Source organism: Aureimonas psammosilenae, from assembly GCF_009176975.1.
GTDB classification, from domain to species: Bacteria; Pseudomonadota; Alphaproteobacteria; order Rhizobiales; family Rhizobiaceae; genus Plantimonas; species Plantimonas psammosilenae.
This window is the reverse complement of record NZ_WEZG01000003.1, coordinates 1-229,958: the sequence shown is the minus strand read 5'-3', so window position 1 is coordinate 229,958 and position 229,958 is coordinate 1. Positions and strand designations below refer to the sequence as shown.

The 229,958-nt window shown below is 64.7% G+C and carries 208 protein-coding genes, 3 tRNA genes and 2 other RNA genes (1 of these 213 running past the window's edge); 122 read left to right on the top strand and 91 right to left on the bottom strand.

The window, feature by feature from the left end; all coding sequences use genetic code 11:
* The 3 genes from zwf to F9929_RS07800 form a co-directional block, all read left to right on the top strand.
* Positions 1-615, top strand: the 3' end of a protein-coding gene (gene zwf, locus F9929_RS07810) for a glucose-6-phosphate dehydrogenase (RefSeq protein ID WP_152045995.1). Its footprint begins 864 nt before the window's first position; only the last 615 of its 1,479 coding nucleotides appear in the window; its start codon lies beyond the left edge, outside the window; its stop codon occupies positions 613-615.
* The gene (locus F9929_RS07805) at positions 597-1,445 is read left to right on the top strand and encodes a Cof-type HAD-IIB family hydrolase (protein WP_210251317.1); all 849 of its coding nucleotides are present in this window, start codon (positions 597-599) and stop codon (positions 1,443-1,445) included. The genes zwf and F9929_RS07805 overlap by 19 nt, the downstream gene beginning before the upstream one ends.
* Positions 1,446-1,558: 113 nt before the next feature.
* On the top strand, positions 1,559-2,377 hold the full coding sequence (locus tag F9929_RS07800; RefSeq protein WP_152045994.1) for an alpha/beta fold hydrolase: 819 nt from the start codon (positions 1,559-1,561) through the stop codon (positions 2,375-2,377).
* 56 nt (positions 2,378-2,433) lie between these two features.
* On the opposite strand, the gene F9929_RS07795 is transcribed toward F9929_RS07800, so the two are convergent.
* Positions 2,434-2,619 carry a hypothetical protein gene (locus tag F9929_RS07795; protein ID WP_152045993.1) on the bottom strand — a complete coding sequence of 62 codons (186 nt, stop codon included), beginning with the start codon at positions 2,617-2,619 and terminating at the stop codon, positions 2,434-2,436.
* Positions 2,620-2,671: 52 nt separating this feature from the next.
* Positions 2,672-4,513 (bottom strand): dihydroxy-acid dehydratase, encoded by a 1,842-nt coding sequence (ilvD, locus tag F9929_RS07790; protein ID WP_152045992.1) that lies wholly within the window; start codon positions 4,511-4,513, stop codon positions 2,672-2,674.
* A 236-nt stretch (positions 4,514-4,749) separates the two neighbouring features.
* On the opposite strand from ilvD, the gene F9929_RS07785 reads away from it, so the two are divergent.
* Complete coding sequence (locus F9929_RS07785) at positions 4,750-6,780, top strand: diguanylate cyclase (protein ID WP_210251316.1); 2,031 nt, start codon at positions 4,750-4,752, stop codon at positions 6,778-6,780.
* A gap of 97 nt (positions 6,781-6,877) precedes the next feature.
* The gene (locus F9929_RS07780) at positions 6,878-7,726 is read left to right on the top strand and encodes an oxidoreductase (RefSeq protein ID WP_152045990.1); all 849 of its coding nucleotides are present in this window, start codon (positions 6,878-6,880) and stop codon (positions 7,724-7,726) included.
* A gap of 46 nt (positions 7,727-7,772) precedes the next feature.
* On the opposite strand, the gene F9929_RS07775 is transcribed toward F9929_RS07780, so the two are convergent.
* Positions 7,773-8,639 carry an NAD(P)-dependent oxidoreductase gene (locus F9929_RS07775; RefSeq protein ID WP_152045989.1) on the bottom strand — a complete coding sequence of 289 codons (867 nt, stop codon included), beginning with the start codon at positions 8,637-8,639 and terminating at the stop codon, positions 7,773-7,775.
* A 184-nt stretch (positions 8,640-8,823) separates the two neighbouring features.
* On the opposite strand from F9929_RS07775, the gene F9929_RS07770 reads away from it, so the two are divergent.
* Positions 8,824-9,492, top strand: a complete 669-nt coding sequence (locus F9929_RS07770) for a DUF1007 family protein (protein ID WP_152045988.1) — start codon at positions 8,824-8,826, stop codon at positions 9,490-9,492.
* Between the two features lie 17 nt (positions 9,493-9,509).
* Here F9929_RS07770 and F9929_RS07765 read toward each other — a convergent pair whose 3' ends face one another.
* From F9929_RS07765 to F9929_RS07730, 9 genes are all read right to left on the bottom strand, one after another.
* Positions 9,510-10,448: a metal ABC transporter substrate-binding protein gene (locus F9929_RS07765; RefSeq protein WP_152045987.1), complete on the bottom strand. Its 939-nt coding sequence runs from the start codon at positions 10,446-10,448 to the stop codon at positions 9,510-9,512.
* 16 nt (positions 10,449-10,464) lie between these two features.
* Entirely contained in the window at positions 10,465-11,334 is an 870-nt protein-coding gene (locus F9929_RS07760) for a metal ABC transporter permease (protein ID WP_152045986.1), read from the bottom strand.
* Positions 11,331-12,080: a zinc ABC transporter ATP-binding protein AztA gene (gene aztA, locus F9929_RS07755; protein ID WP_235919109.1), complete on the bottom strand. Its 750-nt coding sequence runs from the start codon at positions 12,078-12,080 to the stop codon at positions 11,331-11,333. Before aztA ends, F9929_RS07760 begins: the two co-directional genes overlap by 4 nt.
* A complete protein-coding gene (locus tag F9929_RS24660) occupies positions 12,077-12,205 on the bottom strand; it encodes a hypothetical protein (RefSeq protein ID WP_268915637.1) in 129 nt (42 codons plus the stop codon). Before F9929_RS24660 ends, aztA begins: the two co-directional genes overlap by 4 nt.
* 138 nt (positions 12,206-12,343) lie before the next feature.
* The gene (locus tag F9929_RS07750) at positions 12,344-12,838 is read right to left on the bottom strand and encodes a hypothetical protein (protein ID WP_152045984.1); all 495 of its coding nucleotides are present in this window, start codon (positions 12,836-12,838) and stop codon (positions 12,344-12,346) included.
* A 554-nt stretch (positions 12,839-13,392) separates the two neighbouring features.
* Positions 13,393-13,860: a MarR family winged helix-turn-helix transcriptional regulator gene (locus F9929_RS07745; RefSeq protein ID WP_193227652.1), complete on the bottom strand. Its 468-nt coding sequence runs from the start codon at positions 13,858-13,860 to the stop codon at positions 13,393-13,395.
* A 247-nt stretch (positions 13,861-14,107) separates the two neighbouring features.
* Positions 14,108-16,930 carry a PAS domain S-box protein gene (locus tag F9929_RS07740; protein WP_193227651.1) on the bottom strand — a complete coding sequence of 941 codons (2,823 nt, stop codon included), beginning with the start codon at positions 16,928-16,930 and terminating at the stop codon, positions 14,108-14,110.
* Between the two features lie 161 nt (positions 16,931-17,091).
* On the bottom strand, positions 17,092-17,592 hold the full coding sequence (locus F9929_RS07735; protein WP_152045981.1) for a DUF3597 domain-containing protein: 501 nt from the start codon (positions 17,590-17,592) through the stop codon (positions 17,092-17,094).
* 150 nt (positions 17,593-17,742) lie between these two features.
* A tRNA-Ile gene (locus tag F9929_RS07730) sits at positions 17,743-17,815 on the bottom strand.
* Between the two features lie 184 nt (positions 17,816-17,999).
* Here F9929_RS07730 and F9929_RS07725 point away from each other — a divergent pair.
* Both F9929_RS07725 and F9929_RS07720 read left to right on the top strand, forming a co-directional pair.
* Positions 18,000-18,461: a DUF2934 domain-containing protein gene (locus F9929_RS07725; RefSeq protein ID WP_152045980.1), complete on the top strand. Its 462-nt coding sequence runs from the start codon at positions 18,000-18,002 to the stop codon at positions 18,459-18,461.
* A 29-nt stretch (positions 18,462-18,490) separates the two neighbouring features.
* Positions 18,491-18,823, top strand: a complete 333-nt coding sequence (locus tag F9929_RS07720) for a hypothetical protein (protein ID WP_152045979.1) — start codon at positions 18,491-18,493, stop codon at positions 18,821-18,823.
* Here the strand turns inward: F9929_RS07720 and F9929_RS07715 are convergent.
* The 3 genes from F9929_RS07715 to F9929_RS07705 form a co-directional block, all read right to left on the bottom strand.
* Positions 18,820-19,563 (bottom strand): HAD family hydrolase, encoded by a 744-nt coding sequence (locus tag F9929_RS07715; protein WP_152045978.1) that lies wholly within the window; start codon positions 19,561-19,563, stop codon positions 18,820-18,822. The two genes, F9929_RS07720 and F9929_RS07715, sit on opposite strands and share 4 nt — an antisense overlap.
* On the bottom strand, positions 19,551-20,387 hold the full coding sequence (locus F9929_RS07710) for a nitrilase-related carbon-nitrogen hydrolase (RefSeq protein ID WP_152045977.1): 837 nt from the start codon (positions 20,385-20,387) through the stop codon (positions 19,551-19,553). Before F9929_RS07710 ends, F9929_RS07715 begins: the two co-directional genes overlap by 13 nt.
* 89 nt (positions 20,388-20,476) lie before the next feature.
* The gene (locus tag F9929_RS07705; protein WP_152045976.1) at positions 20,477-21,856 is read right to left on the bottom strand and encodes an aspartate aminotransferase family protein; all 1,380 of its coding nucleotides are present in this window, start codon (positions 21,854-21,856) and stop codon (positions 20,477-20,479) included.
* 154 nt (positions 21,857-22,010) lie between these two features.
* Between F9929_RS07705 and F9929_RS07700 the strand changes: the two genes are divergently transcribed.
* Positions 22,011-22,241, top strand: a complete 231-nt coding sequence (locus F9929_RS07700) for a hypothetical protein (protein WP_152045975.1) — start codon at positions 22,011-22,013, stop codon at positions 22,239-22,241.
* Here the strand turns inward: F9929_RS07700 and F9929_RS07695 are convergent.
* Positions 22,219-22,812 (bottom strand): DNA-3-methyladenine glycosylase, encoded by a 594-nt coding sequence (locus F9929_RS07695; RefSeq protein WP_152045974.1) that lies wholly within the window; start codon positions 22,810-22,812, stop codon positions 22,219-22,221. The genes F9929_RS07700 and F9929_RS07695 overlap by 23 nt on opposite strands.
* Before the next feature lie 128 nt (positions 22,813-22,940).
* Between F9929_RS07695 and metH the strand changes: the two genes are divergently transcribed.
* A complete protein-coding gene (gene metH / locus F9929_RS07690; RefSeq protein WP_152045973.1) occupies positions 22,941-26,705 on the top strand; it encodes a methionine synthase in 3,765 nt (1,254 codons plus the stop codon).
* Positions 26,706-26,736: 31 nt separating this feature from the next.
* Here metH and F9929_RS07685 read toward each other — a convergent pair whose 3' ends face one another.
* Positions 26,737-27,519, bottom strand: coding sequence for a DUF2076 domain-containing protein (locus tag F9929_RS07685; protein WP_152045972.1), 783 nt, complete (start codon positions 27,517-27,519; stop codon positions 26,737-26,739).
* A gap of 193 nt (positions 27,520-27,712) precedes the next feature.
* Between F9929_RS07685 and F9929_RS07680 the strand changes: the two genes are divergently transcribed.
* Complete coding sequence (locus tag F9929_RS07680; protein WP_152045971.1) at positions 27,713-28,189, top strand: NUDIX hydrolase; 477 nt, start codon at positions 27,713-27,715, stop codon at positions 28,187-28,189.
* Here F9929_RS07680 and F9929_RS07675 read toward each other — a convergent pair.
* The 4 genes from F9929_RS07675 to F9929_RS07660 all read right to left on the bottom strand — a co-directional run bounded on the left by F9929_RS07675 (position 28,142) and on the right by F9929_RS07660 (position 35,653).
* Positions 28,142-28,777 (bottom strand): exopolysaccharide biosynthesis protein, encoded by a 636-nt coding sequence (locus tag F9929_RS07675; RefSeq protein WP_210251314.1) that lies wholly within the window; start codon positions 28,775-28,777, stop codon positions 28,142-28,144. The two genes, F9929_RS07680 and F9929_RS07675, sit on opposite strands and share 48 nt — an antisense overlap.
* A gap of 87 nt (positions 28,778-28,864) precedes the next feature.
* On the bottom strand, positions 28,865-30,769 hold the full coding sequence (locus tag F9929_RS07670; protein ID WP_152045969.1) for a potassium transporter Kup: 1,905 nt from the start codon (positions 30,767-30,769) through the stop codon (positions 28,865-28,867).
* Positions 30,770-30,998: 229 nt separating this feature from the next.
* Entirely contained in the window at positions 30,999-34,136 is a 3,138-nt protein-coding gene (locus F9929_RS07665; RefSeq protein ID WP_152046187.1) for an efflux RND transporter permease subunit, read from the bottom strand.
* 23 nt (positions 34,137-34,159) lie between these two features.
* Entirely contained in the window at positions 34,160-35,653 is a 1,494-nt protein-coding gene (locus F9929_RS07660; protein WP_152045968.1) for an efflux RND transporter periplasmic adaptor subunit, read from the bottom strand.
* Positions 35,654-35,736: 83 nt separating this feature from the next.
* Here F9929_RS07660 and F9929_RS07655 point away from each other — a divergent pair, with 83 nt between their 5' ends.
* The 3 genes from F9929_RS07655 to F9929_RS07645 all read left to right on the top strand — a co-directional run bounded on the left by F9929_RS07655 (position 35,737) and on the right by F9929_RS07645 (position 38,694).
* Positions 35,737-36,372, top strand: a complete 636-nt coding sequence (locus F9929_RS07655) for a TetR family transcriptional regulator (RefSeq protein WP_152045967.1) — start codon at positions 35,737-35,739, stop codon at positions 36,370-36,372.
* Between the two features lie 161 nt (positions 36,373-36,533).
* On the top strand, positions 36,534-37,805 hold the full coding sequence (locus F9929_RS07650) for a hypothetical protein (protein WP_152045966.1): 1,272 nt from the start codon (positions 36,534-36,536) through the stop codon (positions 37,803-37,805).
* Between the two features lie 13 nt (positions 37,806-37,818).
* Positions 37,819-38,694, top strand: a complete 876-nt coding sequence (locus tag F9929_RS07645; RefSeq protein ID WP_152045965.1) for a COG3904 family protein — start codon at positions 37,819-37,821, stop codon at positions 38,692-38,694.
* A gap of 29 nt (positions 38,695-38,723) precedes the next feature.
* Here the strand turns inward: F9929_RS07645 and F9929_RS07640 are convergent, their stop codons facing one another.
* A complete protein-coding gene (locus tag F9929_RS07640) occupies positions 38,724-39,692 on the bottom strand; it encodes an alpha/beta fold hydrolase (protein WP_152045964.1) in 969 nt (322 codons plus the stop codon).
* A gap of 112 nt (positions 39,693-39,804) precedes the next feature.
* On the opposite strand from F9929_RS07640, the gene F9929_RS07635 reads away from it, so the two are divergent.
* A complete protein-coding gene (locus F9929_RS07635; protein ID WP_235919108.1) occupies positions 39,805-40,524 on the top strand; it encodes a ribonuclease T2 family protein in 720 nt (239 codons plus the stop codon).
* Between the two features lie 7 nt (positions 40,525-40,531).
* Here the strand turns inward: F9929_RS07635 and F9929_RS07630 are convergent, their stop codons facing one another.
* Entirely contained in the window at positions 40,532-41,101 is a 570-nt protein-coding gene (locus tag F9929_RS07630) for an MAPEG family protein (RefSeq protein WP_152045962.1), read from the bottom strand.
* 66 nt (positions 41,102-41,167) lie between these two features.
* On the opposite strand from F9929_RS07630, the gene ettA reads away from it, so the two are divergent.
* From ettA to F9929_RS07605, 5 genes are all read left to right on the top strand, one after another.
* Positions 41,168-42,817 carry an energy-dependent translational throttle protein EttA gene (ettA, locus tag F9929_RS07625; protein WP_152045961.1) on the top strand — a complete coding sequence of 550 codons (1,650 nt, stop codon included), beginning with the start codon at positions 41,168-41,170 and terminating at the stop codon, positions 42,815-42,817.
* A 168-nt stretch (positions 42,818-42,985) separates the two neighbouring features.
* On the top strand, positions 42,986-44,446 hold the full coding sequence (locus F9929_RS07620) for a PAS domain-containing protein (RefSeq protein ID WP_193227649.1): 1,461 nt from the start codon (positions 42,986-42,988) through the stop codon (positions 44,444-44,446).
* Between the two features lie 31 nt (positions 44,447-44,477).
* The gene (locus F9929_RS07615) at positions 44,478-44,849 is read left to right on the top strand and encodes a response regulator (protein ID WP_235919106.1); all 372 of its coding nucleotides are present in this window, start codon (positions 44,478-44,480) and stop codon (positions 44,847-44,849) included.
* 130 nt (positions 44,850-44,979) lie between these two features.
* On the top strand, positions 44,980-45,630 hold the full coding sequence (locus F9929_RS07610; protein ID WP_152045959.1) for a DedA family protein: 651 nt from the start codon (positions 44,980-44,982) through the stop codon (positions 45,628-45,630).
* A 22-nt stretch (positions 45,631-45,652) separates the two neighbouring features.
* Positions 45,653-46,228, top strand: a complete 576-nt coding sequence (locus F9929_RS07605) for an MOSC domain-containing protein (protein WP_235919103.1) — start codon at positions 45,653-45,655, stop codon at positions 46,226-46,228.
* Here the strand turns inward: F9929_RS07605 and F9929_RS07600 are convergent.
* Together F9929_RS07600 and tsaA are read right to left on the bottom strand one after the other, a co-directional pair.
* Positions 46,219-46,542: a DUF2293 domain-containing protein gene (locus F9929_RS07600; protein ID WP_152045957.1), complete on the bottom strand. Its 324-nt coding sequence runs from the start codon at positions 46,540-46,542 to the stop codon at positions 46,219-46,221. The genes F9929_RS07605 and F9929_RS07600 overlap by 10 nt on opposite strands.
* Positions 46,542-47,039, bottom strand: coding sequence for a tRNA (N6-threonylcarbamoyladenosine(37)-N6)-methyltransferase TrmO (tsaA, locus tag F9929_RS07595; protein WP_152045956.1), 498 nt, complete (start codon positions 47,037-47,039; stop codon positions 46,542-46,544). The genes F9929_RS07600 and tsaA overlap by 1 nt, the downstream gene beginning before the upstream one ends.
* 110 nt (positions 47,040-47,149) lie before the next feature.
* Here tsaA and F9929_RS07590 point away from each other — a divergent pair, with 110 nt between their 5' ends.
* The 3 genes from F9929_RS07590 to F9929_RS07580 all read left to right on the top strand — a co-directional run bounded on the left by F9929_RS07590 (position 47,150) and on the right by F9929_RS07580 (position 50,667).
* Positions 47,150-48,172 (top strand): ArsR/SmtB family transcription factor, encoded by a 1,023-nt coding sequence (locus F9929_RS07590; RefSeq protein WP_152045955.1) that lies wholly within the window; start codon positions 47,150-47,152, stop codon positions 48,170-48,172.
* Positions 48,172-49,089, top strand: a complete 918-nt coding sequence (metF, locus tag F9929_RS07585) for a methylenetetrahydrofolate reductase [NAD(P)H] (protein WP_152045954.1) — start codon at positions 48,172-48,174, stop codon at positions 49,087-49,089. The genes F9929_RS07590 and metF overlap by 1 nt, the downstream gene beginning before the upstream one ends.
* 357 nt (positions 49,090-49,446) lie before the next feature.
* A complete protein-coding gene (locus F9929_RS07580; protein ID WP_152045953.1) occupies positions 49,447-50,667 on the top strand; it encodes an alanine racemase in 1,221 nt (406 codons plus the stop codon).
* A 16-nt stretch (positions 50,668-50,683) separates the two neighbouring features.
* Here the strand turns inward: F9929_RS07580 and F9929_RS07575 are convergent, their stop codons facing one another.
* The 4 genes from F9929_RS07575 to F9929_RS07560 all read right to left on the bottom strand — a co-directional run bounded on the left by F9929_RS07575 (position 50,684) and on the right by F9929_RS07560 (position 53,628).
* On the bottom strand, positions 50,684-51,112 hold the full coding sequence (locus F9929_RS07575) for a DUF4112 domain-containing protein (protein WP_152045952.1): 429 nt from the start codon (positions 51,110-51,112) through the stop codon (positions 50,684-50,686).
* Between the two features lie 89 nt (positions 51,113-51,201).
* Positions 51,202-51,483 carry a DUF4282 domain-containing protein gene (locus F9929_RS07570; protein WP_152045951.1) on the bottom strand — a complete coding sequence of 94 codons (282 nt, stop codon included), beginning with the start codon at positions 51,481-51,483 and terminating at the stop codon, positions 51,202-51,204.
* A gap of 93 nt (positions 51,484-51,576) precedes the next feature.
* A complete protein-coding gene (locus F9929_RS07565) occupies positions 51,577-52,770 on the bottom strand; it encodes a lytic murein transglycosylase (RefSeq protein ID WP_152045950.1) in 1,194 nt (397 codons plus the stop codon).
* A 99-nt stretch (positions 52,771-52,869) separates the two neighbouring features.
* The gene (locus F9929_RS07560; RefSeq protein WP_152046185.1) at positions 52,870-53,628 is read right to left on the bottom strand and encodes a glycoside hydrolase family 25 protein; all 759 of its coding nucleotides are present in this window, start codon (positions 53,626-53,628) and stop codon (positions 52,870-52,872) included.
* A 251-nt stretch (positions 53,629-53,879) separates the two neighbouring features.
* Between F9929_RS07560 and F9929_RS07555 the strand changes: the two genes are divergently transcribed.
* From F9929_RS07555 to F9929_RS07545, 3 genes are all read left to right on the top strand, one after another.
* Positions 53,880-54,161 (top strand): hypothetical protein, encoded by a 282-nt coding sequence (locus F9929_RS07555; protein WP_152045949.1) that lies wholly within the window; start codon positions 53,880-53,882, stop codon positions 54,159-54,161.
* Between the two features lie 120 nt (positions 54,162-54,281).
* A complete protein-coding gene (locus F9929_RS07550) occupies positions 54,282-55,064 on the top strand; it encodes a J domain-containing protein (RefSeq protein ID WP_152045948.1) in 783 nt (260 codons plus the stop codon).
* Entirely contained in the window at positions 55,061-55,816 is a 756-nt protein-coding gene (locus F9929_RS07545; RefSeq protein WP_152045947.1) for a peptidoglycan recognition protein family protein, read from the top strand. Before F9929_RS07550 ends, F9929_RS07545 begins: the two co-directional genes overlap by 4 nt.
* Positions 55,817-55,823: 7 nt before the next feature.
* On the opposite strand, the gene F9929_RS07540 is transcribed toward F9929_RS07545, so the two are convergent.
* Positions 55,824-56,249, bottom strand: coding sequence for a DMT family transporter (locus F9929_RS07540; protein ID WP_152045946.1), 426 nt, complete (start codon positions 56,247-56,249; stop codon positions 55,824-55,826).
* Entirely contained in the window at positions 56,246-56,728 is a 483-nt protein-coding gene (locus F9929_RS07535; RefSeq protein ID WP_152045945.1) for a DMT family transporter, read from the bottom strand. The genes F9929_RS07540 and F9929_RS07535 overlap by 4 nt, the downstream gene beginning before the upstream one ends.
* A 117-nt stretch (positions 56,729-56,845) precedes the next feature.
* On the opposite strand from F9929_RS07535, the gene rnpB reads away from it, so the two are divergent.
* From rnpB to F9929_RS07415, 24 genes are all read left to right on the top strand, one after another.
* An RNA gene (rnpB, locus tag F9929_RS07530) (RNase P RNA component class A) lies at positions 56,846-57,253 on the top strand.
* 502 nt (positions 57,254-57,755) lie between these two features.
* Positions 57,756-58,214: a division/cell wall cluster transcriptional repressor MraZ gene (mraZ, locus tag F9929_RS07525; RefSeq protein WP_152045944.1), complete on the top strand. Its 459-nt coding sequence runs from the start codon at positions 57,756-57,758 to the stop codon at positions 58,212-58,214.
* Positions 58,211-59,239: a 16S rRNA (cytosine(1402)-N(4))-methyltransferase RsmH gene (gene rsmH, locus F9929_RS07520; RefSeq protein ID WP_152045943.1), complete on the top strand. Its 1,029-nt coding sequence runs from the start codon at positions 58,211-58,213 to the stop codon at positions 59,237-59,239. Before mraZ ends, rsmH begins: the two co-directional genes overlap by 4 nt.
* Positions 59,240-59,242: 3 nt before the next feature.
* Entirely contained in the window at positions 59,243-59,587 is a 345-nt protein-coding gene (ftsL, locus tag F9929_RS07515) for a cell division protein FtsL (protein WP_152045942.1), read from the top strand.
* 1 nt (position 59,588) lies between these two features.
* The gene (locus tag F9929_RS07510) at positions 59,589-61,313 is read left to right on the top strand and encodes a peptidoglycan D,D-transpeptidase FtsI family protein (RefSeq protein WP_152045941.1); all 1,725 of its coding nucleotides are present in this window, start codon (positions 59,589-59,591) and stop codon (positions 61,311-61,313) included.
* Between the two features lie 67 nt (positions 61,314-61,380).
* A complete protein-coding gene (locus F9929_RS07505) occupies positions 61,381-62,829 on the top strand; it encodes a UDP-N-acetylmuramoyl-L-alanyl-D-glutamate--2,6-diaminopimelate ligase (protein ID WP_152045940.1) in 1,449 nt (482 codons plus the stop codon).
* Complete coding sequence (locus tag F9929_RS07500) at positions 62,826-64,289, top strand: UDP-N-acetylmuramoylalanyl-D-glutamyl-2,6-diaminopimelate--D-alanyl-D-alanine ligase (RefSeq protein ID WP_152045939.1); 1,464 nt, start codon at positions 62,826-62,828, stop codon at positions 64,287-64,289. Before F9929_RS07505 ends, F9929_RS07500 begins: the two co-directional genes overlap by 4 nt.
* A gap of 3 nt (positions 64,290-64,292) precedes the next feature.
* Positions 64,293-65,375: a phospho-N-acetylmuramoyl-pentapeptide-transferase gene (gene mraY, locus F9929_RS07495; RefSeq protein WP_152045938.1), complete on the top strand. Its 1,083-nt coding sequence runs from the start codon at positions 64,293-64,295 to the stop codon at positions 65,373-65,375.
* Positions 65,372-66,757 carry a UDP-N-acetylmuramoyl-L-alanine--D-glutamate ligase gene (gene murD / locus F9929_RS07490; RefSeq protein WP_152045937.1) on the top strand — a complete coding sequence of 462 codons (1,386 nt, stop codon included), beginning with the start codon at positions 65,372-65,374 and terminating at the stop codon, positions 66,755-66,757. The genes mraY and murD overlap by 4 nt, the downstream gene beginning before the upstream one ends.
* A 3-nt stretch (positions 66,758-66,760) precedes the next feature.
* A complete protein-coding gene (gene ftsW / locus F9929_RS07485; RefSeq protein ID WP_152045936.1) occupies positions 66,761-67,918 on the top strand; it encodes a putative lipid II flippase FtsW in 1,158 nt (385 codons plus the stop codon).
* 5 nt (positions 67,919-67,923) lie between these two features.
* Positions 67,924-69,021: an undecaprenyldiphospho-muramoylpentapeptide beta-N-acetylglucosaminyltransferase gene (gene murG, locus F9929_RS07480; RefSeq protein ID WP_152045935.1), complete on the top strand. Its 1,098-nt coding sequence runs from the start codon at positions 67,924-67,926 to the stop codon at positions 69,019-69,021.
* Between the two features lie 16 nt (positions 69,022-69,037).
* Entirely contained in the window at positions 69,038-70,456 is a 1,419-nt protein-coding gene (gene murC / locus F9929_RS07475) for a UDP-N-acetylmuramate--L-alanine ligase (protein ID WP_152045934.1), read from the top strand.
* On the top strand, positions 70,453-71,406 hold the full coding sequence (gene murB / locus F9929_RS07470) for a UDP-N-acetylmuramate dehydrogenase (protein WP_152045933.1): 954 nt from the start codon (positions 70,453-70,455) through the stop codon (positions 71,404-71,406). Before murC ends, murB begins: the two co-directional genes overlap by 4 nt.
* 133 nt (positions 71,407-71,539) lie before the next feature.
* A complete protein-coding gene (locus tag F9929_RS07465) occupies positions 71,540-72,463 on the top strand; it encodes a D-alanine--D-alanine ligase (protein WP_152045932.1) in 924 nt (307 codons plus the stop codon).
* Complete coding sequence (locus F9929_RS07460; RefSeq protein WP_152045931.1) at positions 72,451-73,368, top strand: cell division protein FtsQ/DivIB; 918 nt, start codon at positions 72,451-72,453, stop codon at positions 73,366-73,368. Before F9929_RS07465 ends, F9929_RS07460 begins: the two co-directional genes overlap by 13 nt.
* Positions 73,369-73,370: 2 nt before the next feature.
* A complete protein-coding gene (gene ftsA, locus F9929_RS07455) occupies positions 73,371-74,702 on the top strand; it encodes a cell division protein FtsA (protein ID WP_152046184.1) in 1,332 nt (443 codons plus the stop codon).
* A gap of 119 nt (positions 74,703-74,821) precedes the next feature.
* On the top strand, positions 74,822-76,417 hold the full coding sequence (gene ftsZ, locus F9929_RS07450) for a cell division protein FtsZ (RefSeq protein WP_152045930.1): 1,596 nt from the start codon (positions 74,822-74,824) through the stop codon (positions 76,415-76,417).
* 288 nt (positions 76,418-76,705) lie between these two features.
* Positions 76,706-77,653: a UDP-3-O-acyl-N-acetylglucosamine deacetylase gene (gene lpxC / locus F9929_RS07445; RefSeq protein ID WP_152045929.1), complete on the top strand. Its 948-nt coding sequence runs from the start codon at positions 76,706-76,708 to the stop codon at positions 77,651-77,653.
* Positions 77,654-77,896: 243 nt separating this feature from the next.
* On the top strand, positions 77,897-78,769 hold the full coding sequence (locus F9929_RS07440) for an outer membrane protein assembly factor BamD (protein WP_152045928.1): 873 nt from the start codon (positions 77,897-77,899) through the stop codon (positions 78,767-78,769).
* A gap of 382 nt (positions 78,770-79,151) precedes the next feature.
* Complete coding sequence (gene recN / locus F9929_RS07435) at positions 79,152-80,825, top strand: DNA repair protein RecN (protein WP_152045927.1); 1,674 nt, start codon at positions 79,152-79,154, stop codon at positions 80,823-80,825.
* Positions 80,826-80,889: 64 nt separating this feature from the next.
* Positions 80,890-83,373 carry an NAD-dependent DNA ligase LigA gene (ligA, locus tag F9929_RS07430; RefSeq protein ID WP_152045926.1) on the top strand — a complete coding sequence of 828 codons (2,484 nt, stop codon included), beginning with the start codon at positions 80,890-80,892 and terminating at the stop codon, positions 83,371-83,373.
* Between the two features lie 13 nt (positions 83,374-83,386).
* Positions 83,387-84,256: a 3'-5' exonuclease gene (locus F9929_RS07425; protein ID WP_152045925.1), complete on the top strand. Its 870-nt coding sequence runs from the start codon at positions 83,387-83,389 to the stop codon at positions 84,254-84,256.
* 67 nt (positions 84,257-84,323) lie between these two features.
* Positions 84,324-85,019, top strand: coding sequence for an AzlC family ABC transporter permease (locus F9929_RS07420; RefSeq protein WP_152045924.1), 696 nt, complete (start codon positions 84,324-84,326; stop codon positions 85,017-85,019).
* A complete protein-coding gene (locus tag F9929_RS07415) occupies positions 85,016-85,312 on the top strand; it encodes an AzlD family protein (protein ID WP_152045923.1) in 297 nt (98 codons plus the stop codon). Before F9929_RS07420 ends, F9929_RS07415 begins: the two co-directional genes overlap by 4 nt.
* A gap of 60 nt (positions 85,313-85,372) precedes the next feature.
* On the opposite strand, the gene F9929_RS07410 is transcribed toward F9929_RS07415, so the two are convergent.
* Complete coding sequence (locus tag F9929_RS07410) at positions 85,373-86,341, bottom strand: Tim44 domain-containing protein (RefSeq protein WP_152045922.1); 969 nt, start codon at positions 86,339-86,341, stop codon at positions 85,373-85,375.
* A 155-nt stretch (positions 86,342-86,496) separates the two neighbouring features.
* On the opposite strand from F9929_RS07410, the gene F9929_RS07405 reads away from it, so the two are divergent.
* From F9929_RS07405 to F9929_RS07395, 3 genes are read left to right on the top strand one after another with little or no spacing between them, the layout of a single operon-like run.
* On the top strand, positions 86,497-87,693 hold the full coding sequence (locus F9929_RS07405; protein ID WP_152045921.1) for an MFS transporter: 1,197 nt from the start codon (positions 86,497-86,499) through the stop codon (positions 87,691-87,693).
* A gap of 53 nt (positions 87,694-87,746) precedes the next feature.
* On the top strand, positions 87,747-88,334 hold the full coding sequence (locus F9929_RS07400; protein ID WP_152045920.1) for an SCO family protein: 588 nt from the start codon (positions 87,747-87,749) through the stop codon (positions 88,332-88,334).
* A 13-nt stretch (positions 88,335-88,347) separates the two neighbouring features.
* On the top strand, positions 88,348-89,223 hold the full coding sequence (locus F9929_RS07395) for a 50S ribosomal protein L11 methyltransferase (protein ID WP_152045919.1): 876 nt from the start codon (positions 88,348-88,350) through the stop codon (positions 89,221-89,223).
* A gap of 8 nt (positions 89,224-89,231) precedes the next feature.
* Here F9929_RS07395 and F9929_RS07390 read toward each other — a convergent pair whose 3' ends face one another.
* The 5 genes from F9929_RS07390 to F9929_RS07370 form a co-directional block, all read right to left on the bottom strand.
* On the bottom strand, positions 89,232-89,435 hold the full coding sequence (locus F9929_RS07390) for a hypothetical protein (protein WP_152045918.1): 204 nt from the start codon (positions 89,433-89,435) through the stop codon (positions 89,232-89,234).
* Positions 89,436-89,615: 180 nt separating this feature from the next.
* Positions 89,616-90,110, bottom strand: coding sequence for a BA14K family protein (locus F9929_RS07385; protein ID WP_152045917.1), 495 nt, complete (start codon positions 90,108-90,110; stop codon positions 89,616-89,618).
* Positions 90,111-90,247: 137 nt separating this feature from the next.
* Positions 90,248-91,369 carry a calcium:proton antiporter gene (locus F9929_RS07380; RefSeq protein WP_152045916.1) on the bottom strand — a complete coding sequence of 374 codons (1,122 nt, stop codon included), beginning with the start codon at positions 91,367-91,369 and terminating at the stop codon, positions 90,248-90,250.
* 90 nt (positions 91,370-91,459) lie between these two features.
* Positions 91,460-94,165: an ATP-dependent helicase gene (locus F9929_RS07375; protein WP_152045915.1), complete on the bottom strand. Its 2,706-nt coding sequence runs from the start codon at positions 94,163-94,165 to the stop codon at positions 91,460-91,462.
* Between the two features lie 281 nt (positions 94,166-94,446).
* Positions 94,447-95,511: a serine/threonine protein kinase gene (locus F9929_RS07370; protein ID WP_152045914.1), complete on the bottom strand. Its 1,065-nt coding sequence runs from the start codon at positions 95,509-95,511 to the stop codon at positions 94,447-94,449.
* A gap of 255 nt (positions 95,512-95,766) precedes the next feature.
* Here F9929_RS07370 and F9929_RS07365 point away from each other — a divergent pair, with 255 nt between their 5' ends.
* Positions 95,767-99,615: an AsmA family protein gene (locus F9929_RS07365; protein ID WP_328595983.1), complete on the top strand. Its 3,849-nt coding sequence runs from the start codon at positions 95,767-95,769 to the stop codon at positions 99,613-99,615.
* A 10-nt stretch (positions 99,616-99,625) separates the two neighbouring features.
* Here F9929_RS07365 and F9929_RS07360 read toward each other — a convergent pair whose 3' ends face one another.
* From F9929_RS07360 to ssrA, 4 genes are all read right to left on the bottom strand, one after another.
* Positions 99,626-99,850, bottom strand: coding sequence for a ribbon-helix-helix domain-containing protein (locus F9929_RS07360; protein WP_152045912.1), 225 nt, complete (start codon positions 99,848-99,850; stop codon positions 99,626-99,628).
* Positions 99,847-100,074, bottom strand: coding sequence for a DUF4169 family protein (locus F9929_RS07355; protein WP_152045911.1), 228 nt, complete (start codon positions 100,072-100,074; stop codon positions 99,847-99,849). The genes F9929_RS07360 and F9929_RS07355 overlap by 4 nt, the downstream gene beginning before the upstream one ends.
* 5 nt (positions 100,075-100,079) lie before the next feature.
* Positions 100,080-100,658, bottom strand: a complete 579-nt coding sequence (locus tag F9929_RS07350) for an SspB family protein (protein WP_152045910.1) — start codon at positions 100,656-100,658, stop codon at positions 100,080-100,082.
* A gap of 60 nt (positions 100,659-100,718) precedes the next feature.
* Positions 100,719-101,077, bottom strand: a transfer-messenger RNA (tmRNA) gene (ssrA, locus tag F9929_RS07345).
* 187 nt (positions 101,078-101,264) lie between these two features.
* Here ssrA and F9929_RS07340 point away from each other — a divergent pair.
* The 6 genes from F9929_RS07340 to F9929_RS07315 all read left to right on the top strand — a co-directional run bounded on the left by F9929_RS07340 (position 101,265) and on the right by F9929_RS07315 (position 107,376).
* A complete protein-coding gene (locus F9929_RS07340) occupies positions 101,265-102,059 on the top strand; it encodes a thymidylate synthase (protein WP_152045909.1) in 795 nt (264 codons plus the stop codon).
* Positions 102,056-102,568, top strand: a complete 513-nt coding sequence (locus F9929_RS07335; protein ID WP_152045908.1) for a dihydrofolate reductase — start codon at positions 102,056-102,058, stop codon at positions 102,566-102,568. Before F9929_RS07340 ends, F9929_RS07335 begins: the two co-directional genes overlap by 4 nt.
* A gap of 177 nt (positions 102,569-102,745) precedes the next feature.
* Entirely contained in the window at positions 102,746-103,942 is a 1,197-nt protein-coding gene (gene hflK / locus F9929_RS07330) for an FtsH protease activity modulator HflK (RefSeq protein ID WP_152045907.1), read from the top strand.
* Positions 103,939-104,922, top strand: a complete 984-nt coding sequence (gene hflC, locus F9929_RS07325; protein ID WP_152045906.1) for a protease modulator HflC — start codon at positions 103,939-103,941, stop codon at positions 104,920-104,922. Before hflK ends, hflC begins: the two co-directional genes overlap by 4 nt.
* Positions 104,923-105,086: 164 nt before the next feature.
* Entirely contained in the window at positions 105,087-106,685 is a 1,599-nt protein-coding gene (locus F9929_RS07320; RefSeq protein WP_152045905.1) for a Do family serine endopeptidase, read from the top strand.
* 7 nt (positions 106,686-106,692) lie between these two features.
* Complete coding sequence (locus tag F9929_RS07315; RefSeq protein WP_152045904.1) at positions 106,693-107,376, top strand: DUF2268 domain-containing putative Zn-dependent protease; 684 nt, start codon at positions 106,693-106,695, stop codon at positions 107,374-107,376.
* Here F9929_RS07315 and serB read toward each other — a convergent pair whose 3' ends face one another.
* Positions 107,377-108,261, bottom strand: coding sequence for a phosphoserine phosphatase SerB (gene serB, locus F9929_RS07310; protein WP_152046183.1), 885 nt, complete (start codon positions 108,259-108,261; stop codon positions 107,377-107,379).
* A 9-nt stretch (positions 108,262-108,270) separates the two neighbouring features.
* Between serB and miaA the strand changes: the two genes are divergently transcribed.
* The 12 genes from miaA to F9929_RS07250 all read left to right on the top strand — a co-directional run bounded on the left by miaA (position 108,271) and on the right by F9929_RS07250 (position 117,864).
* Complete coding sequence (miaA, locus tag F9929_RS07305; protein WP_152045903.1) at positions 108,271-109,188, top strand: tRNA (adenosine(37)-N6)-dimethylallyltransferase MiaA; 918 nt, start codon at positions 108,271-108,273, stop codon at positions 109,186-109,188.
* A gap of 54 nt (positions 109,189-109,242) precedes the next feature.
* On the top strand, positions 109,243-110,067 hold the full coding sequence (locus F9929_RS07300) for a DUF1206 domain-containing protein (protein ID WP_193227648.1): 825 nt from the start codon (positions 109,243-109,245) through the stop codon (positions 110,065-110,067).
* Positions 110,068-110,328: 261 nt separating this feature from the next.
* Positions 110,329-112,086, top strand: coding sequence for an acetolactate synthase 3 large subunit (locus F9929_RS07295; protein WP_235919127.1), 1,758 nt, complete (start codon positions 110,329-110,331; stop codon positions 112,084-112,086).
* 125 nt (positions 112,087-112,211) lie between these two features.
* A complete protein-coding gene (ilvN, locus tag F9929_RS07290) occupies positions 112,212-112,784 on the top strand; it encodes an acetolactate synthase small subunit (protein ID WP_152045900.1) in 573 nt (190 codons plus the stop codon).
* 35 nt (positions 112,785-112,819) lie between these two features.
* Positions 112,820-113,416 carry a LysE family translocator gene (locus F9929_RS07285; protein ID WP_152045899.1) on the top strand — a complete coding sequence of 199 codons (597 nt, stop codon included), beginning with the start codon at positions 112,820-112,822 and terminating at the stop codon, positions 113,414-113,416.
* Between the two features lie 68 nt (positions 113,417-113,484).
* On the top strand, positions 113,485-113,727 hold the full coding sequence (locus F9929_RS07280; protein ID WP_152045898.1) for a type II toxin-antitoxin system VapB family antitoxin: 243 nt from the start codon (positions 113,485-113,487) through the stop codon (positions 113,725-113,727).
* Between the two features lie 2 nt (positions 113,728-113,729).
* Positions 113,730-114,122, top strand: coding sequence for a type II toxin-antitoxin system VapC family toxin (locus tag F9929_RS07275; RefSeq protein WP_152045897.1), 393 nt, complete (start codon positions 113,730-113,732; stop codon positions 114,120-114,122).
* Positions 114,123-114,124: 2 nt separating this feature from the next.
* The gene (locus F9929_RS07270) at positions 114,125-115,252 is read left to right on the top strand and encodes an ATP-dependent DNA helicase (protein ID WP_152045896.1); all 1,128 of its coding nucleotides are present in this window, start codon (positions 114,125-114,127) and stop codon (positions 115,250-115,252) included.
* Between the two features lie 214 nt (positions 115,253-115,466).
* Positions 115,467-116,057 (top strand): TetR/AcrR family transcriptional regulator, encoded by a 591-nt coding sequence (locus F9929_RS07265; RefSeq protein WP_407922213.1) that lies wholly within the window; start codon positions 115,467-115,469, stop codon positions 116,055-116,057.
* Between the two features lie 17 nt (positions 116,058-116,074).
* A complete protein-coding gene (gene ilvC, locus F9929_RS07260; RefSeq protein WP_152045895.1) occupies positions 116,075-117,094 on the top strand; it encodes a ketol-acid reductoisomerase in 1,020 nt (339 codons plus the stop codon).
* A 115-nt stretch (positions 117,095-117,209) separates the two neighbouring features.
* Positions 117,210-117,653, top strand: a complete 444-nt coding sequence (locus F9929_RS07255) for a PilZ domain-containing protein (protein ID WP_152045894.1) — start codon at positions 117,210-117,212, stop codon at positions 117,651-117,653.
* 135 nt (positions 117,654-117,788) lie between these two features.
* Positions 117,789-117,864: transfer RNA gene (locus tag F9929_RS07250), tRNA-Lys, on the top strand.
* Between the two features lie 288 nt (positions 117,865-118,152).
* Here the strand turns inward: F9929_RS07250 and F9929_RS07245 are convergent.
* The 3 genes from F9929_RS07245 to F9929_RS07235 form a co-directional block, all read right to left on the bottom strand.
* Positions 118,153-119,016, bottom strand: a complete 864-nt coding sequence (locus tag F9929_RS07245) for an NAD-dependent epimerase/dehydratase family protein (protein WP_193227646.1) — start codon at positions 119,014-119,016, stop codon at positions 118,153-118,155.
* 523 nt (positions 119,017-119,539) lie between these two features.
* The gene (gene rpsU / locus F9929_RS07240; protein WP_152045892.1) at positions 119,540-119,773 is read right to left on the bottom strand and encodes a 30S ribosomal protein S21; all 234 of its coding nucleotides are present in this window, start codon (positions 119,771-119,773) and stop codon (positions 119,540-119,542) included.
* Between the two features lie 95 nt (positions 119,774-119,868).
* Complete coding sequence (locus F9929_RS07235; protein WP_152045891.1) at positions 119,869-120,081, bottom strand: cold-shock protein; 213 nt, start codon at positions 120,079-120,081, stop codon at positions 119,869-119,871.
* Positions 120,082-120,537: 456 nt separating this feature from the next.
* Between F9929_RS07235 and F9929_RS07230 the strand changes: the two genes are divergently transcribed.
* The gene (locus F9929_RS07230; RefSeq protein ID WP_152045890.1) at positions 120,538-121,695 is read left to right on the top strand and encodes a Gfo/Idh/MocA family protein; all 1,158 of its coding nucleotides are present in this window, start codon (positions 120,538-120,540) and stop codon (positions 121,693-121,695) included.
* Here F9929_RS07230 and F9929_RS07225 read toward each other — a convergent pair.
* Both F9929_RS07225 and F9929_RS07220 read right to left on the bottom strand, forming a co-directional pair.
* Complete coding sequence (locus F9929_RS07225) at positions 121,681-122,700, bottom strand: Gfo/Idh/MocA family protein (protein WP_152045889.1); 1,020 nt, start codon at positions 122,698-122,700, stop codon at positions 121,681-121,683. The genes F9929_RS07230 and F9929_RS07225 overlap by 15 nt on opposite strands.
* A gap of 77 nt (positions 122,701-122,777) precedes the next feature.
* A complete protein-coding gene (locus F9929_RS07220; protein ID WP_193227645.1) occupies positions 122,778-123,191 on the bottom strand; it encodes a DUF4174 domain-containing protein in 414 nt (137 codons plus the stop codon).
* Between the two features lie 250 nt (positions 123,192-123,441).
* Between F9929_RS07220 and F9929_RS07215 the strand changes: the two genes are divergently transcribed.
* The 5 genes from F9929_RS07215 to F9929_RS07195 all read left to right on the top strand — a co-directional run bounded on the left by F9929_RS07215 (position 123,442) and on the right by F9929_RS07195 (position 129,253).
* Positions 123,442-124,884, top strand: a complete 1,443-nt coding sequence (locus F9929_RS07215; protein ID WP_152045887.1) for a UbiA family prenyltransferase — start codon at positions 123,442-123,444, stop codon at positions 124,882-124,884.
* Positions 124,877-126,244: an FAD-binding oxidoreductase gene (locus F9929_RS07210; protein ID WP_152045886.1), complete on the top strand. Its 1,368-nt coding sequence runs from the start codon at positions 124,877-124,879 to the stop codon at positions 126,242-126,244. The genes F9929_RS07215 and F9929_RS07210 overlap by 8 nt, the downstream gene beginning before the upstream one ends.
* A 95-nt stretch (positions 126,245-126,339) precedes the next feature.
* A complete protein-coding gene (locus F9929_RS07205) occupies positions 126,340-126,777 on the top strand; it encodes an EamA family transporter (RefSeq protein WP_152045885.1) in 438 nt (145 codons plus the stop codon).
* Positions 126,774-127,784 carry an NAD-dependent epimerase/dehydratase family protein gene (locus tag F9929_RS07200; RefSeq protein WP_152045884.1) on the top strand — a complete coding sequence of 337 codons (1,011 nt, stop codon included), beginning with the start codon at positions 126,774-126,776 and terminating at the stop codon, positions 127,782-127,784. The genes F9929_RS07205 and F9929_RS07200 overlap by 4 nt, the downstream gene beginning before the upstream one ends.
* 11 nt (positions 127,785-127,795) lie before the next feature.
* Positions 127,796-129,253, top strand: a complete 1,458-nt coding sequence (locus tag F9929_RS07195; protein WP_152045883.1) for an aspartate aminotransferase family protein — start codon at positions 127,796-127,798, stop codon at positions 129,251-129,253.
* A 58-nt stretch (positions 129,254-129,311) separates the two neighbouring features.
* Here F9929_RS07195 and F9929_RS07190 read toward each other — a convergent pair whose 3' ends face one another.
* Positions 129,312-131,045, bottom strand: a complete 1,734-nt coding sequence (locus F9929_RS07190) for a hypothetical protein (RefSeq protein WP_152045882.1) — start codon at positions 131,043-131,045, stop codon at positions 129,312-129,314.
* A 195-nt stretch (positions 131,046-131,240) separates the two neighbouring features.
* Between F9929_RS07190 and F9929_RS07185 the strand changes: the two genes are divergently transcribed.
* The 3 genes from F9929_RS07185 (at position 131,241) to F9929_RS07175 (ending at position 136,253) form a co-directional block, all read left to right on the top strand.
* Positions 131,241-133,754, top strand: coding sequence for a GcvT family protein (locus tag F9929_RS07185; protein WP_152045881.1), 2,514 nt, complete (start codon positions 131,241-131,243; stop codon positions 133,752-133,754).
* 93 nt (positions 133,755-133,847) lie between these two features.
* A complete protein-coding gene (locus tag F9929_RS07180; protein WP_152045880.1) occupies positions 133,848-134,714 on the top strand; it encodes a DUF1194 domain-containing protein in 867 nt (288 codons plus the stop codon).
* Positions 134,715-134,813: 99 nt separating this feature from the next.
* Positions 134,814-136,253: a hypothetical protein gene (locus F9929_RS07175; protein ID WP_152045879.1), complete on the top strand. Its 1,440-nt coding sequence runs from the start codon at positions 134,814-134,816 to the stop codon at positions 136,251-136,253.
* Positions 136,254-136,262: 9 nt separating this feature from the next.
* Here F9929_RS07175 and F9929_RS07170 read toward each other — a convergent pair whose 3' ends face one another.
* On the bottom strand, positions 136,263-137,294 hold the full coding sequence (locus F9929_RS07170; protein ID WP_152046181.1) for a GlxA family transcriptional regulator: 1,032 nt from the start codon (positions 137,292-137,294) through the stop codon (positions 136,263-136,265).
* A 333-nt stretch (positions 137,295-137,627) separates the two neighbouring features.
* Here F9929_RS07170 and F9929_RS23940 point away from each other — a divergent pair, with 333 nt between their 5' ends.
* Positions 137,628-137,777 (top strand): entericidin domain-containing protein, encoded by a 150-nt coding sequence (locus tag F9929_RS23940; RefSeq protein WP_193227644.1) that lies wholly within the window; start codon positions 137,628-137,630, stop codon positions 137,775-137,777.
* A 721-nt stretch (positions 137,778-138,498) separates the two neighbouring features.
* Here the strand turns inward: F9929_RS23940 and F9929_RS07165 are convergent.
* From F9929_RS07165 to F9929_RS07140, 6 genes are all read right to left on the bottom strand, one after another.
* Positions 138,499-140,499 carry a putative bifunctional diguanylate cyclase/phosphodiesterase gene (locus tag F9929_RS07165; protein ID WP_193227643.1) on the bottom strand — a complete coding sequence of 667 codons (2,001 nt, stop codon included), beginning with the start codon at positions 140,497-140,499 and terminating at the stop codon, positions 138,499-138,501.
* A gap of 114 nt (positions 140,500-140,613) precedes the next feature.
* Positions 140,614-141,564 (bottom strand): lipid A biosynthesis lauroyl acyltransferase, encoded by a 951-nt coding sequence (locus tag F9929_RS07160; RefSeq protein WP_152045877.1) that lies wholly within the window; start codon positions 141,562-141,564, stop codon positions 140,614-140,616.
* Positions 141,561-142,607 carry a zinc-binding dehydrogenase gene (locus F9929_RS07155; RefSeq protein ID WP_152045876.1) on the bottom strand — a complete coding sequence of 349 codons (1,047 nt, stop codon included), beginning with the start codon at positions 142,605-142,607 and terminating at the stop codon, positions 141,561-141,563. The genes F9929_RS07160 and F9929_RS07155 overlap by 4 nt, the downstream gene beginning before the upstream one ends.
* A 32-nt stretch (positions 142,608-142,639) precedes the next feature.
* Positions 142,640-143,917 carry a beta-ketoacyl-ACP synthase gene (locus F9929_RS07150; RefSeq protein ID WP_152045875.1) on the bottom strand — a complete coding sequence of 426 codons (1,278 nt, stop codon included), beginning with the start codon at positions 143,915-143,917 and terminating at the stop codon, positions 142,640-142,642.
* 15 nt (positions 143,918-143,932) lie between these two features.
* A complete protein-coding gene (locus F9929_RS07145; protein WP_152045874.1) occupies positions 143,933-145,135 on the bottom strand; it encodes a beta-ketoacyl-ACP synthase in 1,203 nt (400 codons plus the stop codon).
* Between the two features lie 57 nt (positions 145,136-145,192).
* On the bottom strand, positions 145,193-145,474 hold the full coding sequence (locus tag F9929_RS07140; protein WP_150968156.1) for an acyl carrier protein: 282 nt from the start codon (positions 145,472-145,474) through the stop codon (positions 145,193-145,195).
* A gap of 146 nt (positions 145,475-145,620) precedes the next feature.
* On the opposite strand from F9929_RS07140, the gene dusA reads away from it, so the two are divergent.
* On the top strand, positions 145,621-146,625 hold the full coding sequence (dusA, locus tag F9929_RS07135; RefSeq protein WP_268915636.1) for a tRNA dihydrouridine(20/20a) synthase DusA: 1,005 nt from the start codon (positions 145,621-145,623) through the stop codon (positions 146,623-146,625).
* 5 nt (positions 146,626-146,630) lie between these two features.
* Here the strand turns inward: dusA and F9929_RS07130 are convergent, their stop codons facing one another.
* On the bottom strand, positions 146,631-146,816 hold the full coding sequence (locus tag F9929_RS07130) for a DUF1289 domain-containing protein (RefSeq protein WP_152045872.1): 186 nt from the start codon (positions 146,814-146,816) through the stop codon (positions 146,631-146,633).
* Positions 146,813-148,318: a sensor histidine kinase gene (locus F9929_RS07125; RefSeq protein ID WP_152045871.1), complete on the bottom strand. Its 1,506-nt coding sequence runs from the start codon at positions 148,316-148,318 to the stop codon at positions 146,813-146,815. Before F9929_RS07125 ends, F9929_RS07130 begins: the two co-directional genes overlap by 4 nt.
* A gap of 143 nt (positions 148,319-148,461) precedes the next feature.
* Between F9929_RS07125 and F9929_RS07120 the strand changes: the two genes are divergently transcribed.
* On the top strand, positions 148,462-148,947 hold the full coding sequence (locus tag F9929_RS07120) for an Lrp/AsnC family transcriptional regulator (protein WP_152045870.1): 486 nt from the start codon (positions 148,462-148,464) through the stop codon (positions 148,945-148,947).
* A gap of 13 nt (positions 148,948-148,960) precedes the next feature.
* Here the strand turns inward: F9929_RS07120 and F9929_RS07115 are convergent, their stop codons facing one another.
* The 6 genes from F9929_RS07115 to moaA form a co-directional block, all read right to left on the bottom strand.
* Positions 148,961-149,758, bottom strand: a complete 798-nt coding sequence (locus tag F9929_RS07115) for an ABC transporter permease (protein WP_152045869.1) — start codon at positions 149,756-149,758, stop codon at positions 148,961-148,963.
* A complete protein-coding gene (locus tag F9929_RS07110) occupies positions 149,755-150,465 on the bottom strand; it encodes an ABC transporter permease (RefSeq protein ID WP_152045868.1) in 711 nt (236 codons plus the stop codon). The genes F9929_RS07115 and F9929_RS07110 overlap by 4 nt, the downstream gene beginning before the upstream one ends.
* An 89-nt stretch (positions 150,466-150,554) precedes the next feature.
* Positions 150,555-151,361: an ABC transporter substrate-binding protein gene (locus tag F9929_RS07105; RefSeq protein WP_407922212.1), complete on the bottom strand. Its 807-nt coding sequence runs from the start codon at positions 151,359-151,361 to the stop codon at positions 150,555-150,557.
* 122 nt (positions 151,362-151,483) lie between these two features.
* Positions 151,484-152,101 carry a molybdenum cofactor guanylyltransferase gene (gene mobA, locus F9929_RS07100; protein ID WP_152045866.1) on the bottom strand — a complete coding sequence of 206 codons (618 nt, stop codon included), beginning with the start codon at positions 152,099-152,101 and terminating at the stop codon, positions 151,484-151,486.
* Positions 152,098-153,024 carry a DMT family transporter gene (locus tag F9929_RS07095; RefSeq protein ID WP_152045865.1) on the bottom strand — a complete coding sequence of 309 codons (927 nt, stop codon included), beginning with the start codon at positions 153,022-153,024 and terminating at the stop codon, positions 152,098-152,100. Before F9929_RS07095 ends, mobA begins: the two co-directional genes overlap by 4 nt.
* A gap of 90 nt (positions 153,025-153,114) precedes the next feature.
* Positions 153,115-154,104 carry a GTP 3',8-cyclase MoaA gene (gene moaA, locus F9929_RS07090; RefSeq protein WP_152045864.1) on the bottom strand — a complete coding sequence of 330 codons (990 nt, stop codon included), beginning with the start codon at positions 154,102-154,104 and terminating at the stop codon, positions 153,115-153,117.
* Positions 154,105-154,266: 162 nt separating this feature from the next.
* On the opposite strand from moaA, the gene F9929_RS07085 reads away from it, so the two are divergent.
* Entirely contained in the window at positions 154,267-154,629 is a 363-nt protein-coding gene (locus F9929_RS07085; RefSeq protein WP_152045863.1) for a gamma-butyrobetaine hydroxylase-like domain-containing protein, read from the top strand.
* Here the strand turns inward: F9929_RS07085 and F9929_RS07080 are convergent, their stop codons facing one another.
* The 4 genes from F9929_RS07080 to F9929_RS07065 form a co-directional block, all read right to left on the bottom strand.
* Entirely contained in the window at positions 154,630-155,328 is a 699-nt protein-coding gene (locus F9929_RS07080) for a GGDEF domain-containing protein (RefSeq protein WP_193227642.1), read from the bottom strand. It abuts the gene before it with no gap.
* A gap of 213 nt (positions 155,329-155,541) precedes the next feature.
* Entirely contained in the window at positions 155,542-156,291 is a 750-nt protein-coding gene (locus F9929_RS07075) for a peptidase (protein WP_152045861.1), read from the bottom strand.
* A 272-nt stretch (positions 156,292-156,563) separates the two neighbouring features.
* Positions 156,564-157,472: an alpha-E domain-containing protein gene (locus F9929_RS07070; protein ID WP_235919124.1), complete on the bottom strand. Its 909-nt coding sequence runs from the start codon at positions 157,470-157,472 to the stop codon at positions 156,564-156,566.
* A 43-nt stretch (positions 157,473-157,515) separates the two neighbouring features.
* Positions 157,516-158,910 carry a circularly permuted type 2 ATP-grasp protein gene (locus F9929_RS07065; RefSeq protein WP_152046180.1) on the bottom strand — a complete coding sequence of 465 codons (1,395 nt, stop codon included), beginning with the start codon at positions 158,908-158,910 and terminating at the stop codon, positions 157,516-157,518.
* Positions 158,911-159,112: 202 nt separating this feature from the next.
* On the opposite strand from F9929_RS07065, the gene F9929_RS07060 reads away from it, so the two are divergent.
* The 5 genes from F9929_RS07060 to F9929_RS07040 all read left to right on the top strand — a co-directional run bounded on the left by F9929_RS07060 (position 159,113) and on the right by F9929_RS07040 (position 164,458).
* On the top strand, positions 159,113-160,063 hold the full coding sequence (locus F9929_RS07060; RefSeq protein ID WP_152045859.1) for a sugar-binding transcriptional regulator: 951 nt from the start codon (positions 159,113-159,115) through the stop codon (positions 160,061-160,063).
* Between the two features lie 159 nt (positions 160,064-160,222).
* Positions 160,223-161,542: an ABC transporter substrate-binding protein gene (locus F9929_RS07055; RefSeq protein ID WP_152045858.1), complete on the top strand. Its 1,320-nt coding sequence runs from the start codon at positions 160,223-160,225 to the stop codon at positions 161,540-161,542.
* 197 nt (positions 161,543-161,739) lie between these two features.
* The gene (locus tag F9929_RS07050; RefSeq protein WP_152045857.1) at positions 161,740-162,603 is read left to right on the top strand and encodes a carbohydrate ABC transporter permease; all 864 of its coding nucleotides are present in this window, start codon (positions 161,740-161,742) and stop codon (positions 162,601-162,603) included.
* A gap of 4 nt (positions 162,604-162,607) precedes the next feature.
* Complete coding sequence (locus tag F9929_RS07045; protein WP_152045856.1) at positions 162,608-163,438, top strand: carbohydrate ABC transporter permease; 831 nt, start codon at positions 162,608-162,610, stop codon at positions 163,436-163,438.
* Between the two features lie 15 nt (positions 163,439-163,453).
* Entirely contained in the window at positions 163,454-164,458 is a 1,005-nt protein-coding gene (locus tag F9929_RS07040) for an ABC transporter ATP-binding protein (protein WP_152045855.1), read from the top strand.
* 59 nt (positions 164,459-164,517) lie between these two features.
* Here F9929_RS07040 and F9929_RS07035 read toward each other — a convergent pair whose 3' ends face one another.
* Positions 164,518-165,660, bottom strand: a complete 1,143-nt coding sequence (locus tag F9929_RS07035) for a DegT/DnrJ/EryC1/StrS family aminotransferase (protein WP_152045854.1) — start codon at positions 165,658-165,660, stop codon at positions 164,518-164,520.
* Positions 165,661-165,840: 180 nt separating this feature from the next.
* On the opposite strand from F9929_RS07035, the gene F9929_RS07030 reads away from it, so the two are divergent.
* Positions 165,841-166,599, top strand: coding sequence for an SDR family NAD(P)-dependent oxidoreductase (locus F9929_RS07030; RefSeq protein ID WP_152045853.1), 759 nt, complete (start codon positions 165,841-165,843; stop codon positions 166,597-166,599).
* 4 nt (positions 166,600-166,603) lie between these two features.
* Here F9929_RS07030 and F9929_RS07025 read toward each other — a convergent pair whose 3' ends face one another.
* Positions 166,604-167,098, bottom strand: a complete 495-nt coding sequence (locus F9929_RS07025; RefSeq protein WP_152045852.1) for a GNAT family N-acetyltransferase — start codon at positions 167,096-167,098, stop codon at positions 166,604-166,606.
* A 99-nt stretch (positions 167,099-167,197) separates the two neighbouring features.
* Between F9929_RS07025 and F9929_RS07020 the strand changes: the two genes are divergently transcribed.
* From F9929_RS07020 to F9929_RS07010, 3 genes are read left to right on the top strand one after another with little or no spacing between them, the layout of a single operon-like run.
* Positions 167,198-167,551 (top strand): S-adenosylmethionine decarboxylase family protein, encoded by a 354-nt coding sequence (locus tag F9929_RS07020; RefSeq protein WP_152045851.1) that lies wholly within the window; start codon positions 167,198-167,200, stop codon positions 167,549-167,551.
* On the top strand, positions 167,548-169,233 hold the full coding sequence (locus F9929_RS07015) for an HAD-IIIC family phosphatase (RefSeq protein WP_152045850.1): 1,686 nt from the start codon (positions 167,548-167,550) through the stop codon (positions 169,231-169,233). Before F9929_RS07020 ends, F9929_RS07015 begins: the two co-directional genes overlap by 4 nt.
* Positions 169,230-169,514: an acyl carrier protein gene (locus tag F9929_RS07010; RefSeq protein WP_193227641.1), complete on the top strand. Its 285-nt coding sequence runs from the start codon at positions 169,230-169,232 to the stop codon at positions 169,512-169,514. The genes F9929_RS07015 and F9929_RS07010 overlap by 4 nt, the downstream gene beginning before the upstream one ends.
* Here the strand turns inward: F9929_RS07010 and F9929_RS07005 are convergent, their stop codons facing one another.
* Positions 169,515-170,702 (bottom strand): bis-aminopropyl spermidine synthase family protein, encoded by a 1,188-nt coding sequence (locus F9929_RS07005; RefSeq protein ID WP_152045848.1) that lies wholly within the window; start codon positions 170,700-170,702, stop codon positions 169,515-169,517.
* Positions 170,703-170,808: 106 nt separating this feature from the next.
* On the opposite strand from F9929_RS07005, the gene F9929_RS07000 reads away from it, so the two are divergent.
* Positions 170,809-171,645 (top strand): TIGR01459 family HAD-type hydrolase, encoded by an 837-nt coding sequence (locus F9929_RS07000; protein WP_152045847.1) that lies wholly within the window; start codon positions 170,809-170,811, stop codon positions 171,643-171,645.
* 48 nt (positions 171,646-171,693) lie between these two features.
* Here F9929_RS07000 and F9929_RS06995 read toward each other — a convergent pair whose 3' ends face one another.
* A complete protein-coding gene (locus F9929_RS06995) occupies positions 171,694-172,461 on the bottom strand; it encodes a triose-phosphate isomerase (protein ID WP_152045846.1) in 768 nt (255 codons plus the stop codon).
* Positions 172,462-172,758: 297 nt separating this feature from the next.
* Between F9929_RS06995 and derI the strand changes: the two genes are divergently transcribed.
* From derI to F9929_RS06945, 10 genes are all read left to right on the top strand, one after another.
* Positions 172,759-173,217, top strand: a complete 459-nt coding sequence (gene derI / locus F9929_RS06990) for a D-erythrulose-4-phosphate isomerase (RefSeq protein ID WP_152045845.1) — start codon at positions 172,759-172,761, stop codon at positions 173,215-173,217.
* Between the two features lie 168 nt (positions 173,218-173,385).
* On the top strand, positions 173,386-174,360 hold the full coding sequence (locus F9929_RS06985) for a sugar-binding transcriptional regulator (protein WP_235919096.1): 975 nt from the start codon (positions 173,386-173,388) through the stop codon (positions 174,358-174,360).
* A 65-nt stretch (positions 174,361-174,425) separates the two neighbouring features.
* Positions 174,426-175,865 (top strand): ABC transporter substrate-binding protein, encoded by a 1,440-nt coding sequence (locus F9929_RS06980; RefSeq protein WP_152045844.1) that lies wholly within the window; start codon positions 174,426-174,428, stop codon positions 175,863-175,865.
* A 113-nt stretch (positions 175,866-175,978) separates the two neighbouring features.
* Positions 175,979-176,911: a carbohydrate ABC transporter permease gene (locus tag F9929_RS06975; RefSeq protein ID WP_152045843.1), complete on the top strand. Its 933-nt coding sequence runs from the start codon at positions 175,979-175,981 to the stop codon at positions 176,909-176,911.
* A gap of 13 nt (positions 176,912-176,924) precedes the next feature.
* A complete protein-coding gene (locus F9929_RS06970) occupies positions 176,925-177,782 on the top strand; it encodes a carbohydrate ABC transporter permease (RefSeq protein ID WP_152045842.1) in 858 nt (285 codons plus the stop codon).
* Positions 177,783-177,786: 4 nt separating this feature from the next.
* Positions 177,787-178,905: an ABC transporter ATP-binding protein gene (locus F9929_RS06965; RefSeq protein ID WP_152045841.1), complete on the top strand. Its 1,119-nt coding sequence runs from the start codon at positions 177,787-177,789 to the stop codon at positions 178,903-178,905.
* A complete protein-coding gene (locus tag F9929_RS06960) occupies positions 178,902-180,032 on the top strand; it encodes an ABC transporter ATP-binding protein (RefSeq protein WP_152045840.1) in 1,131 nt (376 codons plus the stop codon). The genes F9929_RS06965 and F9929_RS06960 overlap by 4 nt, the downstream gene beginning before the upstream one ends.
* 11 nt (positions 180,033-180,043) lie before the next feature.
* Positions 180,044-181,639 carry an FGGY-family carbohydrate kinase gene (locus F9929_RS06955; RefSeq protein WP_235919095.1) on the top strand — a complete coding sequence of 532 codons (1,596 nt, stop codon included), beginning with the start codon at positions 180,044-180,046 and terminating at the stop codon, positions 181,637-181,639.
* Complete coding sequence (locus tag F9929_RS06950; protein ID WP_152045839.1) at positions 181,636-182,664, top strand: 2-hydroxyacid dehydrogenase; 1,029 nt, start codon at positions 181,636-181,638, stop codon at positions 182,662-182,664. The genes F9929_RS06955 and F9929_RS06950 overlap by 4 nt, the downstream gene beginning before the upstream one ends.
* A gap of 64 nt (positions 182,665-182,728) precedes the next feature.
* On the top strand, positions 182,729-184,246 hold the full coding sequence (locus tag F9929_RS06945; RefSeq protein WP_152045838.1) for a glycerol-3-phosphate dehydrogenase: 1,518 nt from the start codon (positions 182,729-182,731) through the stop codon (positions 184,244-184,246).
* Between the two features lie 13 nt (positions 184,247-184,259).
* Here F9929_RS06945 and F9929_RS06940 read toward each other — a convergent pair whose 3' ends face one another.
* Positions 184,260-184,673 (bottom strand): RNA polymerase subunit sigma-70, encoded by a 414-nt coding sequence (locus F9929_RS06940; protein WP_152045837.1) that lies wholly within the window; start codon positions 184,671-184,673, stop codon positions 184,260-184,262.
* Positions 184,674-184,858: 185 nt separating this feature from the next.
* Here F9929_RS06940 and F9929_RS06935 point away from each other — a divergent pair, with 185 nt between their 5' ends.
* The gene (locus tag F9929_RS06935; protein ID WP_152045836.1) at positions 184,859-186,922 is read left to right on the top strand and encodes an NAD(+) synthase; all 2,064 of its coding nucleotides are present in this window, start codon (positions 184,859-184,861) and stop codon (positions 186,920-186,922) included.
* On the opposite strand, the gene F9929_RS06930 is transcribed toward F9929_RS06935, so the two are convergent.
* From F9929_RS06930 to F9929_RS06860, 16 genes are all read right to left on the bottom strand, one after another.
* Positions 186,923-187,540, bottom strand: a complete 618-nt coding sequence (locus F9929_RS06930) for an isochorismatase family cysteine hydrolase (RefSeq protein ID WP_152045835.1) — start codon at positions 187,538-187,540, stop codon at positions 186,923-186,925.
* A 95-nt stretch (positions 187,541-187,635) separates the two neighbouring features.
* Positions 187,636-190,041, bottom strand: a complete 2,406-nt coding sequence (locus tag F9929_RS06925; RefSeq protein ID WP_152045834.1) for a hybrid sensor histidine kinase/response regulator — start codon at positions 190,039-190,041, stop codon at positions 187,636-187,638.
* Positions 190,042-190,132: 91 nt separating this feature from the next.
* Positions 190,133-190,408, bottom strand: coding sequence for a hypothetical protein (locus F9929_RS06920; protein WP_152045833.1), 276 nt, complete (start codon positions 190,406-190,408; stop codon positions 190,133-190,135).
* 114 nt (positions 190,409-190,522) lie between these two features.
* Positions 190,523-190,864: a hypothetical protein gene (locus F9929_RS06915; RefSeq protein ID WP_152045832.1), complete on the bottom strand. Its 342-nt coding sequence runs from the start codon at positions 190,862-190,864 to the stop codon at positions 190,523-190,525.
* Positions 190,865-190,902: 38 nt separating this feature from the next.
* Positions 190,903-191,628 (bottom strand): hypothetical protein, encoded by a 726-nt coding sequence (locus F9929_RS06910; RefSeq protein WP_152045831.1) that lies wholly within the window; start codon positions 191,626-191,628, stop codon positions 190,903-190,905.
* A gap of 38 nt (positions 191,629-191,666) precedes the next feature.
* Positions 191,667-193,238: a formylglycine-generating enzyme family protein gene (locus F9929_RS06905; protein WP_193227640.1), complete on the bottom strand. Its 1,572-nt coding sequence runs from the start codon at positions 193,236-193,238 to the stop codon at positions 191,667-191,669.
* Positions 193,228-194,421: a hypothetical protein gene (locus tag F9929_RS23935; protein ID WP_193227639.1), complete on the bottom strand. Its 1,194-nt coding sequence runs from the start codon at positions 194,419-194,421 to the stop codon at positions 193,228-193,230. The genes F9929_RS06905 and F9929_RS23935 overlap by 11 nt, the downstream gene beginning before the upstream one ends.
* Complete coding sequence (locus F9929_RS06900) at positions 194,421-195,152, bottom strand: ABC transporter ATP-binding protein (RefSeq protein ID WP_193227638.1); 732 nt, start codon at positions 195,150-195,152, stop codon at positions 194,421-194,423. The genes F9929_RS23935 and F9929_RS06900 overlap by 1 nt, the downstream gene beginning before the upstream one ends.
* A 7-nt stretch (positions 195,153-195,159) precedes the next feature.
* Positions 195,160-197,055 carry a vWA domain-containing protein gene (locus tag F9929_RS06895; protein WP_152045828.1) on the bottom strand — a complete coding sequence of 632 codons (1,896 nt, stop codon included), beginning with the start codon at positions 197,053-197,055 and terminating at the stop codon, positions 195,160-195,162.
* Positions 197,052-198,122: a hypothetical protein gene (locus F9929_RS06890; protein ID WP_152045827.1), complete on the bottom strand. Its 1,071-nt coding sequence runs from the start codon at positions 198,120-198,122 to the stop codon at positions 197,052-197,054. The genes F9929_RS06895 and F9929_RS06890 overlap by 4 nt, the downstream gene beginning before the upstream one ends.
* Before the next feature lie 3 nt (positions 198,123-198,125).
* Positions 198,126-200,804 carry a virulence factor SrfC family protein gene (locus F9929_RS06885; RefSeq protein WP_152045826.1) on the bottom strand — a complete coding sequence of 893 codons (2,679 nt, stop codon included), beginning with the start codon at positions 200,802-200,804 and terminating at the stop codon, positions 198,126-198,128.
* 12 nt (positions 200,805-200,816) lie between these two features.
* Positions 200,817-203,915, bottom strand: a complete 3,099-nt coding sequence (locus tag F9929_RS06880) for a virulence factor SrfB (protein WP_152045825.1) — start codon at positions 203,913-203,915, stop codon at positions 200,817-200,819.
* On the bottom strand, positions 203,912-205,210 hold the full coding sequence (locus F9929_RS06875; RefSeq protein WP_152045824.1) for a hypothetical protein: 1,299 nt from the start codon (positions 205,208-205,210) through the stop codon (positions 203,912-203,914). The genes F9929_RS06880 and F9929_RS06875 overlap by 4 nt, the downstream gene beginning before the upstream one ends.
* Complete coding sequence (locus F9929_RS06870; RefSeq protein WP_152045823.1) at positions 205,207-205,926, bottom strand: hypothetical protein; 720 nt, start codon at positions 205,924-205,926, stop codon at positions 205,207-205,209. The genes F9929_RS06875 and F9929_RS06870 overlap by 4 nt, the downstream gene beginning before the upstream one ends.
* A gap of 523 nt (positions 205,927-206,449) precedes the next feature.
* A tRNA-Val gene (locus F9929_RS06865) sits at positions 206,450-206,524 on the bottom strand.
* Between the two features lie 54 nt (positions 206,525-206,578).
* Complete coding sequence (locus tag F9929_RS06860; protein ID WP_235919094.1) at positions 206,579-207,256, bottom strand: HAD hydrolase-like protein; 678 nt, start codon at positions 207,254-207,256, stop codon at positions 206,579-206,581.
* Positions 207,257-207,404: 148 nt separating this feature from the next.
* On the opposite strand from F9929_RS06860, the gene rpiA reads away from it, so the two are divergent.
* The 7 genes from rpiA to F9929_RS06825 all read left to right on the top strand — a co-directional run bounded on the left by rpiA (position 207,405) and on the right by F9929_RS06825 (position 215,167).
* Positions 207,405-208,109 carry a ribose-5-phosphate isomerase RpiA gene (gene rpiA, locus F9929_RS06855; protein ID WP_152045821.1) on the top strand — a complete coding sequence of 235 codons (705 nt, stop codon included), beginning with the start codon at positions 207,405-207,407 and terminating at the stop codon, positions 208,107-208,109.
* 126 nt (positions 208,110-208,235) lie between these two features.
* Positions 208,236-208,802 carry a DUF2059 domain-containing protein gene (locus F9929_RS06850; RefSeq protein WP_152045820.1) on the top strand — a complete coding sequence of 189 codons (567 nt, stop codon included), beginning with the start codon at positions 208,236-208,238 and terminating at the stop codon, positions 208,800-208,802.
* Positions 208,803-208,894: 92 nt separating this feature from the next.
* On the top strand, positions 208,895-210,292 hold the full coding sequence (gor, locus tag F9929_RS06845) for a glutathione-disulfide reductase (RefSeq protein ID WP_152045819.1): 1,398 nt from the start codon (positions 208,895-208,897) through the stop codon (positions 210,290-210,292).
* On the top strand, positions 210,285-210,935 hold the full coding sequence (locus F9929_RS06840; protein ID WP_235919093.1) for a gamma-glutamylcyclotransferase family protein: 651 nt from the start codon (positions 210,285-210,287) through the stop codon (positions 210,933-210,935). The genes gor and F9929_RS06840 overlap by 8 nt, the downstream gene beginning before the upstream one ends.
* 13 nt (positions 210,936-210,948) lie before the next feature.
* On the top strand, positions 210,949-213,075 hold the full coding sequence (locus F9929_RS06835) for a glycoside hydrolase family 3 N-terminal domain-containing protein (protein ID WP_193227637.1): 2,127 nt from the start codon (positions 210,949-210,951) through the stop codon (positions 213,073-213,075).
* 5 nt (positions 213,076-213,080) lie between these two features.
* On the top strand, positions 213,081-213,659 hold the full coding sequence (locus F9929_RS06830; protein ID WP_152045818.1) for a hypothetical protein: 579 nt from the start codon (positions 213,081-213,083) through the stop codon (positions 213,657-213,659).
* A 128-nt stretch (positions 213,660-213,787) separates the two neighbouring features.
* Entirely contained in the window at positions 213,788-215,167 is a 1,380-nt protein-coding gene (locus F9929_RS06825) for a class II 3-deoxy-7-phosphoheptulonate synthase (RefSeq protein ID WP_152045817.1), read from the top strand.
* 21 nt (positions 215,168-215,188) lie between these two features.
* On the opposite strand, the gene F9929_RS06820 is transcribed toward F9929_RS06825, so the two are convergent.
* Positions 215,189-215,803 (bottom strand): DedA family protein, encoded by a 615-nt coding sequence (locus F9929_RS06820; protein ID WP_152045816.1) that lies wholly within the window; start codon positions 215,801-215,803, stop codon positions 215,189-215,191.
* Between the two features lie 165 nt (positions 215,804-215,968).
* On the opposite strand from F9929_RS06820, the gene gltX reads away from it, so the two are divergent.
* On the top strand, positions 215,969-217,348 hold the full coding sequence (gene gltX / locus F9929_RS06815; protein WP_152045815.1) for a glutamate--tRNA ligase: 1,380 nt from the start codon (positions 215,969-215,971) through the stop codon (positions 217,346-217,348).
* A gap of 54 nt (positions 217,349-217,402) precedes the next feature.
* On the opposite strand, the gene F9929_RS06810 is transcribed toward gltX, so the two are convergent.
* On the bottom strand, positions 217,403-219,751 hold the full coding sequence (locus F9929_RS06810; RefSeq protein ID WP_152045814.1) for an NADP-dependent malic enzyme: 2,349 nt from the start codon (positions 219,749-219,751) through the stop codon (positions 217,403-217,405).
* A 52-nt stretch (positions 219,752-219,803) separates the two neighbouring features.
* Entirely contained in the window at positions 219,804-220,790 is a 987-nt protein-coding gene (gene dgcA / locus F9929_RS06805) for an N-acetyl-D-Glu racemase DgcA (RefSeq protein WP_152045813.1), read from the bottom strand.
* Positions 220,791-220,972: 182 nt separating this feature from the next.
* Here dgcA and F9929_RS06800 point away from each other — a divergent pair, with 182 nt between their 5' ends.
* The 8 genes from F9929_RS06800 to tuf all read left to right on the top strand — a co-directional run.
* Positions 220,973-222,163: an ABC transporter permease gene (locus tag F9929_RS06800; protein WP_152045812.1), complete on the top strand. Its 1,191-nt coding sequence runs from the start codon at positions 220,973-220,975 to the stop codon at positions 222,161-222,163.
* A gap of 2 nt (positions 222,164-222,165) precedes the next feature.
* Positions 222,166-223,014, top strand: coding sequence for an ABC transporter ATP-binding protein (locus F9929_RS06795; RefSeq protein WP_152045811.1), 849 nt, complete (start codon positions 222,166-222,168; stop codon positions 223,012-223,014).
* A 4-nt stretch (positions 223,015-223,018) separates the two neighbouring features.
* Positions 223,019-224,698 carry an MlaD family protein gene (locus tag F9929_RS06790; protein WP_193227636.1) on the top strand — a complete coding sequence of 560 codons (1,680 nt, stop codon included), beginning with the start codon at positions 223,019-223,021 and terminating at the stop codon, positions 224,696-224,698.
* 70 nt (positions 224,699-224,768) lie between these two features.
* Positions 224,769-225,368, top strand: a complete 600-nt coding sequence (locus tag F9929_RS06785; protein ID WP_152045809.1) for an ABC-type transport auxiliary lipoprotein family protein — start codon at positions 224,769-224,771, stop codon at positions 225,366-225,368.
* A gap of 542 nt (positions 225,369-225,910) precedes the next feature.
* Positions 225,911-226,282, top strand: coding sequence for a 30S ribosomal protein S12 (rpsL, locus tag F9929_RS06780; RefSeq protein ID WP_152045808.1), 372 nt, complete (start codon positions 225,911-225,913; stop codon positions 226,280-226,282).
* 30 nt (positions 226,283-226,312) lie between these two features.
* Complete coding sequence (gene rpsG, locus F9929_RS06775) at positions 226,313-226,783, top strand: 30S ribosomal protein S7 (protein WP_152045807.1); 471 nt, start codon at positions 226,313-226,315, stop codon at positions 226,781-226,783.
* Positions 226,784-226,813: 30 nt separating this feature from the next.
* Complete coding sequence (fusA, locus tag F9929_RS06770) at positions 226,814-228,904, top strand: elongation factor G (protein WP_152045806.1); 2,091 nt, start codon at positions 226,814-226,816, stop codon at positions 228,902-228,904.
* A 65-nt stretch (positions 228,905-228,969) separates the two neighbouring features.
* A partial coding sequence (gene tuf / locus F9929_RS06765) for an elongation factor Tu (RefSeq protein ID WP_152045754.1) occupies positions 228,970-229,958 on the top strand: 989 nt, incomplete at its 3' end.

Sequence of the window (229,958 nt, the reverse complement as noted above, 5' to 3'; positions counted from 1 at the left end):
GGCCGGTATGGGTCGGGCCGGATCGGCGAAACGGATGTGGTCGCTTACGGTGAAGAGCCGAATGTCGACCCCGCCGGCTCCACCGAGACCTATGTCGCGATGAAGCTCTTCGTGGACAATTGGCGCTGGGCGGGCGTTCCCTTCTATCTGCGAACAGGCAAACGCCTGACGGCGCGCGACACGGAAATCGTCATCGCCTTCAAGCCGGCGCCCTATGCCTTATTCGAGCATACGGACGCCGTGGAACTGCCGGCCAACATCATGACGATCCAGATCCAGCCGAACGAGGGCGTGTCCATCCGCTTGTCCGCCAAGAAGCCGGGGCCGCGCATCTCCATCGTGCCGGTGGATCTCGACTTCACCTATGCCGAACAGTTCAAGATCGGCCGCTCGACCGGCTACGAAACGCTTCTCTACGATGCGCTGATCGGCGACCAGACACTGTTCCAGCGGGCCGACATGATCGAAAACGGTTGGGCGGCGGTGCAGCCCTTCCTCGATGCCTGGGGGCAAGACGGGGAAGTCGAGACCTATGAGGCGGGAAGCGCCGGGCCGGAGAGCGCCGAGCGATTGATCCGCGAGGATGGCGACCGCGAATGGCACCCGATCGGATGAGGCGACCCGCGACGGCGCTCGGCGATCTCCGCCTCGTCGTGTCCGATATCGACGGCACGCTGGTGAAGAACGACAAGTCGCTCGCGCCGGAAACCGTCTCCGCCGTGAAGCGTCTGCGGGCGGCCGGCGCCGGCTTCACTTTGATCAGCGCCCGGCCGCCGAGCGGTCTCGGTGGTTTGATCGAGGAACTCGGTCTCGATGGCCCGCTCGGCGCCTTCAACGGGGCGACCATCTTCCAGCCGGACGGCAAGATCGTGGAAGCGCATCGGCTAGCCGAAGACACTGTGCGGGGTATGCTCGACCTTTATGAGCGGCACGGCGTGCCCGTTTGGATCTTCGCCGACGGGCGGTGGATGACGAAGACGCGCGACATGGCGCATGTGGCCCAGGAAACCATCGCCGCGCGGCAGGAACCGCTGGTGACGCCGGACTTCGAGGAATGGCTCGCCCGCGTCGATAAAGTGCAGGGCGTCTGCGACGACCCAGAGTTGCTCGGCTCGATCGAGATGGAATTGAAGGAGCGTTTCGATACGGCTGCGACGATCGCGCGCTCGCAAACCTACTATCTCGACGCCACTGCGCCGAAGATGGACAAGGGCACCGGCGTGCGCGAACTGGCGAAAGCCTTCGGTGTCGAACTCGGCGCGGTGGCGGTCGCAGGAGACATGCCGAACGACCTGCCGATGTTCCGTGTCGCGGGTCTCGCCGTCGCGATGGGCCAAGCCGGCGACGATGTGAAGGTCGAAGCAGACGTTATCGCGAAATCGAACGATGAGAACGGTTTGGCGCTGTTTCTTGACCGTATTTCGGAAGCACGCGCAGATCCTTGAGCGTTTCGTGCGAGCCAATTCCGCGTTCTTTCGAGTTTCGATGCCCCTCCTTCGACAAACCGGAACCGCGCCATAGAACAGTGCGGGAAACCGAACGAAAGCGGAGAATCCAGATGGCGTATATCGAGGGCAAGAACGGCGTGATGCTGCACGTCAAGGATGTCGGGCAGGGAAAGCCCGTCGTCCTCATCCACGGCTGGCCGCTGACCGGGGATATGTTCGAATACCAGACCCTCGCGCTGATCGAGGCCGGCTATCGCGTCATCACCTATGACCGGCGCGGCTTCGGGCAGTCGGGACATCCGGCCACCGGCTACGACTACGACACCTTCGCGGATGATCTGGCGGCGGTTCTCGACAAGCTCGACCTCCAGGGCGCGGCGCTCGTCGGCTTCTCGATGGGTGGCGGCGAGATCGCTCGCTATCTGACCCGTCACGGGGCGGGACGGATTTCGAAGGCGGTGCTGGTCGCTTCCGTCGCGGGCTATCTCCTGAAGGACGACAGCAACCCCAATGGCGTCGACGCCAGCGTCTTCGAGGACATGAAGCGCCAAATCCGCGCCGACCGCTTCGCGTTCCTCCAGAGCTTCGCCAAGACCTTCTATGGCGTCGGCTATGTCACGAGCCCGGTGAGCCAGGGCGTTCTCGACTGGAGCTTCATTCTGGCGGTGATGGCCAGCCCGAAGGCGACGGTGGATTGCGTGGACGCCTTCGGCAAGACCGACTTCCGGCCGGACTTCAAGTCTTTCACGATTCCGACGCTGGTGATCCACGGCACGGGCGACAAGACGGTGCCGATCGATGCGACGGGCCGCGTGGCGGCCAAGAGCATTCCGGGCGCTCAGTTCATCGAATACGAAGGCGAACCGCACGGTCTCTTCGCCACCGCGCCCGATCGCCTGAACGCCGATCTCCTGAAGTTCCTCGGCTGATCGCTCTAAAAAGAAAGAAGCCGCAGGCTGTTACGGCCTGCGGCTTTTATTTCGGTTCAACGCGGGCGGAGCAGACTGTCTTCCATCCGCTTCTGTTCTTCCGGCTCGACCTCGACCTGCTCGCCGGCATCGTCCGGCACGCCGGCTCCGGTCTGGGCGATGGTGTCGTTCAAGGGGCGGGCGTTGGTGCCGCCGGTCGGGTGATCGGCGTCTCGCTTGTCGGCATCGCGCTTGTCGGTCATGGCGTCGTCTCCTGTTCGGAAAGGACAACGCCTGACGTCGGGGAGGGTTCTCTTATTCCTCCGGCACGACGCGCACCGCGCCTCTGGCCGCGCTCGTGGTCATCGCCGCATAGGCGCGCAGGGCAGTCGTGACCTTGCGCTTGCGGGGCTCCGCCGGCTTCCAGCCCTTTTCGGCCTGCGTCTGGCGGCGCTGCGCGATCTCGGCATCGGGCACTGCCAGATGGATCGAACGGTTCGGAATGTCGATCTCGATCACGTCGCCATCTTCAACGAGGCCGATCGTGCCGCCTTCCGCCGCTTCGGGCGAAACGTGGCCGATGGACAAGCCCGAGGAGCCGCCGGAAAAGCGGCCGTCGGTGACGAGCGCGCAGGCTTTGCCGAGGCCCTTCGATTTCAGGTAGCTCGTCGGATAAAGCATTTCCTGCATGCCGGGGCCGCCGCGCGGGCCCTCATAGCGGATGAGAACCACGTCACCGGCGACGATCTTGTTGCCGAGGATCGCCTGCACGGCCGCGTCCTGGCTTTCGAAAATGCGGGCCGGGCCGGAGAACTTCAGGATGGAGTCGTCGACGCCCGCCGTTTTCACGATGCAGCCGTCTTCCGCGAGGTTGCCGTAGAGCACCGCAAGGCCGCCATCCTTGGAGAAGGCGTGCTCGGCAGAGCGGATCACGCCCTTTTCGCGGTCGGTATCGACAGCGTCGAAGCGGCGCTCCTGGCTGAAGGCGACCTGCGTCGGCACACCGCCGGGCGCGGCGCGGAAGAAGTCGTGGACGCTCCGGCTTTCGGTGCGCTTCACGTCCCAGCGCTCCAGCGCCTGGCCCATGCTTTCGGCGTGGACCACCGGCACGTCGGAATGGATCAGCCCGGCGCGGTCGAGTTCGCCGAGAATGCCCATGATGCCGCCCGCGTGGTGGACGTCCTCCATGTGGACGTTCGCGATGGCCGGCGCGACCTTGCAGAGAACCGGCACGCGGCGCGATAGGCGGTCGATATCGGACATGGTGAAGTCCACGCCGCCTTCATGCGCCGCCGCCAGAAGGTGGAGAACCGTGTTGGTCGATCCGCCCATCGCGATGTCCAGCGTCATCGCGTTCTCGAAGGCCTCGAAACGCGCAATGGAACGCGGCAGGACGTTCTCGTCCTCCTGCTCGTAGTAACGGCGAGCGAGGTCCACCACGAGATGGCCGGCTTCCACGAACAAGCGCTTGCGATCGCCATGGGTCGCGAGCGTCGAGCCGTTGCCGGGCAGGGACAGACCGAGGGCTTCGGTGAGGCAGTTCATGGAATTGGCGGTGAACATGCCCGAGCACGAACCGCAGGTCGGGCAGGCCGAGCGCTCGATGGTTTTCACGTCCTCGTCCGAAATGCGGTCGTCGGCGGCCGCCACCATGGCGTCCACGAGGTCGAGCTTCTTTTCGGTATTGTCCGGCCAAACGACCTTGCCGGCCTCCATCGGGCCGCCGGATACGAAGACGGCCGGGATGTTGAGGCGGAGCGCCGCCATCAGCATGCCGGGCGTGATCTTGTCGCAATTCGAGATGCAGACCATGGCGTCGGCGCAGTGCGCGTTGACCATGTATTCCACCGCGTCGGCGATCAACTCGCGCGAGGGCAGGGAATAAAGCATCCCGTCATGGCCCATGGCGATGCCGTCATCGACCGCGATGGTGTTGAATTCCTTGGCGACGCCGCCCGCCTTCTCGATCTCGCGCGCGACGAGCTGGCCGAGATCTTTCAGATGCACGTGGCCCGGCACGAACTGGGTGAACGAATTTACGACGGCAATGATCGGCTTGCCGAAGTCGGAATCCTTCATACCCGTGGCGCGCCAGAGCCCACGGGCTCCGGCCATGTTGCGCCCGTGCGTGGTCGTGCGGGAGCGATAGGCTGGCATCGTCTCAATCCAATCAACAAAGATTGCCGCTACCGACTACACCTCTCCGGCTCGAAAGTCCAAGCCTTGCGCCAATCCGCCGCCCGTCCGCGTGGGCGAAAGCGGTCGAGCTTGCGACACGCGGCGAAGGTCTGTGACGCGGGTAAAAGCCGTTGGCTGGCTCACGGGGAATTACCGCGCGTTAAAGATCGCTCGTTAGGATCGGCACCATTGCGGCATGAAGGGATTTTTCGATGATGGGCGGGGGGCTGCTGAACCGTATCAGCATGCGGGGCCGGATGACGGTCCTCATCGGCTCCGCTTTGGCTCCGCTCGCGTTGTTTCTCGGCGTGTCGGTCGTCTCCGATTACGACACGACCTTGTTCGCGGCTCGCCGCGAATTGCTGCAAACGGCCAATCTGGCGGCCGCGCGCGAAGAGCAGGTCTTCGCCACCTCGCGCGTGGTTCTGGATGTCGTGCGCCGCGCCCTGTCGATCGAGCATCTGGACGCCGCCAAGTGCCATGAGATGCTGGCCGAGATCAAAGGCGCCAATCCGCAGTTTCTGTCGATCGGGCTTTCCGATCCGGACGGAACGATCGCCTGCCACAGCACGATGACCGAGAAGGTGCGTCTGCGCGACCTGGACTTCATCGCCAGGGTCCTCGATCCGGCCAATGGCGAGATGATGGTCGGCCCCTACACGGTCATGCGGGCGTTGAACCGGCCGACCATGATGGTCGCCATGCCGATGTCGGACAATCTCGGCCGCCATGCCGCCATGGTCTTCGCAGCGCTCGATCTCGATTATCTGTCGTCCAGAGCGGAAAGCCTGTCGGAGGGCGGCCGGCGAACCGTTTCGCTCGTGGATGCCACGAGCGGGCGGGTGTTGAACCATTATCCGCCGCTGGACGATGCGGCCGGCGATCTATTCCAGACGCATCCCTTGATGGAAGCGATCCGGCGCGCGCCTTCGGGCGGCGTCACCGAGGCGCCGGGCTTCGGGGGGCTGGAAAGCATCTTCGGCTTTCAACCGATCGGAGGCGCGAATGGGAACGCTCTGATCGTCGTCATCGGCGAGTCCCGGAACGCGCTTCTGGCGCCGATCCAAGCCCGCAGCATCCGCTCTCTCGTCGGCGGATCGCTGACGCTGATCATCGCGCTCCTTGCCGCCTGGCTTCTCGGCTACAAGCTGAAGGTCGAGCCGGTTCTGCGCCTGACACGCGTCGCGCGCCGCATCGGCTCGGGCGACTTCATGGCGCGCGGCAAGCTGGAGCCCTGGCATGCGCCGGAATTGCGGGACCTCAGCGAAACGCTCGACCGCTTGGCGCTTCGCCTCGCGGAAGGGCGGACGGCGGAACAGGCCGTGGCGGCGAGCGAGGAACGCTATCGCCTCCTCGCCAACAACATCGCCGACCTCGTCACTTGCGTCGACAACGATGGCATACGCACGTTCGCATCTCCATCCAGCCGCGAAGTCCTGGGATGGGAACCCGAAGAGCTTCTGGGGCAGCATCCCCGCGAACTGATCCACCCGGACGAACATGATATGGTCCGCGCGGTCTTCGAAAGCATGAAGACCGGCGCGTCCATCCACGACGTGCATTTCCGCATGCGGCACAAGGATGGCCACTACATCTGGGTCGGCGCGAATGGGCGGCAGTCGGAAACGAAACGCTTCTTCGTTTTCACTCTGCGCGACGTCACCGCGCGCAAGCAGATGGAGGAGGAGGTCGCACGCGCCAACCGGCAACTCGCCTCGCTGGCTTCCACCGACGGGCTGACCGGCCTTCTCAATCGCCGGGCCTTCGATGCGACGCTGGAGCAGGCCTTCGCGGCCGCCATCGCCAACGGCCTCGATCTTTGCGTGCTCATGATCGACGTGGATCGGTTCAAGGGCTTCAACGACCAATACGGCCATCTGGCCGGAGACGATGCCCTGCGGCGCGTCGCCAAGGAGTTGCGGTCGGTTCTGAAGCGTCCAGGGATCGCGGTGGCGCGATATGGCGGTGAGGAATTCGCGGTGATCATGCCCGAAGCGCGCTTGTCCGACGCGCTCGGCGAAGCGGAGGAACTGCGCCAGGCCGTTCGGCGGCTCGCAATCGACCATGCGGCGAGCGAGTTCGGCGTCGTGACGCTCAGCATCGGCGTTTCCAGCCTGACCGCTTCGAGCGGCATTCGAGACATGGCTGAATTCATGCGGCGGGCCGACAGAGCGCTCTACCGTGCTAAGAACAATGGCCGCGACCGAACCGAGTTCGGCTTCGGCGAGATCTCCGTCGCTTCCTGATCGCCTTCGCGCTCGCCTCGACAAGGGATGCGCCTAGCTTAAGCGCAGAGCCCCGTTCGCATTCCGACCGCGGGGCGCGGAATCGAGGCTTCATTCCATGACATCGCAAGACACTCCGGTCTGGTTCATCACCGGCTGCTCGACCGGCTTCGGCAAGGAACTCGCCAAGCTCCTGATCGCGCGCGGCTGGCGGGTCGTCGTGACCGCCCGCGACAAGTCGCGGGTCGAGGAACTGGCTGCTTCCGGCGGCGATAAGGCGCTGGCCCTTTCGCTGGACGTGACCGACACCTCCCAGATCGCGAACGCGGTGAAGGCCGCCGAGGACCGCTTCGGCCGCATCGACGTTCTCGTCAACAATGCCGGCTACGGCTATCAGTCCTCGATCGAGGAAGGCGACGACGCGGCGATCCGGGCGCAGTTCGACGCCAATGTGTTCGGCCTCTTCGCCATGACGCGGGCGGTTCTGCCGATCATGCGGCGGCAGCGCTCCGGCCATGTCATCAACATCACGTCGCTCGCCGGTTTCATCGGCCTGCCGAGCTCGGGCTATTACGCGGCGACCAAGCACGCGGTGGAAGGGTTCTCGGATGCGCTCGCCGCCGAGGTCGCGCCGCTCGGGATCAAGGTGACCTGCGTCGAGCCGGGTCCGTTCCGCACCGATTGGGCGGGACGCTCGCTTCAGCAGACGCAAAGCCGCATCGAGGATTATGCCGAAACAGCCGCAGCCCGCATGAAGGCGACGGCCGGCGTCAGCGGCAAGCAGCCGGGCGATCCGGTGCGGGCGGCGGAAGCGATGATCGCGATCACGGAAGCGGCAACCGCGCCGCGCCATCTCGTGCTCGGCAAGTTCGCCTTCGACGCGATCACAAAGAAGCTCGGCGAGCGCGCCGCCGAAATCGAATCGCTGCGCGACGTGTCGCTCGGCGCCGACTATCCCGACGCCTGACGAAAACCAGCGGGGAAGGCAGTCGGGAGCCTTCCCCTCGTCGTCTTCAGCGCTTGAGACGCGCCAGAAGCGAGGACGTGTCCCAGCGTTTGCCGCCCATGGCCTCGACCTCGCCGTAGAACTGGTCGATCAGCGCGGTGACGGGCAGGGAGGAGCCGTTGCGCTTGGCTTCCGCGAGGCAGATGCCGAGGTCTTTCCGCATCCATTCCACCGCGAAGCCGAAATCGTAGCGCCCCGCCGACATCGTTTCGTGCCGGTTCTCCATCTGCCAGGAGCCCGCCGCGCCCTTGGAGATCGCGCCGATCACCGTGCCGATGTCGAGCCCGGCATTCTGGCCGAAGGCGATCGCCTCGGCGAGGCCCTGAACGAGACCGGCGATGCAGATCTGGTTCATCATTTTGGCGAGTTGGCCCGATCCGACGGGACCCATCAGCGTGATCGTGCGGCCATAGGCGGCCATCACGGGACGCACGGCATCGAAACGCACCTGCTCGCCGCCGACCATGACGGTCAGGATGCCCTTTTCCGCCCCGGCCTGACCGCCCGAAACGGGCGCGTCGAGGAAGGCGATGCCCTTTTCGCCAGCGCCGGCGCTCAGTTCGCGCGCGAGTTCGGCCGAAGCGGTGGTGTGGTCGACGAGCGTCGCGCCGGTCCGCATGCCGGCGAGGACGCCGTCGTCGCCGAACACCACCGAGCGCACGTCATCGTCGTTGCCGACGCAGGAGAACACCACATCCGCGCCTTCGGCGGCTTCCCGTGGAGTGGGAGCCGTGTGCCCGCCATGTTCGTTCTTCCAGGCTTCCGCCTTGGCGCCGGTGCGGTTGTAGACCGTCGTTTCGTGCCCGGCGGCGGCCAGATGGCCTGCCATGGGGTAGCCCATGACCCCGAGCCCGATGAAAGCAATCTTCGCCATCCAAAAACCTTCGCCAGAGACTGCCGACTGTTCGAGCCGGCCTCAGTGAACGGAAGGCAGCGAGATTCGCCCGCCACCCGAACTGGAGTATAGGGGCTTTGAGGCTTGAGGGAGAGGGTGTGGCCCCGCAACCGCAATTCGGCCACGGAGAGGGCGTTTGGCACGTCTCGCATCGAGGACTTCCATGAAGCTGGAACGCATCGCCATCATCGCCGCCGCCTTCGGCATGGCACCCGTCGCGGCTTCCGCGCATCCGCACGTCTTCGTGGAGCCGAAGATGGTGGTCGTGGCGGGAAGCGACGGGCATTTGAAGGAGGTGCACAATCGCTGGTCGATGGACGAGATGTTCTCGTCCGGCGTTCTGGTGGATTTCGACGCAAACGGCGACGGCAAGCTGGAGCGCGACGAGCTGACGGCCATCGGGCGGCAGGTGGCGGGGTCGATCACGCGGTGGTCCTACTACACCTTCGTGCGCAATGGCGGGGTGCAGGTCGCGATGGAAGGACCGCCGGTGCTCGACGTTTCCTATGATACCAAAGCGGGGCGGCTGGACTTCGATTTCGTGATGAAGCCGAAGGCGCCGGTGGATCTGAAGACCGGCGGCGTGACCTTCTCGAATTTCGACGACACCTATTTCGTGGCGTTCGATTACAAGGACGCCAAGCAGTTCACCGTCCAGGGGATGCCGAACGGCTGCCGCGCCGAGATGGATGCGCCCAATCCCGACGAGGCGGCGAAATCCTGGATGGCCACGATCGCGGCCATCCCGGCCGATGCCGACGTTCCGGACGACGGCATCAAGTTCTCGCAGGTTCTGTCCACCAAATACCGGATCGCCTGCCCGAAGAAGTAGCGCGAACCGGAACGGGATCAGTTCGTCCGGGACAGCGCGCCGGCGACGAGTTCCACATTGTGCCGGAACATCTTCGCATAGGTCGAGGCCGGACCGTCCGGGCCGGACAGGGACTCCACGTAAAGCTCGCCGCCCGGCTCGGCTCCCGTGGCTTGCGCGATCTGGCGCACGAGGCGCGGATCGTTGGAGTTCTCGAAGAAGTAGGTGCGGATCTTCTCGGCCTTGATCTGGTCGATCAGCTTGGCCACGTCACGTGCCGACGCTTCGCTTTCGGTGGACAGGCCGACCGGCGACAGGAAGGTCACGCCATAGGCCGCGCCGAAATAGCCGAAGGCGTCGTGGCTCGTCAGGATGCGGCGGTTCTCCTTCGGCGTCTTGCCGATCTCGGCCTTGGCGAAGGCGTCGAGCTTCTGCAGTTCCGCGGTGTAACGCGCCGCATTGGTCTTGAAGCTTTCGGCTTGCGACGGATCGGCTTTGGCGAGAGCCTGCTCGATCACGCCCACCCAGCTTTCGACGTTCTTCGGGTCGTTCCAGACATGGGGATCGACATCGTGCTCATGCCCGTGGTCGTGCCCCTCGTGGTTATGGTCGTGTCCGGCTTCCTCTTCGAGGTCGAGCGGCTTGATGTTGGCGGACGCCACGACCGGCTCGCCTTTGAAGCCGGATGCCTTGACGAGGCGGTCCATGAAGCCTTCGAGGCCCAGACCGCTGACGAACACGACCTGCGCATCGCGCAGGCGCTTGGCGTCGTCGGGCGCGGGCTCGTATTCGTGGGGGTCGCCGTTCGGGCCGATCAGGGTCGAAACGTCGACATGGCTGCCACCGACTTCGCGCACCACATCGCCGAGCACGCTGAAGCTCGCCACGACCTTCAGTTTGTCATCGGCGGAAGCGGGTGTCGCTCCCGCCAGCATCGTGGCGCAGCCGAGCGCGAGAATGAAGCGTCGTGTCAGCATCGGAACTTCCTTGCTTTCAGGCCGCGGAATGCCGCCGGGGAACAAGACGGGCGAGGGCGCCCGCCGGAGCGAAGACGAGGGAAAGGCAATAGATGGCGCCGGCGAAGAGAAGGATCGTCGGGCCGGATGCCAGATCGAAATGGAAGGAAACCGCGAGGCCGAGCCATCCCGAGAGGAATGCGATGGTGGCGGACAGCACCATCATTCGCGGCAGGCTCTTGGCCCAAAGCTGCGCGGTGGAGGCCGGAAGCATCATCAGGCCGACCGACATCAGGGTGCCGAGCGTCTGGAAGCCCGCCACGAGATTGATGACCACCAGCACCAGAAACAGGAAATGGAACCAGCCGTCGCGCACCCCGACCGCGCGAAGAAAGCCCGGATCGACGGACTGCGCCACCAGCGGCCGATAGAAGATCGCCAGCATGGAAAGGGTCAGGCTGGCGATCGCCCCGATCAAAACGAGGGCGGAGGCATCCACGGCGAGGATCGTGCCGAAAAGCACGTGGAGCAGATCGACGTTCGATCCCTTCACCGAAACGATCAGGACGCCGAGGCTGAGCGAGATCAGGTAGAAACCGGCGAAGCTCGCATCTTCCCGCAAGGCCGTGGCGCGGCTGGCGAGACCCGCAAGCCCGGCGACCGCAAGGCCCGCGACGAGACCGCCCAGACCCATCGCCGGGAGCGAAAAGCCGGCGAAAAGGAAGCCCACCGCCGCCCCCGGCAGAACCGCATGGCTCAGCGCATCGCCGACGAGGCTCATGCGGCGAAGAACGAGAAGAACGCCGATGGGTCCCGCACCGAGGCCGAGCGCCAGGCAGGCGACGAGAGCGCGCCTCATGAAGCCGTAGTCCAAGAACGGCGCGACGAGGAAGTCGTAGAGGATCATGCCGCGTGCCGGCCGCAGGCCTCGGCGCGCTCGTCCCAGGCTTCGGCCATGGCGCGCGCTTTCAGAAGATTGCCCGAATTGAGCGAGTCCGCCGTCGGCCCCCAGGCGATCGGCTCGCGGGCGAGGAGAAGCGTCTCAGGGAAATGCTCGCGCACCTGCGCGAAGTCGTGGACCACGGCGACGACGGTACGCCCTTCGCCGTGCCAGCGGTGGATCACCGCCAGGAGATCGGCCGTGGTCTTGGCGTCGATCGCGGTGAAGGGCTCGTCGAGGAGAACGAGCTTGGCGTCCTGCAGAAGGAGGCGCGCGAACAGAACGCGCTGGAATTGACCGGCGGAGAGTTCGCCGATGGTGCGGCGTTCGAACCCTTCCAGCCCGACGCTCGCCAGCGCCTGAGCGGCGTTGGTGGCGTCTTGGCGGGACAAGCGGCGGAACAGCCCGACGCGGCTCCAGGCGCCGAGCGCCACCATGTCCGCCACCGTGATCGGAAAGCTGCGGTCGATCTCGGAGGCCTGCGGAAGATAGGCGACGTCGGCCGCGCGGATGCCGCCGCGCGCGATGCGGCCGGTGGACAAGGGCAGATAGCCCATGACCGCCTTCAAAAGCGTCGACTTGCCGGCGCCGTTGGGGCCGACGATGCCGGTCAGGCTTCCCAGCTCGAAGGAGCCCGTCAGGTGATGAACGGCCGGATGCCGGCCATAGGCCACGGTGACATTGTGGAAGGAAAGGGGCGGGGCGCTTGTCACGGCAGCATCGCCGCCCAATAGATCGCCACCCACAAAACGCCGATCGCCCCGAGGGCGGCAAGCACGCGCAGGGTGGCGGAATGGGTGAGGGTCGAGTGCTGGAACGGATCGCCCGAATGAGCCATGCGGATGTGCCTTGCGGTTCGACGGTTGACCTCCCGCCGCGCTTCTCGAGGCATGGCTTTAATGTGATATCATTACATCGTCAACCGAGCGTCGGACTTTGACGACAACGGGGGTGAGAAAAGCGTTGCCGCCACCTTTCAGGGTTTCACCGGTTGCACTTGCGCCGGGTCGGCTTCGGCTGGCGGGGGTGGCAGCTTGCCCTTCCCGAAGCGCTTGGCATAAGCGACGCAGCCCTTGATCACCGGCGTGCAAAGCGTATCGCGTCCGCGCGCCGTGTCGTTGTTGCCCGCATAGGACACGCGGTCGACCCGGCCATCCACGAAGCGGAACTGCGCGCGGCAGGTGCCGGTGGAGGGCAGGCTGAGATTGGTGCTCGCCGCGCCGAACAGGATCGGTGCGGAAAGGCTGACGCCGGCCGATCGATTGTCGATCTCGTAGCTCCAGATCGTCATGTCGCCTTCCTCCGCCGTGCGGCTCGGAAAGCCGGCGCACATGCGGACGTCCTGTTCGGTGAAGCCGAGCATGGCGCTGCGGGCGATCTCCACATCGTTGAATTCCGTCAAGGCGGCGCAGCCGGCGAATGAAAGGAGGCAAAACGGCGCCAGAATGCGCAGGGCGGAGCAGGATGTCATTCGTCCTCTCGGGTCGATCGCGTCGAGGAAAAGGGCGACTGGCGACCAACGCACTTGGCACCAAGGCGTTGGTCGCCCGTTCCCGGCCCTTCATTCTAGGTCGGGAGCCGAGCGATCAACCCGCTTCGCTGCAATGCAGCGATGACGTTTTCGCGCGTGACGCGGTTTCGGCACGCGGCTCTTCGGGGTTTGTCGAGGGATCGATGACGTGGATGACTTGATGGAAGAGCGGGAAAGCGTCGGGCCGTATCCGACAGTGCCGCGGGAAGCGCGCGGCTTCATTCCACGTGATTATGTGGCGGGAAACGGAAGTTCGCCGACGCTGCATCCGCGCGAGAACGCGATGCGCTCAATTGGGCGAGGCGGTACGGCGGGCTCGAAGCTGCGCGCTGCGCAAAGGTTCGAGCGTTGGAGGGCGGATCGGAAGCGTCGGCTCAGGCCGCGTCGAGGCTTTTCAGCGGGCGCGACGCCGATCTCCAAGTGTACTCAAGCCGTTCGCGGTTCGAAACCCGCACGATGCCAACCTTCTCGGCTTTGTCGTCGGCCTTTCCTGCTCAGCGGAGACGGCGGAGGCGCTTGGCCAGAAGCAGGTCCAGTTCCTTGATGGCCGGAAGTATCGTCTTGCCGTTGCTGATCGCGGCCAGCAGTTCCGTTTCGAGTTCGGCCTGCACGTTGCGAACCCGGTCCGCCAGCGTGCGTCCCGCCGGCGTCAGGCGCACGAGCACGCGGCGGTGATCGCCTTCGTCGCTTTCGCGCTGGACCCAGCCCTTGCGCTCCAGGATATCGACCATCTTGGACACCGTCGACGGACGCACCGAAAGACGATTGGCGATCTGGATGCTGCCGAGCGTATCGGCGCCCTCGAAGCAGAGCAGGAATTGATCCTGACCGACCACGACGCCGCATTCCGCGAGCTTGATGCCCATGAGCTGGCGCACGCATTTGGAGATGGAGAGAAGATGGGGAACGAGGTCGACGCTGCTTCCTCGATCTTCTTGTACGATCGCAATCTTCGCAGACATCGCTTCGACCCGACTTTTGCTTAAGATGCTCATAAATAAACACGATTTGGCCGAAAGCGCAGCAGATGCTTTCATAGCCAGCGCAGTTTACAGCACCTTATCGGGATGGAAACGTGAACGAACTGAAGCGCGCGGTTCTTCGGGAAATATTCGGAAGTCCGGATCGAAGGCGGCGAAGTAACGGCGCAAGCTGACGCTTCGGAGTCTCGCGGCAGGCAAGGGTTCCGAACCCCCGTCCGCGAGGGGCTCAATCCTCCGCCACGATCTCGCTCAGTGCGGCGGTGATCCGGCAGCGCACCCCTTCGGGCGCGTAGGAAATGTGGGACGAGCCTTCCGCCGCGCCCGCCAGACCCATCTCGATCAGGCGCGTGCCGAAGCTGCGGCGAGTGGGTTCGGCAACCGGGGGCCCGTCCGCTTCGATCCAGTCGAATAACAGAAGCGCATCGCCGCTTTCGGGGGACGGGGCAATTGACCACGTCGCCAGAACGCGTCCTTCCGGCTGGGACAAGGCGCCGTACTTCACGGCGTTGGTGGAAAGCTCATGCACGATCAACGAGAGCGCGAGCGAATATTTCGATCCGAGCTGGACATCCGGCCCTTCGACGGCGATGCGCCCGCCGTCGTTGTGGAGGGCGACGGCGGAGCGGACGATCTCTGCGATGGACGCCGCGTCGCGATGGCCGGTCAGAAGAATATCGTGCGCCTTCGAGAGCGCGTTGATCCGCTCGCTCAGCGTTCTTTTCGCGGTGCCGACATCGCTGGCCGTGCGCAGGGTCTGGGTGGCGATCGAGGACACGATGGCGAGCGTGTTCTTCAAACGGTGGGAAAGCTCGCGGTTCAGGATCGCGCGCTGTTCTTCCGCCCGCCGCCGGTCCTCGACATCGAGGATGATCGACACCGCCGCCAGGATATGCCCTTCGGAATCGCGCACCGGCGTCGTGGAAACCTCCCACCGCCGCACGTCGCCGGTTTGCGCATCGCGATAGCTCATCGGCTCGTCGATCAGCGTTTCGCCGTTTCGCAACGCCCGGACCGTCGGATATTCGTCCATGCGGTAGGGCGTTCCATCGGGATGAAGCGCGTCGAAACTGGCATGGCCGCCGCCGTCACCGATGCCGGCATCGTGGCCGAGCATCTGTTCCAGGCGCATGTTGATCTGGCCCCGACCATCCGCATAGGCGATCGAGATGCCGAGCGGCGCCTGCTGCACCACGGCCTGGAGGAGCCCGCGCTCGACCTCGAGCTGATGCTGGCTTTCCCGCATGGCCGCCTCGGCGGTGCGATTTGCGGTGATATCGCGAACGGTGCCGATGAAACGAACGGCGCGACGATTGGCGAAGAAGGCTTGGCCTTTGGCGGCGATCCAGCGCCCGGTCCCGTCCGTCATGTCCCGGATGCGGTATTCGATGTCGTAGTTTCCGCTGCCCGCCGGATCGAGCGCGGCGCGCACCGCTGCGTCCACCCAATCGTGATCGTCCGGGTGGAGAGCTTCCAGAAACGCCGCATAGGAGACCGAACGGTCGCGAGGCAGGCCGAAAAGCTGACGGGCGCGCAGATCCCAGCCGAGTTCGCCGGTCAGGAGATCGTAGTCGAAGATGCCGAGATCGGCCGCTTCCACGGCCAAACTGAACTGCTCTCGCGCTTTTTGAAGGCTCTGCTCGGCTTCGCGCTGAGAAGTGCGGTCGCGCAGGATTTTGATGAAGCCGAGATGCTCGCCGTCGTCGCCTATCAAAGGCATCATGTTGCCGCTGGCATAAAAGCGGCCGCCGCCCTTCTTCAGGTGCCAGCGTTCATCCACCGCTCGCCCTTCGCGCAGGGCGTCGCCCATCTCCACCGCGACGCGGCCGATGGCCCGATCTTCCGGCGTGAAGAAGCGCGCGGCATCGGTCCCGCGCATCTCCTCCGCCGTCCAGCCGAGAATGCGCTCGGCGCCCGTGTTCCATTCGGTGATCCGGCCCTCGCGGTCGGTCACGATCACGGCGAATTCGGTGACGCTGGCGAAGGTCTGGCGGTAACGGTTCTCCGCTTCGCGCAGGTTCCGCTGCGATGCCGCTTCCGCCGCGTCGCCCGCCGCCGAGGCGACGACGCCCGCGAGCATCTGGGCAACCGCGAGATGGCGGATGGAGAACGCGTTCGTCCGGCTGGCCTGCACCTTCAAGACGCCGATCGGCAGCCCGCGCCGCGTCACGGGAACGACGATCATGGAGCGGATATCGAAGCGGCGGACGAGTTCGCGATCGACGGTCGGCTCGTTCTCGACATCGGCGCAAAGAAAGGGCCGCTCCTCATGGATCGCACGGCCGGACAGCGAACCCGCCAGCGAAATGCGCGTGCCTTTGTGCGCGGCGAGATTGCCGGAAACGGCTTCGTAGACCAGTTCGTCGCCGCGCCGAATCTCCACCACGGCGCCATCGGCGGCTTCCACGATGTCGAGGGCGCAATCGACGACGGCCTGAAAGATGGCCTCCAACGCGACCGTGCCGGACGCGGCGGCGCGCTGGAGCGCGATCAGCGTATCGAGCCGCGTGGCGTCGGCTTGTGCGAGGCGGCGGTCCGCTTCGCGTTCACAAAGATTCCGCCGCAGTTCGAACTGGGTCATGACCTGCGAGGCAAGAGACCGGAGGCTTTTTGCCTGCTTCGGTGTCAGACCATCGGGCCGAGGCGCGAAATCGAGGACGCAAAGCGTGCCGAGCGTCACGCCGTTTTCCGCCACCAAGGGCGCGCCGGCATAGAAGCGCACATGCGGCGCTTCGGTCACCAGCGGATTGTCGCGGGTTCGCGGATCGACGGAAAGGTCGGGGATCACGAGAAGATCGGCGCTGCCGAGCGTGTGGACGCAGATCGAGCGTTCGAGCGGGGTTCCGCAGAGCGTGGTTCCAACGGCGGCGCTGAAGAACTGCTGCTTCTCGCCGAGGAGGGTGACGAGGGCGACCGGCGTCTCGCAGATCGAACCCGCGAGCGAAGCGATATCATCGAGACCTGAAGCGGCCTCTCCCTTTGCGAGGCCATATCGTTCGAGAGCCGCGATCCGCTCGGCTTCGAGCGGGTGTCCTACAACTCTGTCCGTCACCAATTCCCGTTCCGATGCGCGCCGCCCCTCACCAGCGGAAGCGCATTATTTCACTGAACGCAACGAATTTCTCGCGCGACGGCAACCGATCGAGTTTTTTCAGCTCAGTAACAGGGAATGGGAAGCTCCGCCCGCGACCGGACAGAGCTTTTCGTTCAGGTTCAGTCCGTCAATTCGGCCGGAACCTTGCCGCCGTTTTCCGCCAGCTTCTTCATCAGCGCCTTGTGCAGCCAGACGTTCATCGTCGCGCTGTCATCCGTGCTGCCGGTATAGCCGAGTTCGTGCGCGAGTTCCTTGCGCTCGGACAGGCTGGAGTCGAGGTCGAGGGCCTTCATCAGATCGACCACCGAGCGACGCCAATCGAGCTTCTGGCCGCTGTCCTTGACGGCCTTCTCCAGGATCGCGGCGACATCGACGTTCGACGCGGCAGTCGGCGTCGGCGTCGCGCTCGGAGCGCCCGGCGCGGTGCCCGTGGTCGGGTGCTGCGCCTGCGGCTCGGGCGATGCGCCGGAGGGCGCGACACTCGGCGAAGCAGGAGTGGCGGCCGGCGTCGTGCCGGCATTCGGGGCGGGCGACGGGGCCGAAGACGGGGTTTGCGTTTGTTCGGCCGCTTCCGCCTGACGGCCGAAAATGGCGTTCTTGATCTTGTCGAAGATGCTCATGGCTGATCCCGTTCTGCAGCCGCCGCCGGGCGGCGCGTTCGGCATGGGAAACGGCACGGCCGCCACAGGTGTTCCGGACCGATTTCGGTCGGCATGAACAAGCCGGCCTCGGTCGACGGGATCGGCAACCACGGGCGGACAAAGGCGCGGTAGGCCCGGAGGGACTCGAACCCCCAACCAAGCGGTTATGAGCCGCCGGCTCTAACCATTGAGCTACAGGCCCGCGCTTCTCCCGCGTAACCAAAGATTGGCGTTCCAGCAAGCTCTCTCCGCATGTCGCGCGCCCGACCCCTGTCTACGGCGCGCTCGCGCACCATTATGGCAAGTGTTGGTTGAAGGGTCGGCCGACGAGAGGCGGTCCGCGCCTGACGGGGTTTCGATCTATGGCTTCGAAGGGAACACGAGCGATGAACGACGACGAGGACCGCATCCGGCAGGAAGCCCATAAGCTGTGGGAACAGGAAGGCCGTCCCGACGGGCGCTCGGAGCGCCACTGGGCGGAAGCGCGCGAGATCATCGCGCTGCGCGACAGCAACCAAACCACGTTGAAGCCTGTTCAGGAAACGTTGGAGGAGCCGGCCGAGCCCGTCCTCGCGGTGGAAAATCTCGGCGATCTTCCCGGCATCACGGACCAGGGCGACGAGAAGCTGGCGCCGAGCTACGAGGCCGCGAAGGACGTCGCCGACGAAGCGCCGCTCGTCACGGACGAGGACGTGAAGAAGGAAAAGGGTTCTGCGAAGAACCGCGCCAAGTCCGCTGAAAAGAAGGCCGGCGCCAGCGCCGACAAGCCCGCTTCGGACAAGAAGAAGGGCGCGGCGAAGGACGAAGCCAAGGGCGCTTCCAAGCGTTCCAAATCCGCGGGCGCTTGACGCTCGCCAGCCATCGAAAGGACGAACCAATGTCGAAGCTGAGGCAGGAAGAGCGCGACGATGCGCTGCCGCAGGACAAGGCCTACGCCAACGAAGCCGATCTCGACGCCTCGGACCGGGCATTGCTCGGCCTTGAAGCCGAGGACGAAAACCGCGACGAGGCGGATCGGGAAGACGGCAGCCTGTCTGGCGACGACGACGTTTATCGCGATGTCGGCACGCAGCCGAGAAGCGAAACCACGGCCGTTCTTTCCGACAACGACGACCAGGAAACGCTGGACGGACTGGACGAACTCGAAGAGTCGGTTCGCGAACAGGCGGAAGACCGCGTGGTCGGCAATCCGAACGGCTACGACACCTAAATCGCGCTGGATAGACCGAGGGCAGCGAGAAGGCCGGAAAGGTCGGTGACCGTGATCGCCGGCCGCCGATCAGCCAGAACTTGCGCCGCCATCTCGGTGCGGGCGATCCCGGCTGGCACGGCACCGGCGGCCCGCGCCGCATCCATATCGTGCGGCGAGTCTCCGACGAGGGTGATGGCGGACGCCGGTAAGTCGATGGCCTTCGCGAAGGCTTCCACCATGCCGCCGCCCGGCTTGCCGCCGTAGCCGGAATCGTAGCCCGCGACGAAGGCGAAGAAGCCGTCGATTTCGAGCTTTTTCAAATGCGCTTGGGCCGTGGCCGCTGCATCGTTGGTGGCAAGCCCGATCGGTATCCCGTGAGCTCGCAAGCTTTCCAGGGCGGGGACGACATCGTCGTATCCCGTGAGGTGGCGAAGGCTCGCGTCGCGAAACATGGAGTCGACTTGGCTCTTGAAAGCTTGGTCGTAAGACTGGCCTAAACGAAACGCCCAGGCGGGAGCGAAATCGTCCGTGTAGCCGCCGATGATCGGCGAGTCCGGCAAGAAACCGCCGCTTTCCGGCAGGAAGCCGCAGGATGCGGAAAGGTCGCGGAAGACGACAGAATCGCCGTCGGACAGCGCGTGAAGCACGTCGCGCGTTGCCGGTCCCCAGGTCGCCTGGAAGTCGAGGAGCGTGCCGTCCTTGTCGAACAGCACCGCCGCGACATCGGCAAGCGCCGGATGGCGCTTCACCGCGCCCATATCGGCCCCTCCAAATCCTTCGCCGTGACGGACTCTCCGCGCCGCACGGCATAGGCGCGAAGCTCGTCCAGATAGGGGTTCGTCTCGACGCTCGCCGCGTAGTCCGAGCCGTCGATCGTCGCCTCGATCACGCCGACGCGGTTGTCGGGCGCAACGGCGATACGCGTGCCGTCCGGCGCGGCGATGCAGGACAGCCCCTGATAGCCGTAGCGGCCGTCCCGGCCGACATGGTTCACGTAGACGATGAAGACGTGATTCTCGAAGGCGCGCACGGGGACGACGCATTCGGCGATGAAGCGGGAGGCGGGCCCATCGGGAAGCGCGGTCGGCACGAAGATGATCTCGGCCCCTGCCATCGCAAGCTCGCGGACCCTTTCGGGAAACTCGACATCGAAGCAGATCAGCACGCCCGCCTTGCGCCCCGCCACCTCGAAGATCGGCGAGGCCTGCGTTCCCGGCGCGAAGAGCGCTTTCTCGTAGGCGCCAAAGAGATGCTGCTTGGCATAGACGATCGTCGGGCGGCCGGGCTGCGTTACGACGGCAGCGTTGACGACGCCGCTTCGGGCCCGCACGGCGAGGCCGAAGACGACGGTGACGCCCTGTTCCTCCGAAAGCCGTTTGATCTCGGCGATCGTTGCGCCGTCCTCGGCTTCGGCCGCGTCGCGCAGCGGATCGCCGACGCCGTAGCCGGTCGGCGCGAGTTCGGGAAACACCACGACATCGGCACCGTCCGAAGCCGCGTCGATGACGAACCATCGCATCGCCGCCAAACGGGCCGCCGCGTCGGTATCTTCCGCCGGCATTTGAAGCGCGCGAACCTGCATTCCTGTCTCCGGCCTTGAGGCTGAACCGCTTCCCGCTATCGCGCCCGTGCTGAGGCGAGATTAGGGCGGCCGAGCCGCCTCGTTTCCCGTCAGGCTTTCGGGAGTGCCGCGATCGCCTGATCGAAGGCGCGCTCGAAGCGGTCGAGCATTTCGATCACTTCGCTTTCGCTGATGATCAGCGGCGGGCAAAAGGCGATCTGGTCGCCGATGGCGCGGATGATGACGCCATGCTCGTGGCCGGCGTCGAAGATCGACAGGCCGAGCTTGCCGACGGGATCGAAGCGGCGCTTGGTTTCCTTGTCGGCGACAAGCTCGATGGCGGCGATCAAGCCGACCCCGCGCACTTCGCCGACATGGGGATGATCGGCGAAGCGGCGGCGCAATTCGCGCTGCATGACCTCGCCGACGACCCGTGCGTTTTCCACGAGGCCTTTCTCTTCGATGATGTCGAGATTCTCGAGCGCCACGGCGGTCGCGACCGGATGGGCGCCGGCGGTGAAGCCGTGGCCGAAGGTGCCGATCTTGGCCGTGTTGTCGGCCATCACCTGATAGATCTCGTTCGAGATCAGAACGGCGGCGAGCGGCTGGTAGGACGAGGTGATCTGCTTCGACAGAACGAGGATGTCCGGCTCGATGCCGTAGTAATCGCAGGCGAAGGTGGTGCCGAGACGGCCGAAGCCGTTGATGACCTCGTCCGCGACGATCAGGATGTCGTATTTCCGGCAAACGGCCTGGATCTTTTCCCAATAACCGGCCGGCGGCGGCAGAACGCCGCCCGCACCCATCAAGGGCTCGCCGATAAAGGCCGCGACCGTTTCCGGGCCCGCCTCGATCACGAGGTTTTCCAGCTCTTCCGCAAGCCGCGTCGAAAAGGCCTCTTCGCTCTCGCCGGGCAAGGCGTTGCGATAATGGTGCGGGCAGGTGACGTGGCGGACCGGGATGATCGGCAGGTCGAAATCGCGGTGGTTGGTGGGCAGGCCGGTGAGCGAGCCGGACGCGATCGTAATGCCGTGATAGGCGTTCTGGCGGGCGATGAAGGTCTTCTTCTCGTGCCGGCCAAGGGCGTTGTTGTAGTACCAGACCATCTTGATGGCGGTGTCGTTGGCTTCCGAACCGGAATTGGCGAAGAAGGCCTTCGTCAGCTTGGCCGGGCTCATGCGAACCAACCGCTCGGCCAGCATGATCGCCGGCTCGTTCGATTTGTGGCTGAACGAATGGTAATAGGGAAGGCGCTGCATCTGCCGGTATGCGGCGTCGGCGAGGCGCTTTTCGCCAAAGCCCACTGCGACGCTCCAAAGCCCGGCCATCGCCTCGATATAGCTTTTGCCCTCGTCGTCGAAGACGTGGATGCCGTCGCCGCGCTCGATCACGATCGGTCCACGCTCCTCATGGCGGCGGGCGTTCGTCACGGCGTGGAAGAGATATTCCACGTCGCGGGCATGCATCGAATTGGGCAGGGCATTGGACATCGGGAACGGCTTCCGGCTTTCGAGGCGCGTGATGGCGGGAACACTATCCCCTCGTTGGCCGCCGCGCAAAGCCGCCGGCTGCCTTCTGCCGCAGGGCCGAACCATCTTGTGGCGTGGGCGTTGGGCTTGGGAGGCCTGCCAAGGAGAATATCCCATGCCCGACGATACCATTCGCACCGTTTCCGCCAACTCCTCGCACGAGGACGAGCGCGTATCGCCGGGTGGCAAGACGCCCAAGAGTTCCGACACGCTGGCCAATGCGCGCGGCGGGCCGGACGCCGACCACCACCCGGAAGCCGCCGCCAGCACGCTTGCCGACGAGGAAGCCGGCGCTTCCGGGCGCGACGACGATGGCGGCGGGATCACCCCGTTGAAGCGTCGCTGAGCGGTGGCGCCGGTTCGGTGAAGCGCTTGCTGAGGTAAGGCGAGCCGGCAAGCCCGAACCGCCACGGCGTTTCGACGCCCTTCGAGATGCCGATGCGCGGGCCGACGGAAACGAGCGGCACCGCGCCGCGCGGTTGAAGCTCGAAGGGTGGGGCGTCCAACGGCAGCCCGTAATGGGAAAGGTCGATGCCGAGCGCCTGTCCGACCTTGCCGGGGCCGGATGTCAGTTGCAGCGGGTTCGGCAAGCCGCGCCGCGCGATCATCGTCTCGATCCCGGCGGTCGGCTCCATGGCGCGGATCAAGACGCCCGCGCCGCAGCCTTCCGGCTCGCAGGTGAAGTTGAGGCACCAGTGGATGCCGTAGGAGCGGTAGACATAGATATGTCCGGCCGGCCCATACATCGCGAGATTGCGTCCGCGCGGGCCGCCGAAGGCGTGGGACGCGGGGTCCTTCTCGTCATAGGCCTCCGTTTCCACGATCACGCCGCCGACCCCGTCCACGAAGAAGGTGCAGCCGATGAGGTCTCTTGCCACCAGGGCGGCGGGGCGTTCGAAGAAGGCGCGTTCGATCATCGGGCCGAAATAGTGCTATTGCGGGTTTCGGCAGTCCATCGCCTCCGCTTGCGGCACGGCCTGTGCATCATATAAAGACATCTTTATATCCTCACCCCATGCCGGGACGGATCGAGCGAAGCCAAGTCATGAGCCAGATCAGCGACAGCCTTTTCGGTTCCTCCAGCGCGAACGCCCGTTTGAGCGCGCGCGAGGCTTTGGCGAAGGCGGCATCCGAACGCATTCTCATCCTCGACGGCGCGATGGGCACGCAGATCCAGGGCCTCGGCCTGGAAGAGGAGCACTTTCGCGGCGACCGCTTTCAGGGCTGCGAATGCCACCTGAAAGGCAACAACGATCTTCTGATCCTGACGCAGCCGCAGGCCATCGAGGATATCCACTACGCCTATGCCAAGGCGGGCGCGGACATCATCGAAACCAACACCTTCTCCTCCACCACCATCGCGCAGGCCGATTACGCGATGGAGGATCAAGTCTACGAGTTGAACCGCGACGGCGCGCGCCTCGTGCGCCGCGCCTGCATCCGCGCCGAACAGGAAGACGGCAAGCGCCGCTTCGTCGCCGGGGCGCTGGGGCCCACCAACCGCACGGCCTCCATCTCGCCGGACGTGAATAATCCGGGCTTTCGCGCCGTCAGCTTCGACGAGTTGCGCATCGCCTATGCCGAACAGGTGAGGGGCCTCATCGACGGCGGGGCGGACCTCATCCTGATCGAGACGATCTTCGATACGCTGAACGCCAAGGCGGCGATCTTCGCCTCGCGCGAGGTCTTCGCCGAGAAGGGCATCGACCTGCCGATCATGATCTCCGGCACGATCACCGACCGTTCCGGCCGCACGTTGTCGGGCCAGACGCCGACCGCCTTCTGGCATTCGGTGCGCCATGCCGAGCCCTTCACCATCGGCCTCAACTGCGCGCTGGGCGCAGCCGCCATGCGCGACCATCTGGCGGAAATCTCGGGCGTCGCCGATACGTTCGTTTGTGCCTATCCCAATGCCGGCCTGCCGAACGAGTTCGGCCAATACGACGAAACGCCGGAAGCGATGGCGCGCCAGATCGCCGGCTTTGCCGACGAGGGTCTCATCAACATCGTCGGCGGTTGCTGCGGCTCGACGCCCGCTCATATCGCGGCCATCGCGGACGCCGTGCGCGGCAAGGCCCCGCGCGCCATTCCGTGGATCGCGCCGCAGATGCGCTTGTCGGGGCTGGAGCCCTTCGTTCTGACGCCGGAAATCCCATTCGTGAATGTCGGCGAGCGCACCAACGTCACCGGCTCGGCGCGCTTCCGCAAGCTCATCACCAACGGCGATTATCCGACCGCGCTTTCGGTGGCGCGCGAGCAGGTGGAGAACGGCGCGCAGGTCATCGACATCAACATGGACGAGGGCCTGATCGACTCCAAACAGGCGATGGTCGACTACCTCAACCTCGTCGCCGCCGAGCCGGACATCGCCCGCGTGCCGGTGATGATCGATTCCTCCAAGTTCGAGGTGATCGAGGCCGGCCTGAAATGCGTCCAGGGCAAGCCGCTGGTCAATTCCATCTCGATGAAGGAAGGCGAGGAGGCTTTCCTGAAAGCCGCCCGGCTCGTGCGCGACTACGGCGCGGCCGTGGTCGTGATGGCCTTCGACGAGGCGGGGCAGGCCGATACGTTCGAGCGCAAGGTCGAGATCTGCACCAAGGCCTACAAGCTCCTGACGGAAAAGATCGGATTCCCGCCGGAGGACATCGTCTTCGACCCGAACGTCTTCGCCGTCGCCACCGGCATCGAGGAGCATAACGGCTACGGCACCGCCTTCATCGAGGCGACGCGCACGATCCGCGAAACCCTGCCGCACGCGCATATTTCCGGCGGTGTTTCCAACCTCTCCTTCTCGTTTCGCGGCAACGAGCCGGTGCGCGAGGCGATGCACGCCGTGTTCCTGTACCACGCCATCCAGGCGGGCATGGATATGGGCATCGTCAATGCCGGCCAGCTCGCTGTCTACGACGCCATCGACGCGGAACTGCGCGAAGCCTGCGAGGACGTCGTTCTCAACCGGCGCGACGATGCCACGGATCGGCTCCTCGCCATCGCGGAACGCTTCCGGGGCACGGGGGCGCGGGAAGCCAAAGCGCAGGACCTCGCATGGCGCGAGAAGCCCGTCGCCGAGCGCCTCAGCCACGCCCTCGTCAACGGCATCACGGATTTCATCGAGGCCGATACCGAGGAAGCGCGGGCGGCGGCCGAGCGCCCGCTCCACGTCATCGAAGGCCCGCTGATGGACGGCATGAACGTCGTCGGCGACCTGTTCGGCGCGGGCAAGATGTTCCTGCCGCAGGTGGTGAAGTCGGCGCGCGTGATGAAACAGGCGGTGGCCTATCTTCTGCCCTTCATGGAGGAGGAGAAGGCTGCCGAGGGGGGCACGCGCAAGGCGGCCGGCAAGATTCTGATGGCGACGGTGAAGGGCGATGTCCACGACATCGGCAAGAACATCGTCGGCGTCGTTCTAGCCTGCAACAACTACGAGATCGTGGATCTCGGCGTGATGGTGCCCTCCGCGAGGATTCTGGAAGAGGCCAAAAAGCATGGCGTCGACGTGATCGGTCTCAGCGGCCTCATCACGCCTTCGCTGGACGAGATGGTGCATGTCGCGGCCGAGATGGAGCGCGAAGGGCTCGACATTCCGCTTCTGATCGGCGGGGCGACGACGAGCCGTGTTCATACGGCGGTGAAGATCGATCCCAACTACCGCGCCGGCCAGACCGTCTATGTGACGGATGCGAGCCGCGCCGTGGGCGTCGTGTCGAACCTTCTGTCCGAAACGGTGCGCGACGACTACATCGCTTCGATCCGCCAGGAATATGCCAGGGTCGCCGCCAACCATGCGCGTTCGGAAGCGGAGAAGAAGCGTCTGCCGCTCGCCCGCGCCCGCGAGAATGCGCTGCGCCTCGATTGGGCTTCCTACCAGCCGACGCGCCCGAGCTTCCTCGGCACCCGCGTCTTCAAGACCTACGATCTTGAGCGCTTGGTCTCCTACATCGACTGGACGCCCTTCTTCCAGACCTGGGAGATGAAGGGTCGCTATCCGCAGCTTCTGGACGACGAGCGCCAGGGAGTGGCCGCGCGCCAGCTCTTCGACGACGCGCAGAACATGCTGCGCCAGATCGTGGAAGAGAAGTGGTTCGCCCCGAAGGCGGTGATCGGCTTCTGGCCGGCCAACGCGGAAGGCGACGACATCAAGCTCTACACCGACGACAGCCGGACAACGGAACTCGCGACCTTCTTCACGCTTCGCCAGCAGCTTTCGAAGCGCGGCGAGAACCACGCCAATCTGGCGCTCGCCGATTTCGTCGCGCCGCGCGCGCAAGGCGTCGGTGATTATGTCGGTGGCTTCGTGGTGACGGCTGGGATCGAGGAGGAGGGCATCTCGGCACGCTTCGCGCGCGCGAACGACGATTACGCCTCCATCATGGTGAAGGCGCTCGCCGACCGCTTCGCGGAAGCCTTCGCCGAAGAGATGCACGAGCGGGTGCGGCGCGAGTTCTGGGGCTATGCCGCGAACGAGACTGCCTCGCCCGAGGAACTCGTCGCCGAGAAGTATGACGGCATTCGCCCCGCCCCCGGCTACCCCGCGCAGCCCGACCATACCGAGAAGAAGACCCTGTTCCGCTTGCTCGAAGCCGAGGAGCGCATCGGCGTCCAACTGACGGAAAGCTATGCCATGTGGCCGGGCTCGTCCGTGTCCGGCATCTATATCGGTCACCCGCAGAGCTATTATTTCGGGGTGGCCAAGGTCGAGCGCGATCAGGTCGAGGACTATGCCGCGCGCAAGGGCATGAACGTTGCGGAGGTCGAGCGCTGGCTCGGCCCCATCCTCAACTATGTGCCGATCGCCGAAGCGGCGGAGTGAGAACTCCGCCGCGCCAAACCGTCATGCACTCTCAGATCTGGTCGGACCCGTCGTCGGAGAAGTCCCCGCCGTCGTCGTAGGACGCGTCCTGATAGCCATCGTCCTGGCTGTCGTCGTCGGCATAGGAGCCGCCGTCGGAAGCCTCGCGGACATCGTTCTCCGGCGCGCCTTCGTAGATGTTGGTGGTCTCGTTGACGATCTCGGTCGGCTGGTCGCCGCCGCCGAAAAGCCCGCCATGGTGACCGCCGAAGAACGACCCGATGGCGTTGCCGAGAACGACACCGCCGGCGACGCCCATCGCCGTCTGCGCCGCGCCCGCCAGGAATCCGCCTCCACCGCCCATGCCGCGCCCGAACCCGCCGCCCTGCGGGGCATACTGCTGCGGGGCTTGCGCATATTGCGGGGGAGGCGGCGCGTATTGCGTCGGCGGCTCGGCATATTGCGGCGCGGACTGCCGGTTGCCGTAGGCCGCGCCCCACGGGCCGGCGGCCGGGCGCTGCGGCTGGGGCGTCGACGGCGAGGGGCCGTTGCCGAACACCCGCGAAAGGAAGCCGCCTCCTTCCGCCGGCCGCTCGGGCTGCGCGGCGCTCTCGGCGAGGCGACGCTTCAACTCGTCCACTTCCCCCTTCTTGGCGTTCAACGCCATGTCCTGCATGACGATCGTCTGCGCCATGTAGTAGGGCGCGCCCTGCAGCCGCTGGCTTTCCTCCGTGATCAGCCGTTCGGCCTCGGCGTCGCGCGGTCCGGCCTGTCGCTCGACCTCGCGCAGTTTGCTGAAAAGACCCGAAATCGCGTCACGGTCCCGAGTATCCATCGAAACCTCCATTCAACCATCGCCTCTTGCGAGCGAAGCGATGACGAGATGGGGTGAGCGATAGTCCCAGGCCAGCCGGGCACGCTAATTTTTGCCGACCTGACAAATAGATGGGTGAAAGCGTCGCATCCAGGATAGGTCGAAGTCGCCCACGTACTTATATTGAGAACATACCCAGCCGATTGGAGAGCCGATGTCCGACAGGAAGCGCAACACCCAATACGGCGCGCTTCCTTACGATATCGACCATCACGGGAAGCTGCGCATCTTGCTCGTCACCACGCGGGGGACGGGTCGATGGATCGTGCCGAAGGGCTGGCCCATGCGCTTCCTGCAACCGCACAAGGCCGCGGCGCGCGAAGCTTTCGAGGAAGCCGGCGTGATCGGCAAGGCCAAGCGCAAGCCCATCGGCACGTTCGAATACGACAAGATCGCCGACGACGGCAGTTCCGTGCGCTGCAAGGTCCACGTCTTCCCGCTCAATGTCGAGCGGCTGGAAGAGAACTGGCGCGAGGCCCTGCAAAGGCGGCGGCAATGGTTCAAGCCGGACGAGGCGGCCGAACTCGTTTCCGAACCGGAACTGAAGGACATCCTTCGCAACTATCGGCCGAATGGCGTGAAGTCAGGCAAGAAGCTTGTCGATGAAGAGCAGGATAGCCTTCACCGCTAGAAGCACGACGCCGGACACCACCACCGTCGAGATCACCGATAGAACGCCTCCGATCATCACCCAGATGCCGTCGCGCTCCAAAAGCGCGAGGGAGAAGACGCTGATCGCGATCGCCGGCAGCATGTTGCCGAGCGGGATCGGCAGAAACAGGATCGTCGCCATCAGGAGGCAGCAGGCCCCGATGACATATTCCGCCGGCGGCTGGGTGAGCGTCACGAGGCGCGGCTTCAGCAACCGCTCGGCGCGCACGATCCAGGGCGTGATCTTTTCCACCATCTTGGCGAAATCGGCGCGCAGCACCGACCGGTTGGCGATCACCGCCGGCAGCCACGGCTTTCGTCCGAACGTCAACTGAGCGGCGAGAAACACCAGCGGCGCGCCCAGAATGGCAGAGGTGCCGGGCGGCGTCGGGATGGCGTTCGGGATCGCGAAAATCAGCATCAGCGCACCGAAGGCGCGGTCTTCCAGGGTCAGGACGAGATCGGCGATCGAAATCCGCTCCCGTGACGGATCGGCGGCGAGATCGGCGAGAATGTCGGCGAGCCTGCGTTTGGGCGGGAGCGTTTGTATGCGCGTCTCGTCGTCCATCATGCCTTCCAATGCCCGGCTCCCGGCTTGGTTACCATGTGGATGGTAAACAACATACCCAGTACGATCTTATGTCAGGTGTGATCATCAGATCGTGAACTGCTGACCCATCTCCACGACACGATTGGTAGGCAGGCAATAGTAGTTCGAAGTGTCGGCCGCCGAGATCGCCATGGAAATATAAAGACGATCCTGCCATTGCGGCATTCCGACATTGGCGGTCGCGCGGAAGACACGGCGTGACAAGAAGAACGAGGTCGACATGATCTCGAACTTCAGTCCCTTTTTCTTGGCGAGAGAAAGCGCCTTCGGGACGTTGGGCTCCTCCATGTAGCCGAAGGTCAGGAAGACCCGCGTGAAGAGCTCCGACGCCGGCTCGATGCGAACGCGGTCCTCCAGCGCGACGCGGGGACTGTTCTCCACGATGATGGTCAGAATGATGTTGCGCTCGTGGAGGACGCCGTTGTGCTTCAGATTGTGCATCAGCGCGCTGGGCGCCATTTGCGTGTCGGAGGTGAGGAAAACCGCCGTGCCGCGCGCGCGCATCGGCTGTGAGCGCTCAAGCATGTGGGTCAGGTCGTTCAAGGCGATGCTTTCGCGCCGCGCCTTCGCGTAGACGATCCGCGTGCCGCGCATCCATGTCCACATGATCACGGTGAGGACGAGCGCCATGCCGAGCGGCGCGTAGCCGCCGTCGAGCACCTTCAGAAGATTCGAGCCGAGGAAGATGGACTCGACCGTGATGAAGGGGATGACAACCAGCGCCGACAGGATCGGCGACCACTTCCAGTATTTCCAGAACAGGAGGAAGGCGAGGAGCGAGGTGCCGATCATGTTGCCGGTGACGGCGATGCCGTAGGCGCTGGCGAGCTTCCCCGACGTCTGGAAGACCAAAACGAGCACCATCACGCCGATGAACAGGAGAAGGTTCACCTTCGGCATGTAGATCTGGCCGAACTGCTCTTCGGAGGTGTGGAGGATTTCCATCCGCGGCACGAGGCCGAGCTGGACGGCCTGCTGCGTCAGGGAAAAGGCGCCGGTGATGACGGCCTGACTGGCGATCACGGTGGCCATGGTGGCGAGGATCACCAGCGGCAGGCGGAACCATTCGGGCGCGAGCAGGAAGAACGGGTTGTCGACCGTCGCCTTGTCGGAAAGAATTAGCGCGCCCTGGCCGAGATAGTTGAGGGCAAGGGCCGGGAAGACGAGGACGATCCAGGCCACGCGGATCGGCTTGCGGCCGAAATGCCCCATATCCGCGTAGAGCGCTTCGGCACCCGTGATGGCGAGGAACACCGAACCCAGCACGATCAGCGCGAGGAAGCCCTCGTGGATCAGGAAGACCACAGCGTTGACGGGGTTCAGCGCCTGGAGGATATCCGGCCTGTCGCCGATATGGAGAAGGCCGAGAACGCCGATCACCACGAACCAGACGATGGTGATCGGGCCGAAGAACACGGCGATGCGTCCCGTGCCCCGGTTCTGCACGGCGAAGAGGACGCACAGAATCGCGATGGTGATCGGCAGAATCCAGCCGTCGAACGCCGGCGTGACGAGCTTCAAACCCTCGATGGCCGAAAGCACGGAGATGGCCGGTGTGATCACCGCGTCGCCGTAGAAGAGCGAGGCGCCGACGATGCCGATGAAGGCGAGGAACGTCCGGCGCCCCAGGGCCCGCTGCACGAGCGCCAGGAGGGACAGGGTGCCGCCTTCGCCGTTGTTGTCGGCCTGCAGGATCAGAAGCACGTATTTGACGGTAACGATCAGCGTCAGCGCCCAGAAGAGCAGCGAAACGACGCCGATCACTTCGCTGTCGAGAAGGCCACCTTCCGCCGAATGGACGACGGCTTCGCGCAGGGCGTAGAGCGGACTCGTGCCGATGTCGCCGTAGACGACGCCGATGCAGCCGAGCAGAAGCTTCCAGAAGCCGGATTGGTCATGACCATGACCTCGCTCCTGAGCCAGATTCGGTTGGTCCGTATCGACTGCCAATCAGCTTCTCCGGGACGCGTCGGCCAGCCAGATGGATGAACCGTTGCGCTACCTTGCGATAGCATCATACCCGCGCCGCTGGCGAGCGGTGCGTTGGTGCCGGGCGCTTGGAATAGGAAATCGGCGGCTAATGCAACCGGGCCGGCCCTTTTGCAGTGCAAAAAAGGCTCGTGGAAGCCTCGAATAAGCCGAACCGCGCCTTTTGGGCGCGGCTCGGTGCGGTTTGGGATCAGGCGTTTGCAGGGGCGGGTTCCGGATTTCCCTCGTCCTTCTCCGCCTTCTCCTCCGGCTTTCGCTCGCGCGTCAGAAGCTTGAAGAACATCGGGATGAAGAAGATGGCGACGAAGGTGGCCAGAATCATGCCGCCGATGACGCCGGTGCCGATGGAATGCCGGCTCGCCGAACCCGCGCCGGACGAGATCGCCAAGGGCACGACGCCGAAGATGAAGGCCAGCGACGTCATGATGATCGGGCGGAAGCGCAGCCGCGCCCCTTCGATGGCGGCGTCGAAGGTGCTGAGACCTTCTTCGCGTTTCATCACGATGAACTCCACGATCAGGATGGCGTTCTTCGCGGCAAGGCCGACGAGCGTGACGAGACCGATCTGGAAGTACACGTCGTTTTCGAGACCGCGCAGCTTGATGGCGAGGAGCGCGCCGAACATGGCGAAGGGCACCGCGAGAATCACCGCCAGCGGCAGGGACCAGCGTTCGAACTGCGCGGCGAGGATCAGGAACACCATGACGATGCCGAAGCCGATGGCGATCGCGCCGGTGCCGCCGGTGGCGAGTTCCTGATAGGCCGAGCCCGTCCATTCGATGCCGAAGCCTTCGGGCAGGGCGGTGGACGCACGCTGCATCGCCTGAAGGGCCTGACCGGATGAGAAGCCGGGCGCCGGATCGCCGGTGACCTTGGCGGCGGTGAAGACGTTGAAGCGCTCGATCAGGTCCGGGCCGACGATCCGCTCGACCTTCAATAAGGTGTCGAGGGGGATCATCGCGCCGTTGGACGACTTCACGTAGACGAACTTCAGGTCTTCAGGCTTCTCGCGGAAGGTCGCTTCCGATTGCAGGCTGACGCGATAGTTGCGCCCGAGAAGCGTGAAGTCGTTGACGTAGAGACTGCCGAAGGTCGCCTGCATCGTGGAGAAGATGTCGGTGATGGGCACACCGAGCGCTTTCGCCTTTTCGCGGTCGACATCGATTTTGTATTGCGGAACGTTCGGCGAGAAGGTCGTGCGCAGGTTGGCGAGTTCGGGCTGCTTGCCTGCCTCCGTGATCAGCTTGTTGGTGGCGTCGACGAGGCCTTGGACGCCCGAGCCGGTGCGGTCCTGCACGTAGAGCTCGAAGCCGCCGGTGGTGGAAAGGCCCTGGATCGGCGGCTGGTTGAAGGCCAGAACCATGCCGTCCTTGATGCCGGCATTGGCGCCCATCAACTGCATCGGCGTTTCACGCCCGTCCGCGTCGCGGTCGGACCAGTCCTTCAGCGTCACGAAGGCGGTGCCGGCGCTGGTGCGCTGGGTGGCGGCCAGAAGGTCGAAGCCGGCAAAGGCCACGACGTCCTGAACGGCCGGGTTCTTACGCGCGTTCTCGCTGACCTCAGCCATCACCTCCGTTGTGCGCGACAAGGAGGAAGCGGGCGGCAGGATACCGACGGCGAAGTTGGAGCCTTGGTCTTCCTCTGGCACCAGCGAGCCCGGAATGGAATAGAAGAACCAAGCCGCGCCGCCGGTGATCGCGGCGAAGACGACAAGGCCGATCACGGCATGGCGCAGAAAGAACCTGACGCCCGCGACATAGCCGTTCGTCAGCTTCTCGAAGCCCCGGTTGAACAGGCGGAAGGGCAGGAGGGGCTTCTTCCGGCTGGGTTTCAGGATCAGCGCGCAAAGGGCGGGCGTCAGCGTCAAGGCGACGATGCCGGAAATGGTGACCGACACGGCGATGGTGACCGCGAACTGGCGATACATCACGCCCGCCAGACCACCGAGGAAGGCGACCGGCACGAACACCGCGCAGAGCGTCAGCACGATGGCGATCACGGGTTCGGCCACTTCCTGCATGGCCTTGGTGGCCGCGTCGGGCGGCGACAGGCCTTCCTCCTCCATGATGCGCTCGGTGTTTTCCAGAACCACGATCGCGTCGTCCACCACGATGCCGATGGAAAGAACGAGGGCGAAGAGCGTCAGAAGATTGATGGAAAAGCCGAGAACGAGCAGGAGGCCGAAGGTGCCGATGATCGATACGGGCACCGCAATGATCGGGATCAGCGTCGCGCGGAACTTCTGGAGGAAGACGTAGACGACGATGATGACGAGGATGATGGCCTCGATGAAGGTGATCACCACCTCCTCGACGGAAGCCACGATGAACTTCGTCGTGTCGTAGGGAATGGCGTAGGTGATGCCCTGCGGAAAGGTCTTCTGCAGCTCGTCCATGGTCGAGCGGATGGATTGAAGCGTTTGCAGGGCGTTCGCGCCCGGCTGCAGATAGAAGCCGATCGGAACGGTGGCCTGACCGTTATAGGTGGCGTTGAAGCCGTAGTCCTGCGCTCCAAGCTCCACCCGCGCCACGTCTTTCAAGCGCAGCGTCGCGGCGTTGGAGCCGTCGGATTTCAGGATGATGTTCTCGAAGGCGCTGGCGTCCGGCAAACGGCCGACGGTGGTCACCGAATAGGTGAAGGCGAGTTGGTCGTTGTTGGGCTCGGCGCCGAACTGCCCGGCGGCGAACTGCGCGTTCTGCTCCTGGATGGCCGCCTGTACGTCGGCTGGGGTCAGGTTGTATTGCGCCAGCGCATCCGGGCGCAGCCAGACGCGCATGGAATAATCGCGCTGCCCGAAGAGTTGCGCGTCGCCGATGCCGGGAATGCGCTTGATCTGGTCGATGACGTAGAGAAGCGCGTAGTTCGAAACATAGGTCGCGTCGTAGCGCGGATCGGAGGACGTCATGGTTGCGACGGCCAGGATCGACGACGAGCGCTTGTCCACCGTCACGCCGAGACGCTGCACCTCGCTCGGCAGACGCGAGATGGCTTGCTGGACGCGGTTGTTGACGTCGATCGTCGCCTGATCGGGGTCGGTGCCCGTTTGGAAGGTGACGGTGATCTGCGTCGTGCCCGACGCCGAGTTGGTCGAGCTCATGTAGAGCATGTTCTGGACGCCGTTCACCTCCTCCTCGATGGTGGCGGCGACGGTCTGGGCCAGCGTTTCGGCGCTGGCTCCCGGATAGGAGGCGTTGATCACGACTTCCGGCGGCACGAGCTGCGGATACTGCTCGATCGGCAGGTTCAGCATGCCGGCCGCGCCGGCGATGGTGATCACGATGGAGATCACCATCGCGAAGATCGGGCGACGGACGAAGAAGTAGCGGATCTTCGTCGAGCCGAAGGGCGACTTCATTGGCCGGCCCCCGCGCTGCCGGCTTGTCCGGCCTTCACGTTGTCGTTGTTCGCGCCGCTCGGCGTGTTGTCCACCGGGCCGCCGCCCTGGCCTTGTGCTTCGCCCCGTGCCTGAACGCCGCTGCCGAGCTGGTTGCCGGTCGCGCTGTCGCCGGCGGGCGTCGGCGCCGCGTCTCCTTGGCCGGTCGGCTGGTTGGCGCCCTGCGCCCCACCGGTGCCGCTGGGGGCGCCGGCATTCGTGGCGCGCGCTTGCCCAGGCGCCGGCTGCGCGTTGCCGGTCTGCGCCGATCCGGCCGAGCCGGCCGCATCCGGTTGCGCACCGGTCGGGTTCACGGGCGCGCCGGGGCGAACCTTCACGACGCCTTCCGTCACGATCCGGTCGCCCGATTTCAGGCCCGAGGACACGATGATGCGCTCGTTCAATTCGCGCCCGACGGTGATCGGGCGAACCTGCGCGACGTTGTTCTGGTCGAGCGTGAAGACGAACTGGCCCTGCGGATTCTGCATCAAGGCCGTTGCCGGCACCTCGATGCCGTTTTCCAGCGACAGGCCCTTGATCGAGATGCGCACGAACTGGCCCGGAAGCAGACGCTGCTCGCCGTTCTCGAACACGGCGCGCGACGAGATCGTGCCGGTATTGGTGTCGATGGTGGAGGAAGTGAAGTCGATCGTGCCGGTCTTGTTGTAGGTGCTGCCGTCGCCGAAGATGACCTCGGCGGAAAGCCCGGTGCCCGCGCCATAGGCCGCGCCGCTTTCGATCAAGCGGCGGATCTGCACCGCCTCCGTGTCGGAGGCCGAGAAGTTCACGTAGATCGGATCGAGCTGGCTGATGCGCGTCAGAAGATCGTTGACGCTGACGAGGCTGCCTTCCGGCACCTGTTCGAGGCTCGTGATTCCGCCCACCGGCGCGTTGACGGTGGCGTAGGTGAGGGACAGGTTGGCCGTGTAGAGCTGCGCGTTCGCCGAAGCGAGCTGGGCTTCCGCGAGCTGACGGTTTGCCACGGCATCGTCCAGCGTCGCGGTGCTGGTTGCGCCCGATTGCACCAGCGAGCGCTGGCGCTCCTCGGTTCGCCGCGCATTGGTGAGCTGCGCTTCGGCCTGCTGCACGGTGGCCTTGGCCTGCTCCACGGCGGCCTGATATTCGCGCGGGTCGATGCGGAAAAGCACCTGGTTCTGCGCGACGCGCGAGCCTTCCTCGAAGGTGCGCTGGAGAATAATGCCGGCGACCCGCGCCCGCACTTCGACCTCACGCGACGCAGCGACGCGCGCCGCATATTCGTAGGTGATCGGAATGGTGCGGCCTTCCACCGTCGCGACCGTCACGGCCGGGGGCGGTGTTTCATGAGCGCCGCCGGCCTGGCCGGCGGCGTTCTGACTGCCGCCTTCGCCGGAACCCTTTTCGCCGCCGCCACCGCTTTCCTGCGCAAGCGCCGTTCCGGACGCCAGAAGGCCGGCCAACAGGGCGATTGAAATGCCTCGACCGAAACTCATCGAAAAACCGATCCGGGTTAGGTTGGCTTATTGCAATGCCGCATACATACATTCATGACTGGATGTAAACAGGGGCGGAAAAAGTGAGGCGCACAAAAAAGGACGCTCTCGAAACGCGAGCGACGATTCTGGACGCCGCCGAGCGGGTCTTTCACCGCCAAGGCGTCGCCAACACGTCGCTGGCGGAGATAGCGTCCGAGGCCAGCGTGACGAGGGGCGCGATCTACTGGCATTTCGCGGGCAAACTCGCTTTGTTCGAGGCGATGAGCGACCGGGTGACGCTGCCCGAGGAAGCGTTCTTCCGCGAACGCGCGGAGGGCGAAAGCGGCGATACGCTGGACGGTTTGAAGGCGCTGAACGTCGAATTGGTGCAGCGTTTCATCGCCGACCCCCACGCGCAGCGGGTTCACGAAATCCTGATGTTCCGCTGCGAATATGTCGGCGAGATGGACGCCGTCATGCAGCGCCGCCGCGACGTGGAGGATACGTTCTCCGAGGCGCTGGTGGATGCCTTGTCCCGCATCGCGGAAGAAGGGGGCATGGGAAAGGGCTGGACGCCGGACCTTGCCGCCGCGATCCTGCGCTGCGCGATGGTCGGGGCCTTGTCCGACTGGATTCGGCGCGGGCGCGATTTCGACCTTCTGCCGGTGGTCTCGGTGCTGCTGGACAGCATCTTCGGCTCGTTTCGCTGCGATCTGCCTGAAGCGGTCTCTAACTGAGGGCGCGCGAAAAGCAGCGTTCAGCATCTTCATCGATTCGCGCCGGCGATAGGGCGTGGCGCGCTTCCGGTGGCCGTTTCGCTGCCTTAATATCCCGTTAACACGAGGAATAATCCGAATCGGTCGGCATGGGCTTCTCGACCGAACCGTCAGGGGCCACCATGTCGAAATCGCAATCCTATCTGCTGCGCGGCCAGATCAACCGGCTGGAAGTGACGACTCGCGTCACCCTGTCCGTTCTGGCGCTCGGCAGCGGCGTCTTCACCTATCTCGGGGTTCGTGAACTTCTCGACGGATCGGCGACCACGGTGTTTCTCGGCGCGGTGATCTATTCCACCGCCGTTTCCGTCGGCATCTATGCCTTCTGGTCCTATCTCCTGCGCTTGATGCCGCATGTGCGCGGCGGCCGAGGTCTCCTTTACGTCGCGATGGCGCTCGGCGCGGCGATGATCCTCGCCATGTCCTCGTGGCTGAACGCTTCCGCGCTTGCCGGCTCGGCGGCGCTGGAACAGCATCTCGCCAACACCACGGAAGATTATCAGGCGCGCTTCAACGCCGCGAACGAGAACGCGCTCGCCGCCCAGAGCCTTCTTCCCGACATCCAGCTCGCCTCGCAGCGTTTCGCCAGCCTCGCCGATGTGGAGCGCCAGTCCGGCGCGCTGACCGGCACGTCCGGTTCCGGCACCGTGGTGCAGCTTCTGTCGCAGATGTCGGCGCAACTCGGCGGCTTGCAACAGGAGATCGTTGCATCGCGGCAGGCGGTGGACGCGATCTTCGCGGACGGCTCGAAGCGTCTGGCCACCATGCGCGAACTCGTGTCTTCCGCCGGCCCCGTCGCCGAGCGCTCCAACGCCTATGCCGAGGAAGCGGTGAAGCTGTCGGGCCTCATCACCGCGCTTCAACAGACCTCCGTCGCTCCTTCCGTAAAGCGCGCGGCCGAGGATCTCGGCAAGAGCCTCATCGCGCCCGTGGCGGATGGCGGCGACGCCAATCTCCAGACGCGTCAGAGCGAGGTCGTCGGCAAGGTCGAGGCTGCGGTGAAGGCGCAGAGCGAGCAACTCGCCACGGCCGCCGACGAGATCCTGGCGCGTCCCGTCGTGCAGCCGTTGCGCTTCACGCCCCTGTCCGCACCCGAAGCCGTGATCCGCTATGCTGGCGACTTCATGCCCTCCTGGGCCGGCGCCATCGCCATCGATCTCCTGCCGGGCGTTCTGATCTTCATTCTCTGCATCGTTCAGGATGTCATCCGCCGCGAAGAGGGTACGGAAGCGGAGATCGCCGAGATGAGCACCGCCGATTTGATGCGGGCTTTGAAGATTCAGCGCCAACTGCGTATGACGGAAGACGAAACCGATTTGATCGTCGCGACGCGGGAGGACGTGGTCCAGCAGAACGACCCGCCCGCCCATTATCCCAAGACCGTTTCCCGATAGGATGGAGCGTGTCGTGGTCGGCGACGAATATTCCCCCGGCTGGATCGAGCGATTGTTCCTTCGCATTCCCGAAGGCACAGTACTGAACGGCTTGTTCTACGCGCTTCTCGCGCTGTTGCTCAGTGTGCTCGGGTTCGATTATTACGGGCTCGCCGCGTCCGATATCGATGCCAGCCGCGTCGAGCGTACCGAGCCGATGCCGCTGGAATTACCGAAGCCGGGCGACCAGATACGGCCGTTTCTTCCTAAAACAGTTCCGGTAGGCCCCAATCGGGGTGAACCGCGTCTTCCCGGTTACGATGGGCCCGTCGAGGGCGCGGCCATGGGAAGGCCGATGGAGTTTCGTCTCGCGGAAGGCGATGTTGCGACGGCGGTCGGGCGGATCGACATGGGCACCGCCGCCAAGCTCCGCGCCTTTCTCGATGGCGACGGAAAAGCCGCGAAGATGCTCGTTCTCCATTCGCCCGGCGGCTCGGTGGAGGACGCGTTGGAAATGGCGCGGCTCGTGCGGGAGAAGCGCCTGGAAACGCAGGTGCCGGCGGACGGCTATTGCGCCTCGGCTTGTCCGCTGGTTCTGGCCGGGGGCATCCGCCGCGCGGCGGGGCAGGACGCCTGGGTCGGTCTTCATCAGGTCTATGCCGTCGACATTCCGGGCGTGCCGAAGCTGCGCGATCTCGACCGTTCGGTTTCCGACATCCAGGCGACGGTCGGGCGTTGCCAGGAGCTCCTGGTGGAGATGGGGGTCGCGCCAGCCATCTGGATCAAAGCCATGCGTACCCCGCCGCAGGATCTCTACGTGCTGACGCCGGAAGAAATGCGGCAAGCCAATCTCACCACGAAACCCCTGCAGGGGCCGCCGATGCCCTCCGGGCCGGTGTCGCAGGGCTGAGTGCCGCCGTGCCGTAAGGCGGAAAAGCCTCAGGCATCTATGTCGTGACCATGCGCCGAACGCGCGCCGGTCGCGACCCGCTCCGCCCAGGTCTGGAACGAGCGGAGCGCCGGTTCCCTCATCGGCTCGATCTCGTTCAGCGTTTCGTGCCGCGCGCCTTTCTGAAGAAGGAAGGTCACGTCGCGGCTTCCCGCATGGCGAAGTCCTCCGGCGAGCGATGCCACCTCCTCGCCGCTGCGTGTCGCAGGGTCTTCGGAGCCGCCGACGAGGTGGAAAGGAAGTGCCGGCGGCAGGCCGGACCACGCCTTCTCGCCCGATGCGTCGCGAACCATCGTCATGAGGTCGACCGCCATGGAGTTGGTCGGGGTCCAGCCGCAAAGCGGATCGGCGAGATAGGCCGCCACCGCCGCCTCGTCATGGCTGAGCCAGTCGGCATCGGTGCGGCGCTTCTCGATCGTGCGCGCCCAGGAACCGAAGGTCGCGCGCGCGAAGAAGTCGCTCGCGACGTCGGAGCCCTTGAGCGCCCGCTCGGCCTTCAAGGCTGCAAGGCCGAGCTTCTCCTTGATGCCGAAGGCGAAGGCGGCATTCCAGACGGCGACCCCGGCAAGCGATCCGCCGTGGCGCAATGCGAAGTTCAAGGCGATATGCCCACCCATGGAATGGCCGAAGACGATCACCGGCAGGTCGTGATGGCTGCGATGGGCTGCGTCCAGCACTGCGCGGCAATCGGCAAGCACCTTGGCTGGCCCGGAATGCTTGGCGAAACGGCGCAAGGGGGCATCCACCGCCGTAGTCGAACCATGGCCGCGATGGTCGTGCGCGTAGACGTGAAAGCCGCGCGCCGCCATCTCGGCGGCGAAGCGACCATATCGGGCGGCATGTTCGGCGAGCCCGTGAAACACGAGCAGCACACCATGGTCCTGGCCTTTGGCCTCGGCCCGATGGACGTTCAGAAGGGCGCCGGTCGGACTTTCCAGGCTGAAGCGGGAATCGAACAAGCGGGCATCCTGACAGGTCTCGGTTCGCAGCATCAGATCACGCGACGCGACCGCTTGCCAAGAGGCGGCGACTCGCAGATGTTTACGCTATGTTCCGGCTTGGATGCGGATGATGCGACATTTCCTGTTCTGCCTCGTGGCCCTGTCGCTCGCCGTCGTGGCGGCCGATGCGGAGGAGCGTCGTGGTCCATCCGTTCGAAACGTCCTTGCGATCAGTTGGCAGCCGGCTTTCTGCGAAGGGCAGCCGGGCAGGCCCGAATGCCGAAGCCAGACCGACGCCCGCGCCGATGCTTCCCGCTTTTCCTTGCACGGGCTTTGGCCGCAACCGCGCAGCCGCCAATATTGCGGCGAAGCTGCCGGGCTGAAGGGCCAGAAGTGGAGCGAGCTTCCCGCGCCGGCGCTTTCGAACGCCGTTCGCGGACGGCTCGAAGCGGCCATGCCGGGCACGCAATCGGGGCTCGATCGGCACGAATGGGCAAGGCACGGCAGTTGCTATGGCGGAACAGCGGACGAATATTACGGCGAATCGATCGCGCTTCTGGATGCGATCAACGCCTCGCCGGTCGGGGCTCTTTTCGCGGCCAAGCGCGGTGGGGAAGTGAGCACCGAGGAAATCCGCGCGGCTTTCGATCAGGCTTTCGGCAAAGGTGCGGGCGAGCGGGTGCGCGTGTCGTGCCGTCAGGACGGCGGCCGTCGTCTGGTGGACGAGCTGACGATCGGGCTCGTCGGAGATATCGGCCCCCAGCCGGATCTGCCGAAACTCATCCTCGCTTCCCGCCCGACCAAGCCCGGCTGTCCCGACGGGATCGTCGATCCTGCGGGCTTGCAGTGAGCGTTCGTCAGGACATCGCCGAGGCGACCATCGACAGGATCGCGGCGAGAAGGCCAAGGATGCTCGGATAGAAACTCGCGGCAAAGCCGAAGGAGCGCGCGACGGCGCCCCTCGGCTGACCGATACGGAAGGCTATGCGGGCGAACACGAACCAGACCGCGAGGAGCGGCACGACGGCAAGCCAGCGATGGGGCAGGCTGGCCGTCAGCGCCACGGAGGAGAGGCTCGCCATAAGCGTTTGTTCCACCGTGTTCTGGAGAAACGCTTTCGCGTCAGTGAGCCGGCGGTTTTCCTCCGTTTCGCGGACTTCCATCGCCGCCGGATCGAAGAAGCGCTGCGCGGCGACCGCTGCGACACCGCCCGTCAGCGGCAAGGCCAGAACGGCGAGCCATGGCAGGATTGCGGACAATGCGTCGGCTGCGGTGGCTCCTTCCGGCACCGGCGATGGCAGGATCGCGACCCCAAGGGTGACGAAGGCAAGGGATGCCAGAAGGCCCGCCGCCATGCCGGCCGCGACCCCGCGTTGCGTGCCGGCGAAGGCCGATATGTCGGATTCCCCCAAGCCTTTGTTGCTCATCGCCGCCTGATCACTTAATTACGGCGCAGATCCCGAATGCCCCCGAATGCGGAGCCCTCGCGCGCAATGGCACGCCAGTACATCTACCATATGTCGGGCCTCAAGAAGGCCTATGGCAACAAGAAGATCCTCGACGACATCCACTTGTCCTTCTACCCGAACGCCAAGATCGGCATTCTGGGTCCGAACGGCTCGGGTAAGTCGACGCTCCTGAAGATCATGTCCGGCGAGGACAAGGAATATACCGGCGAAGCCTGGGCCGCCGAAGGCGCGAAGGTCGGCTACCTGCCGCAGGAGCCGCACCTCGATCCCACCAAGACCGCGTTCGAGAACGTCATGCTCGGCGTCGCCGACAAGCAGGCGATCCTCGACCGCTACAACGAACTGATGATGAACTACTCGGACGAGACGGCCGAGGAGGGGGCGAAGCTCCAGGACATCATCGACGCGCAGAATCTCTGGGATCTCGAGCCGCAGGTCGAGATGGCGATGGAAGCCCTGCGCTGTCCGCCGAAGGATGCCGACGTTTCAACCCTGTCGGGCGGCGAGCGCCGCCGTATCGCGCTCTGCCAGCTTCTCCTGTCCAAGCCCGAGATCCTGCTTCTGGACGAGCCCACCAACCATCTCGATGCCGAGACCATCGCCTGGCTGGAAAAGCACCTTCGCGACTACGAAGGCGCCGTCCTGATGGTCACCCACGATCGCTACTTCCTCGACAACGTCACCGGCTGGATTCTGGAACTCGATCGCGGTCGCGGCATCCCCTACGAGGGCAACTACTCGATCTATCTCGAGAAGAAGGCCAAGCGCATGCTGCAGGAGGGCCGCGAGGACGACAACCGTCAGCGCGCCATCTCGCGCGAGCGCGAATGGATCAGCCAGGGTGCCAAGGCCCGGCAGACGAAGTCGAAAGCCCGCATTCAGGCCTATAACGATCTCGTGGAGCGCGCCGAGCAGAGGAAGCCGGCGGACGGGCGCATCGTCATCCCGACGGGCGAGCGTCTGGGCACCAAGGTCATCGAGATCAACAATCTCACCAAGAGCTACGGCGACCGCGTTCTCATCGAGAACCTGTCCTTCAGGCTGCCGCCCGGCGGCATCGTCGGCATCATCGGGCCGAACGGCGCGGGCAAATCCACCCTGTTCAAGATGATTACCGGCCAGGAACAGCCGGACGACGGGCAGATTTCCGTCGGCGACACGGTGTCGCTCGGCTATGTCGACCAGAGCCGCGACCATCTGGACGGGGCGAAGAACGTCTGGGAAGAAATTTCCGGCGGCGTCGATATCCTGAAGCTCGGCAAGTACGAGATGAACAGCCGCGCTTATGTCGGCAACTTCAACTTCAAGGGCACGGACCAGCAGCAGAAGGTCGGCACCTTGTCGGGCGGCCAGCGCAACCGCGTCCATCTGGCCAAGATGCTGAAGTCCGGCTCGAACGTCATTCTTCTGGACGAGCCGACCAACGACCTCGACACCGAAACCCTGACCGCGCTGGAGGATGCGCTGGAGGATTACGCCGGCTGCGCCGTGGTGATCAGCCACGATCGCATGTTCCTGGATCGTCTGGCGACGCACATTCTCGCCTTCGAGGGCGACAGCCATGTCGAATGGTTCGAGGGCAACTTCGCCGATTACGAGGAAGACAAGATCCGGCGGCTCGGTCCGGAATCCGTCAATCCGAAGCGGCCGACCTACAAGCGCTTGACGCGCTGAACCCTCATACGGCCGCGGATTTCGAGTGCCGCGGCCGTATGTTGCGCGAACAGGGTTTGATGGGAGCGCGTCAGATTCTCGCGCCGCACCCTGTCATATTCGTCAGCCGGCCTATAATCCGGTCAGGTTCCTGCTTTCGTCGGGAAGCATGTCGTCCGGACTTTGCGTGTGGTGATCGACTTCCAGAGCCTCTTTCTCGAACTGCCGAGCCCCTACATGGTGCTCGATGCCGAGATGAATTTCGTCGCCGTGAACAGAGCCTATGAGGCGACCGTCAAGATGCCTTCGGCGGCGCTGATAGGCCGAAACCTGTTCGATCTGTTTCCCAATGATGGCGTCGAGGGAGAGCGGCTGCGGAAATCGCTTCGCAAGGTCCTTGAAACCGGTTGCAGCGACACGCTGGCCTTCATTCCCTATGCCACGCCCTTGCCGGCTTCCGAAGGCGGCGGTTTTCAGGAGCGTTACTGGACGGCCATCCATACGCCCCTCATCGACGAGCGAGGGCAAACGGCTTTCGTCCTTCAGAACACCGTCGATGTGACCGAACTTATGCCAGGACGGCAGAGCGGCGAGGGCGTCGCGCTGCCCTCGCGCAGCATTCACGTTCTGCAGCGGGCTCGGGAAGTCGAGCGCGCCTACGAGGAATCGCTCGCCGCCAGCGCCGAATTTCGTCGCATGTTCGTCCAGGCGCCGAGCATGATCGCGATCCTATCGGGACCGGACCATCGCTTTTCCTTCGCTAACGACGCCTACCGGCATTTCACCGGCAACCGGCCGCTGGATGGTCTGACGGTGCGCGAGGTGTTTCCGGAGGTCGTCGAGCAGAAGTTCACGACCTTGCTCGACAACGTCTATGGCACGGGTCATTCCGAAAGCGGGGAGGGCGTGCGCGTTGTCCTGAACGAGGGGCCGAACGAAGCGCCGCGAGAAGCCTTTCTCGACTTCCACTACCAGCCGATCCGCGACGGTGACGGCAAGGTCAGCGGCGTCTTCGTGCAGGGAACCGACCGGACCGATCAGTACCGCACGCTTCATCGCCAGCGCCTTCTGTTGGACGAGTTGAATCACCGCGTGAAGAACACGTTGTCGACGGTGCAGTCGATTGCCCGCCGCAGCTTCCGCAATGCCGACCGCCACGGCCTCGACGCGTTCGAAGCGCGGATCAAGGCGCTGTCCAACGTTCACGACATCATCAGCGACCGCCATTGGGAGAAGATCGGGCTCGACACCCTTCTCCACCAGGAGGTGAACGCTTTCGGCACGGCGAGGGTGACGACGCACGGACCGGCCGTCGCCCTCACGCCGCGCGCCGCCATCGCGTTTGCGATGGTGTTCCATGAACTCGCCAGCAATGCCGTCAAATACGGCGCGTTGTCCGTCGATGGCGGCTCGCTGGAGGTCCGGTGGGATGTGATGCTCGGCGAGGGCGAGCCTCGTCTCGACATCGAATGGAGCGAAAGCGGCAACTTCTCGTCGCCCCAGGAATGGCCGCGCGGCTTGGGGATGCGCACGCTGGAACGCGTGATCGAAGGCGAACTGGACGGCGATTTTGCCCTTGAACTCGGCGCGACGGGCCTCATTTGCCGCATTCAGGTAGCGGTTGCAGAGGTCGGCGACGTTGGGGGGTAAAATACCAAGCAAGGCTGGGACGCCGGGAGGGTTGTCCGGCCTGAAGGTTCTGGCCGTGGAGGACGAGTCGCTCGTCGCCATGCAGCTCGAGGACATGCTCTACGAGTTCGGCTGCGAACTGGTCGGGCTCGCGATGCGCGTCAATCGTGGTGTCGAGATGGCTGAGCAGTTGCCGCAGATCGATTTCGCGGTTCTCGACGTGAACATCGCTGGCGACAAGGTCTATCCGATCGCCGAGAAGCTTCGCCAGCGCGGCGTTCCGCTCGTGTTCGCCACTGGCTATGGGCGGGCCGGCGTGGACGAGGTCTGGCATGACTGCCCGATCGTGCAGAAACCCTACACGGCGTCCGAACTGGAACTTCATATCGGTTCGGCTTTGGCCGCGAAGACCGGCGCGCGCTGACTTTCGTCAAGGCGTCCTAGCCGCGCCTCTCATCCGATTGAACGGCCGGCCTGTTGCATCGCAGCAAGACCTCGGCCAAACATGCCCCTCCGCGCATCGGCGCGTGCGTTGAAGGAAGGACGGATCGCGAATGGATGTCTTCGTCAGGCACCTCATGGAGTCGCTCGGCGCCTTCGGCATCGGGCTCCTGATGTTTCTGGAGAACATCTTCCCCCCGATCCCCTCCGAGATCATCATGCCGCTGGCCGGGTATCAGGCGGCGACCGGCGAGATGTCGCTCGCGACGGTGATCGTCGCCGGCACGATCGGATCTCTTCTCGGCATTATCCCCTGGTATTATCTCGGCTATGCCTTCGGCGAAAAGCGCATCATCTGGCTGGCCGAGCGCTACGGTCGCTGGATGACCATGACGCCGGAGGACGTGGAGGCCGCCGACCGCTGGTTCCGCCGCTACGGTTATTGGGCGGTTTCCTTCGGCCGCCTCGTGCCGACCGTTCGCACGCTGATTTCGGTGCCGGCCGGGCTGTCGCGCATGCCGTTCTGGATGTTTCTCGCCGTGTCGGCCGTCGGCACGCTCGTTTGGACGGCGGGCCTTGCCATCGCCGGCTACATGCTCGGCCAGAACTACGAAGCGATCGACGGTTATGTCGGCCCGGTGTCGAACGCAGTGATCATCGGCGTGGTGGTGCTGTATCTTTATCGCGTCGTCACCTTCAAGCCAGGGCAGCGCCGCACGCCCGTGGATCTGAAGTCGAACGAAGCGCCGCATCTCCACGACTGACGGGGCCGGAATGGCGGAGGGGATGGTCCGCTTGGCGAGGCGCCGCTTGAAAGGGCGGCTCGCCGGGCTTTACCACGCGCCGTCGAAGAGCTTCGTCACGGAAGCGGTCGACTGCCTCGATCTGACCTTCGACGGCATTCCGGGCGACAAGCATTCCGGATCGACGCGGCGCTCCGGCGGGCGGGAACCGTGGTACCCGCGCGGCACGGAGCTGCGCAACGAACGCCAACTCTCCATCCTGGCTCCGGACGAACTGGGAAAAATAGCCGAGGCGCTGGCAGTGCCCGAAATCCGGCCCGAATGGATCGGCGGCAACATGCTGGTGGAGGGCATCGCCGATCTTTCCTGGCTGCCGCCTCGCACCCTCCTGTTCTTTGCGAACGGCGCGGTGGTGAAGATCGACGGCGACAACGCGCCGTGCCGCGCTTCGGCGCGCAGCATCGCCAAGCATCATCCCCACCGCCGTGATATCGAGTTCGGCTTCGCCAAGGCCGCCCGGCACCGTCGCGGGTTGGTCTCTTGGGTCGAGAAACCCGGTCGGGTCACGGTGGGCGAGACCTTCGAGGCGCATCTGCCGCAGCAATGGCTTTATGCCTGAGGCTCATCTTCCTCGTCGGTGCCGGGTTCAAGATGCCGGGTCGAGCCCCATCGGTCGAGAACCGCGTTGATGTCGTCCACCACGAAGAACCGCGCCGCGTCGCGGTCATCGCCGTCGTCCATCAGCGCGTCGTAGTCGGTATGGGCATGGCGGACATGGGCGATCAGCGCGAGCCACAGTGCCGCGCCGGGAGACAAGGCGCGCATGTGCCGCGACGCCGCCGCTTCGCGAATGGCCTCGGCATCGAGAAAGGGCGCCAAGGGCACGGTGGCCGTCAAAAGCTTGGCGATGGCACGCTGGCGTTCGGTCGCCATCAGTCCGCTTCCATCGGCGGAATGTCGACGCTCGGCAGATAAGGCTTGATGTCGAGGAGCGGTGTTCCGTCGAGGACGTCCACCGCGTCGATCGCGATCGAACCGGTGGATGCGTCGAGGCCGACGATGCGCACGAGATGAAGACCGATCGGGTTCGGCCTGACCGGCGAGCGCAGCGAGAACGTACCGCGCGGCTCAGCGGCATGTCTCGGCGCTTGCAGCGCAAGGTCGCGCCGGGCCTCATGGAGCCAGGTGAGAAGCATGATCCATTGACCGGGGGCGAGGCCGGAAAGGGCGGGCCGGTAGGGCGCCGCGATCTCGAGAAGCGCGCTGCCACCTCGCTCCCGTGCTTCGCGCAGATTCTTCGGGCAATCCGAACGAGACCGCCATGGCGATCGCACGCGACCGATGAAGCGGAGTTGCCCGTCGGGCGCGAATGGCGCCTCATTGATGAATCGCACTTCGCCTTCGCGAAGGTCGGTGTCGTTTGCATTCATAGCCGTTTGTCGCCGACCGGTGCGACGCGGTCAACGCTTCCACAACGCCGCGCTTGCATCGCTGGGAAACCACATATAAAGATATCTTTATATCAAGCCGTGGGCCCGGAATGCTCGACCAAGCCGACCTTTCTTTCGACGCATCGGTCGAGGTGCTGAAAGCCCTTGGCGAACCGACGCGGCTGCGGCTGGTTCGGCTTCTGGCTAGCTATGATCTGACGGTGTCCGACCTTACCGCCATTCTCGGCCAGTCGCAGCCCCGGATCTCCCGGCATCTGCGCCTTTTGGTCGAGTCCGGGGTGCTGTCGCGCTATCAGGAGGGTGCCTGGGCCTATTTCCGACTCGGCGACGGGTTCGCGGCCGCCGGGGTGGCGAGAGCCATTCTAGGGCGGCTCGGGCAGGATGATCCCGTTCTGACGCGCGATGCCGAGCGGCTGGAAGCCATCCGGCGCGAGCGCGCGGCAAAGGCCGCGGGCTATTTCGCCGAAAATGCCGAGCGCTGGGATCGGCTGCGTCTCCTCCATGTCGCGGATGCGGATGTGGAAGCGGCGCTCCTATCCGCACTTGGGCAGCGGCGGTTCGACGATCATCTCGATATCGGCACGGGGACGGGGCGGCTGATCGAACTTTTGTCGCCGCGCGCGTCGCGCGTCGTCGGCGTCGATGCGTCGCGCGAAATGCTTCAGGTGGCGCGCGCCAAGCTCGATGCGGCGGGCATCCAGAACGCGCAGGTGCGCCAGGGCGATTGCTATTGCCTGCCGCTGCCCCGGTCGAGCTTCGATCTGGTGACGGTTCATCAGGTCCTGCATTATCTCGACGATCCGGCGGCGGCCGTGCGGGAAGCGGCGTCCATGCTGCGTCCGTCCGGTCTTCTCGCCATCGTGGATTTCGCGCCGCACGATCTTGAGTTCCTGCGAAACGACGAGGCCCATCAGCGGCTCGGTTTCGCGCCCGAAACGCTGTCCTTCTATCTGGAGGAAGCGGGGCTCGACGTCGTGTCGACGCGTCTTCTGGTGCCGGCCGGCGAGAATGCCGGCCGCCTGACGGTAGTGGTCGTCGTCGCCGAGAACCGGCGCCTGCCCGCCACCCAATCCGATCCGTCCCTTTCCCACCGCTTCGAACGAGCGTCCTGATGCCGCAGAATATTCCTTCGCGTGACAAGCTCCGCGTTTCGTTCGAGTTCTTTCCGCCCAAGACCGAGCGTATGGAAGCCGGGCTCTGGTCTGCGATCGAGCGTCTCGAACCGCTGTCGCCGAGCTTCGTGTCGGTGACATACGGGGCAGGCGGCTCGACGCGCGAGCGCACGCACCAGACGGTGAAGCGCCTTCTGGACGAGACGAAGCTGGTGCCGGCCGCGCATCTGACCTGCGTCGATGCCAGCCGGGTCGAGATCGACGCCGTGATTCGGCAATATCACGAAACGGGCGTTCGCCATTTCGTTGCCCTGCGCGGCGACAGCCAAACCGGCGTTGGCGGAAAATATGCCCCCCATCCCGATGGCTACCAGAGTTCCGCCGATCTTGTGGCCGGCATCAAGGCGATCGACGAGGAGATCGAGGTTTCGGTTTCGGCCTATCCGGAGAAGCACCCCGAAAGCTCGGATTTTGCCACCGATATCGAACTTCTGAAGCGCAAGGTGGACAACGGAGCCTGCCGGGCGATCACGCAGTTCTTCTTCGACAACGATGTCTACGAGAAGTTCGTGGAGCGCGTTCGCCGGGCCGGCATCTATGTGCCGATCGTGCCGGGCATCGCGCCCATCCACGACTTCACCAAGATCGCGCGCTTCGCCGAAGGCTGCGGGACGACGATCCCCGCCTGGCTTGCCGCGCGTTTCGAGGGGCTGGAAAACGATCCGCAGACGCATAGCCACGTCGCCGCCGCCGTTTGCGCCGAGCAGGTGCTGGACCTTGCCGATCGCGGTATCCGCGACTTCCATTTCTACACGATGAACCGGGCCGATCTGGTTTACTCGATCTGCCACATTCTGGGCCTGCGCCCGGCATCCGCGACATCGCTGGAAGCGGCAACGGCAGCGGCGGCCGCCTGAGTCGGAAAGGGCCGGAGCATCGGGAGACGCTCCGGCCCTTTCGTCCTTAAGGCAGAAGCCCGACGATCGCCGCCGCCACGAAGGCAAAAGCGGCCGACACCATCAGGGCATTCAAGGACCGTGTCAGAAGCATGCGTCCCTCCCAGCCTGATGACGAAAGATTAACAAACATTTCTTAAAGGTAAAGACAGTTCGCGGATCGCCGCGCGGCTGGGCAGCTTCTATCCCCAGCCCGATGGTTTCGAGTTCTGCGCCGGCGAACGAAGCCGGCCTCGCGAGCCGGCAGACGTTGCATGTGACGCTTTCCCATGCGAGGGGCGGGCTCGGAACCCGGATCGACCGTCAGAAAGGCCATCGATGCAGCGATTCCCCACCGCGCAGGACGCCGCCATGGCGCTTCGGCCGGATGCGCCCATCTACTGCTTCCGCCCGGATGTGCTGACGCAGGATGCCAGGAACTTCATGGCGGCCTTTCCCGGTGAGACCGCCTATGCGGTGAAGACCAACGGCGAGCGTCTCGTTCTGGAAACATTGGCCAAGGCCGGCGTCGACACCTTCGATGTCGCCTCGCCGGGCGAGTTCGCCGATGTGCGGGCCGTCGCGCCGAAGGCGACGATGCTCTACATGCACCCGATCAAGGCGCAGTCCGACATCAACCTCGCGCTTCAGACCTACGGCATCCGCACCATGTCGCTGGACCACGAGGACGAGGTGGCGAAGATCCTGCGCATCGTGCGCGCGCTCGATCTCGACCCGTCCACCATCACGCTGTTCATCCGCCTCCAGACGAAGGGCCATGCGGCCTACGAGCTTTCCAAGAAGTTCGGCGCGGCGCCCGCCCATGCCGTGGAACTCCTGCAGCGCTGTCACAATATCGGTTTCAAGGTCGGGCTCTGCTTTCATGTCGGCTCGCAGATCGAGGAGCCGGAAACCTACGAGCGGGCGCTGGCTTCGGCGAGCTGGGTGCGTTCGCGCGCCAACGTGCCACTCGCCGGGCTCGATGTCGGCGGCGGCTTTCCGGCCGAATACGGCCATGATCCGCGCAAGCGCAAACCCGACATGCCGTCGCTTGGCGAAATCATGGGGCGCCTCCGCACCGATATCGAGGAACACGGCTTTTCCGACGTGCCGCTCGTGGCCGAGCCCGGCCGCGTCGTGGTGGCGCGCGCTTTTTCGCTGATCGTGCGCGTGCTGCTGCGCAAAGGCCGCCGTCTTTACATCAACGACGGCATCTGGGCATCCTTGTCCGATTCATGGACCGGGAAGATCACGCTGCCGGCGCGCTTCATTCCCGACCCCGCGCGCAAGCGGCGCAACGGCGATCCGGCCAAGATCACGGCTTTCCGCGTCTGCGGTGCGACCTGCGATTCGGTCGACATCCTGTCGCGGCCCTTCTGGCTGCCCGAAACAGTGGACACCGGCGACTGGATCGAGATCGGCCATATCGGCGCCTACTCGCTGTCGCTGCGCACCCGGTTCAACGGCTTCTATCCGGATACGTTCGTGGAGGTGACCACGCCCTTCGACGCCGGCGAAGCCCCGGAGGGCTACGCCAGCCTGGAAACGATGGCGGATTGAGAAGCCGGCCTTCGCGTTAGCGCCTCGGCGTGATGTCCTTCATCAGGCGGTCGTCCAAGTCGGTGCGTATGTCGCCGAAATGGTCGAGGATGATGTTGGCGTTGCGCTTGTGCGACTTGAAGTAGACGTCGAAGACGTCGCCCGCCAGCGGCACGGAGCCGACGGCAGTGTCGATCGCGACATTGGCGACCATGCGCATCAGCTTGGATTTCGGCAGGCCGAGCCGTCGCCCCTCGTTGATGATGTAGAGGCCGATCAACCCGCCGGCGGCGTCGCCGATGCCGGGAACGAGACCGATCACACTGTCGAGGCCGAAGCGGACGTTCGTTCCGGGCAGATGAACGGCGGTGTCCATCAACCGCGCCAAGCGCGAGATGCGCGTCAGCCGCCGCAGCTTGTCGGCTTCGGCAGGGGTGTCGAAGTGGATCGAGCTTGCGGTCGTCATCCCGTTTCTCCGGTCGGCCTCACGGCGAGGCGTCTCCACGCATATGGGGATGGAACGTCGCAGACAAAAGCGCTGCCGTGCTGCTCGGCTCAGCGCTGCCCGACGGGTTTCGCGGAAACCGCGTCCCGGATCGCGCCCAGCCGCTCATGGATTCCGAAGACAACGATGTAGAGCTCGCAAGTGAGCCGCCAAATCAAAGCCGCGAAGGCCATGCCGAAGGGAACGAGGAAGGCGGTTGCAGACCCTTCCGCGAACAACAGGCCGATAAAGCTGAGGATGCCGAAAAGCGCGATCGCTCCGAGGCCTATCCAATAGGCGACCTTGATGATCGTCGTGGCGATCAGCCGCTCGAAACCGAAAAAGTCCTTCATGGCCCCCTCCGCGCCGATCCCTTTGGCGCATTGCAACCAGAGAATGTGATTCGCGGAAGGGATGCAATTGCCTTTTCAGCGTTGGCGACGACCTCACATCGCCGAAAGAAGCGCTCCGGTCGGCCAGCCATCCGCCGGAAGCCCGAGGCGGGTCTGCTCGCGTCGAACCGCTTCGCGGGTGTTGCCGCCCAGAATGCCGTCGACCTTGCCGACCTCGTAGCCGCGCGCCGCCAGCTTCTCCTGAAGCGCCTTCATCTCGTCGAGCGACAGTCCGGGTTCGGGCGCGCCCATGTCGACGGGCGTGGCCCCGGCGAGCCGGGTCGCGAAATAGCCGGCGGTGAGGGAATAAACGAGCGAGTTGTTCCATTCGAGGAACACGTCGAAGTTCGGGAAAGCGAGGAAGGCCGGTCCCTTCCGGCCCATCGGCAGGAGAACCGAGGCCGTGAGGGCGTCGGTTTCCAGGGCCGAGCCGTCCGCCTTGGTCACGCCGAGAGCGGCCAGCGCGCTGCGCGGTTCCTTGTTGGCAAGCGCCGCGCGGTCCCAGGGGAAGTTTTCCGGCAGGCGGATCGGCTCCAGCCACGGCTCGCCGCGACGCCAGCCGAGCGAGGCCATGAACTTGCCCGTGGTCGCCAGAACGTCCGGCGCGTCGGTGAGGAGATTCACCGAGCCGTTATTGTCGCCGTCCGTGCCGAACTTCAGATACTCCTCCGGCAGGATCTGGGTTTGGCCAAGTTCCCCGGCCCAGGCGCCCTTCATGTCTTCCGGCTTCAGATAACCGGCATCCACGACCTTCATGGCGGCGATGAGGTGCGGCCGGAAAAGGTCCGGCCGGCGGCAATCGTGGGCGAGGGTGGAGAGGGCCGCCAAGGTATCGAAATCACCGAGCACCGCGCCGTAGTCGGTCTCGAGTCCCCAGAAGGCGGCGATGGCCGGGCCCGGAACACCGGTTTCGGCTTCCACGCGCTCGAAGACGGCGGCGTATTTTTCGAGGTTCTGCTTGCCGGCCTTCAGGCGGTAGCCGTTCACCATGCGGCCCGCGAACTCGCCCCAGGTCTGCGTGAACACCGTTTGGCTGCGGTCGCGCGCCAGGACCTTCGGGTCTTCGCGCATGCGCGATGCCGTCAGGTCCACCGTTTCCTTGGAAATGCCGGCGGCGAGCGCTTCCGTTTTCACGCCTTCCACGAAGGTGGAAAAGTCTCCGCCGCAGGCTGGGGTTTGCGCCGAGGCCAAGGACGCGCCCGCCAGAAGAAACGCGAGCGAAGCCGCTAAGGAACGTGCAGAAGGCATGATGAAAAAACCCGAGCGCCGCGAAGGAAGTCGACACGTTCGGTATCGTCCGCGACCCGTGGCGGCAAGATGGGGCGAGAAGAAGTTACCCCCTCGCGATCAGTTCGAGCGCGGACGCCGCGCCTTCAACCATTTCGCCCAATCCTCCTTCGTGCCGGAAAAGGCGTTGCGATCGACCTCGCCCGAAATGCCCGGCACCGTTCCCGTCGCCGTCCATTGCCAGAAGCGGAACGGGCGGTCCTCGTAGACGGCGGTCGGGTGATCTTTGACCGCGCGCAGCCAGAACTCGTAGCGCGGAAAGGCGCCGACCAGCCGGTCCCGGTGAACGTCGATCGGAATATAGAGGATCGGCCGCACGCCGTAATGCGCTTCCACGAGGTCGAGGAAGTCCTGCATTTCGCGCACGAGTTCGTCGCGGGCAGGGCGGCGGGTGCAGGTCGGCGAGTCCGGCGTCCATTCCACGTCGAGAACCGGCGGCAGCGCCTGCGGGTCGCGCGGCACGTTGGCGATGAACCACTTGGCCTGCTCGCGCCCGCTGCGGCAATGGTAGAAGAAGTGATAAGCGCCGCGCGGAACGGCTGCGGCACGGGCCGCGTCCCAGTTCTCGCGAAAGCGGCTGTCCACGCGGTCGCCGCCTTCCGTGGACTTGATGAACGCGAAGGCGACGCCGCCCCGGCGCACCGCTTCCCAATCCACGTCGCGCTGGTACTTCGACACGTCGATGCCGTGAACGGGATAATGCTGCGGGCTGCTTCCCGAAACGCCGGCGAGCCCGAGATCCGCGGCGTCCAGCGTCGCGGAGGTGCAACCGCCGAGAAGCGTCAACGCGGCAACGAGGCCGAGAACGGAAAGGCGCATGAAACCGAGCGTGTCGCCGATCGTCCTGGTTCCAGCCTTTGCCATGCTTCGCGTGACCCTTCGTCGTTGCACCCTGCGCGGCTGCCATGCCGCGATAGCGCACCATGGCCGAGCCCGCTTTCCTCAGGCCTTCGCCTGCGGCGTAGGCAGAGGAAGCGCGAATCTTGGGCACTCGGATAGCCGGAAAGGAACAAACGGGAGCAAAAGGCATTCCCATTCGTGTGATCGTAGAAAACCGAACGCGGAGTCCGATGTTCCAAAGCGTCGGCAAAGCGAAAAAGAGGATTGGAGAACGCATCGTGAAGAAGCTCGGACTTTCCCTCGCCGCGGCTGGCTTGCTCGCGCTGGGCGCCTGCTCTGACAATAGCAGCAGCACGTCCACGCCGCCGGCGAGCACCACCCCGCCGGCCGCCAGCGGAACGAGCACCACGCCTCCCGCGAGCACCGGAACGACCACCGGCGGCGCGATGGCGCCTTCCGGCGGCGCAACGGGCACGACCGGCACTGGCACCGGCACCGCTCCGGCACCGTAAGTTCACGCGGCAGTCAATGTCGCCTTCATGGAGCGCCCGGCGGTTTCGCCGGGCGTTTCGCGTTCAGACCGGGCGTCGAACCGATGGCGCCGCTCCTCGAGCACATGCTATCTGCCGGCCATGACAGACGCGACCGAAGACAGCCAGGGCTCGCGCGCCCTCGACCTCATCGAGGAGGGCCGTCAGCTCGGCATCATCGAGCGGATCGGCATTCTTCTGCGGGCGCTTTCCGCGCGCGGGCGCGAAAGCATCGAAGCGATGGTGGAAAGCGTCCATGCGCTTTTCAGCGGTGACCGCGAGACGCGGCGGCGCGTCGCCTTTTCCGTCGCGATGATCGCCCTTTCCGCCAAGATGGCGAAAGCCGACGGCGTGGTCGCAGCCTCCGAGGTCGCGGCATTCCAACGGATCTTCGAAATCCCGCCGGAAGAGTTGCGCAACGTCTTCCGCCTCTACGACCTCGCCAAACAGGACACGGCCGGCTTCGAAAGCTACGCCTCGCGCATCACCACGCTCTGCTCGGAAGGGCAGGAGCACTGCCAGCTTCTTTTCGACGTTCTCGACGGCTTGTTCCACATCGCGAAAGCCGATGGCGTGGTGCATGAGCGCGAGCGCGCCTTTCTCCAGCGCGTCGCCGAGGTGTTTCACCTGACGGAGGGCGAATATGCGGCGATCGAGAACCGGCACGTCGCGCATGGCGAAGCAGGTGATTATGCGATTCTCGGCGTATCGCCCTCGGACAGTCTCCCGCAAATCCGTGCGCGATATCTCGAACTCGTGCGAGAGAACCATCCCGACCGCTTGGCGGCCCGCGGCGTTCCCGCCGAGTTCCTGGCGATCGGCACCGAACGGATGAAGGCGATCAACGCTGCCTATGAAAGCGTCGCCAAGGCCCGCGCCGCATGACGCCAGACAGCCCCCTCGTCGACGAGGTTCTCCCGTCCCCCAACTTCGACGAGCGTCAGGTTTCCGCGCCGGACATCCTGATGCTGCATTATACCGGTATGGAGGATGGGCAGAAGGCCGCGAAATGGCTGGCCATGCCGGTATCCAAGGTTTCCTGCCATTATCTGGTCCACGAGGATGGGCGCGTGGTGCAGCTCGTTCGCGAGGCATCCCGCGCGTGGCATGCGGGCGCTGGAAAGTGGCAGGGGCGGGAGGATGTCAATTCGCGCTCGATCGGCATTGAGATCGTCAATCCCGGCCATGAATTCGGCTATCGCGCTTTTCCCGAGGCGCAGATCGAGCGCCTGATCGAACTCTGCCGCGACGTACTTTCGCGTTGGCCGATCGAGCCTCGTAACGTGCTCGCCCATTCCGACACCGCACCGTCGCGCAAGCAGGACCCGGGCGAGCTTTTTCCCTGGCACCGGCTTCATGCGGCAGGCATCGGCCACCTTGTCCCCGCCGAGCCGATCGGAGGCGGACGCTTCATCGCGCTCGGCGATGAAGGTGCGCCGGTTGCCGCCTTTCAGGAACTGCTGGCGCTCTACGGCTACGGGATCGAGATCAACGGCCGCTTCGACGAGGCCACACGTTTCGCGACACTCGCTTTCCAGCGCCATTTCCGCCCGGAGCGCGTGGATGGCGTCGCCGATGTCTCGACCGTCGCCACGCTTCATCGGCTCCTGAGCGCGCTTCCCGCCCAGACCGCTTGAGTGGAACTCAGCCTTGGCGGCGCTGGGTGAGGGCGACGCCGCCGAGAATCAGAAGAACGCCGAGCGCGCTCATCCAGATGTGACCCGGCTTGTCGCGCAGGAGATCGAAGGCGACGCCCGAGACCATTTGCCCCGCGATCACCAGAAGCGCCGTGTTGAGCGCGCCGATGCGGGCAATCACCCAGCTTCCGCCCGCGACGAAGACCACGCCGACCGGACCGCCGAGATAGGCCTGCCAAGGCGCATTCGCCGCGCCGGGCGGCAGGAGCCCGCCGATCACCAGACCGAGCAGGGTGAGGCCCGCGAAGCCCACCGCATGGTTCCAGAAGGACGAGATCATCGGCGAAGTCGCGACGCTCAAGCGGCCGTTCAACTGCCGGCTGAGGCCGACGAGAACGCCGCCGAGAATGGCGAGAAGGATCGCAGTACTCATGCCGCGCCGCGCCCGGCGAAGATGATGAGGGCGCTGCCCGCGAGGATGCAGGCGAGGGCGGCGAAGTCTCGCGATGTCGGGCGTCGAACGGGGAGGCCGAACAAACCCCAGCGATCCGCCGCGAGGCTGAAGGACACCTGGCCGGCAAGACCGAGTGCGAGGGTTCCCGACAGCGCGAGCGGCGTGTTCACCGCCGTCGCGGTGGCGATAACTGTCGCGGCGCCCGACAGCCCACCGAGATAAGCCCAGAAGGGAGCCCTCGCGCCGCGGCCGGCAGATGACGTTCCTCGCAAGCCGACGGCGAGAAAGAGAAGCGCCGCGACCATCCCGACGCCGTGGGCGACGAAGGACGCGAAGAGGGCTCCGCCATGAAAGGCGAGTTCACCGTTGAGGTGGACCATCAGGGTCAGAAGGCAGCCGGTGGCGAAGGCGGCAAGGAGATGATGCGGCTTCGCGCGTCGCGCGGGGGAAGAAGTCATGGAGGGTCCGACTCGGGGGATCGTCTGGCCGGACCAGACCTTTTTGCACCGTTCCGCGCAATCGGCTTGATCCAAGAGTGCTTGACTTCCGCGCCCAGACCAAGCACCTGACGCGCGCCAGCCGGCTGGGCGGCCGCTCCCGTCATATGCCGAAAGGCGGCGGGGGAGGAAAGTCCGGGCTCCACGGAGAAACGGTGCCGGGTAACGCCCGGCGGGGGCGACCCCAGGGAAAGTGCCACAGAAAACAGACCGCCTCGTCGCCGAACGGTTCGCCGTTCGAGAAGGGGTCAGGGTGAAACGGTGGGGTAAGAGCCCACCGCGCGACCGGCAACGGAAGCGGCACGGCAAACCCCACCGGGAGCAAGACCGAATAGGGACGACGCGGTGGCTTCTGCTGCCAGCCCTTCTCCGGGCCGGTCGTCCGGGTGGGTTGCTTGAGGCGGCGCGCAAGCGCCGTCCCAGAGGAATGGTCGCCGAGCGGCTTCGCGCCGCAGACAGAACCCGGCTTACAGGCCGGCTGGCTTTTTTCCCGATCGGGTGCCACGAAATCGTTGGCACCCTCCCGATGTAACTAAAAGTTGCATTCCTGCGCTGTCGTTGCAAGTTCGTTGGCCTGCGGAAGCCCTTGTTCGCAAGTGCGAATTCGGCCTCATCCTTTTACAGATCGAGGACGCCAGATCGCGGCGACAAGCGGCCGACCTTGCGCGGAGATTGTGTCTAGTTCTCCGGTTTAGACTTTTTAACTCGCTGTTAAGGTTGATGTTTTATTTCGATGGTCGTGAGTCCGCCACGGTCGGCGGGGAGGCGATCCCATTGACGCCCATATGCGCCCATGTTAACCCAAAAGCAGAGTTTCCTGGCCCGTTTCGGCCGTTTCTCAATGTTTTCAATTGCAACTTCGACTTGATCGTCGGTTGCGAAGCTTCGCGCTTCGCAGCGGCTTCGCGTCGTCGTGCCGGGGGTCGGTGCGATGTCGCGGGAAGGCTGTGCCTTCCGAAGTCGACCGAAGGGGTGATCGCGGCGTCGCATGGATCGATTTCTTTCAAATTCGATCCTCGGCATCGATTCGAAGGGCAGGGTCTCCATCCCGTCGACCTTTCGCCAGGTCCTGGCCGCGAAGGGCTTCCGGGAGTTCTATGCCATGCAGTCCTTGGGCGAGCCCGCGATCGACGTCGGCGGGGCGGATCTTCTCGAGCGCTACGAAACGCGCATGGCGGCGGAAGACCCGTTCGGGGAAACCTATTCGGATATGTCGCTCTTCGCCTATGGCGACGGAGCCTTTCTGAAGGTCGATCCGGAAGGGCGGATCACGGTCAACGATTTCATCCGTGCCCATACGGGCATCACGGATCGCGTGGCCTTTGTCGGCCGCAATCTTTTCTTTCAGTTGTGGGAGCCTTCGCGCTTCGAGGAGCATCGCGCCAAGGCGCGGGCGCGGCTCGTGGCGATGCGCAAGGACCCCTCCGTTCGGGCGGCATCGGAATGATGGGAGATCACGGCACGGCTGAGGCCGCGACCGTTGGCGGACCGGTCTCCCATGTTCCGGTGCTGCTCGGCGAAGTTCTGGAGGCGCTGCGCCCGAAGGCCGGCGAAACGGTGATCGACGGCACGTTCGGCGCCGGCGGCTACACACGCGCCATTCTCGGGCGCGGCGCGGACGTGTTCGCCATCGACCGCGACCCGAGCGCCTTCGCGACGGCGAGCCGCATGGCCTCGGTCTTCGAAGGGCGGATGCGCGCCGTTCATGCCCGCTTCGGCGACATGGACGAGGTCCTGGACGGCGAGAAGGTCGACGGCGTCGTGCTGGATGTCGGCGTTTCCTCCATGCAGATCGATCAGGCCGAGCGTGGTTTCTCCTTCGCCAAGGACGGGCCGCTGGACATGCGGATGTCGGGCGAAGGGCCGAGCGCCGCCGATGTGGTGAACCGCCTGAAGTCCGGCGATCTGGCGCGGATCTTCAATTTTCTCGGTGAGGAACGTCATGCGGGCCGCGCGGCGCGTGCCATCGAGGCGCGGCGGGCCGAGCGCCCGTTCGAGCGCACGCTCGATCTCGCCGAAGTCGTCGGGCGCGCCGTGGGGCGCTCTCCCACCGACCGTATCGATCCCGCGACTCGCGTCTTTCAGGCACTCCGCATCTATGTGAACGACGAACTCGGCGAACTGGCGCGCGCGCTTGTGGCGGCAGAGCGGGTGTTGAAACCCGAAGGGCGTCTCGTGGTCGTGTCCTTTCATTCGCTGGAGGACCGGATCGTGAAGCGCTTCCTACGCGATCGTTCCGAAATGGCCTCCACCTCGCGCCATCTGCCCGATGCGCCCGCCCGGCCGCTCACCTTCGAATCCCGCAACAAGGCCATCGCCGCCGGCGACGCGGAAACTTCCGCGAACCCGCGCGCCCGGTCGGCCAAGCTGCGCTTCGGCCGTCGGACGGGCGCGCCGATGCGCGTTGGTCCCGACGCGCTCGACTTCGCCGCCCTTCCCACGATCGCCCACCTTTCGACTGCCGGAGCCTGAGCGATGCTGAAGACGATCGACACGATCCTGATCGCCCTCATGATCTCGGCGGCGGCCTGGACCTTCAAGGTCAAGTACGAGGCCGAAACCACCGAGTCGCAGGTCGCCGCCATCGAGCGCAAGGCGCAGCTCGAACGCGAGACCATCGCGCTTCTGGAAGCCGACTGGAGCCTTCTCAACCAGCCCGACCGGCTGCAGCGTCTGGCGCAGGCCTTCAAGGGCGACCTCGCGCTGGAGCCGGTGCTGCCGCAGCAGATCGCCGAGCCGAACGAGATTCCGGAAAAGCAGCCCGAGCCGGTCGAGGCGGATGCCGGGCGCAAGGACGCCGCGAAGACGAAGGTGCGCTGACATGAAGCTCCCGAAACTCGGCCCGCTTCCGCTTCTCGGCCGCTTTCGCGCCGGCGCCGCGCGCGCCAAGGCGCCGGAAGCCGCGCTCCGCGCTCTGCCCGGCACGAAGAACCGCAGCCGCTTCAAGATCGCCATCGCCGCCTTCTGCTGCATCTACGGCGTGATCGGCGGGCGGCTGGTTTGGCTCGGCGTGGTGCCCAACGACGGCGACGCCTATCACGGTTTCGCGCAGGTCGTCGCCGATCGGCCGGACCTCGTGGACCGCAACGGCGAGGTGCTGGCGACCGACATCAAGACGGCCTCGCTCTTCGCCGAGCCCCGCCGCATTCTGGACGCCGACGAGGCGACCGAGCTTCTGACCGGCGTTCTGCCCGACCTCAACCCGCGCCAGCTTCACACCAAGCTCGCCAGCGGCGCGGGCTTTGTCTGGCTGAAGCGCGAACTGACCCCGAAGCAGCAGCAGGAAATCTTCCAGCTCGGCATTCCGGGCATCGGCTTCCGAACCGAAAAGCGCCGCTTCTATCCCGGCGGTCCGACGGCGTCGCACATCATCGGCGCGGTGAATGTCGACAACCAGGGCATCGCCGGCATGGAGAAGTATGTCGACGACGAGGGCCTGCGCGACATCCAGAACCTCGGCCTCGCCGGCACGAGCGACCTCCAGCCGGTCAAGCTTTCCATCGACCTGCGCGTCCAGCACATCGTGCGCGACGAACTCGCCGCCGCCATGGTGCGCTACAAGGCGATCGCGGCGGGCGGCGTCATCATCGACGTCGACACGGGCGAAATCCTCGCGATGGCCTCGCTGCCGGACTACAATCCGAACGAGCCGGCCGAAGCCTTGAAGAAGGAGAACATGAACCGCATGTCGGCGGGCGTGTTCGAAATGGGCTCGACCTTCAAGAGCTTCACCACGGCGATGGCGCTGGATTCCGGCAAGGTGACGCTGAACACCGTTCTGCCGACGAGCCCGTTCCGGGTGTCGGGCTTCACCATAAAGGAATTTCACTCCAAGGGCCGCCCGTTGAGCGTGCCTGAGATCTTCCAGTATTCCTCCAACGTCGGTTCGGCGCATGAGGCCGATATCGTCGGGCTCGAAGGGCATCAGTCCTTCCTGGCGCGGCTCGGTCTCCTGTCGCGCATGAAGACGGAGTTGCCGGAGATCGCGACGCCGACCCAGCCGAAGATCTGGAAGAAGATCAATTCCATGACGATCTCCTATGGCCACGGCGTCGCCACGACCCCGCTCCAGACGGCGGTCGCGGCGGTGGCTTTGATGAACGGCGGCTACCTCATTCCGCCGACCTTCCTGCCGCGCACCAAGGAAGAAGCCGACAAGATCAAGAAGCAGGTCGTGTCGAAGCGCGTCAGCGACGAGATGCGCTACCTCTACGATCTCAACGGCGAGCGCGGCTCCGGCCGCTCGGCGCAGGTCAGCGGCTATCGCGTCGGCGGCAAGACGGGCACGGCCGAAAAGGTCGTGAACGGGCGCTATAGCGGCAACAAGAAGTTCAACGCCTATCTTTCCGCCTTCCCGATCGACGCACCGCGCTACGTCGTGCTCGTCGTCGTGGACGAGCCGCAGGTCGAGGAAGGCAAGTACAACGCGCAGGCCGCGGCCAACGCGGCCCCGACGGCCGGCGCCATCATCCGCCGCGCGGCGGCGCTTTTGAAAGTGAAGCCGGTCTTCAAAGAACAAGGAAATTCCTTGCTCGTGTCCTACTGAGCGGTCAGAACGACGCGCAAGAGCCGGCGATCTTTGCCGGCTTCTCCACGAGGGGCGGGGGCCGCTGATGAAGATTCTCGAACTGGCGCAAGGTCTTGCGAGCGGTGGCGAGGGACGTGAAGAAACGGTGACGGGGCTTGCCTCGGACTCCCGGGCCGTGAAACCCGGCCATGTCTTCGCCGCCTTGCCGGGCACCAGAGCGGATGGCTCGGCCTTCGTTCTCGACGCCGAGCGCAACGGCGCGGTGGCGGTTCTCGCCGGCTCAAACCAACGGGTCGAGACCGCTTTGCCTATTCTCGTTTCCGACGACGTGCGGCGCAGCCTCGCCTTGATGGCGGCGCGTTTCTACGGACGCCAGCCGGGAACCGTCGCGGCGGTCACCGGCACGGCGGGCAAGACCTCCATCGCCGCGTTCACCCGCCAGATCTGGACCGCCGCCAACGAGAAGGCGGCGTCGATCGGCACGGTCGGCGTGGTTTCGCCGACGCGCAACGAATACGGCTCGCTGACGACGCCCGACCCCATCGCGTTGGCCAGGCTTCTGACCGAACTCGCGGAGGAAGGCGTCAGCCATGTCGCGATGGAAGCGTCGAGCCATGGTCTCGAACAGCGCCGCCTCGACGGGGTGCAGCTTTCCGCCGCCGCCTTCATCAATCTCGGCCGCGACCATCTCGACTACCATCCTGACATGGAGAGCTATTTCGCGGCCAAGATGCGCCTTTTCGATACGCTTCTGCCGAAGGGTGCGCCGGCCGTGATCTTCGCCGACCACGCTTGGTCTGACCGCGCCACGGCCATCGCCCTTCACGGCGGTTCCGATCTCCTGACGGTCGGGCGCAAGGGCACGTTTCTGTCGTTGAAGCGGCTGGAGCACGAGCGCGAGCGCCAGATCGCCGAAATCGACCACCGAGGCCGGATCTATCGCGTCGTGCTGCCGCTCGCCGGCGAGTTCCAGATGGCGAACGCTCTGGTGGCGGCGGGTCTCGCCATCGCGACCGGCGTCGATCCCGATATCGCGCTCCATGCCTTGGAAGGCCTCAAGGGTGCGCCCGGACGGCTCGATCTCGCCGGAACCACGGGGACCGGCGTGCCCGTTTTCGTGGACTATGCCCACAAGCCCGAAGCGCTGGAAAACGTCCTGACGGCCGTTCGGCCCTTCACCACCGGCCGCGTCATCACCGTTTTCGGTTGCGGCGGCGACCGCGACCGGGGCAAGCGCCCGATCATGGGCGAGATTGCGGCGCGGCTGTCTGACATCGTGATCGTCACCGACGACAATCCGCGCTCCGAACCGCCGGAATCCATCCGCTCGGCGATCATGGCCGCCGCGCCTTCGGCCACCGAGATCGGCGACCGTCGCCTCGCCATCCGCACCGCTGTCAATGAAGCGCGGTCGGGCGATACGGTGATCGTTGCCGGCAAGGGGCACGAGAACGGCCAGATGGTCGCCGGCGTCACCCATCCATTCAGCGACCACGACGAGGTGCGGGCCGCCATCGCGGAGGTTCACCCATGACTGCCTGGCTTTGGGAAATGGACGCGCTCGTCGCGGCGCTCGACGGACGCGCGCACGGCACGATGCCGGAGGGCGTGACCGGCCTTTCCATCGACACGCGCTCGCTTCAGCCGGGCGATGCTTATTTCGCCATCAAGGGCGACCGCTTCGACGGCCATAGCTTCCTGACCGCCGCCGGTGCGGCGGGCGCCTCCGTCCTGGTGGTGGCGAAACGCAGGCTTCCCGCCCTCGGCAAGCTGCAGACGCCCTTCATCGTGGTGGAGGACGTTCTGGCCTCGCTCGGGCGTCTCGCCTCCGCCGCGCGCGCCCGGTCCAAGGCGCAGATCGTCGCCGTGACGGGAAGCGTCGGCAAGACCACGACGAAAGATGCTCTGCGCCACGCCCTGAACGCTTCGGGTCCAGTTCACGCCTCGGCCGCGTCCTTCAACAATCATTGGGGCGTGCCGCTGAGCTTGGCCCGAATGCCGGCGGATACGCGCTTCGGCGTGTTCGAGATCGGCATGAACCATCCGAACGAGATCCGGCCGCTCGTGAAGCTGGTGCGCCCGCATGTCGGCATCGTCACGCTGATCGCGCCGGCCCATCTCGGACACTTCGCCAGCCTCGACGAAATCGCCGCCGCCAAGGGCGAAATCTTCGAGGGTGTGGTGGAAGGCGGAACGGCGCTCCTCAACGCAGACGACCCGTTCGCCCCCGCGCTGGCGGAGATGGCGACGAAGGCCGGCGTCAACCAGATCAAGAGGTTCGGCGAAGCGGCTGAAGCGGATTATCGGCTTGTCGATTTCCACCCCGTGCAGGACGGAGCCCGTATGCGGGCGGCGATCGCCGGCGAGGTGGTGGATGTCGGGATGGCCTCGCCCGGCCGCCATCTGGCGCAGAACCTCACCGCCGTTCTCGGCTGCGCGTCGCTTTTCGGGGCGAGCATTCCGGCCACCGCCGCCGCTCTGTCGAGCTGGCGGGCGGGCAAGGGTCGCGGCGAACGCCACCGGTTGACGCTCCCCGGCGGAGGCGGTCATTTCGACCTTCTGGACGAAAGCTACAACGCCAATCCGGCCTCCATGCGCGCCGCCATCTCGCTTCTGGCCGCGACGCTTCCGGGCGAAGGCGGCCGGCGCATCGCGATCCTGGGCGATATGTTCGAACTCGGCGACGAGAGCCGCGATCTTCACGCCGCGATCGCCGAACCGCTGATCGCCGCGCAGGTCGACCGCGTGTTCATGCTCGGCGAAGCCATGAAAGCGCTGGACGACGCGCTGGATGGACGCCTCGCCTGCGAGTGGCACGAATCGGCGGGAGAGCTTGAAGCAAGCCTTTTGGGTCAGGTTCGCGCTGGCGACGTCCTGATGGTCAAGGCGTCGAATGGAATGGGATTGTCGAAGATCGTGGAACGCCTCGTTGCCGCCGCCCGACCGGAGCCGGCTTTGCCAGCCCCCGGACTTGAGCCGAAGCGGGAGGCCTGACCCTTGCTCTCATTCCTCGCCGCGCTCGCGGGCGACGTGCCTGCCTTCAACGTGTTTCGCTACATCACCTTCCGAACCGGAAGCGCGATGATCACCTCCTTCATCACCGTCTTCCTGTTTGGACCGGCGGTGATCGCGGCCTTACGCGTGCGCCAGGGGCGTGGTCAGCCGATCCGCGCGGACGGCCCGCAGACCCACTTCAAGAAGGCCGGAACGCCCACGATGGGTGGGCTGATGATTCTGACGGGGCTTCTCGTCTCGATCCTGCTTTGGGCAGAACTGACCAATCTCTATGTCTGGGCCGTGCTTCTCGTCACCGTCGGCTTCGGCGCCATCGGCTTCTATGACGATTACCTGAAGGTTACGAAGCAGAGCCATCTCGGCTTTTCGGGCAAGGCGCGCCTCGCGCTGGAATTCGTCATCGCCGCCGCTGCCGCTGCGCTGATCGTCTATGCCGGCACGGGCACGTTCGCGACCTCGCTCGCCTTCCCATTCGTGAAATCCTTCCTGCTCGACCTCGGCCTTTTCTACATCGCCGTCGCCGCCTTCGTGATGGTCGGCGCGGGCAATGCGGTGAACCTGACGGATGGTCTCGACGGTCTCGCCATCGTGCCGATCATGATCGCGGCCTCCGCCTTCGGTCTCATCGCCTATCTCGCCGGCAACGTGAACTTCGCGAACTACCTGCAGATCCACTACGTCGTCGGCACCGGCGAACTCGCCGTGGTTTGCGGCGCGGTGATCGGGGCGGGGCTCGGCTTCCTTTGGTTCAACGCGCCGCCGGCCGCCATCTTCATGGGCGACACGGGGTCGCTCGCGCTCGGAGGAATGGTCGGCACCATCGCGGTGGCCACCAAGCACGAACTGGTGCTGGCCATCATCGGCGGCTTGTTCGTGATCGAGGCGCTGTCGGTGATCATTCAGGTGGCAAGCTTCAAGCTGACCGGCAAGCGCGTGTTCCTGATGGCGCCGATCCACCACCATTTCGAAAAGCTCGGCTGGACGGAAAGCCAAGTCGTGGTCCGTTTCTGGATCATCGCCTTCATCCTCGCGTTCGTCGGCCTGTCGACGCTGAAGCTCAGATGATCCCGGTTCGCTCGCTCGAAGGGCGTCGCGTCGCCCTGTTCGGTCTCGGCGGCTCCGGCCGTGCGACGGCCGAGGCGCTGGTCGCCGGCGGTGCTCTCGTCACCGCGTGGGACGACAACCCGGCGAGCGTCGAAGCGGCGCGGAACGCCGGTATCCCGACGGGCGATCTGAGGGCCTTCGATTGGAACGGGGCGGCAGCGCTCGTTTTATCTCCAGGCGTGCCTCTGACGCATCCCAAGCCCCACTGGACCGCCGAACTGGCCCATGCGGCGGGTGTCGAGGTCATCGGCGACGTAGAGCTCTTCGGCCGCGAGCGTCGAGCGATGGCTCCCGACAGTGCCTTCATTGCCATAACCGGCACCAACGGCAAGTCCACCACAACGGCTCTGATCGCCCATTGCCTGAAGGCGAGCGGGCGCAACACGCAGCTCGGCGGAAACATCGGAACGGCGGTGCTGACGCTCGGGTCTCCGGCGCGCGAGCGCTTCTACGTGGTGGAATGCTCGTCCTATCAGATCGATCTCGCCCCGACGATCGAGCCCTCCGTCGCGATTCTCCTGAACCTCACACCCGACCATCTGGATCGCCACGGATCGATGGAGAACTACGCGACCGTGAAGGCGCGGCTCCTCGCTCATGCCGGCATGGCGGTGGTGGGCATCGACGACGATCACTGCCGCGCCATCGCCGACGATCTTCTAGCCAAAGGCCGACGGACCTTGCGGATTTCGGCGCGCGAGAAGGCCGACGTGTTCTTCGACGGAGGCGAGGTCGTTTCCCGCATCGACGGCTTGAAGGCTCGTTTCGATCTCTCCGACATCGGCTCGCTGCGCGGTCGGCACAACGGGCAGAATGCTTCCGCCGCCGTCGCTGCGCTTTCCGCGAGCGGGTTGTCGGAAGACGAAATCCGCAACGGGTTGAAGACGTTCCCCGGTCTCGCTCACCGCATGGAAGAAGTCGGGCGGCGGGGCAGGGTGCTCTTCGTCAACGACTCCAAGGCGACCAACGCCGAAGCCGCCGCGCCTGCGCTGTCGGCTTTCGAACGCATCCACTGGATCGCCGGCGGATTGCCGAAGACCGGTGGAATCGAAGCGCTGCAACCGCTTTTCGGGCGGGTCGCCAAGGCTTATCTGATCGGCGAGGCGGCGCCCGCTTTTGCCGCGACGCTCGGTGACGAGGTGCCCTTCGAGATCGCCGGCACGCTGGATGCCGCGATCGCGCGCGCCGCAGCGGATGCGGCCGCGACAGGGCAGGACGAGGTGGTGCTCCTGTCGCCGGCCTGCGCCTCCTTCGATCAGTTCCGCAATTTCGAGGTCCGGGGCGATGCCTTTCGGGCCGAAGTCGGCCGGTTGCCCGGCATCGCACTCATTCCGAGGGGTTGAAGCATGTCGTCCGGGCGCGCCGAAAAAGGCATGATCGCGGACTGGTGGCGTTCGATCGACCGCTGGTTCCTGGCCGCCTTCATCTGCCTGATGGTGGGCGGATTCGTTCTGTCCTTCGCGGCGAGCCCCCCGGTGGCCGAGAAGATCGGCCTTGAGCCCTTCCACTTCGTCAAGCGCCACGCGCTCTTCCTGCTGCCGTCGATGATGGTGATGCTCGGCGTGTCGATGCTGAGCCCGCGCGGCATCCGGCGCATGTCGATCCTGCTTCTCGGCGGCTCCATGTTCCTGATGATCGTGGCGCTGTTCTTCGGCATGGAAGTGAAGGGCGCGCGGCGCTGGGTGGAGTTCGGTCCGCTGACGATCCAACCCTCCGAGTTCATGAAGCCCGCCTTCGTGGTGATCTGCGCCTGGCTCTTCGCAGAGCGCGCGCGCAAGAAGGAGATTCCGGGCAACCTCTTCGCCATCGTGCTTCTCGGCATGGTCTGCGCGCTTCTGGTGGCGCAGCCCGATCTCGGTCAGACCATCCTGACCGCCGGCACTTGGGGCGGCCTGTTCTTCATGGCCGGACTTCCCTGGCTCTGGATCGTGGTGCTCGGCGGCATCGGCGTCACCGGATTCTGCATGGCCTATTTCGTGTTCCCGCACGTCGCCTCGCGTATCGACCGCTTCACCACCGGCGAGGGCGATACGTTCCAGGTCGACACGGCGCGCGAGGCGATCCTGCGCGGCGGCTGGCTTGGCCAGGGACCGGGCGAAGGCACGGTGAAGCGCATCCTGCCCGACAGCCACACCGACTTCGCGTTCTCGGTGATCGCGGAAGAGTTCGGCATCGTCACATGCATGGCCTTGGCGCTGATCTTCTGCTTCATCGTGGTGCGCGGGCTCCAAGTCGCGCTCGCCCAGCGCGACAACTTCACCCGTCTGGCGATCTCGGGCCTCGTGCTCCTGTTCGGCCTCCAGTCGATCATCAACATGGCGGTGAACCTTCACCTGATGCCGGCCAAGGGCATGACACTGCCCTTTATCTCCTATGGCGGCTCGTCCATGATGGCGATCGCGATCTCGGCCGGCTTCATTCTGGCGTTGACCCGTCGCAAGCCGCAGAACGAGTCGCGCACCGACGAACTCCTGGCGCGCACCGCCGCGCTCTACGGGGTCTGAGTTCCATGGCCGCCCCGATCCTTTTGTCCGCCGGCGGCACCGGCGGACATCTTTTCCCCGCCGAGGCGCTGGCCCACGAGCTGAGGGCGCGCGGGCACGACGTGCATCTGGCAACCGACGAGCGCGCCAGCCGCTATGCCGAACGCTTCCCGGTATCGGCGGTCCATACGATCCCTTCCGCGACCTTCGGCTCGAAACATCCGGTGAAGCTCGGCTGCTCCTTGTGGAAGCTGTGGAGCGGCTTTCGGCTGGCCGGCAAGCTGATGCGCGAAATTCGGCCTTCAGTCGTGGTCGGCTTTGGTGGCTATCCGACGCTGCCGCCGATGCTGGCGGCGGTGCGCGCCGGGCGTCCAACGCTTATCCACGAGCAGAACGCCGTGATGGGCCGCGCGAACCGGTTTCTCGCGCCTCGCGTCACGGCCATCGCGGCCGGCATTCCACAGAACGGCGCTGCGCCCGACATCGCGGCCAAGATGACCGTGACGGGCAATCCGGTTCGTCCTCCGGTCTTGGAAGCGGCCGGCATTCCGTATCGCACCAGCCGCGAGGGCGAAGCGTTCCACCTCGTGGTCTTCGGCGGCAGCCAGGGCGCGCAGTTCTTTTCGGACGTGATGCCCGAAGTGGTGAAGCGCCTGCCGGAGGAACTGCGCCATCGTCTCGTCGTGACGCAGCAGGCGCGGCCCGAACAGGAAGCGGCGGTTCGCGACTTCTATAAAGGTCAGGGCATCCAGGCGGAGGTCTCGCCCTTCTTCGGCGACATGGCGGCGCGCATCGGCGCGGCGCAACTCGTGGTCAGCCGTTCCGGTGCATCCACGGTGTCCGAGGTGGCGGTGATCGGGCGTCCCGCGATCCTCGTGCCTTACCCTTACGCGCTCGACCACGATCAGGCGGCCAATGCGGCGCGCATCGAGGCGGCGGGCGGCGCCGTGGTCGCGCGGCAATCCGAGCTTTCGCCGGATCGTCTGGCCAAGCTCATCCTCGATCTTGCGAACGAACCCGAACGGGCGAAGGCCATGGCCATGGCGGCGCGATCGACCGGCATTCCCGATGCCGCGCGGTTGCTTGCCGACCTCGTTGAGTCTATGGCCGCCCGATCGTTCTAACGACTGGAGTTACTCCATGAAAATGCCGCCCAATATCGGCCCGGTGCATTTCATCGGCATCGGCGGCATCGGCATGAGCGGCATCGCGGAAGTGCTGGTGACGCTCGGCTACAAGGTGCAGGGCTCCGACGCCTCCGAAAGCGCCAATGTCCAGCGCCTGCGCGAAAAGGGCGTCGAGGTCTTCGTCGGCCACAAGGCGGAAAATCTCGGGCGCGCCGAGGTCGTGGTGGTGTCCACCGCCATCAAGCGCTCCAACCCGGAACTCGCCGCCGCGCGCGAGCGCCTGCTGCCCATCGTGCGCCGTGCCGAAATGCTGGCCGAGCTGATGCGCTTCCGTCAGGCGGTGGCGATCGGCGGCACCCACGGCAAGACGACCACCACCTCCATGGTGGCGACGCTGCTCGATGCCGGCGGGCTCGACCCGACCGTGGTCAATGGCGGCATCATCAACGCCTATGGCACGAATGCCCGCATGGGCGGCGGCAACTGGATGGTGGTGGAGGCCGACGAGTCGGACGGCACCTTCCTGCGCCTGCCGGCCGATGTCGCCGTGGTCACCAATATCGACCCAGAGCATCTCGACCACTACGGCACCTTCGACAAGGTGCGTCAGGCCTTCAAGGCCTTCGTTGAGAACGTGCCCTTCTACGGCTTCGCCGTGATGTGCCTCGACCATCCGGAAGTACAGACGCTGGTGTCCGAGATCGAGGACCGGCGCATCATCACCTATGGCGAGAACATCCAGGCCGATGCGCGCTTCGAGAACGTTCGCATGGACGGCCCGCGCTCGAGTTTCGATGTCGTGATCCGTGACCGCGTGTCCGGCGAGACCACCGAGCTTCGCGAACTCGTGCTGCCGATGCCCGGTCGCCACAACGTTTCGAACGCCACCGCCGCCATCGCCGTCGCCCATCGCGTCGGCGTCTCGGTGGAGGCGATCCGCACCGGGCTGGCATCCTTTGCCGGCGTGAAGCGGCGCTTCACCCATACGGGCAGCGTCAACGGCGTCGACGTCTATGACGATTACGGCCATCATCCGGTGGAAATCCGCGCTGTGCTGGCCGCCGCTCGCGCATCGGCCAAGGGGCGTGTCGTGGCGGTGGTGCAGCCGCATCGCTTCACCCGGCTGCAAAGCCTTTTCGCCGAGTTCGCGGCCTGCTTCAACGACGCCGATACGGTGATCCTCGCGCCCGTTTATGCGGCGGGCGAGGAGCCCATCGAGTTCGTCAATTCCGAGATGCTGGTGGAGCGCCTGAAGCTCGGCGGCCATCGCGACGCGCGGGTGATCGACGGACCCGCCGAGATCGCGCCGCTCGTTCATCGCATCGCGTCGCCGAACGACATGGTCGTCTTCCTCGGCGCGGGCTCGATCACGCAATGGGCCTATGCTCTGCCGAAGGAACTGGAAGCCTTGAGCGTCCAGTACCCGCGATGAGCGGCGCCGATCTCCTGTCGCGCCTCGGCGGAAAGCTTTCCGGCATTCGCGGCAAGCTGACGCCCGACGCCGATATGGCGAAGATCACGTGGTTCCGCGCGGGTGGGGTCGCCGAACTTCTGTTCCAGCCGGCGGACGAGGAAGATTTGTCGAGCTTTCTGAGAGCTTTGCCGGAGGAAGTTCCAGTCACGCTCGTCGGCATCGGCTCCAACTTGCTGGTTCGTGACGGTGGTTTAGGCGGTGTGGTTATCCGCTTGTCGGCGAGGGGTTTCGGGCAGATGGAGCGCGTCGGCGATACCGCTATCCGCGCCGGTGCCTCCGCCTCCGACAAGCGGCTCGCGGCGATAGCGCTCGACGCCGGCCTCGGCGGCTTTCACTTCTTCCACGGCATTCCCGGTTCGGTCGGCGGGGCCCTCCGCATGAATGCCGGCGCGAACGGCGTGGAAACGGGCGAGCGGGTGCGCGAGGTGCGCGCGCTCGACCGGCGGGGCGATCTCCACATCCTGTCGAACGCCGATATGGGCTATGCCTATCGTCATTCCGCCGCGCCAGCCGACCTGATCTTCACGTCGGCATTGTTCGAGGGCCTTCCCGACACGCAGGCTGAAATCCGTCGCCGCATGGACGAGGTGCAGCATCACCGCGAAACCGTTCAGCCGGTGCGCGAGAAGACGGGCGGCTCGACCTTCAAGAACCCTGAAGGCACTTCCGCATGGAAGGAGATCGACCGCGCCGGCTGCCGAGGCCTGCGGATCGGCGGCGCGCAGATGTCCGAGCTGCATTGCAACTTCATGATCAACACGGGCGAAGCCACCGGTCACGACCTCGAACTCCTCGGCGAGACCGTGCGGCGACGCGTTCACGAGACCTTCGGCATTCTCCTCCACTGGGAGATCAATCGGATCGGCCATTTCGAACCGGGCCGCGAAGTGGCAGCCTATGTGGCCTGAAAGCCGCGTTCGAACAGAGGCTTGAAACGACCTTTCGATTTTCTTTCACGGCTTCGCGGGCGTTAACCATCGCTTAACCAACCGGGTCGCATGAATATGGCTCAAGGTCCCTTGGGACGATGGGTCTTCTTTCATGCCGAAGCGTGTCGCGGTTCTGATGGGTGGTTGGTCGAGCGAAAGGCCGGTAAGCCTTTCGTCGGGCAAGGCCTGCGCCGATGCCCTGGAAGGGGTCGGTTTCGAGGTTTCGCGCGTCGATGTCGGCCGCGATGTCATGCAGGTCCTGGCAGAACTGAAGCCGGACGTGGCGTTCAACGCGCTGCACGGTCCCTTCGGCGAGGACGGCACGATCCAGGGCGTCCTGGAATTCCTCGAAATTCCCTACACGCATTCCGGCGTTCTCGCCTCCGCGCTCGCGATGAATAAGGTGAAGGCCAAGGTCGTCGCCAAGGCTGCCGGCGTCCCGGTGGCGGACGCCAAGGTGCTTCCTCGGCGCGAAATCGCCGAAAAGCACGTCATGCCCGTGCCTTACGTGGTGAAGCCGATTGCCGAAGGGTCGAGCTTCGGTGTCTTGATCGTTCGCGAGGATCAGGCCCATCCGCCGCAGCAGCTCCACGCCGCCGACTGGACCTTCGGCGAAACGCTGATGGTCGAGCGCTTCGTTCCGGGGCGCGAGTTGACCTGCGCGGTGATGGGCGATGTCGCGCTGCCCGTTTGCGAGATCACGACCGAAGGCCATGCCTTCTACGACTACGATTCCAAATATCTGCCGGGCGGCTCGGTTCACAAGATTCCGGCCGAGATCCCGGCCTCCGTCGCGCGCCGGGTGCAGGAGCACGCACTGGCCGCCCATCGCGCCATCGGCTGCCGCGGCGTGTCGCGCTCGGACTTCCGCTACGACGACCGGGGCGGCGAGAACGGCGAGCTGATCTGGCTCGAAATCAACACGCAGCCCGGCATGACGCCGGTTTCGCTCGTGCCCGACATCGCCCGCGCGGCGGGCCATGAGTTCGGCGAGCTTCTGACCTGGATGGTGGAGGACGCCTCATGCCGTCGTTGAACCGCGGCGACCGCATCGAGCCGGTGGTGGAGCGTCCGCTCGGCCGCCGCAAGGCGTGGCGCATCTCCTATGTCGGGCGTCGCCTGTTTGCTTTCGGCGTGCTGCTCGCCCGCACGCCCTTGCCGAACTTCGCCACCGTCGCGACGCTCTTTCTCGGCTCCACGGCCGCCTATGGCGTCGCGCTCGGCAATCACACGACCGCTGTCATCGACGGTGTGGCGCAGCCGCTCGGCTTCTCCATCGAGACCGTGGACGTGAAGGGCAATTCCGAAACCTCGGAGATCGACGTTCTTCAGGCCCTCTGGTCGACCGGCGCGCAAAGCCTGCCGGCGCTCGATGTCGGCGCGGCGCGCCAGACGTTGGAGGCCATGCCGTGGATCGAGAAGGCTTCGGTCTCCAAGACCTATCCCGACCGCGTGTCGATCGATCTCGTGGAAAAGAAGCCTTTCGCGCTTTGGCAGAAGGATCGCGAGCTCTTCATCGTCAACCGGGAAGGGCGCGAGATCATGCCTTTCCTGGCCAACCGTTTTCAGGATCTGCCCTTCGTCGTCGGTCCCGGCGCCAATATCGATGCGCCCGAACTCATCGATGGAATGGCGGGCGTGCCCGAGCTTCGCGCAAGGGTGAAGGCCTATGTTCGAGTCGGTGATCGTCGATGGGACCTCGTCCTGGACAACGGCGTCACCATTCGCCTTCCTGAGGAAGGCGCCGTGGAAGCCGCTGCGGACGTGGTGCGAATGGACAAGGAAATGGGCCTGTTGTCGCGCGATATCTCTGCCGTCGACATGCGCATAGCGGATCGGATGACGATCCGGCTGACGCCTGACGCTCTCGAGCGGCGCAACGCCGCCGTCAAGGAGCGCGACAAGCTCATCAAGGCGAGCCGGAAGGAGAAGCCGGCGTGAGCATGAACCCGTTCAATAGCCGCTCCAAACCCTTGCCGCGCCTTCGTGCGTTGCCGGGCAAGAAGACGCGCATCGTCTCCGTTCTGGATGTCGGCACCACCAAGATCACCTGCCTGATCGCGCGGCTGAAGCCGCGCCCGGACAGCGAGATCCTGCCGAACCGCACGCATCTGGTCGAGGTCGTCGGCATCGGCTACCAGCGCTCGCGCGGCATCAAGTCCGGTGTCGTGGTCGATCTCGAAGCGGCGGAAAAGTCGATCCGCTACTGCGTCGACGCGGCCGAGCGCATGGCTGGCCTCACCATCGAATCATTGCTCGTGTCGGTCACGGCCGGTCGCCTGAAGAGCCTGCGCGGCCGTGCCGAGATGCCGGTCGACGGGGAGGGCGTTTCTGCCGGCGACGTGCGGCGCGTTCTCGGCGCCGCCGTTCGCGCGCCGATGGATCGCGGCCGTCTTCTTCTTCATTCCGTGCCCTTCGATATGTCGCTCGACGGCGAGGGGAATCTGGAAAACCCGGTCGGCATGGTCGGGCGCATGCTCGGCGCCGACGTGCATCTTCTTTCCGCCGAGGAAACGCCGCTCCGCAATCTCGAAGCTGCGATCAACCGGGCGCAGCTCGTGGTGGAAGCCTTCGTGGCGACGCCCTTCGCTTCCGGTCTCGCGACCCTCGTCGATGACGAAGCCGAGATGGGCTCGGCCTGCATCGACATGGGCGGCGGCTCCACCACCATCGGCATCTTCCAGAACGGCCGCTTCGTTTATGCCGACTCCGTCGCTCTCGGCGGCCATCACATCACCATGGATCTGGCCCGAGGCCTGTCCATTCGGCCCGAACATGCCGAGCGGCTGAAGGTCATGCACGGCTCGGCCATGAGCGAGATGATGGAGGATTCGGAGACCATCGAGGTCGCGCCGCTCGGCGAAGAGGATGCCGATGCGCCAATCAACGTCGCCCGCTCGCTCGTCGCCCGCATCATCCGCCCGCGCGTCGAGGAAACCTTCGAGCTGATCCGCGACCGGTTGTCGGCGTCCGGCCTCGGCCATGTCATCGGCAAGCGCGTCGTTCTCACCGGCGGCGCCAGCCAGCTCGCCGGTCTTGCCGGCGCGGCGCGCTCGGTGATGCAGCGCAACGTTCGTCTCGGCCGGCCGCTCGGGGTCGCCGGCCTGTCCACCGCCAACAAGAGCCCGGCCTTCGCTACCTCGGTCGGCCTCCTGATCTACCCGCAGGTTTCCACCATGGAACATTTCGCCGAAGGCTTCTCGGCCGCGCAGATCGTGTTCGACGATCGAACGCGCGTCGGGCGTGTCGGCAACTGGTTCCGAAAGAGCTTCTGACGGGCGCTTCGAGCCCCTCGGGAAAACCCTCAAGCGCGCGCCGCGCGCCCAACACCCAAGAGAAATCGAGAAGGGCGGCGCGGCGCTGCGGCCCCAAATCGGAAAGAGGACTCAAGGACATGCCGATCAATCTCGCCAAGCCCGACATCACCGAGTTGAAGCCCCGCATCACCGTGTTCGGCGTTGGCGGCGGCGGCTGCAATGCCGTCAACAACATGATCGATGCGGGCCTCGAGGGTGTGGAGTTCGTGATCGCCAATACGGACGCGCAGGCGCTCCGTTCCTCCCGCGCCGAGCGCATCATCCAGATGGGCGTCGCCGTGACCGAAGGCCTCGGCGCCGGTTCGCAGCCGGAAGTCGGCCGCGCGGCCGCCGAAGAGTCGCTGGACGAGATCTGCGACCACCTTCTCGGCTCGCATATGTGCTTCGTCACCGCCGGCATGGGCGGCGGCACGGGCACCGGCGCGGCTCCGGTCGTCGCCCGCGCGGCGCGCGAGAAGGGTATACTGACGGTTGGCGTCGTGACGAAGCCCTTCCACTTCGAAGGCCAGCGCCGCATGCGCATCGCCGATCAGGGCATCGAGGATCTGCAGAAGAACGTCGATACGCTGATCGTCATTCCGAACCAGAACCTCTTCCGCATCGCCAACGACAAGACCACCTTCGCCGATGCCTTCGGCATGGCCGACCAGGTCCTTTATTCCGGCGTCGCCTGCATCACCGACCTCATGGTCAAGGAAGGCCTCATCAACCTCGACTTCGCGGATGTTCGCTCCGTGATGCGCGAGATGGGCAAGGCCATGATGGGCACCGGCGAGGCTTCCGGCGACGGGCGCGCTATGGCGGCGGCCGAAGCCGCGATCGCCAACCCGCTCCTCGACGAGACCTCGATGAAGGGCGCCAAGGGCCTCCTGATCTCGATCACCGGCGGCCGCGACCTCACCCTCTTCGAGGTGGATGAAGCCGCGACCCGCATCCGCGAGGAAGTCGACTCCGATGCCAACATCATCCTCGGCGCGACCTTCGACGAGAACCTGGAAGGCGTGATCCGCGTGTCCGTCGTCGCCACTGGCATCGACAAGACCGCGATGGAGATCGCCGAGCGCCCTATTGAAGTGCGCCATGCGCCGATGATGCAGCGTCCGGTCTCGGCGCAGCCCGCGGTGCAGCCGGCGCCGGTCGCCCCGGTGGCGCAGACCCGGCCCGCGCCGGTCGCCGCCGCTCCGGCCTACGAGGCTCCGGCCCCGGTCGCCCCGAGCACGATGGAAGACGACTTCACCGCCGCTCTCGAAGCCGAGATCGCCGATGTCGTGGTCGCCCAGCCGGCTCCCCAGCAGGTGATGCGTCGCGAGGTTCCCGCCGCCGCGCCGCAGGCCCGGATGCCCCGTGTCGAGGACTTCCCCCCGATGGTGCATGCCGAGATCACCCATCGCGCCGCGCAGACCGAGCCGACCGCTCCGGTTGCCAGCGAGGACAAGGGCCCGATGTCCGGCCTTCTCAACCGGCTGACCCGTGGTCTTTCGCGCCGTGAGGAAGAAGAAGCGCAGGACGTGGCCGCCGCTCATGCCGCCCAGGCCCGTGCGGTGACGCAGAACCCCTACGCGCCGCGCCGTCCGGCCGCCGAATCGCCTTCGCGTCCCCAGAGCTCGCAGCGTCCGATGAGCGACGACGAGCAGCTCGAAATCCCGGCCTTCCTGCGCCGCCAGTCGAGCTGATCCACCGACCGTTGCTGTTGAAACACAGTTCCGTCGCCGCAAGGCGGCGGAACACGCATTTTAAACAACTGATACGACTGAGTTATTTCAGCCTGTGTGAAGCTTTCGCAGTAACACGGGGTTAGAATCCGTGATTTGGCCGAGATGCAACGGCCCCGTATCTTCATAGTTGGAAAAGCAACACGATCCAGCCTCGAACGCCGGCCTTCCGGCGAACCACAAGCCGGACGCGGCAGCCCCTCTCGAAGGCAGCCATCAGCGTAGAGTCGGTGCAAGGAACTGCCAGACGTGATCATCTACCAGCAGACCATCAAGGCCAGGGCGGATTTCACGGGCGTCGGCGTTCATACCGGTAAACCCATTTCGCTCAGCCTGGTGCCTGCCGAGATGGACTCCGGCATTCGGTTCCGCGTGACGAGCGCTTGCGGGGAAGCGCGGACGATCGCTGCTGTTTCCTCCAACGTTCCGGCCACGGATCTCGCGACGATCGTCGGCAGTCTCGACGGCGCGCATGTCTCCACCGTCGAGCATCTTATGGCAGCGCTCTATGCCATGAACATCGACAATGTCGTGATCGAGATCGACGGCAGCGAAGTGCCCATCATGGACGGGTGTTCGGAACGCTTCGTGGAAGCTATCGAGCGGGTAGGGCTCGAGCAGCAATCCGCCAAACGCAGCTATATTCGCGTTCTGAAGCCCGTTCGCGTGGAAACGGCAGCCGGCTGGGCCGAGTTCGTGCCGCACTACGGAACGCGCTTCGAGGTCGAGATCGATTTCGCCAGCCAGGCGATTGGCCGGCAGGTTTTCGCGGGGGAACTGACCCCGGCGTTGTTCAAGTCCGAACTGTCCCGCGCGCGCACCTTCGGCTTCATGAAGGATGTCGAGCGGCTCTGGGCCTCCGGCCACGCGCTCGGCTCGTCGCTGGAGAACTCCGTGGTGATCGGTGACGATGACCGCGTGATCAACCCGGACGGTCTTCGCTATGCCGACGAGTTCGTGCGGCATAAGACGCTGGACGCCATCGGCGACCAGTCGCTCGCAGGCTCGCGCATTCTCGGCTGCTACCGGTCCTACAAGGGCGGTCACAAGCTGAACGCGCTGGCTCTCCAGGCACTTCTTCGCGATTCGACGGCCTACGACATGATCGAACTGCCAGCCCGTCGCCGCGACATCGTCCGCCATTCGCCGCTGATCGCCGCCGTCGCTGCGCCGGCCTACGGACCTCAGACGCTTTAAGCGACGCGGGCGACACGGCGAGGTCGAGGATCGTCGTCGGGACGATTCTTGGAAAAGCGCCGGAAATTCCTTGTCCGTTGGCAAGCGTTTTCCTTAGCGTCGCCGTTTTTTACTCGCGATTCCGTGCTTATGCTGCCATCGCCTTAAAAAAGGCGTCATAAACCCTTTCTCAACATTGTGGGGGTCCGCGTCGTCCTTTAGAACGCAGCGGCCATAAGGGGACCATCAGGGGAAGGCGCGATCATGCGCGATATCACGAAGCGGACGTCGCCCGTCCGTCTTTTGCTCTGTGCTGGCCTCATGGGCGGCGCGATGTCCCTTTCCGGTTGCCTGTTCGGCGGCGAGAAGGATGATGTCGATCCACTCGCGCTCGCCGCTCAGACGGAGCCGGCGGACCAGCTCTACAACCAGGGTCTCGCCAATCTCGACGGCGGGCGTCTGGGCGAGGCTACCAAGAAGTTCGAGGCGATCGATCGCCAGTATCCCTATTCCGAATGGGCCAGGAAGGCGCTCGTGATGCGCGCCTTCGCCGCCTATCGCAACGGCGATTACGACACGGCCGTGACGTCCTCGCGGCGTTATCTGTCGACCTATCCCGGCACGGATGAAGCGCCTTATGCGCAGTACATCATGGGCCTGTCCTATTTCCGTCAGATCCCGGATGTGACGCGCGACCAGCGCGACACGGCGCGCGCCGTGTCCGCCATGCAGGAGGTCGTGGATCGCTATCCCGAGTCCGAATATGCCGAGGACGCCCGCTCCAAGGTGCGCATGGCGCGCGACCAGCTCGCCGGCAAGGAGATGCAGGTCGGCCGCTATTATCTGGAGCGCCGCGAGTATCTCGCCGCCATCAACCGCTTCAAGACGGTCGTGGACCAGTATCCGCAGACCCGCCATGTCGAGGAAGCCCTCAGCCGCCTGACCGAAGCCTATTACGCGATGGGTCTGACGCAGGAAGCCCAGGCCTCCGCTTCCGTGCTCGGCCAGAACTTCCCCGACTCGCAGTGGTACAAGGATTCCTACGCGCTGTTGCAGTCCAAGGGGCTCGAGCCGCGCGCCGCGGGTGGCGACTCGTGGTTCACCAAGGCGACGCGCACCATCACCGGCTCGAGCTGAGCCGCTTTGATTTGCAGTGAAGCTGTATTATCTTGATGGAGCGGGTGGCGACGAAAGCCGCCACCCTTTCGTTAGAAGATGAATCGAACCCGGAGAGTCACTTGCCAGGTGCTCCGGGTTCTTTTCATTTCAAACGTGATACTGAGCGGAATCATCCACATCGTATCATCTCCGTTTCGCGGGCGAGGCCGTCGCCTCGGTCGGGGGAGGCCCATCGTCCCCGATGCGCCGCTGGCCCGGCGCCGCTGCTTGATGCCCGCGAAAAGTGCGTAATCTGACGCGGAAAATTTAACGGGCGGTTGCCCGCTTCCCGTGGGCCGCAGCCGCACCTATCTTCGCCCGGCTTGCCTTTTCTGGTCTTCGGGACTACCGACTACGTTCCATGCTTGTTCACCTTTCGATCCGCGACATCGTGTTGATCGAGCGTCTCGATCTGACCCTCAACGGCGGCTTGTCCGTTCTGACGGGCGAAACGGGCGCCGGTAAGTCGATCCTTCTGGACGCGCTTTCGCTCGCGCTCGGCGGGCGCGGCGATGGCGGTCTCGTGCGGCACGGCGCCAAGCAGGGCGAGATCATTGCGGTCTTCGATCCGCCCGCCGGCCATGCCGTGCGCCGTCTCCTCGTGGAGAACGGCTACGACGACGACGGCGATATCGTTCTTCGCCGTGTCCAGAGCGCAGACGGCCGCAGCCGCGTTTTCGTGAACGACCGTCCGTCCAGCGTCGCCTTGATGCGCGACATCGGCGCCAATCTGGTGGAGATCCACGGACAGCACGCCGACCGTGCATTGGTCGACCCCGAAGCGCATCGGATGCTGCTCGATGCGTATGGCGGTTTCCAGACGGAGGTCGAGGCGGTCGGCAAGGCTTTCGCCGAATGGCGGGCGACGGAAAGCGAACTGGCCCGGCACGGCGCCAAGGTCGAGGCCGCCGCGCGCGAAGCCGATTACCTTCGGGCGGCGGTCGAGGAGCTTTCCGAACTCCAGCCGATCGCGGGGGAGGAGGCCGAACTCGCTGAGCGCCGCCAGATCATGATGAAGTCCGAGAAGATCGCGACGGATGTCAACGATGCCTTCGAGGAGCTTGCCGGCAATGCCTCGCCGATCCCTGGCCTTGCGGGGCTCCTGAAGCGTCTCGATCGAAAGCGCGATGAGTTGCCGGGCCTTCTGGACGAAACGATCGAGCGGTTGGACTCGGCGCTCGATGCCTTATCCGACGCGCAGATGGGGCTCCAGGCGGCGCTGCGCAGCCTCGAATACGATCCGCGCGCGCTGGAGGAAACCGAGGAGCGGCTGTTTGCGCTGCGTGCCGCCGGCCGAAAATTCTCCTGCGCCGTGGACGATCTGCCGGAACTGACGGCCCAGATGATCGGCGATCTCGCCGAACTCGACGCAGGCGAATCTCGACTCGCCGCTTTGACCGGCGCGGTCGCCGAGAAGCGCGCGGTGTTCGACCGTCTTGCCGGCGATCTGTCGACCAAGCGTCATGCGACCTCGGCCGATCTGGAAAGCGCCGTGATGGCCGAACTGCCGGACCTGAAGCTGGAACGCGCCGCCTTCGTCGTTGAGATGGCGGCCGATGCCGAGCGCCCGACGGCGGCCGGGATCGACACGGTGGAGTTCTGGGTGCGCACCAACCCCGGCACGCGCGCCGGGCCGATGATGAAGGTGGCGTCCGGCGGTGAGCTTTCGCGCTTCCTTTTGGCGTTGAAGGTCGCGCTGGCCGACAAGGGCTCCGCGCCGACCCTCGTTTTCGACGAGATCGACACGGGCGTCGGCGGGGCGGTGGCCGATGCCATCGGTCGTCGCTTGGCGCGCCTCGCGTCCCGCGTTCAGGTTTTGTCGGTGACGCATGCCCCGCAGGTCGCGGCGCGCGCCACGACGCATCTTCTGATCTCGAAATCGGCGAGCGAAGCCGAGCAGGAACGGCTGGCGACCCGCGTCGCCGCGCTGGAAGCTGCGCACCGCACGGAGGAGATTGCCCGCATGCTGGCCGGTGAAAGCATCACCGATGAAGCCCGTGCGGCGGCCAAGCGTCTCATCGGCGCTTCCGCCTGACTTCGCTTCGCCGAATCGGGTAGGTCAGTCCGCAGTTCAAGCGCAAGGATCGGCAGTTTCCGGCATGGCGAACGAGACATCCGTCGACACCCTGACCCGCAAAGAAGCGGCGAGCGAGCTGGAGCGTCTGGCGGAGGTGATGGCGGACTACGACCGCCAATATTACGAGGAAGACGCGCCGGCCGTTTCCGACGAGGAATACGATGCCTTGCGCAAGCGCAATCTTGCGATCGAGGCGCGCTTTCCCGATCTGGTGCGCGGCGATTCTCCCTCCCTGAAAGTCGGCTCGGCGCCTTCCGCGAAGTTCGCGAAGATCCGTCACGCCCTGCCGATGCTGTCCCTCGACAACGCCTTTTCGGACGAGGATGTCGCCGACTTTGCCAAGCGCGTTCGCCGCTTCCTGAAGCTTGCCGACGACGCGCCGCTCGCGATCACTGCCGAGCCCAAGATCGACGGTCTTTCCTTGTCGTTGCGATACGAGAAGGGGCGGCTCGTGTCGGCGGCAACGCGCGGCGACGGGGCGGTGGGCGAGGACGTGACGGCCAACGCCCTGACGCTGCCCGACATCCCGGACGAGTTGCACGGCGAAGCGCCGGAGATCTTCGAGGTGCGCGGCGAGGTCTACATGACGCACGCCGATTTCGCGGGCTTGAACATCAAGCTGGCGGAAGAAGCGGCGGCGCTCGCCGAAGCGGCCGAGGCGGCCGGCAAGGTGGTCACCGCGAAGGCGGCGCGGCAGTTCGCCAATCCGCGCAACGCCGCCGCCGGCTCGCTGCGCCAGAAGAACCCGGAGGTCACCCGTTCGCGCCCCTTGCGCTTCTTCGCCTATGCCTGGGGGGAAGCGAGCGAGGTGCCGGGCCGGACGCAGACCGAGGTCGTGGAAGCGCTTGGGCATTTCGGGTTCTCGACCAACCCGTTGATGCGCCGTTTCGACCACATCGCCGGACTGATCGAGCATTACCGCTCCATCGAGGCGCAGCGCGCGACGCTCGGCTACGACATCGATGGCGTCGTCTACAAGGTGGACGACCTCGAGCTTCAAAAGCGGCTCGGCTTCGTATCGCGCGCGCCGCGCTGGGCCATCGCGCACAAGTTCTCCGCCGAGCAGGCGACGACGGTGGTGCGCGAGATCGAGATCAATGTCGGGCGCACCGGCAAGCTCGCGCCGCTCGCCAAGCTTCAGCCGGTGACGGTGGGGGGCGTCGTCGTTTCCAACGTCACTCTCCACAACGAGGATTATATCGCGGGAAAGGATGCCGATGGCGGCCCGATCCGCGAGGGCAAGGATATCCGCATCGGCGATACGATCGTCATCCAGCGCGCCGGCGACGTCATTCCGCAGGTGGTCGACATCGTCATCGAGAAGCGCCCGGCAGACGCCGTTCCCTACATTTTCCCCGACCATTGCCCGGCCTGCAACTCCAAGGCCGAGCGCCTCGTCAATCCGCGCACGGGTCGTCTCGACTCCAACCGCGTTTGCACGGCCACTCTCACCTGTCCGGCACAGGCAAGGGAGGGGCTGAAGCATTTCGTTTCCCGCAATGCCTTCGATATCGAGGGGCTCGGTGAGACGATGATTGAAACGCTCTTCGATGCAGGTCTCGTGCACCAGCCGGCGGACATCTTCCGTCTCCAATTCGAACCTCTGCGCGAAGCCGTGGAAGCGCGGCGGCGCGAACTGTCCGAGTTGCGTCGCACGGCCGAAGGCAAGGCCGTGCCCGAAAAGACGGTGAAGAAGGCCGAGACATCGAGAGCCATCGAGAACATTCTGTCGGGCATCGACGCCCGGCGGGAGGTCCCGCTGGATCGCTTCGTGTTCGCCCTCGGCATTCCGGAAATCGGCGAAACCAGCGCCAAGTCGCTAGCCCGCCATTTCGATGACGTGCGCGGGTTTATCGAAGGCGTCGATGCAGCGGCGAAAGGCCGGGCCGGGGAGGACTGGACCGAACTCAGCACCCTCCGCACGGTCGGCGGCAACACCTTCGCCCGCATGATGGAGATCGAGCCAACCAAGCTCGAAGACGAAAGCTGGGACCCGCTGAAGGACACTTCGCTGGCATTGAAGGCGAATCAGCGCGTCGCGCTGAAGGAGCGCTATGGCGAGGCGTCCGCCATCCGGGAAGCCATCGGCCGCGCCAGCAGCCATGCGCCGAGCGAAGCCTTTCTCTCGCTTTCCAAGGACGGCGATCTGGGCCCGGTGGCGACGCAGTCCCTCATCTCGTTCTTCGAGGAAAAGCACAATCGCGAAGCGGTTCTGGCGCTCTTGGAGGCCGGCGTCTCGACTATCAACGAACGACCCAAGGTGCCGGCCGCTTCGCCGGTCGCCGGCAAGACCATGGTCTTCACCGGCTCCCTGGAGAAGATGACCCGGCCGGATGCCACCAAGCGCGCCGAAGCGCTCGGCGCCAAGGTGTCGGGCTCGGTGTCGAAGAAGACCGATCTCGTGGTGGCGGGGCCGGGCGCCGGCTCCAAGCTGGCGGATGCCGAAAAGCACGGCGTGAAGGTGATCAGCGAGGACGAATGGCTTGCCTTGATCGGCGAAGGCTGATTCATCTCGTTCCATGACCATCGTTGCCCTGGATTTCGAGACCGCGAACCGCTCGCCGGCCAGCGCCTGCGCGATCGGCCTCGCCTTCGTGGAAGACGGCGCGGTGACGCGCCGCCTCTACAGCCTAGTGCGGCCGCCCGAACTCGTCTTCGATCCCGGCAATATCCGCGTGCATGGCATTCGGCCGACCGATGTTCTGGACGCCCCGGAGTTCCCGGATCTTTGGCGGGATATCGAGCAAGAGTTCGGCGGCGCGCTTGTTCTGGCGCACAACGCGTCCTTCGATATGCGCGTCCTTGCCGCGACGCTCGCCCATTACCGGCTGCCGCAGCCGTGTTTCGATTCCTTCTGCACGGTCAGCCTCGCGCGGCGTCTTTGGCCGGAAGAGCCGAGCAAGCGCTTGTCCGCGCTCGCCGCGAAGTTCGGCATCGGCTTCCGGCATCACCATGCGGGGGAGGACGCCATGGCCTGCGCCGAGATCGCGCTGGAAGGGGCGCGGCAGGCGGGGGCGGCGTGCGTCAACGAACTTGCCGACCGTTTGTCATTGCGCAAGCGCGTGGCGGCCGCTTCCGCAAGGCGCGAGGGCGGCATCGCCGATCGCGCGATGGCCGCGCGCATGGGGCGCCCGAAGATCGAGAACGTGCTGCGCTTTCGCGTCAGCGGCAGCAAGGGCACCCCCTACGACATGGTGCTGCGCACCGATGGGCGAAGTGACCGCAAGCTCTTCTGCTCCTGTCCCGGCGCCAAGTTCCGCGCCGAATGCCGGCACATGAAGTCGCTTCTGTCCGGCGATTACCGCGCCGTCATGGTCGGCTCGGAAGAAGAAGGCCGGCAGCTTTCGACGCTTCTGTCCGCCAGCCTTCGCGTCTTCGACGCCGCCTGACGATGCTGGCTTTGGCGCAACCGGCCGGCTAGAGGTCGGGTGGCGATCTCGGCCATGGAACTCCGATTTGTCCTTTCATGAAGCGCGCGCAGGCCTGCGCGAAGTCATTCCCGTTCTCGCGGTGATCGTGCCCTTCGGGGCGGTCTATGGAACGGTTTCCGTGTCCTCAGGGCTCACGCTCGGGCAGACGCTCGGCTTCGGCGGTCTTGTTTATGCCGGCGCGAGCCAGCTTGCGGCGATCCAGATGATCGGGCTCGGTTCGCCCCTGTGGGCGGTGCTTCTGTCGATTTTTGCGCTGAATTTCCGCCACGTGCTTTATTCGGCATCGATCGGGCGTCACCTGACGCGCTTCTCTTGGTGGCAGAAGGCGTTGGCCTTCTTTCTGCTGGTCGATCCGAGTTTCGGCGCGGCAGAGGCGAGGGCGGCGGACAAGCCGCTCACCAAGAGCTTCTACTTCTCCTTCGCCATCGCGCTCTATGCCGGCTGGGTCGCATCGTCCTGGATCGGATATCATTTCGGCAAGCTGGTCACGAACCCGCATGCCGTGGCGCTCGATTTCATTCTGCCGGTTTATTTCCTCGCGCTCGTCACCGACTTCCGCAAACGGGCGAACTTCAGGATGGTGGCGCTCGTCTCGGCGGCGACGGCCGGTCTTCTCTACGTGGTCGTCGGGCCGCCCTGGCACGTCACGTTCGGCGGCCTCGCCGGCATCGCCTACGCGGCCATCGTCACCCCGAACCGCGCGAAGGACGGCGAGGCATGAGCGGATTCTGGTGGGTCATCTTCGGCGGCGCGCTTCTGACCTACGCGACGCGGGTCGCCGGCTATCTCGCCGTTGCCCGGTTTCAAACATTGCCGCCCAAGGTCGAGGCGGCGCTCGATGCCGTGCCGGCGGCGGTTCTCGTCACCATCGCGGTGCCGGGTTTCGTGGACGGCACATGGAGCGAACGCCTTGTTCTGCTCGCTGCCGGCATCCTCGCCTTCCGCCTGCCGAACCTCATCGTGATCTTCGGAGCAACCGCCATCGTGGCCGCCTTACGCAGCTTCAACCTGTAACGAAAAAGGCGCCCGTTGCGGGGCGCCTTCGATTGTACCGACGTCAACCTGCGAAGGCTCTCAAGCCTCCTGAATGGCCGACAGCTTCCACTCACCGCCGCGCTCGCGCAGGAAGGTCCAGATTTCCGTGGACTCGCTCGGTTGCTCATTGCCGGAAACCACGCGCCCACTGGTCCGCTCCCGCGTGACATCGCGCGAGGAATAGCGCATCGCAACCGTCGCGTAGTCGCTATTCGCTTCGCGCCAGCTTTCCGCGACATCGCCCTGGAGAAGGCTGACGTCGGAGACTTCGTTGCGCAGACCCTGCGAAGCGTTGCGGGCGAGTTCCTCGGCCAGATAGCTCACCATTTCCGGCGTCGCGATCCGGTCCAGCGTCGCGTAATCCTCACGGGAATAGGCGTCCTGCAACTCGGTCAAGCGGCGCTCGAAAGTGTTGAGGTCGTTTTCACCGATGCCGAGCTCGTCGCGGTTCACCGGACGGCGTGCCGCACTGCCGCCGCCCATGGCAGCACGCGAACCGATTCCGGGGATGCCGTAGCTCTGGCCGCCATTCGGCTCCTGCGAGCGCTGCATGCCCTGCGGTCTGCCACCCGCCATGGCCGGCGAAGAGGAGCGCGAGCGGAAGAAGCGGATCGCCAGCATCACGACGAGCGCGAGCAGGAGAGCCTGGACGAGGAAGCCGAGCATGCCCGCGAGGCCGCCGAAGCCCGAGCCCATCAGAAGCCCGACGAGGCCGCCGATCATCAGGCCGCGCATCAGGTTGCCGCCGAAGCTCGGGCGGTTGACGGCGGGTGTGGCGGCGCCGGCCGCGGGGCGCTGGGTGGCGGCGCCGGGCTGCGTCGTGCTGCGCTGGACCGGGGCGACGCTCGGCGCGGTATTCGTGGCGGGAGCCGAGTCGAAGGTGCGGCTTCCTCGGCTGCCGAAACTGCCGCCGCGCCGCGCGTCGGCGGCATCCACCGTCACCATCGTGAAGGCCACGGCCAGAGCGCCGAGCGCTGAAAGCAGCCTGGTCTTGCGTGAGGCGATCATGGTCGGGTCCCTGTTGATTCGTCTATGATGATATGGGTATCCGTTCCGCGATTGCGAAGGGATGCAATCTTTGGTGAGCGGGTTTGTCGCCTTGGGGCGGACGGTCGCGCGAGGCGGTGCTTGTGCGCGGCGATGACAGGTTCTAGCACCCGCGCATGAGCGACCAGCAACTTTCCGCCACGAACGGCCTCGGCCTCGGGCTGACGACCTTCTTCGCGCTCGCCTGCGGCGCTCTCGCCGCCAATCTCTATTATGCGCAGCCCCTCGTCGCCCCGATCGCGCAGTCGGTGGGTCTCGACCCATCCGTGGAAAGCGCCATCGTTACCGCCGCGCAGATCGGCTACGGCCTTGGCCTTGTTGCGCTTGTGCCGCTCGGCGACGTCGTGGAGAACCGCAGCCTCATTCTGGCGACCATGGCGGCGAATGTCGTCGGGCTCGTCGGCTTTGCGCTGGCGCCGGGGCTTGCTGCGCTTTTCGCCCTGATGCTTGTTGTCGGCATTACCTCCACCGCCGCGCAGATGCTCGTGCCGCTGGCCGCGCACCTTGCGCCGCCCGCGGCCAGGGGGCGCGTCGTCGGCAACGTCATGAGCGGCCTTCTCGGCGGCATCCTGATCGCCCGCCCGCTGGCGAGCTTCCTGTCCGTGCATATCGGTTGGCGGGGCGTCTTTCTCGCCTCCGCCTCTGTGGTGACGGCGATCATGCTGGCGAGCCTGAAGCTTTTGCCCCGCCGCAAGCCCGTCGCTTCGCATTCCTATCCTTACCTCGTCGCCTCGCTTGGACGCTTGTTCGTTCACGAGCCCGTGCTGCGCCGGCGGGCGCTTTATCATGCGTCGTTGTTCGCGAGTTTCTCGTTGTTCTGGACGGGCGCGCCGCTGATCCTCCTGCGGCCGCCGCACGAACTGACGCAGACCGGCATCGCGTTCTTCGCCTTGTCCGGCGTTCTCGGCGTCTTCGCCGCGCCCGTTGCGGGGCGGTTGGCGGACCGGGGGCACTCCCGCACCGGCACGCTTCTCGCCATCGGCACCGTGATCGCCGGCTTCGCCATCGCGCTCGCCGGAGCCCATTCGCTCGCCGCGCTGGTGTGCGCCGGCATCCTCATCGATCTCGGCGTCCAGGCCAATCTCGTGATCGGCCAGCGCGAAATCTTCCAGCTCGATCCGGCGATCCGCAACCGCCTGAACGCGGTTTACATGGCGACCTTCTTCACCGGCGGCGCGATCGGATCGGCCTTGACGAGCCCGGCGCTCGACCGCTTCGGCTGGGCCGGCGTCTGCGTTCTCGGCCTCGGTTTTCCGGCGGCCGCCTTTCTTTACGCGCTTCTCTCCGAGCGCGGATCGCGGCGGGGACTTTGAGCCCGGACGCTCGTGATGTATCGCCAAGCGCAACAACGGTGGGGAAGCGACGCATGAGCAGGATGGCGGTATTGCGTATCGCGCTTTGGACGATGATCGCCCTATTCGGCGGCGCCGCACTGGCTTTGACCTTCTTCGGCACCGGATCGCAGCAAAGCGCAGCGGCTCCCTATGGCACGCCCTTTCGCCTCGAAGATCAGAACGGCACGCCGGTGACCGAAGCCATGTTCCGCGGCAAGCCGAGCGCCGTCTTCTTCGGTTTCACGAATTGCCCGGATGTCTGCCCGACCACTCTTGCGGAACTCGGCGCCTACCGGCAGGAGCTGGCGAAGACCGGCGACTTCCGGATCGTGTTCGTGACCGTCGATCCAGAGCGCGATACGCCGGACATCCTGCGGACCTATGTCGGCGCCATCGACAAGCAGGCCGTCGCCCTCACCGGACGCCCGGAGGATGTGGCGACCATGCTGAAAGGCTGGGGCATCTATTCCAAGAAGGTCGGCGAAGGCCCGGACTACACGATGGATCACACGGCGACGACGCTTCTCCTGGATTCGAAAGGCGAGCTCGTGGCCACGCTGGCCTATGGCGAAGACCCCGCGAGCGCCAAGGCCAAACTCGAACGTCTTGCGAAAAGCTGAGCGACCCTACTCCATGCCCCAATCACGCTTCTATCTTCGCGGCACCAAGGCCGAGGCCGAAGCGATCTTCACGGCATGGGATGCCGCATTCGAAGAGGACGGCGCACCCGTCGGCACCACCGAGATCGATGAGGCCGCCGACATCCACGAGATTTCGGTTTATTTCGACGATGCCGAAGGTAAGGATCGCCGGCCGGATGTGACATCGGCGCTCCCCGACGAATGGCGCGAGCGCCTGCAGCACGAGACCATCCCCGACACGGACTGGATGAAGATCGTGCTGGCCGACCTGAAGCCGGTCCGGGCAGGGCGCTTCGTGGTGCACGGAGCCCACGATCGCGGCGTGGTTCGCGCGAACGACCTTTCGGTCGAGATCGAAGCGGGTCAGGCTTTCGGCACCGGCCATCACGGCACCACGGCGGGATGCCTGGAAATGATCCATCGCATCGTGCGCCGTCGCCGGCCGCGCAACGCGCTCGATCTCGGCACCGGCACGGCGGTTCTCGCCATCGGCGTCGCCAAACTCGCCCGCGTGCCGGTTCTGGCAACAGATATCGATCCGGTCGCCGTCGATGTGGCTCGTCAGAACGTCGAAGCGAACAGGGTGGCCGGGCTTGTCGAGGTCGTCGTCGCGACCGGCATGGCAGGCCCCGCCATCCGCAGCGGCGCGCCCTACGACCTGATCGTGGCGAACATTCTGGCAGGCCCGCTCGCCAAGCTCGCCCCGGCCGTGGCGCGAAACCTCGCCTTCGACGGGGACCTCATCCTGTCGGGCATTCTCGTGCGCCAGCGCAACGCGGTGCTCGCTGCCTATCGCGACCAGTATCTCTACCATCACGAAACCATTCGGAATGGTGACTGGGTGACGTTGCACCTCGCCCGTCGTTAAGGCGACGATCAGTTGCGGGCGGGGGCCTGAACATCGGCGAAGAACGGGCGCTCGCCGCCGGTCGCTTCGCCGAACTCATGCCCGAACATCAACGCTCCGGCGATGCCGTGATGGGCTGGCCGGCGCGAGCGGGAGATGGATCTGACATCGCCTCGTGCGGTAGCGAGGCGCGGGAACGTGGCCTGTCCTTGGGCAGAAAAAGGGGCTGTCATGGAAAAGCTCCTGCATTAATTCAAATGTCGCTTCTCCCAAATCGATTTATGTCGCGAAAATCGGCAATGACCAGTGCCGTGGCTGCATGGCAGGGTCTGTGATGTTGCAGTGCAGCATTCGCATGGGCGTCACAAAAAAGGCGGGGACCGTCCCCGCCTTCGTATTCGCTGCCGGATGCCTCACCGGCAAAGCCGGCGCGGACCGTTATAGGGCTGATACGTGCCGCTGGCGGGATCGTAGGACCGGTAGCGCGACAGACAGTAGCGGTCGTGTGCTGTCAGACCGCCGCGATAAGCAGGGGCGGCATAGCGGGGCCGGGCCGAGTTGGCGATGGCCGCCCCGACGCCGAGGCCGATGATGCCGGCCGCGATCGCCGCGCCATTGTCGCGATTGCGGTAGTAGCGGCGCCCGCCATGGTAGCGCCGGCCGCCATAATAGCCGCGGTCGCGGTAGTAGCCTCGGTCGCGATTGAAGTTGCGGCCGCCATAATAGCCTCGATGCCCGCCATAGCCGCCATGGCGATAATAGCGCCCGTGATGGCCACCACCATAATACTGGGCTTCGGCTTTCGAAACACCGATCAGCGGGGCGCCCGAGGGCGAAACGGCGGGAACGAAGGTGAATGCCAGCACGCCCGCCAGGAGCTTTACGCCCAGCGACTTGAAAAATCTCATAAGGGTTCCTCCGAACACGTCCCTGTCAGGGGGAAGGACGCAGTTTATCGAAGGTTCCCTCGGCAAGTCTTTGTTTCGTCACCAGTTCGTGAATGCTGGAAGGCGCAGACCGAAGGGTCTGCCGCTATCTGCCGGCATCACGGGCTGAACACCAGCACCATGAAGACCAGAAACATCACCAAATGGACCGCGCCTTGCAGAACCGTCGTCGCCGACGCGGTGAAGGTCACGATCGACAGGATCAGCGTCATCACGAGAAGGGCCATGTTCGACGGCGAAAGACCGAGCACGACCTGTTGGCCGGTGAAGAGGCCGATGAACAGGATGGCCGGCACTGTCAATCCGACAGTTGAGGTGGCGGCGCCGAGACAAAGGTTGATCGCCCGCTGCAATTCGTTGGCGGCGACCGCCTTCAGCGCCGAGATGCCTTCCGGGGTGAAAACGATCATGGCGATGAGAATGCCGCCGAGAGCGGTCGGTGCGCCGAGAACCGCAATGCCGTGATCGAGAACGGTCGCGAGGCTTTTCGACAGAATGACGATCGGCAGGATGTTGGCGAGAAGAAGCCCCGTATGCGGGAGGACGCCTAACTGCTCGGTATCCTTCCGCTCGTTCGGCACGAGCACCGCCGGGTCCTTCGCGTCTTCCCTCGATTCGTTCGGGAAGACGAAGAAGGCCTGATGCCGCCCCGTCTGGATCACCAGAAAGATGCCATAGAGCGCAATGGTAAAGACCGAGAACGCGATGGCCTGGAAGATCGTCAGGCTGCCGTCGGTGGTCGAGGTCGTGAGATTCGGCAGAACGAGGCTGATGAAGGTGAGGGGGATCAGCACCGCGAGATAGGCGGAGGCACCCTGGAGGTTGAAGGTCTGCTGGTGATGGCGATGGCCGCCCACGAGAAGACCGACGCCCACCACACCGTTCAGAACGATCATCAGCACCGCGAACATCGTGTCGCGCCCGAGCGTCGGTGCTTCCTTCGCGCCGAGCATCACGGCAGCGATAAGCGCCACTTCGATGATGACGATCGATAGGGTCAGGATGAGCGTGCCGTAAGGCTCGCCGAGAATCTCCGCCAGTTCCTCGGCTTCGTGCACGACGCCAAAGGCGGCCCAGATGATCACGCCGAAGAGCCAGGCGAAAGCAACCGTCGCCATAATCGGATTTTCGAGTTGGGAAAGAAGAACGTTTCCGAACAAGAGAAAGAAGCCGACCGACCCCCAAGCCGCAGCCAGTCTTACCAGTCCGGATGCATTCATCCGCCGCTTCCTTCCATTCGAGCCTTTGTATCCTGTGGGCACTTAAGAAGGGTTGGGAAGAAGGCAACCGAGAAAGTTGCCTTCTCGCGCTCAAAGTTCCTGAACGAAGCCTTCCAGAACCCGCTTCTGACCGGCCCGGTCGAAGTCTACCGTCAGCTTGTTGCCTTCCACGGCCGAAACGGACCCGTTGCCGAACTTCTGGTGGAACACGCGGTCACCGACCTTGAAGCGGCTTTCCTCCGTTCCGACCGACTTGGCGACGAGCGTGCCTTCGATCTCGCGCGGCCCACCGTCGCGCGCGCTCGCATGAAGCCCGAAGCCTCGACTCGCCGGCCGGTTGCTGCCGCCGCCACGCGCGAAGCCGGCGGGGGGCGGGTTGTCGGCGCCGCGCTCGATGCGGCCCGCAAAACCCGTCGCGGCGGGCTTTGCTGAGCCGCCGGCGCGCTCCTCGCTCAGTTTCGCGTAACGGTCGGCCTTGGCCGCGATGTCGGCGTCGCGTGAGGAGCGCCGCACGTCCGGTCCCGAAACGCCGCTGTCGCCATAGGTGATCGAGCGTTCCTTGTGCCCCGAACGCGAGCCCCAGGCGGTGTCGGGCCGCGTTTCGGCGGCGCGCGCCGCTTGCGCCCGCTTCCAACCGGGCGTCTGGTAGGAGGAGGTGGAAAAGGCGTCGGCGTCCCAGCGGGATGCGCCGTAGCCGCCACCGCCCCGGCCATAGCCGCCATAGGAAGAATTGGCTTCCTTCACCTCCACATGGTCTTCGGGCAACTCATCGAGGAAGCGTGACGGGATGGTGGACTGCCAAAGGCCGTGGATGCGGCGGTTCGAAACGAACCAGAGCTTGGCGCGCTTCTTGGCGCGCGTGATGCCGACATAGGCGAGGCGGCGCTCTTCCTCCAAGCCCGAGCGTCCGCCTTCGTCCAGCGAACGCTGATGCGGGAACAGGCCTTCTTCCCAGCCGGGCAGGAACACGGTGTCGAATTCCAGACCCTTGGCCGAATGGAGCGTCATGATGGACACGGCGTCGAGATCCGCTTTCTGCTCGGCGTCCATGACGAGCGAGACGTGCTCAAGGAAGCTAGGCAGCGACTCGTAGGGCTCCATGGAGCGGATCAGTTCCTTGAGGTTGTCCAGCCGGCCCGGCGCTTCGGCCGAACGGTCGTTCTGCCACATCTCGGTATAGCCGGACTCCTCCAGGATCATCTCGGCGAGATCGGTGTGTTTGGTGGTGGCGAGAAGCGACGACCAGCGCGCGAAATTCTTCGTCAGGTTGGCGACCGACATGCGAGGCTTGGCCTTCAACTCCTCCGTCGTCGCGATGTCGGCGGCGGCGGCCATCATCGGAATTCCGTTCGCCCGCGCGTGGTCGTGCAGCAGGCGGACGGTGGTGTCGCCGAGGCCGCGCTTCGGCGTATTCACGATGCGCTCGAAGGCGAGGTCGTCGGCCGGCTGCACCACGCAGCGGAAATAAGCGAGAGCGTCGCGGATCTCCTGGCGTTCGTAGAAGCGCGGCCCGCCGATCACGCGGTAGTTCAGACCGAGCGTGACGAAGCGGTCTTCGAACTCGCGCATCTGGAACGACGCGCGCACCAGGATCGCCATATCGTTCAGGCGGCAACCGCGACGCTGAAGCTGCTCGATCTCCTCGCCCACCGCGCGCGCTTCTTCTTCCGAATCCCAGGCGGCGTTGACCTCGACCTTCTCATGGTCCGCTTCCAGCGCGGCATCGGTGAAGAGGGTCTTGCCGAGCCGGTCCTCGTTATGCGCGATGAGATGCGAGGCCGCGCCGAGGATGTGCGCGGTGGAGCGGTAGTTGCGCTCCAGGCGGATCACAGTCGCGTTCTGGAAGTCCTTTTCGAAGCGCAGGATGTTGTCCACCTCCGCGCCGCGCCAGCCATAGATGGACTGGTCGTCGTCGCCGACGCAGCAGACGTTGATCGGCGTTTCCGCGTCGTCCATCGTGGCGCGAGAGCGCTGCGCCAGAAGCCGCAGCCAAAGGTACTGCGCGACGTTCGTGTCCTGGTACTCGTCCACGAGGATGTAGCGGAAGCGCCGGTGATAATCGGCCAAGATGTCCGGGTGAGCGCGAAAGATCGCGATCGGGTGCATCAGGAGGTCGCCGAAATCGGTGGCGTTCAAACTCTTCAGCCGTTCCTGATAGGCCGCATAGAGTTCGCGCCCGCGGCCGTTGGCGAAAGCGCGCGCATCGCCTTCGGGAATGTCCTTCGGCGTCAGACCCTTGTTCTTCCAGCCGTCGATCATCTGTGCGAAGGCGCGCGCCGGCCAGCGCTTGTCGTCCAGCTTCTCGGCCTGGATCAACTGCTTGATGAGGCGGATCTGATCGTCGGTGTCGAGAATGGTGAAGTTCGACTTCAGACCGACCAGCTCGGCGTGACGGCGCAGCATCTTCACGCCGATGGAGTGGAAGGTGCCGAGCCAAGGCATGCCTTCCACCTCGCCGCCGACGAGATGGCCGATACGCGTCTTCATCTCGCGCGCGGCCTTGTTGGTGAAGGTCACGGCCAGAATCTGCGAGGGATAGGCGAGCCGGCTCGCCAGAATATGGGCGATGCGCGTGGTGAGAACGCGCGTCTTGCCGGTGCCAGCGCCCGCCAGCACGAGTACCGGCCCTTCCGTGGTTTCCACAGCGGCGCTTTGCTCGGGGTTGAGCCCTGCGAGATAGTTCGGCACCTTGGCGATGTCGCCGCCGCGGGCGGCGAGGGCACGCGCGGTGATGCCGCCCGGCCGGCGCTCGGGCACGCCGGCAAGCGGCCGAAAATGTTCGTCCGGTCCTGTCATCACGGTCTATTTAATTGGTCGTTGGCGGAACAGTAGTGGAACAGAGCCGGACGCGCCACCCCGCCCGGCACACAACTCATCCTGAGAGCACCTACCAAAACCTCGCGGGGTCGGCTGGCCGGTTCTTCTCGCCGTCCGAAGGGACGAGCCGCTTGTCTCGCCCCGTCCGCATGGACCGTTGCCAATCCTCGCCGATGCCGCTGGCATCGACTGCGTTTGGCGCCTTGCGAACGACGAAAAGCCCTCGGCCATCCTCCGCCCGGAGGTTCTGTTAGGCGCTCTTACAGCTTGAGCCGGCGGTCGGTCAGATTGCCGCGCCCTGCCGCGATCTCGCGCATCAGCTCGCGCGTTTCGGCATCGGCATCGGCCGCATCGATCTCCTCGACATGATTGATCGCGACGAGCCGGAGGAGATCCTCGCGTGTGCGCCCGTCGGTTCCGCGCGGCAGGCGCGCCACCACCTGCACGATGTCCGGCCGGGGTTCGGGCCCCTTGGCGAGCTTGCGCTGAATCTCTGCATTCTCGACGCCCTGCATCGGCTCGACGAAGGCGTAGATGCCGATGCCGCCCCGGCTCTTCGGGTACGGAAACGGCAGAACCGCATGAGCGGCGATCGCCGGGTCCATGTCGAACCGCGCCGCGATGGCGCGGCCTTCCGTATCCATCCGATCGCGCGTGCCTTCGCCGTCCGACCAGTTGAAAATCCCGCGCGTCACGCCGTTATAGACGGGCTTGAAGGTCTTCATCCACACCTGCGCCGGCACGCTGCGGGTGGCGAGAAGCCGCTTTTCGGAAGGCGTCAACGCTTCGCGGCACCATGTGCGTTTCTGCTTCAGAAGGTGGCGCAGGTCTTCGCGGGCGAGAAGGCGGAACAAGGCGGTGCGCTTGGGGAACACGCTGGCAAGCTGCATGTCGATCAGCGCGGCGCGGCCATCCGGGGTCATCAGCCAGTTCTGCGGCTTGGCGAGATCGTTATGGGTGACGCCCCGCCGATGCATGGCGAGAAGCAACCGCTTGGCGTCGCGGAAATAGCTTTCGTTGCCGAAGGGCTTGGCGACATGCAAAGGCGCTCCTTCGATCCACGAGCGGTAAAGGCCCGAGCGATCGACGCCTAAGAGCTTTGGAATGTTGGGCAAGCCGTCGAGCGCCATCAGCGCCCTGATCTCGCGCTTTGCCAGCGCCCAGGCGAGGGGGCGCGACCAGGGCGCGGAATGCGAAACGCGGCGATAGGTGACGGTCACGTCCGGCTGGTCGCGCAGGGTGCCGACGGAAATTTCGCTGAAAACGTCGCGCTTCAACACGGCGCGCGAAACGAAGGGGGACGGCAGGATAGGGCGCTTCGCCATGGAGAACGGGCTGGAACCTCTGGATAAGTCTCGGCGTCTCCGCCACGAGTTTCGCCATGCTCTACCGGAAGCCGATCCGCATGGAAATCGCGATCTATCCTTGACACCCATGCGGGAATCGAGGCGTTCGCGCTTCCTCGAAGCAGTCCTACCTTCGGGGCTGGAGGCGCCAGAACATCGCCCAAGCCATCTCTTCCTTTGTATTTGATGGACTTTGCCCGACAAAAGTTCCGACTTTCCGTTTAATCTCCTGCTATCTGCAGGTGCGGTTGGGGCAAGGGAGAATCGAAGCTGGTCAGGGCTTTCGTCGCGATCGGCGGACTCGTGGTTCTCGCGCTGCTCGCCGTTCTGGTCGCGCCACATTTCATCGACTGGGGCGCGTATCGCGCCGATTTCGAGCGGGAAGCGAGCCGCATTCTCGGCCAACCCGTGACCGTGCGCGGCTCGGCCGAAGCGCAGATCCTGCCGTTTCCGAGCGTCACCTTCACCGATGTCCAGATCGGCGGAGGCGCCCGGCCGCCGATGACGGTGGCGCGCTTTCGGATGGATGCCGAACTCGCGCCCTACCTTTCTGGCGAAATCCGCATTTTCTCCATGCGCCTGGAGCGGCCGAAGCTGCAGCTTTCGATCGGCGCGGACGGCCGGCTGGAGAACCTTCCGCGACCCGGAACCCTGCCGACGGCTGCCGAGATTGTTCTGGAAGATGTCGCCGTGACGGACGGCGAGGTGGTCGTGGAGGACAAGCGCTCGGACGGGCGGCTGATCCTCGGCGCGCTCAACGGCAACTTCTCCGCCCGCTCGCTGCTCGGTCCTGTGTCGGGTGCCGGCAGCCTTCTGGCGCGGGGCCGGCCGCTCGATTTCCAAATCTCCTCCGGCACGCCGGACGTCGCCAAGGGTCTGCCGGTCAAGCTGACGCTCGACGATCGCGCGCTCGATATCGCGACGACGGTCGATGGCCTCGTCAAACTCGACGACGGGATGCCTACCTTCGAGGGCGCTTTGCGCGCCGCCTCCGTGCGACGCCCGCCCGAAGCGGCTGGAATTGGCGAAGCGGCAAGGCTCCCGCGCGTTCACCCGGACGTGCCGGTCTTCGTGTTGACCGGCAACGCCAAGGCCGCGCCAGGCAGCGTATCCGTGGATGCCTTGCGCGTTTCGGTCGGTGCCGGCGAGAAGCCTTACGTGCTGACTGGCTCCGCCCGGCTTGCCGGCGGGCCCGCACCCGATTTCCGCCTGGATCTCGCCGGCGAGCAGCTCGACATCGACGCCATCGCCACGGGAAACGCGCCGAACCGCAAGGTGACGTTCGCGGAGCGGCTGGAAGCGGCCCGCGCGCTCCTGGCTGACGTGCCTCGGCCCGCGATGGCCGGCCGCATCCGCCTTTCCCTGCCCGTCGTGGCGGCGGGCGACACCACCATTCGCGACCTAGCCGTGGAAGCCTCTCCGCTGCCGGCCGGGTGGTCGGTGCGCACCCTCAGCGCCGAACTGCCGGGGCGCACGCGGATCGAGGCGTCCGGGCTTCTCGACATCGCGGCCCCGCCGTCCTTTCGGGGCCGATTGCTTCTTGCGGCGCGTCAGCCGAGCGGCTTTTCCGAATGGTTGACCGGTTCCGTCGATCCCGCGATCCGCAGCTTGAACGGCGCGGGGTTTTCCGCCGATGTCGAACTTTCGCAAGAACGGCAATCATTCCGGGAACTGGAACTCGACCTCGGCGGCGACAGCTTGAGGGGATCGCTGGAACGCAGCGGCGCGGCCGGAGCACGCTTCCTTTCCGCCGATCTCGAAGGCGGACGGCTCGATCTCGACAGTTTCTCCGCCTTTTCGCGCGTCTTCACCGGGGAGGCGGACTCATTCGCCGACGCCTCCAACGGGCGTCTGCGCCTCGCTGCAGGTCCGGTGACGTTTCAAGGCGCGAATGCAGGCCGCGTCGATGCCGATGTTTCCTTCGATGGAACCGCGCTGAAACTCGATCGCGCCGACGTGAAGGATCTGGCGGGCACCGATCTTTCCGCCAAAGGCACGTTGGAGGGTCTTGGCGGCGCCCCGATCGGCCGCGTGGACCTGTCGCTGTCCTCTGCCGACGTGGCTCCGTTCCTCGACCTCGTCGCACAGCGGTTGCCGGCCAATATCGGTCTCGACGTTCTGCGGGCGAGGGCGGCCGAACTGTCGCCCGTCGCGCTGTCGGGCGTTCTTCATACCGAAGCGGGCGCGGCCGGCGACAATCCGACGCTGAAGGTGGATGTTTCCGGCACGCTCGCCGCCTCCGACGCCAACCTCAACCTCAGCCTCGGCAACGGTCTGCATGGCGGGAGCGAGATCGGGCGTGCCGCCGCCGATCTTCGGGTGACGAGTTCCGAGCCGGCCGGGCTCCTACGGCAGATGGGGCTGGACGCTCTGCCTTTGGCGGTGCCGTCGCCGCTGACGTTAACGGCGTCGCTTTCCACCGATGCGCCCGGACCGGTCACGGCGCGGCTCGCCCTTAACGCGCCCGGCTCGGAGTTCGAGGCGAAGGGCACGGTGGACCTTGCGGCGCAAACCGTTCGCTCAGTCGCATTGGATCTTTCCGGCCGCAGCGACGACCTCGGCCCCTGGCTGCTCGCCAGCGGCAACGCCTTTGGCCTCGATGGGCAGGCAAGCCTGCCCGCGACTTTTGCCGGGCGGTTCGAAGCCAATGGCGAGAACTTCTTTCTGCGGGGGATCGAAGGAAGCCTCGGGGCGGTGGGCTTTTCCGGTGATCTCGAAAAGCCGAAGGAAGGGCCGGTGGCTGGCGAGGTCTTCCTGTCCGAACTGTCCCTGCCGTGGCTGGTTTCCCTCGTTTATGGGCAGACGCCGGTCGGTGCGGCCCGCCCGGACGGGTGGAGCGGCCAGGACTTCACGCGCCCGCTTCTGCCGCAAACGCCCGTCGCGCTCGACGTGACGGCGGACCGCCTGATGCTCGTCGGCAATGCGGAAGCCGGCGCGATCTCCGCGCATATCGAGGCGACGCCCGACGCCTTATCGGTCAAGGACCTCAGAGGTTCATTCGGCGGCGGCTACGGCACCGCGTCCTTCTCGTTCGACAACGCGAACGGGGTCGGTGCCTTTGCCGCCGAAGCCGATCTTCAAGGCATGGATCTCGGCGGCATCTCACTGTCAGGCTTCGCGCTGCCGACGGAAGACGAACCCGCACCGGAGGGGTCTGATACTCCGCCGCTGTCCGGCCTTCTGGATGCGAAACTGCGTCTCGATGCCTCCGGCCATTCCTTCGCCACCCTTCTTTCATCCATGACGGGTGCTGGCAGCGTGACGGTGGAGAACGGTGCTTTTCCCGGTCTGCGCCCGATGCTTCTTCCCGAAATCCTGGCACGCGCCGATATTCGCGGTTTCGATCCGACGCTTGCCAATGTCGGCCGCCTGGTCCGCGATCTGACGAAAGGGGCGAACTATCCCGTTTCCTCCGCGTCCGCCGATTTCTCCGTGGTCGGAGGGACGGCGCGCTTTCCCGCGCTTCGGCTGATACGGGACGGCGAGGTTCTGAATGCCGAAGGGGCCGTCGACCTTTCGCGCTTCGGTGTTTCGGCGTCGCTGCGGCTCGATCTCGATCCCGGCGAAGAAGCGGTGGAAGGCGCGGCCCCCTCCATCACGACGACGCTCGATGGCCCGATCGCGGCTCCGAATTTGTCAACCGATGTTCAACTGCTGGCCAACTATCTCTCCGTGCGCGCGCTGGAGCGGGAACAAGCGCGGGTCGAGGCCATCCAGGGCGCGCTTCAGGAAAAGCTGCGGCTGCGGCGCGAAGCGCGGTTCTATCGCTGGCGCGAGCGGGTTCGCACCGAGGCCGCCGATGTCGATCTTCGCAGCGAGGACAGCCGACGACGCGAGGCTCTGGAGGCCGAGCGTCAGCGCCGATCGTTCGAAGAAGACGCCGAGGCGAGGCAGGCGGAACGGCGGAGGCTTGAGCGAGCGCGGGCCGAAGCTGCCCGTCAGCCCGAGCCTGCGGCTGCACCGGAACCCACACCGGATCCGGGCCGGTTGAATTTCGAGGACGCCATCACGCCGCCGCCGGCTCCGCTTCCGCCGACCGGATCGAGCGATCTGCCCGGCGTGCGTCAGCCGCAGCCTTTCTAACGGGTAAGGTTCAGGAAGGCGGCGTGAGGCGTCGCAAAAGGTCGTCGAGAACGAAAAGGCGGATCGCGGAAGACAGGTTGGTTTCGGCAGGACGCCCGGAATCGATCTCGGCGACCAGCGCTGCGATAGGCCGTTCTTGTCGTTGCGCGATGATCTGGAATTCCTTCCAGAAGGCGTCTTCCACGCTGATCGAAGTGCGATGACCTTTGATGGAAAGGGACCGCTTGACCGTCATCGGTCGGACGGGCGTTCGGCCTCGTTGTGCTGACTTGAACTGTCGTCTGCGGAAACGAGCCGATGGCCGTCGAGATGGGCGGCGGCGCGCTCTTGCTCGCGGATCACGCTTTCTTTGGCGGATTTGGAGCGGCCGAAGACGGCGCGATTGGCGTCGGCCTCCGCCGATTTGCGATCACGCTCGGCGCGCTTGCGGGCGAGACGGAGATTGACCACCTCGCCCATGCCGATCAGGTCTTCTTGCGGAAGGCGTCGAGCGACACGACGTCGGCGGCCTTCTTGCCTTCCTCGCCCGCCGGCTTCGCGGTCTCGCCATCGGCCTTCTCGGCTTCCGCCTTGGCGGGAAGCTTGGCCGGGTTCGCGCTGCGCTTCGGCTTGTCTTCCGAAGCGACCGGCGCCAAGGCGAGGGGGGCGACGGATGCCGTTTCGGTCGGCGCGTTCGCCGCTTCCGTTTCGCGCACGTCGAATTCCAGCTCGAAGTTCACGGCCGGATCGTAGAAACCGCGGATCGCGGCGAAGGGCACGAGAAGGCGCTCCGGAATGTCGGAAAAGGACAGGCCGACCTCGAAGGTCGTGTCCGTCACCGCGAGATCCCAATATTGATGCTGGATGACGATGGTCATCAGCTCCGGATATTTCTCGCGCAGGCGCGACGAAACGCGCACGCCGGGAGCCGACGTCAGAAAGGTGATGAAGAAGTGGTGCTCGCCCGGCAGGCCGGTTTTCACCACCTCGCCAAGGACCTTCCTGATGACCCCGCGCAGCGCTTCCTGCGCCAGAATATCGTAGCGTATCAGATCCTGGCCCATCGCAACGCCCAACACCGTCCTGTCAATACCGCCTTTGAACGTCCGGACGGCAGAAATGCAAGTGGAGGCTTCTGTTGCCAGGTGCCTCCGGACCCCGCCTATGAGTGCGAACCCACAGGGCTTGAATTGAAGCTATCGCACCGCATTAAGCGGCGAGACGGGCTTCCGCATAGTTGTCGTTGGCAACTATAAAATTAGCCCGATAACGGCGGTACCATGCCGAGCAAAAGTTCGATCTTTACACCCTCGTCGATCCTATTTCGCCCCCGCCCCAAGGTCTTGCCGCCAAGGCCTTCGGGTGGAGGCGCCGGGTACCGCCCCCGGGTCCGAATGGTTTATTTCATCGACCGTTTATCACCATAGCCGACCTTGCGGCCGGCATGCGCAATATAGGGGCTTCGTTCGGCGGGCGGAAGACGCAAATTCGTAAAAGCGCGCGATAGGCAGCCCTGCGCCAGTTTCGGCGTGCCTTGCGCTTTTCGGCGCCGAAAGCGGTGGACGACGCCACTGCTTTCTGGACATCCGGTGCCGGATCGGTGAACTCGATCCTTCAACTCCTGCCGAAAGATCCATGGCGGCAGGTTTATTTCGCGAGGCCGACGAACGATGCGGCAATATCTCGACCTGTTAGACGACGTGCTTTCCAACGGTACCGAAAAGGGCGACCGCACCGGCACCGGTACGCGATCCGTCTTCGGCCGGCAGCTGCGCTTCGATCTTTCGGAAGGCTTCCCGCTCGTCACGACGAAGCGCATTCATCTGCGCTCGGTCGTTCACGAACTCCTGTGGTTTCTTCGCGGCGATACCAACATCGCTTATCTGAAGGCGAACGGCGTTCGCATCTGGGACGAATGGGCCGACGAGAACGGTGATCTCGGCCCGGTCTACGGTGCCCAATGGCGATCCTGGCCGGATTACAACGGCGGCCATCTCGACCAGATCGCCAAGGTGCAGGACGATATCCGCCGCAATCCCAATTCCCGCCGCCTGATCGTTTCGGCCTGGAACCCTGCACTCGTGGACGAGATGGCGCTGCCGCCCTGCCACTGCCTGTTCCAGTTCTATGTCGCCGATGGGCGGTTGTCATGCCAGCTCTACCAGCGCTCCGGCGACATCTTCCTCGGCGTGCCCTTCAACATCGCCTCCTACGCGCTCCTGACCGCGATGATGGCGCAGGCGACCGGGCTGGAGCCGGGTGAGTTCATCCACACGCTCGGCGACGCGCATCTTTATTCCAACCATTTCGAGCAGGCCCGTCTTCAACTGACACGCGACCCCTTGGGTCTGCCGCGCTTGAAGCTGAACCCCGCCATCCGCGACATCTTCGACTTCCGCTTCGAGGATATCGCCATCGAAGGCTACGAAGCGCACGGCCATATCGCGGCCAAGGTGGCGGTATGAGGCCGGCGCTCGTCGCGGTGGTGGCCGTGGCCAGGAACGGGGTGATCGGCCGTGACGGCGCGATGCCGTGGAAGCTTGCGACCGACCTTAAACGCTATCGCCGGCTGACCATGAACAAGCCGATGATCATGGGCCGCAAGACGCTCGAATCGATCGGCAAGGTTCTGGACGGTCGCGATACGGTGGTGCTGAGCTCGGCCGGAACCACGACCTTCGCCGGCGCACATCTGGTGGCGACGGTGGATGAAGCGCTGGCGACGGCGCAGCGGCTCGCCGAGGATCGCGGCGCCGACGAGATCGTGGTCGCGGGGGGCGGGGAGATCTATCGCTTGTTCTTCGAGCGCCTCGACCGGCTTTACGCGACCTTCGTGGAAGCCGAGCCGGAAGGGGATGCGACCTTTCCGACGATCGATCCCGCCCGGTGGCAACTCGTTTCGGAAGAGCGCGTGCCGGCCGGCGAGAAGGACAGCGTCGACACGCGTTTCACCGTGTGGGACCGACTTCGTTGATTGACGGGGGCGCCGCGATTTCTCAACGGCGCGATCACCATAGCGTCAGGCGCTCCGGGCAAAACGTCCGCCTTCGTTGAAAGCGCGCGAGCGGCTTCCTATAAGTGCCAGATAGAGCGTAGCGAGCACATGGGGGCGGGACCTCCCAGGTTCTCGATGTGAGGCGAAAGGATCTAGATGCCCTGGAGTAATCAGACGGGGGGCGGCGGTTGGCGCGGCGGGAGCGGCGGCAATGGCGGTGGCCCTTGGGGGCAGGGTCCCCAGTCTCCCCGACCGGGGAACAACAACTCGCCTGATCTCGAGGATATCCTCCGCCGCGGACAGGACCGGTTGAAGCGCGCCATGCCCGGCGGATCGGGCTCCGGCGGCGGTTTGGCGCTCGGCGCCGCCGCACTGTCGGTTCTGGCCGTCGTTTGGGGGCTGAACGCCATCCACATGGTGGAGAGCGGCTACTACGGCGTGAAAGTGTTTCTCGGCAAACCGCGCGCCGAACTGATCGAGCCGGGCCTCGCCTTTACCGCATGGCCGCTGGAAACCTTCGAGACCGTGCCGGCGACGGAGAACCAGCTTCGCGTCGGCGGGGAAGCGAACGAGCAGGCCGGCATGATGCTGTCCGGCGACCAGAACCTCGTGAACGTCCAGTTCTTCGTTCTCTACCAGATCACCGACCCGCAATCCTTTATCTTCAACGTCGCCGATCCGCAGGGGCTGCTTCGGCAGACGGCGCAGAGCGCGATGCGCGAAGTGGTCGGCCGCAACCCGGTGGACGATCTGTTCCGCGACGCCCGCGCTTCGATCGCCGATCAGGTGCGCCAGATCATGCAGGATTCGCTGGATCGATACGGCGCCGGCCTTCGAATCAATGCGGTCTCCATCGAGGACACGGCGCCCCCGCAGCAGGTGGCGAGCGCGTTCGACGAGGTGCAGCGCGCCGCGCAGGACCAGGATCGCTTCGTGGACGAGGCGAACATCTACCGCAACAAGACGCTCGGCGAAGCGCGAGGCAACGCGGTGCAGGTGCGCGAAGACGCCGCTGCCTACAAGGACCGCGTCGTTCAGGAAGCGCAGGGTGAGTCGGAGCGTTTCGGCTCGATCCTCGCCGAATACGTCAATGCGCCCGACATCACCCGCCGTCGCCTTTGGCTGGAAACCATCGAAAGCACGTTGCAGAAGGCCAATAAGGTGATCGTCGACGGCAATGCCGCCAATGGCGGCGTGGTGCCCTACCTGCCGCTGAACCAGTTGCCGCGTCCGCAGCCGGACCAAGCGAGCCCCAACATCAGCGGGGCGCCACCCTTGCAGTCCACCGGCGCTTCGCGCGTCGAGGCCGGTGCCCCGAGGCCCCTGTTCCAGAGCCCGGAGAACGCCCGATGACGAATCGCTTCTACGGCGTGCTCGTTTTCGCCGTTCTCGTGCTCTTCCTGGTTTGGAATTCGCTTTTCGTGGTTCGCCAGGGCGAACAAGCCGTGGTTCTGCGCTTCGGGCAGATCCAGCGGGTGATCGAAGAACCGGGGCTTTACGCCAAGCTGCCCTTCACCTTCGCCAATTCCGACAACGTCCAGAAGCTGCCGACCCGACTCCTGCGCTCCGACCTGACCGACCTGCGCGTGCAGGTCTCGGGCGGCGCGTTCTACGAGGTCGACGCCTTCATGGTCTACCGCATCACCGATGCCCGGAAGTTCCGGCAGGCGGTGGCGGGCGGCCAGCTCGACGTCGCCGAACAGCGGCTCCTGACGCGTTTCAACTCCGCCATCCGCGAAACCTACGGCCAGCGGACCTTCGACGCCGCGCTTTCCAGCGCGCGTGCCGAGATGATGGTGGAAGTGCGCGACAAGGTGCGCCCGGAAGCCGCCAATCTCGGCGTTTCCCTCGAGGACGTGCGGATCAGCCGTACGGACCTGACGCCGGAAGTGTCGGAGCGGACCTATGCCCGTATGTCGGCCGAGCGTTTGGCGGAAGCCGAGCGCCTGCGGGCCGATGGTCAGGTGAAGGCGCGCGAAACCCGCGCCGCTGCCGACCGCGAAGCGGTGACGCTGACGGCGCAGGCGCAGCGCGATGCCGCCGCCTTGGAAGGTCAGGGCCAAGCCGAGCGCAACCGCATTCTCGCGGAAGCCTATGGCAAAGACCCGGGCTTCTTCGACTTCTTCCGACGCATGGAGGCTTATCGGACCTCGCTCGGCACCGGCACGACCATGATGATCTCGCCGAACAGCAACGAGTTCTTTGATTATCTCGATACCGATGGGCAGACGGGCCGCTTCGACTCGCCTCCTTCGGCTGCGGGAAGCGGGCAGAATACGCCCCCGGCGCCTCCGGCGACCGGGGCGGCACCGCCGCCGGCGCCTGCGCCGTAACGCGAACTTAGATGCCGGGCGCGCCGTCGAGAATGGCGCGCCCGGTTTCGTTTGAACTCATGCGACGGCGCCGCGCTTGATTGTCGCCGTCATTTCGGATTGCCTCCTGGCATATGCCGCCCAGCCGTCTCGGGTGGCTCGCATTCAAGAACGGGGATGAAGCGATGGTCGGACGTCTTTCGAGAAACGCGGCTGTCGCGCTCGCCGTTCTGATGGGTGCCGGTCAAGCCTTGCCGGCCGTCTCGCAAGGGGTGATCCAGCCGCCGCCCGGCAACCAGCCAGTCGCGCCGCAGAAACCGGCGGCGGAGACGATCGACCCGGCCGCGCCGGGCGTGCCTGCCTCCCCGCTGCCGCGCCACAAGGGACCGGAATCCGTTTCCGATCTCGCGGAAGGCCTCCTCGATTCGGTCGTCAATATCTCCACCGCACAGAAGGTGGAGGGCGCGTCGGACGAGGAAACAGCGCCGCCGTTGAAGGCACCCGAAGGCTCGCCGCTGCAGGACTTCTTCAACGACCTTCTCAAGAACGACGAAGGCGGGGAATCGCGCAAGGTCGAGTCGCTCGGCTCCGGTTTCGTGCTGGACCCGGCGGGCGTCATCGTGACGAACAATCACGTGATTCAGGACGCGGACGAGATCACCGTCAATTTCGCCGACGGCTCCAAGCTCGATGCCAAGCTGTTGGGCGTCGACACCAAGACCGATCTCGCCGTTCTGAAGGTCGAGCCGAAGACGCCGCTGAAGGCCGTGAAGTTCGGCGATTCGGAAAAGCTGCGCATCGGCGATTGGGTGATGGCGATCGGCAATCCCTTCGGCCTCGGCGGCTCGGTGTCGATCGGCATCGTGTCGGCGCGCGGCCGCAACATCAATGCCGGCCCTTACGACAACTTCATCCAGACGGATGCGGCGATCAACAAAGGCAATTCCGGCGGCCCGCTCTTTGACATGAACGGCGATGTCGTCGGCATCAACACCGCGATCCTTTCGCCGACCGGTGGTTCCATCGGCCTCGGCTTCTCCATCCCTTCGGCTCTCGCGTCGAACGTCGTTTCGCAGTTGCGCGAGTTCGGCGAAACGCGGCGCGGCTGGCTCGGTATCCGCTTGGACGAACTCACCGACGAGATCGGCGCAGGCCTCGGTCTCGGCGACGTAAAGGGCGCTCTGGTGATGGGCATCGTTCCCGGCGGCCCGTCCGACAACGGGCTTTTGAAGGTCGGCGACGTCATCACCGCCTTCGATGGCAAGCCGGTCGTCTCGTCGCGCGACCTGCCGCGCATCGTGGCCGAAACCCCTGTCGGCAAGGCGGTGGACGTGAAGCTCCTGCGCAAGGCAGCGACGAACGAGCCGGTCAAGGAGACCGTGGTGAAGATCACCCTCGGCCGCCTGGAGGACGGCGAAAAGCTGATGAGCGAGAACGAGGATGGCGCAAAGCCTGCAGCCGACGGTGCGCAGCAGCCGGCCGCGGGTTCGGAAGCGCTCGGCATGAAGCTCGCCGACATGAGCGACGAGCTTCGCAAGCAGTTCAAGCTGACCGAAGGGTTGACTGGCGTCGTCGTGACGGAGGTCGCGCCCAAATCCAGCGCCGCCGAAAAGGGCATCGAACCGGGCGCGGTTCTCAAGCAGGTCGCTCAGGAAGACGTCAAGACCGCCAAGGACGTCGTGGACAAGATCGCGAAGCTGAAGTCCGACGGCCGGAAGACGGCTTTGTTCCTGGTCGCTGCGACAACTGGCGAACTGCGCATCGTCGTCGTGCCGATCGGGTAAGGGATCGATGGATATCCGCCTGCATTTCCTCGAAGCTGCCGGCTCCCTGGGGCAGTGGCGGACGCAGATGCAAGTGGAAGCAAAGGCTGTAGCCGGTCGAATCGACGCGCTTGTCGCGGCCGTCGACCGGACGCACAGCGTCGATGTTCTGATCAAGCAATCGAAGTGGGGCATCATCCCCGAGCTCGGCCTCGGCGGGTCATGCTACGAAGCCCATCTGGTGACCATCGCCGTCGCTCCGGCAAGCGAGAATTTCGCGGCGAGTATGCGAAACGGAGACTTCGGCTCCACGCTCGCCCACGAACTTCACCATCCCCTACGCCATGCCTCGACCGGTTATGGCGCAACGCTTGGGGAAGCCATTGTTTCGGAAGGATTGGCGGATCACTTCGCGACCGAGGTCACCGGTTGCAAACAGCCGATGTGGTCGAATGCCGCCGGTCTTGGACTAGACGTGGTTGACCAAGCCAAGCAGGAGCTGGAGCGCGTCGACTACGACCATCCCGCTTGGTTCTTCGGCCGTGGCAGTCTCCCACGCTGGGCTGGATATGCCATCGGCTGGGAATTGGTTTCGGCCTATCTCGCGCGACATCCGACGGAAACTGCCGGCGCCTTGGCGAGCGTGAACGCCGACGTCATTCTCCGCGATGCTTGGCAGGAGATGCGCTCAAACCTCGATGCCGCTAATTGATCACTCAGCGAACTCCTCCGCCTTGTAGCCTTGGAGGAAGAGCAAAGCGGTGAGGTCGCCGTGGTCGATCCGGTGGGGCGCGGCCGATGCGACAGCCGGTTTGGCGTGAATCGCGACGCCGGTGCCGGCAAGATCAATCATGCCGAGATCGTTGGCCCCGTCGCCGACGGCGAGGGCATCCTGCGGGGTCAGGCCGTTGGCTTCGGCGATCTCGCGAAGCGCCTGCACTTTGGCCTCCTTGCCGAGGATCGGCTCGGCGACGAGGCCGGCTAGGCGACCCTCTTCCACGAGTAGCGTGTTGGCGCGGGTTTCGCCGAAGCCGAGCATCGCGGCAACGGCCGAGGTGAAGGCGGTGAAGCCACCCGAAACGAGAGCGGTCACGGCGCCGTTCTCCCGCATCGTCTGCACTAAGGTCCGTCCGCCCTTTGCGAGGGTGACGCGCTCTTCGATGACGCGGCCGATCACTGCTTCGGGCAAGTCTTTCAAGAGGGCGACGCGCTCGCGAAGCGCGGGCTCGAAGGCGATCTCGCCGTTCATCGCGCGGGCGGTGATCGTCGCGACGGCGTGCTTGATACCCACCACATCCGCCAGTTCGTCGATGCATTCCTGCTCGATCATGGTGGAATCCATGTCGGCGATCAGAATGCGCTTGCGCCGGGTGGCGGCTTCCTGCACCACGCAATCCACCTTCTGTCCCGCCAGAAGCTCGCGCAGGGCCGCAGACATCGCCTCCGAACCGCTCGACGTTTCGAAGAAAAGATCGCAGGCGACATCGGCTTCCAGCCAGACCGGGGGCGGGCTTGCGAGAAGACCGGCGGCCCGTTCGGCAAGGTCCTGCGAAACGCGCTTCTCGGTGCGGGCGGAGATCAGCGTCGCGACCTGCATGGCCATGGAATGATCCGGAACAAGGCTGAGATATCGGTGGTGCTGATAGCGGGGCCGACCGCCAGCGGCAAGTCGGCCCTCGCGCTCGAGATCGCCGGAGAACTCGGCGGCGTCGTGATCAACGCCGACTCGATGCAGGTCTATCGCGGGCTGGAAATCCTCGGCGCGCAGCCGACGGGGGCCGATCGAATGGCGCTGCCGCATCTTCTTTATGGCCATGTCGACCCGGCCGTGGATTACAGCGTCGGCGCCTGGATGCGCGACGTGGAGCCCGTTCTGGCATCGCTCAGCGCGCAAAAACGTCCCGCCGTGATCGTCGGCGGAACGGGGCTTTATTTCCGGGCGCTTCTCGGCGGCATCGACGCCATGCCGGAGGTTCCGGCGGAAATCCGCGACGCGCTGCGACGACGCATGGCGGAAGAGGGGCCGGAGCGCCTCCACGGCGAACTGGCGCAGATCGATCCCGCCGCCGCAGCCCGCATCCGGCCGACCGATCCGCAGCGAATCGTCCGGGCCCTGGAACTCAACGCGGCGACGGGCCTGCCGCTTGATGCAATCCAGACCGGACGAGGCACGCCTTTGATCCACGCGGAGGAGGCGCTGAAGATCGTTCTTCGTCCGCCGCGCGATGTCTTGCGTGAGCGCATCGCCCGTCGTTTCGATGCCATGATGATGGCGGGCGCGCTTGCCGAGGCGGCGCGGTTCCGGTCCGGCGAGTTCGTTGCCGGTGGAACGGCGGCGAAGGCCATCGGTCTATCCGAACTCGTCGAGCATCTCGATGGGCATATCGCTTTGGATCAGGCTATCGAGCGGGCCGTGACGCGCAGCCGGCAATATGCGAAGCGGCAGGACACGTGGTTCCGCCATCAACTCGATGCGTCATGGCTCGAACCTTCGCATGACGGTTTTCCGTTCCGGGCCAGTTGAAGCGGAACCCGTTCCCGCCGCTCGCGATTTCGTGAGCCGAAGGAGATGCACGGCATGTCGGCAAGCGATTTCGTTCGGGAACACGAACACCGGATCGAAAAGGCGGCGAGGGCGGGATATGTCGCGCGCGGCACCGTTTTCGTGGTGATCGGCTATTTCGCCGCCAAGGCCGCTTACTCCACCGGCCAGACCATGAGTTCGAAGGACGCGATCACCTTCGTCTTCGGCTCGGCCGGCGGTGCGCTTCTGCTGGCGGTTCTCGTTCTGGCGCTGTTCGCCTTCGCCGCATGGCGCGTGTTCCAGGCCTTGAAGGACCCGGATGGGCACGGCACCGACGCCAAGGGATTGGTGGTTCGCGCCGGGCTTCTCGGCAGCGCTGGCTCCTATGGCGCTCTTGCCGTTTTCGCCGGTTTTCTCGCGGCCGGCCTGCATTTCTCGGGCGGGAACGGCGATACGCGCCGAACCGTCGTCGCCTATGCCTATGAGGCCGGCTTCGGTCTTGCGCTCACCTATCTCATCGCTGCCGTTCTGATCGGGGTGGGCGTCGCGCATATCGTGAAGGGCGCGACCGCCGGCTTCATGAAGTATCTGCGCATGCCCGCCGACAAGGAACGGTGGTTGAAGCCGGTCTGCCAGTTCGGTCTCGTGGCGCGGGGCGTGACCTTCCTGATCCTCGCCTGGCTGGTTTTCACGGGAGCCGCGTCCTATCAGGCTGGCGAGGCACCGGGTCTGGAAGCGGCGCTTGACGCGATGTCGGCTTGGCGATGGGGTTGGCTGGCTCTGGCCGTCACGGGCTTCGGGTTGATGGCCTTCGGTGCCTATGCCTTCGTGGAAGCGCGTTACCGCCGCATCGACCTCGATATGGCGACGCGGCGTTGACGGATCGGTTGACGCTCGCGCCGGAGTGGTTTAGCGTCGGTCGAATGAAGAAGAACCTTATTCTCGTAGGAAGGCGCACACGCGAGGCGGTCTAGGGACCGTCCGGCTGATGCCACGTGTGCGCTGAAACCAAGGCCCCTCAGAGGGCCTTTTTTGTTGCCTGAAGTTCAAAAACCAAGACCAGCCGACGTGAAGACCGCCGCAGACGGTCGAACGGCAAAAAGGAAGCGGAACGAGACGATGACTGCCGCAGAACAAAGGATGACGGGCGCCCAGATGGTCGTCCAGGCAATGAAAGACCACGGTGTCGAGCATTTGTTCGGCTACCCCGGCGGCGCCGTTCTTCCGATCTACGACGCCCTGTTCCAGCAGGAGGACGTGAAGCACATCCTCGTTCGGCACGAGCAGGGCGCCGGCCACGCGGCGGAAGGCTATGCGCGCTCCACCGGCAAGCCGGGCGTCATGCTCGTGACCTCCGGCCCCGGCGCCACCAACGCCGTCACGCCCTTGCAGGACGCGCTGATGGATTCCATCCCGCTCGTCTGTATTTCCGGGCAGGTTCCAACGACGCTCATTGGTTCCGACGCGTTCCAGGAATGCGACACGGTCGGCATCACGCGGCCCTGCACCAAGCACAATTGGCTGGTGAAGGACGTTAACGATCTGGCGCGCGTCCTCCATGAGGCCTTCTATGTCGCGACCTCGGGCCGGCCGGGTCCGGTCGTTGTCGACGTTCCCAAAGACATCCAGTTCGCGACCGGCACCTACACGCCGCCCCCGCCGCGCACCGTCCATGAAAGCTATCGGCCGAAGATTTCGGCGGAGATCGAGCGCATTCGCGCGGCAGTCGAGATGCTGGCCGGCGCCAAGCGTCCGGTCATCTACTCGGGCGGCGGCGTCATCAATTCCGGGCCGGAGGCCACGCGCCTCCTGCGCGAACTCGCCGAACTGACGGGCTTTCCGGTGACCTCGACCTTGATGGGCCTCGGCGCTTATCCGGCGTCCGGTTCGGCCTGGCTCGGCATGCTCGGCATGCACGGCACCTATCAGGCGAATCTCGCCATGCATGGCTGCGACGTCATGCTGTGCATCGGCGCGCGTTTCGACGACCGCATCACGGGGCGGCTCGACGCCTTCTCGCCGGGATCGCGCAAGATCCACATCGATATCGATCCGTCCTCCATCAACAAGAACGTCCACGTCGAACTGCCGATCATCGGCGATGTCGCGCATGTCCTCGCCGATATCGTCAAGGTCTGGAAGGAAGAGAAGCGGCAGGCCGATCAGGCTGCGCTAAAGGACTGGTGGACGAGCATCGATAGCTGGCGCGCGCGCAACTGCCTCGCCTACCGGCAGGACGAGAAGGTCATCATGCCGCAATTCGCGGTCCAGCGGCTCTATGAACTGACGAAGAACCGCAAGACCTTCATCACGACGGAAGTCGGCCAGCATCAGATGTGGGCTGCCCAGTTCTACGGCTTCGAGGAGCCCAATCGCTGGATGACGTCGGGCGGTCTCGGCACCATGGGCTACGGCCTGCCGGCGGCGCTCGGCGTGCAGATCGCGCATCCGGACGCGCTGGTCATCGACATCGCGGGCGATGCTTCCGTGCAGATGACGATGCAGGAGATGTCGGCGGCGGTGCAGTACGGCGCGCCGATCAAGATCTTCATCCTGAACAACCAGTACATGGGCATGGTGCGCCAGTGGCAGCAGCTCCTGCACGGCAACCGGTTGTCGCATTCCTATTCGGAAGCCCTGCCGGACTTCGTGAAGATGGCCGAAGCCTTCGGGGGCGTCGGCTTGCGCTGCGAGAAGCCGGGCGATCTCGACGGTGCGATCGAGGAGATGATCGCGGTCGACCGGCCGGTGATCTTCGATTGCTGCGTCGCCAATCTCGCGAACTGCTTCCCGATGATTCCTTCGGGCAAGGCGCATAACGAGATGATGCTGCCCGACGAGGCGACGGACGAGGCGGTCGCCAACGCCATCGACGCCAAGGGCCGCGAACTGGTTTAAGCACTGATAAAAAGGGAGTCGGTCGTCTCGGACCGGCTTCCGCCTCTCGGGCCGTCGCGGCTTCGCCGGCCGACCCGAGATCGAACACCATGCTTCGTCAACGCCATTGCCCCGAGTCCACACCCATGAACCGACCCGTCCAGCCGCCAGCCTCCGCCTACTTCATCGAACCCGAAAGGGAGGCTGCGGAGGCGCGGACCCTGGCGCTGATCGTGGACAACGAGCCGGGCGTCCTCGCACGCGTGATCGGCCTGTTCTCGGGGCGGGGCTACAACATCGAAAGCCTCACCGTTTCTGAAACGGAGCACGAGAAGCATCTGTCGCGGATCACTATCGTGACGCGCGGCACGAGCCACACCATCACGCAGATCAAGAGCCAGCTCGACCGGATCGTGCCCGTTCACCGCGTCGTGGATCTGACGCGCAAGGCGGGCGAGGATGGCGAGACGGGGCCCATCGAGCGGGAACTCGCCATCGTGAAGGTGGCGGGCAGCGGCGACCGGCGCGTCGAAGGCTTGCGTCTCGCGGACGTGTTCCGCGCCAAGGTGGTGGATTCCTCCGTCGACCATTTCGTTTTCGAGATCACCGGCCGGCCGTCGAAGATCGACAAGTTCATCTCGCTGATGAAGCCGCTCGGTCTCGTGGAGGTTTGCCGAACCGGCGTCGCGGCGCTGACGCGCGGTGCCGAGGCGATGTAGTCCTCAACCCCTTTTCTCGTGCCGAAGCCGCTGCGATGCCTTTCGACCTTTTGACGGCGTTGATGCTGTTCGCCTTCGTGTCCTCGGTCACGCCGGGGCCGAACAACATGATGCTCATGACATCCGGCGTGAATTTCGGTTTTCGCCGAACGGTGCCGCATATCCTGGGGATCGAACTCGGCTTCGGGCTTCTTCTGGTGGCGGTGGGGGCGGGGCTCGGCACGCTGATCCACACCGTCCCCGGCCTGTCGCTCGCGATGAAGGTCGTCAGTGCGCTGTATTTGCTTTGGCTCGCCTGGAAGATCGCCTTCGCCAAGGCCGCGAAACCCAATGGCGAAGCCTCCGCGCGACCCATCACCTTCGGGCAGGCGGCGATGTTTCAGGCCGTCAACCCGAAGGCCTGGGCGATGGCGCTTGTCGCCATGGGCAACTACATCAACGATGGTGACCCTTATCTCTCGGTGTTGATCGTGACGATGGCGTTTCTCGTCGTCGGCATCCCGTCCGCCGCTATCTGGACCGTCTTCGGCGTCGGGTTGCGCACCTACCTTTCGGACCCGAAACGGCTTCGCATCTTCAATATCGTGATGGGCCTGCTTCTCGTCGCGTCCCTCTGGCCGCTTCTCGTCTGAGCTAGAGTGTTCTCATTGTGTTCCGTTTGTGTAGATGCTAGCACCGGCTATCTACACGGGAGCGGGCGATGGCTCTTCACATACGGGATGACCGGACGGATAAGCTCGTTCGAGAACTGGCCAACCGGAAGGGCGTCGGCCTGACCGAAGCCGTGCGCGAGGCGGTGGAAAACGAACTCCTGCGCGAACAGCGCAAGATACCTTTGCGCGAACGCCTGAAGCCTCTGCTCGACGAACTGGACGCGGTTCCCCGCACCGGTCTGGTGGCGGACAAGGCGTTTTATGATAGTCTCTACGACGACGAGGACTGATCGTGTTCATCGATGCATCAGCCCTTGTGGCAATTCTAGTTCGCGAACCCGAACGTGAGGACTTTCTCCGGAAAGTGGGAGAAGCCGCTGCACCGGTGACGTCCGCTATCGCCATCTATGAAGCGAGCCACGCGGTAGCGCGGACGATGAAGTTCGATCTGCATCATGCCTGCCGAATCGTGCGTGACTTTCTCTCAGCCGCGGATATCGCCGTTCAGCCCGTTTCGGCCGATATCGGTGCGCTGGCGGTGGAAGCGTCCTCGCGCTACGGCAAGGTTGCGGGCCACCCTGCGCGCCTGAACATGGGCGACTGCTTCTCCTATGCGATGGCCAAACAGGCAGCCGCCGGCCTCCTCTACAAAGGCGACGACTTCGCCAAGACGGATCTGGCCTGAGCATGAAATTCTCCTCCCAACAGGACGACGCCCTGAAGGCCGTGGGCGATTGGCTGCAATCGGATGCGCAGCCGATCTTTCGGCTGTTCGGCTATGCCGGCACGGGCAAGACGACGCTGGCCAAGCATTTCGCGAGCCATGTCGATGGCGCAGTCCAGTTCGCGGCATTCACCGGCAAGGCGGCGCAAGTGCTGCGCTCCAAGGGCGCCAAGAGCGCGCGCACCCTGCATTCCTTGATCTACCGACCTCGCGGCGAGGAAACGGTGGAGGACGAGGAGAAGGGAACGTCGCGCGTTTCGCCGACCTTCTCGCTCAATCGGCAAAGTCCGATCGCCAAGGCCAAGCTGGTGGTGGTCGACGAATGCTCCATGGTCGACGAGCAGCTCGGGCGCGATCTTCTGTCCTTCGGGACGCCGATCCTGGTACTTGGCGATCCCGGCCAGCTTCCCCCCGTATCGGGCGGCGGCTTCTTCACGGAAGCCGAGCCGGATTTCCTTCTTACTGACATTCATCGTCAGGCCCGCGACAATCCGATCGTGGCGCTGGCGCAGAAGGTGAGGGAAGGGGGAGACCTCGACTATGGCGACTTCGGCGCGGCGCGGGTGATCGCCAAGCGGGATGTCGATCGCGATGCCGTTCTGAGGGCCGATCAGGTCTTGGTCGGCACCAATCGCACGAGGCGGCGCTATAATTCGCGACTGCGCGAGTTGAAGGGCTTCGATGGCGTCTTGCCGCGCGCAGGCGACAAGCTCGTCTGCTTAAGGAACGACCCAACGAAATCGCTTTTGAACGGCTCGTTATGGAAGGTGATGACGGCTTCGCCTGAAACATCGAAGCCCGGCGTCAATCTCATCGTGCGGCCGGACGAGGACGATGTCGATCAGGGGGCGGCCAAGATCAAACTCCTGAAGCAGAGCTTCGAGGACCCCGATGCCGAAGTGCCGTGGTCGCTGAAGAAGCGCTTCGACGATTTCGACTACGGCTATGCACTGACCGTCCACAAGGCCCAGGGGTCGCAGTGGAACGACGTAATGCTGTTCGACGAAAGCTGGGCCTTCAAGGAAACGCGCGAGCGCTGGCTCTACACCGCAATCACCCGGGCCGCCGAAACCCTGACCATCGTTCGATAGAACATGCCGCCCGAGAGCAGCGAGCGCTCTCGGGAGAGCGAGAGCCGTTTCTCGAACAAAAAACCGGTCGGACACGGAAGGGAGTTGATCTCCGTCGCAGACCTCATTAGAGGGCTGTACCGTAACGTACGGTACGGGCGTCGTGGATCTGCCAGACCTTCAACAAGACGATAAGCTTCCGACCCTTCGCCAACGCGAGGTTCTCGACGCTGCCTTGTCTTTGCTGGTCGATCCCAAAGCGCAACTCACCATGTCGGCCGTGGCCGACCGGGCAAGCTGCTCCAAGGAAACGCTCTACAAGTGGTTCGGCGGGCGGGACGGTCTTTTGACGGCGACCGTGCAGTGGCAGGCCGCCAAGGTGCGGGCCGTCGCGATTCCGACTGAAGGCTTCGACCGCGAATCGTTCCGGGCGAGCCTCGAGGGCTTCGCCCAGGACTGGCTTGCCACGCTGACGGGAAGCACGTCGGTGGCCTTGAATCGTCTGGCGATCGGCGGTGCCGGCGAGGCCGGGAAGGCGCTCGGCCACATCGTTCTCGAAAACGGACCCCTCGCCATGCGACGCCGTCTCGCGCCGGTTCTTCTGGCCGGTCGCGCGGCGGGCCTCATCGCCTACGACGCGGAAGAGGAGGCCTTCGGCACGTTCTTCGGCCTTGTCGTGCGCGACGTCCAGATCCGGCTGCTTCTCGGCGACAGCGCGCCGATGCCGCCGTCCCAGATCGCCAAAGCCGCCGCCAGTGCGGCGACGCGGTTCCTGCAACTCTACCGGCCGGACGGCTCAGCGTCTTCCGGCCCCCACCAAACCTGAAACGGAAGGAAACGAACATGCGCGTTTATTACGATCGGGACGCCGATCTGAACCTCGTCAAGTCCAAGAAGGTCGCCGTCGTCGGTTATGGCAGCCAGGGCCGCGCCCATGCGCTGAACCTGAAGGATTCGGGCGCCACCAACGTCGTGATCGCGCTTCGCGAAGGTTCGCCGACGGTGAAGAAGGCCGAGGCCGATGGCTTCCAGGTGCTGAGCGTCGCCGAAGCCGCCAAGCAGTCCGATCTTCTGATGATGGCGACGCCCGACGAGCTTCAGGCCGACATCTACAAGAACGAGATCGCCCCCAACATCCGCGACGGTGCGGCCATTGCCTTCGCGCACGGCCTCAACGTCCATTTCGGCCTGATCGAGCCCAAATCGACGCTCGACGTCGTGATGATCGCGCCGAAGGGCCCGGGCCACACCGTGCGCGGCGAATACCAGAAAGGCGGCGGCGTGCCCTGCCTCGTGGCCGTCCATCACAACGCTTCCGGCAACGCGCTGGAACTCGCCTTGTCCTACGCGTGCGGCGTCGGCGGCGGGCGTTCGGGCATCATCGAGACCAACTTCAAGGAAGAATGCGAGACCGATCTGTTCGGCGAGCAGGTCGTGCTTTGCGGCGGTCTGGTCGAGCTGATCCGCGCGGGCTTCGAAACCCTCGTCGAGGCCGGCTACGCCCCTGAGATGGCCTATTTCGAGTGCCTGCACGAGGTGAAGCTCATCGTGGACCTGATCTACGAAGGCGGCATCGCCAACATGAACTACTCGATCTCGAACACCGCCGAATGGGGTGAATACGTGTCGGGTCCGCGCATCATCACGGAAGAAACCAAGGCCGAGATGAAGCGCGTCCTCAAGGACATCCAGACCGGCAAGTTCACGTCCGACTGGATGCAGGAGTATCGTTCCGGCGCCGCCCGCTTCAAGGGCATCCGCCGCGTCAACGACGGCCACCAGATCGAGGAAGTCGGCGCGAAACTCCGCGGCATGATGCCGTGGATCAAGTCGAACGCTCTGGTCGACAAGTCGCGTAACTGATCATTTTCATGTCGTGCCGGCTCTGCATTCGCGGGGCCGGCCGATGATCCGATAACGATTCATTAGGCGCTCGACCTGATACTCGGCTCGTCAAAGTTGACATGAGCTTACGTCGTTGAGTGCCCTGATCCACGAACAACCCAAACCGTTTGCGGACGCCGTCGATGATGCGGAGCGCCGGATCGCGCCTCGCACCAAGGTGCTGAAGCGTGGGCAGGTGGTGTTCAACAACAACTTCTCCACCTTCGACTGCATCGTCCGAAACATATCGGCGACCGGTGCGCTCCTGACACTGGACGACGCCGCCCATCTGCCGAAGGAGTTCGGTTTGAGGATCGGCGACGACCGGACCTTGCGTCCCGCCCGCCTCGTGTATCGTCGGGGCGCTTTGGCCGGCATCCGCTTCCTCGACTATGTGGAGCCGGAGGAGGACCTGAACCTCCCGCCGAGCGCCGAGACCAGCGCCCATCCGGCGGCCGCGCCGTCTTACGCGACTATTTCGAAGATCCATCACGAGACGCTGCCAACTGCTTTGATGCGCAACTTTCGCTGGTTCTGAGACCGCGACCGAGATTTTCGACAGGCCGTCACGGAAAACCGCAAAGACCGAAGGAAGGGGCTGGACAGGCCATCCAGCACCCTCTATACACCGGCCATCCAAACGGCGCGGCGGACAGCCGAAAGCCTTCGGAACGGGTGCATAGCTCAGTTGGTAGAGCAGCTGACTCTTAATCAGCTTGTCCTAGGTTCGATCCCTAGTGCACCCACCAACAATCACAACAACCAAAACGACAGCAAGTAGTTTAGACCGGATTGCATGAGGGTTTATCCCGTCATGATTTGTCTGTCTGCTTGGATAACGTCGCCGTATCGCTCATGTCTTCGTCGGTCGGCTTCGGGCAGGGCGCCGGGTTGCTCCCACCGTATCGTGTACGACCGCTGAGTGATTCGACCGGCTTCTTCGAATGGCGCGAGTTAATCGCCCGGCCAGTTCGATCGAGGGAAGATGAGTGTGCGGGTTTGGGGCGTAGAGTCGTGTCATGCAGCGACTCGGCCCGTCACAGGCTCAGACTGCGCGTCAGAGCCAGCATCGCCGCTTCCTCTTCGATCTCCTCCGCATATCCCAACTTTTCCCGTATCCGGCTGGTTTCCAACACGAGCGATTGGGAAAAATTGAACGGTGGGGGCTCAGCTTTCGAAGCCGGGCGGGGTGGCAGTTTGGCGAGCCTCTCGCCCATCGTCGGGGTATGGCCCTCGCCGACGTTGAAGACTTCATTGGCGGCTTTCGCTGAGGTCGCGGCGAGCACGATCGCGGTCGCGACATTGCCGACATGTCCGTGCGTCCAGCGCCATTCGGGCACTGCCGAAAAACCATAGATCGTCGCCAGATCCGCGTTGTCCTCGGGACCATAGACTTTCGGTAGACGGAGGATCGTCCAATCGACACCGTCCGCGTTGCGCATAACCGCTTCGGCCAGCACCTTGTCGTAGTCGCGGGCGAAAGCGCCGAGCTGCTCTTCCCTATGGCGGTATGCATAAAGGGCGGAGCGCAGCGGGGCGGTCTCAGACAAGGGTAGAGCGTCCGGTGGCGCGACTTCCATCTGGGTCAGTCGTCCGTAGGCGCGATAAACGTCGCAGCTCGAAATCAGAACGAGGCGGCCCGTGCGTCCTTCGAAAGCGTCGACCGCTGCCCTCGTATCGGCTTCGCCCATCGCCACCATATGCACGACCACATCGAAATCCCGTTGCAGCTCACTCGGGAAGGCGGTGATCGGATATTCCGCACGTGGATCGAGCACGTGCTCGATCTCGGGCAGTACAGGATTGCTGCTGGCCCCTCGATGGAAGACAACGACCGCATGACCGGCATCGTGAAGCCTTCTGACGACATGCGCGCCGATGAAGCGCGTGCCGCCGATCACCAGAACCCTCATCGCTCGCCTTTCTCCCCGCGTCAGCGTTCGGCGTGGAGGTGACGCGCGGAGGGTGAAAGGGAAGGGTGGCTTGCTCGTTCGCTCAAGCGCCGAGTGCACTGGTTCGGAGCGAGATGCCCGACAACTGCGGCTTCGAAGACGCGGTCATTGAGCTGCGATGGAAGCGACGGGCGGCTCGTGGAGAAGTGCTCCATTCTCGATTGTGCAGTATCGCCGCCACGCCGACCGGCTCAATCGTTCCATCCTGTCGGACCGGACGGAATCCGAATTTCGCAACTCAAGCGGGTGCGAAGCGGACGGTGTCCTTGCGGCACTCGACCGTCGGCGAATGGCAGGTTCGCGCTTCGAATGGCGAAGGATCAGTTATCCGAGGCCAACGCCGAAAACCGGTCTGGCGAAATCGCCGACCGGCAGAAGGAAACGATCCGGGGCCATGATAATACGGGGACGCCGGATGATACCGGGCGCCCGGAAACGCATTCTGGAATGATCGATTGTAGCTCGGCTGAGATCAGCCGCGAGCCTTCGCCTTCGCCTGCGGGATTAGGCCTTCGCGCTGAGCCTGCTTGCGTGCAGCCTTGCGGGCGCGGCGAACGGCTTCCTGCTTCTCGCGGGCGCGACGCTCGGACGGCTTTTCGTAAGCCTGCCGGGACCGCATCTCACGGAACACACCTTCACGCTGCAGCTTGCGCTTCAAAGCGCGAAGCGCCTGCTCGACGTTATTGTCGCGAACCAGGACCTGCAATGATCTCTTCCTTGAATGGACGGCTTTCGGCCGCTTGTTGTCGTTGGAGGTCGCGACCGGGGATGGTCGCGCTACCTTTATGCTCAGGTCTGCTGTCAGCCGAGGATCTGGAGATTGCCGGCCGAGGTCTTGCCGCTGCGGCGATCGGTGACGAGCTCGTACTCGATCTTCTGACCGTCGTTGAGGCCATCGAGGCCGGCACGCTGAACAGCGGTGATATGCACGAACACGTCGGCACCGCCGCCATCGGGCGTCACGAAACCATAGCCCTTCTGCGCATTGAACCACTTCACGGTTCCGGTTGCCATGGGGACGTCCTTTCTAGAGCATGCAATCTTCAGGGTCCGAAAACTCGGACCGGATATTCGGTCGACTGTGCAGGGAAACGCGATAGCCGAGCCTTGCCACAGCAAGCGCAGGCGGCCTTATGAACGAATTTGGCCGCTTTGCCAAGCGTCCCCGCACGCCATCTTGGGGGATGACGAAGCGCCCAAACTTTCCCACCCGCTTATTCTTCAACCCACCGTTTCGCCACGGCTTTAGAGTGCCTAATAATACCTTCGGGCGGAGGATGGACGAGGGATTTTCGTCGTTCTGCGAGGCGACAAACGCAGTCGATGCCGGCGGCATCGGCGAGGATTGGCAACGAAGCAGACGGCGGAAAGACCCGACCAGCCGACCCCGCGAGGCTTTGTTAGGCGCTCTTAAGGGCTTTGGAAACCCGGCCGCGCTAAGGAAAAGCCTTCGAGTCCGTGGAGGCCTGGATGCGGATCGCCATTGTCGGCTGCGGGTTCGTCGCCGACTACTACATGACGACGCTCGTCAACCACGCGAACCTCGTTCTGGTCGGCGTTTTCGACCGCAGCGAGGAAAGGGCGCGCGTCTTTTGCGAGTTTCATCGGGTGCCTCGCTTCGCCAGCCTCGATGAACTCCTGGCCGTGCCCGATCTGGACATGGTTCTGAACCTCACCAATCCGGCCAGTCACTACGTCGTCAGCAAGGCGGCGCTGGAAGCCGGCAAGCACGTGTGGTCGGAAAAGCCGCTCGCGCTGGATTTGGGCGACGCGGAAGATTTGGTAGCAACCGCCCGGCAGCGCGGATTGCGGATCGCCAGCGCTCCCGCGACGGTTCTCGGCGACAGCGCGATGGCGATGCGCCGGGCAATCGGCGAAGGCGCGATCGGCCGCGTGCGCCTCGCCTATGCCGAGATGGAAGACTCCATGGTGTTCCGCGAGGATCACCGCAAATGGCGCAGCCGCTCGGGAGCGCCTTGGCCGGCGGAGGACGAGTTCGCCACCGGCTCGACGCTGGAACATGCCGGCTATTATCTGACGTGGCTCTGCGGTTTTTTCGGTCCGGTAGAAGAGATGACGGCCTTCGCCGCCCGCTTGTTCGACGAGAAAAATACCGGGCAGGCACCGAGTGAGCTGGCGAACGATTTTTCCGTTACCTGCCTTCGATTTCGCTCCGGCGCGGTGGCGCGTCTGACATGCGGGCTGGCAGCTCCCGTTGATCGTTCCCTGCACGTTATCGGCGACGAAGGTATCCTGTCGATCTCCGACGGTTGGAACAACCGCTCTCCCGTTTTCCTGCGCGATAAGCACGGTCACGCCACGAGCCGTCTGCCAAAGCTCGGCAAGGTGCTGGCCGTCACTGAGCGCCATCTGCCGTTCCGGCAGTGGATGGGGCGGCGTCTCGCCTTGCCGAAGCAAAAGGCGGAAACGCCACCTTACGCCTCGCGGATCGACTTCATGCGGGGGCCTGGCGCAATGGCGGAGGCCATTTCAGATGGCAGGCCGCCGCTCATCGACGCCGACTTCTCGCTCCACGTCACCGAGTTGTCGCTGGTCGCCCAGAATGCCGATCACTACGCGATGCCCTATCGACCGCGCTCGACCTTCACCCATTCAGCTTCGGTGTGACACGAGACTCTCGACCCGCTCGACGATCCGCATCACCTCGACGCTTTCGGTGAGCGGCATCAGCGGGCTTTCGCGAAGGCCGGCCCGCAGGCAGTCGGTGAAATGGTCCGCTTCGTAATGAAGTCCGTTGCCGCGATAAAGCAGCGGTCGCACGGCGACGCGGAGCGGGCGGACCAGCGACCGAGCGGCATCGCGCCAAGGCAGGCGCGGATGCGGCGCGAGATTGCCCTCCGTCATCGGCGCATGGATCGCTTTCGTCGGGCGGAGGGTGAGGGCGGACGGGGCGAAAAGCGGCGCGTCAGTCGAAAGGACGCCCTTCGTGCCGACGACGGTCGCGCTGTTGCCGCCTTCGGCATCGAATCCGCAATTGAGGATCGCGAGCGCGTTCTCGTAGCGAAGGGTGATCGCGACCTGTCGGCCGTCTGCGGTCGCGGAAGCCGAAACCGATTCGGGCGTGCCGAGAAGATTTACGGCGAGAGACAATGGGTAGACACCGAGGTCGGCGATGACGGGCGCAAGAGGTTTCGGGTTGATGAAGGAGATGCCGGCCTCCACGCGGCGGATTGCGCCGATTTCGCCTTTCTCGACGCGCGTGCGAAGCGCCCGGATCGCCGGGATGAAGCGCATCCACATGGCTTCCATGGCTAGAATGCCGGCACCGCGCGCGGCGTCAGTGATCCGTTCCGCCTCAGCGGCGGACGTTGCGAAAGGCTTCTCCACCAGAACCGGCTTGCCCGCCGCGATAGAGCGCATGGCGTGTTCGCAGTGCAGTTCGTTGCGCCCGGCGACATAGACCGCCTGCACATCCGCACGCGCCAGGATATTATCGAGATCGCCATGCGCCACTTGCGGACCGATGGCGGCGGCGAAGCGTCGGCCTCGCTCAGTGTCGGCGGAAGCGACGGCGACGACATGGCCTTTTTTCGAATGGCGCAGATCTTCGGCGAAGCGGCGGGCAATGTTGCCGGTGCCGGCGATCGCCCAACCTGTTCTGTCATCGACCATTCGGGGGCCTTCGGAGAGCGGGACGGTTCATCAGCTTGTCGACGAAGCCGCTTGGCCAGGCAACAGCGGTTCCGCGATCATCCCCGCGCTTCCTGCCGGCGCATCGGCATGGCGTCGACCGTGGAGAACAGTTCTTTCGCCTGGATGGGCTCTTTCGCGCGCATCTTTACCCCGCCATCCTTCCCGACGAGAAGGACTTCGAAGCCGGCATCGGCGGCAATGCCGTAGGCTTTGCGTGCACCGGCCGCGTCCAATGAGCCTTGTCCGGGCACCATCAGCTTCCCGTCGCGGGGAATGGTGACCACCAGAAGGTCTCGCGCCGCGAGTTCCTTTTCCGGCAGCAGTCGGCGCTGTTCGGCTTCTTGCGCACCATCGGTCTCCCCGAAGATCAAGAGCAGGCGCTTCTCCCAGCGCAAGGAGTCGAACGGATTCGCGGCAGCGGGGGCCGCGAAAACGGCCGCAATGATGGCGGTGGCGAGCAGAAGCTTCATGCCGGTTCCTCCACGGCGCATACGTTGCCCGGATAACGGGCCCCATCCGGCGTAGTTGCGAGTGCGGTTCGCGTGATCGCATCGAATTGTTCGGATCAATGTAAGGGCTGCATAACCGTGATCCGACAAGCCGCCGACGGGAAGCTGCGCCGCGGCCCGATTTCAACCTTCGTGAAACGCATTTCCTCCAGCTTCCGTCGCGGCGCCGGGCCTTTTCGGCGTGAGCAAACGAGCCGGAGGAAGAGTTCCGATGGATGTCCGCCTTCCGCAGAAAGAGCGACCGATCTATGCCGACCTGGACGGCACGCTGATCAAGTCGGATCTGTTGTGGGAATCCCTGTTTCTTCTGGCGCGCCAAGCCCCGGGAAGCCTTTGGCGCGTTCCGCTGTGGGCCGCTGAGGGAAAGGCGAAGCTGAAGGCGGAGCTTGCCCGCCGCGTCGAGTTCGATCCGGCTCTTCTGCCTTATCGCGAGGAAGTGGTGCGGGAACTCGCCCACGCGCAGGCCATGGGCCGGCGGACGGTGCTCGCCACCGGCGCCAACGAGACGCTCGCGCAGGCCGTCGCTGATCATCTGGGCGTCTTCGACGCCGTCATGGCCAGTTGCGACGAGGTGAACCTGACGAGTAAGGCGAAGCTCGAACGCATCATCGCCGCCAACGACGTCCATGGCTTCGATTATATCGGCAACAGCCGCGAGGACATCTGCCTTCTGGAAGCGGCGGCGGAAGCGACCGTCGTGTCTCCCGACAACAGCGCACGGCGTTGGCAGAAGGCGAGCGGCGCGCATCTCGTTCCGGGCGACGACATCCTCGACCGCGCCCGCGGCTGCCTGAAGGCGATGCGTCCCCACCAATGGACCAAGAACGTCTTGGTTTTCGTGCCCTTGGCGCTTCAGCACGAATATGGCGACCTGTCCGCGATCCTCGTCGCGATGGCGGCTTTCGCGGCCTTCTCCTTTGCGGCGTCGGCGGTCTACATCCTCAACGATCTTCTGGATCTTTCCTCCGACCGTCGCCATCGCACCAAGCGCAAGCGCCCCTTCGCCAGCGGCGCGGTGCCGATCCCGACTGGGCTTGCGCTCGCGCTCGCGCTCCTTGTTCTGTCGGCCGGCATCGCGATGGCGCTGTCACCCGGATTTCAACTCGTCCTCGGCGTTTATCTCGCGTTGACGACGCTGTATTCCTTCTGGCTGAAGCGGATGCTCTTCGTCGACGTCTTGGCGCTGGCCGCCCTTTATACGATCCGGGCGGTTGCCGGCGGGCTCGCCACGCAGATCGAGCTTTCCTTCTGGCTCATGGCCTTTTCGGGCTTCTTCTTTCTGTCGCTGGCCCTGGTGAAGCGTTTCACGGAACTTCAGGACTCCGGTGCACCGGCCGATGGCAAGATCAGCGGCCGGGGTTATCTCGGGGCGGACATCGAAACGATCGGGCAGGCCGGCATGGCGTCGGGCTTCGCCTCCGTTCTGGTGCTGGCGCTCTACGTCGACTCGCCGCAGGTGCGGGCGATGAACGAGATGCCCTGGCTGCTCTGGTTCCTGTGCCCGCTGGTTCTCTACATCGTGGTGCGCATCTGGATCTTGGCGCGTCGCAGCCAGATGCACGAGGACCCGGTCGTGTTTCTGCTGCGCGACTGGCGCTCGCAGATGATGATCGCGGCCGGCGCGCTGGTTTTCGTCGGCGCGGCCTATGTCTGATCGCGGCTATCCAAGCTGGGGCCGTCCGGCGCGATCGGACCGCCAAGCCGTCGGCCTGTCCGGTTTCGACTTCGCGCAAGCTGGCACAGCGACGGTGCTGCCGCGGGGCAACGGCCGGTCCTACGGCGATACCTGCCTGAACGACGGCGGGCTGCTTCTGGATATGCGCGGCGAAGCTGAGATCTACGCCTTCGATCCGACCACCGGCATTCTGGAAGCCGATGCCGGCGTGACGCTCGATCGGATCACGCGTCTTGTCGCCCCGAGCGGCTGGTTCCTCCCCGTGACGCCCGGAACGCAGTTCGTGACGCTTGGCGGCGCCATCGCCAACGACGTTCACGGCAAGAACCATCACCGGCGCGGCACCTTCGGGCGATGGGTCGAAAGCCTCGTTCTCCACCGTTCCGATCGCGAACCGCTGGAATGCGATCACGCGAACCATTCCGAACTTTTCGCCGCGACGATCGGGGGGCTCGGTCTCACCGGCGCTATCCGGCGTGCACGCATTCGGCTCCTTCGCGTGCCATCGCTGACGATCCGCCAGACCGTGACGCGGTTCGAGCGACTGGCCGACTATTTCGCTCTGGCGGAGGAAGCCGACGCGGCCCACGAATATGCCGTCGCCTGGATCGACTCCTTCGCCAAGGGGCGCGGCCATCTGATCGCGGGCGACCACGCCGAGAAGGGAGCACGCGACGGCATCGCCCGTCCGCCATTGGGGCGCATACCGCTGACACCGCCGATCAGCCCGCTCGCCGGGCTGCCGCTACGTTTGTTCAACGAAGCCTATTTCCGCAAGAGCCCGCTCGGCACCACCATAAGCGAGGTTCCTTTCGACGCCTTCTTCTACCCGCTCGACCGGATCGGCGAATGGAACCGGCTGTACGGTCCGCGGGGCCTCCATCAGCATCAAAGCGTCCTGCCGTTCGGCACCGCGGAAGAGGGGGTGCGCGAACTCCTCGCCTGCGCATCCTCGCACCGTCAGGGCTCGTTCCTGACCGTTCTGAAGCGCTTCGGCGATCCGCCGAGCCCCGGCCTCATGAGCTTCCCGACAGCCGGTTACACGCTGACGCTCGATTTTCCCGATCGCGGAGAGCGCACCCTTCGGCTTCTGACTGCGCTCGACGCGATCACCGTTTCGGCCGGCGGCAGGGTGAATCCCTACAAGGACGCCCGCATGTCGCCCGAAACCTTCGCGGCGTCCTTTCCGCAATGGCGACGGCTGGAGGCCCTGCGCGATCCGGCGATCATGTCCGATTTCTGGCGGCGAACCGCGATACGCCTTCCGGGCTCGGAGAAGCCGGAGAGGGACGACGCACAACCAGAAGCGTTTACCCTCTTTCGATCTGCCGCCGAATAGAGCCGCTTCGAAGCCGCCCTTTAACCTCGCAGCCACCGCGACCCGCTACCTCAGAGAACAGCATCGCTGCCCTTCCGAATGGGATCGACACGAGCATGACGAAATACATACCCTTCATTCTTTTCACCGTGCTGACCAATGCCGCCGCCCAGCTCATGCTGAAGCACGGGATGATGCAGCTTTCGCCGATCAGTTTCACGGGCGCCAACCCGATCCTGAAAATCCTGTCGATCGTCTTCAGCCCGTTCGTATTTCTCGGCCTCCTGACCTTCGTCATCTCCATGGCCTCGCATCTCTTCGTTTTGTCGAAGGTCGAGCTTTCCTACGCCTATCCCTTTCTTTCGCTGGCCTATGTCGTCGTGGCCGTCGCGACCTTCTTTCTCTTCGGTGAGGACATGAACGCCTCGCGGATCGCCGGCATCGCGCTGATCTGCCTCGGCACCGTGTTCATCGCCGGGGGCGGATCGAAGATCAGCGAGCACGGCACCGAATTGGCCGCTTCCCAGACTCATGTGACCGAGGTGACCCGATGAAGCATATCCTTTTCGGCGGCGACGGCTTCGTTGGCCGGCATCTCGCGGCCAAGCTCGCGGCGGACGGCGAAGAGGTTCTCGTCGCCGATATCGCAAAGTCCGATCTGCCCCATTACGGCCGCGTCGCGCATCGACATGTCGACGTGACGGATGCCGAAGCGGTTGGCGGCGTGCCGATCGCACCGGACGACATGGTGTATAACCTGTCGGCCAAGATGCTGTCGCCGCTTCAGGTGCGCGCCAAGCGGCACGACTTCTTCTATCCCGTGAACTACGAGGGCACGAAGCACATCATCGCCGCCATGGACCGGGCGGGCGCGGGCAAGCTCGTCCATTTCACCACGGACATGATCTACGGCCATACGGTGACGACACCGATGACGGAGGACCATCCCGTCGCGCCGCTCGGCGAATACGGCATGTCGAAACTGGAAACGGAGGAACTCGCCCATCGCTGGCGCGAGCGTGGGATGCGGATCTCGCTGTTCCGCCCCCGGCTCATCATCGGCCCCGGCCGGCTCGGCATCCTTGAAAAGTTGTTCAAGCTGATCGACGCGAACCTTCCCGTTCCGATGATCGGTTCGGGCCGCAATCCCTATCAGTTCATTTCCGTCTTCGACTGCGCCGAAGCCGCGCGGCTGGCTTGGAAGGCGGGCGTGCCGAACGAGGCCTATAATCTCGGCTCGCTGAACCCGCCGCCCGTGAAGAAGCTCCTCGGCGACCTCGTCCGGCACGCCGGATCGCGCTCGATCCTTCTGCCGACGCCGGGCTGGGCCGTAAAGCGTACGCTCGATTTCCTCGACTTCCTCAACATGCCGCTCATGGACCCCGAGCAGTATCTGATCGCCGACGAGGAGTGCGTTCTCGATGTCGGCAAGGGTCGGCGCGAACTCGGTTGGGTGCCGCGACATCGCGACGAGGACATGCTGATCGCGGCCTATGCCGAATATCGCGCCAAGAAGGCGGGAGGCGTCGGCGCCCCCTCCGTCACCGTTCCGGCCGAGTAAGGAGTTCCGTCATGCTCGATCGTCCCATTGCCCCGCCGCACGCCGTCGCTGAAGCGCCGTTTCGCCATGGCCCGCCCAAGCCCGCGCTTCTGACCGTAGAGGACGCCAAGGCGCTCGATCTGCGCACCATGGCGGACCTCTTCAAGGAACACGTCAATCCCGGCCAGTTCCACTTCATGAAGCTCCTCGGCTTCCATAAGGTGAAGGTCGAGCGCGCCGAGGGCATGTACTATGTCGACCAGAACGGCCGCAGGATTCTCGATTTCTTCGGCGGCTTCGGCTCGCTCGCCTTCGGCCACAACCATCCGCGCATCCTGAAGGCGCGCAAGACTTTCCAGGACGAGAACCGGCACGAGATCGCCATCGCCTTCCTGTCGCAATACGCGGCGGCGCTTGCCAAGAATCTGGCGACGATCAGCCCCGGCGATCTCGACATGGTGTTTCTCGGCTCCTCCGGCTCGGAAGCCATGGAGGCCGCGATCAAGGTGGCCGAGCGCGCATCCGGCCGAAAGAACTGCAAGATCGTCCATGCCGAGAATTCCTTCCACGGCAAGACGAAAGGCGTTCTTTCGATCACCGATTCAACCCTTTATCAGGGCGAGTTCAAGCTGGTCGAGAACCGCTACAAGGTTCCCTTCGGCGATCTCGAGGCGTTGACGCGCTGCGTGGAAAGCGATCCCGAAATCGGCGTCGTTGTTCTGGAAACGGTGCAGGGCGGCGGCGGCATCGTCGAGGCTTCCACCGATTACTGGCGTGGCGTTCGCGCGCTCTGCGACAAGCACAAAGTGCTGTGGGTCGCCGACGAAGTGCAGTGCGGCTATGGCCGGACGGGCACCTTCTACGCCTTCGAGCGCCACGGCGTCGTGCCGGATGTGACGGCGCTCGCCAAATCGCTTGGCGGCGGCAAGGCGGCGATCGGCGCCATGATCGCCCGGCGCGAGGTCTACATGAAGGCCTATGGCACGCCGAAGACGGCGATGATCCACGCCCACGCCACTTTCGGCGGCATCGGCGAGGCCTCCATCACCGCCATCGAAGCCTTGAACACGCTCTACGACGAGGACCTGATCGGCAATTCCGAGATCGTCGGCTCCTATCTGATCGAGCGGTTGAACGACCTGAAGGCGAAGTATCCGCAGATCATCAAGGAAGTGCGCGGGCGCGGCCTGATGGTGGGTCTCGAGTTCCACGACTTCTCGCGCACGCTGCCGCTGGCGCTGCGTCCGATGGTGGCGCTCCTAGACGACAAGCTGAAGGGCTCGCTGTCAGGCTTCGTCGGTGCGCTCATGCTGCGCGATTACGACTGCCTCGTCGCCTTCACCGAATACAATCGCAACGTGATCCGGCTGGAGCCGCCGCTGATCTGCACGGAAGAGCATGTCGATACGTTCTGCGACGCGCTAGACGATCTTCTGGGGCGTGGCATCGTCGGGATCGTGAAGGACTTCATCAAGACCCAGATCGGCTGAGCATCGCTTTCACCGAAGGGTTTGAAGGGCCGGACGGCGAGTCCGGCCCTTCGGCGTTTCAAGGAGCCGTGAACAGGCCGTTGCGCATGAAGGCATCCCAACAGGGCGTCAGCGCGAGGCGGCGATGATCGCCAAGGAACGGGAGGTAGAGGTTGTAGAGGTCGAGATTGGCCGTCGTCGGAGGGCATTTGGGATAAAGCACGAGATCGGTCGCGCGAACCGCTTGCGCCGTTTTCCCGTCCGGGGCGGGAACCGTGCGCGTCGGATCGGCGCCGATCGAGATATGCTTCGTCGCGTGCCGTTCGAGGAGCCGGGGAAACGGGTTGACGAAGCTCAGGTTCATCACCGTCTCGAAACGCACGCCCTCCGCCATTTCCAAGAGCCGAACGGCGTCCACCGCCGCGTCGATCTCGGCCAGATAAGCGAGCTGGAAGTCCGGCTCGACGTAAAGCGTGAAGCTCGGCAACTCCCCATGGTTTTGCAGGAAGAGGTAGGGCTCGGGGAAGCGGGCATAGGCCTGCCTTTTCAAGGCGGCGTGCTTCAGAACCTCCGGTCGCTGGCTGACGAGACCGAGCGGTCCGAGGTTGTTGCTTGCCAGCGATTCGTAGCGAAATTGCCCGACAAAGGCGCGGCCGGCGCGCGATGAAACATTGACGAGCGTCGGCAATGTCGAGGCCGCGAGGAGGGTGACGACCGCGATTCGGCCCGCGCGGCTGCGGTCGGGCAGGCGGGTCAGGAGCGCGAGGAGGGCGGGCCAAAGGAAGATGAAGGCCTGACTGCCGGTGTTCTGCGCTTCGAAGAACACGGCCGCCAGGATCGTCGCGCCGATCGCGAAGGCGTCCCGTTCGGCAAAGCGTGCGACATGGGAAGGGCTCGGGCGACGCAGCAGCGCCAACCCGTCCTGTCGAAGCGCACCCGCGCCCAGCACGATCAGTGTCGCGACCAGAAGCACTGATGGTGCGAGGGCATCGAGATGAATCGAGGCCGATTGCATGAAGCGCCCGCCGATGCCGCCTTCGTTCATCGTCACCAGCGTCGCGATGTCCTTGAGGTATGCCCCGACCATCCCCAGCCAAAGCTGAAGCGCGCCGAGGACGAGCACACAAAATCCGACGGATAGAACAAGAGCCCGCAGGCGCACGCGGCCGGCGAGAAGCGCCTGCGCGCAGATGATGCCGCCCGCCAGAAAGCCCGTGATCTTGGTGAGGAACAGCGCCAGCATGGTCGCGCTGATCACCGCGCCGAGGCGGGTCTGGTTCCGGCAGAAGACGAGCGCCGCGCAGAGCACGTAAAGGATGCGCGCGCAGTTGCGGTTGTAGATGCCGAAGCCGTCCACACCTGGATAGGAGTAGAAGAACTCCGCGTTGAAGGGCAGGATCGAGAAAACGAGGAACGGCACGAGAAGTGCGAAGGCGAGGGGGCGGGAGCGACGATCGACCTCGCCGATCACGAGCGCCATCGGCGGCGCGGTGACGGCAAGAAGGCTCCAATCGGCGAGGAGCAGCGGATGAGCCTTGGGGAAAAGCGCCGTCGCCGCGCCGAACAGCCAGTAGCCGAGAGCGCCGACCGGAGGGACGAAGTCGACATTCGGGATCTGGCCGTCCAGAACCCGCTGGCCGCCGTCGATATAGACCATCAGGTCCCAGTACATCGGCCCGATCGGCAGCCGCCATCCGACCAGCGAAAGCGCGGCGAGCATGGCGAGCGTCGCAAACAGGACGCCGAGGGGTGAGAGCGCGAAGTCCGTTGAAAGAACCGCGCTGCGCTTCGTGCTTTCGATCGTATGGCTCATCTGACCGGCCTTGCAGGATCGGCGCAGTATCCTCCGATCACGTTAAGGAAGGCTTCACCATGCTACGCGAAGCAGGGTGAAGTCCGGCGGAGCCGGACGTGAACCGGCGCATGTCGCAAAAAGCACGTTCGACGACCCGCGCTGTGCATTATCGTCCCGCTGACGCCGAAGGCGGCGTCGCCTTGGAGTTGCCGAATGCAAAGCTTTGCTCGTGCCGTCGTGATCGGAGGCGGGGTGGTTGGCGTGTCCACGCTTTATCACCTCGCCCGCAAGGGCTGGACCGACTCCGTCCTGATCGAGCGCAAGGAACTCACCTCCGGCTCGACCTGGCACGCGGCGGGTCTCCTGCCGCTCTTCAACCTCAGCTACTCGGTCGGCCAGCTCCATAAATATTCGGTGCGGTTCTACAAGGAACTGCAGGCCGAGACCGGCATGAATGTCGGCTTCTCCAACGTCACCAACATCCGGCTCGCCCGCACGAAGGACCGGATGGACGAGTACCGGTATTACGCGGGCATCGCCGAGACGATCGGCGTTCCCGTCCGGTTCCTCACCCCCGAAGAGCTGAAGGAAGTCTGGCCGCTCTGTGAAACGGACGGCGTGCTGGGAGCGCTTCAGCACCCTGAGGATGGCTATATCCAGCCAGCCGACTTGACGCAGGCCTTGGCCAAGGGCGCGCGGGATCGCGGCGCGAAGATCCACCGCAACACGGTGGTGACGGCGATCGAGAAGCTGAGTTCCGGCAACTGGAAGGTCGTCACCGATGCCGGCGAGATCGAATGCGAGCACATCGTGTCCGCCACCGGCAACTTCGCGAGGCGGACCGGCGCGATGGTCGGTCTCGACGTTCCCGTGATCCCGGTCGAGCACCAGTACATCGTCACCGAACCGCATCCGGCGATCATGGAGCGTCGCCGGCAGGGCCTGCCCGAAATGGGCGTCCTGCGCGAAAGCGACTCGGCCTGGTACATGCGCGAGGAGGCCGGCGGCCTCATTCTCGGCCCCTACGAGAAGGGCGCGCCGGTCTGCTACGTCGACGGCCCCGACCCAAATTCCGAATACGAACTCTTCCAGGAAGACCTCGAACGGCTGATGCCGCATATCGAGACGGCCATCGCGCGAGTGCCGGCCTTCGGCGAAGTCGGGATCAAGAAGGTCTATAACGGCGCGATCGCCTATACGCCGGACGGCTCGCCCATCGTCGGGCCGGCGCTGGGCCTCGAAAATTTCTGGCTGAACGAGGGACATTCCTTCGGCATCACGGCGGCCGGCGGCGCGGGCTGGCAGCTTGCCGAATGGATGGTGGACGGCGCGCCGACCGTGGACATGGTGGGCGTCGATCCGCGCCGCTTCGGGCCCTATGCCAGCGAGGGCTGGCTGAAGGTGAAGAACGAAGAAGCCTATGCCAACGTCTTCACCATGCACTACCCGGACGAGGAGCGCGTTGCCGGGCGGCCGCTGAAGACGTCGCCTTCCTATGAGCGTCAGAAGCAACTCGGCGGCGTGTTCGGCTCGGTCTACGGGTGGGAGCGGGCCAACTGGTTCGCGCCGGAAGGCTACGAGGTGCCCGCCGCAGAACTCGATGTCGGAGCCGACGTGCTTCTGGCCGAGAACCATCCGCCGGCCGACCACACGGGGCGCATCCGCGAGCGCTGGAGCTTCCGCCGTTCCAACTACTTCCCGCATGTCGGCGCGGAGGTGAAGAACGTCACGGAGAATGTCGGCCTTCTCGACATGACGCCTTTCGCCAAGGCGCTCGTCACCGGGCCGGGCGCGCGCGCTTGGCTCGACGGCCTCTTCGCCAACCGCATTCCGAAGAAGCGCGGTCGCATCGCGCTTTGCCACCTTCTCACCGAAACGGGCGGGGTGAAGGCCGAGTTCACGCTCTATGAGCGGCGGGACGGGGAGTTCTACCTCGTGTCCGGTGGCGCGCTGGAAAGTATCGACCACGACACGATGCGCCGCCTCCTGCCGAAGGACGACAGCGTCAGTTTCAAGACGATCACGCAATCCACCGGCGTTCTCGTGCTCGCCGGGCCGAAGTCGCGCGATGTCCTCAAAGTTCTGACGCGCAGCGATCTGTCCAACGCCGCGTTCCCGTGGCTCACCGGCCAGCGCATATCCGTCGGCCCGGTCGGGCTCGACGCGCTTCGGGTCAACTTCGTCGGCGAACTCGGCTGGGAACTGCATCACCCGATCGAGATGCAGAACACGCTCTACGATCTCCTGATGGAGGCGGGCGCCGAGTTCGGCATCAAGCCTTTCGGCATCCGGGCGATGGGCGCGATGGCGTTGGAGAAAAGCTATCGCCAGATCCCGCGCGAGCTTTCCATCGAATACAACGCTTTGGAATCGGGGTTGGAGCGCTTCGTCCATCCGGACAAGGGCGCGTTCATCGGCCGCGACGCGGTGGTCGCCTGCCGTGACGAAGGCTATCGCTGGAAGTTCGCGACGCTCGAACTGCATGGCATCGAGGATGCCGACGCACGCGGCTCCGAGCCGATCCATAAGGACGGCGTCCTTGTCGGCCGGGCGACGAATGGCGGTTACGGCTGGCGCGTCGGCAAGAGCCTGGCGCTCGCGATGCTGAAGCCGGAATTTGCTGCGGAAGGTACCGGCCTCGACATCACCATCCTCGGCAAGGCCTACAAGGCGACCGTCATCGGCGAGAGCCCGTTCGACCCGGAAAATCACGTGCTGCGAGCATAGGCGGTGGCGACCGGCGATTTTGTAACGGCAATGTGACTTTGCGCCGCCCCTTCCGCGCGCGACCCTTTCCGCTGATCGGAAGGGGTCGGGCCTATGAAACGGGCATACGTCGCCGCTTTTCTTCTTGCCGCCGTCCCCGCCGATGTGTGGGCGGCCGATAGCGCTCCTCGCGGACTCGGTGCGCCGCGGAGCGTTGCGGAAGCGGGCGAGCCCGTGGATGTCGAACTGGTTCTGGCCGTCGACGTGTCCTGGTCGATGGATCGCGGCGAACAGGAGATTCAGCGCAACGGCTACGTCGCCGCCTTTCGCGATCCCGAAGTCCAGCAAGCGATCATGAAGGGCGTGCATGGCCGCGTCGCCGTCACCTTCATCGAGTGGGCGGGCCGCTTCACCCAGTCCGTGGTGGTGCCCTGGACGCTGATCGATTCCAAGGAAAGCGCCGATGCCTTCGCTTATCGGCTGACGGCCGAAGAACCGGACCGCGAAAGACGGACCTCGATTTCCGGCGTCATCGACTTCGTGGCACCGATGTTCGCGGAGAACGGCTTTGCCGGCATGCGCAAGGTGATCGACATTTCCGGCGACGGCCCGAACAACGAAGGGCGTCCGGTTCTCCAATCGCGCGAAGCGGCGCTGGCTGAAGGGATCACCATCAACGGCCTGCCTTTGATGACCACCGACGATGACGGCGGTTATTCCAGTTGGGGTGCGATCCCGAATCTCGACCGCTATTATGCGGACTGCGTGATCGGGGGGCCGGGCGCCTTCATGGTGCCTGTCAACGACTGGCAGCAGTTCCCGCAGGCCATTCGCCGCAAGCTGGTTCTGGAACTCGCCGGCATCTGGCCGAATCCAAAGGATCGCGCTCTCCCGATCGTGAAGGTGGCCGAGGAAGCCACTTCCGATTGCCTCGCGGGCGAGAAGCAGTGGCAGCAGCGCGAGAACTTCTGGAACAAGTAGTCTTCGTCAGCCGGCGGCAGCCGATCACATCCGTTTCGCGCGAGCTTCCGCAACGATAATGCCGGCGAACAAGATGTGGCCGGTGCGTTGGTGAAGCGTATGTCCGAGAATGCAGCCGGAAAGCCGCGCTTCGAAGGGGTCGTGGACGGCTTCGGCCCGGCCGATCAGCTTTCGGGTTGGGCTCGCGCAGTGGGAGGCTCGACGTCCGAAGCCGTGCACGCCTCGGGCGAGGGCGGTGGAGCGCTGCGCATCCGCGTTTTGTCGGGCAACGAAGTGCTCGGCATCGCCTCGGCGGATCAGTTCCGCAAGGACCTCGGCGGCCCCCATGGCTTCTCGCTTCGTTTGTCGCGGCCTATCGAAGCGGCAGCGATCCTCGCAGGCCTCGTTCGCGTCGAAGCCTTCGAAGACGAAACGGCAAGCAACGAGCTCGTCTTCTATTCCGGCCTTCTCGACCGCCTGCCGAAACCCGCACCCGTGCCGGCGGCACCGGCCGCCCCGGCCGACGAGGAGATCATCCGCCGGATACGGCAATGCATGAACGAAGCGGGCGACGGGCTTCGCCGCCGCATCGCCGATGTGCTGCCCTATATCTCGACGCCGAGCGACGAACTGATGGTGCCGACCGCGCCGGTGAACGAGATTTCCATGGTGGGCGTTCGTCCGGGCCTTCGTTCGGCGAACGAGATTTCCATCGTCGGGCGCGACGGGTATCTCTTCGTTTATCGAGGCTCGAACGATCTGAAGTCGCAATACGAACAGGACCCGGCGGACCCGATCGTCGGGGAAAAGGCGGCCGCCTGGGTCGCATCTTTCGAAGCGAGACGCGGAGCGCTGGCCACGCGCGACATCGGCTATCTGCAGATCATCGTGCCGGAAAAATCCTCCGTTCTGCCGGAGCTTTATCCGGTGCCGCTTCGCCACCCGACGACGATCCTGGCCGACGTCGAGGCGCGGATCGGGGAGAGCCCGGAACTTGCCAAACATTATCTCGACTGTCGCAGGGGCCTGCGGGACGGGCCGGAGCGAACCGGCTTCTTCATGAAGGTCGACACGCATATGTCCGTTTCGGGCACGAAGGCCGTCTTCGAGATGATCCTCGGCAAGCTCGGTCATCCGGAAAGCATCGAGATCGACCTGTCGAGCAGGATGCTGCGCGTCGGCGACCTCGGCGGCGCGTATCCGGGCGCGTCCATGTGGGAGTTCGTGGCCCTGCCGAAGCCCCGGCACTTCGCCGACTTGGAAGCGGGTTTGGTGGAGGTCGAGGGCTACCGGCCGCCGAACAACGCGCATCTCGGATCGCGCTTCATCTGGCGCAACGACTCGGCCAAGCTGCCGCTGCGCGTCGTCGCCTTCGCCAATTCCTTCTTTGAGCGCGGAACGACCGCAATCGGCCTTTCCTGGTGGGCGGCTCGCTGGTTCCGCGAGTTCCACTTCCTGTGGAGCCCGGAAATCGACTTCGACTATGTCGACCGGGTGAAGCCGGACTGGGTCATCTGCCAGACGATCGAGCGGTTCCTTCCGGTGCCGCCGGTGGCCTGAGAAGGGCGGCTAGGCGGCGTTGGCGGTGGCCGCGACGCGCAAAGCGCGCTCCTGCTGCGGCGAGCGGCCGTAGAGTTCGCGATAGCATTTGGAGAAATGCGACGCGGACACGAAGCCGGCCGCAACGGCGATCTCGACGATCGGCAGGGCGGATTGCAGAAGAAGCTGCCGCGCCCTGTCCAACCGGATTTCCAGGTAGTATCGGGCCGGCGAGCGACCCATCTCCTTGTCGAACAGGCGCTCCACCTGCCGGCGCGACAGCGACACGCTCTTGGAGATGTCCACGAGCGACAAAGGCTCGTGAAGGTTGGCCTCCATGATCTCGATGATGGCGAGCACCTTTGCGTGCTGGACGCCGAGCCGCGCGCGAAGCGGTAGCCTTTGACGGTCGCTGGACGAGCGGACCCGATCCATCAGCGCCTGCTCGCAAACCCGGTTGACGATGTCCTCGCCGAAATCGTCGCCGATCAGCGCCAGCATCATGTCGAGGGACGCCGTTCCCCCGGCGCAGGTGAAGAGGTTGTGGTCGATCTCGTAGAGGTCGGCGCGCACGTCGGCGCGCGGGAAGGCCTCCGAAAAGCCCGGCAGATTCTCCCAATGGATCGCGCAGCGACGATCCGCCAGGAGGCCGGCCCGCGCGAGTATCCACGCGCCCGTGCAAAGGCCGCCCACGCTGATGCCGCGCTGATGCGCCTCGCGCAGATAGGAGAAGCTGTGCTTGTCCGAAAACTCTTCGACGAAGACGCCCGAACACACGAATACCATGGACGGCCGTTTGTCGCCGGCAAGGGCGCGGCGCTCGCCTTCCACCGAACTCCCGACGCCGATCTCGCATCCGTTGGATGCCTTCACCGGCGCCCCGCTCGGTGAAACCAGTCGCCAGCGATAGGCTTCGAAGCCGAGCATTCGGTTGGCGATGCGCAGCGGCTCGATCGCCGTCGCGAAGGCGATCATGGAAAAGTTGGGGGTGAGAAGAAAGGCGATCGTCCGCTTCAATTCGCGAAACGGCCCTCCGCTGGGGCGTGAAGGATCATGCAGCATCGCTTCCGCCATTTCCAGTTTCCCGACCATGCCGAGGATGAGCCGCGCAATCATTTCTTTCAAGCGTTTATGAAGCGGATTCGGAACGATTCAACAAGCGGCTGCGACTTCCTGTCGGCGCACGAACCGCGATGGCGTCGGTTGATAGCGCGAACGCGGCGGAAGGAGCGGGCAGCCGTATCGATCCTTCAGCCGAGGTCTTCCCATCGCGCAGAAACTCCGCTCCGCAGGGTTCGACTATTTTCGCGGTGTCCAAGAATTTCGTGCGAGAGGTGTGGAACGTTGACGCAGTTTCGACGTTCTTTCGCCACAACCGGTTGTGGAGTTCCAACCATGAATAAGCGCATCGCCGCCGTTTCCATCGCTCTGGTCGCTGCCGTTTCCTTGTCGGCTTGCGCCAACACCATCCGGGGCGCGGGACGCGATGTCGGAAACACCGTCACCGGCACCAAGGGCGCTGTCGCCGACGTCGCGCGTCGCTGATCCTGATATTTCGGGGGGCGATGCCTCCTTTCGCGACGCTGGAACGGCGGGTCCGAAAGGCCCGCCGTTAACGCTTGTTTAGCCACGCCACCTGCACACTGAGCGCAAATCATGCGGGGCCGGCACGTGGCAAATAGTTATGACAAACAAGGGACTAGAAATGTTGCCGGAGGTGGCGATCCAGTGGATGCCCTGATCGAGATGCTGTCTCGAAACGGAATGGATCGCATGCATATCTCCGCCATGATCGACAAGGCATCTTATCCCGCCGCCTCCCAGCTTCCGCCTGCGCAGCGCGCCGGACGCTTGACCAAGACGAGAGCCGGCAGGCCGTCTTAAATCCTTCTGAACCGTAGCAAGGTTTCCCCATACGATCACTGACCTTTTCGGGCGATTAAGAAGATTCAACCGCCCGAATTAGCCGTGAAGTAAATGTCGGCGTGCCATAACTACATCGTCAGACGACCGGCGCACCCTTTCGGAATAGGTTCTGCGTACCGATTGATTGTCCGGTAACGAAAGTCTTGATGCGTGAAGCCGCGTGTTGCTCCGATTTCGGAGCCACGCGGCTTCCTTGCTTCGAAAGTTCACTTCGTAACGGGTAGGTTATTCTTAAAGGTAGGGCACTTTTCGTGCCCTCGCGAGGGCGGCACCCTGCGGAAACGAAACGTTCCCGTGCCTTCGCCCGGCTCCAATCGAAGCAACAGGGCGGCGCTGTTCCTTAAACGAGCTTGGCGATCGAACCTGCGGGAACGGGCTGTTCTTCTGGGCCGACCAGATTCTCGACGCGCTCGGCGAAACGTCCGAGGATTTCGGCCGCAGCGTCCTCCGCCGGCATGGGTTTGCCGAAATAGAATCCCTGAAGAAGATCGCAGCCGAGCGAGCGCATAAGGTCGGCCTGCGCCCGCGTCTCGACACCTTCGGTCGTGACTTTCATGCGCATGCGATGCGCCATGGTGATGATCGTTTCCAGGATCTCGCCGACATTGGCCTGACCCTCGTCCAACGCCACCATGAAGGAGCGGTCGATCTTCAGTTTGTCGAAGGGGAACTTCCAGAGATAGCCGAGCGAGGAATAGCCGGTGCCGAAATCGTCCATGGCGATGGTGACGCCGAGTTGCTTCAACTCCCGAAGCTGCCACATGACACTGTCGGTCCGGTCGAGGATCAGCGATTCCACGACCTCCACCTCGATCCGGTGACCGGGGATGCGGGCCTGTTGCAGCGCTTCGCCGACGATCCGGGCGAGGTCGCCCTCGCGGAACTGCACCGCCGAAAGATTGATCGACACCGTGATGTGGTCCGGCCAAAGCGCCGCCTGCCGGGTCGCTTCGCGGATCACCCAGGAGCCGATCTCCTTGATGTAGCCGCGGGCTTCCGCAATCGGCACGAATTCGGCCGGGGAGATATAGCCGTCCTTCTCGTCGCGCATCCGCAGCAGCGCTTCGAACCCTCGGATGGAGCGTCCGTCGCCGCTGATCAAAGGCTGGTAGGCCAACTCGAACCCGTCGGACTCGATCGCCTTGCGGATCAGCCCCTCGATCTGCCGGCGGCGATCCGTTTCCTCGTCCATGATCGGTTCGAAGGAAGCAAAATCGCCGTTCCGGGTCGCCTTATGCCGGGAAAGGGCGAGTTGGGCGTGCTTGATCAGTTCGTTCTGGGTCCGCCCGTCGCGCGGCATTCTGGAAACGCCGATGGAGATCTTGGGCCGGACGATCTGGCCCTTCAATTCCACCGGTTCGGACACGGCAGCATGGAGCCGTGCCGCTAGGGTTTCCAGTTCTTCGAGCTTATGGGCGCGGCGATGCAGCAGGGCGAAATCGTCCGAAGCGATGCGCGCTAGAAGATCACCCTTGTCGATGGTCGCGGCCAGCCTGTTGGCGACGACGCGCAGCATCTCGTCGCCTTGGGCCTGTCCCAGCGAATCGTTGATCTCGGCGAGTCCGTCGATGTCGATGGCGCAGTAGGCGACTTCCTCTCGCGTGACGCGAGCGGTGGAGATGATTCGGTCCGTTTGTTCCTGCATCCGACGGCGGTTCAACAGCCGGGTCATCGGATCGTGGTTGGCCAGGAAGTCGATGCGCTCGACCGCTTCGGCGATCTTGTGCTTGCGCTTGACGTAGAAAAGGGCCGGGACCCCGCCGAGCACCAGAACGATGCCGAGGATCTTCAGCCACGCTTGGCCGATCGCGCCGCTGAAGCCGGCCCGCTCGGACGTCAGATCCATCGTCGTCGACACATAGGCGATCACCTTGCCGTTCCGCGTCAGGGGCGAGGTGACGACGTAACTGCCGTCCGACAGACGATCCAGGAGGCGGAAAGGCGGTCGCCTTTCCAAGACGCTGGGCGCGAGGGCGGACTTGGTGTCCATGCCGCCGGCGCGGTCGCGCAAGAGCCAGTCGAACTGATCGGAACGTGTGCGGTAGGCTTCTTTCCCATCCGAACCGAAGATCGCGAATGTGCGGATGCCGCTCAGGAGAGCGAGGTCGCGGATTTCGCTTTCTTCGTCCGGGTCGCGCGTCAGTCCGGTGAGGAGGGTGGTCAGCGTTTCCGGCTGGCGCTCGATCAGGCGCTCGAAGCCGTCGGACTTTTGCAGCGCGGAGGTTTCCAGAAGCCCATCCACGGCATGTCCGCCGATCAGAACGATGCTCGTGACGACGCAGGCCGTCAACGCCGTCGCCCCGGCCAGCATCGCCCAATATCTCTCGACGTAACGCCGCATTTTCGTCCCTGAGGTCATCCGCGCTCGGAAGCTACCGGGAAAAAGTAAACGGTTGTCGTATTTTGTCGGAAAGGTTGACGCCGGCCCCTCTGGAGGCCAGCGCGCCTTCGGAAGCTATCGTAGGTTTCTCATGGCGACTTTCCCGAGCTTCCAGCGGTCGTGAAACCACATCCACTGCTCAGGATGCTCCCGCACCCAGCTTTCGACGACATCGTTCAGCATCTGGCAACTCGCGGCGACGTCGATCGCGCCTTCGGCATTCCGGGGAAGGTCGAGTTTCGGTTGCAGTTCGAGACGATATCGCCCACCGGGCAGGCGAATGCAGCGCGCCGGGTAGATCTCGCAGTCGAACTGCCGCGCGAGCTTGGGAAGAAGCGGATTGGTGATACATTCGCGGCTGAAGAAGTGCGTTTTCGCCCCGTTGCGGAACTTCTGATCAACCAGCATGCCGACCGAACCCCCGCGATCCAGGGCGGACGCGAGCGACCAGGCGGCCCCGGCCTTGGATGGAACGAGATGGCCGCCACGCGTATGCCGTGCCGATAGGAGGCGCTTGGCGATGTGCCGGTTGTTCGGCGGGCGGAAAAGGGCGGTGATTTCAAGCCCATAGCTCGCCGCGCAGATCGGCAAGAGTTCGAAGGCGCCGAGATGGCCGGTGAAGAAGATGAACGGGCCTTTGCGTTCGCGAAGCTCGATGAAGCGCTCGACGCCGTCGACCTCCACGAGGCCTTCGTTCGGCCGCTCGGGATCGAAGTCGAACAGCTCGTCCAGGAACACGTATTCCGCCGCAAGCCGGCCCATTTCCGCCCAGTTGCGCCGGGCGATGTCTTCGATCCAGGCTTCATCCTGCTCGGGGTAGGCGCGTCGCAGGTTCTCCTTCGCCAGCCGGTGGCGGGAGGTGAGCGGGCCGAGGGTGCGGCCGAGCCAGGCGGCGACGCCAAGGCTGCGGCGCGCGGGCAGGAGCTTCAGAAGCCAGAGCAGCGCGAAGGTCGCTTGCGCCCAGCTATAGTCGACCGGCCCCGCGCGAAACCGCTTGGCGAGTTGGTAAAGCCGAACCTTGTTCAAGCGCCTGCCTGTCCGGGCCGCAGGTCGAGAACGATCTTGCCGAAGACCCGGCGGCCTTCCATCCGGTCGAGCGCCACAGCGATGTCGTCGAAGCCGACCGTGGTGTCGATCACCGGATGCACCAAGCCTTCGGCCATCTTGCGCATGGCATTGGCCATGTTGGACTTCCGGCAGCCGAACGAGCCGATCAGCCGAAGCTGCTGCTGGAACAGCATCATCAGGTTGGTGGAAGCGGACGGGCCGGAGGTCGAGCCGCAGGTGACGAGACGGCCGCCGCGCTTCATGCAGAGCATGGAGCCGGCCCAGGTATCCGCGCCGACATGCTCGAACACGACATCGACGCCGCGCTTCTTCGTCAGCTTGCGCACCACGCCCTCGAAACGGTCTTCGCGGTAGTTGATGACGTGATCGGCGCCGAGCGCGCGGGCGGGCTCGATCTTGTCGTCGGAACCGACCGTGGTGATGACGGTCGCGCCCTGCCGCTTGGCGAGCTGGATCGCCGCCGTGCCGATGCCCGAGCCGCCGGCATGGATGAGGATGGTTTCGCCGGGCTCCAGCTTGGCGTTGTCGAAGAGCATGTGCTCGACCGTGCCGAAGGTGACGGGCGCGAGCGCCGCGCCGACCGCGTCGCAGCCGAACGGCGCGGGAACGAGCTGGCGCGCGGGAATGACTGCGTGGTCCTGCGCGAAGCCGTTCAGGTGGAAGCCGTGAACGCCGCCGACATGCTCGCAGAGATTGTCGCGTCCTTCGCGGCATGGGCGGCAAAGCCCGCAGACACGCGCCCCGAAGATGGAGACGAGTTGCCCCGGAAGAACGTTGGAAACGCCGGGCCCGATCGCTTCAACCACGCCGGACGCTTCGGCGCCGACCGTCAATGGCAGCTTGCGCTTGGCGAAGGCCATGCCGCGCCAGCCCCAGACGTCGATGTGGTTCAGGGCGACGACCGACAGGCGCAGCCGCACTTCGCCGGGGCCGGGCGCGCCGGGATCGTCGATCTCGGTGGTGCGAAGGTCGCGATCGCCGAAAAGCTGCAATGCCCGCATGGGTCTCAATCGTTCCTTGATCGCTCGTCGCTTCAGCGCGGCTCGCGCGCCAGAACGAGGCTGACATTCTGCCCGCCGAAGCCGAAGGAGTTCGACAGAACGGCGGAAACATCGGCGCGGCGCGCCTCGTTCGGCACCGTGTCGAGCTGGATCGCCGGATCGGGCATGTCGTAGTTGATGGTGGGGGGAAGAAGCCCCTCGCGGATGGTGAGGATCGAGAACACCGCCTCGATCGCGCCGGCCGCCGTCAAGGTATGGCCGATCATCGACTTGTTGGACGAGATCGGCGTTGAAGTGAGGGCATCGCCGAACACCGCGCCGAGGCCGCCGGCTTCCATCCGGTCGTTTTCCGGGGTCGAGGTGCCGTGCGCGTTGATATAGCCGATATCCTCCGGTCCCATGCCGGCGTCAGCGAGGCAGGCGCGGATCGTCGCGATGATCGGCGAGCCGTCCGGCTTGGAACGGGTGCGGTGGAAATCGTCCGCCTTTTCGCCGACGCCCGCCACGATGCCGAGAACGGTCGCGCCGCGCGCTCTTGCCGAGGCGAGGGATTCCAGAACGAGCGCCCCTGCGCCTTCCGCGATCACGAAGCCGTCGCGATCCTTGGAGAAAGGCTTCGACGCCTTTTCCGGCACCTCGTTCGCGGTGGAAAGCGCGGACAGGAGCGAGAAGCGGATGAGGGATTCGCCCGTCACCGAACCGTCCGTTCCGATCGCGAGCGCCCGATCCGTTTCGCCCCGGCGGATCGCTTCCACGCCAAGCTGGATCGCCGTCGCGCCGGACGCGCAGGCGGTGGAAAGCGTCACCGGCAGGCCACGCGTGTCGAAGCGCTCGGCGAGCCGATCAGAGATTTCGCCGAAGAGGGTCTGGCGATAGAGCGCCGGATCGCGCTTCTCGCGCATCAGTTCGATCAAGCGGTCGTAACCGGCTTCGGTCCGCGCGGTCTGGCCCTCAAGACGGTCGAGCCGGAAGCGGTGCTTCCACTCGATCTCGATCGGCGGCGCGGCGAGAAAGAGGGGGCCGGGGAAGCTTCCCCCGAAACCGGCCGTTTCCATCGCCTCGAAGCCCGCCGCTTCGGCCATAGCGTAGGATCGGTCGGTGGAGTTGTCGTCGCCGTCCATGAAATCCACGGTGCCGGCGATGGTGGTGCGCAGGTTTTCCGTCGGGAAGCGCGTGATCCGGTGGATGCCGGACTGCCCGGCCGTCAGCTTGCGCCAGTTCTCGGCGACGCCTCGGCCCAGGGACGAAACGACGCCGACGCCCGTCACCGCGACGATCGGCCGACCCTTGGAGTCCAGATCTCTGCTCATCTCATCGCCTCCGGTTCAGCGGCCGTCGACCGGCTGGAGAAGGCAGACGCCTTCCGCCTGCACATGCCCGATCGTCGTCACGAGGGCGCTGGAAGGGGTGTAGTCGATGGCATCCTCCACCCGTCCGTCGAAGGGCGAGAAGGCGGTGCGGCGCGCGAGGGCGGCGGCACCCAGCGCGACGCCCGCGATGAACTGCGCTTCGAAGGAATGTCCGAGCACGGTGCCAAAAGAGCGCAAGGCGGCGTGCGGAAAACGAGCCCGCAGCAACTCGCGTTCGAGCAGCGAGAGTTCCGCGATGCCTGTCGCGCCGGACAGAACCATGAGGTCGCGATCCTCGGTACCGCTTTTTTCCAAAAGTTCCTCGAACCGGGCGCGCAGCGAAGCGGCGTCGCGCCGTCCACGATCGCCCGAAACGTGCTTTACCCCGGCATAGGCGACCGCGCCGCGCCGCGCGGCGTGCTCCGCCGATTCCACCACCACGAAGGCGCCGACACTGCCGATGGCGAGCCCGTCATGCCCTTCCGTCCGGCCGAAGACCGGGCGCCATTCGTCGCTGAGCAGATAGCCGCCCATCTCGTAGTTGAAGATGAGGTCCTTGCGCTCGGCCGAGAATGCGCCGCCGACGAGGCAGATGTCGCTTTGGCCGCTGCGGATGCGGGCGACGGCCGTAGCCAGCGCCGAGATGCCTGCGCCTTCCTCGCCCATGAAGGTGCGCGAAGAGCCGGTCACCTTATGAACGATGGAGATGTTGCCGGCGAGGAGATTGGAAAGCTGCGCCAGAAACAGCGTCGGGCGCAGTTCGGTCATCAGCGTCTCGTTGACGAGGGCGGCCGAGTCTTCGGTCCGCGCGCGCTCCATCACGAGGGCGTCGACGGTGGTGTCGCGCTCGCCGCCGCCGGCCGCGACGATCATGTCTACCTTGGAACGGGTCGCCTCGTCGTCGGGAACGGCCGCGTCAGTCAGCGCCAGCCCGGCCGCATAGGTGCCGAGCTTCTGCCACGTCTCCATCTGGCGCTGGTCGCCCTTTTTCGGGATCTGCTGCGACCAGTCGAGCGGCGGCAGCGGATGCACGAAGTAAGGGGCGAAGCGCTCGGTTTCGATCTGCGGCTGGGGCTGCGCGTTCCCGGTCAGGCGGTCGAGATGGGTCTCGATGCCTTCGCCGAGGGATGAAACGAGGCCGATCCCGGTGATCAGCACTTCGCGGGAGGCTTCGGTCATGCAACGTCCGGAAAGGTCGGGTGGCGACCGACGGGCCGCCTGGACTGCAACGGTGGTTCAGGCGGCCTTGGCGGCTCGCAACTCGTCGATCTTGGCGCAGAGGTTCTTCAGAACGAAATATTCCTCGGTCGCCGCTTCGCCGTCATTGACGCGCTGCGTCCACTTCTCCAGCGGAATCTTGATGCCGAATTCCTTGTCGATGGCGAAGACGATGTCGAGGAAGTCGAGCGAGTCGATGCCAAGGTCATCGATGGCATGGCTTTCCGGCGTGATCTGATCGCGGTCGATCTCGCTGGTCTCGGCGATGATGTCGGCCACCTTGTCGAAGGTCGAAGACAAGAGACTACCTCTTTCGAAAGGGTGCTGTATCCGCCATTAAGCGGTACGGTCGGCAAAAAGCGTATAGGCAAGTCGAAACGAAAAGCAAAGCTGCCGCATCGGTCCCGATGGCGGCGGCGTGCCGGATTGCAGAGAAAGCGGATTCCTTGACCCCTTCGCATGTCGGCCAGCCGCGCTTCGCGGTCGCCCCGATGATCGATTGGACCGATCGTCACTGTCGCTACTTCCATCGCCAGCTCACCGCCCGCGCGCTTCTTTTCACGGAAATGGTGGTGGCCGACGCGGTGATCCACGGCGATCGCCAGCGCCTTCTCGGCTTCGACGCGGCCGAGCATCCGGTCGCGCTGCAACTCGGCGGGTCCGATCCGGCCAAGCTCGCCGAGGCGGCGCGGATCGGGGCCGGTTTCGGCTACGACGAGATCAACCTGAACGTCGGATGCCCTTCCGACCGCGTACAGTCCGGCACCTTCGGCGCCTGCATGATGCGAACGCCCGAACTCGTCGGCGAATGCCTTGCCGCCATGCGCAACGCGGTGGATGTCCGGGTCACCGTGAAATGTCGCATCGGGGTGGACGATCAGGACCCGGAAGAAGCGCTCGACCGTTTGGCCGACGCCGCGGTGGATGCCGGCATCGGCACGATATGGGTTCATGCCCGCAAGGCTTGGCTCCAGGGGCTGAGCCCGAAGGAGAATCGCGAGATCCCGCCGCTCGACTACGACCGGGTGTATCGCCTGAAACAAAGATTGCCGCACGTGTTCGTCGGGTTGAACGGTGGCCTCGCGACGTTGACGCAGGCCGTGCCGCATCTAGAAAAGCTCGATGGCGTGATGATGGGGCGTGGCGCCTATCATACGCCGGGCGAGCTTGGCGGGGTCGATGCCGCGCTCGCCGGAACCGAGGCCGAGCCGGTCGATTGGCGGGCTCTGGTGGAAACGATGGCGGATTATACTGGGCGGCACATCGCGACCGGGGGGCGTCTTCACCATGTCGCGCGTCATATGGTCGGGCTTTTCGCTGGGCGTCCCGGCGCACGGCGCTGGCGGCAGGTGCTGTCCGATGCCGGGGCGCGCTACGACGCGCGGCCGGAACTCCTTCTCGAGGCCTTGGCCGAGGTCGATCTCGCCGCACCGGTGCGGGCGGCAGCCTGATCGGATCAGCCGGGTGTTGCGAGCGAACGGCGCGTCGGCAGGAGCGCGAGGACGCGCCGGCGCTCCGCTTCGGTGAAGCCCGACCAGCCGGCGATCTCGTCGATGGTGCGCAGGCAGCCGACGCAAACCGCGCCCGCCGCATCGAGCTGGCAGACCGAGATGCAGGGCGAGGCGGGCAGGGCGGCGCTCACGCGATCTCGCCGAAGGCCGGCATGACTTCGAGGACGCGCGAATGCGGGAACACGGCGGTGGCTTCCGTGCCTTCGCGCACCTTGGAGGTGAGCACGAAATCGCCGTTATGCATGTGAAGCAGCGCCTTCACGATCGGCAGGCCGAGGCCCGTGCCCTGTTCGGCCGCCTTGATGGCGATGGAGCCCTGGCCGAAATTCGAGAGGACGATGGGCATCTCGTCTTCCGGGATGCCCGGACCGTTGTCGCGGATCGAAACATACTGGCCGCCGCCGGCCGTCCAGCCGACGCGCAGGCGCACCGAACCGCCCGGCGGCGTGAACTTCACGGCATTCGACAGGAGGTTCAGGACGATCTGGCGCACGGCGCGCTCGTCGGCCCAAAGCTGCGGCATCCCCTGTTCCATCTGCACGGTCAGGCGAATGTCCTTGTTCTCGCAGCGCAGCCGCACGTAGCTCAGACAGTCTTCGGCGATGGTGGTGAGGCTGACGGCCTCTTCGTTCAGGTCGTAGCGCCCCGCCTCGACGCGCGACAGGTCCAGAATCTCGTTGATGAGGTTCAGGAGGTGCTGCCCCGACGCGTGGATGTCCTTGATGTATTCGCGGTACGATTCGTTGTTGATCGGCCCGAGGATCTCGTTGGAGATCACTTCCGAAAAGCCGAGAATGGCGTTCAAGGGCGTGCGCAACTCGTGGCTCATGGTGGCGAGGAAGCGCGATTTGGCGAGATTGGCTTCTTCCGCCCGCCGGCGCGCTTCGTCCGAGACGATCCGCGCCGAATCGAGTTCGGCGATCAGCTCGTCCTTTTCCATCTGGTGCTTCATGCGCTCGATCGTGTTGCCGCGGATCTTGGCCGACACGAAAGCGAAGAAGGGCACCGCGCCGATCAGCATCACCCGCATCGCGCCGGTGGTGGATTCCGGTGCCATCGCGAGTTCCACCACCAGAACCGCGACGAGCGGCGCGAAGGCGATGAGAACGACGTGCTGAAGCGTCCACGAGATCATCGCGGTGAGCGCGATTGCGAGGAAGAGGATGGAGAACTGGAAGATCTCGAAGCGCAGCGGACCGCAGGTCTCGCAGCCGAGCGAGGCAAGATGAGCCCAGGCGATGCCGGTCGCGAAATGCGCGGCCTGGAAAAGCTGCGTCCATCGCCGGGCATCGAGTTCGCCCGCGTCCCGCTTCTCGAACCGGCGCAGCGTCAGGACCAGCGTGGCGTAGCCGAACACGGCGATGCAGATCCACACCACGGCAGGCGCGGTGCCGGCCAGAAACGAAAGACCGAGCGCCGTCAGGAACAATGGCAGCGGCATCACCGCGGCGGCCGTATGCATGCTTTGGGCATGCATGGCCAGAAGTTCGGTCTCGAATCTCGGCAAGAGACCCGTTCGCGATCGCAAGCGTTCGCGCGCCGCGCTCAAGGTCAGCGCGATGTCGGAACGGCGCGGGTCGAAGCGGCGCCGCGCCGCGGTCTTGTCATATGGGCTCTGTGCGGCGGCGGACATGGGCGTTCGGACAAGCGCTCCGAGATGGTCGGTCGATCGGCGTCATTCTCTTTCGCCAAGCTTAAAGAATTGCCTTAAGAAACGACGAAGGCTCGATCGGTGTCGGATGGAGCCGTGTGTTTCATGCGTGAGGGCGAGCGGCGATGGACCGGCTGGACAAGAAAATCCTGAGGCTCCTTCAGGAAGACGCGACGCTGGCGGTGGCCGACATCGCCAAGCGCGTCGGTTTGTCCACGACGCCCTGCTGGCGCCGCATCCAGAAGCTGGAGGAGGACGGCGTGATCCGCCGGCGCGTCGCCGTTCTGGACCCGACGCGAATCAATCTTGGCGTCACCGTCTTCGTGTCGATCCGCACCAATTCGCATTCCACCGAATGGCTGAAGCGCTTCGCCGAGGTCGTCGGCGATTTTCCGGAGGTGGTGGAATTCTACCGGATGAGCGGCGACGTGGATTATCTCCTGCGGGTGGTGGTGCCCGACATCGCCTCCTACGACGCCTTCTACAAGCGCCTGATCTCACGGATAGAGATTCGCGACGTGTCGTCGTCCTTCGCGATGGAGCAGATCAAATACACGACCGAACTGCCGCTCGATTATCTGGTGCTGGAGAAGGAGCCGCGCGAAAGCTGAAGGCGAGGAGCCTTCAGCGTTTCAGGTGGCGGATCAGCCGGCGCTCGGTGAAGTTCGTGGCGTGGCGCAGCATCTCCACCAGCGACAGGTAGAGGAGCGCCGCCCAGAGATAGGTCTGGAAGTCGAAGGTGCGCGAATAAGCACGCCGCGTTTCGCCGAAGAGATCCAGAACCGTGATGATCGCGACGATGGCCGAGGCCTTGATCATCAGGATCAGCTCGTTGGCATAAGGGCGCAGCGCCACGATCATGGCCTGCGGCAGGATGATCTTCCAGAAGATCACCCATTCGGCCAGCCCAAGCGAGCGCGCGCCTTCCCATTGCCCGTGATGGACGTTGCCGACCGCGCCCCGAAGAATCTCCGCCTGATAAGCGGCCGTGTTCAGCGAAAGCGCGAAGACCGCGCAATACCAGGCGTCGCGGAAGAACCACCACAGGCCGACCGTCTCGAAAGCCCCACGGAACTGGCCGAGGCCGTAGTAGATCAGGAAGATTTGCGCGATCAGCGGCGTGCCGCGAAAGAAATACACGTAGCCGAACGAGAGGGCGCGGGGCAGGGCGCGCTTCGACATGCGCCCGAGCGCCACGGGAACCGAGAGGATCGCGCCGATGATGAAGGACAGAACGACGAGAACGATCGTCGTCCAGAGCCCCTTCATATAAAGCGGGCCGTAGCGCGCCATCAGTTCCGGATCGTAGCCGCTGGCCAGCGTGTAGGCGATCCCCGCGCCCGCCACGACCCAAAGGGAAAGGATGACGCGTCCGGCAAGACCGGAACGGCGGCGCGCGACCGGAGGGGCTGCAACCGTCATCGCCGGACCTCCCCGCGCTTCGTCCACATCTCGATGGCCCCGATCACCACGGACGAAAGAATGGTCAGGACGAGATAGATCGCGATGGCGACGCCGAAGAACAGGAAGGGCTCGCGCGTGACGCGCGCGGCAACGCCCGTTTGGCGCATCGTGTCGGCAAGGCCGACGACGGAAACCAGCGACGTGTCCTTCAAGAGGTTCATGTAGAGATTGGCGAGCCCCGGCAGCGCGAAGCGCAGCACCTGCGGCAGGATCACCAGTCGCATGGCCTGAAAGCGCGTCAGGCCGAGCGCGTTGGCGCCTTCACCCTGGCCTTGGGGAACGGCGCGAAACGCGGACAGGAAGACCTCGCTCGCGAAGGCGGAGAAGACGACGCCGAGCGCGATCATTCCCGACAGGAACGGGGAAATCTCGAAATTGCCGAGCCCGAGCGAGCCGGTCGCGATGTTCAGAAGGCGCTGGGCGCCGAAATAAACGAGAAACAGTGTCAGAAGCTCGGGAAGACCCCGAAAGATCGTGGTGTAGATATCCGACGACAGGCGAAGCGCGCGATCCTCGGACTGTTTCCCGAGCGCGAGCAGGAAGCCGACGGCGAGCCCGAGCGGCAGGGTCGCGATGGCGAGAGAGATCGTCACGGCGACGCCGGCGAGGATCGGCAGACCCCAGCCTGTGGGACCGAAGCCGATCAATGTCAGACTATCTGGCATCGAGCAGGAGGTTCATCTTATGCGAAAGGGTCGATGCCGGGCGCGGTGGCGGTGGGCCGATCGAATCGTTCGGCCCACCGGTCATCAACTCACTTACCGTAGACGTCGAACTTGAAGTACTTGTCCTGGATCTGTTTGTAGGTGCCGTCGGCGCGGATGGCCACGATGGCGTCGTTGAACATCTTCTTCAACTTTTCGTCGCCCTTGCGGAGGCCGATGCCGGCCCCCTTGCCATAGATCGCTTCGTCGGCCGGGAAGGAACCGAGGATCTTGCAGCAGGCGCCGGCCTCGCTTTCGAGCCATTTCGACAGAACCACGATATCGTCCGACACGCCGTCGAGACGACCGTTCGCCATGTCGAGCTGGTATTCCTCGGCGGTCGGATAAACCTTTTCGTCGGCGTCCGGCAGGAACTTCTCGACCGCCTGGGCGTGGGTCGTGGAGCCCTGAACGCCGACCGTCTTCCCGTCGAAGGAAGCGGGCTGAAGGTCCGCGATGGTGCTGTCCTTGGCGACGGCGAGCGCGCCGGGCGTGTTGTAATATTTGTTGGTGAAGTCGATCTGCTTCAAACGCTCCTCGGTGATCGACATCGAGGCGATGAAGGCGTCGAACTTGCCGTTCTGAAGGGCCGGGATGGCGCCGTCCCAATCCTGCGCCACGAAATCGCACTTCACCTTCATGTGGTCGCAGAGCGCCTTGGCGATGTCGATGTCGAAGCCCTGCAGTTCACCGCTGGGGCTGAGGAAGTTGAAGGGCGGGTAGGCACCTTCCGAACCGATGCGAATGGTCGACCAGTCCTTCGCGGAATCGTCGGCCTGCGCGGCGCCGAGACCCACCGACAGAACGCCCAGCACCGCGACGGTGGCGGCGAGGCTTCGCTTGAACTTCGTCATCATGCTCTCCAGACCTGGGCATGCCATACCGAGACGACGCAATTTCAGGCATGCTCCTTTCGAAGGCGATACTCAGCCGGTTTTTGCGAAAAGCGCAACAGAGGAATGGCTTGTCGGCCTTTCCCTCAACGGGAAAGCCAGGTTTCGGCGATCTCGAGATCGTTCGGTGTGTTCACGTTGAAGAATGGATCGCCGCCGGGCGCGTTCATGTCAGTCGCGAACGACACTGTGTCGAACCCGCGAGCTTCGGCGAAGCCGATCACCGAACGATTCTCGCTGGCAGTGATATGTTCCTTCAAACCCGCCAGCCGGGCGAGGGGCCAGAAGCCGATGGTCGGCTGTAGCCGGCCCGCGAAACCGGCGAGTCTCACGCGCTCGGAAGGTCCCGCCGCCAGGCGCGTCACGATATCGAGCGGCAGAAAAGGCGTATCGCCGGGCAGGCAGACGAGGCCGGCGACGTCGGGGCGCCGATCGGCCAGCCACGCTGCCGCGGCGTCGAGCCCGGCCAAGGGTCCGGGAAAATCCGGCAACCGATCCGAAACCACCGGCAGGTCGAACTGCGCGAATGACGCCGTATCGTTGGCGTTGACGAGGACCGGCTCGACAGCGCCCGCGAAACGGTCGAGGACCCTCGCGAGAAGGGGGCTTCCGGCCAGCGGAACGAGGGGTTTGGGCACGGCCGAGCCGAGCCGCGAACCTCTGCCTCCCGCGAGTACGAGGCCGGCGATGCGGGGCGCGTTCAATGGACTTGCGCCCGTGGCATGGTGGTGCGCCGACCGCGCTTGCGCTCGCGATAAAGCGAGTAACCGCCGCTGCCCACCACGATCGTGGCGCCGATCAGCGTCGCCGTGTCCGGCACCTCGTCGAAGATCAGAAGGCCGAAGACGATGGCGAAGATGAGGATCGTGTAGCGGAACGGGGAAACGAAGCCGATATCGCCGCCGCGCATCGCTTCCACGATGCAGATATAGCCGATGGCGATGGCCACCGAACTGACGGCCATGATCGCCACATCCCGGCCGTGCAAAGGCTCCCAGCCCCAGAACGGAATCATCAGCCAGCCGGTGAGGGAAACCGCCGCAGCCGTCGAGGCCGAGATCATCAGGGCCGGGATGCCCTTCGGAACGCGCCTCGTCAGAAGATCGCGGCCCGCGCTGAAGACGACGCAGGCGAGCACGTACAGCGAATAGATGTTGAAGCCTTCCGCCCCCGGACGCACAATGATGAGGACGCCGGCGAAGCCGACCGTGATCGCCGTCCAGCGCCGCCAGCCGACGGTTTCGCGATAGAACAAGGCCGCCCCGAGCGTCACCGCGAGCGGCATGGCCTGGAAGATCGCGGACGCGTTGGCGAGCGGCATGTAACCGAGCGCGACGATGTAGGAGATGGTCGCGCCGATATCGAAGAGGGTGCGCAGCGTCAGCGTGCCGCTGGTGAGCTTCGCCGGCGACCGAAGCGCTCCCACAAAGGCCGCGATGCCGAGGAGAAGCAGCGTCGAGAACAGGTTTCGGATCGCCATGATCTGCGCGACGTTGGCATCGGCCAGAGCGAGCTTCGTGCAGATGTCGTTGACGACGAAAGCTGCCATCGCCGCCACCATGAAGAAGCATGCCCGCAGGTTTCCGGCGGAGGAAGACGATTGGGGAAGGGGCAAGACGGACTGCATGTCGGAGGGTTCGGTCCGTCCCATAGCCGTTTCGGTCGGAGCGGACGACCCTTGTTTCAGCGATGAGGGTCGGCGGGCAGTCCTGCCGCCTCAGCCGCCCGTCATGCTCATATGGCGGGACACGGAAGGACGCTTCGTGGCGCGATCGATCACGAAGTCGTGGCCTTTCGGCTTTCTCGCGATGGCCCCGTCGATCGCCTCGCGCAGAAGGTCGTCGTCCGATGATGCCCGCAGCGCCGCGCGAAGGTCCACCGCGTCTTCCTGGCCGAGGCACATGAACAGGGTCCCGGTGCAGGTGACGCGGACGCGGTTGCAGCTTTCGCAAAAATTATGCGTCATCGGCGTGATGAAGCCGAGCCGGCCGCCGGTTTCCGCCACATCGACGTAGCGCGCCGGACCGCCGGTGCGGAACGGCACGTCCGTCAGCGTGAAACTTTCTTCCAGCGAGCGCCGCACCTCGGTCAGCGGCAGGTAGCGATCGGTGCGGTCCTCGTCGATCTCCCCGAGCGGCATGGTCTCGATCAGCGTCAATTCCATGCCGCGATCATGCGCCCAGCGCATCATTTCCGGGATTTCGGCGTCGTTGAAGCCTTTCAAGGCGACGGCGTTCAGTTTGATCCGCAACCCGGCCGCCTGCGCGGCATCGATGCCCGCCAGAACGCGATTCAGATCGCCCCAACGCGTGATCTCGCGGAATTTCACCGGATCGAGCGTATCGAGTGAGACGTTGATCCGCTTGACGCCGCAATCGGCGAGTTCGGAGGCGAAGCGGTGAAGCTGCGAGCCGTTCGTGGTCAGCGTCAATTCGTCCAGCGCGCCGCTGTCGATGTGACGCGACAGGGACTGGAAGAGGCTCATGACGTTGCGACGAACAAGGGGCTCGCCTCCCGTCAAGCGAAGGCGGCGCACGCCCTTGGCGACGAAGGCGCTCGCCAGCCGATCCAATTCCTCCAAAGTCAGAAGATCGCGCTTGGGCAGGAAGGTCATGTCTTCCGCCATGCAGTAGACGCAGCGGAAATCGCAACGGTCCGTCACCGATATGCGCAAGTATGTGATCCTGCGCCCGAACGGATCGATCATCCGCGAAGGACCCGGACTGACGGGAAATCGTTCCGCGAATGATGGCGAGATGCTATCGCCCGCGGGTCTGTCGATGACGGCATTATCCATGCCGCTCATTTGGAAGCCGACATGGGCTGGGTCAAGCGGCCATCCCTGTGATGGCGAAGGGAAAGGTGACCGATGAGCAACGAGTTGATGCCAACGGAGATCCGGGTCTCCAAGGATCGTCGGACACTGACCCTGGCGCTCGGTGACGGGCACGAGGAAGCCTTCGGCGCCGAGATGCTGCGGGTGCTGTCGCCCTCGGCCGAGGTGCAGGGCCACGCGCCCGATCAACGCGTGACGGTCGCGGGCAAGGCGAATGTCGGCATCGCCGACATCGTGCCCGTTGGCCATTACGCCATTCGCATCGTGTTCGACGATCGGCACGATACCGGCATCTTCACCTGGAGCTATCTCGCCGATCTGGCGCGGGAGCGGGAACAGCGCTGGAACGGCTATCTCGCCGAATTGGAAGCCAAAGGGCTGTCGCGGAGCCGCTGATCAGGCCGCCGCGACGAACCGGACTTCGGGGTGCATTTCCTCGAACTCCACCCGATTGCGGCCATTCGCCTTGGCTTCGTAGAGCTTTGCGTCGGCGATCCGGTAGAGAGTGGCGAAGCTTTGCACTTCGCAGAAGTGAACGCCGCCGATCGAAACCGACAACGGCACCCGTTCGCCTTCCTCGCTCCGAAGCTCCAAAGCGCAGATATGGGCCCGCACCTGTTCCGCGATCAGAAGGGAGCGGCTGCGGCTCGCCCCCTCAAGGAACAGGCCGAACTCCTCGCCGCCGAGACGCGCGACCAGATCGCAGCGCTGAATGGACCGCTTCATCTCGGCCGCCATCGTCGCCAGCGCCTTATCGCCGACGGCATGGCCCCAGCGATCGTTGATCTGCTTGAAGTTGTCGGCATCGATCACGAGGAAGGCGCCGCGCGTGATCGGGCAATCACGCATCGCCTCGAGCCGCATCTCGACCGAAGCGCTGAAGCTGCCACGATTGAGAAGTCCCGTCAGGCTGTCCTCGTTGGCGGCGCGTTCGAGATCCCGGTTGGCGATCGACAGCTTCACCAGATGATACGACAGGTAGCCGAGGTGCGGCGCGCCGATCAGCACGGACAGAAGAACGCCGGAAACCACGCCGCGCGCCAGAAGCGCGGAACCCTGATGCCAGAACATGGCCGAGCTGAAGACGATCGACACGGCAACGCAGATCGCGAGCCCGCCCAGGTTGATCCTGAGCAGACCCAACGCATCGGAGCGCGTCAGACGACTGACGACTCGAGAAAATTCGGTTGGGCGGGTATCCATGCCGAAGAGGTTAGCGAGTGACGCATTGCCAAGGTCTTAACTGTTCGCGCACAACTAATTTTAGTCAGGCACTTCAGAAGAAATCGTTAACTGGCACCCGACCGCCTACCGATCACGCTTCACGGAATGAGGAAACGGCGGCAATTCGTCGAACGCGTCCTTCAGCGACTGCGACCAACCTTCCGAAATTTGCCGGTAGTAGCTGTCCTTCTGGTCGAAGCGATGCCGGTAGCCACCGGTGAGGCTGTCGGTTTCGTAGAACTGCAGATCGATCGGCAGGCCGACGGACAGGTTCGAGCGAATGGTCGAGTCGAACGAAACCACGAGCAGCTTCGCCACGTCGCCGAGGTCCATCGCGCGATCGTAGGTGCGGATGATGATCGGCCGTCCGTATTTATGCTCGCCGATCTGGAAGAACGGATTGTCGGGCCCGGCCTCGATGAAGTTGCCTTCCGGATAGATCATGAACAGGCGAGGCCGCCCGCCCTTGATCTGCCCCCCCAAGATGAAGGAACCCGTGAAGCGGCTTGAGGCGGACTCGCCGGTGGGCGACGTCGTCGCGATCACGTCCTTCAGCGTGTCGCCGACAAGCTGCGCCGTCTGGAACATTGAGGGCTGGTTCAGGATGGACGGGTTGCGCTTCTCGGGCTCGACGCGCCGTTCTTCGAGGATCGAGATCGTCGATTGGGTGGTGGCCAGATTGCCGGCGGAAAGCAGGCAGATGAAGCGCTCGCCCGGCACCTCCCAGGTGCGCATCTTCGACACCACGGAAATGTTGTCGACGCCCGCATTGGTGCGCGTGTCCGACATGAAGACCAGCCCGCGATCGACGAGCAGGCCGACGCAGTATGTCATTTTCGTGCCCTCCGCGTCTCGCGCCCTTCAGGGACGCCCGCGCCCAGCGCCTTTGCGGCAAGACTGCACGGCGTTCATGGAGCCACGCTTGCAGAGCGTCGGGTGCGGCCGAAACGGTCGCTTCCGACGCCAACCCATCGACGCCGTCGTTTCCGGGGAGAGTGTTTAGAGCCGGGGCCCCATTCACCGCAAGGCGCTATCGCATGACCGGACGGGGATGTGCCGGCGAAAGCACACTCCCGGATGCCGTCATGCGGATATGAATTATCGGGTCAGGCATAGAAGCGGTAGCTCTGCGCGATCTCGATCGCGAGTCGGTTGTGGGACGAAATGAAGTCGGTCAGGAATTCGTGGAGTCCCGTTTCCACGACTTCCTCCACCGTGCCTTTCTTCAGCGACTGTCGGATCTTCTCCGAAGTCTCGTGGCAGGAATGGAAGGCACCGTGGGTTTCGGCAAGGTAACCGAGGCTCTCGGCGATGCATTCGTAGCTATAGGCCAGCGAGCGCGGCATCCGTTTGTTGAAGATCAGGAAGTCGATGATGTCGATCGGGCGATATTCGGCATTGTAGACCCAGGTATAGGACCGATGGGCCGAAACGGAGCGCAGGATCGAGCCCCATTGGAGGTTGTCGAAGGACGATCCCACCGACGAATGCTCCGGTAGGAGCAGCCAGTATTTGACGTCGAGGATGCGGGCGGTGTTGTCCGCGCGCTCGATGAACGTGCCGAGGTTGCAGAAATCGAAGGTCTCGTTGCGCAGCATGGTGCCGTAGAAGGCGCCGCGCATGTTCGACGTGTGCTTCTTCACAAGCTCGAGGACCGCCGGCAACTCGCCATCCTTCAGGGGCCGCCCGAGGCGTCGCTTCAGGACGATCCAGCCCTCGTTCAACGATTCCCAGACGTCGCGCGTCAAGGCCGTGCGCACCATCCGGCCGTTGGTGCGGGCCGTTTCGATGGAGGACAGGATGCTGGAAGGATTGTCGAGATCGCTCAAGAGAAAGGCGATGATGTTCTGCGGCTCGAAGTCGGCGTATTTCGTCTTGAACAGGCTTTCGACGCCGGCGCTGGTGAGCACCGAATGCCATTCGTCGTTGTCGGAAGGAAGGTTGGTCAAAGACAGGCGCAAGCCGGCATCCATGAGCCGCGCCATGTTTTCGGCTCGCTCGATGTAGCGCTGCATCCAGAAAAGCCCTTGGGCGGTGCGTCCGAGAAGTGCCACCCGATCAGTCCTCCAGTACCCACGTATCCTTGGTGCCGCCGCCCTGGCTGGAATTTACCACCAGCGAGCCCTGTTTCAGCGCCACGCGGGTCAATCCACCGGGAATGATCTTCACCTGATCGGACACGAGCACGAAGGGGCGAAGATCGACGTGGCGCGGCGACAGGCCCTCGCCGGACAGGATGGGCACGGTGGAAAGCGCCAGGGTCGGCTGCGCGATGTAGTTGCCGGGCCGCTTCTTCAGCTTGGCGGCGAAGGCTTCGCGATCGGCCTTGGTGGAGGTCGGCCCCACCAGCATGCCGTAGCCGCCCGAGCCATGAACCTCCTTCACGACCAGTTCTTCCAGATGGGCGAGCACGTAGGCGAGACTCTCGGGCTCGGCGCATCGATGGGTCGGCACGTTGGCGAGCTTGGCCTTCTCGCCCGTGTAGAATTCCACGATGTCGGGCATGTAGGAATAAATCGCCTTGTCGTCGGCGATGCCGGTGCCCGGTGCGTTGGCGATCGTGATGCCGCCGTTGCGATAAACATCCATGATGCCGGGAACACCGAGCACGCTTTCGGGGCGGAAGGCGAGGGGGTCGAGAAAGGCGTCGTCGACGCGCCGGTAGAGAACGTCGATCGCCTTGTATCCGACGGTCGTACGCATCTGGATACGCCCGTCCACCAGCTTCAGGTCCTGTCCTTCCACCAGTTCCACGCCCATCTGGTCGGCCAGAAAGGCATGTTCATAGAAGGCAGAGTTGTGAACTCCCGGCGTCAGGACAGCGATCACCGGCGGTCCGTCGCAGGCCGGCGGCGCGACGCGCTCCAGCGAGCGGCGGAGGTGCTGCGGATAGGTTTCCACCGGCCGCACGCGGTTCTGGGCGAAGAGTTCGGGAAACATCTGCATCATCGTTTCCCGGTTCTCGATCATGTACGAGACCCCGGACGGCGTGCGGGCATTGTCTTCCAGCACATAGAACTCGTCCTCGTCCACTCGGACGAGGTCGATGCCGATGATATGCGTGTAGACGCCGCCCGGCGGCGAGAAGCCGACCATCTGCGGCAGGAAGGCCTCGTTGCCTTCGATGAGACTGCGTGGAACCTTGCCGGCGCGAACGATCTCCTGGTCGTGGTAGATGTCGTGCAGGAAAGCGTTCAGCGCCCGGACGCGCTGCTCGATCCCGTCCGCGAGCGTCGCCCATTCCCGGCCGGCGATGATGCGCGGCACGAGATCGAAGGGAATCAGTCGTTCCGCCGCTTCCGCCTCGCCGTAGACCGCGAAGGTGATGCCGGTTCGGCGAAAGAAGTTCTCCGCCTCGGCCGCTTTTTCAACCAACGTTTCCGGGTTCTGCACCTGAAACCAGCGGTGGAACCGATCGTAGGGCGAGCGCACGCCGTCGTCGGTCGAGAGCATCTCGTCAAATGGACTCACGCGCCGACTCCTTCGCAACCATCCAAGGAAGAGAATGCGGCGCGGTGCGGAAAATCAAGTCGCCTACGCATTGTTGACAGCGAACTGATGCGTCTATCCCTTGCGGCGATGGCGAAGCGTCACGCGCGTCCTTGCGCCACGACGGGAATGGGACGTAGATCAGGAAGGCGGTGGAGTGAGACTTGTGAGCAGGAGTCGGGGAGAGGATCTATCGCGACTTGACGACGCAGCGCGCGCCGGCTGGCTTTATTACGTCGCCGGCAACACGCAGGATCAGATCGCGACCAAACTCGGCATTTCGCGCCAGTCCGCGCAACGCCTTGTTTCCTTGTCGATCTCGGCCGGCCTCGTGAAGGTGCGAATCGATCATCCGATCGCCAATTGCCTCGAAGCCTCGACGGCTCTGCGCGAGCGTTTCGGCCTGAAATCCTGCATCGTCGTGCCGTCCGATCCCGATTCGAGTTCCACGACACTCGGCATCGCCGAAGCCTGCGCCGACGAGATGGAGCGGCGTCTGCTCCAGCTCGATCCAGCGATCATCGCCATCGGCAGCGGCCGTACGCTGAAGGCGGCCGTGGAGCGCCTTCCCGCCATGGATGCGAGCCAGCACCGGATCGTGTCGCTGGCGGGCAGCATCGCGCTGGATGGTTCGGCGTCCGTCTACAACACCATCTTCACCATGGCCGACGTGGTGCAGGCCCGCCATTATCCGCTTGCGCTGCCGGTGGTGATGGCGAGCCCCGAGGAAAAGCACCTTCTTCACGAACAGAAGGGTGTGCAAACCACGTTGCGGCTTGCCGCCGAGGCCGATGTCGCCTTTGTCGGTATCGGCGAACTCGGGCAGGGCGCGCCGCTCGTGGAAGACAGCTTCGTCACCCGCCAGGATTTGGAGGAACTCGAAGGGCTGGGTGCCGTCGGCGAGATCGTCGGCTGGGCTTTCGATGCCGAGGGCGCGATCATCGACTGCCGATATAACCAGCGTGTCGCCAGCGCTCCGATCCCGGATCGGCGGCGAACGGAAGTGATCGCCATCGCCATGGGGGCGTTCAAGCTGCCCGGTATCCGTGCCGCGATGGCCGGCGGATTGATCAACGGCCTCATCACGGACGAACTGACGGCCAAGCAACTTGCGTGATCCGTTCGCGGCGCGGCGCAGCTTGCGGATGCGTTGGTCGGCTAAGGGAGTGGAATTGCTGCGTCGCCGCATCGGAATCGTTTGACAAATCGAGACGCTCGGTGGGAATTTGCCCTCCGGCTGATCATTTGCTCATCAGCAGGGCTGGGAGGCTTTGGAATGACCATGAAGAAACTGGCGCTGGGCGCGTTGTCGCTTCTCGCCTTGACGGCTGGCGCACAGGCGCAGTCCACGACCCTGACCGTGGGTACGGTCAACAACAACGACATGATCGTGATGCAGAGCCTGACCGGCGAGTTCGAGAAGGCGCATCCCGATATCAAGCTGAACTGGGTCACGCTCGAAGAGAACGTGCTTCGCCAGCGCGTCACCACCGATATCGCCACCGGCGGCGGCCAGTTCGACGTGATGACCATCGGTACCTACGAGGTTCCGATCTGGTCGAAGCAGGCTTGGTTGACGCCCTTGGAAAGTCTCGGCGCCGACTACGATGCCGACGACCTCCTTCCGCCGATCCGCGCGGCCCTGTCGACGGACGGCAAGCTCTTCGCCGCGCCGTTCTACGCGGAAAGCGTGATGACCATGTACCGCAAGGATCTTCTCGAAAAGGCTGGTCTGACCATGCCGGAGAAGCCGACCTGGGACTTCATCGCCCAGGCCGCCGAGAAGATGACCGACAAGTCGGCCGGCGTTTACGGCATCTGCCTGCGCGGCAAGCCGGGCTGGGGCGAGAACATGGCCTTCCTCGGCAACATGGCGCGTGAGTTCGGCGCGAACTACTTCGACGCTTCGTGGAAGCCGCAGTTCGAAAGCGAAGGCTGGAAGAAGGCCGTCACCCTTTATGTCGACCTGATGACCAAGTACGGTCCTCCGGGCGCTGCGGCCAACGGCTTCAACGAGACCCTTTCGCTTTTCGGCCAGGGCAAGTGCGGCATGTGGATGGACGCGACCGTCGCGGCCTCCTTCGTGACGGACCCCAAGCAGAGCCAGGTTCCCGATAAGGTCGGCTTCGCTCCCGCCCCGTGCGGCATCGAGAACTGCCCGAACGGCGGCGCGAACTGGCTCTGGGCGTGGTCGCTGGCCGTCCCGGCGTCTTCGCAGAAGAAGGAAGCCGCCCAGACCTTCATCTCCTGGGCGACCTCGAAGGGCTATGCCGAACTCGTGGCCAAGGAAAAGGGTCTCGCCAACGTGCCTCCCGGCACGCGCACCTCGCTCTACAAGAACGAGGAGTACCTGAAGGCGGCTCCGTTCGCCGCTCAGACGCTGGCCTCGATCAACATGGCCGATCCGGCGGCGGGCCCCGACAAGCCCTATGTCGGCCTGCAGTTCGCCGCGATCCCCGAGTTCCAGGGTCTCGGCACGGCGGTCGGCCAGCAGATGGCCGGTGCCCTATCGGGTTCGGTGAAGGTCGAGCAGGCTTTGGCCGCCGCGCAGGCGCAGGCGACCCGCGAACTGACCCGCGCCGGCTACATCAAGTAAGACGCTTTCGCGTTCCGGTCGGCGCCGTTGGGCGCCGGCCGATCTTCCCTTAGCGGCGACCCACGACGCGCCCTTGCGCCCCGTGTCCCGCATCGCCCGGCCTTTCCAGCGTCGCGGTATCATCGCGATGCGCGAGGCCCCCGATATCCCCCGCTGGCCGATTGCGACGCGCGGCCGATAGCGCCCGGAACCGACATATGGCGACATTGCACACCAAATCCGCCGCCCGGGCCATGCTGGCGCCCTCGGTGATCGCGCTGTTCGTCTGGATGATCGTCCCGCTCGTCCTGACGCTCTATTTCTCGACCCTGCGCTACACCTATTACGATCCCGCCGCGCCCTTCGTCGGGTTCGAGAACTATTCCTACTTCCTGACCGACCCGCGCTTCATCAGCGCCTTCCAGAACACCCTGATCCTTGTGGCGGGGGTGCTCTGCATCACGGTCGGCGGCGGCATTCTGCTCGCCCTTCTTCTCGATCAGGAGTTCTTCGGCCAGGCGCCGGTGCGTCTTCTGGTGCTCGCCCCGTTTTTCGTGATGCCGACGGTCGCCGCCCTCGTCTGGAAGAACATGATGATGAACCCGGTGAACGGCGTCATCGGCTGGCTGCTCACCACGATCGGTCTCCAGCCGATCAACTGGCTCACCGACTATCCGCTTCTGTCGATCATCATCATCGTCGCCTGGATGTGGCTGCCCTTCGCCACCCTGATCCTTCTCACCTCGCTTCAGTCGCTGGCCGAGGACCAGAAGGAAGCAGCCGAGATGGACGGCGCGGGCGCTCTGTCGATCTTCTTCTACATCACGCTGCCGCACATGAAGCGTGCGATCACCGTGGTGATCCTCATCCAGACGATCTTCCTTCTGTCGGTCTACGCCGAGATCTTCGTGACCACCGGCGGCGGCACGTCCTCGTCCAACCTGCCGTTCCTGATCGCCTCGATCATCTCGCTGGAAGGCGACGTCGGCACGGCCTCGGCGGGCGGTATCGTCGCGGTGATCCTCGCCAACATCGTGTCGATCTTCCTTGTCCGCATCGTCGGCAAGAATCTGGAGGCCTGAACCCATGGCGCGCGCAGCCACTCCGACACGCAAGATCTTCTTCACTGTTCTCGCCTGGTTCGTCGGCTTCCTGATCTTCTTCCCGATCCTCTGGACCGTTCTGACCTCGTTCAAGTCCGAACTCGACGCGATCTCGATCCCGCCGAAGTTCCTGTTCTTCAACTGGACCACCGAGAACTACGCCGCGATTCAGGAACAGCGCGACTACTTCGCGTTCCTGATGAATTCGATCTACCTGTCGCTCGGCTCGACGCTTCTGGCGCTGATCTTCGCGATCCCCGCGGCCTGGGCCATGGCTTTCTCGCCGACCAAGCGCACCAAGGACGTGCTTCTCTGGATGCTGTCCACGAAGATGATGCCGGCGGTGGGCGCGCTCGTGCCCATCACCATCCTGTTCCGCAATACCGGCCTTCTCGACAGCCGGTTCGGGCTCATCGTCATCCTGTTCCTGATCAACCTGCCGATCGTGGTGTGGATGCTCTACACCTACTTCAAGGAGATCCCCGGCGAGATCCTCGAAGCGGCCCGCATGGACGGTGCCAATCTTCGGCAGGAGCTGTTCCGGGTTCTGGCGCCGATGGCGATTCCCGGCATCGCTTCCACCATTCTTCTCAACGTCATCCTGGCCTGGAACGAGGCCTTCTGGACGCTGCTGCTGACCACCACGAACGCAGCGCCCTTGTCGGCCTTCATCGCCTCGTTCTCCAGCCCGCAAGGCAATTTCTACGCCAAGCTTTCGGCCGCCTCGACGCTTGCCATCGCGCCCATCCTGATTATCGGATGGTTCTCACAAAAGCAGCTCGTGCGGGGTCTGACCTTCGGCGCCGTCAAGTAAAGGGAGGATTCGTCCATGGCATCGATCACTCTGCGCAACGTTCAAAAGCGTTTCGGCGACGCCGTGATCATCCCGGGGCTCGATCTGGAGATCGGGGACGGGGAGTTCGTGGTGTTCGTCGGCCCGTCGGGCTGCGGCAAGTCCACGCTTCTGCGCCTCATCGCCGGGCTTGAGGACACCTCGGGCGGCACGATCTCGATCGACGGCCGCGAGGTCACGCACGTGCCGCCGGCAGGGCGCGGCCTTGCCATGGTGTTCCAGTCCTACGCGCTCTATCCGCACATGACGGTGGGCGCCAATATCGGCTTTCCCTTGAAGATGGCGGGCGAGTCCAAGGACGCCATCGACAAGAAGGTGCGCGCGGCCGCCGCCACCCTGAACCTCACCGACTATCTTCAGCGCAAACCGCGCGAGCTTTCGGGCGGCCAGCGCCAGCGCGTCGCCATCGGCCGCGCCATCGTGCGCAGCCCCAAGGGCTTCCTGTTCGACGAGCCCCTGTCGAACCTCGACGCCGCGCTGCGCGTCAACATGCGGCTCGAGATTTCCGAGCTTCACGCGCAGCTCAAGACCACGATGATCTACGTCACGCACGATCAGGTCGAGGCGATGACCATGGCCGACAAGATCGTGGTTCTGAACCGGGGCAATATCGAGCAGGTCGGCTCGCCGCTGGAACTCTACACCAACCCCAAGAACCTCTTCGTGGCCGGCTTCATCGGCTCGCCGAAGATGAACTTCCTGTCCGGCCAACTGGCGCAGAAGCACGGGGCCAACACGATCGGCATCCGGCCCGAGCATCTGGCGCTATCGAAGGATGGCGGCGAGTTCCGGGGCGTGGCGGGCGTGTCCGAGCATCTGGGCTCCGACACCTTCGTCCACGTCAAGCTCGACAACGGCGAGCAGGTCACCGCGCGAGGCCTCGGCGACTACCGCGTCAGCCACGGCGAACCCGTCTACCTGACGCCCGAACCCAACCGTATTCACCGCTTCGATGGGACTGGCCTCGCCGTCGCGGCCTGAAGCGGAGTTATCGCGATCGGAAAAGGGCGGAGCGCGAAAGCCTCCGCCCTTTTCGCGTTTCAGCCGATGCTTTTCAACGATGCATGGACGGCGTCGATAATGCGGTCCTGCGTCGCCTCGTCCAGATAAGCGTGCATCGGAAGGCTCACGACGTCGCCGGAAAGCTCGTCGGTGACGGCGAGCCGGCCGCCAGCGGCGGGGAAGTCGCGATAGGCCGTCTGCTGGTGCAGGGGCTTGGCGTAGTAGATCACCGTCGGAACGCCGCGCTCCTTCATGGCTGCCATGAAGGCGTCACGCCGGCCGTCGGAGACACGCACCGTATATTGCGCCCAGGTCGAGACCATGCCGTTCGGCAGCACCTGGGGTGTGACGACCTGCGACAGCGCGTCCGAATAACGCCGCGCGATCCGCATCCGCGACTCGATCTCTTCTGGAAAGATGCCGAGCTTCTCGATCACCACCGCCGCCTGGAGCGTGTCCATACGCGCATTCATACCGATGCGGACGTTGTCGTAGCGGTCGGTGCCGGAGCCATGCACGCGCAGCGACCGCATGACGGCGGCGAGTTCCGCGTCGTTCGTCTGCACCGCGCCGCCGTCGCCATAACAGCCGAGGGGCTTCGCTGGATAGAAGCTCGTGGCGACGACATCCGCCCAGGCGCCGGCCATCCGGCCGTCGATCGTCGCGCCATAACCTTGCGCGGCGTCCGAGATCAGCTTCAGGCCGTGCTCGTCGGCGACCGTGCGCAAACTCGGATAGTCCGCTGCCTGCCCGAAGAGATCCACGGCGATGATGCAGCGCGGCCGCAGGCGCCCGGCCTGTTTCACCTCGTCGATCGCGAGCCGCAGATTGTCCGGGTCGATGTTGAAGCTGTGGGGGAGGCAATCGACGAAGATCGGCGTCGCGCCGAGCATCGCCACGACCTCGGCCGTCGCCGCGAAGGTGAAGCTCGGCACGAAAACCGCGTCGCCCGAGCGGATGCCCCATGCGGCCAGCGGCAGGAGCAGGGCGTCGGTGCCCGATGCGCAGGACAGCGTTTCCGACATGCCACCGAAGGCGGAAAGGGCGGCTTCCAGTTCGGCCACATCCGGCCCCATGATGAAGGCGCCGGTATCCAGAATGCGCTTGAACCGCGCCTCGATCTTGTCCCGAACCCGGTCGCGCTGCTGGGCGAGGTCGATGAAGGCGATCGGTTGCGACATGATGGGTCCCGAGGAAAGACGCGATGTTTTCCGGCTAACCCGGACGGTCTCGAATTCAAAGACGCTATCGTGCGACCGAACGTCAAGAATTGTCGCAGAGGCCATGCCGGCCGTGAGATGGCCTGCCGCTTGACGCCGCACGACCGGGAGGGCACCAAGCCGCCAAACGGAGAATCCACCATGAACTTCGCGACCTATCCGAGCCTTCGCGACCTATCGGTGATCGTGACGGGCGGGGCCTACGGCATTGGCGCCGAGATCGTGCGCGCCTTCGCCGAACAGGGCGCCATGGTCGGTTTCGTGGATATCGACACGACGCGCGGCGAGGCGCTCGCAGCGGAACTCTCCGGTTCCGCCACCGTGCGGTTCGAGCCTTGCGACCTGCGCGACATCGATGCCCTGAAGACGGCCGTCGCACGTCTCGAAGCGGCGCACGGTCCGGCGCTCGTTCTCGTCAACAACGCGGCCCGCGACGACCGGCATGGCTGGGAAAGCGTCACGCCCGAATATTACGACGAGCGCATCGCCACGAACCTGCGCCATATGTTCTTCGCGACGCAGGCCGTCGCGCCCGGCATGATCGCGGCGGGCAGGGGCTCGATCGTCAATATCGGGTCGAACTCCTGGTGGGAGGCGGGCGGCGGCATGCCGGTCTACACCACCGCCAAGGCCGCCGTTCACGGCATGACCCGTTCCTTCGCCCGCGACCTCGGCCCTCACCGTATCCGTGTGAACACCGTGGTTCCCGGCTGGATCATGACGGAGCGCCAGAAGGAGCTGTGGGTGACGCCGGAGAAGATGGCCAAGCACTTGGAGCGCCAGTGCCTGCCGGACCCGATCGAGCCGGTCTTCGTCGTGCGTATGGTGCTGTTCCTCGCGTCCGACGATTCGGCGATGTGCACCGCCAACAACTACATGGTCGAGGGCGGCTCGATCTGAGGATCTAGCCGAGTTTGCGTCCGGAGCCGATGTCGAGTTCGTAGACGATGTGGCGCTCGGAAAAGCCGGCGAGTTCGTAGAGGGCTCGCATCGGCGCGTTGGATGTCGCCGTGCGGCCGACGATGCGGGTAAAGCCTTCCGCTTCGCAATGGGCAAGAACAGCTCGCAGCAACGAGACCGCCGCCGCCGGCCCGGCCTTCGGGCCGTCCACGTAGAAGGAGCGGAAGTCGGCATAAAGGTCGTCGGTGATGAAGTTGCGACGGGATGCGACCCAGGCCCAGCCGCAGACCGCGCCGTCCTTCTCGATCACCTTCGTCCAGTCGTCGCGGTACTTCACCAGTTTGCCCAGCTTCTTGCGGTAATGGTCGAGGTCCGTCACCGCTTCATCGGCGAAGGAGCGCGTGGCGATCTCGACCTCGAACCGCGCCACGGCGTCGATATCCTGCGTTTCCAGGTTCCTGATGACGAAGGTCTTCGCTTCGCCCGCTGCCTTGCTCATTCCCGACCCGTCCGCCTTGCCGCCGCTCACGCCGACGCATATAGCATCGCGCGACAAGCCTAGCCCATCCGGGCGGATCGTTCGAAACGGCGAGGCGCCATGAGAATCCGGCAGGTCCTTGCGGACATGCGCAACTGCGAAAACGTGATCGAGGACGAGGTCAAACTCCTCGAGGCGGGTATCGCGGCCGCCAAATCGGTGGGCGCGACGATCATCGGCGAGCATGCGCAGCGCTACGTGCCGCACGGTGTGACGCTGATCCTGTTTCTGGCCGAAAGTCACATCATGCTGACGACCTGGCCCGAATATCGCATGGTTCTCGCCGATATCCTGCTCTGCAATCCGGAGATGGACGAGAACCGCGCCATCGACGAGATCGCCCGACGCCTTTGCCCGAACGGCGTGGTGGAGCGCTCCTATGTGACCCGCCACATCGAGCCCTTGGCGGTGTGAGCGAGAAGCCGACGTTCTGGCGCTTTCTGCCGGACGAAGCCGCGCCGGATGCGGACGTTCTTCGCCGCGCTGCCGGGAAAGGGCAAGGGCACTTTGCCCGGTCCTTGAGGGACGCTCGCCAGAGGCTCGGCGTGCAGCGGGCCGCAGCGCTTCTTCGATCCATGGAAGTGGATGGCGACCTTCCGGGACGTCCCCTCAGAGTTCTCGTCGCCAGCGCGTTCCAGCCACGCGTGGTCGAGGACGCCCTGCGCGTGTCCTTCGCCATTGCCGGCTTCACCGTCGATTTCGTATCTCTCGACGGCATCTCCGCGCTCGAAGCCATGCTCGCAACGCCCGCGGAGGACCCGGACATGCGGGTGGATATGGCTTTGATGCCGATGTTCGCCAACTCCATCGACCTCGCCCTGCCGCTTGGCGGTCGTCTGGCCTCGCACCTGCGCGCGCCGGTTCTTGCCGTGGTCCTGGCTGAGGACGAGGGACCGAGCGTGGTCGCGCCCACCGGGGTCGAACTGATGCGCGTCGTTACGGTGGGGCCGGCGACGGACGAGCGCTTCGTCCGCACTTTCGGCACGATGCCGAGTGCCGAAGCGGTGGACAGGCTGTCCGAAGAAGCTGCGGGTTTCGCGGCGAGATTGAAGGGAACAGCGCCGAAGCTCGTCGTCACCGATCTCGACGGCACGCTCTGGTCTGGAACGCTCGGGGAAGACGGCGTGGAGGGCATCTCGCTCCATGCCGCCTATGCCGAAGCTTTGAAGGGCTTTCGCGAGCAGGGCATCCTCTTGGCGCTTGCGAGCCGCAACGATCTCACGGACGTGGAAGCGATCTTCGCCGACCACCCAGACTGGCCCCTGCAACTCAGCGATTTCGCCACCATTGCGGTCGGGTGGGAAACGAAGGACGAACTCGTCGCGCGATGCCTCGCGACGCTGAACCTCTCATCTGCTCATGCCGTCGTGATCGACGATGATAGCGTGAACTGCGCGCGTTTGGCCGAGCGGTTCCCCGAAGCCGATATCCGCCTTTTCGCGGAAGATCGGCCAAACCGATTCGCCGCCATGCTTCGCGCTGAGCCGCTGTTGAAACAGACTGGCGGTGCTTCATCGCAGCGCGCGGAACACTATCGCCGGCGCGAGGCGGTGGAGCGGCTTCGGGAGGAAGCGGATGATGTCGGCGACTTCCTGCGCCGGCTCGGAACGCATCTCACCGTCGAGCCGCTGGTCCCTTCCTTGTTTCCGCGCGCGGCGGAACTGGCAAGCCGCGTCAATCAGTTCGCGCTGACGGATTTCCGACCGAACTCTCTCGAACTTGCGGCGCGCAACTCTCCCTTCGATTTCATGGTTCGTTTGGACGACGCTTTCGGCGCTCACGGCCTTGTCGGCCTCGTCCTGGCGCATCGACGGGAGAGCGATCTGGTGCTCGACAATCTGCTCTTGAGTTGCCGAGCTCTCGGCCGAGGCGTCGAGGATGCGATGCTGGCCGCTCTCGCGCAACTCGCATCGGAGGAGGGCTGCGACCGGTTGCTGATCACCGTCGCCGAACTGTCACGCAACGAACCTGCCCGCCGATGGTTCTCGGCTATGTCGGCTAACGCGAATACTGAAACGGTCGCACTTCAACTTCCAGCAGGCCAACCGAAGCATCCAGAGGCTGTGAGGCTGACATGGAACAGGAGAGTGAAATGACGGTGGCCGCTGCTGATTCCGAAGATGGGCTGATGGCCTGCGACGCGGTGGTCGGCAAGATCATCGGCGTGGTTTCTGAGGTCATCGGCGTTCCGCGATCGGAATTGAGCCTCGACACGCGCGCGTCCGATCTGGAGGCTTGGGACAGTTTCGCCCATGTGCGGATCGTGCTCGCCGTGGATCAGGCCTTCGGCGTCCATCTTTCCATGGAAGCGATCGAGCGCGCCGATGGCATCGCCGGGCTCGTGGAGGCCGTGGAAGACGCGAAGGCTGGGGTGTGATCAGTCCTTGACGATCCCTTCGCGGCGAAAGGTCTTCTCGCCGCAATGGGGGCAGCCCGAGGCTTTCAGCGCTTCCACCGTCTCGAATTTCTGGCTTATCCCGACGATGACAGGCTGCTTGCAGGACAGGCATCGATAGCGCCGGAGCCGGGGCCGGACTTCTCCCGTATAGATCGGCCGCAGAAAGCGCTCTTCGGCACCTATGGTCAAAGTCTCGTTTGTCGTTCGCAGATCGATGAACTGGCCGACCGAGCCAAGGATGGACGCCCCCGCATAGCGATTGAAGGACGGGCGGATGCGCGTCGCGGCGAGCCCGAGTTCGGTCAGGCGACGCATCAGCGCCAACTGGTCGCCGGGGGCGAGGTCGGCATAGGACAGAAAGCCCGGCAGGCCGGTTTCGCGACGCACCGCTTCCAGCCCGCGCCGCACGAAAAGCTCCATACCGTCGAGCGTGTAGGGCGGGTCCGTTTCGAACACGTCGAACCGTCCGACAAGCGCCGGAGGCAGCGGATCGCGCAGGTCCTGGGCGACGATCTCGACCGGCGAGGCAAGGTCGCGCGCGGCTTGGCCCAGTTGATCGCAGCGCGCTTCGTCCAGTTCGAAGACGGTGATCGCGCGCGGCCTTGCCCCAAGCGCCGAGCCGACGAGCCAGAGCGCCACCGACATCGAGTCGTCGTCGCCCATAATAGCGATGCGACGACCTTCGACCCCGCCCGCATCGACCATGGCGTGAGCGCGCTTGAGCGCCGTTTCGGGCGTGCACGGCGCTTGATCGAGCGTGACATCCACGGCCGGGCCGGCTGCGACATGCGCTTCCATCGCCGGCATGAGGTCTCGAAGAAGGTCGGGAAGATCGCTGTTTGCGATGCTCGCTGAAGCGGGTGTCGCGACGGGTGCGCCCAGGCCGAGTTCCGTTTCGCAGTAGGTGCGGCCGGCCTCGGTCAGGCGCAAGCCGCCGCCTCGCTCCAACATTCCGGCAGTTTCCAGTTCGCGGCGCACCGCGCCCGCGACGGGCAAGGGCAGGCGCACGATGCGGGCGAGATCGCGAAGGGGAAGAGGCCCGGATTTCAGGACGGCTCGCAGAACCTGCACCACGCCATCCGGTCCCTCGCGCAGCGACGTCGCCTCGGCGATCCGCGCGGCAAGCGTTTTATCGGCGGGAATGGTTTGGTTCTCGGTCGTGTCCATGGCGGCTTCTATCGCGCCGGAGGCCGGCGATCCACCATCCGTCCTCGCTCGTCGCTGCGGTCCGGATAGGATATCAGCGGAAGGAAACGATTGCTGGAAGGGGTGGATGATGGCGATGCATGAGCGCCTGCGGGATTTTGATTATCCCGCCTTCTTCGTGGATCAGTACGGCGTGCTGCACGATGGGCATCGCCCTTATAACGGTGCGGCGGACAGTCTCCTTCGGCTGAAGCAAGCCGGGCGAACGGTGGTGCTTCTCAGCAATTCCGGAAGGTCGGGCGATTACAACGCCGCGCGGGTCGAACGGCTCGGCATCCCGCGCGCGGCTTACGACCATTTCGTCACGTCCGGGGATGTCGCCCTGTCGCTGCTTCGAACCGGGGGCATTCCCGTGGCGATGAGCGGAAGTTTGCGCTGCCTCACCGTTTCGAGCCCCGGCGACCGAAGCTTCGCCGAAGCGGCAGGGCTTGCGGAAACGCTCAACGGCGGCGAGGCGGGACTGGTGCTGATCGGCGGCAGCCAGGGCGATCGCACTGCGCTGGACGAGTATCGCCGAATCTTGGAACCGGCTGCCCGCCGAAAGGTGCCGGCAGTCTGCACGAACCCGGATAAGGTGATGCTGACCGGCAATGGCGGCACGGCGTTCGGCGCGGGCCGAATCGCCGAACTCTACGAAGAGCTTGGCGGCACCGTCACCTGGGTAGGCAAGCCGTTTCCAGCGATCTACGCCCACGCGGCAGAGCTTGCCGGCGTCCAGCCGTTTGAACTGGTTTGCATCGGCGACAGCGTCGAACACGATGTGGCGGGCGCGAAACGGTTCGGCGCCAGTGCCGCGCTGGTGCGCACGGGCATCCACGCCGATCTCTCCGAGGCGGAACTGGAAAGCCTGATCGAGGCGGAAGGGCATCGACCCGACCACATCCTCGCGTCCATCGCGTGGTGAAAGGAAAGGGCGACCGGAACACCGATCGCCCGATAGGAGCCGTTTTCCTCAGGCGAGCGCGTCGGTGACATCGCGCACGATGGAAACGAGTCCATCGGCATTCCAGGCGGAGCGGCCGATGAACAGGCCGTCGATGCCCGGACGCGTCGCCAGATCCACAGCGTTCTGCGGGTTCACGCTGCCGCCGTAGAGAAGCGACAGGTCCCGGCCGAGCGAGGACTGGAACAGGTGTTTGATCTCGCCGTGCTTTTCTTCCACGAAAGCCGGCTCGGCGGGTGTTCCGCGCGTGCCGATCGACCAGACGGGCTCGTACGCGACAACCACCGTCGCTCCGCTCTGCGACCAGTCGATCCGGGACAGCGCGATCTCCGTCTGGCGCTTCAGCACTTCACCCGTGCGGCCCGCATCGAACTCGTCGCGCGTGTCGCCGATGCAGATCAGGGCGACGAGGCCGTGCTTCACGGCGGCGGCGGCCTTCAGCGACACTGTCTCATCCGTTTCGCCGAACATTTCGCGACGCTCGGAATGCCCGATCAGCGCAATGCGGGCACCGGCATCCTTCGCCTGGACGGGGGACACTTCACCCGTGAACTGGCCCTCGTCCTCCCAGTGGATATTCTGGGCACCGACCAGAACCTTCGTATTCTTCAGCGCCTCGGCCACCCGCGAGATGGCCGGAAAAGAGGGGATCGCGAAGAGCTGCACATTATCGCTGACGGCGAAGTCCGATCCGGAAAGGATGCGCGTGAACTCGTCGGCCTCCGCGAAGGTCTTGTTCATCTTCCAGTTCGTGCCGATCCAGGGCTTCTTCGCCATGATCCGTTTTTCCTCCGTTCGTTCGCGCGCGAGAAATCGGCGCGCGCTGCCCATATGCGCTCAACGCACCTAGACTTCGACCGATTCGTACGCCACCGCAACCGATTGCCGATTTCGTCGGTTTCCGATGCCTTCGCGTTGCCCAGCTATCCGAATGGACGCCCGATACGGACCATGCCGGCAGCCCGATATTTTGCAGGGTGAGAAGAAATTCGCATCCGATCGGCGGCATCGGCATGGCGTCGGTTCGCGCCGATGGTCATATCGCCTGTCGCAGCAGAAGAAGGGACTCACACCATGCGCATCATCATCGGCGGAGACGGCGCCGGACAGCCGCTCGTGAAGGCGGTGGCCGAGCATCTGAAGGCCAAGGGCGTCGAGTTCGAGGATGCCAGCGCCGGCGAGAACATGAAGGACGAGCGCTACGCCACGACATCGGAGCGCGTCGCTCAAGGGATCGTGGAAGGCCGCTTCGAACGCGGTATCCTTTGCTGCGGCACCGGCATCGGCGTCTGCATCTCGGCCAACAAGGTGCCGGGCATCCGCGCCGCGCTGACCCACGATACCTATTCGGCCGAGCGCGCGGCCAAGAGCAACAATGCCCAGATCATCACCATGGGCGCCCGCGTGATCGGCACGGAACTCGCCAAGGCCATCGTCGACAAGTACCTTGAGTCGGATTTCGATCCGCAAAGCTCGTCCGGCCCGAATGTCGAGGCGATCGACGCTCTCGACCGGAAATATCACTCGGCCTGAGCCGAGCCATCCGTCAAGCCAGCCGCGAGAATTTGTGCGGCTGGCCATTTCCTCAAAGCCGAGGACTGCACCCACCGATAACGCAGCTTGACATTTTTCTCCTCCAGTGAAAATTTTAGCTGGTGGATGGTCGAACCCGTTGGGAGACGGATCGACCGGGAGGAGACGATGCTGGTGGAAGCATCCAAGAACCGCGAAGGAGAGGAGGCCAGTCTCGCCGCCCGCGCGGCTTGGCTGTATTTCTCCAGCGGCATGACGCAGGCAGAAGTCGCCAAGCGTCTCGGCATCACCAGCCTCAAGGCGCATCGGTTGATCGCTCGCGCCAATCGCGATGGGCTGGTGCGCATCTTCGTGGATGCCGAAGTGTCCGAATGCCTGGAACTGGAGGATCGGCTCGCCGCGAGTTTCGGGCTCGAATTCTGCCGGGTCTGCCCGGATCTCGACGAGGCCGTCGATCTGCCCTTGAAGGCGCTCAGCCTCGGCGGTGCTTCCTTTCTGAAGAATGAGATCGAGCGCGGCCAATACGATGTCATCGGGATCGGCTACGGCCGAACGCTGGCGGCGGCGGTCGCGGCTCTCCCGCAGGTCGCGGCGCCGGACCTGCGCTTCGTTTCGGTTCTTGGCGGTTTCACGCGTCGCTTCGCCGCCAACCCTTATGATGTGATCCACAAGCTCGCCGAGCGTACGGGCGCGGAAGCCTTCCAGATACCGCTGCCGACCTTCGCGAACACGCCGGAGGACAAGGCTGTTCTTCTGGCGCAACCGGGGATCGACGGCGTCTACGAGATGGCCTGCTCGGCCAAGCTCGTCTTCGTCGGTGTCGGGGACGTGTCGCGCGACAGTTTCTTCTGGGGAAGTGGCCTCGTCGGCGAGCCTGAATTGGCGCTTCTGGAGGAAGAAGGGGCGGTCGGCGAGATGCTCGGCCACTTCTTCGACGCCAAGGGCCGGGTCGTGGCGCGTGAATTCAGCCGGCGTGCCTTATCGCCGGCCATCGAGAACTTGAAAGATGCCAGGGTCGTCGCTCTCGCTGGAGGAGCGAAAAAGACGGCGGCCCTGGAGGCGCTCCTTCGGAGCGGCTTCCTGAACGGCCTAATCGTGGATGAGGCGACCGCGAAGGTTCTCGCGGCACGGGCAGGGGACTGAACGGGAAGAGCTACGCAACACATGGGCCGGCATGTGCCCTCGATCCGGCCAGGGAGGAACTGGGGATGACGGACAAGACCAAGGATCTCATCGATGCCTTCGTGCGCGGCCAGCTCGGTCGCCGCGAATTCCTGTCGCGCTCCGCGCGGCTTGGGGCGGGAGCGGCCTTGACAACGGGCCTTCTCGGCTCGGCCGCGAGCCGCGCCATCGCGCAGGACGCGGATATCGACTGGCAGAAGCATAAAGGAACGAGCATCAAGCTCCTCCTCAACAAGCACCCGTATGCCGACGCGATGATCGCCAATCTCGAGGCGTTCAAGACGATGACCGGCATGGACGTCACCTATGACGTGTTTCCGGAAGACGTTTATTTCGACAAGGTCACGGCGGCTTTGTCTTCCGGCTCGTCGGAATACGATGCCTTCATGACCGGCGCCTACCAGACGTGGAGCTACGGCCCGGCCGGCTGGGTGGTGGACCTCAACGAGTACATCAAGGACTCCACCAAGACCTCGGCGAAATGGGCTTGGGACGACGTTCTGCCGAACCTTCGGGCATCCACGGCGTGGTCGGGCGTTCCGGGCGAAGCGCTCGGCAGCGGCGCGGCCAAGCAATGGGCGCTGCCCTGGGCTTTCGAGTTGAACTCTGTCAGCTACAACAAGCGCTTGTTCGACCAGATGGGCGTCACGCCGCCCGAAAATCTGGAGGATCTGGCGGCCAAGGCCGAGAAGATCACCAAGGACGGCAAGGTCTACGGCGTCGGCGTGCGCGGTTCGCGCTCCTGGGCGACGATCCATCCGGGCTTCCTGTCGGGCTACGTCAATTTCGGCGCGAACGACTTCACCGTGCAGGATGGCGTCTTGAAGGCGGCCATGAACAGCGCCGAGGCCAAGCAGTTCACCTCGCAATGGGTGAAGATGATCCAGACGTCGGGCCCGAAGAACTGGTCGACCTATACATGGTATCAGGTCGGCAACGACCTTGGGGCCGGTGCTTCGGCGATGATCTTCGACGCCGACATTCTCGGTTACTTCCAGAACAACGGCGACACGAAGGAAAAGGGCAATATCGGCTTTCATCCGTTCAAGGCGAATCCGGCGGCAAGCCAGCCGACGCCGAACGTCTGGATCTGGTCGCTCGCCATGTCGACCTATTCCAAGAACAAAGATGCTGCCTGGTATTTCCTCCAATGGGCGACCTCGAAGGAACACGATCTCTTCGGCGCGACCAAGATGGACATGGTCAACCCGGTGCGTAACTCGGTTTGGGAGAACGAGGACTTCAAGGGGCGGATGACGCAGAATGCCGGCTATGTCGAGCAGTTCCAGGCTTCCGCCCCGGGCGCGAAGATCTACTTCACGCCGCAACCCCTCTTCTTCGACGTGACCACCGAATGGGCGGCGACGCTCCAGCGCATGGTCGCCAACGAAGTGCCCGTGGACGAAGGCCTCGACCAGCTCGTGGAATCGATCAACGGCCAGTTGCAGAGCGCCGGTCTCCAGTAAGCCGCCGGCATCGTAAAGGCCCTTTCCCGCATGATCGCGGGGAAGGGCGCCCGCTCCAGCGTATCGAGCATCGAAGAACCGAGCGGACCTTTCCGCAGCGGGAGGCAATCTCAATGACAGCAGTCCACGAGGCCGCGGCGGAGGGCTCGGGCGTGATCGTCAAGAAACGGCCGCGCAACCTTCTGCCCTACCTGTTGAGTCTCCCGGCATTGCTCGTGACCGCCGGGATCTTCATTCCGTTCGTGACGGCGGTTTATTACTCGCTCCTGCGCTATCGCTTGTCGCTGCCGCAGTTCCGCCGGTTCGTGTGGTTCCAGAACTATATCGACTTTCTGACCGACGGCCGCTTCTGGTACACCGTGCAGGTCTCGCTCACCTATACGGTTCTGACCGTCGTCATCGAGCTTCTGCTCGGCCTCGGCATCGCGCTTCTCCTTCAGCGCACGACGCGTTTCAACAATCTCGCGGCGATGCTCCTGCTTCTGCCGCTGATGGTGGCCCCCGCGCTGGCCTCGTTGATGTGGAAGCTGATGACGGACCCGAATTTCGGCATCCTCAGCTATCTTCTGTCGGTGATCGGCATCACCGGTTTCCGCTGGGCTTCCGATCCGTCGACGGCACTTTTCACCGTCGTTCTCGTGGATGTCTGGGTTTATACGCCATTCATCGTGGTGCTTCTCCTGGCGGGCCTTCGCTCGCTGCCGCGCCAGCCTTTCGAGGCCGCGGCGCTCGACGGTGTGCCGAAGACCTTCGTGTTCTTCCGCATCACCCTGCCGATGCTCTTGCCCTATATCCTGACGGCCTCGCTGTTCCGGCTTCTGGAAAGCATCCAGCAGTTCGATATCGTTTATGCGATGACGCAAGGCGGCCCTGGCAACACGCTCACCGTATTTCAGGTCGAGAGCTACCTTCAGTTCTTCCAGTTCACCAATGTCGGGCGCTCGGCCGCGCTTCTCATGGTGCTGTGGGCGATCACCTACTTCCTGTCGAGCGTCTTCGTGAAGAACTGGCTGCGCCTGCGCGAACGCGCGCATGGGCTTTCATAAGGGGAGAGGCGTCATGGACTACACCTCACCGGCCGAGCGTATCCTGCGCGGCATCCTGATCGCTTTGGTGCTGATCTTCTTCCTGTTCCCGATCTTCTGGATCTTCCTGATGAGCTTCCAGACGAACGCGCAGATCCTGCGCATTCCGCCGAGCTTGTTCTTCACGCCGACCCTGGAGAACTACACGGCCCTGATCACCGGGCGTCTGCAAACGGCGTCCGGCGTTCTGGAGCTGAACTTTATGAACAACCTCTGGAACAGCCTGATCCTTTCCACGGTCTCCGTGATCATCTCGTTGTTTCTCGGCGTGCCGGCGGCCTACGCCTTCGCGCGCTACAAGTTTCGCTTCTCAGAGGACATTGCCTTCACGCTTCTGTCCTTCAAGTTCGCGCCGCCGTTGCTTGTGCTTCTGCCGCTGACGATGTATTTTCAGGCGATCGGACTTGCCAACACCTATATCGGCCTGATCTGGATCTACCAGCTCATCACGCTGCCGCTCATTCTCTGGATCGTGCGCGGTTACTTCGAGGATATCTCGCCCGATATCGAGAACGCCTATCGCATCGCGGGTTTCTCGTGGGCGCGGATGTTCTTCAAGATCTCGATTCCGTTGGCCATGCCGGGGATCGCTGCGGCGGCGCTTTTGTCCTTCATCTTCGCCTGGAACAACTTCGTCTTCGCCCTGGTGCTGGCTTCGGCCGACAAGCAGCCCGTCACGGTCGGCGCGCTCGCCTTCGTCACGGCCTCCGGCATCCAGTACGGGCAGATCGCGGCGGCCATCGTCCTGTCGATCGCGCCGACTCTCGCCCTTGCCGTCGTCGCGCAGCGCTACCTCGTCGAGGGGCTGTCGCTCGGCGCCGTGAAAGGCTGAACCCATGGCCATGCTCAAACTCGACCGCGTGACCAAGCGCTACGGATCGGAAACGGTGCTGGACGGCGTTTCCTTGAGCGTCGCGGAAGGCGAAACGGTCGCGATCTTCGGCCCGTCCGGATCCGGCAAGACGGTGCTTCTTCGCCTCATCGCCGGCATGACCGAGCCGGACGAGGGCGCGCTTCTGATCGGCGGCCAGGACATGATCGGCGTCGCGCCCGAAAACCGCGCCGTTGGAATGGCCTTCCAGAACTTCGCCCTGTTCCCGCATATGAGCGCCTACGAGAACATCGCAAGTCCGCTGGAAGCGCGCCGTTCGGGACGCGAGCAGGTGAAGGAAGGGGTCGACCGCGTGGCGCGGCTTCTGAAGATCGACCACGTTCTCGGCCACGCGCCGCGCCAGTTGTCGAATGGCCAGAAGCAGCGCACCGCGCTTGCCCGCGCATTGGTCGCGGCGCCCAAGCTTCTGCTGCTCGACGATCCGCTGCGCAACGTCGATGCCAAGCTGCGCTTCGAGATGCGCCTCGAACTCCCGCGCCTTCTGCAAGGCTTCGGCTCGACCGTGCTCTACGTCACGCAGGACTATCGCGAGGCCATGGCGCTCGGAAACCGCATCGCGGTGCTCGTCGGCGGTCGTTTCGTGCAGGTCGGCACCCCGGAGGAGATCTACGACCGCCCGGCGACGATCGAGGTCGCCAAGCTCTTCGGCGATCCGACGATCAATCTTCTGGAGGCCGAAGTGCAGGCCGCTGGCGGGGCGACAGTCGCGTCCGTCGGCCGACGGCGCTTTTCGCTTGCAGCCGGTTATGAAGACATGGCGGGACGCCGCGTCACGCTCGGCATCCGGCCGGAAAACATCGATTTCGCCGATCCCGGCCATCCCGACGCCCTGCCGGTCCGCGTCGCCGCCCTCCTGCCGCTCAACGACCGGCTCGTCCGGCTTGTGGTGGGCGAGGACGGACACGAATTCAACGTATCGAAGAGTTCGGGCACGCGGGCGCTCGGCGAAGGCGAAACCGCGGCGATCCGCGCGGAGCCGTCCTCCATCATCCTCTTCGACTCGGCGAGCGGCGAACGTATCGCCCCAAAGATCGAGGCACGGGAAAGGGTAGCTGCCACATGACCGCTTCCGTTTCGCTTCGCGGCGTCAACAAGATCTACGCGCGCAAGGCCAAGAACCCGATCTATGCGGTGAAGGACTTCAACATCGAGATCGCGCCCGGCGAGATCGTGGCGCTGCTCGGCTCGTCGGGTTGCGGCAAGACCTCGACGCTGCGCATGATCGCGGGCTTCGAGGACGTCACCGAGGGCGAGATCCTCATCGGCGGGCGGCCGGTGCATCGCCTCGCTCCTGCCAAGCGCAACGTCGCCATGGCCTTCGAGGGCTACTCGCTCTACCCGCCGTTGACGCTCCGCCAGAACATCGCCTTCGCCCTGAAGGGCGAACGTCTGGACGCTGCCGAAACGAACCGGCGCGTCGACGACATCTCCAAGCTTCTCGAGCTCGGACCCCATCTCGACCGCTATCCGTCCTCCGTTTCGGCCGGTCAGCAGCAGCGCGCCAGCCTCGGTCGGGCGCTCGTGCGCAAGGCCGATATCTACCTTCTGGACGAGCCGATGGGGCAGCTCGAGCCGCAGCTTCGCGCGGCCCTTCGCGGGCGCCTCAAGCGGTACTTGCGCGAACACAAGATGACCGCCGTTCTCGTCACCCACGACCAGACCGAAGCCAACGCGCTCGCCGACCGCATCGCCGTAATGGAAGGCGGCCGCCTCCAGCAGTTCGCTTCGCCGGCCGAACTGAAGGACTCGCCCGCCAACCTCTTCGTCGGCACCTTCATCGGCGAGCCGCCGATGAACGTTTATCGCGTGAAGCCCGTCATCGGCGAAGGGCGCGTGACCTTCCGGGGTGCAGGCGGAACTCAAGCGGAAGTCCTATCCTATGAGGCCGGACAGTTCACCGCGCCGATCCAGGCGCTGATCGGCCGGCAGGAGGAGATCGTCCTCGGCATCCGCCCGCACGACGTCGCGGTGGGCGACGGGCCGAATGCCGGCGAGATCGTGTCCAACCAGTGGATCGGCGACCAGACCCATATGGAAGCCTCGTTTCCCGGCGGCGTCATCGTTTCGACGCTGGATGCGCGACATCCCGGGCGGCAGGGCGAGCCGATCCGCCTGTCGGTGCCGGCCGGCAAGCTCCATATCTTCGCCGGAGACGGCAAGGCGATCGCCCACGGCACGCGGCCGGTCTGAAGGCATCACGAATGGCAGGACAGGCAAACCAGGGCATGAACGGCCGCGAAGGCGTCATCATCGGCATCGATGCCGGAACATCGGTGGTGAAATCGGTCGCCTTCACGCTGGACGGCAGGCAGATCGCCGAGGCGGCGCGGCCGAACCGCTATTGGCGCGTCGCCGATGGCGGCGTCGAGCAGGACATGGGAAAGACCTGGAAAGACACCGCCGCGACCCTGCGCGAGGTGGTTGAGAAACTGCCCGGCGGGGCGGCGAGCGTCATTTCCGTTTCCGTGACGGGGCAGGGCGATGGAACCTGGCTGGTCGACCGCGACGGCGAGCCGGTGGCGCCTGCCTGGCTCTGGCTCGACGCGAGGAGTGGTGCGCTCGCGACCGAACTCATCGCCAGCCCATCCTACCCCCGCCGCTACGAGACGACGGGCAGCGGTCTCAATGCCTGTCAGCAGGGCGTGCATCTTCTCCACATGAAGCGACATATGCCGGAGCTTCTGGAGCGTTCCGCGACCGCGCTCCATTGCAAGGACTGGCTGTATTTCCGCCTGACGGGCCAGCGCGCCACCGATCCGACGGAAGCCTGCTTCACCTTCGGCGATTATCGCACCCGCAACTATTCCGATTTCGTGATCGAGGAACTGGGGCTTCGCGACGAGCGACGGCTTCTTCCGCCGATCGTGGACGGCCGGACGGAAAGCCACGCCCTTTCGGACGCCGCCGCGCGGGCGACGGGCCTCACCCCCGGAACGCCCGTGGTGCTCGGTTATGTGGATGTCGTCTGCACCGGCATCGGCGGCGGGCTGATCGACCCGACCGGCGAAGCGGGCTGTTCCATTCTTGGCTCGACCGGCATGCACATGCGCTACGTGAAGAGCGCCAAGGACGTCGTTCTGAACGAGAGCCGCAGCGGCTACGTCATGCTTCTGCCGGACGGCCAGTCCGCGGCGCAGATCCAGTCCAACATGGCTGCGACCCTCAACATCGACTGGATGCTGGACCTCGCCTGCGGCATCCTGCGCTATGAGGGCGTCGAGCGCGGGCGCAAGGATCTCGTCCGGCAACTCGACGAGCGTGTTCTGGACGCGCGTCCGGTCAGCGCGCTTTACCATCCCTATATCTCGGAGGCCGGCGAGCGCGGTCCCTTCATGGACCCTTTCGCGCGGGCGCAGTTCACCGGGCTTCAGTCCGATTCCGGCTTCTACGACCTGATGCGCGCCGTTCTGGAGGGCCTCGGTTTCGCGTCGCGCGATTGCTACGAGGCGACGGGCATGGTGCCGCGCGAGGTACGGCTGACCGGTGGCGCGGCGCGTTCGAAGGCGATGCGCTTGATCCTCGCCAGCGTCCTCGGGCGTCCGATCCGAACGGTGGAGCGCGAGGAAGCCGGCGCAGCCGGCGCGGCGATGATCGCAGCGGTGCAGGCGGGCCTTTATCCGAATATCCAGGCTGCGGCCGAAGCTTGGGTCGAGCCGCTGGTCGGTCCGGCCAGCGAACCGGATGCGGCCTTGGTGCCGACCTACGACGAGGCCTTTGCACTATACCGCGAGTTGCGCGAGAAGCTGCAGCCATGCTGGGCAAGGCTCGCAGAGATCAAGTCGAGGCACGAGACATGACGACTCACGCGATCACCATCATCGGCGACCATTTCATGCTGCCGCAGATGTTTCGGGAAGCGATCGACGAGGCCTGCGACCAGCCGCCGCCCATGGTTCTCCACACGCTCGACTGGCCCGATCGGCCGATGGAGTTCGGCATGGCGGGTTTGCGCGAATATCAGGGTTCGGAGGAGGATACGCTCGAACTGATCGGCGATGCGGATATCCTGGTGACCCATCTGGCGCCCCTGTCCCGCGCCATGCTGGAAAAGCTGCCCAAGCTGAAGTTCATCGCCGTGTCGCGCGGCGGGCCGGTGAACATCGACATGGAAGCCGCGCGCGAATACGGCGTCACCGTGGTCAACACGCCCGGTCGCAACGCCAGCGCGGTGGCGGAATTCACCATCGGCGCGATCCTCACCGAGACGCGGATGATCACGCGCGGCCACGATGCGCTTCGCGCCGGTGAATGGCGCGGCGACCTTTACCGGGCCGACATGACGGGCCGCGAGCTTTCCGAGATGACCGTCGGCGTCATCGGATATGGCGAGATCGGATCGCGCGTCGTGAAGCTTCTGAAGGCTTTCGGCTGCCGCATCCTCGTCGCCGATCCTTACGTACAGATCTCGGCGGACGATCTCAACGCCGGCATCGAGCATGTGTCGATCGAAACCCTTCTGGACGAGGCCGATGTCGTGACGCTTCATTCGCGCGTGACGCCCGAGACCACGGGTTTCATGAACGCCGAAGCCTTCGCCCGGATGAAGCCGGGGGCGACCTTCGTGAACACGGCGCGCGGGCCTATGGTCGATTACGACGCATTGACGGAAGCCCTTCGAAGCAACCATCTGCGCGGCGCGATGCTGGAGACCTTCGCGGTCGAGCCGGTGCCGCTCGACTGGCCACTTCTGAAACTTCCGAACGTAACGCTGACGCCCCATATCGCGGGCGCGTCGGTGAAGACGGTGACGATCGCCGCGACGCGGGCCGCCGAGGAAGTTCGGCGCTATCTGGCTGGAGAGCCGCCGCTCAACCCGTGCTGAAGGGTCGGGCCTATCCGAAACGATCGCAGGGCCTCCGGCCGGCGGTACAGACCATGGTGATGCCTTGAACGACACATCCGAGATCTTCGACATTCTCGTCGTGGGCGGCGGCGTCAACGGTGTCGGCATCGCGCGGGACGCGGTAGGGCGCGGGCTGAAGACGGTGTTGTGCGAGAAGGACGATCTCGCGCAGGGCACGTCGTCGCGTTCCGGCAAGCTCGTCCATGGCGGCCTGCGCTATCTCGAATATTACGAGTTCCGCCTCGTGCGCGAAGCGCTGACCGAACGCGAAGTGCTGATGGACGCCGCGCCGCACATCATCTGGCCGATGCGCTTCGTTCTTCCGCATTCGCCCGAACAACGGCCGGCCTGGCTCGTTCGTCTCGGCCTGTTCCTTTACGACCATCTCGGCGGCCGCAGGAAGCTGCCCGGAACTCGTAGCCTGAACCTCCTGACCGCGCCGGAAGGCGAGGCGATCAAGCAGCAATATTCGCGCGCCTTCGAATATTCCGACTGCTGGGTGGACGACGCGCGGCTCGTGGTCCTGAACGCGCTCGACGCCAAGGAACGCGGCGCCACCATCCTGCCGCGCACCGCCGCGACATCCATCCGCCGCGAAGACGGTTTGTGGATCGCGACCCTCACCGCCAAGGACGGCACGACGCGCACTGTGTGGGCGCGCGCCGTCGTCAACGCCGCCGGGCCCTGGGTGGAAAACATCGTGCGCAACGTCGCGCGGCAAAACTCCACCAAGCGCGTTCGCCTGGTCAAAGGCAGTCACATTGTCACTAAGAAGTTCTGGGAGGGCAACCAGGCCTATCTCTTCCAGAACACAGACAAGCGCGTGATCTTCGTGAATCCCTATCAGGGCGACCTCACGTTGATCGGCACCACGGACATTCCCTATGACGGCGACGCCGACGATGTCGCGGTGGAGGGCAGCGAGATCGATTATCTCCTGAAAGCCGTCAACCGTTACACCAAGACGCAGTTGAAGCCGGAAGACGTTCTTTACTCTTTCTCCGGTGTGCGCCCGCTTCTGGAAGACGACGCCGACAACCCTTCCGCCGTGACGCGCGACTATGTCTTCGAGATCGACGACGTCGGTGGGAAAGCACCGATGCTGTCCATCTATGGCGGCAAGATCACCACCTACCGAGAGCTTGCCGAGCGAGGACTCGATCGAATGGAAGGCTATTTCCCGGAAATGAAGAAGGCCTGGACGGCGCGCGTCCCGCTGCCGGGCGGGGACATGCCGGGAGCGGATTTCGACCGGTTCGAGCGCGATCTTCGAAGCCGCCATCCGTTCCTGCCGCCCGAAATCGCCCATCACTACGCGCGTCTCTACGGCACGCGGACGGAGAGATTGCTCGGCGGAGCGAAGGATATGGCGGGTCTCGGCCGCCATTTCGGCGGTCGCCTTTATGAGGCGGAAGTCCGCTACCTCATGGTCGAGGAATGGGCGCAAACGCCGGAGGATGTGCTGTACCGTCGGACGAAACAGCACCTCCACATGACTCAGGCCGAGATCGAGGCCTTCGAGGACTGGATGGACCGCGAGCGGGGCGTGCTCGCGGCCTGAGCCCCTTCGGGCCTCAGAAATCGCCGAACATGAGTTGGGCCTGCGGTGCTTTCTTGGGCGCAGCGCGCGGCGAGGGCGGTGCTTCGCTTTTCCGGCGCCGCATGCGGGCCTTCGCCTGATCGCGCGCGACGGCTTCCGGCGCGGCGGGATCGTCATTCAGCCATTTGCCGCGTTTAATGACTTCGTTGACCCGGCCCTGGTTGACGCCGATGCGGAAGGCGATCTCCTGCTGGGTCATCTTGGTATGCTCGTGCATCTCCAAGATACGACGCGCGATCTCCGGCGTCATCTTCTTGCCGGTGATGCGCCGGGCAGGGCGAACGGTGCGCTTCGAGCGGTCGCGCTCCCGCAAGCTGTCCAGAACGGAAAGCGCCGAGGTATTGCCTTGTTCGCGCAAGGCATCTTCGAATTCGCGTAGGGTGGTCAAGACGCTCGCCTTCTCCAGCCTTCACTGTTTGTTCCGGATGGAGATTTGGCGCTTTTCATCGCAAGCGCAAGTCTCGCGCAAGAAACGCCAAGCGAAAACATGCGTTGAGGGTCTCTCGAAGCCTCGCCTTTCATCGCGTCGGCGGGGGACTATGTTCGTTCGGGACGTTAAACGGCTCGCGCATCATGACCTCCGAATTGGCCAAGTTCTCTTCGATCCACAGCCATGGCTTCGTTCGCGTGGGTGTGGCGACGCCCATGGTGACCGTCGCCGACCCCCAGCGAAACGGTGAAGCGGCCGTCCAAGCGGTGAAACGGGCCGCGGCCGCGAACGTCGATCTCCTCATCTTTCCCGAACTGAACATTTCCGGCTACGCGATCGACGATCTCCACCTCCAAGACGCGCTTTTGAAGGGCGTGGAGGAAGCGGTCGCCAGCCTTGCGCGGGAAACGAGCGAGCATCCGACGGTCTTCCTCGTCGGTGCGCCGGTGCGGCGCAACGGGCGCGTCTACAATTGCGCGATCGCAGTCGCGAGGGGGCGCATTCTCGGCGTCGTGCCGAAGATCTTTCTGCCGAACTACCGCGAATATTACGAGAAGCGCTGGTTCGCGTCCGGTGCCGGGCTGGCGGGCCTGACGATCGACTTCGCCGGGCAGACCGCGCCGTTCGGCGCCGACCTTCTCTTCGCTGCCACGGATCTCGCCGACTTCGTCTTCCATATCGAGATCTGCGAGGATTACTGGGCGCCGACGCCGCCTTCCACGGACGGCGCGCTTGCCGGAGCGCTGATCCTCTGCAACCTGTCGGCCTCCAACATCACGGTCGGCAAGGCCGACGACCGTTCGCTCCTGTCGGCGTCGCAGTCCATGCGCTGCGTCGCGGCCTATGCCTATTCGGCGGCCGGAAGCGGTGAAAGCACGACCGATCTTTCCTGGGACGGGCAAGGCTCGATCCACGAGATGGGCGAGCTCCTGGCGCAGTCCGAGCGCTTCGCACGCGAACCGCAGATGATCGTTGCCGACGTCGATGTACAGCGTATCCGGCTGGAGCGCATGCGCACCCCGACCTTCAACGATGCGGCCGCGCGGCAGGGGCACCCGGAACTCCGGTTCCGCACCGTCTCCTTCGAGCATGGCCCAAGCTTTGCGGATGTCGGCCTCGAACGCTCGCTGCGGCGCTTTCCTTACGTGCCGGACACGCTGTCCCGGCTCGATCAGGATTGCTACGAAAGCTTCAACATCCAGGTCCACGGGCTGGTGAAGCGCTTCGAGGCGACCCACGCCTCGCATATGGTGATCGGCGTTTCGGGCGGTCTCGATTCGACGCAGGCCCTGATCGTCGCCGCGAAGGCTTGCGACCTCCTCGGCAAACCGCGCTCAACCATTCTCGGCTACACCATGCCGGGCTTCGCGACCGGCGACGAGACCAAGGGCAATGCCTGGAAGCTGATGCGCGCGCTCGGCATCGAGGCGGCGGAAATCGATATCCGCCCGGCCGCCCGGCAGATGTTGGCGGATATGAACCACCCCTTCGCGCGCGGCGAGAAGGTGTACGACATCGCGTTCGAGAACGTGCAGGCGGGCCTTCGGACGGACTATCTCTTCCGCCTCGCCAACAACCGCAACGGCTTCGTGATCGGCACTGGCGACCTGTCGGAACTGGCGCTCGGCTGGTGCACCTACGGCGTCGGTGACCAGATGAGCCACTATGCCGTCAATGCGGGCCTCGCCAAGACGCTGATCCAGTATCTGATCCGGTGGTCGATTTCGTCTGGCCAGTTCGAGCCGGAAACGGGGGATGTGCTGCGAGCGATCCTGGCGACCGAGATCTCACCCGAACTCGTGCCGCCGGGGGAGGACGGCGTGATCCAGAGCACGCAGTCCAAGATCGGTCCCTACGAACTTCACGACTTTTTCCTGTTCCACACGCTGCGCTACGGCCTGCCGCCGTCGAAGACGGCGTTCCTCGCCTGGAATGCCTGGCGCGATGCGTCCGCCGGTCGCTGGCCGGCGGGTTTCCCAGAAGAAGGACGCAACGCCTACGATCTCGCCACAATCCGGCGTTGGCTGGAAGCCTTCATCATCCGCTTCTTCCAGACGAGCCAGTTCAAGCGCAGCGCCATTCCGAACGGGCCGAAGATTTCGGCCGGAGGCGCTTTGAGCCCACGCGGCGATTGGCGGGCCCCGTCCGACAGCGTCGCGGATGCATGGCTGAGGGAGTTAAGGCAAGCGCTTCCGCCGGACGCGTGATCAGCCCGAGGCCGGCCAGGCTTCAAGGAGGACCGCCGTTTCGGTCAGGAATATCTGCTGGCTGAAACGGCTGCCGTAGACGGTGATGAGCGCGTCATGCGTTTCATCCGCCGAACTGCAAAGCGCGTCCTTCGGCAGAATAACGGAATAGCCGAGATCGATCGCCGAAAAGACGGCCGCCAGCACGCAGACATCCGTTTCCGCGCCAGTGACGACGATCGTGTCGACCCCGCGCTCCTTCAGCATATTGTCCAGATCGGTGGCATGAAACGGCGAATAGCCCGGCTTGTCGATGACGGTCGCGGGAGGAACGAGTGCGGCCAACGGCTCGACCAGTTCGATCAGGCCGGGGTCCATCTCGTTTAGCGTGAATTCATGCCAGCGTTCGAAATAAAGACGCCATGCGCCTTTGGTATCCGCCGCCCGGCGCGGCGGGATGAAGCGCGAGAAGATGGTCTCGGAGGAATGAGCCTGCGCGATCCGAAGCGTTTCTGGGAGCACCCGTTCCATCCACGGCGTGTTCCATTCCGTGTCTTCCGCGAACATCCGCTGCATGTCGATGCAAAGGTGGACGACGCTACGTTCCGAAAGGTTCGGCAGACCATCTTGTTCGGTCATTCACATATCCCCCCATCGCCAGCACGAACCGACGGATGTCGGCTGGCATGGGAAGGAAATCCAATCGCGCGGCGGCCGTTCCTACCCAATTTCAGTCAGGTCTCAATCTCGGGCGAAGTCCAGGGAGAAGGGAGCGAAGGGGGCGCCTCGGGCGCCGCGAACTGGTCGCGGTGACCGCGAACGAGCTTGCGCACTTCGGTCGCGAGTTCCGCGAGGTCGGTCTTGTCCTTGGACAGAACGCCGTCGGTGTTGCGCTTCAAATCCTGGTATTCCTGCCGAGACAGGTTTTTCGAGGTTAGGACGACCACCGGCACGCTGGCTGTTTCGTTCCGTTCGCGCAGATGCCGGATGAACGCGAAACCGTCCATTTCCGGCATCACCAAGTCGGTCAGGACGAGGGCGGGAATGTGATCCGTCATCTTCTCCAGCGCCTCGCGGCCGTTGGTTGCGAGGATGACGGAAAAGCCCTCGCGCTCAAGGATGGCCTGAGTACGCGCGAGATGGTCCAGATCGTCGTCGACGGCGAGGACGGTACGGTTCTCATGCGTCACGAAGCGGTCGAGAACCTTGCGCAGATGGCTCCATTGAACCGGCTTCAAAAGGTAGTCTGAAGCGCCGAGCGCATAGCCGAGGCTGTGCTGGTCGATGATGGTGAGCATCACGACCGGAATACGCGACAGGTCGGCGTCGTTCTTCAAGGCGCTCAGCACCGACCAGCCGTCCATGCGCGGCATGGTCACGTCGAGGAGAATCACGTCGGGCCGGATGGCCCTCGCCATCTCAAGCCCGGCCAACCCATCGGAAGCCGTGCGCACGACGAAGCCTTCCTTGGACAGGAAACGCGTGACGAGATCGCGCGCGTTGGGATCGTCGTCGATAGCGAGAACGACACCCATGGAGGCCAGCCGCTCTTCAACCGGAACGGGAACGATCACCGCGTTCTCGACCACGGTATTCGCCGCGATGGCGGGCAGCTTCACTGTGAAGGTTGAGCCTTGGCCTTCCCGGCTCGTCACCGCAATATCGCCGCCGAGCAGCTTACAGAAGGCCTTGGTGATGGCGAGGCCGAGGCCCGTTCCGCCGAAGCGGCGCGTTGTCGAGGCGTCGGCCTGCGTGAAGCGCTGGAACAGCTTCTGAAGTTGGTCCGGCGTCATGCCGATCCCCTTGTCCGACACGTCGAAGGTCAGCCAATCGCGGCCGAACTCGGTCGTGCGCCGGGCGGTCAGCGTTACCGTGGCGTTTTCCGAGAACTTCGCGGCGTTGGACAGGAGATTGATGAGGCATTGGCGCAGCTTCACCTGATCGGTGTGCATGTCGCCGAGATCGATATCGCCCTCGATCTCCAGCCGATTTCCCTTTTTCTCCATCAGCACCTGCACCGTGCTGCGGATGTCGGACAGCGCCTCGCCGACCGAGAAGGTCTCCAAGAAGACCTCCATGCGCTCCGCTTCGATCTTGGAAAGGTCGAGGACGTTGTTGATGAGGCTGAGGAGGTGGTGGGCATTGTTGTTGATCTTGCGCAGGTCCGCCAGAAGCCCTTTTTCACCGAGCTCCTCGACCTCTTCTTCCAGCATCTCGGCATAGCCGATCACGGCCGACAGCGGCGTGCGGAGTTCGTGGCTCATATTCGCGATGAACTCACTTTTCGCCCGATTGGCGTTGTCGGCCTGTTCGCGGGCGAGTTGGAGTTCCTGTTCCTGCTGGCGCTGACGGGTGACATCCGTGTTGGTGCCGAACCAGCGCAGGATGGCGCCTTGCGCGTCGCGGATCGGAACGGCTTGCGACAGGAACCAGCGATAGCTGCCATTCGCGCCGCGCAAGGGGAACGTGTCTTCCCAGTTGCGTCCGCTGGCGATGGCTTCGAGAAAGCTTTGGCGCACGCGTTCCGCATGGTCGGGATGCTGCGTTTCCAGCCATTCGGCCCCGGAAAGCCGGTCTGCCGGCAGTCCGGTGTAATCGAACCAGCGGCGATTGTACCAGAAGATCGAGCCGTCCGGCCGGGCGGTCCAGACGAGCTGGGGCACGTTGTCCGCAAGCCCCTGGAACTGCAGGTTGCTTTCGTTCAAGGCGGCGGCGGTGCGCTTCTGCTCCGTGATGTCGGTATGCGAGCCGATCCAGCCTCGAACGCCTCCGTTACCGTCGAAGATCGGAACGGCATTGGCGAGCATGTCGCGCCATTGGCCGTCCCGCCGCCGGACCCGGTGTTCGACGGAATAGCGTTTGATCTCGGCACTCGCTTCGTTCCAGGCGCGGGCGCTGTGGTCGCGGTCCTCGGGGTGGAGAGCCGTGGTCCAGCCCCAGCCGGAATATTCCTCTTCCGTTTGCCCGGTGAATTCCGACCAGCCCGGCTGCTCGCCCCGAAAGATGCCGCTCGCCTCCACATGCCAGACAATGGCTGCCGTGGATTCCACGAGGACGCGGAACTGATCCTCAATGGTGGGAACGGGTTCTTGGGGGTCGGACTGCGAGTGATCGGCGTTCGGGACCGTCGGAAATGTCATCTCGTCTCGCGTTGCCGGAATTGCAGCCGGCAAACAACGTTTCGCGGCGCGGTTCGATCCGCGCCGCGAAAGAGAATTCGGGCGGCCTCGTTCAGCGGTCGCGGACCGGCAGATTGTCGGTGGTCGGCGAGGTCGAATAACGCTGACGCCGCCCGATCATCATCATCGGAATGCTGGCGAAGGAAAGCACCAGCGAGACCACGGTGAACAGGCCGATCGTCGGGTTTTCCTCGACCGCCGTCGTGTAGAAGGTGAGGTAGAGTTCGTAGAGGAAGAAGGGCGGCGCGAGGGTGAAGAGAAGCGCGCCGGCATAGCCGAGCGTGCGGAAATGGGTGGTGACGTAGGTGTGGGGAACGCCGTTCTGCATGGGCGGAAACTCCAGCGATGTTATGCCGGTTCTGCTGCCACGCCATGCTTGCCCCTGTCTGTCGCGACGTCCCGGCGGGACAGGTGTGTCCCGCCAGAGCTGCGTTCGGGAAACTCAGCCGGAAGCGCGGGCAACGGCGCGGCGCAGCGACTCCACTTCGCTTTCCAGCGCGATCAACTCGCTCGCCGTCGTCGCCCGGCGCGCTTTCGCCGCTCTCAACCGGTCCTGTGCCACCTCGTATTGCCGACGAAGGCTCGCGGCTTCGCCTTGCCGATCGATCGCCGTGCGCTCCAGCGCGGCGGTCTGACCCTGATAGGTGCCGTTCGAAATGTTGCCCCGCGCGCAATAGTAACCGTCGAAGCGTGCGTCGCCGGTGCAGGAGGTTTGGCAGCCGGTGAGGAGCGGCAGCGAAACGAATGCGCCGGCGACGAACAAGGCGCGGTGAAGCGTTGTCATGCGGGAAGCCCGGAATGAGGATTGAGCGAGCGTCGACATCAGGCTTCCAGTCCGATCTGAGTCGGAACGCGGCTGTAGGTTTCCTGAAGGCGGGCGAGTTCGCGCCGCAAGGCCGCGCGCTCGCCTTCGAGCTGGCGCTTGCGATCCAGCGTTTCCGGCGTCTTCCCATTCGCTGTCGCGCGGTCGAAATCCGCGATGTCCTGGTCGGCATTGCCGATGGACTTCTTCACCAGCGCGATGTTCTGGCTGGCCGTGCGCAGTTCCGCGCGATAGGCCGAAACGGTCAGCTCGCCGCTTTGGAAGCGGGCATTGTTGCGCAAAACGCGCTCGGCCTGCTCGTCCACAAGGCGCGACGTCAGAGCGACGTTGCGCTTGTAATAGGCGATACTCTTGTCGGCGGATTCGATGGTGGCGCGCAGCGAATCCTGCTGGGCTGCAACCTGCCGCGTTTGCTGGTTGACGCGGTTGGCGTCCGCGCCGCCCGCCACACCGCCACCGACACCGCCGATCAGCGCGCCCTGGAGAATGGCGTCGCGGTTGCCGCCGCCGAGCGCCGCGCCGGCAAGGCCGCCGATCAGCGCGCCGACGACCGCGCCGGTCGCGACGCCCTGCACGATGCGGGTGCGCTCGGTTTCCTGTTGGCGCAGCGCGATCTCCGCCGGGCTCATGGTGCTCGGGTCGATCGGGCCGGTGGTCTGGCATCCGGCGAGCGCCAGGGACGCCGCGAGAAGGGCGGCCTGCGCGCGCGGAAAGGACGAGGGCATGGAAAAGCTCCTTGAGAACATGATCGGATGAAGGGAAATCAGCGGCCCGGCAGCCAGCGCCGATCGCCGAGAAGGCCGACGAGGATGCCGGAGGTCTCGGTCTGCCGGCCGGTGCGATAGGTTTCGATCTGCCGCGCGGCGCGCTCCACATCGGCGACGAGGCTGTCGCGGTTCTGCGCGCGGAGTTCGCGGGACAGAACGGCGGCCTGCGATGCCGCGCGCTCGCCCTGGTCGGTAGCGATCTGCGAGACGGCATCGGTATAGACCGTCGCGAACATGCGGAAATTGACGAGTTCGCGCTCGATCACGGCCGGGATGCGCGCCTTGATGTCGGCGGGCAGGTCGCGATCGTCCAGCGCCTTATAGCGGCCGTCGATGAAGTCGGCGGCAAGGCGTAGTTCGCGCCCCGCGAGGCCGGCACTGAAGATCGCGCGGCGAAGGCTGCGGTCGGCGACCTCGTTGCGGCGCGCGAACTCGGCGGCAAGCTGGGCGCGCAGTTCGGCGATCTCGCCGCGCAAGGGGCCTTCGATCCGCGCCTCGATCTCTTCCAAACGCTCCGTCGGCTGCGCGGCGACGGGCGCGGGCACCTGCGCGCTCAACGCCTGGAAAGCGGTCTCCAAGCGACCGACCGAGTCCAGCCCGCCGATCGCGGCCTTGCTGACGAGGATGCGCAGGCCCGCAGAGCGGCGACGGACCTCGCCGCTCGCGGCCACGGAAAGAAAGGGCGTCTCGTCGCGGCGCGCCGAAGACAGGGTTTCCGGCCCGTCGAGAAACGATCCGCCGCGCACCACATAGCCGCCGACCCGCCCATGCAGACGGTCGAGCCGCGTCATGCGGAAGGGGTCGAGCGTGATCTCTTCGGCATTGCCGTAGATGTCGTAGAGGCCGAGCGGGTTCGGCTTCTTCTGGCCGACCGGCTTCGGTTTGCCGCCCGAGGACTGCGCGCCGTTGTACCAGGCATAGTCGCCCATCGTGCCTTCGGTGAAGAAGCGGGAATTGCCGCGTTCCGCTTCGGGCAGCGCACTGCCGCCGCGCGCGGCGAACTCCCATTCCGTTTCCGTCGGCAGGCGCGCATAGCCATCGTCGATGCCGAGCGCGACAAGTTGGCCGATCTGGTCCTTATAGATCCAGGCGTTCAAGCGCCGGGTGAACTCGATCGCGTCGTACCAGGACAGGTTGGTGCGCGGCAGCGCATCGGCCGGCGTGAAGCGTTGCGGGCAGGAGGCATCGCCGTCGGCCATCACGGCTTTGTACTGCGCGTCGGTGATCTCGTATTTGCCGATCAGGAAGTAGCTGCCCTCGCGGCTGTCGAGCGCGCCGGCAATGTGATCCTCGCGCCGATATTCGAGATAGGAGCGCGCGCCTTCCGCCGCGCCGACGAGCACCGGACTGTCGGCGAGCGGCGCTTCCGGCGCATCGGACGAAACCGCGCCGGTATGAACGCGCCGCAGCGCCAGCTTGCCGCCGCAGGGAAGCGAGAGAACATCGTCTCCCTCGGTCGGCTTCGGGTTCCAGACCTTGTCCGGCCAATCGGCGGCGTGACCCCCGGCGGTTGGAGCCAGAATGGAAGCGGCCACGAAAAGGGCGAGGCGGAGCGGGCTATTCGGCACGCAAGGCTCCTGCGGGTGGGATCGCCGAGAAACGCAAGGCGGCGACGAGGGTGACGAGAAGAACGAGGGCGAGCGTCGCCGAGCCGGCCACCGCCAGTTGCGGGACGGGCAAAAGGCAGCTCGGGCGCTGCGATGCGAGACCGAGCGGCAGGAAGCGGTTGATTGCGCCGCAAGCGGCTCCGAAAGTTCCGAGCGCCGCGCCAAGGCCGGCGAGCCCGGTCGCCAAGCCGAAGCCGAGCACGAAACAGGCGACGGTCCCGCGCGAGCCGCCCATCAAGCGAAGAAGCGCGATGGCGCGGCGCTGCCGGTCGAAGACGGCGAGGACGTTCGCGCCGAGCGCGGCCGCACAACCGGCAACGAGAAGCGCCGCGAGAACGGCCACGATCTCGTCCAGCCGGCCGCCGAGCGCCAGAAGCCGTTCGATATCGGCGCTTTGCGAAAGCGTGTCGTAGCCGAGGTGTTCGATCGCCACGACAAGCCCCGGCACCGCTTCGATCTCGCTCGCATAAAGGCGGGCGCTCGACGGAGCCGAAACGCGGCTTTCCGCTGCCCGGCCGCCAATGCCGAGGCGAGGAACGGCGAAGCCGTCCAGAAAGGCCTCGATCTCTTCCAGAAGCTGCGGCGCGACCAGGGTTTGCGCGCTCGGCGACAGATCGGCGTCGAGAATGCCGACCACCCGCAGGTCCACGGACAAGCGTCCGGCACCGTTCTCGCGCTGAGTGGAAAGGCGGCTGCTATCCCCAACCGACAGCCGGAGCGCTGCGGCTGCCCGCGAGGATAGAACCGCTTCGCCGCCGCCCGGCACGGGGATCGATCCGCGCGTCAGAAGCGGGTCTCCCGCGCCGCTCGGCAAAAGGGATACGGCCTCCCGTCCCGAGCCATCGGCTCGAGACAGATAAGCGCGTGCCGCCAGCGCGCGGGTCGCGGGCTGAAGAAAGCCGATATTCGGCAGGGCGGCGAGTGCGCCGAGTTCCGCCGGCCCCAACCGGTTGTCGCCGACCAGCCTGATCTCGAGGTTGCGCGGATCGCCGCGCAACTCGTCGGTGAGGCCGGTCAGCGTGCCGGTCTTCAAACCCCACAACACGAGCACCGGCGCCAGGACGCCCGCGACGATCAGCACGGCGAGAACCGACGCCCGCCACTGGCCGAAGGCGACGCGGAGGCCGAGATCGAGCCCGAGCATCACGCCGCCTCACGCCGCGTAGAAGAGCCGTCGCAAAGCGTCGCAACACTGGCTTGCCGGCCTGTGGCCTGCCGCTCGATCGGCAGGAGCACGTAGCCATGCGCCTGCGCGAGTTCGGGGTCGTGCGTGATCATCAGGATGGCGGTGCCGGATTCCTTCGCGACGCGATCCATGACGCCCAGGCAGAGCTCGGCGGTTTCGCCGTCGAGCGCCCCGGTCGGCTCGTCGCAAAGGAGAAAGGAAGGGCGATGGGCGAGGGCGCGCGCCACGGCGGCCCGCTGCCTTTGCCCGACCGACAAACCATCGGGGCGGGCGTCGGCTTCGCGCGACAGCCCGAGACAGTCGATCAGGTGCCGGATCAGCGCTTCGTCGCGTCGCCCCGCCAGCCGCTGTTGAAGCCGCACGTTGCCGGCAAGCGTCAGGAACGGGAAGAGCGGGCTCGTTTGGACGACATAGCCGAAGTGCCGGGCGCGAAAGCGAGCGAGATCGCGCTCGCTTCCCGTAAGAGCCAGCCGGCCGCCGTTCGTGTTCTCGATGGCGAAATCCGCGAACCGATCCGGTCGGCTCGCCAGCGCCAGAACATCCATCGCCGTGGTCTTGCCGGAACCGGTCGCGCCGACGATCGCCTTGCGGTCGCCCGGCGCGAGGTCGAAAGCCGGAATGCGAAGCTCGAAGGATCGCTCGCGGTCCTTCAGCCTTTTCATGAGATCGCGGACGACGAGCCGGGCCATCGAAATCTCAAGGAAGGCGGTCGATGGAGATGGTGGTGACGGATTCGCCATCCGTCGCGTCGTCCTGAAGCCGCGTCCAGGCGCGCGGATCGTTGTGGACGCGCTCGAAGAATTCGAGCTTCGACTTCAGGTCCAGAATGCGGTCGCGCTGTTGCGAGGCCGGCATCACCACCCAGTCGTCGGGCGTGAGGTTGAGGATCTGGCTCGTATAGGGAAGGTCGGCGAGATACTCGTCGAGCGCGGCGCCGAGCGGCGCGTTCTCCGCCAACTGGCGCGGATCGTTGGCCGAACGCGCCGCGACGTCGCGAAGATCGCGAAAGAAGGCGAGCGGGTCGCCGTCGATGGTCGCGCCGCGCTCCACGATGCGACGCAAGGCTTCCGACAGGGTGGAAAGCTGGTTCTTCGTCAGCATGACGCGGATGTCGAGCGCGGGCTTGGCGGCCGGTTCCTCGAAATCGCGGTCGATTGTCCAGGCGCGGTAGAATTGCGGCGCGGTGCCGCCGACGCGCCGGCCGAGATAATCGAGCTGCATGGCGCGGCTCGCCCGCGCGATCTGGGCGGCGGCGGACTGGTCCTCGGTGGACGGCGCTTCAGTCAACCGGCCTTCGGCGATGGTGCGAAGATCGGCGGCGATCTGCTCGGCCGCCGGGTCGATACCGGCCGCGAAGGCCGCCGTTCCCGATCCCGCGATGCCGGTGTAGAGGCTCGCGCCGCCCGTCGCCGAAACGCGGCGATAGGCGGTTTCGGCCGGTTCATGGTCGGGCCTGCCATCGGGGGTCTTCAGGTGGAGCGCAACGACGCGCACGCCCTTCTTGCGGGCCAGTTCGTTGATCTCGTCGACATCCAGCGCACCCGAGCGATTGTTGCCGCGCTCCGGCCGGCGCGGCCCGGCATCGGTGATCAGCACGACGTAGCGCAGGTCGAACTGGCTCCAGTCGGTGGAGTCCAGCGCCTCGAACAGGCCGCCGAGCGAGTCCTCGTTGAAGCCGCGCGTTGAAACGCGCGCGGTTCGCATGGCGCCGATCTCAGCCAGAAAATCGTCGGCGCGGGAGTCGGGCGTCAGCGGCTGGAAGATGCGCGTGTCGTATTCGATGCCCGGATTGTTCTCGACGGGCTGGCGGAAGCCGATGAGGCCGAAATGGATGGAGCCCGACGGCGTCGCGAGCCGGTCCTTGATCCGCAGGATCGCCTCGCGGGTGCGGTCGATATAGGGCTGCATCGACACCGTGGTGTCCACCACGAACATGACCCCGGCGCGCGGCTCGCGCCTTGGTGGCGGGGAAGCCTCGCCGCCCTTCGTCACGGAGCCGACTTCGAGGAGCGTTCCTTCGGCGTCGAAATGCAGCCAGCTCTTCTCGAAATCGAGAATCGGCAGGAGATAGAAATTGTCATCGATGGAGGCGATGTCGTTCGGCTCGATGGCGACCACCGGTGCGCTGTCGCCGCCGCTCGCGGCGGCTTCGCGAAGGGCGGCGATGCGCGACAGCACGCCTTCCTGCCCGATTGTGTCCTGAAGGTCGCTTTTCGTCGCGAAGAAAAGCTGGCGCTGGCGTTCCACCTCGGCGCGGTTGTTGAAGGCAGCGACCACCGAATGTTTCCAATCGACGGTCGCTTCGGCTTCGATCCAGCCGGTCGGGTTCCCGCGCGCATTGCCGCCGACTTCCACGCGGCCACCTTGTCGGCCAAAGACGTAGAAGACCTCGAAGGGTGCGAGCGCCCGCCCGCTTTCCAGTGCGGCGCTGGAAGAAGCGAGGAGCCGCGCGCCGGGCTTCGTCACGACGCGCTGGTAGAGCATCCGCTTGTTTTCGATATGCAGCGCTTCGCGCTCGGCCGCGCCAGCGGGCACAGCGAGGAACGCGACGAGAAGCGCGCTCGCGAGAAGGCGGGCAAGCGTCGAACTCATGAGCAGAAGTCCTGAAAACTGGTTCGCTCGGCGGGCGTGCCGGCGAAGCGCTTCGGGCGCAGGTGATCGCAGAGACGCGACAAGCTGGCGGTGGCGTCCGCGTTTCCAGCGGTAGCGGAGGCCTTGTAGGCTTCCAGCGCCCGGCGGATGTTGGGCGCCTCGATGGCGTCGGCCGGCGGATGGTCGAGCGTCGGGTCGTTCGCGCGGCCGTACCAGGCGAGCGCCTGCGCGTCGCCGCGCTGCATGGCGGCATAAAGCGCCTGAAAGCCGAGGTCGCGGTCGCCATTCGGCTGCTCGCGCAACGCTCGGCCGAGATCGTAGAGGCGGGTGGCTTCGGTCTGCGGATCGGAAACGAGCCGTCGCCAACCATCGGGTCCGAGGGCGAAATCGCCGCCATCGGTAGCTACGGGAGCAGGCGCCGCTGCCGGCTCGGGTGCCGGTGACCAGCCGAGCCTGTCGCGCCAGCCGGCCGGCAGGATGTTCGCCGCCGAGTCCAGCGTCTCGTTCCATCGCCCGGCGATATCGTCCCGCCAATGATAGGCGGCTGCTGCGCCGAACCCGAGCAGGAGCACGACCGCTGCGGCGGGAAGGCCGATGGCGAGCCATGACGAGCGCTGTCGCTCAGGTGCCGGAGCCGGTTGGGGCTCCGCGGGGATCGTTACGGCTTCGGGTTCCAGTGCCGCGATAGGTTGAGGCACCGATGTCGGCTGGGGCGCGATGCCGAGAACGCCGCCTGCCTGCCCGGAGCGTCCGCCGCCCTGGGGAATGGACGGCCAGAAGTCGGCGAAAATCTCCTCGCTGCCGAGCGTGATCGTCACATAGGAGGAGTCGCTGATCCGATCGACGATGGCAGGGCGAAGCAGCGCCCGGCTGCCGTTCTTCCAGGGCTCGATCCTGTCGAACGGCAAGGATGCGGGAACGGCTTGCCAGCCTGCCGGGCCCAGATGGCGGTTGGTCTCGGATTCGTTGGCGATGCCGATCTCGGCACCGGCCGGAAGAGAAGCGTCACAAATGAGCCAGGCATGGCCGGGGCCGAACTCGGAGGCGTAGCGGATCTCGGCGGCCATCGATCAGGCCTCCCCGACGCGCGAGGATTCGAGAGCGGACAACACCGCGCCGAGCCGCGCGTTCTCCACAGGATCGATCTTCAACCCGTCCGATCCGAGGGCGTTTTCGCGGGACAGATGCAGGTAAGCGCAGACCCAGTCGTCCAAGAAGCGCAGCGCGTGCGGTTCCGGCTCGGGACCGATGCCATCTGCGTCGAAGGCGATCGGGCGCGGCGCGAAGACCGGTCGCTCCGGCTCGGCCATCGTGTTCATCGCCCGCGCTTCGGCCGGCATCAGGGACGTGCCGAGATCGCCGAGGAAGCCGTTCAGCAGCCGCTCGGCAACGAGGGTCGCTTTCGCCACCTGCTCGTCGCGCCGGTCGCGGAAGGTGATGCGACGGATGGAATCGCTTAAACGCTCGGTGAGGTCGAGCCGGCGCGCGGCGAGCACGATGTCGTCCACGAGCTCACGCAGAAGATCGTTCTCGACGCCGGTCTCGCGCGCGAAATGAGGGTCGGCGGCGCGGACATAAAGCCGTTCGGTCCATTCGGTGAACGCCGCCTGCGCCAGAACCATCTCAGGGCTGTGGATCGGGGTCGTCGCGACCGCCACCGGAGCCGCCTCGGGTTCCTCGGCTTCCCACGGGCGTCGCCGACGCGGAGTTCCAGGCGACGGGGTCGGAGCGCTCTCGGCTGGACGCCCGTTCGTGGCGAGGAGCGACTCGTAGAGCCTGTCGGAGATGATCGCGGCATCCACCGTCAGTCCGCCGAGAAGCGTGCCGAACCGTCCGTGATGTTCGCCGCAATGATACAAGGCTTCCGCGACGCGGCGCGCGACGGCCTGCCGCTCGAGAAGGCGCTTGTCGAGGTCTGTTGCCGTGTAGAATGGGCGCAAGCACTGGATGAGGCCGGCGACAAGGCGTGAAAGACGGTCGGAAACCTGCCGCTTCTTCACCGCCGGATCACAGACGGGCGCGAGATTGCGGGCGATATGGCCTGCGCCGCCATCGTTGAGACGCATCATTTCGTCGAAGGCGAGAACGGGGTCGGCGAAGTGGTCGCGCACGCCGGGCGCCTCCACGAAGCCCTGGCGAAGCGCCGCCACCCATTCCGTCCGATCCGGCCGGACCGCGATCTCCCGCTGGCCCTCGAAGGCGAACATCTCGCCGTTCATGACATTCGGGTTGCGCATCAGATAGCTGTTGCGGAAGGTCGCGTCGGGCGTCCAACGGCGCACCCAGGTCTCGTTGCCGGAACCGAAAGGCTTCAGGAGGGACGCCAGCATCCGGCCCTCGAACCGGGTTGCCAGTCCCATGGCGGAATCGCTTGTCTTCTTTTCGAAATGCAGGTCGAAGCGGGTGAAGACGAAGAACAGGAGCGGGACCTTACTGACGCGATCGGCGGGCCGGGGGCCATGGGTCGTGCCCACCCAGTTCGCCACCACGTCGGCAAGCTGCGCGACGTCGAGATTGCTCTCCTTCACGCAAAGCAGCATCGCGGTGATTTCCTGTTCCGCGGCGTAGCGCTGGAACAGGTATTCGACCTTGCCGCGCAGGATCAGCGCGGCGATGGTTTCCCGTGGGGACGCCGCGAGATGGGCGGCGAGGCCGCCGGTCTCCTCGCCATCGCCGCCTTGCGGCAGGCCGCGCGTGCGATAGCCGGGAAAATCGAGGAGATCGGTGCGCTCGAAGAAGTCCCAGGGCTTCTCGGCGAGCGTCATTACCAGTTCGGCCGTCAGCGCGGTGACGACCGGACGCGGCAGGTCCGCCCCGATGCCGGCGGCGGTGCTGAGCGTCAATCGCGGCGCGTCGGCATCCACCAGATCGTTCAGCGCCTCGACATCGAGAATGCTTTTGGCGCCGGGTGTGCGGATGTCGATGGCGGCAAAGGGCGCGTAGGCTTCCGCTGCGAAGCCGAGCCGCTGGAGGCCGGAGACGAGCATCAGATAAACGTCGGTGATCGCCCGGTGACGCCCCCAAAGCAGCGACAGGAACTCAGCAAGCCTCGGCAATGCCAGTCGAGGCGCGATCTCCGCCGCCAAATGCCAGAAACTGCCGAGCCGCTTCGTCAGCTCGAACTCGCCGAGATGCTTCCGGAAATAGTCTTCGAGGTCCCAGACATCCTCGACACTCAGACCATTCGCGCCGGTGGCCCCAAGCGCCTCGGCGCGGAAGGGCGTGAGAAACGCTTCGATCTCCTCGCGTTCCGGCCACGTCTCGTAGCGGCCCGGCATGCCGTCGAAGAAATAAGCGTTGGCGAGGATCTTCACGATGTCGCCATGCCCGAGAAGGCGCAGGTGAACCGGAAACCCCGCCGGACCGGGGGGACTGGGCCGAACCGTGAAGCGCGTGACGAGACCCGTCGCTTCCTTGCCGCGATCCGGGTTGATCGTGGTGATGTAGTTGACGGGCTCGGCCATGCCGGGAAAGCGGGCGAAGAGGGCGTCACCCTTGCGGGCGAGAACCGAGATCAGGTGAGATTTGCCGACCTGGCTCGCGCCGAAGACGGCGACCGCCATCGGCCGCTCCGCCGCATCGGCCAGCCTTCGCGCCAGAACCGCGCCGAGCCGCAACTCGCGCTCGACGCGGGGGCCATGGGCGCCGACGAGAGCGCGATTGCCCGGAGCGGCCAGCCAGTCGAGACCGCCGCGCGCAGCCTCCCCCACCGCTCGTGCGCTGGAGCCCAGATCACCATGTGCAGTCATCGCCGACCTCCGTCAAAGAACCGTCAGCGTGCCCGACTCCAGCCAGTATTCGCTGGATCGGTCGTCGAGCGGCATGGTGCAGAAGGACAGGCTCATGGAGGGGCGGACATCCGCCCCGTTCGCGTCGGTCGCCTCGATCACCGCCAGTTCCTCCTTGGAGGCTTCCTGGTCGAGGAGGGCGGCGCGATCCTCCGTCGCTTCGATCTCGACCTCGCGGCCGACGACCACCTCGATCGGCTTCGGGATCGACGCGGAGTTCTCGTTCATTCGCAGGCGATAAAGCGGGGAGGTGATCCAGCGGGCGTGGCGAAGCTGGCGGTAGCCGATGCGCGACGCGGCATGGACGCGCATCCGCTTGGCGGACGAGGTCCCGTCGCGCCGGGTCAGGTCGTCGGCGGTGAAAAGGACGCGATCCTCGGCGAGAATGCCGTCCGAGCCGAGTTCACCGACGTAGCGCGCGGTGGAGCGCAGTTGCAGGCGGTTCGTCTGGAGCATGAAGTTGACGAGCGTGCCTTCGGCCAGCGCGCAGAGCATGGCACCCACGGCAGCCGTGGTCTTCGGATCGCCGATCGTCATCGAGTCGCGGCTGCGGAACGGATACCAGACGTCGACGCGATAGCGATGCAGCGGCTGGAGCCGGTCGGGCGTAACGGCCAGATGATCGAGCATGAATTCCTCGATCGCCGGCAGGCGCGACGGCCGACCCGAAAGAAGCAGGCGATCGCAATCGAAATGCGCCACCGCTTCGGCGAGGCAGGCCAGCGACGGGCCAAGCGTTTCCCGAATAGCCCCGCGCACCCGGTTGAAATCGAGCGGTACGGACACGGCGCGGAGGTCGAAGCCGTCCGTGCCACGTGCCCGCAACGCATCCGTCACATAGGACAGATCCATGTCGTCCATCGCGGCGAGGGCGGGTACGAGTTCATCGAGAGGGCGCGTCGTGACGCTCTCGTAGCGCTCGGCGCCGGAGACTTCGTAGAGTGCCATGATGGCTAGGGCGGCGGGCGTCAGGACCTTCAACACGATCTCGCGCCGGCGATCCTTGACCTGCTCGGCCATGTCGGACCGGTCGCCGCCGAAAAGCTCGTTCAAAAGCGCGCGGATGTCGCGCTGGCCGCGCTCGCGCAGGGCGTCCCCGATGGCCGGCAGCACGCAACGCTCGATCACCGCCCGCACGACATCGTCGCCTGCGACGCCGATCCCCTCGCGAAAGGTCTGGACGGGAACGAGCGCCCGGTCGTCGTCCTGGAAATAGGTCGTGATCATCAGATCGGTGGTGCCGCCGCCGATATCGATGGAAGCGACGCGCAGCGAGGGCTCCGGCTTCGCGTCGGCGCGCGGCTGCGCGTTCGGCTCGAAGCGTGGCCGGGTTTGGCCCGCCAGTTCGAAATAATCGCGGATGCGGCCGCCGAACTTGCGGGCGATCTCGCTGTACAGCCAGACGAGCTGGACGCAGGTCGCCTCGTCCCACGAGACTTCCACGAGCGGGCGCTGCATCCGGATCGCGCCGCCGCCGCTCCAGCCCATCAGGTCCCATAGAAGCGCGACCGCGCCTTCCGCCCGCGACTTCATCAGGCGCTGTTCCTGCGTCGGCAGGGCGGAAGGCAGCGTCAGGATGATCCGCCGCAGGCGTCTCGGCGCGCCGCTTTGCTTGCGCCCGGCGCGCACCTGCGGGTTGTTGATCGAAACGAAGGCCTGCCAGACGATTTCCGCCAGCATCAGCCCGTAGAGGGACGAGCGCGAATAGGAGAGCGACGGGCTGCCCTTGTCGAGATCGGCTCCGGCCTTTCGCCCGTGGAGGCGCGAATAAAGCCGCTTGTCCTTGCGGACCTGCGAGATCACGTCGCCGAAGCGGTTGAGATAGGGACGGGCGATGCGGCTGATCGGCGGGGCGGTGCCGTCCGCCGCGTAGTCGGCGCGCGGAAAGCGCCATGGCTGGTTCACGGAGGCGATGTCCCAAAGGTAGCGCTTCGGGCTCGACATGCCGCCGACCGCCGCCGTGCCGCCCTTCACCGAGCGTAAGCGCCCGGCTTCCGGGCCGACGCGCACGAGGCTCGGCCAGAAGAAAGCGCGCGCGCGGCCCGACCGGCGCGACAGATCCTCGGGGCCGAAATGGGCCTGCGAGAACTCCACATGGCTGTCGAAGGGCTCGCCATGGACGAGTTCAGGCCTCGCCAGATCGCGTAAGCGCAGGATCGCGGAATTGTTGAGATCGACCGCATCCTCGTTCGGATAGTTCTCCACGAGGAGGCCGCAGGTGCGGCTGTTGCCGATGTCGAGCACGAGATCGACCAGCACCGGGCGGATCGACGCCTGGTCCGTCACCGTATCCACGAAGCGCACGCGCGGCGCTTGGCAGCCGGCATCCAGCAGGCCGACGAACGCGAACCACCGGGCGGCATGTTCCAGCGCGTTGCGAAGGTCGTCCTCGCGCAGCGCGCGGCCAAGATCCCGCTTCCGCTGATCGATGAAAAGCTTCTCGACCCAGGCGAGAACCCAGGTCTGGAAATCCTCGACATGCCCTTCGCGCGGTTGCGGATCGGACAGGAACCAGCCGTTCGTCGCGATCCGCGACACGAGGCGGAACTCCTGCGAATTGCCGGCATCGCCCACGGTCGGCGTCGTGTAGGGCGCACCGGAAGCCGCGCGCTCCTCGTCGTTTTCGGCTTCAAGCCCGGTGTCGAAGGCGAAGACCGCGAGGTGGCTCGGGGCATCGGGCTGAGCGCAAGCCGGTGCCTTAACCACGCGGACGCGTGCCCAGTTCGTCGGCCCCTTGTCGTAGAGTTCCTGCCCCTTCTGGTCGCGACCGCGCCGCAGCCGAAGGTAGGGCAGGGGCACCCACTCGTTCAGGAAAGGATCGAGCGCCTTCGCCTTGCCGACCGAATATTCGCGATCGTCATTCTCCGAGCCGTGCGGATGGTCCTCGCCGGGATTGCTCTCGTTCCAGGCAGGAAGGAGCCGCCAGACAGCGCGCCCGTCGATCTCCTCGCCCTCGATACGGCGCTCGATGAAGGGGCGATCGAAGCGTCCGATACGCTCGACATCGAAGGGAATGGTAACGAACTGGATGCCGGAATGAGGCACCAGAACGATTTCGGCGGGCTCTGTCATCGCTGGACTTCGACTGCGGGAGTGGTTTCGATCCGGCGCGGGATCTGGGTGCGGCCGATTTCGGTGCGGCGGGCGACGCCGTCGACGAACTCGTCGTTGGCGATGACTTCCCCGGTCGCCGTATCGGTCACCGAGCGGCGGATGCGCAGGCGATAAGGGATCTCGGCGCGTGGATCGCCGTGATCGCCGTAATAGGTGACGCCGACCGGCACCTCGGCGGGAATGGCCGCGCCGTCGGCCCAGAAGATGTTCTCGACCGGCGAACGGGTCGGCACGCCGGCATTGGCGTCGACATCCAGGCGGCCGCCACAAAGCGCGGGATGGCCGAAATCGATGCGCGCGCCATTCGGGCAGAAAGCGGAAAGATCGAGGTCCGCCGGCCCGTCCCAAGTCAGCGAGACCTGCAACGCCCCTCCTTGAGCGCCCGAGCGATCGATCCGCTGCGTGACGGTTTCAGGAAGGGTCGGGGCATTAGCGCGTCCGGCTTCCACGAGGCAGGAGTTCCGCGCGTCGGCCGTTCGCCTTTCGAGCGTCGCGATTTCGAGGCGAAGGGCATCGAGCCTCGCCGGGTCCACTGCGATCGACGGAGCGGTGAGTGAGACCGTGCCGAACCCTGGAAAGGTTGGCATGAAGGGCAGGCGCCAAGTTGGAAAGGCAGTGAGGAGCAGCCATAGGAAGACGAGAACGAGAAAAGCCAGAACCAGCCACAAAAGGGCGGCGAGGCTCTGCCATCTCCATCTAGTCGCCGACGTCGTGGGCAAAACACCCGCTGCCGGCATCGGCATGGTCGCTGCCATGGGCGGAAGGGAGTGCGCTGCTGCTGCCTTTGCTCCGGCCGCGGCCTTCAGACCACTTTCGTAGTTCGGCCGGCCGGCTTCCCGATATCCCCAGGCGACGAGCACTGGATCGCCCTTCACGCGGTAGATCGCGTCCGGTCCGGGGATCACCATGGCGTGGCGAAGGGCGCGGGCAGCATCCCGGTCGGTTTGCGAGCCTCGTTCGAGCTTGTCCGCCAGAACGGCGATGTCCGCCTTGCGCTTTTCCAGCTTGTCGAGAAGCGAGGCGCGTTCGTCTTCGGAAAGGTCCGTCGATGGAACGGGGCGCTCGTCAGCGGAAACGTACCAGTCGATCTTCGAACCGTCCTGCGCTGCGACCGGTTCGGCAAGGAGCGTTGCGGCATCCGCCCCGAACTCGCGGCGCAGCACGTCGGTCAGAAGGCCATGGTCGCGCTCCGCGCCGGTGCCGACCGGACGCAGGGAATGCAGCATCGTGGTCGCGAGGCGGATGCTTCTCATGGCCGGGCGGGCTCGGTGCAAAAGTCCGAGGCGAGGCCAGTCCGCAGAAGCGTCGCGCGCTGCTCCAGAGCGGCGAACTGGTCCTCGATGCCACCGTTGCGGAACGCGGTGCTCAGGAGGCCGAGGCGCGGAACGAACAGAAGCAGAAGGATCGCGAGGAGAACCACGCCGGACGCGGCGGCAGGCCAGATCCAGTTCGGAAGTGTTCTGCCGACCGTCATTCGCGTGGGTGTAGGAAATGGAACGGCTGCCTGCGTCGAACCGGCCGCTTCGACGTGGGCTTCGGGCGAAACGCCGACATTTGATGATACATCCGTCGAGGAAGGCCCGAACGGCACCATTTCCGGGTCGGCATCTGCGAAGGGCGGCGGGGCGCTCCAAGCCAGGATCGAGCCGAGCCCTCGTTCCCAATGGACCTGCCTTCGTCCCTCGTCGCCCGCGATCTCGACCGGCAGGAGACCCCAGTTGGTCAGAACTGGCTTGCCCCCGACAAGAAGGAGATCGCGCGGGAGGTCAGCGACATTCAAGGCGCGCTGGACGCTCGGACCCAAGGACGGATCGTGAAGAACCGGTTCCAGCGCCGCGACCGCCGCCTTGATGTCCTCGGCCGCTTGTTGACGCGTTTGCGGATCGAGGTCGATCCAGCGAACCGCAGTGCCGTCGATATCTGTGTACCAGGAGACTGAAGCTTGGCCGCCGCCGGGCGCATTCGTCACGTAGGGACGGGCGAAGAGCGACGCAGCGTCCTTGCCGCACCGTGCCTCGATTTCTGACAGAAACGCATCGCAATCGTTCAGGACACCCGATCCGTTCCGGGTCGATTCCGCATAGGGCGCAAGACTGCCGCTCCGCAGAAAATACCTGTGATTGTCGGACGCGTGCCCCAAAGACTAACCTGAAGTTGTATCGACGGCCGCACGAAGCCGCCGCATCGAAGATGCGGACGCCTTGCCGGCCCGGATTGGATTGCCCCTTTCCAGCCATGATGTCGTCACGACCTGTTCTCGTCAAGCGGGAACAAGCGTAGAAATACAACCTTTGATTTAGATCGCGACCAAACCCGACCGAACGCAGGGCGGGCTGTGCGCGCCACGGAAGATACGAATTATCTCCCGCGAGATGCTCGCCAAAGCTCGCGACATAAACAACGGGATGCGCTGAACCGCCCGAATATGCGGCCGGAATATCGATATCGAAAAGGGTGAACTGTCGAAGAAACCACGCCGGAGCGGGTTCGAATGGTGGGCGCGACAGGGATCGAACCTGTGACCCCCTCGGTGTGAACGAGGTGCTCTCCCGCTGAGCTACGCGCCCGTCGCGCGCTTCGAAGCGCGAACAACGCCCTATTATGCGAGGAACCCTTCAGCGTCAATCGGGCATCGAGCGGATCAGGCGGCGGCAAAGCGCGGCGTCGAGTTCGGTGAAGCCGGAGATCACCGCGGAAGCCTCGCGCCTCGCGCGCTCGTCCGGCGCATAGCCGAAATCGACGAGGATGGAGGGCACGCGCGCGGCCTGCGCGGCGTCCGTGTCCGTCGATGTGTCGCCGATCATCACCGCATCGCGCCGCCCGAAGCCCACTCGCGCGATCGTGCCGAGAAGATGAATCGGGTCGGGCTTCCTCGCCGTGAAGGTGTCGGCACCGCATATCGCCGCGAATCGACCGGCGAGGCCCAGGGCTTCCATGAGAAGCCGCGCAAGCTTCTCGGTCTTGTTCGTGCAGATGGCGAGCTTGAACCCGTCTTCCGTCAATCGGTCCATCGCCGCGACGGCTCCGGGGAAGGGCCGGGACGTATCGGCGATATGCGCTTCGTAATGGCCGAGAAACCGGGCGAGCTGCTCGTCGGCTTCCGTGGCCGGCAAAGGGCGGTTCTGCCGTTCATAGGCTTTTGCGAGCATCACCCTCGCGCCATGGCCGGCATGCGGGCGCACGACATCGAGATCGATCGCGGGCATCCCCGCGAAGGACAGGCAGGCGTTGAGGCTCGCGCAAAGATCGGGCGCCGTGTCCACGAGCGTTCCATCGAGATCGAAAACGGCGAGTGCCATGCGTGTTCCCTTGTCGAAGAGGCAAGGACTTGTTCGTCTCCCCGTCGGCTGCGTCAAGGGACGACGCATTCGACAGGGCACCGAACCTTCGCTAGACCCGATCTCAAGGCCGGATCGCTCCGGCGTCCGAGGCGGGAGGGCTCGAATCATGGCGGATGCCGCAGCGTTGAAGGAAAAAGCCGGACGGGCGGCCTTGTCCTTCGTTGAGGATGGGATGCGGCTCGGCATCGGCACCGGGTCCACGGCGGAAGCGTTCATCCGTGTTCTGGCGGAAAAGGTGACGACCGGCCTCCGCATCACCGGCGTTGCGACATCGAAACGCACCGCAGAGCTTTGCGGAGAACTCGGCGTGCCGATCGTGACCTTGGACGAAATGCCGGAACTCGATCTGACGATCGACGGCGCGGACGAGATCGATGCCGATTTTCGGCTGATCAAGGGCGGCGGCGGCGCTCTGTTGCGCGAAAAGATCGTGGCGGCGGCTTCCGCTCGCATGGTTGTGATCGCCGACGCTTCCAAATGCGTCGAGACGCTCGGCGCCTTTCCCGTTCCGATCGAGGTCAACGGCTTCGGCCTGACCGCCACCTATATCGGCATCCGCAAGGCAGCAGAGCGGCTGGGGCTTTCGGGCGAAATCACCATGCGCCTCGCTGGTGCGGAGCCCTTCATCACCGACAACGGGCACTTGATTCTGGACGCATCTTTTGGCCGCATTCCACAAGCAGAAGCGCTGTCGGAAGCTCTTCACGCCGTTCCCGGCGTCGTCGAGCATGGTTTGTTCCTTCGATACGCCTCGGACGCCGTGATCGCGCGAAGCGATGGGGTCGAGGTTCGGCACAATCGACCGGCCTGACGAGGCGCCCGGACCTTCGCCGATTGGCCGATCGGGGCTTGCGGCTTTGCGGGCCGATTGGATAGGAACGCCGGATCACCGATCTGCCGGGCGCCGGCGTCGCCTTTGGATGGAGACAGGACTGTCATGGTTCTTTTGAACAAGATTCGCTGTGGCCTGCTCGCCGTCGCGGTCGCCGGATCGGCCACCGCGATGCCGGCCACGGCGCAGGAGATCGCGCCTTCGCATCTGGCGGCGGCGCGCGCGGCGGTGGACGCGATCGACTCCACGGAGCAGTTCGACAACATCCTCATGAACGCGGCCACCCAGATCAAATCGGATCTGATCGGCTCCAGTCCCAACATGCAGCCGCAGATTTCCGACATGGTGGACGAGAAGGCGCTGGAACTCGCGCCCCGTCGCGCCGATCTCGAGAACGAGGTGAGCCGGGTCTACGCCAAGCTTTTCACCGAAGCCGAACTGAAGTCGATCGCGGATTTCTACAATTCCGAGGCCGGCAAGAAGCTGCTTCGCCAGGGCCCCGTCGCGACGCGCGAAATGCTGGCCGCGGCCGATGTCTGGTCGAACGGCATTTTGCGCGATCTGCGCAACAAGGCGTCCCAGGGCATGACGCAGCTCATGTCGCAGAACGGCGGCGGCGGGGAGGTGACGGGCGCCGCGATGCCGACGACGGCCGCGCCTTCGGCGCAATGACGACAGCCCTTCGATGACGACAGCAAGGCGGCCTTCCGGCCGCCTTTCCATTTGTTCGGCGTGAAATCGGTTCCAACGGAAAGGCTGTTCGGGTGAGCGAGCGTTACGATTACGACCTCTTCGTTATCGGCGGCGGCTCCGGCGGGGTGCGCGCCGCGCGCCGCGCGGCCATGCTCGGCAAGCGCGTCGCCATCGCGGAGGAATACCGTTACGGCGGCACCTGCGTGATTCGCGGATGCGTGCCGAAGAAGCTCCTTGTCTACGCTTCGCAGTTTTCCGAAACCTTCGAGGACGCGCCCTTCTATGGCTGGACGCTGGGCGAGCACCGCTTCGACTGGGCGACCCTGATCGCCAACAAGGACCGCGAGATCGAGCGGTTGGAGAATATCTACCGCAGCAACCTCGTGAAGGCGGGCGTCGAGGTGCACGCCACCCGCGCCGTTCTGGAAGGCCCGCACGAGGTCCGGTTTCTCGACGGCGACCGGCTGGTATCGGCCGAGACGATCCTCGTCGCGGTCGGCGGTCGCGCCGCGCGCCATCCGAGCCTGCCGGGCGCCGAGCATTGCATCACCTCCAACGAGGCCTTCCACCTGAAGGAAATGCCGCGCTCGGTCGTGATTCTCGGCGGCGGCTACATCGCGGTGGAATTCGCCAACATCTTTCTCGGCCTCGGCGCGAAGGTGACGTTGGTTTATCGCGGCAAGGAGATCCTTCAGGGCTTCGACGACGATCTTCGCATCGAACTCCATCAGGCGATGGAGAAGAAGGGGATGGTGATCCGCTGCGAAGAGGCGATCGAGCGTGTTTCGCAGATCGGCAACGGGAGGCTCGCGGCCCATCTCTTCGGCGGCGACGTCATCGAGGCCGATCAGGTCATGCTCGCCATCGGGCGACAGGCGAACACCGAAAATCTCGGCTGCGACAAGGTCGGGATCGATCTCGACGAGCGTGGCGGCATCAAGGTCGACGATTATTCGCGCACGAACGTACCGAGCGTCTATGCCATCGGCGACGTGACCCATCGCATCCAACTGACGCCCGTCGCGATCCACGAGGCCATGTGCTTCGTGGAAACGGTCTTCCGAGGCAACCCCACCAAGCCGGATTTCGAAACCGTGCCGACCGCCGTGTTCTCGCAGCCTGAGATCGGCGCTGTCGGGATGACCGAAAGCGCGGCCTCGAAGGCTTTTCCGGAAATCGAGATCTACCGGGCCCGCTTCCGTCCCATGCGGCAGACGCTGACGACCCGCAGCGAGCCCATGCTGATGAAGCTCGTGGTGGATGCCGCCACTCGCCGCGTTCTCGGCGCGCATGTGCTGGGGCCCGATGCCGGCGAGATGAGCCAGCTTCTCGGCATCGCGGTAAAGGCGCGGCTGACGAAGGACGATTTCGACCGCACCATGGCCGTGCATCCGACCGCCGCGGAAGAGCTGGTGACCATGTACGAGCCGAGCTACCGCATCCGCAACGGCGAGCGCGTGGATGGCTGAGGCAGGGATGACGGGTGCCGCCCATCCCGATCATCCGGATTTCGCGCGCCTCGTTTCCGAGGCCCAAGTGGTCGCCTATTTCGGCTACGGATCGCTGGTCAACCGCGATACGCTGCGCACCAAGTTTCTGGCGGTGCGGCGCGCGCGGGTTTCCGGCTGGCGGCGGTTCTGGCTTCCTCGGCCGAGCGTCGGCATCGCGCTTTTGTCGGTCCGGCCGGAGCCCGAGCACCCGACGGATGGCGTCGTGGTCTACGATCTTATCGACAATCTCGGCGCCGTGGACGAGCGCGAGGCCGGGTACGACCGTCGGACGGTGATCTCCTCGGACATCGCCATCGAGAACGATCCGGCTCCCGGCATGCCCGTCTACATCTACGAGGCGACCCGGACTGAGGAGACGGCGGCCGATACGGGCTCCGCCATTCTGCAATCCTATCTCGACGCCGTGATGCAGGGCTTCCTCGCGATCCACGGCGAGGAGGGGCTCGCGGGCTTCGTTTCGGAAACTGAGGGGTTCGAGACCATCGTCATCAAGGATCGCGCCGCGCCGCGCTATCCCCGCGCGGTGCGTCTTGCCGAAGGCGAAGCCGCGCACTTCGACGCGCTTCTCACAGACAGGGGCGTCATCTTCCAACCCGCTTGAGGGACAGCCAGCAGTGTCGCGTATCGATTCGCTTCTCGCCGTCATGACCATCGAGGAGAAGATCGGCCAGCTCGCCATGCTGGCGGCCGGCTTCTCCGTGACAGGCCCGGTGCTCGCCACCGATGTGGAGGAATCGGTTCGCCAAGGTCGAGCCGGAAGTCTCCTGAACCTCTATGGGCAGGACGCGACGAACCGCCTTCAACGGATCGCGCTGGAAGAAACGCGGTTGAAGATCCCGATTCTGTTCGGCTTCGATGTCGTGCACGGCCATCGCACCGTGTTTCCGATTCCGCTGGCGGAAACGGCGAGCTTCGATCCCGCGCTCTGGGAGCGCACGGCGCGCATCGCGGCGAGCGAGGCGGCGGCGGACGGCATCGCGCTGACCTTCGCGCCGATGCTGGATGTGTCCCGCGATCCCCGCTGGGGGCGCATGGCGGAAGGCGCGGGGGAAGACCCGCTCGTCACGTCGCTCGTCGCCGAAGCCAAGGTGCGCGGTTTCCAGGGCGCATCGCTCGGCGCGAGGGATGCCGTCGCCGCCACCGTCAAGCACTTCGTCGCCTATGGCGCGGCCGTCGCCGGGCGCGACTACGCGTCCACCGATATGTCGGAGCGCACGCTGCGGGAAGTCTACCTGCCGCCGTTCGAGGCGTCGATGCGGGCCGGCGCAGCCGCCGTGATGCCCGCCTTCTCCGACCTTTCCGGCGTGCCGATGACGGCCAACGGACCGCTTTTGAACGGTTGGCTGCGCGGCGAGGCGGGTTTCGAGGGCGTCGTCATCAGCGACTACAACGCGATCGCCGAACTCGTCGTGCATGGCGTCGCGGCGGATCTAGGCGAAGCGGCGGCACAGGCTTTGAATGCCGGCGTCGATATCGACATGATGAGCAACGCCTATGTCGAAGGTCTGCCGGTCGCGCTGGAGCGTGGCCTCGTCGCGGTGGAAGCCATCGACACGGCCGTTCGGCGCGTCCTGACCCTGAAGGAGCGGCTGGGGCTGTTCGACGATCCGTTTCGGCGGGACAGCATGCAGCCCGTCGACAGACCGAGGCTGCGCGAGGCGGCGCGTGAGGCCGCCCGCCGCTCCATCGTTCTTTTGACCCATCGCAACGACGTTCTGCCCTTGAAGGCAGAGCCGATGCGGATCGCCGTTCTCGGACCCCTGGCGGATGCCGCAACGGACATGATGGGAAGCTGGTCGGGGGCGGGCGAGGCGAAGGATACGGTGACCATCCTCACGGGCCTCCGGGAAGCGCGGCCCGACAGCGAGGTTCGGTACGCGCGCGGCGTGGGCGTCGACCGCGAGGACGAGATCGGCCCCGGCAACGCTATCGAAGTCGCCAGGGCGTCCGATATCGTCATCCTTTGCCTTGGCGAATCGCGCGACATGAGCGGCGAGGCGGCGAGCCGATCCGGTCTCGATCTCCCTGGCGACCAAGCCAATTTCGCCAGAAGCGTGCTGGCCCTCGGTCGCCCGACCATTGTGCTTCTGTCGTCCGGGCGCCCGCTTGCCGTTCCGTGGCTGTTCGAGCGTGCCGACGCGGTGTTGGCGACGTGGTTCTGCGGCAGCGAGGCAGGCCACGCCATCGCCGATATCCTTACCGGTCGCGCTTCGCCGACGGCGAGCCTGCCCGTCACTTGGCCGCGCTCCGTCGGGCAGGTGCCGATCTTTCTTGGCGAGCGGCCATCGGGCCGGCCGGCATCCGACCAGCATTACACGAGCAAGTATCAGGACCTGCCGACGACGCCGCTTTTCCCGTTCGGCCATGGCCTGACCTATGGGCGGTTCATCTATTCGGCGGTTCAAGCAGAACCGCGAAACGCCAAGCGAGGCGATACGATCGTCCTCAGTATCGACGTGGAGAATCAGGGCGCGCGGGAAGCGGAAGAGACGATCTTCGTGTTTTCCCGCAAACCGGTGGCGCGCGTCGCGCGGCCTCTCCTGGAACTCAAGGCTTTCACCAAGCTCTTCCTGCGTCCGGGCGAGAAGGGACGGGCCGTGGTGATGCTTCCGGTCGAGGCCTTGCGCTTCCCCGGTCTCGATCTGAAGCCGGCGGTGGAGCCGGGCGAATACGACCTCCTCGTCGGCGGAAGCGCGGATCGCTCCACGCTCATGTCGGCGCGGGTCACCATCGAAGCGTGAGGACGATGCGAAAAGAAGGGGTGACGCGGCGCGACGTTCTGAAGGCAAGCGCGGCCTTGGCGCTGACGGCGGCAAGCGAGGTCGGGGCGTCCACGGCCGACCTTCGCGTCTTCTCGAAACGCCATCTCACGATCTTCCGGAACTATGCCGACCGCGCTTTTTCCGGGGGACCGAAACCAGTGAAGGACAGGCTCGGCGCACCGGACGACGATTCGCGCGTTCTCTGGATTTCCGATCTCAGCCCATCGACTTTCGCCCACCGTCACGGTCTGGCTTTGATCCGTCCGGCCGTACTGGAATTGATGCCGGCCGCCGTGATCGCGGATTTGCTGAAGACAGAAGGTCCGGTTGTTCTTTCGGCTCCCTCCATGAGAGCCGGGCCCGGCCTCGAACTCTGGCGGCCATTGGCGGATCTCATGGCGATGCCTGAAACGCCGCTCGACGTGTTTCTGGACCTCGGCGGATCGGGAGATGACGAAACGGTGCACGGAGGCGTCGATCTCTTGCGCCGAACCTATGGGCGGCGATCCACGGATTGGATCGCCGTGACCTGTCCGCAAGGCCCGGCGCTTCGCATCGGTTGATCCCACCGGCCCTTCGGATGACAAGACGGGCCCGGCGTGGTTATAAGCCGCCGTCAAGATCAGAACCGCGCGCGAGAATGCAGAAGAAGCGCGGATGCCGGCCGATGAGGGCCGAGAGGACGACGACCATGGCCAAGGAGTGGACGCCGCAGAGCTGGCGGGCGAAGCCGATCGAACAAGCGCCGGTTTATCCGGATCTCGGGGCGCTTGCCGAAACCGAGCGCAGGCTCGCCTCGTTTCCACCGCTCGTTTTTGCAGGCGAGGCGAGGAAGCTCACCCGTGCCCTGGGTGACGTCGCCGAAGGTCGCGCCTTCCTGCTTCAAGGAGGCGATTGCGCCGAAAGCTTCGCGGAGCATGGCGCGGACAATATCCGCGACTTCTTCCGCGCTTTCCTGCAGATGGCAGTGGTTCTCACATTCGCTGCGGCATCGCCGGTGGTGAAGGTCGGGCGCATCGCGGGACAGTTCGCCAAGCCCCGGTCGTCGGGCTCGGAAACCAAGGGCGATGTGACGCTGCCGGCTTATCGCGGCGACATCGTCAACGGCATCGAGTTCGACGAAGCCTCGCGCGTTCCCGCACCCGAGCGCCAGCTTGAAGCCTATCGCCAGTCGGCCGCGACGCTGAACCTCCTGCGCGCCTTCGCGCAAGGGGGTTACGCCAATCTCGACAACGTTCACCAATGGATGCTGGGCTTCATTTCCGGGTCGCCGCAGGGCGAGCGCTACGGGCATCTGGCGGACCGCATTTCGGAAACCATGAACTTCATGCGCGCCATCGGCATCACCGCCGAAACGCATCCGGCTTTGCGCGAAACGGACTTCTTCACCAGCCACGAGGCGCTGCTTCTCGGCTACGAGGAGGCGCTGACGCGCGTCGATTCGACTTCCGGAGACTGGTACGCGACCTCCGGGCACATGATCTGGATCGGCGATCGGACGCGCCAGGAAAACAACGCTCATGTGGAGTTCTGCAGGGGCATCAGGAACCCGCTCGGCCTCAAATGCGGTCCTTCGCTGGAGCCGGACGGCCTGCTTCGTCTCATCGACGTCCTGAACCCGCAGAACAAGCCGGGCCGCCTGACGCTGATCGCCCGGTTCGGCCACGAAAAGGTGCAGGCACACCTGCCCAAGCTCATCCGCGCGGTGGAGCGGGAAGGGCGCAAGGTCGTGTGGTCCTGCGACCCGATGCACGGCAATACGATCTCGGTGAACGGCTACAAGACGCGGCCCTTCGACCGCATCCTCGCCGAAGTCGAGCGCTTCTTCGAGGTGCACCGTGCGGAAGGCACCCATGCCGGCGGCATCCATATCGAGATGACCGGCAAGGACGTGACGGAATGCACCGGCGGCTCGCGCATGGTGTCGGCCGAAGACCTTTCGGACCGCTACCACACGCATTGCGACCCGCGCCTCAACGCCTATCAGGCGCTGGAACTTGCGTTCCTGACGGCCGAGCTTCTCAAGAAGGACATCGCGGCGCTCGAGCCGAAGCAGGCCGCGAACTTCTGATACCGATGAACGACCGGGCGATCAGTTCGCCCGGTCGTCCTTGCTCTCACCGGGCGAATTGCGTGTGGCGAAGATCGCCGGGCCCCATTGGCGCCAAGCGAACCAGAGAGCCAGCACAACGGCGACGACGCCGAGCGTGATGCCGACCGCGTGTTCCACCACCTCGAGCCGGGCGAACACGAGATTGATCGCCGAGCCGAACACATAGCCGATCGTGGTGAAGAGGCCGGCCCAGATCCCCGCGCCGATCAGGTTCAGGACGAGAAAGCGCGGCACCGAGATCGACGACAGGCCGAGGGCGATGAGCCCCGGCATCCTGAGGCCGTAGATATAGCGGTTCACGATCACGAAAAACGCCTGGTACTTCTCCACCAGCCGAATCGCCTTGGCGAATTTGGGCTTGGATTTCCATCGCTGCACCCAACGGTGGGCGGAACAGAAGCGCGCGAACAGAAACACCGCGAGATCGCCGGTGAACGAGCCGGCAAAGGCGAGCGCGATGATGAATTCCAGCGAATATGAGCCGCGATAGGCCAGGAAGCCGCCGATGATGGCGAAGACCTCGCCTTCGAAAAACGTCCCGATCAGGACGATGATGGGGCCGAACCGGCTGACCAGATCGAGTATTTCGTACACGAACGCTCCGGATTGGCGATTCGAATTCTGGATTTGAACGGGCGAACGCCCTGCGGTCCTATGTCGTACCCGACCGGGTTTTTGCAATCGCTTCCTGCAAACTGTTCGACATGAAGGCTTTATCGCCGCTGGCGGTGGCGTCGGCTGGAATGATAGATGCGCCACATGTCGAACCATCCTTCCGTCCGATTCGCACCCTCGCCGACGGGTTACATCCACATCGGCAACCTGCGCACCGCGCTGTTCAACTGGATCTTCGCCAAGGAGCGGGCGGAGGGCACCTTCATCCTGCGCTACGACGACACCGACCGCGAGCGCTCACGGGATGAGTATGCGCAGGCGATCCGCGAAGATCTCGAATGGCTCGGCATCCGGCCCGATATCGTGGTGCGCCAGTCCGATCGTCTGGCGCTCTACGATGCCGCGACCGAGCGGTTGAAAGCGGCGGGCCTTCTCTACCCCTGCTACGAGACGCAGGAGGAACTGGAGCGACGCCGCAGCCGCATGATCGCGCGTGGCGGCTCGCGCGTCTACGGGCGCGAGGCGCTGAAGCTGACGGATGTGGACAGGGAGCGGTTCGAGGCCGAGGGTCGCCGACCGCATTGGCGCTTTCTTCTGCCTAACTTCGAGAACGATTCCTTCGCGCCGCGCCGGACGGATGTGGCCTGGACCGATCTCGTTCTCGGCGAAGAGACCGTCGATCTTTCGTCGCTCTCCGATCCGGTGCTGGTGCGCGAGGACGGGACCTACGTTTATACGCTGGCATCCGTCGTGGACGACGGCGAGATGGGCATCACCCACATCATTCGCGGCGGCGATCACATCACCAATACCGGCGTCCAGATCGCCCTGTTCCGCGCGCTCGGCTATGCCGTGCCGGCGTTCGGACACCACAACATCCTGACCACCGTGGACGGCGAGGGGCTGTCCAAGCGCTCGGGCGCTCTGTCGCTGCGCTCGCTGCGGGATGACGGTATCCAGCCGATGGCGGTGGCCTCACTGTCCGTCCTGACCGGCACGGCGAGCGCCATTGAGGCCATGCCCGATCTGGCATCGCTTGGCGAAAAGCTAGCGCTGGACAGCGTGTCGGCTTCGGCCTCGAAATTCGACCCAGCCGAGTTGGAGCGCTTGTCGGCGGAAATCGTGCATGGGCTGGCGCCGGACGCGGTGCGCGAGGAACTCATCGGTTTCGGTGTGCCGGAGGCGGAGATCGAAGCCTTCTGGCTGGCCGTTCGCGCCAATTGCACCCGTGTCCGCGATGCCGAGGGATGGCGGCGGGTCGTGTTCGGGGAACGGGATGCGGCCGAATTCAGCGAGGAGGATCGCGGCTTCCTGGCGACCGCCTTCGATCTTCTGCCGCCCGAGCCTTGGGATGCAGGCACGTGGAAAGTCTGGACTGATCGGGTGAAGGCCGCGACCGGGCGCAAGGGCAAGACGCTCTTCATGCCGCTGCGCTTGGCCTTGACGGGCCTCGATCAAGGACCGGAACTGGCGCAGCTTCTTCCGTTGATCGGCCGCGCGCGGGCGTCGGTACGCCGCCCCTAAAGCGTTCGGAGGGTCTGCCCGGTTGAAACGGGCGGACCCTTCGATCTGTTGGATTCAGCCGCGCTGGACCGCTTCCGCCACCGCGATCGCCGCCATGTTGACGACACCGCGCGACGTGACGGACGGTGTGAGGATGTGGGCCGGCTTGCCGACGCCAAGGAGGATCGGCCCGACATGCAGCGCGTCCGTCATCACTTTCACAACGTTCATCGTGATGTTCGCCGCGTCGAGATTGGGGAAGACGAGAAGGTTGGCATCACCCGTCAAAGTCGATTCCGGCATCACGCGATAACGCGTGGACTCGGATAGGGCCGCGTCGCCGTGCATCTCGCCGTCGATTTCCAGATCCGGCGCCTGCTCGCGAATGAGCCTCAAAGCGCGGCGAAGCTTGCGTGCTTCCTCGACATCGTCCGTGCCGAAGTTCGAATGCGACAGGAGCGCCGCCCTCGGTGACAGGCCGAAACGCCGGATTTCGGCCGCCGCCAGCAGCGTCATCTCCGCGATGTCTTCGGCGCAAGGGTCGCGCTGGACATAGGTGTCGAGGAAGAACTTCGTTTCCGACTGCGTGATGAGCATCGACATGGCGGCGAACTTCGACACGCCGTCGGCGAAGCCCAGCACCTGGCTGATATTGCGCAGGTGTGGCGAGTAGTTGCCCTGAAGACCGCAGATCATCGCATCGGCCTCGCCGCGCGACACCGCGACGGCCGCGATCACCGTGTTGTTGGTGCGGATCACCGTGCGCGCCGTATCGGGGTTGATGCCCTTGCGGCCGACCTTCGAGAAATAATGGTCGACGTAGTCGCGATAGCGCGGATCGTCTTCCGGATTGACCACCTCGAAATCCGATCCGGGACGGATCTTCAGGCCATAGCGCTCCAGACGCGTGGCGATGACCGAAGGACGCCCGACCAGGATGGGCTCGCCGATCTTCTCTTCGATGACGACCTGGGCGGCGCGCAGTACCCGCTCGTCTTCGCCATCGGCGAAGATCACCCGCTTGCCGGAGCCGCGCGCGGTTCGGAAGATCGGCTTCATGATGAGGCCGGTGCGGAAGACGAAGCGGTTCAGCCGGTCGAGATAAGCGCCCATGTCCTCAATCGGACGGGTCGCGACCCCGGTCTTCTCGGCCGCCTCCGCGACGGCGGGAGCGATCTTCAGGATGAGGCGCGGGTCGAAGGGCGACGGGATGAGATATTCCGGACCGAAGATCGGAGTTTCCGAACCGTAGGCCTTCGCGGCCACCTCCGAGACTTCCTCGCGAGCCAGTGCCGCGATCGCGTCAACGGCGGCGATCTTCATCTCCTCGTTGATCGAGGTCGCCGCGCAATCCAGCGCACCGCGGAAGATGTAGGGGAAGCAGATGACGTTGTTGACCTGATTCGGGAAGTCGGAACGCCCCGTGCAGATCATCGCGTCCGGCCGTACCTTACGGGCGAGATCCGGCATGATCTCGGGCGTCGGGTTGGCGAGCGCCAGAATCAGCGGTCGCTCCGCCATCTTTTCCAGGAATTCGGGCTTCAAGACGCCGCCGGCCGAAAGGCCGAGGAAAACGTCAGCGCCCTGGATCGCGTCGGACAGGGTGCGCAGCTCGGTTTCCTTGGCGTAGACCGCCATCCAGCGATCGATGCGCGCCGGCCGGCCGAGGTAAACGACGCCGTCGATATCGGTGCAGGTGATGTTCTCCACCTTCGCGCCGAGCGAAACGAGGAGATTGAGGCAAGCGATCGCCGCGGCGCCGGCGCCGGACGAGACGATCTTGACCTCTTCGATCTTCTTGCCGGTCAGTTCCAGCGCGTTGCGCACCGCCGCCGCGACGATGATCGCCGTGCCGTGCTGATCGTCGTGGAAAACGGGAATGCCCATGCGCTTGCGCAGGCGCTCCTCGACCTCGAAGCACTCGGGCGCCTTGATGTCTTCGAGGTTGATGCCGCCGAATGTCGGCTCCAGCGCCGCCACGACCTCCACGATATGGTCGATCTCGTTGGCGTCGATCTCGATGTCGAAAACGTCGATATCGGCGAATTTCTTGAAAAGAACCGCCTTGCCTTCCATCACCGGCTTGGAAGCCAGCGGGCCGATATTGCCGAGGCCGAGCACGGCCGTGCCGTTGGAAAGAACGGCCACTAGGTTCTGGCGGCTCGTGTAATCGGCGACGGTCGCCGGGTCTTCCGCAATGGCGCGGCAGGGTGCTGCGACGCCCGGCGAATAAGCGAGGGCGAGATCGCGCTGATTGCCGAGGGTCTTCGTCGGCTGGATGGCGAGCTTACCCGGCCGGGGATGGCGGTGATAGAACAGCGCCTGCGAGTCGAGGTCGCCGTTTGTCGGTCGATCGCCCTTGCCCTTATCATCCGGGCGGCGAACCTCGTTTTGAATCGCGGCTTTCTCGGCCCGGTCGTCCATGTTCGCTTTCTCCGTTCGGTGCCGCTCTTAAACTTCAATTCAACGGGAAGCTCTACCCCCAAAGCAGGGGCGAAGGCGGGGCGACTGTCGAGCCTTCGTACAAAAGTCCGTGCGGCCGGTCCGTCTTCATCAGAAGCGGCCCGTCGAGATCCACGAGATCGGCCCCTTGCGCCAGAAGAACCGCTGGGGCCATGGCCAGCGACGACGACACCATGCAGCCGACCATCACCCCGAACCCGGCTTCCCGAGCGGCCTGCATCAGGCTCAGAGCCTCCGTCAGGCCGCCGGTCTTGTCCAGCTTGATGTTCACGTAGTCGTAGCGGTCGATCAGCCCGGCGAGATCGTTCGAGACATGCAGCGATTCGTCGGCGCAGATCGGCACCGGATGAGGGATATGCGCCAGGATGCCGTCGCGGTCGGAGGGCAGGGGTTGTTCCACCAGAACCGCACCCGCTTCGGCCGCCGCCAGCATGTTCGGTCTGATCGTGTCCTCGGTCCAGCCCTCGTTGGCATCGAGGATCAAACGCGCCCCACCGCTCTGGCTGCGCACGGCGCGAATGCGCTCGATATCGCCTTCGCCGCCGCCCACCTTCACTTTGAGGAGGCTGCGATCGGCGGCGGCCTTCGTGGCGGCGGCCATCTCCTCGGGACTTCCGAGCGAGATCGTATAGGCGGTGTCGATCGGCCGGAGCACATTCTCTCCGATCATTGAGGCTACGGAGCGGCCCGCAGTCTTGGCCTCGAGGTCCCAAAGGGCGCAGTCCAGCGCGTTGCGGGCCGCGCCCGGCCGCATGGCGATCCGCAGTTCCTTGCGCGAGAGGCCGTTTTCGACGGAAGCACGAACCGTCTCGATGGCTGCCACGACGCCTTCCGCCGATTCGCCGTAGCGCGCATAAGGAACGCATTCGCCGAGGCCGTGGTGCGCGCCGTCCTCCAGATGCGCGACCACGACCCTCGCTTCGCGCTTGGAACCACGGGCAATCGTGAAGGCCTGCGCCAGTTCGAAGGTCTCGACTGTTACCGAAAGACGACGCGGCACGTGAATTCCTCCTGGCGCGGGGCCGAAAGCGGGGTCGCCGTCATGACAGCGCATTTACGGGCGATTAACGTTTCCCAGATGCGGAACCCATGCGGGTGCTCGTCCGAGCGGAGCCGCTTTCTGTTTCCGTCAGTTGGACGGCCGTGGCAAGGCCACCTGCCGTCTATGAGGTCGAAGGACGAATGCTGGATTCCAAGGAAGGCGAGATGCCGGCGGGCGGCGGCAAGTCCAACCGCAAGCCGAACGACCCTTCGCTCGTCGCCGACAAGGCCGACGGGGGCATCGTGCTGCAGCTCGGCGGGGACTGGCTGGCGCGCACCATCGGCAAGATCGAGAAGACGGTCGAGGAAACGCGCGCCGCCGATCTCGGGCGCAGCATCGCGATCGACGCCTCCAAGGTCGGCAAGATCGATACGTCCGGCGCGTTCCTGGTGGAGACCCTGGCGCGCGCGCTCGGCGAAAAGGGCGCGAAGGTCGAACTGCGCGGCGTGAAGGACGACAACGCGCTGTTCAAGGCGGTGCGCGAAGCGATCGAGAAGGAGCGTCCCGAACCGCAGCGCCGGTCCGGCTCGCTTCTGACCATGCCGTTCGAGATGGTCGGGCGCGGCATGTATGCCATCAAGGACGAGATCGTTCTCGGCCTCAACATCATCGGCGCGTCGATCTACGGCGCCGGTCGCCGGATGACCGGCCAGACGCAGGTCCGCATGGCGGCCATCGTCAACCAGATGGACCGCATGGGTGTTCGCGCGACGCCCATCATCACGCTGATGAGCTTCCTGATCGGCGGCATCATCGCGCAGCAGGGCGCTTTTCAGCTCCAAAGCTTCGGTGCCGAGATCTTCGTAGTGGATCTCGTCGGCATCCTTCAGCTTCGCGAGATCGGCGTTCTGATCACCGCGATCATGATCGCCGGCCGCTCCGGCAGCGCGATCACGGCCGAGATCGGCTCGATGAAGATGCGCGAAGAGGTGGATGCGCTGACGGTGATCGGCCTCAACCCGATCGGCGTTCTGGTTTTCCCGCGCCTCGTCGCCTTGACGCTCGTTCTGCCGCTTCTGGCCTTTCTGGCCGATATCGCCGGCATCGCCGGTGCCATGCTGACGAGTTGGATCTATATCGGCATCCCGCCTGCCGCTTTCATTCAGCGCCTGCGCGAAGCCATCGATGTGGGCACGATCCTGGCCGGCCTGATCAAAGCGCCCTTCATGGCGATCGTCATCGGCGTCGTCGCTTCCTCCGAAGGCATGAAGGTGGGCGGCAGCGCGGAAAGCCTCGGCCTCCATGTGACCGCGTCGGTCGTGAAGTCGATCTTCCTCGTGATCCTGGTGGACGCCTTCTTCGCCATTTTCTACTCCACGATCGGATTTTAGAGATGGATGGAGATCAGGCAGCTATCGTGGAAAAGGCGGGGCATGACGATGATGAGATCATCATCCGCGCCCGCGGCGTCGATGTCAGCTTCGGGCCGAAGCAGATTCTGAAGAACTGTTCGCTGGATGTTCGTCGCGGTGAAATCCTCGGCTTCGTCGGCGGTTCGGGAACCGGCAAGTCGGTACTGCTTCGCACCATCCTCGGTCTCAACCAGAAGCAGGCCGGCACGATCGAGGTTTTCGGCGTCGACTACGAGAATGCCAGCGACGACGAGCGCCTCGCGGTGGAGCAGCGCTGGGGCGTTCTGTTCCAGCACGGCGCCTTGTTCTCGTCGCTGACGGTTTTGGAGAACATCCAGGTTCCGATGCGCGAGTATCTGGATCTGTCGCCCAAGCTCATGGACGAGCTCGCGCGGTTGAAGATCGACCTCGTCGGCCTCCAGCCGGACGCCGCGCATAAATATCCGTCCGAACTCTCCGGCGGCATGATCAAGCGCGCGGCTCTTGCCCGCGCGCTCGCTCTCGACCCGGAGATCGTGTTTCTCGATGAGCCGACATCCGGACTCGATCCGATCGGCGCGGCCGAGTTCGACGAACTGATCATGACGCTTCGCGACACGCTGGGGCTCGCCGTCTATATGGTGACCCACGATCTCGACAGCCTTTTCCAGGCCTGCGACAGGATCGCGGTTTTGGGTAAGCAGCGCGTGCTGATCGAAGGACCGCTTCAAACCATGCTCGATTCCGACGAGCCATGGGTCAAATCCTACTTCCACGGAAAGCGCGCTCGAACGGTGGTGACATCGCCGAACGAGAATGACGCATCCGACGACAACACCCGAAAGAACTGACTTCATGGAAACGCGTGCGAACTACGTTCTTGTCGGGGTCTTCACGGTCGCCGTCCTTCTTGCCAGCTTCCTGTTCGTCTACTGGTCGGCCAATGTGGCCAACCAGGACAGCCGCGTGGAACTCCTGGTGCGGATCGAAGGCTCGGTGAACGGTCTTTCCGTCGGCAGCCAGGTGCTCTTCAACGGCCTGCGGGTCGGCGACGTTCGGAGCCTTCGCATCGATCCGAACGACCCGCGCACCGTGATCGCGTCCACGCGCGTCGACGGCACCACGCCGATCACCACCTCGACCAGGGCGACGATCGGTTTCGCAGGCCTCACCGGTCAGGCCTTCATCGAGTTGAAGGGCGGTTCGGTCAGCGAGCGCAACATCATCCAATATGCGCAGGAGCAGGGGGCCGTGCCGGTGATCCGGGCCGACCCGTCCGACGTCACCGACATTCTCGCGACGGCGAAAGACATCGCCGACCGCGCCAACAACATCCTCGGCCAGTTCGAAGCCGTCGTGAACGACATCGGCCCGGCGGTCCGCACCACGGCCGACAACATCACGACCACCTCGGAGAACATCAAGGTCTTCACCGGCACGCTTGCCGCCAATTCCGATCAGATCGACGACTTCCTTCGCAGCGCCGGACGCCTCGCCGATTCCGCCAATACGGTGGCGGAAGAGCTTCCATCGACGGTCCGCTCCATCCGCGGCCTCGTGGAAGCCGTGGACCCGCAGGACGTTCGCACGACCTTGGACAATGTCGCGGCGATCTCGCAGACGCTGCGCGAGCAGTCGGGCGCCATCGCGACCATCGTGGAGTCCGTTCAAACGGCGGCCACCAGCGTCGGGCGCGTCGGCGACGTGATCCAACAGAACACGCCGAGCGTCGAGCGCTTCCTCAACAATCTCGCGCCGCTCAGCGACAACGCCACGCGCGTCGCCGAGAACCTCAACCAGACAGTGAATCGCGCCAACGGCATTCTGGCCGGCGTCGACCCGGCCCGCGTGCGCGAAACGCTCGACAACGCTTCGAGCCTCGTCGCGGCCCTGGATGCCAAGTCGCCCGTGATCCAGTCGATCCTCGACAATGTGGACAGCGCCGTGAAGACGGTGAACCTCACCGTCGGCAACTTCAACGGCACGCGCCAGCAGATCGATCAGATCCTTTCCGGCATCAACCCGGAGACGGTCACGCGCGCCGTCAACAATGTCAGCTCCGCGACCGACAACGTGGCGCGGGCGGCCGACTCGGTGGCGCGCGTCGCCAACGACATCGGCGAGCGGCGCGGCGACATCAACGAGATCATCTCGAACGCCAAGCAGACATCTGCCAAGATCAACGTCGCGTCCTCGCGTCTTGAAACGGTTCTGGCGTCCGTCGACCGCTTCGTGAACGAGGACTCCACCAACGGTCTCGTGACCAAGGCGACGAATGCTTTCGCGGCCTTCCAGTCGGCGTCCGAGAGCGTCGGCGCGGCGGCCAAGAGCCTGAACGCTCAGGTCGGCCCGATTTCGGCGAGCATCCAGGACTTCTCGAACCGGGGCCTCGGCGACGTGCGCAATTTCGTGCGCTCGGCCAACGATGCCGTGAACCGTCTCGGCGGCGCCATCGATTCCTTCGAATCGAACCCGCAGCGACTGATCTTCGGCGGCGATCAGATCAAGCAATATGATGGCCGGAACCGTCGTTGACGGCCTTCGCCCCAATCCCTCATCTTTCGTCGACGCACCTGCCGGTGCGCCGACCTTCAAGGACGTGTCGATGAGTTACCGGTACCGCAATCTGACCGCGATCTTTCTCGCCGCGACGCTCGGCGGCTGCGCGGCCCTCAGCGGGACGACGCCTCGCGACACCTACGAGATATCCGCGCCGACGCCGCCAGCCGCGAGCCCTGCGCGCTCGAAGCTCCAACTGCTGATTCCCGACCCGACCGCGATCAAGGCGCTGGACTCGAACGACATCGTCGTGAAGCCGACCCCGTTCACCGTGGAGGCGCTGAAGAACAGCCAGTGGAGCGATCGCCTGCCGCGCATCGTCCAGCTCCGCATGGTGCAGGCTTTCGAGAATACGGGCAGGGTCGGCGCCGTCGGCGTGCCGGGGCAGGGGCTCGCCATCGACTACCAGCTCGTGATGGAGCTTCGCCGCTTCGAAATCGACGCGGAGGGTGGGCGGAATGTCGCCACGGTCGAGATCGCGATCAAGCTTCTCAACGACCGGAACGGCACGGTGCGGGCAACGCGCGTCTTCACCGCGCGCAATAATGTCAGCGGTGCGGAGAACTCCGCCTTTGTCGCGGCACTCGACCGGGCATTCGATTCGGTCGCCGGTGAGGTCGTGTCCTGGACGCTCGGCACGGTCTGACAGTTCGACTCGAATCGCCCCCTGATTCACCAGCCAAGGTCGCCCGCCTTACCGTGCCGGGGGCCTTCGTTGTTTCCGCTGTCCGATTCGATGGATCGAACCATCGCTGATCGCTTCACCGACAAGGTCAGGGCATCGTCGCGTACAGAATCGTGAAAGGATTTAGTGCGAAGGTCAGCCTTCACTTCCTTTCCGATCGCAGGCCCGCAGTTCGTTGCTTGCCATCCCTTGTCGGCACTCAGTCACTGCCCGAACAGGGTTGACGAGGGGGCGGCGAATCTGTAGTTAGCGCTTCAACAGAGCCGATGTGAGGCAGACTTTCCGCAGGGCGACGCGTCCGGGACTAGTGCCTCAAACAAGGCTTCGTTCAACGAGTGTTACATCGCTGGCCGCATGACCGTGTTCCGGTCCTCTGCTTCGTGTCCGGGCATTCCGCAAATCATGCGGACCTTATGCCCGGTTTCGCGCATGGCTCATCGGTAGTGCGGCAGCCTGTGGCACCTCGTTACGAACCTGAATCGATCGAAGAAGGCAGGGTTGGAATGCCGACCATCAACCAATTGATCCGGAAGCCCCGCGTGCGCCCCACGGACCGTAATACGGTTCCGGCGCTCGAGGCCAACCCGCAAAAGCGCGGCGTTTGCACGCGCGTCTACACCACGACGCCGAAGAAGCCGAACTCGGCTCTTCGTAAGGTCGCCAAGGTGCGCCTCGTGAACGGCTTCGAGGTCATCGGCTACATTCCGGGCGAAGGTCACAACCTTCAGGAGCACTCCGTGGTCATGATCCGCGGCGGTCGCGTGAAGGATCTTCCGGGCGTTCGTTACCACATCATCCGCGGCGTGCTCGACACCCAGGGCGTCAAGGACCGTAAGCAGCGCCGTTCGAAGTACGGCGCGAAGCGTCCGAAGTAAGTCGTCCGAAGATCGAAGAGAACGAATTAGATGTCCCGTCGTCATCGTGCCGAAAAGCGTGAGATCAACCCCGATCCGAAGTTCGGGGATCTCGTGGTCACCAAGTTCATGAACGCCGTCATGTACGACGGCAAGAAGTCCATCGCCGAGCGTATCGTCTACGGGGCGTTCGACTCCGTCGAGAACAAGAGCCGCCAGGATGCCATCGGCATCTTCCATCAGGCGCTCGACAACATCGCCCCGCACGTGGAAGTCCGTTCCCGCCGCGTCGGCGGTGCGACCTATCAGGTTCCCGTCGATGTCCGTCCCGAGCGTCGTCAGGCTCTCGCGATCCGTTGGCTCATCACTGCGGCGCGCAACCGCAACGAGACGACCATGGTCGACCGCCTGTCGGCCGAACTGATGGATGCCGCGAACAACCGCGGTACCGCCGTCAAGAAGCGCGAAGACACGCACCGCATGGCGGAAGCGAACCGCGCCTTCTCGCATTATCGCTGGTAATCCGCGACCGATTTCGAAAGGCGAAGCCCCATGGCCCGCGAATACAAAATCGAAGACTACCGCAACTTCGGCATCATGGCCCACATCGACGCGGGCAAGACGACGACGACCGAGCGGATTCTCTTCTATACCGGCAAGTCCCATAAGATCGGCGAAGTCCATGACGGCGCCGCGACCATGGACTGGATGGAGCAGGAGCAGGAGCGCGGCATCACGATCACGTCGGCCGCGACGACCACTTTCTGGCAGGGTCGTGACGGCAAGACCCGTCGCTTCAACATCATCGACACCCCCGGCCACGTCGATTTCACCATCGAAGTGGAGCGCTCGCTCCGCGTTCTCGATGGGGCGATCGCGCTTCTCGACGCCAATGCCGGTGTCGAGCCGCAGACAGAGACCGTTTGGCGTCAGGCCGACAAGTACAATGTTCCGCGCATGATGTTCGTCAACAAGATGGACAAGACAGGCGCTGACTTCTTCCGCTGCGTCGAGATGGTGAAGACCCGTCTCGGTGCCCGCGCGATCGTGGTGCAGCTCCCGATCGGTGCGGAGAACGAGTTCAAGGGCGTCATCGATCTCATCGAGATGAAGGCGCTCATCTGGCGTGATGAATCGCTCGGCGCGAAGTGGGATGTCCTCGACATTCCCGCCGACATGCAGGCCCAGGCCGAAGAATACCGCGACAAGATGATCGAACTGGCCGTCGAAGTCGACGAGCAGGCGATGGAGAATTACCTCGAAGGTAAGTTCCCCGACAATGATCAGCTTCGCGCCCTGATCCGCAAGGGTACTTGCGACGTTTGGTTCACGCCGATCTTCTGCGGCTCGGCCTTCAAGAACAAGGGCGTTCAGCCGCTGCTCGACGGCGTTGTGGACTTTCTTCCGTCGCCGGTCGAAGTGCCCGCCATCAAGGGTATTGACCCGAAGACGGAAACCGAGACGGAGCGCAAGTCGTCGGACGACGAGCCGCTCTCCATGCTCGCCTTCAAGATCATGAACGATCCTTTCGTCGGTTCGCTTACGTTCTGCCGCATCTATTCCGGCAAGGTGGCGAAGGGTGCTTCCCTTCAGAACACCGTGAAGGAGAAGAAGGAGCGCATCGGCCGTATGTTGCAGATGCACTCCAACTCGCGGTCGGACATCGAAGAAGCTTTCGCCGGCGACATCGTCGCCCTCGCGGGCCTCAAGGAAGTGACGACGGGTGATACGCTTTGCGACCCGCTGAAGCCGGTCATCCTGGAGCGCATGGAATTCCCCGAGCCGGTCATCGAGATCGCGATCGAGCCGAAGACCAAGGGCGACCAGGAGAAGATGGGCCTCGCGCTCAACCGTCTCGCCGCTGAGGACCCGAGCTTCCGCGTCAAGACCGACGAAGAGTCGGGCCAGACCATCATCGCCGGCATGGGCGAGCTTCACCTCGACATTCTCGTTGATCGCATGAAGCGCGAATACAAGGTGGAGGCCAATGTCGGCGCTCCGCAGGTGGCTTACCGCGAAACGATCACGCGTCAGGCCGAGGTCGACTACACCCACAAGAAGCAAACCGGCGGCACGGGCCAGTTCGCACGCGTCAAGATGGTCTTCGCTCCGGCGGAAGCTGGCGAAGGTTTCACCTTCGAATCCAAGATCGTCGGTGGTTCGGTTCCGAAGGAATACGTCCCGGGTGTCCAGAAGGGCATCCAGTCGGTTCTTTCCTCCGGTCCGCTGGCTGGCTTCCCGATGGTCGATATCAAGGCCGAACTGATCGACGGCGCCTTCCACGACGTCGATTCCTCGGTTCTCGCCTTCGAGATCGCGGCGCGTGCCGGTTTCCGCGAGGCCATTCAGAAGGCTGGGCCGAAGCTGCTCGAGCCGATCATGAAGGTCGAAGTGGTGACGCCGGAAGATTATGTCGGCGACGTGATCGGCGATCTGAACTCCCGCCGCGGGCAGATCCAGGGCACCGAAAGCCGTGGTATCGCGACTGCGGTCAACGCGATGGTTCCCTTGGCCAACATGTTCGGCTACGTGAACACGCTGCGGTCGATGTCGCAGGGTCGTGCCCAGTACACGATGTCCTTCGATCACTACGAGCAGGTTCCGAACCAGGTCGCCGACGAGATTCAGAAGAAGTACGCCTGACGCGCCTGAGCGTCGGCCTTCGCAATATTCGGGCGTTGCCCACAGCAAATTGATGGAGTGGCTTCATGGCCAAGGGTAAATTCGAGCGCAACAAGCCGCATGTGAACATCGGCACGATTGGGCACGTCGACCATGGGAAGACGTCGCTGACGGCGGCGATCACGAAGTACTTCGGCGAGTACAAGGCGTACGATCAGATCGACGCGGCGCCGGAAGAGAAGGCGCGCGGCATCACGATCTCGACGGCGCATGTCGAGTACGAGACGCCGGCCCGCCACTACGCGCACGTCGACTGTCCCGGCCACGCCGACTACGTGAAGAACATGATCACGGGCGCGGCGCAGATGGACGGCGCGATCCTGGTTTGCTCGGCGGCCGACGGCCCGATGCCGCAAACGCGCGAGCACATTCTTCTGGCCCGCCAGGTCGGCGTTCCGGCGATCGTGGTGTTCATGAACAAGGTCGATCAGGTCGACGACGCCGAGCTTCTGGAGCTCGTCGAGCTGGAAATCCGCGAGCTTCTGTCCTCCTACGAGTTCCCGGGCGACGACATCCCGATCGTCAAGGGTTCGGCGCTGGCCGCACTCGAGGACTCCGACAAGACCATCGGCGAGGACGCCGTGCGCGAGCTGATGGCGCAGGTCGATGCCTATATCCCGACGCCCGAGCGTCCGGTCGACCAGCCCTTCCTGATGCCGATCGAGGACGTGTTCTCGATCTCGGGTCGCGGCACGGTGGTGACGGGTCGTGTCGAGCGCGGCATCGTGAAGGTGGGCGAGGAAGTCGAGATCGTCGGCATCCGCGACACCAAGAAGACGACGGTGACGGGCGTCGAGATGTTCCGCAAGCTTCTGGACCAGGGCCAGGCGGGCGACAACATCGGCGCGCTGGTTCGTGGCGTGGATCGCGAGGGCGTGGAGCGCGGTCAGGTTCTGTGCAAGCCGGGTTCGGTGAAGCCGCACACGCGCTTCATGGCCGAGGCCTACATCCTGACCAAGGAAGAAGGCGGCCGCCACACGCCGTTCTTCACCAACTACCGTCCGCAGTTCTACTT

Bases quoted from the DNA above. Each gene is read 5' to 3' on its own strand.
- F9929_RS07370 (WP_152045914.1), bottom strand. From the start codon at position 95,511: ATGGCGAAGCGCCCTATCCTGCCGTCCCCCTTCGTTTCGCGCGCCGTG.
- F9929_RS06975 (WP_152045843.1), top strand. From the start codon at position 175,979: ATGACAGCAGTCCACGAGGCCGCGGCGGAGGGCTCGGGCGTGATCGTC.
- F9929_RS07745 (WP_193227652.1), bottom strand. From the start codon at position 13,860: ATGTCTGCGAAGATTGCGATCGTACAAGAAGATCGAGGAAGCAGCGTC.
- F9929_RS07805 (WP_210251317.1), top strand. From the start codon at position 597: ATGGCACCCGATCGGATGAGGCGACCCGCGACGGCGCTCGGCGATCTC.
- F9929_RS07020 (WP_152045851.1), top strand. From the start codon at position 167,198: ATGAGAATCCGGCAGGTCCTTGCGGACATGCGCAACTGCGAAAACGTG.
- ftsZ (WP_152045930.1), top strand. From the start codon at position 74,822: ATGCCGATCAATCTCGCCAAGCCCGACATCACCGAGTTGAAGCCCCGC.
- F9929_RS06785 (WP_152045809.1), top strand. From the start codon at position 224,769: ATGAGTTACCGGTACCGCAATCTGACCGCGATCTTTCTCGCCGCGACG.
- F9929_RS06790 (WP_193227636.1), top strand. From the start codon at position 223,019: ATGGAAACGCGTGCGAACTACGTTCTTGTCGGGGTCTTCACGGTCGCC.
- murG (WP_152045935.1), top strand. From the start codon at position 67,924: ATGGCCGCCCCGATCCTTTTGTCCGCCGGCGGCACCGGCGGACATCTT.
- F9929_RS07800 (WP_152045994.1), top strand. From the start codon at position 1,559: ATGGCGTATATCGAGGGCAAGAACGGCGTGATGCTGCACGTCAAGGAT.
- fusA (WP_152045806.1), top strand. From the start codon at position 226,814: ATGGCCCGCGAATACAAAATCGAAGACTACCGCAACTTCGGCATCATG.
- F9929_RS06850 (WP_152045820.1), top strand. From the start codon at position 208,236: ATGGTTCTTTTGAACAAGATTCGCTGTGGCCTGCTCGCCGTCGCGGTC.
- F9929_RS07555 (WP_152045949.1), top strand. From the start codon at position 53,880: ATGTTCCAAAGCGTCGGCAAAGCGAAAAAGAGGATTGGAGAACGCATC.
- F9929_RS07180 (WP_152045880.1), top strand. From the start codon at position 133,848: ATGAAACGGGCATACGTCGCCGCTTTTCTTCTTGCCGCCGTCCCCGCC.
- F9929_RS07025 (WP_152045852.1), bottom strand. From the start codon at position 167,098: ATGAGCAAGGCAGCGGGCGAAGCGAAGACCTTCGTCATCAGGAACCTG.
- F9929_RS07700 (WP_152045975.1), top strand. From the start codon at position 22,011: ATGCCCGACGATACCATTCGCACCGTTTCCGCCAACTCCTCGCACGAG.
- ilvD (WP_152045992.1), bottom strand. From the start codon at position 4,513: ATGCCAGCCTATCGCTCCCGCACGACCACGCACGGGCGCAACATGGCC.
- F9929_RS07230 (WP_152045890.1), top strand. From the start codon at position 120,538: ATGCGGATCGCCATTGTCGGCTGCGGGTTCGTCGCCGACTACTACATG.
- F9929_RS06910 (WP_152045831.1), bottom strand. From the start codon at position 191,628: ATGCCCTCGTCCTTTCCGCGCGCGCAGGCCGCCCTTCTCGCGGCGTCC.
- tsaA (WP_152045956.1), bottom strand. From the start codon at position 47,039: ATGAATGCAAACGACACCGACCTTCGCGAAGGCGAAGTGCGATTCATC.
- F9929_RS07200 (WP_152045884.1), top strand. From the start codon at position 126,774: ATGAAGCATATCCTTTTCGGCGGCGACGGCTTCGTTGGCCGGCATCTC.
- F9929_RS07120 (WP_152045870.1), top strand. From the start codon at position 148,462: ATGGACCGGCTGGACAAGAAAATCCTGAGGCTCCTTCAGGAAGACGCG.
- F9929_RS07195 (WP_152045883.1), top strand. From the start codon at position 127,796: ATGCTCGATCGTCCCATTGCCCCGCCGCACGCCGTCGCTGAAGCGCCG.
- F9929_RS07695 (WP_152045974.1), bottom strand. From the start codon at position 22,812: ATGATCGAACGCGCCTTCTTCGAACGCCCCGCCGCCCTGGTGGCAAGA.
- F9929_RS07440 (WP_152045928.1), top strand. From the start codon at position 77,897: ATGCGCGATATCACGAAGCGGACGTCGCCCGTCCGTCTTTTGCTCTGT.
- F9929_RS07010 (WP_193227641.1), top strand. From the start codon at position 169,230: ATGACGGTGGCCGCTGCTGATTCCGAAGATGGGCTGATGGCCTGCGAC.
- moaA (WP_152045864.1), bottom strand. From the start codon at position 154,104: ATGATCGATCCGTTCGGGCGCAGGATCACATACTTGCGCATATCGGTG.
- F9929_RS07570 (WP_152045951.1), bottom strand. From the start codon at position 51,483: ATGAAGGACTTTTTCGGTTTCGAGCGGCTGATCGCCACGACGATCATC.
- F9929_RS06890 (WP_152045827.1), bottom strand. From the start codon at position 198,122: ATGGCCGCCGAGATCCGCTACGCCTCCGAGTTCGGCCCCGGCCATGCC.
- rsmH (WP_152045943.1), top strand. From the start codon at position 58,211: ATGATGGGAGATCACGGCACGGCTGAGGCCGCGACCGTTGGCGGACCG.
- murB (WP_152045933.1), top strand. From the start codon at position 70,453: ATGAGCGGCGCCGATCTCCTGTCGCGCCTCGGCGGAAAGCTTTCCGGC.
- F9929_RS07715 (WP_152045978.1), bottom strand. From the start codon at position 19,563: ATGGGCGCGGTGAAGCGCCATCCGGCGCTTGCCGATGTCGCGGCGGTG.
- F9929_RS07565 (WP_152045950.1), bottom strand. From the start codon at position 52,770: ATGCCTTCTGCACGTTCCTTAGCGGCTTCGCTCGCGTTTCTTCTGGCG.
- F9929_RS23935 (WP_193227639.1), bottom strand. From the start codon at position 194,421: ATGCTCGGGCTCGATCTCGGCCTCCGCGTCGCCTTCGGCCAGTGGCGG.
- F9929_RS07380 (WP_152045916.1), bottom strand. From the start codon at position 91,369: ATGAATGCATCCGGACTGGTAAGACTGGCTGCGGCTTGGGGGTCGGTC.
- F9929_RS07335 (WP_152045908.1), top strand. From the start codon at position 102,056: ATGAGGCCGGCGCTCGTCGCGGTGGTGGCCGTGGCCAGGAACGGGGTG.
- F9929_RS06840 (WP_235919093.1), top strand. From the start codon at position 210,285: ATGGCTGAGGCAGGGATGACGGGTGCCGCCCATCCCGATCATCCGGAT.
- F9929_RS07710 (WP_152045977.1), bottom strand. From the start codon at position 20,387: ATGCAGGTTCGCGCGCTTCAAATGCCGGCGGAAGATACCGACGCGGCG.
- F9929_RS06970 (WP_152045842.1), top strand. From the start codon at position 176,925: ATGGACTACACCTCACCGGCCGAGCGTATCCTGCGCGGCATCCTGATC.
- F9929_RS07770 (WP_152045988.1), top strand. From the start codon at position 8,824: ATGAAGCTGGAACGCATCGCCATCATCGCCGCCGCCTTCGGCATGGCA.
- F9929_RS07460 (WP_152045931.1), top strand. From the start codon at position 72,451: ATGCCGTCGTTGAACCGCGGCGACCGCATCGAGCCGGTGGTGGAGCGT.
- F9929_RS07205 (WP_152045885.1), top strand. From the start codon at position 126,340: ATGACGAAATACATACCCTTCATTCTTTTCACCGTGCTGACCAATGCC.
- F9929_RS07500 (WP_152045939.1), top strand. From the start codon at position 62,826: ATGACTGCCTGGCTTTGGGAAATGGACGCGCTCGTCGCGGCGCTCGAC.
- F9929_RS07795 (WP_152045993.1), bottom strand. From the start codon at position 2,619: ATGACCGACAAGCGCGATGCCGACAAGCGAGACGCCGATCACCCGACC.
- miaA (WP_152045903.1), top strand. From the start codon at position 108,271: ATGATCCGGAACAAGGCTGAGATATCGGTGGTGCTGATAGCGGGGCCG.
- F9929_RS07720 (WP_152045979.1), top strand. From the start codon at position 18,491: ATGTCGAAGCTGAGGCAGGAAGAGCGCGACGATGCGCTGCCGCAGGAC.
- serB (WP_152046183.1), bottom strand. From the start codon at position 108,261: ATGCAGGTCGCGACGCTGATCTCCGCCCGCACCGAGAAGCGCGTTTCG.
- ettA (WP_152045961.1), top strand. From the start codon at position 41,168: ATGGCACGCCAGTACATCTACCATATGTCGGGCCTCAAGAAGGCCTAT.
- F9929_RS07000 (WP_152045847.1), top strand. From the start codon at position 170,809: ATGATGGCGATGCATGAGCGCCTGCGGGATTTTGATTATCCCGCCTTC.
- F9929_RS07085 (WP_152045863.1), top strand. From the start codon at position 154,267: ATGAGCAACGAGTTGATGCCAACGGAGATCCGGGTCTCCAAGGATCGT.
- F9929_RS07395 (WP_152045919.1), top strand. From the start codon at position 88,348: ATGCCCCAATCACGCTTCTATCTTCGCGGCACCAAGGCCGAGGCCGAA.
- F9929_RS06920 (WP_152045833.1), bottom strand. From the start codon at position 190,408: ATGCAGAACGGCGTTCCCCACACCTACGTCACCACCCATTTCCGCACG.
- F9929_RS07320 (WP_152045905.1), top strand. From the start codon at position 105,087: ATGGTCGGACGTCTTTCGAGAAACGCGGCTGTCGCGCTCGCCGTTCTG.
- F9929_RS07735 (WP_152045981.1), bottom strand. From the start codon at position 17,592: ATGAGCATCTTCGACAAGATCAAGAACGCCATTTTCGGCCGTCAGGCG.
- F9929_RS07540 (WP_152045946.1), bottom strand. From the start codon at position 56,249: ATGAGTACTGCGATCCTTCTCGCCATTCTCGGCGGCGTTCTCGTCGGC.
- F9929_RS06825 (WP_152045817.1), top strand. From the start codon at position 213,788: ATGGCCAAGGAGTGGACGCCGCAGAGCTGGCGGGCGAAGCCGATCGAA.
- F9929_RS07185 (WP_152045881.1), top strand. From the start codon at position 131,241: ATGCAAAGCTTTGCTCGTGCCGTCGTGATCGGAGGCGGGGTGGTTGGC.
- F9929_RS06880 (WP_152045825.1), bottom strand. From the start codon at position 203,915: ATGACAGAGCCCGCCGAAATCGTTCTGGTGCCTCATTCCGGCATCCAG.
- F9929_RS07410 (WP_152045922.1), bottom strand. From the start codon at position 86,341: ATGATCGCCTCACGCAAGACCAGGCTGCTTTCAGCGCTCGGCGCTCTG.
- F9929_RS07115 (WP_152045869.1), bottom strand. From the start codon at position 149,758: ATGACGGTTGCAGCCCCTCCGGTCGCGCGCCGCCGTTCCGGTCTTGCC.
- F9929_RS07210 (WP_152045886.1), top strand. From the start codon at position 124,877: ATGTCTGATCGCGGCTATCCAAGCTGGGGCCGTCCGGCGCGATCGGAC.
- F9929_RS07675 (WP_210251314.1), bottom strand. From the start codon at position 28,777: ATGGACGACGAGACGCGCATACAAACGCTCCCGCCCAAACGCAGGCTC.
- ilvC (WP_152045895.1), top strand. From the start codon at position 116,075: ATGCGCGTTTATTACGATCGGGACGCCGATCTGAACCTCGTCAAGTCC.
- F9929_RS06885 (WP_152045826.1), bottom strand. From the start codon at position 200,804: ATGACTGCACATGGTGATCTGGGCTCCAGCGCACGAGCGGTGGGGGAG.
- F9929_RS07635 (WP_235919108.1), top strand. From the start codon at position 39,805: ATGCGACATTTCCTGTTCTGCCTCGTGGCCCTGTCGCTCGCCGTCGTG.
- F9929_RS07705 (WP_152045976.1), bottom strand. From the start codon at position 21,856: ATGTCCAATGCCCTGCCCAATTCGATGCATGCCCGCGACGTGGAATAT.
- metF (WP_152045954.1), top strand. From the start codon at position 48,172: ATGCCGCAGAATATTCCTTCGCGTGACAAGCTCCGCGTTTCGTTCGAG.
- F9929_RS07035 (WP_152045854.1), bottom strand. From the start codon at position 165,660: ATGTCGCAACCGATCGCCTTCATCGACCTCGCCCAGCAGCGCGACCGG.
- ftsA (WP_152046184.1), top strand. From the start codon at position 73,371: ATGAACCCGTTCAATAGCCGCTCCAAACCCTTGCCGCGCCTTCGTGCG.
- F9929_RS06985 (WP_235919096.1), top strand. From the start codon at position 173,386: ATGCTGGTGGAAGCATCCAAGAACCGCGAAGGAGAGGAGGCCAGTCTC.
- F9929_RS07785 (WP_210251316.1), top strand. From the start codon at position 4,750: ATGGGCGGGGGGCTGCTGAACCGTATCAGCATGCGGGGCCGGATGACG.
- F9929_RS07590 (WP_152045955.1), top strand. From the start codon at position 47,150: ATGCTCGACCAAGCCGACCTTTCTTTCGACGCATCGGTCGAGGTGCTG.
- F9929_RS06915 (WP_152045832.1), bottom strand. From the start codon at position 190,864: ATGACAACGCTTCACCGCGCCTTGTTCGTCGCCGGCGCATTCGTTTCG.
- F9929_RS06860 (WP_235919094.1), bottom strand. From the start codon at position 207,256: ATGGCACTCGCCGTTTTCGATCTCGATGGAACGCTCGTGGACACGGCG.
- F9929_RS06925 (WP_152045834.1), bottom strand. From the start codon at position 190,041: ATGACATTTCCGACGGTCCCGAACGCCGATCACTCGCAGTCCGACCCC.
- hflK (WP_152045907.1), top strand. From the start codon at position 102,746: ATGCCCTGGAGTAATCAGACGGGGGGCGGCGGTTGGCGCGGCGGGAGC.
- metH (WP_152045973.1), top strand. From the start codon at position 22,941: ATGAGCCAGATCAGCGACAGCCTTTTCGGTTCCTCCAGCGCGAACGCC.
- F9929_RS07170 (WP_152046181.1), bottom strand. From the start codon at position 137,294: ATGCTGCATGATCCTTCACGCCCCAGCGGAGGGCCGTTTCGCGAATTG.
- murC (WP_152045934.1), top strand. From the start codon at position 69,038: ATGAAAATGCCGCCCAATATCGGCCCGGTGCATTTCATCGGCATCGGC.
- F9929_RS07220 (WP_193227645.1), bottom strand. From the start codon at position 123,191: ATGAAGCTTCTGCTCGCCACCGCCATCATTGCGGCCGTTTTCGCGGCC.
- F9929_RS06995 (WP_152045846.1), bottom strand. From the start codon at position 172,461: ATGGCGAAGAAGCCCTGGATCGGCACGAACTGGAAGATGAACAAGACC.
- F9929_RS06965 (WP_152045841.1), top strand. From the start codon at position 177,787: ATGGCCATGCTCAAACTCGACCGCGTGACCAAGCGCTACGGATCGGAA.
- F9929_RS07535 (WP_152045945.1), bottom strand. From the start codon at position 56,728: ATGACTTCTTCCCCCGCGCGACGCGCGAAGCCGCATCATCTCCTTGCC.
- F9929_RS07165 (WP_193227643.1), bottom strand. From the start codon at position 140,499: ATGCGGCGTTACGTCGAGAGATATTGGGCGATGCTGGCCGGGGCGACG.
- F9929_RS07280 (WP_152045898.1), top strand. From the start codon at position 113,485: ATGGCTCTTCACATACGGGATGACCGGACGGATAAGCTCGTTCGAGAA.
- murD (WP_152045937.1), top strand. From the start codon at position 65,372: ATGATCCCGGTTCGCTCGCTCGAAGGGCGTCGCGTCGCCCTGTTCGGT.
- F9929_RS23940 (WP_193227644.1), top strand. From the start codon at position 137,628: ATGAATAAGCGCATCGCCGCCGTTTCCATCGCTCTGGTCGCTGCCGTT.
- F9929_RS07405 (WP_152045921.1), top strand. From the start codon at position 86,497: ATGAGCGACCAGCAACTTTCCGCCACGAACGGCCTCGGCCTCGGGCTG.
- F9929_RS06935 (WP_152045836.1), top strand. From the start codon at position 184,859: ATGACCTCCGAATTGGCCAAGTTCTCTTCGATCCACAGCCATGGCTTC.
- F9929_RS06800 (WP_152045812.1), top strand. From the start codon at position 220,973: ATGCTGGATTCCAAGGAAGGCGAGATGCCGGCGGGCGGCGGCAAGTCC.
- F9929_RS07155 (WP_152045876.1), bottom strand. From the start codon at position 142,607: ATGCGGGCATTGCAGCTTTTCGGCGATCGCGACCTTCGCACCACCGAG.
- F9929_RS07040 (WP_152045855.1), top strand. From the start codon at position 163,454: ATGGCATCGATCACTCTGCGCAACGTTCAAAAGCGTTTCGGCGACGCC.
- F9929_RS07105 (WP_407922212.1), bottom strand. From the start codon at position 151,361: ATGATGACGAAGTTCAAGCGAAGCCTCGCCGCCACCGTCGCGGTGCTG.
- F9929_RS06950 (WP_152045839.1), top strand. From the start codon at position 181,636: ATGACGACTCACGCGATCACCATCATCGGCGACCATTTCATGCTGCCG.
- F9929_RS07350 (WP_152045910.1), bottom strand. From the start codon at position 100,658: ATGGGCCAGGATCTGATACGCTACGATATTCTGGCGCAGGAAGCGCTG.
- F9929_RS06900 (WP_193227638.1), bottom strand. From the start codon at position 195,152: ATGGCCCGGCTCGTCGTCCGCGATCTCATGAAAAGGCTGAAGGACCGC.
- gltX (WP_152045815.1), top strand. From the start codon at position 215,969: ATGTCGAACCATCCTTCCGTCCGATTCGCACCCTCGCCGACGGGTTAC.
- F9929_RS07285 (WP_152045899.1), top strand. From the start codon at position 112,820: ATGCCTTTCGACCTTTTGACGGCGTTGATGCTGTTCGCCTTCGTGTCC.
- F9929_RS07145 (WP_152045874.1), bottom strand. From the start codon at position 145,135: ATGACCGAAGCCTCCCGCGAAGTGCTGATCACCGGGATCGGCCTCGTT.
- F9929_RS07725 (WP_152045980.1), top strand. From the start codon at position 18,000: ATGAACGACGACGAGGACCGCATCCGGCAGGAAGCCCATAAGCTGTGG.
- F9929_RS07775 (WP_152045989.1), bottom strand. From the start codon at position 8,639: ATGGCGAAGATTGCTTTCATCGGGCTCGGGGTCATGGGCTACCCCATG.
- F9929_RS07650 (WP_152045966.1), top strand. From the start codon at position 36,534: ATGTCGAAATCGCAATCCTATCTGCTGCGCGGCCAGATCAACCGGCTG.
- F9929_RS07400 (WP_152045920.1), top strand. From the start codon at position 87,747: ATGAGCAGGATGGCGGTATTGCGTATCGCGCTTTGGACGATGATCGCC.
- F9929_RS07425 (WP_152045925.1), top strand. From the start codon at position 83,387: ATGACCATCGTTGCCCTGGATTTCGAGACCGCGAACCGCTCGCCGGCC.
- F9929_RS07680 (WP_152045971.1), top strand. From the start codon at position 27,713: ATGTCCGACAGGAAGCGCAACACCCAATACGGCGCGCTTCCTTACGAT.
- F9929_RS07005 (WP_152045848.1), bottom strand. From the start codon at position 170,702: ATGGACACGACCGAGAACCAAACCATTCCCGCCGATAAAACGCTTGCC.
- F9929_RS07270 (WP_152045896.1), top strand. From the start codon at position 114,125: ATGAAATTCTCCTCCCAACAGGACGACGCCCTGAAGGCCGTGGGCGAT.
- F9929_RS07030 (WP_152045853.1), top strand. From the start codon at position 165,841: ATGAACTTCGCGACCTATCCGAGCCTTCGCGACCTATCGGTGATCGTG.
- derI (WP_152045845.1), top strand. From the start codon at position 172,759: ATGCGCATCATCATCGGCGGAGACGGCGCCGGACAGCCGCTCGTGAAG.
- F9929_RS06930 (WP_152045835.1), bottom strand. From the start codon at position 187,540: ATGACCGAACAAGATGGTCTGCCGAACCTTTCGGAACGTAGCGTCGTC.
- F9929_RS07550 (WP_152045948.1), top strand. From the start codon at position 54,282: ATGACAGACGCGACCGAAGACAGCCAGGGCTCGCGCGCCCTCGACCTC.
- F9929_RS06875 (WP_152045824.1), bottom strand. From the start codon at position 205,210: ATGAGAAGCATCCGCCTCGCGACCACGATGCTGCATTCCCTGCGTCCG.
- F9929_RS07050 (WP_152045857.1), top strand. From the start codon at position 161,740: ATGGCGACATTGCACACCAAATCCGCCGCCCGGGCCATGCTGGCGCCC.
- F9929_RS07315 (WP_152045904.1), top strand. From the start codon at position 106,693: ATGGATATCCGCCTGCATTTCCTCGAAGCTGCCGGCTCCCTGGGGCAG.
- F9929_RS07355 (WP_152045911.1), bottom strand. From the start codon at position 100,074: ATGGGCGAGGTGGTCAATCTCCGTCTCGCCCGCAAGCGCGCCGAGCGT.
- F9929_RS07750 (WP_152045984.1), bottom strand. From the start codon at position 12,838: ATGACATCCTGCTCCGCCCTGCGCATTCTGGCGCCGTTTTGCCTCCTT.
- F9929_RS07510 (WP_152045941.1), top strand. From the start codon at position 59,589: ATGAAGCTCCCGAAACTCGGCCCGCTTCCGCTTCTCGGCCGCTTTCGC.
- F9929_RS07075 (WP_152045861.1), bottom strand. From the start codon at position 156,291: ATGACATACTGCGTCGGCCTGCTCGTCGATCGCGGGCTGGTCTTCATG.
- ilvN (WP_152045900.1), top strand. From the start codon at position 112,212: ATGAACCGACCCGTCCAGCCGCCAGCCTCCGCCTACTTCATCGAACCC.
- F9929_RS06795 (WP_152045811.1), top strand. From the start codon at position 222,166: ATGGATGGAGATCAGGCAGCTATCGTGGAAAAGGCGGGGCATGACGAT.
- F9929_RS07560 (WP_152046185.1), bottom strand. From the start codon at position 53,628: ATGCGCCTTTCCGTTCTCGGCCTCGTTGCCGCGTTGACGCTTCTCGGC.
- F9929_RS07685 (WP_152045972.1), bottom strand. From the start codon at position 27,519: ATGGATACTCGGGACCGTGACGCGATTTCGGGTCTTTTCAGCAAACTG.
- recN (WP_152045927.1), top strand. From the start codon at position 79,152: ATGCTTGTTCACCTTTCGATCCGCGACATCGTGTTGATCGAGCGTCTC.
- F9929_RS07660 (WP_152045968.1), bottom strand. From the start codon at position 35,653: ATGAGTTTCGGTCGAGGCATTTCAATCGCCCTGTTGGCCGGCCTTCTG.
- rpsG (WP_152045807.1), top strand. From the start codon at position 226,313: ATGTCCCGTCGTCATCGTGCCGAAAAGCGTGAGATCAACCCCGATCCG.
- ligA (WP_152045926.1), top strand. From the start codon at position 80,890: ATGGCGAACGAGACATCCGTCGACACCCTGACCCGCAAAGAAGCGGCG.
- F9929_RS07545 (WP_152045947.1), top strand. From the start codon at position 55,061: ATGACGCCAGACAGCCCCCTCGTCGACGAGGTTCTCCCGTCCCCCAAC.
- F9929_RS24660 (WP_268915637.1), bottom strand. From the start codon at position 12,205: ATGGCTCATTCGGGCGATCCGTTCCAGCACTCGACCCTCACCCATTCC.
- F9929_RS07375 (WP_152045915.1), bottom strand. From the start codon at position 94,165: ATGACAGGACCGGACGAACATTTTCGGCCGCTTGCCGGCGTGCCCGAG.
- F9929_RS07760 (WP_152045986.1), bottom strand. From the start codon at position 11,334: ATGATCCTCTACGACTTCCTCGTCGCGCCGTTCTTGGACTACGGCTTC.
- F9929_RS07765 (WP_152045987.1), bottom strand. From the start codon at position 10,448: ATGCTGACACGACGCTTCATTCTCGCGCTCGGCTGCGCCACGATGCTG.
- ftsL (WP_152045942.1), top strand. From the start codon at position 59,243: ATGCTGAAGACGATCGACACGATCCTGATCGCCCTCATGATCTCGGCG.
- hflC (WP_152045906.1), top strand. From the start codon at position 103,939: ATGACGAATCGCTTCTACGGCGTGCTCGTTTTCGCCGTTCTCGTGCTC.
- F9929_RS07780 (WP_152045990.1), top strand. From the start codon at position 6,878: ATGACATCGCAAGACACTCCGGTCTGGTTCATCACCGGCTGCTCGACC.
- mraZ (WP_152045944.1), top strand. From the start codon at position 57,756: ATGGATCGATTTCTTTCAAATTCGATCCTCGGCATCGATTCGAAGGGC.
- F9929_RS06895 (WP_152045828.1), bottom strand. From the start codon at position 197,055: ATGAGTTCGACGCTTGCCCGCCTTCTCGCGAGCGCGCTTCTCGTCGCG.
- F9929_RS07340 (WP_152045909.1), top strand. From the start codon at position 101,265: ATGCGGCAATATCTCGACCTGTTAGACGACGTGCTTTCCAACGGTACC.
- F9929_RS07580 (WP_152045953.1), top strand. From the start codon at position 49,447: ATGCAGCGATTCCCCACCGCGCAGGACGCCGCCATGGCGCTTCGGCCG.
- rpiA (WP_152045821.1), top strand. From the start codon at position 207,405: ATGGCGGATGCCGCAGCGTTGAAGGAAAAAGCCGGACGGGCGGCCTTG.
- F9929_RS07150 (WP_152045875.1), bottom strand. From the start codon at position 143,917: ATGAGCAGAGATCTGGACTCCAAGGGTCGGCCGATCGTCGCGGTGACG.
- F9929_RS07505 (WP_152045940.1), top strand. From the start codon at position 61,381: ATGAAGATTCTCGAACTGGCGCAAGGTCTTGCGAGCGGTGGCGAGGGA.
- F9929_RS07215 (WP_152045887.1), top strand. From the start codon at position 123,442: ATGGATGTCCGCCTTCCGCAGAAAGAGCGACCGATCTATGCCGACCTG.
- F9929_RS07190 (WP_152045882.1), bottom strand. From the start codon at position 131,045: ATGAGCCATACGATCGAAAGCACGAAGCGCAGCGCGGTTCTTTCAACG.
- F9929_RS07605 (WP_235919103.1), top strand. From the start codon at position 45,653: ATGGTCCGCTTGGCGAGGCGCCGCTTGAAAGGGCGGCTCGCCGGGCTT.
- F9929_RS07610 (WP_152045959.1), top strand. From the start codon at position 44,980: ATGGATGTCTTCGTCAGGCACCTCATGGAGTCGCTCGGCGCCTTCGGC.
- F9929_RS07095 (WP_152045865.1), bottom strand. From the start codon at position 153,024: ATGCAGTCCGTCTTGCCCCTTCCCCAATCGTCTTCCTCCGCCGGAAAC.
- F9929_RS07600 (WP_152045957.1), bottom strand. From the start codon at position 46,542: ATGGCGACCGAACGCCAGCGTGCCATCGCCAAGCTTTTGACGGCCACC.
- F9929_RS07385 (WP_152045917.1), bottom strand. From the start codon at position 90,110: ATGAGATTTTTCAAGTCGCTGGGCGTAAAGCTCCTGGCGGGCGTGCTG.
- F9929_RS06955 (WP_235919095.1), top strand. From the start codon at position 180,044: ATGGCAGGACAGGCAAACCAGGGCATGAACGGCCGCGAAGGCGTCATC.
- ftsW (WP_152045936.1), top strand. From the start codon at position 66,761: ATGTCGTCCGGGCGCGCCGAAAAAGGCATGATCGCGGACTGGTGGCGT.
- rpsL (WP_152045808.1), top strand. From the start codon at position 225,911: ATGCCGACCATCAACCAATTGATCCGGAAGCCCCGCGTGCGCCCCACG.
- F9929_RS07055 (WP_152045858.1), top strand. From the start codon at position 160,223: ATGACCATGAAGAAACTGGCGCTGGGCGCGTTGTCGCTTCTCGCCTTG.
- F9929_RS07465 (WP_152045932.1), top strand. From the start codon at position 71,540: ATGCCGAAGCGTGTCGCGGTTCTGATGGGTGGTTGGTCGAGCGAAAGG.
- F9929_RS06810 (WP_152045814.1), bottom strand. From the start codon at position 219,751: ATGGACGACCGGGCCGAGAAAGCCGCGATTCAAAACGAGGTTCGCCGC.
- F9929_RS07300 (WP_193227648.1), top strand. From the start codon at position 109,243: ATGTCGGCAAGCGATTTCGTTCGGGAACACGAACACCGGATCGAAAAG.
- F9929_RS07045 (WP_152045856.1), top strand. From the start codon at position 162,608: ATGGCGCGCGCAGCCACTCCGACACGCAAGATCTTCTTCACTGTTCTC.
- F9929_RS07295 (WP_235919127.1), top strand. From the start codon at position 110,329: ATGACGGGCGCCCAGATGGTCGTCCAGGCAATGAAAGACCACGGTGTC.
- F9929_RS07235 (WP_152045891.1), bottom strand. From the start codon at position 120,081: ATGGCAACCGGAACCGTGAAGTGGTTCAATGCGCAGAAGGGCTATGGT.
- F9929_RS07070 (WP_235919124.1), bottom strand. From the start codon at position 157,472: ATGCAGCGCTACATCGAGCGAGCCGAAAACATGGCGCGGCTCATGGAT.
- F9929_RS06980 (WP_152045844.1), top strand. From the start codon at position 174,426: ATGACGGACAAGACCAAGGATCTCATCGATGCCTTCGTGCGCGGCCAG.
- F9929_RS07415 (WP_152045923.1), top strand. From the start codon at position 85,016: ATGAGCGGATTCTGGTGGGTCATCTTCGGCGGCGCGCTTCTGACCTAC.
- F9929_RS07110 (WP_152045868.1), bottom strand. From the start codon at position 150,465: ATGCCAGATAGTCTGACATTGATCGGCTTCGGTCCCACAGGCTGGGGT.
- F9929_RS07390 (WP_152045918.1), bottom strand. From the start codon at position 89,435: ATGACAGCCCCTTTTTCTGCCCAAGGACAGGCCACGTTCCCGCGCCTC.
- F9929_RS07360 (WP_152045912.1), bottom strand. From the start codon at position 99,850: ATGACGGTCAAGCGGTCCCTTTCCATCAAAGGTCATCGCACTTCGATC.
- F9929_RS07575 (WP_152045952.1), bottom strand. From the start codon at position 51,112: ATGACGACCGCAAGCTCGATCCACTTCGACACCCCTGCCGAAGCCGAC.
- F9929_RS07630 (WP_152045962.1), bottom strand. From the start codon at position 41,101: ATGAGCAACAAAGGCTTGGGGGAATCCGACATATCGGCCTTCGCCGGC.
- F9929_RS07175 (WP_152045879.1), top strand. From the start codon at position 134,814: ATGTCCGAGAATGCAGCCGGAAAGCCGCGCTTCGAAGGGGTCGTGGAC.
- F9929_RS06830 (WP_152045818.1), top strand. From the start codon at position 213,081: ATGCGAAAAGAAGGGGTGACGCGGCGCGACGTTCTGAAGGCAAGCGCG.
- F9929_RS07225 (WP_152045889.1), bottom strand. From the start codon at position 122,700: ATGGTCGATGACAGAACAGGTTGGGCGATCGCCGGCACCGGCAACATT.
- F9929_RS07065 (WP_152046180.1), bottom strand. From the start codon at position 158,910: ATGCTCTCGACCGACGACGGCGTGCGCTCGCCCTACGATCGGTTCCAC.
- F9929_RS07125 (WP_152045871.1), bottom strand. From the start codon at position 148,318: ATGTCCGCCGCCGCACAGAGCCCATATGACAAGACCGCGGCGCGGCGC.
- F9929_RS06960 (WP_152045840.1), top strand. From the start codon at position 178,902: ATGACCGCTTCCGTTTCGCTTCGCGGCGTCAACAAGATCTACGCGCGC.